The sequence below is a fragment of the Sphingomonas sp. Leaf343 genome, assembly GCF_001423765.1.
Classification (GTDB): Bacteria; Pseudomonadota; Alphaproteobacteria; order Sphingomonadales; family Sphingomonadaceae; genus Sphingomonas.
On the sequence record NZ_LMPG01000016.1, the window covers coordinates 1 to 223,825 of the forward strand.

Here is a 223,825-nt window from a genome sequence, read left to right on the forward strand (position 1 = left end):
CCCGCCGATGCTGCCAGGCGGGTTGTGCAACACCGCCCCGAGGGGCACCATACTAACCCCGGACTCCAGTTATGACTGGTAGAGCTTTGGGGAACACGTCACCGCTCTGGCGATGCTCGGCAAACATCTGTTCGACGAGGTTCAGGTCAGCACGCGGTGGAGACGAAGCTATAAGGCTCGCCCGCAGGACTATTTGTCTGATTTCCGTGAGCGTTGATGATGGCCGAGCACGAAATCATTGTCGTTAGCCGGGATGTCGGTGGCGGGTGGACGGTGCGGGAGAGTAGCGGCGTGTTGCTCGGGCGCTTCATATCCGGTGCCGCAGCCAATCGCTTTGCCTTCGACGAGCAACACAGCCGGCTCGACAGCTCCGTCGCCCTATCAGACGGCGTTCTGACCCTGCGGATAAGCGGCCATCCTCAAAGCCCGACACGCCTCTGGCGGAGAGCGGTTCGCGTAAGACTGACAGCATCCTCTATATCCATGCGACCCCGTTCGCGACGATATGCCTACATGAACAAACGGCCGAAGTTGGGAAGGCCCAAGGAGCCCGCGAGTGTCTGCTTGGGGTCCAAACGCCTGCCAATCGCCAAGCCGAGATTCTCGGTTTAAAGCCAAGCCGCGATTACGGCAGGAAGGGCACCATTGTCATAACCGAGCACTTGGCATCCGACGCTTATGGCCTCCTCATCCTTGCCCCTGAGGTCGCGCTTGGCAGTGGCTGGCTGGGAGGCGACAGGGTCGTCGGTCGGGCAGCCATCCGTGACCTGTTGATCAAAGCCGCTCGTTTCACGAACGATGAACGGCAGAGGCTCACTATCTATTTGCCCAGCAGAGCGATCACGCTCCGGTTGGATGAGATCGAACGATACTTCCGAGCGTAACATCGCTCCGCGGCGGCTCCGAGCACTTGCCGAACGAGAGCAAAGTCCGGCCTAAGCTGAGAAGTTGGAAGCCGACCCCGGATGTCTGGGCCGAGCTCGCCGGCAACCTCAATAGCGAGCTCGACCCATTGTCGGTCATGTGGGGAAATGAATTCCACAAAGCTTGTTGCCATCGGGATCGCGGAAGTAGGCTAGTTCAATGGCCCCCATGGAGGGGCTCATTCGCGGTCCCGGTGGCGCTTCAACGGACGTGCCGCCGTTAGCGATGGCGACGTCGTGGAACTCCTTCACCTGCTCGGGCGAATTGCACGTGAATGCGACGGTGCTGCCGTTTGCCACGGTCGCCGGCTCATCGTTGATGGGCTCGGTGACTATGAAGTTGGTGCCGTTCTCGTTGCGGTAGAACAGGCGGGTATGGCCGCTGCCTGCGATATTGAGCGTGGCCTCGCTCACGCCAAGGACGCTCAGCACTTCGTCGTAGAAGCGCTTGGAGCGCTCGATATCGTTCGAACCTACCATCGTATGAAACAGCATGGTCTCTCTCCTGACAGATGGCTGCCTGGTGCAAGGCGCCTGTAGGTGTCCCATAGCCAAGACAGACGCGCAGTCACGCCTCCTTCGTCATCGACATCGCCGGAGGACGGCAAAGGTATGTGGTCGTGCGGGCGAAGCAATAGCGACCAAGCTTCGGCGTTGGCTGGAGACAAATGACGCATGACGGTGCAGGGCCTCTTGGCGCGGACATCCCGCTTAAAACAGGCACGAAACACCTTTGTGACCGTCAAAAGGGTCATCCCCCATCTGGTCAGGACATTGCACGTCGCCAGCGGCACAAATCAGGCAGTTCGTACATCAGCTTCAGGGCATCAGGCCAGCCGACGTCGGAGAATAAGCCGAGGATCGAGACCAGCTGTGCACGGCGCCCCGGATGATCCGGACGACGACGCTGTTGGCAAGGCTTTCGTGATGATAGCCCTCGCGCGCTGCCGGCCCCGGCAGCACGGCGTGCACGATGTCGAACACGGCCGCAGGGTCCGCCGGGATCAGATATTCGCAGAGCTTGATCAGATGAGGGATCGTCGCCGGATTGCTCGAATAAGCGAGCAGATCGGGAACGCCAGCAATCTGCTACCGTCACGGCGATGAATATCCGTCCATCGCCCGATAATGGACTTATTCAACAGCCTGCAAAGACTGTTGCTCATCCTGCGGCAAGCCGCGCCACTGCCGACCGGAGTTGATCGGCATCGATGCCGCCGCCCGCAAACTGCGCAGCCAGTGTGGCGATGAGCATGTTGTCGTCCACCTCGGCAGGCACCGATCGGCTCACCGGTCGCGCCGGCACATGAGAAACCGTCCATCGTCGGGGCGCAATGCGCCGTTCCTTGCCATCCAGCACGGCGGCGATCTTGGCCGCCACCGCATCGGCAGCCGAGCGCAGCAGATCGTCGATATGGATATACCCCTGCGTCACGCCACGCTTGCCGTGTCCAAGCAAGCCCGCGATCGTCAGCTCGGAATAGCCCAACTCGCCCGCGATACTGGCGAAGGTGTCCCGAAAGACGTGCGGGGTGACGCCCTCGATCTGCGCGGTCTTGCAAAGCCGTTCGACCAGATCGGGCACCTGCTTGTACCATGTCCCCGTCCAGTCCGAGGGGAAGATATAGGGATTGCCCGGCTGCTCGGCCTGCGCCTCGATCAGCTCCATCGCCACCGCGCCGACCACGCGGACCTGCGCGCCACTTTTGGTGTCGGGGAACATCACGCAGTCGGCATCGAAGTCGACCCAGCCACGCTGGAGCGCCTGCGCCTCGTTGCGGCGGAAGCCGGTCAACAGGATCAGCCGTACCGCGGCAAGGCCGACGGGATGCTCACCTTGGTCCGCCGCGGTTCGCATTGCCTTGCCTAATGTGGCCAACTCCGCGACCGACAGCCGGCGGGTCCGCTGGCCGCTTGCCAGCCGACGGACGCCCCGCGCTGGATTGTTGTCGATCTTGCCGAGCCGCAGCGCATGCTCGAACACGGCATGAAGCGTCGAGATGCTCCGCGATCCCGCACCAACGCCGCCGATCGTATCGCGCCCGCGCCCGACCCCGCGTGACCGCGACGACTTCCCCTGCGCGACATCGGCCTGGAAGGCGGCGATGTCGGGCGGCCCCAGCGACTTCACCTTGCGGGTGCCGATCAGCGGCTTGATGTGCCGCTCGATCCGGCTGCGATCCATCCGCAGCGTGGACATCTTGATCGGCAGCCGCCGCCGGCCGAGCAGCCGCCCGCTTTCGGCCTCTTCCAGATACCAGTCGCAGATGTCGGCCACGGTGGGCGCCGCGCGTGCGGCATCGCGCGTCTCGATCGGATCGTTGCCCCTCGCTACGTCACCCAGCCGCTTCTTCGCCTCGATGCGCGCCTGCTCGACCGTCAGCACCCCGCACCGGGCCAGCGTCAGCCGGCGGCTGCGGCCATCCGCATTGCGATACTGGAGGACGAAGGTCTTAAGGCCGGATGGCAGCACCCGCACGCCAAACCCTCGCAACTCCTTGTCCCAGTGCGTTTCCTGTCCGGATGCCAGGATCGGCAATGCGTCGATCCGGGTCTTGGTGAGCTTCGCCATAAGCAACCCTCCCGCGTATTTTGCTGACAATAGCGCGGGAGGTCGAAATTGTAAGCATATTGTCAGCAAGTTCGATCAAAACAGGGCGTATTCGAGAGATTTATGGCGTAGGTACAATTCTCACTAAGTGTTGAATAATAGTGGTTTGGCGTAGGATGGCGTACAACAGCGAACTATATTTCTCAAATTGGTAAGGCTGAGGTCGTGAGTTCAATCCTCACCGGCAGCACCATTTTCCGATGACTTGGCTGGCTTCCGTTCAGAGGGAGGTGCGCCAAGCGTCACGGGGGCATCATCCGGCGACGCTAAGATCTGACGCGCTGCGTCGGCAGCCGACGGCTGAAAACTTCGCACAGACGGGTCGAAACGCCTCCTCAAAGGCGGGCTGAGCAGCGCCGCGTTGCAGAGAACGGCCAACCTGACGTGGCGGAGGCGCGAAGTATGACAGGACTGTGAAGTCGACACGCCGGCCGCCCGTGCTGCGGGCATCGATACCTCGCTCAGCGCCACGCTGCGAGCCAGCCCCGCCTGGGCAATCGAAGTAGCACTGCGCGGCGACCCCGTACGACGCACGTCGCTCACGCGCTTGCCGTTCGTATGGACATCCGGCCGCGACCGGCGGGTACGAGAACGGGTATGTTGAACCAGTCTTCCACCACACGCACTCCGTCTTGCGTCGCAAGCCCGCGGATCAGGTGGCCGCGTGGGATGGGCGAGGTCTTACCCGCCGCCGTATGGATCGGGCGGCTCCTCGCTGGTCGTCGTCGGTCCGGGTCCGGACTCGCGGGCCGACGGTGATCCGCAAATGGATAAGCTGCGGAATGACACTTATCCCGCCAGCCCATCATCGGCATCAATAACTAACCTTTTCAAGATTTAACTCATAAATTCTTGAGGGATTAACCTTGCGTGATTATTGTTCTGGTACGGATTTGAAGTACAAAATCCAAAGGGTTAGAAGAAGCTATTGGAATTACAGGAGAGGGGGTATAGTTATCGCGAACAGGTACCCGCATAACACGCGCCTTGGATCGAGGGCGAGCTGTCGAACGACTGTGGATTGACATGGAGAATGCATGAAAAGGCTGATACTTATCGCGGCGGTATTGCCGGCTATCGCCTTCACGCAGTCCACTCCCGCGCCGCAGCCGGTACAGACGCGGGGCAATCCCATCCTGTCGGATGGTCGTTACTACTCAGCCGATCCGGCGCCCCTGGTCGATGGCGACACGCTTTATGTCTCGGCTGGTCGGGACGAGGCGCCTGCGGACGTCAACGATTTCATCATGAAGGAGTGGCAGCTGCTGGCGACGGCAGATCCCGGAACCGGGCGATGGCGTCATTATCCCGCCGTCATCGTACCGGAACGGGTGTTCGCCTGGGCGGAGCCGGCGCGCGCCTATGCCGGCCAGATGGTCAAGGGGCCGGACGGCCGCTTCTATTTTTACGCGCCGGTGCTGGAACGCGATAGTGCGGCGAAGGATCGCTTCGCCATCGGCGTCGCGGTGGCAAGCGCCCCGACCGGCCCATGGGCCGACGCCCATCCTACCGGCCCGATCATCTCGCAGCAGACGCCCGATACCAACGATCTCCAGAACATCGATCCGACCGTGCTGGTCGACGATGACAAGCGGGTCTTCGTCTATTGGGGTACGTTCGGCCGGATGCGCGGAATGGAACTCGCCGCCGACATGGTGACCCCGAAAAGCGCGCCGCGTCCCATGGTCGGCGTCGACGGCTTCTTCGAGGCGGCGTGGATCATGAAACGCCGGGGCGTCTATTATATGATGTATGCGGCCAACACTGCCGGCCCCGACAGCGCCTGCACGCCGGCGGTTTATCATGCCTGCCAGGCCTATGCGACCGCCACCTCGCCGTTGGGACCGTGGACGTATCGCGGCGTCCTGTTGAAGCCTGTGTCATCGACGACCTCTCATGCCGGTGCGGTCGAATTCAAGGGTCGGTGGTACCTCGTCTATCATACCGCCGACGCAAGGAACGGTGGCCACTTCCGCCGCTCGGTGGCGATCGATCGGCTCGACTGGGACGACAGCGTATCTCCGGCGGCGATGCGCGTCGTGCAGCCCACCCGTGCGCCGCAACCCGCTCCCGCCCCCACGCGCAACCTGGCGCGCCGGGCTACCGCCGCCGCATCGAACGAACCGCTTCCCACGCAATTCTGGATCAAGGCGCTGAACGACGGGATAGTACGCAGTGCGCCGCTGCCGCCGGACGTGTGGAGCACCGCGCTGGACCAGCGACCGGCGGACGCGCCGTGGATCGAATATCGCTGGCCGACGCCCGTGACGATCGACGGCAGCCGCATCCGCTTCTTCGCGGGTACCCTGATGGGAACGCCCGACGGCACCACGGCACCCGTATCGTGGCGGCTCGAATATTGGGACCAGGGTTGGCGGCCCGTCCGCGGCGTGATCGGCGACGTTTCCGTTTCCTCGCCGGTCTCCGAGGTGCGCTTTCCCGCGATCCGCACCCGTTGCCTGCGGGCAGTCTTCACGCCAGACACGGCGGAGGGCAGCAACCACGCCATGGCCGTGAGCGAATGGGAAGTCCTTGCGCCCGCCGCGAAGGTTTCTGCCTCCAGAACGTCGATCGCGCCGGCGTGCGGCGCATGAACGGTTTTCGGGGCGGCGACGTCTGTCGCGTGAAACGAGCGCCACGACGATAGCAAGAACCGCCTGCTCGTTCGCCGAGCGAACGATGCGGCGGCACCCCGCCACGGCGACGTGGTTCACTGCATTCGCATGGGATACTGGATGTCGGACCGCAAATCTCGCTTGCACGTGCCGGATGCCCTACGGCTGAACCGACGCGACCTGATGTCACGCGCCGCCATCGCGACGACGGCGACCGCTCTGGCGGGATGCGGCGGGAGCGATGGCGCCGGCCAGACCGGGACGCCGCCCGACCTGCCTGGCACCATCGACCGGCCCGGTACCATCGCCTTGCCGCCTGCGGAAAGCAGCTTCGTTCTGAAGAGCGAACGCGCCGCGATCACCAGCTTGCGATACCGGCAGGACCGGGTCGATACCGACTATATCAGGGCAGGCACGACGCTTGGTCCGGTATACGCCAGATGGCGGTCCGCCGGTGGGAACTGGGCGTCGCTGGACACGGCGTCGGCGCCGGGAATACAGGACACCCGGTCGATGACCGTCACGGCGAGCGATGGTACCGCGTCGCTGACCTCCTCGTTCGCGATCGACGGCAACGAATTGATCTGGCGGGTGTCGGTGCGCAATCAGGGCAGCGCGACGATAGAGGTGGGCGACCTTCTGTTGCCGATGCCCATGAACACCGATTTCTCCTCCGGAAAACCGGTGACGGCATCGGTGCTGAAGCACAGTTTCGTATCGGGTCACGGTTCGCACGTTTTCTGGATGCGGGCCAACAGCGTCGGTCCGTATCTTCTGTTGCTGCCCGACCAGACGACGCAGTTGCAATATTGGGAGGTGCGCAGCCTTGCGGCTGGTGCGCCGGGGCAATGGTGCGCCTTCATCCACGCCGACGCATCGGAAGCCGAAGCGCGGGCAGGCGGCACCCGGTGGCGCCAGCCCGTCACGTCGCTGACGCTTCGCGGTGGCGAGGAAAAGCAATACTCGCTCCGCTTCCAGTGGGTGGCGGATTACGAACAGGCGCGGGCGGCCATCGCCGACCGCGGGCTGATCGACGTCGATGTCGCGCCGGGCATGACGGTGCCGCGCGACCTGCACGTCGATATCGCGCTTCGGTCCAGCCGGCGCGTGGCGGCGATCGAAGCGGAGTTTCCCTCCACCACGACGATCACGCCGCTGCCCGACAATGCGGGCCGGCAGCTATACCGCGTCCGCTTTACCCGGCTGGGCGAGAACCGGCTGACGCTGGTGCAGGACGGCGATCGCCGCACGCATCTCGAATTCTTTGCGACCGAACCGCTCGAAACGATGATCGCCAAGCGCGCCGCGTTCATCGCCAGACGCCAGCATCGGGATCCCGAGAAATGGTATGATGGCCTGTTCGGCGAATGGAATATGGAGACGGGTACGCTGCTCGGCCCGGACAATTACGATCGGATCACCGGCTGGCGCATCTACGAGGTCACCTGCGACGATCCGGGTTTGAGCAAGCCTGCGTTCCTCGCCATCAAGAACGCCGAGCATCCGGTGCCCGCCGAGGTCGAGGCGCTGGACCGTTATATCGAGCGGTTCGTCTGGGGCGGTCTGCAACGCAAGGACACCGAGGAACACGCCTTCGGCATCTACGGCATCCCCGACTGGAAACAGAATCGCGAGAGCGCGGACGCCGGTCCGAACGGGCGTCTGCATATCTGGCGGCCCTTCGACTATCCCCACATCTTCGCGATGTATCTGTCGATGCATCGCATCGCCCGCGATCATCCTTCCGTGCCGACCTTGCTGGATGCACGTACGTATCTGATGCGCGCCTATGGCACCGCGCTGGGCATGTTCACGATCCCGATGCGGATCAGCGGGTGGTCGGCGTACCACACCGGCTTCTACAACGAATGCGTGTTGCCCGAGCTGATGGTTGCCTTGCGGCAGGCGGGCCTGAATGCAGAGGCCGCTACACTGCAGGGGCATTGGGCGACCAAGATCCAGAACTTCACCCGTTCCGACGCCGACCTGTTCGGCTCGGAATATCCCTTCGATTCGACGGGGTTCGAATCGACGCAGGCGCTGGCGCGGTCGGCGGTGGACGACCCGGCGGCGGCAGGCATATCGCGCGACGCGGCGGTGGCGTTCCGCGACCGGCAGATCGCAGCCAACCTGTTCTGCCGCGGCTGGCTTGAACCAGCCTATTATTATCTCGGCAGCGACTACCGGCAGACCGCGGGCAACGCCTATGTGCTGACCTATATGGCGCAGATGGGTGGCTGGGCGATCCTCGACTATGCCTTGAACGACGCAAGCGACCCGCACCCGTTGCTACGACTGGGCTATGCCTCACAGCTCAGTTCGTGGGCGCTCCTGAACAGCGGCGGGGCGGCGGACGGTCACGGCTACTGGTATCCGGGCGAGGCCAATGACGGCGGTGCCGGTGGCGGTTTCGAGCCGGCACCGCGCGGCAAGACATGGCTCGACCAGCCGCACCACCGCGGATCATGGTATTATTCCTGCGAGATCGACCTCGGCTTCTGCGGGGCGATACGGGCGGCGCGGACGATCGTGGCGGACGACCCCATTTTCGGCCGGGTCTGTTACGGGGGTCGGCTGGGGCCGGATGGACCGGAGATTGCCGTCGAGCCGGCAGACGGCGTCCGCCGCCGCCTGTCGGTCCGGATCGCGGCGGGAAGCTGCGACGTCACTCTCGAAAACGCACGCTTCGCGCAGGGGCAACGCATCCGGATCGCGGCGGACCTGTCCAGCATAGGTTTCGGAGTCGAGCCATACGACAACAGTGTCGATCTTCGCGTTACACTACGCCGCAACGGTGGCGCATGGCGCACAGTACGCGTTCCATCAACCAACGGCCCATCTACCAACGGCCCATCTACCAACGGCCCATCTACCAACGGCGAGCTCACACTTCCCCTGAGCTGAACCAGGCGCGGTTCGGCGTCGATGTCGCTGCCGGCAAACGCCGTGTCGGGAAGAGGCGGCGCATCACGCGCAGGCGGCCGGCCATCTTACCGGGGGTGCGAACCTCCGGCTGGGCCGCGGCGACCTTCTCCGCGACCGGCGGCTCCGGTTTCCCCGACGCCCGGGCGATCCCCGTACCGATGATCTTGTACGGCCGATCGTCGCTCGGCTACAGCGCCGCCAACGATCAGGAGACGGATATGCCCACCCCGGCCCACGACGCGCGCATCATCGTCCGCGACTGCAGCGACCGGCTGGGGGAGGGGCCGACCTGGTCCGCGCGCGAGAATGCGCTGTATTGGGTCGACATCCTCGGCCGGCGGCTGAACCGCCTCGATCTGGCGACCGATGCCGTGACGAGCTGGGACATGCCCGACACGATCGGCTGGGTGGTGGAGCGGGAGGACGCGCCGGGGTTCATCGCCGGGCTGGGCCGCCGCTTCGTGGAACTGACGCTCGACCCGGTCGTGATCCGCACCATCGCCGCGCCCGAAGACGACCGCGACGGCAATCGCTTCAACGATGCCAAGGCGGACTCGCAGGGGCGGATATGGGCCGGATCGATGCCCTTCACCTGCGACCGGCCGAGCGGCAGTTTCTACCGCCTCGATACGAACCGGACGGCGACGCGGGTGGATGACGACTACACGATCGCCAACGGCCCGGCGATCGCCGCCGACGGCTCGTTCCTGCTCCACACCGACACCGCGCTCGGCACCATTTTCCGGTATCCTCTGAACGACGACGGTTCGCTCGGCGCCCGTACGCCGTTCATCGTCTTCGAGGATGATTGGGGCAGCCCCGACGGCATGACCTTCGATGCCGATGGCGGGCTGTGGGTTGGATGCTGGGGCGGGTCGTGCGTCACGCGCTTCACGCCGGGGGGCAAGCGCGACCGCAGCATCGCGTTGCCTGCGTCGCAGATCACCAGTTGCACCTTCGCCGGGCCGGATCTCGACCGGATGTTCGTGACGTCGTCGGGGGACGGTGTCGACGAAAAGGCGGGCGGCGCGCTGTTCGAGATCGATCCGGGAGTTCGCGGACTGCCGACGCTCCGCTACCGGGGCTGATGGATCGCCGCGACGAATGCCCTGGCAGCCGCGCCGACCTTCGTCGCATCGTCGCCCGCCTTGTAGAGCGCCGAACCCAGCCCGAAGCCATTCGCCCCCGCAGCCAGCCACGGCGTCATCGTATCCGGCGCGACGCCGCCGACGACCAGCATCGGCACGTCCTTCGGCAGCACCGCGCGCTGCGCCTTCAGCACGCCGGGACTGGCGGCTTCGGCTGGAAACAGTTTCAGCGCGGTGGCACCGGCGGCGAGCGCGGCGAACCCCTCCGACGGCGTGAAGTAACCGGGCAGCGATGCCATGCCCCTTGTGGCCGTCGCGCGGATCACGTCGGGATTGGTGTTGGGCGAGATGATCATCCGCCCGCCCGCATCCTGTACGCGGCCGACATCCCCAACGGTCAGCACGGTGCCCGCGCCGATCATCGCCCGGTCGCCGTAGCGCTTCGCCAGCGTCGCGATGCTGGTGAACGGATCGGGCGAGTTGAGCGGCACCTCGATCAGCGTGAAGCCTGCTTCGACCAGTACGTCGCCGATCGCCTCGACCTCGTCGGGACGAATGCCGCGCAGGATGGCGATCAGCGGGCAGGCGGCGAAGGCGGGGGCGAAGTCCATCAGATCAGGTCCTGGATGCGGGTGATGCCGGCGACGAACGCGGCGTGGCTGTCGATCAGATGGGCACGGCCGCCGGCGATGTCGATGGCGGTCGCATAGAGGCCGCCCAGCACCGGATCGGCCAGCAAATACACGTCGCGCGGATCGCCCTTCAACCGTGCGTGACAGTCGCCACCTATCAGCAGGCCGCTGACATAGCTCGCGGCATCCTCCTTCGGACGCAGGCTGAGCAGGCCGGCGGCGCGCACGCCGAACAGTGCGGAGGGCAGGTCGCGTGTGGCCGAATCCTCCGCCCCGGCGCGGAAGGCCGCGTCGTCGGCGACGTCCCCCATCGCCATGTCCGCGCCGATCAGGCTGTGCGCCTTCAACAGCGAGAAAAGCTCGCCCGTCATCGCGGTCGTGAAGTCGGCAATCGCACCCGCCGCCATCCACGCCCATTTGCAATGCGTGCCGGGCTGGCAGAGCAACGCGTCGCCGGGCGCCAGGCCGGCGGCGACCGCGCCGAACAGCTGCACCTCTTCGCCGCGCATCACATCGCCGCGTCCCTCGCCGGTGCGGCTGACGCCCGGCACGATGCGGATGCCGTCGCCGGCGGCGACCGTCGCGCCCGCGACCGCGTCCAGCGTGGCCGGGCAGGGCACGTAGCCCGCGTCGATCCAGCCGCGGTTCGACCCGACCATGCCCGCGAGCAGCATCGGCGCGTCGGTGTCGAACCGCGCCCGGATCGCCGCCGCCGCCGCCGGGAAACCGCCGGCGGGCACCGCGAGGATCCCCTCCGCATCGCGCTCGGTCCGCAACACCGCGCCGTGCGCGTCGATCGCATAGGCGCGGCGGTTCGTGGTGCCCCAGTCGACGGCGATGAAGGCGATGTCGGTCATGCGGGTTGCCTCACCAGAAGGTCGCGTAAAGGACGATCAGGATCAGGACGACGCCGATCGCGCCGACGTTGAAGCGCGAACTGGTCGCATAGCGGACCTCGCCCGTGTCGATCGTGTCCGCTTTGCGACGCGTCGGGATGACCAGCGACGCGACCACCGCCAGCGCCAGCGCGGCGAGGAAGACCAGACCCATCCGGTCCATGAACGGCAGTGTCGGCATCGCCACCTTCAGCAGCCACGACAGCACGACCGAAGCGATCGCCGCCGCCAGCGCGCCGGCTTCGTTGGCGCGCTTCCAGAACAGGCCGAGCAGGAAGATGACGGTGATGCCGGGTGTGAAGAATCCGGTGAACTCCTGAATGAACTGGAACGCCTGATCCGATGCACCCAGCAACGGCCGCGCGGTCAGGATCGCGATCAGGATCGCGACGGCGGCGGCGATCCGGCCGACCAGCACCAGCTTGCGGTCGTCGACACCCGAACCATCCTCGGCGGCGCTTCGCCGACCCTTCATCTTGGCCCAGACATCGAGCGTGAAGATCGTCGCGATCGAATTGATCTTGGATGCCGTCGACGCGATGATGGCCGCGATCAGCGCCGCGAAGACGAGGCCGAGCAGGCCGGTGGGCAACAGCCGCATCATCGTCGGATACGCCTCGTCCGGCTTGGCGAGGTTCGGTGCCAGCACCACCGCGGCGATGCCGGGCAGGACGATGATGATCGGCATGATGAGCTTGATGAACGACGCGAAGAGGACGCCCTTCTGCGCCTCGTCCAGCGACTTGGCCGCCAATGCCCGCTGGATGATGTACTGGTTGAACCCCCAGTAGCTCAGGTTCGCGATCCACATGCCGCCGATCAGCACCGACAGGCCCGGCAGATCCATGTAATGCGGATCGCCCTTTTGCAGGATCATGTGGAAATGACCGGGCAGTTCGGTGGTCAGCCGGCTGAAGCCGCCGAGCACGCCCGCATCGCCGCCGATCTCGCCCAGCGTCAGATACGCGATGATGAGGCCGCCGAGCACCAGCAGCGTGACCTGCACGATGTCGGTCAGCGCAACCGCCTTCAGCCCGCCCTTCAGCTGATAGAGCAGCGCGAACGCGCCGAGCGCGACGAGCGCCACGTCCTGATCGACGCCCGCCACCTTGGTTACCGCGATCGAGCCGAGCCAGATGATGCTCGTCAGGTTCACGAACACGTACAGCAACAGCCAGAACACCGCCATCAGCGTGCGGATGTTGGGGCCGTACCGCCGCTCCAGGAACTGCGGCATCGTGTAGATTTCGTTCTTCAGGAAGATCGGCAGGAAGAACTTGCCGACGATCAGCAGCGTCAGCGCCGCCATCCATTCATAGGACGCGATGGCGAGGCCGATCGCATAGCCCGATCCGGACATGCCGACGATCTGTTCGGCCGAGATGTTGGCCGCGATCAGCGATGCGCCGATCGCCCACCAGGGCAGGTTCCTGGACGCAAGAAAGTAATCGGTGGAGTTCTTCGGCCCCGCCCCGGCCTTGTCGCGCGAGACCCACTGCGCCAGCGCGAAGATGCCGATCGCATAAGCGATCACGACGATGATATCGAGCGTCGCCAACTGCATCGCCGCATTCCTCCCCGGCCAGCCGGTTCCCGCCGGTCGCTGAGGTCTTTTTATATGATCGTTCGGACTTGTCGAGGGCCGAAACCTGCGCCATGCTCAGGCAAAAGACGGGAGGGTGACTTGGCCGGCGACATGGTTGGCGGGGAGGGCGGATTGCAGGTGCGGGGGCAGCTCGGCCGCAACCTGACGTTCGGCCTGCTCGAAGTTCTGGGTCGATCCATCGTGGTCGGGGAATATCGCGGCCGGCCCTTCCCGACCGAAGCGGAGCTGGTGAAGCTGCACGGTGTCAGCCGCTCCGTCACGCGGGAGGCGGTGAAGATGCTGGGTGCCAAGGGGCTGCTCGGCGCCCGTCCCAAACAGGGCACCTTCGTCCAGCCGGACGAACAGTGGAACCTGTTCGATACCGACGTGCTGCGCTGGTTGCTGGAACGGAAATCCTCGATCGTGCTGCTGCGCCGCTTCAACGAACTGCGGATCGGCGTCGAACCTCAGGCGGCCGGGCTCGCGGCGCAGCGCGCGACCGCGGACCAGCGTGCGGCGATCGCCGCCGGGCTGGTGCGGATGCACGATGCGGAGATGGGCGACGACGACACGCTGGACGCCGACATCGCCTTCCACGTCGCGATCCTGCGCGCGTCGAACAATCCGTTCTTCGTACAATTTCGCGAAGTCGTCTCGACGGCCTTGCGCACATCGATCCGATTCACCAATCGGATCAGCGGAAGAAGCGCCAGCATCGCGGATCATGCCGCGGTCGCCGACGCGATCCAGGCCGGCGATGCCGCCGCGGCACGCGCCGCGATGGCGAAGCTGATTGACGACGTCCTCCAGCTGATCGAGCGAGACGCCGACCAGCGCGAATGATTGTAACAAGGAACGTGACTTCATGACCATCCGGCTTGGGATCGTCGGCGTCGGCAAGATCGCCCGCGACCAGCATCTGCCCGCCATCGCCGCCAATCCGGCTTTCGATCTGGTCGCCGCCGCCAGCCGGCACGCCAGCATCGACGGAATCGCCAGCTTCGCCACGATCGAGGAGATGCTGGCTGCCGTTCCCGATCTCGATGCGGTGTCGATCTGCACCCCGCCGGGCGGGCGTGGCGACATCGTCCGCGCCGCCATCGCCGCGGGCAAGCACGTGATGATCGAAAAGCCCCCCGGCGCGACGGTGTCCGAAGTCGTCGCGCTGGAGCGGCTGGCGGCGGACGCGGGTGTCACGCTGTTCGCGACGTGGCACTCGCGGGAGGCGGCGGGCGTCGACGAGGCGCGCGACTGGCTGGCCGACAAGCAGGTCACGTCGGTGGCGATCTCCTGGCGCGAGGACATTCGCGTCTGGCATCCCGGACAGGACTGGATCCTGGGACCGGGCGGGTTCGGCGTGTTCGATCCCGGCATCAACGCGCTGTCGATCATCACGAAGATCCTGCCGACCGGACTGTCCGTCGAAGGCGGCGCGCTGCACGTGCCCGACGGTCGCGAATCGCCGATCGCGGCGACCGTGCAGATGCGCTGCGGCAACGGCGCGCCGGGCCGCGTGGACCTCGACTTCCTGCAGACGGGTCCGCAATCCTGGGACATCGTCGTGGAGACGACCGCCGGCACGCTGACGCTGCGCGACGGTGGCAAGACGCTGTCGATCGACGGTGAAGGCGCGGCCGAGGGCGGCGGCATCGACGAGGGCGAATATCCGCGCCTCTATGCCCGCTTCGCCGAACTGGTCCCGACGGGATCGCGCGACGTCGACCTGCGCCCGCTGCAGCTGGTGGCGGACGCCTATCTGGTCGCGCACCGCATAGTGGCCGATCCGTTCGAGTTCTGAAGTATCAGCCGAACCTTCCCTGCAGGGGGAGGTGGCGCGACGCGACGGAGGGGTGACTTGACACCCCTCCGTCAGCGCAAAGGGCCGCCGCCCCCATGCAGGGGACGAGTGCGCCGACAAAACCTGCTCTTTCCCACGTCATTGCGCAGGGTGTCCTAGCCCTGTATGACAGCGGCCGTGTCCTGGAACCCGCCGATGCGCCCCGACCCCTATGATCCCTATGCGTCGAGCGGTTCGCGACCGTGGCGGGACGGCGACGAGCCGCCCGTCTATCCGACCGGCGGCCAGTGGACACCTCCGCCAGAGCCCCCGGAATCGCGGCGCCGCGGCATCCGCTGGCGCAACATCCGGTGGGGGCGCTGGATCGTGCGGGGGCTGGCGGCGGCGCTGGTCCTGCTGGTCGTCGCGATCGCCTGGCTCGCGGTCACCGCCCCGCTGTCGCAATCGCTGAAGCCGCCGACCCCGCCCTCGATCACGCTGACGGCGGAGGACGGAACGCCGATCGCCCGGCGCGGCGCGGTGATCGGTGCGCCGGTCGACGCCGCGAAGCTGCCCGGTCATGTCCGGGAGGCGTTTCTGGCGATCGAGGACCGGCGCTTCTATTCGCACTGGGGCATCGATCCGCGCGGGATCGCCCGGGCCGCCTGGGCGAACGTCGGCTCGGGCGGCGTTCGTCAGGGCGGCAGCACGATCACGCAGCAGCTCGCGAAGAACGCCTTCCTTGATTCCGACCGCACCGCCACGCGCAAGCTGCGCGAGGCGATGATCGCGTTCTGGCTGGAGGCGTGGCTGACCAAGGACGAGATCCTCTCGCGCTATCTGTCGAACGTCTATTTCGGCGACAATGTCTATGGCATCACCGCCGCGTCTAAACACTATTTCGGCCGCACGCCGCAGGCGCTGAACATCGGCCAGGCGGCGATGCTCGCCGGCCTCGTCAAGGCACCCTCGCGACTGGCCCCGACCGTCAATCTGAAGGGCGCCCGCGCCCGTGAGATGGTCGTCGTCGGTGCGATGGAGGATGCCGGTTTCCTGACCCACGCGCAGGCGGAGGCGGTGCAGCCGCAACGCGTGCTGCCGCGTCAGGCGGGCGCGCTGCCCAGCGGCACCTATTTCGCGGACTGGGTCCTGCCGGCCGCGCGCGACAGCGCGGGCGAGGTGCAGTCGGAGACGACCGTCAAGACCACGCTGGACCGCCGGATGCAGCGGATTGCCGAACGCTCGATCCGCTCGGCGGGGTTGCGTCAGGCGCAGGCAGCCTTGGTCGCGATGCACCCGGACGGTCGCGTCGTGGCGCTGGTCGGCGGCCGCGATTACGGGAAAAGCCCCTTCAACCGCGCGACGCAGGCCCGCCGTCAGCCCGGATCGACGTTCAAGCTGTTCGTTTACCTTGCCGCGATCCGCGCCGGCATGACCACGTCGTCGACCGTCGACGACAGCCCGGTCGAGATCGCCGGCTGGAAACCGAAGAACGACGACGGCCGCTATCTGGGCGAGATCAGCCTGGCCCGTGCCTTCGCCCGCTCGTCCAACGTCGCGGCCGCGCGGCTGACGCAGGAAGTCGGCGTCAGGAACGTCATCAAGGCGGCGCGCGATCTCGGCATCTCCACCCCGATCGCGAACGAGGCGACGATCGGGCTCGGCACGTCGGAGGTGTCGCTGCTGGAACTGACCGCCGCCTATGCCGCGATCGCCAACGGCCGCTATCCGGTGTCGCCGCGCGGCGTCGATACGAAGGACGACAAGAACTGGTACGAACAATTGACCGGCGGCACGCGCGAAATTCCGGAGGCGCAGCGCGAACAGATGCTGTCGCTGCTCAATTCTTCGATTCGCGGGACCGGCAGGGAAGCCGTTCTGAGCATCAAGGCATACGGCAAGACCGGTACCTCGCAGGACAGCCGCGACGCGTGGTTCATCGGCTTCGCGGGCGATCTGGTGGTAGGCGTCTGGGTCGGCAACGACGACAATTCGCCCAATCCGGGCCTGCACGGCGGCACGGTGCCCGCGCGCATCTGGCGCAGCTTCATGCAGGACGCCCTCAACATCGCGCCGGTCGTGGTCGAAACGCCGGACGAGGTGACGATCGACGGCAACACGGTCGACGGCGTGGGCGACATGTTCGGCAACGAGATCGGCGACCTCGTTCCGCAGGCGCTCGACCGCGCGACCGAACAGCTCGACCAGATGGGTCTCGAGGTCCGCCGCGCACCCGATGGATCGATCACCGTCGGCCCTCGCGGCCCCCGCCGCGACCGCGAACCACCCGCTCGCGAGGACCGCCGCCCACCGGACGAGGAGGATGGCGGCGAGGATCAGGGCGGCTTCTAGCCTGACGAGAGCAGTTTTAGAAGCTGTCGGGCGGACGGCCGGCCCACCCTTGACGCCCGCCACCCCGCCGGTCCAACCGGCTGGCCATGCGCTTCTTTTCCGACAATGCCGCCCCCGTCCATCCGCGCGTCATGGCCGCGATGGCCGATGTCGACGTGCTCGACACCGCCTATGACGGCGATCGTTGGTCCAGATCGCTCGACGGCCGTCTGTCGGAGCTGTTCGAAACCGAGGCGCGGGCGATCTGGGTGCCGACCGGTACCGCCGCCAATTGCCTCGCGCTGGCGGCGTTCTGCCCGCCTTATGGCGGCGTCATCTGCCACCGCGACGCGCATATCCAGAACGACGAGGGCGGCGCGCCCGAATTCTACACGCACGGCGCGAAGCTGATGCTGGCCGAGGGCGTCGGCGCGAAGCTGACGCCGGCCGACATCGCCGCCGTCGCGGATGCCGTCGCCAACGACGTCCACCGCGTCCAGCCGCATGCGGTATCGATCACCAACGCCACCGAATACGGCCTCGTCTACCGCCCCGACGACGTCGCCGCGATCGGCGACCTGTGCCGCGCGCGCGGCTGGCGCTTCCACATGGACGGCGCGCGGTTCGCCAATGCCGTCGCCAGCGTCGGCTGCTCCCCCGCCGACGTGACGTGGCGCGCGGGCGTGGAGGCGCTGTCGTTCGGATTCGTCAAGAATGGCGCGATGAGCGCGGAGGCGCTGGTGTTCTTCGACCCCGCGCTGCACGACGCGACGTTGCGCCGTCGCAAGCGCGCCGGATTGCTGCTGTCGAAAGGCCGCTACCTCGCCGCGCAGATTCTCGCGATGCTCGACGGCGACCTGTGGCTGGACAATGGCCGCGCCGCCAATGCCGGTGCCGCGCGCCTCGCTGCGGCGGCGGGCGACCGGCTGGTGCACCCGGTCGAGGCGAACGAGCTGTTCCTGCGCGCCACCGCCGACGAAGCGGCCGCTCTCCGCGCCGCCGGGTTCGATTTCTACGACTGGGCACCGGGGGAGGTTCGCCTCGTCACCGCATGGGACACGAACCCGGATCATATCGCCGCCCTCGCCGCCGCGATCGCCGGGTTGTGAGCCTGTCGGGGGAGCGGCCACGTTCGACCAGAGCGAGCGTGCTCGTTCCCTTCGCGATCGTCACGCTGATCTGGGGATCGACGTGGCTCGTCATCCGCGACCAGATCGCCGTCGTCCCGGCAAGCTGGTCGGTCACGTACCGCTTCATCGTCGCCGGGCTGGCGATGGCCGGCTGGGCCGCGCTCCGGCGCGAGAGCTTTCGCATCGGCACGGGCGGGCTCGCCTTCGCCGTGGTGCTGGGCGTTCTCCAGTTCGTGCTGAACTTCAACTTCGTCTACCGGGCGGAGCATTTCATCACGTCCGGGCTGGTCGCGGTCGTGTTCGCGCTGCTGCTGGTGCCCAACGCGCTGCTGTCGCGCGTTTTTCTCGGCCAGCGGATGGGGCGACAGCTCGCGGCGGGCTCCGCCATAGCGATGGCCGGCGTTTCCCTGCTGTTCCTGCACGAGGCGCGCGCCGATCCCAACGGCACGGCGACTACCGTCGCCGGCATCGGCTGGACCTTGTGCGCGATCCTGTCGGCCTCGGCGGCGAACGTGCTGCAGGCGACGCCGACCGCCAGACGCTATCCGATGCTGCCGACGCTGGCGGCGGCGATGCTGATCGGCGCGGGGCTGGACGGCGTCTTCGCGTGGATCACCACGGGCCCGCCGGTATTCGAGGCGCGGCCGGCCTATATCGCCGGCATCCTGTATCTGGGCATCTTCGCGTCGGCGTTGGCGTTTCCGCTCTATTACGGCGTGCTGCGGACGATCGGGCCGGCCAAGGCCGCCTATTCCAGCGTTATCGTCCCGGTCATCGCCATGTTGCTGTCCACCCTCTTCGAGGGTTATCGCTGGTCGCTGCTGGCGGGCGCTGGCGCCGCGCTGGCCGGCGTCGGGCTAGTCATCGCGCTCAGCGCGCGCAGGCCGAACCGGTAATCGGGATAGGCGGGTCGCCAGCCGAGCACCCGCTTCGCCTTCAGGTTCGCCACCCGCCGGTTCTCCGCATGGAAGCCGCGCGCCATCGGCGACAGGCTGTCGACCGGCACGAACGGCGGCGGCGCGATGCCCAGCAGTTCGGCGGCGTACTCGACCACCGCATTCTGCGAGCAGGGCAGGTCGTCCGACAGATTATAGGCCCCCGCCGGCGCGTCGAATGCGGCGATCACGCACGCGACGATGTCATCGACATGCACCCGGCTGAACACGCCGCCCGTGTCGACCCGGTGCGCCGCTCCGTCCCGCACCTTGTCCAGCGGCGAGCGGCCCGGCCCATAGATGCCCGGCAGGCGGAATACGTGCGCGCCCCGCGCCAGCCACGCCGCGTCTGCCGCCGCCCGCGCCTTGCGCCGCCCGCCGCCGGTCGGCGCGCTTTCGTCCACCCATGCGCCGCCGGTGTCGCCGTACACGCCGGTCGAGGACAGATAGCCGACCCATCGCGCCCGGACGTCATACGCCGCCAGCACGGGGTCGTCCTCCCCCTCCGGCGGCACCGATGACAGGACATGCGTCGCCGCCGCCATCTCCGCCGCAACCGCATCCCGGTCGTCGAAGCGCACCGTTTCGCCGCGTCCGTCGCGGGTCGTGCCGACGACGCGCCAGCCGTCGGTCCGCAACCGGGCCGCCAGCGCGCTCGCGACATAGCCCATGCCAAAGACCAGCAGGCGGCTCATTTCGCCGCCATCGGCCCCTTGTAGAGCGTGCCGAAATAATCGCCCTTGTTCCACACCGGCCGCTGCGGCCCGTCGGCGATCTCGCGGGCGATGCGATAGTTGACGTCGACGAAACGCACCCCCTGATCCCACAGGATCGGCTGCGTCAGGTCGTCGCCGGGCTGGTGATAGCGGTGGGCCATGAAGTCGTCGATCGCGGCCTTCCCCGGCCCCTTTGCGCCCGGCCACAGGAACACCGCCGGAATGCCCTGCTGCACGAAGCGGAAATGGTCGGAGCGGACGAAGATGGCCTGTTCCGGCAGGGGATCGGGCGACAGCACCACGCCCGCCGATTCCACCGCGCGGCGCACGATCGGACCAAGCGTCGATCGTTCGGCACCGTACACGACCATATCCTCGAATGTATACAGCAGCATCGGCATGTCGAGGTTCACGTCGGCGACGATGTTCGCCTTCGGCACGGTCGGGTGGTTCGCGAAGTAATCGGAGCCGACCAGCCCCTTCTCTTCCGCCGTTACCGCCATGAACAGGATCGTGCGTCTGGGCGGCGTCCCGCTCGTCTTGAAGCGTTTGGCCTCCTCGATCAGGCTGGCGATCCCGATCGCGTCATCCAGCGCGCCGTTGTAGATCGTGTCCCCCTCGCCGGTCCGGGCCATGCCGATATGGTCGAGGTGCGACGACAGCACGACCACTTCCTTGCCGACCTGCGGATCGCTGCCGGGGATCATGCCGATGACGTTGCTGCTGGTGGCCGGCGTCATCGTCGTCTGGGTTGCGACCGTCAGCGTGCCCGGCGCGCTGGCGGCGCGGAACCTGGGCGTGGATTTCTCGAATTCCGTGGCGATGCGTGCCCAGCCCTTGCCGAACAGCCTGGCCGCGCCTTCCGGGCTCAAGATGGCCAGCAACGGTGTCCCGGCATCGTCGACGAAGCCGCTGCCATCCGGACGAGCCCATGTCATCCGCGCCCGATCATAGCCTTGGGCCATCGTCTTGACCGAGCCGCGGCGTCCGCCACCGATCATGATCGCGCCGACCGCGCCGTGAGCAGCGGCGAATTTCTGTTTGGCGGCGGGCGATCCCAGAAACGCGCGCTCTTCGCCGCCCAGCGATGCCGGTGCGCCCGGCATGAACGCCACTACCTTGCCGCGCACGTCGACACCGCGATAGTCGTTCAGCCCCAGCGTCGGCGCATCCAGCCCATATCCGACGAACACCACCGGCGCCGACACGCTGGTCTCCGCCCTGGCGGGGTTGGCGACCGGGATGTAATCCTCTCCGAACACCAGCGTACGGGGCTGGCCGCCGGCTGGCGTCCATACCGCGCTGCCCTGTCCGGCCGCCTTGTAGCTGACCAGCGGCACCTTCTGCAGGAACCCGCCCTCGTCGCCGCCCGGCTTCAGCCCCGCGGCATAGAATTGCGCGGCCACATATTCCGCGGCGATGTCGTATTCCGCGCTCCCCGCCTCGCGCCCGTGCATCGCGTCGCTCGCCAGGAACATGACGTGCGCCTTCATCGCCGCCTGATCCGCAGGCAGGGGCGCGGTGATCCGGGCGTTGATCTCGGCCGTCGTTGGTGTGGTCTTCGCGGCGGGAGCCGGGGCATCCTGTCCGGTCGCGGTGGCGGAAACGGCCAGCGCGGCCAGCGCGGCGAACGTGCGGTACATCCAGTCGAACCCCTCGAAGATAACATGGAGCGCCTACCACGGCGTCGCCGTCGCGCAAGTCGCTGGCACGCACCGTCGGCGCGACATATACCGGCGTCATGGATATCCAGCACGCCGTCGCGCAACCGCCTTTGGTGATCCGTCGCGAGGATTACCGTCCGCCCCAATGGCTTGTGCCCGACACGCGGCTGGCGTTCGATATCGATCCCGCCGCGACCCGCGTTCATGCGACCTTGTCCGTCTTGCGCAACGGTCGCCATGACGAACCATTGCGCCTCGACGGGGCTGGCCAGACGCCGCTTTTCGTCCGGGTCGACGGGGTCGCGATCGACGACTGGCGGATCGAGGACGAGCAGCTCGTCATTCCGCTCTCCGGCGACGCACACAGCATCGAGACGGAGGTGGAGATCGCCCCCGATCGCAACACGCAGTTGATGGGGCTCTACGCCAGCGGCGGCAACATCTGCACCCAGTGCGAGGCGGAGGGGTTCCGCCGCATCACCTTCTTCCCCGATCGCCCCGACGTCCTCAGCCGCTATTCGGTGCGCCTGACCGCGGACGAGGCGCGCTTCCCCGTCCTGCTCGCGAACGGCGATCCCGTCGCGCAAGGCGATGCGGGCGACGGCCGGCACTGGGCCGAATGGAACGACCCGTTCCCCAAGCCCAGCTACCTGTTCGCGCTCGTCGCCGGCGACCTCCAGGTCCATCGCGGCAGCTTCGTGACGGCATCGGGCCGCACCGTCGAACTCGGCATCTGGGTCCGCGCCGCCGACCTGCCGCGCACCGACCACGCGCTCCACGCGCTGAAACTGTCGATGGCGTGGGACGAGCGGGTCTATGGCCGCGAATACGACCTCGACGTGTTCAACATCGTCGCGGTCGACGATTTCAACTTCGGCGCGATGGAGAACAAGGGGCTGAATATCTTCAACAGCCGCTACATTCTCGCCGATCCTGATACCGCGACCGATTACGATTACGACGGCATCGCCGCCGTCGTCGCGCACGAGTATTTCCACAACTGGTCGGGCAACCGCATCACCTGCCGCGACTGGTTCCAGTTGTCGCTGAAGGAGGGTTTCACCGTCTATCGCGATCAGGGCTTCTCCGCCGATCAGGGGTCGGCCGCGGTGAAGCGGATCGAGGATGTGCGCGGCCTGCGCGCGGCGCAGTTCCCGGAGGATTCGGGGCCGCTCGCGCATTCCGTTCGCCCGGACGAATATCAGGAGATCAGCAACTTCTACACCGCGACCATCTATAACAAGGGTGCTGAGCTGATCCGGATGATGGCGACGATCGTCGGCCCCACCGCCTTCCGCGCCGCCACCGACCTGTATTTCGACCGGTTCGACGGCACCGCGGCGACCTGCGAGGATTTCGTCGCGAGCATGGAGGAGGCGTCGGGCGTCGATCTCTCGCAATTCCGCCTCTGGTACAGCCAGGCCGGCACTCCCCGCGTCTCCGCCAGTCTGGAGCATCAGCCGGGTGGTGGCCGCGCGACGCTGCGTCTCGGCCAGCGGGTGCCGCCGACGCCGGGCCAGCCGGTAAAGCAGCCGATGCTGCTGCCGCTGCAACTGCGCCTGTTCGGGGCCGAGACCGGCCGGCCGCTCACCGACGAGCGCCTCGTCCTGCTCGACAGCGCGGCGGAGACGATCGTGTTCGAGGCGGTGACCGAGCGTCCCGTGCTGTCGATCAACCGCGGCTTCTCCGCGCCCGTCGTGATCGAAAGCGACCGCAGCCCCGCCGACCTCGCCTTCCTGTCGCGCCACGACGACGACCCCTTCGCCCGGTACGAGGCGATGCAGCAGCTAATGCTCGATACGCTCGTCGCCGGTGCCGTCGAGGGGCGCGCGGATCACGAACCCGCGATCGCCGCCGTGGCGGACACGCTCGACAATCCCGACCTCGACCGCGCCTTCGTCGCGGAGGCGGTGCTGCTGCCGTCCGAGGCGTTCGTCGGCGACCAGCTCTCGCGCGTCGACCCCGAAGCGATCTTCCGCGCGCGCGAGGCGCTGCGCCGCGATCTCGGACATCGGCTGGAGGATCGCTGGCGCGCGGCCTATGCGCAGGCGCCGCAGATCCCCTACGTCTATTCCCCCGCGGAGAAAGGCAAGCGCCGGCTGCGCAACGTCGCGCTCGGCTATCTTGCGGCGGCAGGTGTGCCGGATGCGGCGACGCTGGCCTTCCGCCAGTTCGAGGCCGCGGACAATATGACCGATCGTCAGGCGGCCCTGACGACTCTGGTCAGCAGCGACGACGATCTTCGCATCGCCGCGCTCGACATCTTCTACAATCGCTATCGTGACAACCCGCTGGTGCTGGACAAGTGGTTCCAGACACAGGCGCTGTCATCGCGCGACGATGCGGCGGCGACGGTCGCGGCGCTGGCGGAGCATCCCGGCTTCACGCTCGCGAATCCCAACCGCGCCCGTTCGCTCATCGGCGCGTTCGGCGTCAACCAACGCGCCTTCAACCGCCCGGACGGGGCCGGCTACCGCTTCCTGGCCGACCAGCTGATTGCGCTCGACCGATTAAATCCGCAGACCGCCGCAAAGCTGCTTCCCCCGCTTGGCCGCTGGCGCCGCTTCGACGATGATCGCGCCGCCCTGATGCGCGAGCAGCTCCAACGCATCGTCGCGCAGCCGGGGCTGTCGAAGGATTTGTTCGAACAGGCGTCCAAAAGCCTCGAGGGTTGAACGTCTGCCTGTCGAACGCCGCCGCCCCTGCCCCGTCGGAAAGACGCGACGCTGGATGGTGATGGTCAACCCGTAAAGCCCCTGGGCGGCTCGGCGATGATGATTCTGTTGCCATCCCGGTCTGCGATCTCGGCGATCGCGCCGAAGTCGCCGCGGCTGATCTGCCCGAGATCGAGGCCCAGATCTGCGAGCCTGCTCTTTTCTCGCTCGATATCCGGCGTCACCAGGGTGATAATCGACCTGCCGGCTTTCTCGGCATCGACCATGAGCTGGATACCGGCCGTGCCGATGTTCCGCCATTGCGTCAGGACCGGCATGGGGTGGTCGTCCGCGGGGCGGGCCAACAACGCCGTATACCACTCTTCCGCGCCGGCCATATCGGTCACGCTCGCTACCGCATACACGCCCTGAATGTTCATCGCGTCTCACCGATCAGCCTGTGCGCGAAGCTAACCCGAGGTGCGTTCGCCGACAACGCCGATCCACTCCCGCACTCCGCTGGGACTGCGTCAGGAGGGGTGATATCGCGTTGCGGCGCAGATGCCGAGAAGGTGAAACAGACCTCGTGGCCCTGACCTTGAGGCCCTGTCGCTTTCCGGACGGCGCAAAGCCCGAAAAATGGTGCCCAGAAGAGGACTCGAACCTCCACGACCTTGCGATCGCCAGCACCTGAAGCTGGTGCGTCTACCAATTCCGCCATCTGGGCACGGGGTAGGCGGCGGCCTTTAGGGGGGGCGATGGAGCCTTGTCAACAGGCATCCCGAACGGCAAAGGCTTCGCGACGCCAATAGCCGGTCCTCGGGCCGGCAGCAGGGACGGTATGCGGACATGAAGAACAAGCTGGTGACGCTGATCGGAGGCGGTGGATTCGTCGGCCGCTACGCCGCGCAGGCGCTGCTCCGGGCCGGTGCCCGCGTGCGGATCGCCCAGCGCGATCCGCGCCGGGCCTGGTACCTGAAACCGCAGGGCGGCCTCGGGCAGACGCAGTTCGTCGCGGCCGACGTCAACCGCCCTGAGACCGTGCTGCGGGCGGTGCAGGGTGCGGATGCCGTCGTGAACCTCGTCGGCGTGCTGGCGGGCGATTTCGAGCGTGCCCATGTCGATGGCGCTCGGACGATCGCCGATGCCGCCGCCAAGGCGGGTGTGGAGGCGCTGGTCCATGTCTCCGCGATCGGTGCCGATCCGGACTCGGTGTCGCGCTATGGCCGGTCGAAGGGGAATGGCGAAACCGCGGTGCGCGAGGCGTTCGCGAACGCGACGATCCTGCGTCCCTCGATCGTGTTCGGGCGCGAGGACAATTTCGTGAACCGCTTCGCCGGGATGATCGCGGTCGCGCCGATCGTTCCCGTGCTGCGGACCGGTACGAAGTTCCAGCCGGTGTTCGCCGCCGATGTCGGGGAGGCGATCCGCGCCGCGCTGGCGTCACCGGGCGAGTTCGCGGGCCGCACGCTGGAGATCGGCGGGCCGGACGTCATCACGATGGGCGGCCTGATCCGCTGGATCGCCGATGCGATCGGCCGCACGCCGACGATCGTCGAGCTGCCCGACATGGTCGGCGCGGCGATCGCGCGGGCCGGCTTCCTGCCGGGCGCGCCGATCACGTGGGACCAGTGGCTGATGCTGGGGCGCGACAATGTCGTAGGCGGTGAGGACGGGCTAACGGCGCTGGGCATCGATGCCACGCCGATGGCCGCGGTCGCGCCGGAATGGCTGGTCCGGTTCCGCAAGCAGGGCCGCTTCGGACGTCGCATGGAACAGGCGCTTTGAACGACTGGCTGGTCGCGATCATCCTCGGCATCGTCGAGGGGATCACCGAATTCCTGCCGGTGTCCTCGACCGGGCATCTGGTGCTGGCGACGGAACTGCTCGGCTTCGATGCGGCGCGCTGGTCGGTATTCAACATCGCGATCCAGCCGGGTGCGATCCTGGCGATCGTGGTGCTGTACTGGCGGACGTTTCTGGCGGTGTTGCAGGGGCTGTTCCGGCGCGAACCCAACTCGGTCGCGTTCGTCCGCAACCTGCTGATCGCGTTTCTGCCGGCGGCGGTGCTGGGGTTCGCCTTCAACGATCGGATCGAGGCGCTGCTGGAGAATGCGACGGTCATCGCCTGGGCGTTGATCGTCGGCGGCGTCGCGATCCTGATCGTGGAGCGTCTGGCGAAAACCTACAAGACGGGCGGTATCGCGGGCGTCTCATGGTTCGACTCGCTCCGGATCGGCCTCGTCCAGTGCATCGCGATGATCCCGGGCGTCAGCCGGTCAGGCGCGACGATCATGGGCGCGATGACGCTGGGGATCGAGCGGCGCACCGCGGCCGAGTTCAGCTTCTTCCTCGCGCTGCCGACGCTGACCGGTGCGACGGTGTTGCAGATGGTCAAGCATCGCGACGCGATCACGGCGGACAGCCTGCAACTGATCGGCGTCGGGTTCGTGGTGTCCTTCATCGTCGCGCTGGTCGTCGTGAAGGGGTTCATGGCGCTGGTAACCAGACATGGCTTCGCGCCATTCGCCTGGTATCGAATTGTTGCGGGTGGCGTAGCATTGATCGCCCTCAATATCCATTAGGGCCGCTTATAGCCCTAATCCTAGGCAGAAATGTCGATCGGGGGTTCAAAGTAGCCAAGCATCGGGAATATAGGTCAGCGTGGCTGCCTAGTATGACTTGCACGTCTGCGATATGTCCTGTGGTGTCATAATCGAAGGTGCCCCGCATGGCTCAGGAGCAGATGCTGAAGTTCGTCGTTCGCGATCAGGCCTATCCTGACAAGCGAACGGCCGACGAACGCGCACACGACTTTCGCGAGATCGCGAATCGCTATGCCGTGCCGGCCGCCGAGGATCAGGCGAGCCGCTGCTCGCAATGCGGCGTGCCATATTGTTCGGTGCATTGCCCGCTCCACAATCACATACCGGACTGGCTGCGCCTGACCGCCGAAGGTCGCCTGCGCGAGGCGTATGAGCTGTCGAACAGCACCTCCACGATGCCGGAGATCTGCGGCCGGATCTGCCCTCAGGACCGGTTGTGCGAGGGCAATTGCGTCATCGAATTCTCCGGCCACGGCGCGGTGACGATTGGGTCGGTCGAAAAGTTCATCACCGACACCGCCTGGGCGGAGGGTTGGGTGGAGCCGGTGCAGGTCGCGCCCGCTCGCGGCCAGTCGGTCGGTGTGATCGGCGCGGGACCGGCGGGGCTGACGACGGCCGAACTGCTCCGCGCCCGCGGTTACGAGGTCCATGTCTATGATCGCCACGATCGTGCCGGCGGCCTGCTGACCTATGGCATTCCCGGCTTCAAGCTGGAGAAGCCGGTGGTCATGCGCCGGGTGGAGCGACTGGAGCAGGCAGGCATCGTCTTTCATTATGGCTTCGCGGTCGGACAGGATGCGACGCTCGACGATCTGCGCCGCCGCCATGACGCGGTGTTGATCGCGACGGGCGTGTACAAGGCGCGCCAGGTCGAAGTGCCGGGCGCGGAGACGAACGGTGTGGTCGCCGCGCTCGACTATCTGACCGCCTCCAACCGCAAGGGCTTCGGCGATGCGGTGCCCGAGTTCGACGGCGGCGCGCTGGATGCGGCCGGCAAGGACGTGGTCGTGGTCGGCGGCGGCGACACCGCGATGGACTGCGTCCGCACCGCAATCCGCCAGGGGGCGAAGTCGGTGAAGTGCCTGTATCGCCGCGACCGTGCCAACATGCCGGGATCGCAGCGCGAGGTCGCCAACGCGGAGGAGGAGGGCGCGGAGTTCGTCTGGCTCTCCGCCCCGCTCGCGTTCGACGGGGCGGAGAGCGTCGGCACGGTCCGCGCCAGCCGGATGCGTCTCGGCGCGCCCGACGCGAGCGGTCGCCGCGCACCGGAGGTCGATCCGGGCGGAGAGCTGGAACTGCGGGCCGACCTCGTCATCAAGGCGCTCGGTTTCGATGCGGAGGATCTGCCGACTCTGTGGGGTGCGCCCGAACTGGGTGTCAGCCGCTGGGGCACGGTGCTGGCCGACGGCAAGACGCTGATGACCTCTCTGGAGGGCGTGTTCGCCGCCGGCGACATCGTCCGCGGGGCGTCGCTGGTCGTCTGGGCGATCCGCGACGGCCGCGACGTGGCGTCGTCGATGCACAAATGGCTGAAGGCGAAGGCGGCGGCGGAGAAGGTCGCGGCATGAGGCTGAAGCAGAGGGACATCGACGCGATCAAGGCTGCGGCCTGCGCGGCGTTCGGCCCGTCTGCCGTCGTTCGCCTGTTCGGCAGCCGCATTCGCGATGATTTGCGCGGGGGCGATATCGACCTGTTGCTGGAGGTCGACCCGGTCGACGATGGTCGTTCGCGCACCGCGCTTTTCCGTCGCCGGCTGTTCGACCGTATCGACGAGCAGAAGGTCGATGTCGTGCTGATGATGCGCGGCCACACGCCGTCCGCATTCGCGCGGATGGTGTCCGCGGACGCGGTGCCCCTGCCGTGACCGACGTCGCGCCTTTGCTCCGCGGCGGGCTCGAACGGTGCGCCCGGATCGTCGCCGGTTGCGAGGAACTGGTTCCGTTCCTCGCCCCCGTGTTGCCCGTACAGGATGACGATCTCGCGCGCCTGCCCGTGATCGAACGCATCGCGTCCATCGCCCTGCTCAAGCGATACGAGCAGTTACAGGACATGATCGGCCGCCTGTTTCGCACCTATCTCAGTTGGGACGGCGAGGATGTGCGCGACATGTCGCGGCGCGATCAGGCGAACCGGATGGAGCGGTACCACCTGATCGGCGACGCCGACGACTGGATGGACTTTCTCGATCTGCGCAACCGGCTCGTCCACGAATATCCGGTCAACGAAATCGAGCAGGTCGACCGGGTCAACGAATGCTGGGCGGCGATCCCCCGCCTGACCGACATCTACGAGAAGCTGCGCCAGCGGCTGAGCGAACAGGGCTTTCACGCATGACCGACCAGCACGCCTATCTTGCCGAACACGGCATGTACCGCCCCGAGTTCGAGGGCGATGCCTGCGGTGTCGGCCTCGTCGCCGCCACCGACGGACAGCCGTCGCGGCGTGTGGTGCAGTCGGCGATCGACGCTTTGAAGGCGGTCTGGCACCGCGGCGCGGTCGATGCGGACGGCAAGACCGGTGACGGTGCGGGCATCCATCTCGACCTGCCGCATCGCTTCTTCGACGATTGCATCGCGGCGTCGGGGCACAAGGTGATGCCGAACCGGCTCGCGGTCGGCATGGTCTTCCTCCCGCGCACCGATCTGGGCGCGCAGGAGACGTGCCGGACGATCGTCGAAAGCGCGATCATCGAGGCGGGCTACACCATCTATGGCTGGCGTCAGGTGCCCGTCGACGTGTCCGTCATCGGCATGAAGGCACAGGCGACCCGGCCGGAGATCGAGCAGATCATGATCGCCGGGCCGCTGCCGGGCGACATGGACGAGGCGGAGTTCGAGAAGAACCTGTATCTGGTCCGCCGCCGCATCGAGAAGCGGGTGATCGCGGCGCAGATCCAGGGCTTCTACATTTGTTCGCTGTCGGCGCGCTCGATCGTCTACAAGGGGCTGTTCCTCGCCGAGAGCCTGTCGGTCTTCTATCCCGATCTGACCGATCGCCGCTTCGAAAGCCGCGTCGCGATCTTCCACCAGCGCTATTCGACCAACACTTTCCCGCAATGGTGGCTGGCGCAGCCGTTCCGCTGTCTCGCGCACAATGGCGAGGTCAACACGATCCGCGGCAACAAGAACTGGATGCTCAGCCACGAGATCCGGATGGCCTCGATCGCGTTCGGCGACAATTCGGAGGATATCAAGCCGGTGATCCCCGCCGGCGCGTCCGACACCGCGGCGCTGGATGCCGTGTTCGAGGCGATCTGCCGCTCCGGCCGCGACGCCCCGACCGCGAAGCTGATGCTGGTGCCGGAGGCGCTGGACGAGCGCGGCGACACGCCGGACAGCCACGCCGCGATGTACCGCTATCTCGCCTCCGTCATGGAGCCGTGGGACGGCCCGGCCGCGCTGGCGATGACCGACGGTCGCTGGGCGGTCGCCGGCATGGACCGCAACGCGCTGCGCCCGCTGCGCTATACGCGCACCTCGGACGGGCTGCTGATCGTCGGATCGGAAAGCGGCATGGTCGTCGTTCCCGAATCGACGATCGTCGCCAAGGGCCGGCTGGGACCTGGGCAGATGATCGCCGTCGATCTTCAGGAAGGGATCGTGCTGGAGGATCGCGCGGTCAAGGACCGGATCGCGGGCGAGCAGGACTATGCCGCGATGACCGGCGAGTTCCTGACGCTGGACGATCTTCCGCCCGCGCCCGGCGACCCCGTCGTCCGCTTCCCGCGCGCCGAGCTGACCCGCCGTCAGGTCGCGGCCGGCCAGACGCTGGAGGATATGGAGCTGATCCTGTCGCCGATGGTGGAGGGCGGCAAGGAAGCGATCGGATCGATGGGCGACGATACGCCGCTCGCCGTCATCAGCGACAAGCCACGCCTCATCAGCCAGTTCTTCCGCCAGAATTTTTCGCAGGTGACGAACCCGCCGATCGACAGTCTGCGCGAGCGGCATGTGATGTCGCTGAAGACGCGGTTCGGCAATCTCGCCAACATCCTCGACGTGCGCGACCAGCGCGAACACGTGCTGGTGCTCGACTCCCCCGTGCTGACCGGCGCGATGTGGGAGCGGTTGAAGACGCATTTCGGCCGTTCGGTGGCGGAAATCGACTGCACGTTCGAGGCGGACGGCGGACCGGAGCGGCTGCGTGCCGCGATCCAGCGCATCCGCAACCAGGCCGAACAGGCGGTGCGGGAGGGCAAGAGCGAACTGTTCCTGACCGACGAGAACGTGTCGGAGGACCGCGTCGCTATCGCCGGCGTGCTGGCTGCCGCCGCCGTCCACACGCATCTCGTCCGCCGTGGCCTGCGCAGCTACGCGTCGATCAACGTCCGCACCGCCGAATGCCTCGACACGCATTATTACGCGGTGCTGATCGGCGTCGGCGCGACGACGGTGAACGCCTATCTGGCGGAGGCGTCGATCGCCGATCGCCATGCGCGTGGCCTGTTTGGCGACCTGACGATCGAGCAATGCCTCGACCGGCATCGTGTCGCCGTCGAGGAGGGATTGCTCAAGATCATCTCCAAGATGGGCATTGCTGTCATCTCGTCCTATCGCGGCGGCTATAATTTCGAGGCGGTCGGGCTCAGCCGCGCGCTGGTGAACGACCTGTTCCCCGGCATGCCCGCGAAGATCTCGGGGGAGGGCTATGCCTCGCTCCACCTCAATGCCAAACTGCGCCACGACACGGCGTTCGACGACGACATCGTCACGCTGCCGATCGGCGGCTTCTATCGCCAGCGCGCGGATGGGGAGACGCACGCCTATTCCGCGCAGCTGATGCACCTGCTCCAGACCGCCGTCGCGACCGACAGCTATTCCAGCTATCTGCAATTCTCGCGCGGTGTCGCCGATCTGCCGCCGGTGTATCTGCGCGACCTGTTGCAGTTCAATTTTCCGTCGGAAGGCGTGCCGATCGACCAGGTCGAGGCGATCACCGAAATCCGCAAGCGCTTCGTGACGCCGGGCATGTCGCTGGGTGCGCTGTCGCCGGAAGCGCACGAGACACTGGCCATCGCGATGAACCGCATCGGTGCGAAGGCGGTGTCGGGCGAGGGGGGCGAGGACGTCGTCCGGTTCAAGCCGTACGCGAACGGCGACAACGCCAATTCGGGCGTCAAGCAGATCGCCAGCGGCCGGTTCGGCGTCACCGCCGAATATCTCGGCGCATGCGAGGAGATCGAGATCAAGGTCGCGCAGGGTGCCAAGCCTGGCGAGGGCGGCCAGCTGCCCGGATTCAAGGTTACCGAATTCATCGCGAAGTTGCGCCACGCGACTCCGGGCGTGACGCTCATCAGCCCGCCGCCGCATCACGACATCTATTCGATCGAGGACCTCGCGCAGCTCATCTACGACTGCAAGCAGATCAACCCGCGCGCCCGGGTCTGTGTGAAGCTGGTGTCGTCTGCCGGGATCGGTACCGTCGCGGCGGGCGTCGCCAAGGCGCATGCCGACGTCATCCTCGTCTCCGGCCATGTCGGCGGCACCGGCGCTTCCCCGCAGACGAGCATCAAATATGCCGGCACGCCGTGGGAAATGGGCCTGTCGGAGGTCAACCAGACGCTGACGCTCAACGGCCTGCGCGGCCGCATCCGCCTGCGTGCCGACGGCGGGCTGAAGACCGGGCGCGACATCGTCATCGCCGCGATCCTCGGTGCGGAGGAGTTCGGCATCGGCACGCTGTCGCTGGTCGCAATGGGCTGCATCATGGTGCGCCAGTGCCATTCGAACACGTGTCCGGTCGGCGTCTGCGTGCAGGACGAGCGGCTGCGCGCCAAGTTCACCGGCACGCCGGAAAAGGTCATCAACCTGATGACCTTTATCGCCGAGGAAGTCCGCGACATCCTCGCCCGGCTCGGCGTCACCTCGCTCGACGAGGTGATCGGCCGCACCGAGTTCCTCCGTCAGGTCAGCCGCGGTGCCGAGCATCTCGACGATCTCGATCTCAACCCGATTCTCGCCAAGGTCGACGCGACCGATGCCGAGCGCCGCTTCTCGCTTTCGACGTTCCGGAACGCGGTACCCGACAGCCTGGATGCGCAGATCATCAAGGACGCGGCGGCGGTGTTCAGCCGCGGCGAGAAGATGCAGCTGACCTATTCGGTGCGCAACACGCATCGCGCGGTCGGCACGCGCCTGTCGAGCGAGATCACGCGCACCTTCGGCATGTCGAAACTGGCGGACGGCCACGTTACTATTCGCCTGCGTGGATCGGCGGGCCAGTCGCTCGGCGCATTCCTGTGCAAAGGCATCACGCTAGAGGTGTTCGGCGACGCCAACGACTATGTCGGCAAGGGGCTGTCGGGCGGCATCATCGTCGTGCGACCGGCGGTATCCTCACCGCTCGCCAGCCAGGACAACACGATCATCGGCAACACCGTGCTGTACGGCGCGACCAGCGGCCGGCTGTTCGCGGCGGGGCAAGCGGGCGAGCGCTTCGCCGTGCGCAACTCCGGCGCGCAGGTCGTGGTCGAGGGCTGCGGCGCGAACGGCTGCGAGTATATGACCGGCGGCATCGCCGTCGTGCTCGGCGCGGTCGGGGCGAACTTCGGAGCCGGCATGACCGGCGGCATGGCCTTCGTCTACGATCCCGACGCGAAGTTCGACCGGCGTGCCAATGGCGAGAGCATCGTCTGGCGCCGGCTGTCGTCGGCGCATTGGGAGGGTGTTCTGCGCGACCTGATCGCTGCGCACGTCGCCGCGACCGACAGCCGCTGGTCGAAGGGCCTGCTGGAGGATTGGGAGCGGGTCGCCGGTGACTTCTGGCAGGTCGTGCCGAAAGAGATGCTTACGCGCCTGTCGCACCCGCTGGACGACATGCTGGAAGCGGTGGCGGCGGAGTAGCTACGCCGCCGCCATGTCGGTCCGCGCGAAGTCGTCGCCCTTGTAGAGCAGGGGGCACCCGGCGACCTTCGCGACCGCATACGCCATGCAGTCGCCATAGTTGAGGCGGGCCGGGTGACGCCCCTTGCCGAAGCGGTCGAACGCCTCGGTCGCGGCGGCGAGGTGGTCGGTGGTGAAGTGGATCACCTGCCAACCGTCGGCCAGCATAGCCATCGCCTTTTCGGCGGTGGTCGGACCGAAACGGCCGGCGAGCACCATTCTTGCTTCCAGCAAGGTTGGAACACCGATGATGATGGAAGGATCGGTCGAGAGGACGTGGTCGAAACGCTCCGCCTCCGGCTCGGCCAACGCGATCGCGATGATGGCCGAGGTATCGACGGCGATCACGCTGGTAGGCCATTCTCGTCATAGCCGATGATCTCGTCCGCGCTCCGGGGGTCGAGGACGGGCGCATCCCGCAACATCGCCTGCACTACGCGGGCACGCTCGGTGAACGACAGCGACGCCATCGCCACCCCCTCCCGCGCCAGTTCGTTGCGCACGGCGACGCCCACGGCATCGGCCTCGCTGATGCCCCGATGCGCGGCGAGCAGGCGGATCATGCGCTCGTGCTCGTCATGTTCGATGATGATGCCCATGCCGTCCGCCTCCCGCGCCGTTCGTCGATTCTACGCGCCTTCAGCCGGTGGAACAATGCCGACCGGGGGCGTAGAGGGGCGGCATGTGGCAACTCTATCAATTTCCCCTCTGTCCCTTCTCGCGCAAGATCCGGCTCCAGCTGGGGGAGAAGGGGGTCGGGTACGAACTCGTCCGCGAATCGCCGTGGGAGCGGCGGGACGAATTCCTCGACATGAACCCGACCGGGCAGACGCCGGTGATGGTCGATGCGCAGCGCGGGATCGTGCTGATGGATTCGATGGCGATCGCCGAATATTTCGAGGAGACGGTCGACAAGTCCGCGACGATCAACGGCACCGCGACCAATCGCGCGGAAATCCGCCGGCTGGTGACGTGGTTCGACACGCATTTCTACCGCGACGTGACCGAACGCCTGCTGCACGAACGCATGGTCAAGCGCATCGCGCAGCGGACCGCGCCCGATGCCAAGGGCCTGCGCGAAGCGATGAAGGCGGCGGTCGGGCATCTCGACTATACCGATTACTTGCTCGATCACCGGCAATGGCTGGGCGGCGCGACGATGAGCCTCGCCGATCTCGCGGCGGCGGCGCAGATCTCGATCGCCGACTATCTGGGCGGCATCGACTGGAAGGGGCATGAGCAGACCGCGCGCTGGTATCGCGGGCTGAAGAGCCGGCCCAGCTTCCGCCCCCTGCTCGCCGAGCGGATGGAGATGGTCGCGCCGCCAGCGCACTATGACAATCTGGATTTCTGATGATCGACTATGACGACTTCCTGAAGGTCGACATCCGCGTCGGCACGATCGTCGCCGCCGAGCCGTTCCCGGAGGCGCGCAAGCCGGCGATCAAGCTGGTGATCGACTTCGGTGCGGAGATCGGGCGCAGGCGATCGTCGGCGCAGATCACCGCGCACTATACGCCAGCGTCGCTGGTCGGACGGCAGGTGGCGGCGGTCGTCAACTTTCCGCCACGCCAGATCGGGCCGATGATGTCGGAAGTGCTGACCCTGGGCTTCCCGGACGAAGCGGGCGAGGTCGTACTGATCGGGCCGGAGCGCGCGGTGCCGAACGGCGGACGCCTGTTCTGACTTTCAATCCTCCCCGGCACGGGGAGGGGGACCGCGAAGCGGTGGAGGGGGAGCCACGGGCGACGTCGCTTGAGGCTGCCCCTCCGTCAGCGCTACGCCCTGCCACCTCCCCTTGCAGGGAGGAATGGAGCGGAAGGTCAGTCCGATGCGGCGTTTCGCGGCGGGGTGGCCGGGCACACGGAAGCTGGCGTGCGAAGATTACGAGACATCTTACCTCATGCCCCGGCTTGCAGGACAGAGGTTCCTTTGCCGCCCCCCGCACCCTATCTGCGGAGGCGATGACCGGAATCACCGCACGCCTCGCCGATGGGGTTCGATCGATCGCCGCCGCCGAGTGGGACGCCTGCGCCGGCAGCGGTAATCCGTTCGTCGGCCATGCCTTTTTGAGCGCGCTGGAGGACTCCGGCAGCGTCGGTGGCCGGTCCGGGTGGCAGCCGATCCCGATCGTCGTCGATGATGCCGACGGTTGCCCCGTTGCCATCGCGCCCGCCTATGCCAAGAGCCACAGCCAGGGCGAATATGTCTTCGATCACGGCTGGGCGGACGCGTGGGAGCGGGCGGGCGGCGCCTATTACCCGAAGCTTCAGGTCGCATCGCCGTTCAGCCCGGTACCCGGTCCCCGCCTGCTGCTGCGCGACGACAGCTACGCGCCTGCATTGATCGGTGGGCTGGAGGCGGTGGTCGACCAGCATGGCCTGTCGTCCGCGCATGCGACCTTCGTGACGGAGGCGCAGGTGCCGCTGTTCGAGGCGGCGGGCTGGCTGATCCGTCAGGGGGTGCAGTTCCACTGGGCGAACGACGGCTATGCGACGTTCGACGACTTCCTCGCGGCGCTGGCGAGCCGCAAGCGCAAGGCGATCCGCAAGGAGCGGGCGGCGGCGGTCGAGGGGCTGACGATCCGGCACCTGAGCGGCGCGGCGATCGAGGCGCATCACTGGGATGCGTTCTGGACCTTCTATCAGGATACCGGCAACCGCAAATGGGGCCGGCCGTACCTGACGCGGTCGTTCTTTCCGCTGTTGGGCGAGACGCTGCGCGATCGGGTGCTGCTGATCCTGGCGGAACGGGACGGGGTGCCGATCGCCGGCGCGCTCAACCTGATCGGCGACGATGCGCTGTACGGCCGCTATTGGGGCGCGTGCGAGGAGGTGCCGTTCCTCCATTTCGAACTTTGCTATTATCAGGCGATCGACGCCGCCATCGCCCGCGGCCTCGCCCGCGTGGAGGCGGGGGCGCAGGGCGAGCACAAGCTGGCGCGCGGATATGTGCCGGTGCCGACCTGGTCGGCGCATTACATTCCCGACCCCAACTTCCGCCGCGCCATCGCCGATTTCCTGGAGCGGGAGCGCGCGGGAGTGGAGGCGGAGGCGGATTATCTGGCGGAACTTGCACCCTTCAAGAAGGGCTGAAGCGGCCGGCGGATCGGCATGTCGGCGGGCAGGGGCGGCTGCGTCCGGTCGTCGATCCGATACAGCGTGTCGTCACCGTCGTGCCAGATCGGGGTGAAGCCCGCGACCAGCGCCGGATCGAATTTCGGCGCGTTGACGATCCAGACATAATCGAACGCATCGCGCGGAATCAGCGGCAGCGACCACGCGATCGGCCGCCACCATTCGCCGCGACAGCGCCGGTCGGTGACGATCTGCGACGGATCGTGCGCGAAGCGGCCGGCGGCGCGGTAGCGCGCGGTCAGCAACTGTGCGCCGGCCATCGACCATTGGTCGTTCATATACGCCATGCGCCGGACCATCGCGATGCCGGGCACATGCTCCAGCCGCGAATAGGCCCAGTCGTCGTAGCAGCGCCGGCCGATCATCGTCACCAGCCGCGCGCGCATCGGTACCCTGTCCAGCGCAGTCAGCGTGCGGTCGAACTGTTCGGCATACTGCCAGTAGCTGATCGTTGTTCCCGCCAGCCGCGCCCCGAAGAACGCCAGCCCGATCGCCGCCAATGTCGTCGCGCCGCGCAGCGACAGGCCCCGCTTCGGTCGCAGCGCGATGACCGCGATGGCGAGCGCGAACGGCGCGAGCCGCATATCGGCATAGGCGGAGCCGAACACGATCCGCGGCAGCGCGACGTACACCGCCAGCAGGAACAGCGCCGACAGCCCCAGATTGCGCGAATATTCGATACGCGCGTCGCGGAAGCCCTTGATGAGGATCGCGAACAGCACGAACGCGGAGGCGATATCCCAGAACTGCCAGCGATCGCGCAGGATCATCAACACCCAGTTGATCTTCGCCTGCCAGTTGAACCAGTCGGCGGTCTGGCCGGTGACATGCTCGCCCGACCGCCACACGATCATCAGCACCATCGGCAGCGCCAGCGGCAGGCAACTGAGCCCGGCGCGCACCCACGCCTCCAGCCAGTGCCCGCCCCCGTCGCGGCCGTCCCGACCGCCCTTGCGCAGGTCGTGCTGGCGGATCATCTCCGCCGAGAAGGCGAGCACGCCTAGCACGCCCCAGCCGAACGTGTGGCACAGCCACAACAGGCATGAGAGCGGCACGAACAGGATCGCGCGGAACCGCAACCGGCCGAGCCGTCCCAGCCGCAGCCACAGGGCGAACAGCACGAACGACAGCGCGATCGACAGCGCGAAGTTCACGAAGCCGAACTGGAAGGGGTAGCTGTAGGCCAGCGGCAGCGCGAACAGCGCGGTCGCGGGGATGCGGCCGTGCACTTCGCGCGCGATCCACAACAGGCCGGCGACGGTCAGCACCGGGATGGCCATGACGATCAGCTTCACCGCCAGCTCCAGCCCGAAGACCGGTGTGAGCGGGATGATGAGCAGGTCGATGCCCAGATTGCCGATCAGCTGCCAGCGGAAGTCGAACCACTGATACAGCCACGGATTGTCATTGATCGCGATCTGGACGCGGTACCGGCCCATATGGCCGAGCAGATCGACCAGCGGCGGGATCTCCGGCCGCAACAACGGGATCGCGGCCGCCAGAGCCGCGACCGCAACGAACCACCGTGTCTGCCACCAGTGCAGCTTGTCCCCCTGCATGGCGCGAGCCTTAGGATGCGCGACGAACGCGCGCAATCGCTTAGCGGCGGAGTGCATGTCCCTTACCCCAAGGGGGAGCAGAGATCAGCCGTCGCGGCGACCCAGCAGGCGCAGGCGCAGCGCGTTCAGTTTGATGAAGCCTGCCGCGTCGCGCTGGTCGTAGGCGCCCTGATCGTCCTCGAACGTCACGACCTTTTCCGAGTACAGCGAGTTGGGCGACTTGCGGCCGGTCACGTAGACGCCGCCCTTGTACAGCTTCAGCCGCACCGTGCCCGACACCTTGATCTGGCTATGGTCGACCGCCGCCTGCAGCATCTCGCGCTCCGGCGAGAACCAGAAGCCGTTGTAGACCAGTTCGGCATAGCGCGGCCCGAGTTCGTCCTTCAGATGCGCGGCCCCGCGGTCCAGCGTCAGCTGCTCGATCGCGCGGTGCGCCTGATGCAGGATCGTGCCGCCCGGCGTCTCGTACATGCCGCGCGACTTCATGCCCACGAAGCGGTTCTCGACCAGATCGAGCCGGCCGATGCCGTGCGTGCGCCCATAATCGTTGAGCTTCGCGAGCAGGGACGCGGGCGACAGCCCCTCGCCGTTGATCGCGACCGGATCGCCGCGTTCGAAATCGATCGTGATCGTCTCCGCCGTATCGGGCGCGTTCTCCGGGCTGACGGTGCGCGAGAAGACATATTCCGGCACCTCGTCCCACGGGTCCTCCAGCACCTTGCCCTCGGACGAGGTGTGCAGCAGGTTCGCGTCGGTCGAGAACGGCGCTTCGCCGCGCTTGTCCTTGCTAACCGGGATCTGGTGCGACTCGGCGAATTCGATCAGGCGCGTACGGCTGGTCAGGTCCCATTCGCGCCACGGCGCGATGACCTTGATGTCGGGCGCGAGCGCGTAATAGCCGAGTTCGAAGCGGACCTGATCGTTGCCCTTGCCGGTCGCGCCGTGGGCCACCGCGTCGGCCCCGACCTGCTTGGCGATCTCGACCTGACGCTTGGCGATCAGCGGCCGGGCGATCGACGTACCGAGCAGGTACAGCCCCTCGTACAGGGCGTTCGCGCGCATCATCGGGAAGACGTAGTCGCGCACGAACTCCTCGCGCAGGTCGTCGATGAAGATATGCTCGGGCTTCACGCCCATCAGTTCCGCCTTGGCACGGGCGGGTTCCAGCTCCTCGCCCTGGCCGAGATCGGCGGTGAAGGTCACGACCTCGCAGCCATATTCCTGCTGAAGCCATTTCAGGATCACGCTGGTGTCGAGTCCGCCCGAATAGGCGAGAACCACCTTGTTGATGCCAGAAGCGGAGCGGGTGCGGCTGTCGGTCATGGCGCGCCCCTATTCGCTGCGCCGGTCGCGTGCAACCGGTGGTTCAGGGGGGCAGTGGTTCAGGGGGTAGCGGTTCATGGGCGGTGCAGCCGCGGAGGGCTATGCGCGCGGCCGACATCAATTTTCGTGGAAGCTCCCGATGCGCCTCGTCCTGCTGCCCCTCATCGCCCTGATCGCGGTCCCCGCCGTCGCGCAGGAGACGCGCGCCACCGCAGCGGCGAAGTTCGACAAGGAGTTCACGGCGTCCGATACCGACCGGGACGGCGTGCTGACCCGCGACGAGGTGCAGGCGCGGATCGCGAAGATGGCGGTCGGCAAGCGGCAACTCGACGCGACCCACGCCAAGCGCGTGACCGACCTGTGGTTCGACAACGCCGATGCGAACAAGAACGGCAAGGTCACCAAGGCCGAGGCGCAGGCGCTGCTGGCGAAGACCTTCGCCAAATACGACGCGAACGGCGACGGGCAGGTCGGCACCGACGAACGCGCCGCCGCGGTGGCCGGGATGAAGAAGGGGCGGTAATCCGCCCGATGACTTCCTCCCCGCAAGGGGAGGGAGTTTAACCGCGAAACCCCGCCTCCGCCTCGCCGATATAATCGCGCGTCAGCGGTACGGTGAGGCGGCTCTTCGACAGCTGCACCTGATAATTGCACATGCCGCCGGTGCGGAAGGCCGCCGCCGCGCCCGCGAGATAGAAGGTCCACATCCGGTAGAAGCGCTCGTCGTACAGCGCGACGATCTGGTCCTTCGCCGCCACCGTACGGTCGTACCAGTGGTCGATCGTCAGCGCATAATGGACACGCAGCACCTCGATATCGGTCGGGAACAGCTTGGTGCCCTCATACCCGCGCACGATCTCCGACAGCGCCGGGTTGTACCCGCCTGGAAAGATGTACTTGGTCGTGAAGGTGTCGGTGACGCCGGGCACGCCCATCCGCCCGATCGTGTGCAGCAGCATGACGCCGTCATCGGCCAGCAGGTCGCGGCACTTGCGGAAGAACGCCTTGTAATGCGGCGGGCCGACATGTTCGAACATGCCGACCGACACGATCCGGTCGAATTGGCCGGTGACCGCGCGGTAATCGATCAGCTCGAACTTCACCTTGTCCGCCACACCCGCGGCCTCGGCGCGAGCGCGCGCGACCTTCAGCTGTTCCTCCGACAGGGTGACGCCCAGCACCTCCGCGCCGGTCTTCGCGTGCAGGTACAGCGCCATCCCGCCCCAGCCGCAGCCGATGTCGAGCACCCGCATCCCCGGTTTCAACAGCAATTTGGCGGCGATATGCGCCTTCTTGTCCGCCTGCGCTTGCTCCAGCGTACTGTCGGGATTGGTGAAGTAGGCGCAGCTATACTGGCGGTCGGCGTCGAGGAAGAGGTCGTAGAGCCGGTCCGACAGGTCGTAATGATGTGCGACGTTGCGCTTCGACCGGCGCGCCATGTTCACGCGATCCAGCCGATGGATCATCTCGCCCGCCAGCCTGAGCGGCAGCGACGGCTTCAGCGCACCGCCCCGCTCCCACGGGGTATTGCCCTTCAGCAGGTTGACGAGGTCGCGGATGTCGCCCTGATCGATTACCAGCGTGCCGGCCATGAACGCCTCCGCCGCGCCGAGCGCGGGGTGGCGGACGATGCGACCGGGCGTGGCGCGATCGGTGAAACGGATCGCGACGTCGCGGAAGGCGGGATCGGCGGCGCCCAGTTCGGCGACCTTGCCGTCGGCATGGGTGATACGGAGGCGGCCACGCTTCACGAGGCGGCCGAGGAAACGATCGATCAGAGGCATCGCGGCGCTTTTACTTCGCTAGATGCCTGCATACCAATCATAGTCTACATTGTCCTCCCAATAGCCGCCTTGCCCCTTGCCTATCCCGTTCAGGCTGGCGACCGCGCTCACCTGCATCAGGTATTTGGCGTGTTTATAGCCGAGTTGCCGTTCCACGCGCAGGCGGAGCGGCGCGCCGTTCATCACCGGCAGGAACCGGTCGTTCAACGCCCAGGCGAGGATCGTCTGCGGGTGGAAGGCGTCGACCAGATCGATCGACTCGTAATAGGGTTCGCCCCCGTACAGGTCGGCGCAGGTGAACACGATGTAGCGCGCCGCGTCGCGGAGACCCGCGGCACGCAGCACGGTGCCGAGCTGCGGCCCCTGCCACTTGGCGATGGCACTCCACCCCTCGACACAGTCGTGGCGCGTGATCTGCGCGCGCTGCGGCATCGCGCCAAGGTCGGACAGCGACAGCGACAGCGGCCGCGTCACCAGCCCACCGACCTGCAAGCGCCAGTCGGCGAATCGGCCCGCCTGCAACGCGCGATACGCATCGGTGCCGGGATCGCGCGTGCCGTTGGGCCGGAAGAAGGGCGACCGCTGCGCCGCCGTGAATTCGGGCGCGAGTGCGTTCCGGTCCATCAGCGCGCGATGCAGGCCGCGCTGCATATCCTCGCCCGCGAACAGGATCTTGCGTGCCGCGGGAATCTGCACGACCCGATCGCAGCCGGACAGGATCAGGCCGGCCCCGCCCGCGAGGCCGCCCGTCAGGAGTTTCCGCCGCGCGATCATTCCGGCACCTTCCACTTGCCCGTCACCATAGACCGGACTTCGTTGATCGGGCCCGCGAGGATCACCAGCACCAGATGCACGACCGCGAACAGCGCGATCAGCGTCATCGCGATGAAATGCAGCGAGCGCGCCGACTGTCGCCCGCCGAACAGGTCCAGCACCCACGGCCACGCGGCGTCCATGCCCGGCGACAGCGCGATCCCGGTCAGGATGACGAGCGGCAGGGCGATGAAGATGACGCCGATATAGGACAGCTTCTGGAACACGTTATACTCGCGCGGTCGCTCCGGATCGTGAAAGCGGAAGGCGAGGTGCGCCTTGACGTCGGCCCAGATATGTCCCCGGTTCAGGTCGCGCCGCGTCAGTTTCAGGTCGCGCTGGAAATGCCGGGTGAGCAGGCTGGCGATCATATACGCCAGCAGCCCGAACCCCAGCACCAGCGCGAAGAACAGGTGCCACCGCCGCGATATGGCGAGGTTGTAGCTCGCCGGGATCGTGATCCACGCCGGAAAGCGGGGCAACTGCGCCCATGCCGCATCGAAATTCGCGCCGTATCGCCCCCAGTAGAGCCGCGGATGCGCGTTGGAGATGCCGAGGCCGGAACCGATCAGGATGAAGATCGCGACCGCATTCACCCAGTGCCAGATCCGCGTCGCGATGCCGTGGCGGCGGATCACGGTGCCGGGCGGGGCAACCTTTGGCGGGGCGGCTTCATGCTGATCGTCTGGACCCATGTCGCGCTTGATAGCATTCAGAAGCTCATGACCGAATGGCATTTCTACGAACCCGCGAACGGCCACCGCCTGCCGCACGACCCCCTCAACGCGATCGTCGCGCCGCGGCCGATCGGCTGGATCAGCACGCTGTCCAGCGAGGGCGTCCGCAATCTTGCGCCGTACAGCTTCTTCAACGTGCTGAACTACAAACCACCGCTGATCGGCTTTTCATCGATGGGGTGGAAGGATTCGGTCGCGAATGCGGAGGCGACGGGCGAGTTCGTCTGGAACCTCGCGACGCGGCCGCTGGCGGAGGCGATGAACGCCACGTCGGCGGCGATCGAGGGCGACGAGTTCGCCGCCGCCGGGATCGAGGCCGCGCCCTGCCGCATCGTCGCCCCGCCCCGCGTCGCGGCCAGCCCGGTCGCGTTCGAATGCGTGGTGACCCAGATCGTCCGCCTCGAAACGCGCAACGGCCGCTCGCTCGACCAGTGGCTGGTGATCGGCGAGGCGGTCGGCATCCACATCGACACCTCGCTGCTCGACGACGGCGTCTACCAGACCGCCCGCGCCCGCCCGATCAGCCGGGGCGGCGGCCCGGAAGATTATTTCGAGACGACGCCGGCCACGCTGTTCCGGATACGACGGCCGGGGTGAACCGGCCGTCGTATTCCAGTTCGTCAGGCGTAGCGGACCGTCGTCCGCACCGCCGTGCGACGGCGCATCGCTCCGCCGACCAGCCCGATACCTGCGATCATCAGCGCCCAGCTTGCGGGTTCCGGCACCGCGCCGGCCGCGGTCGTCGCGGTGATCGCCGTATCCGCCACATCCTCGAAACCGATGCTGTTGAGGACGTTGTCCGTGGTGTACGCGAAGCCGTAGAACGTACCGCTTCCCGTCACCGCCCGCAGACCGATGAAGTTACCGCCATTGCTGAAGCGAATGACCGTCGGACCGGCGAACGCGCCGTAATTCATCCCCGGCCCGAACGTCACCGGACCACCACGGCCATCGGTGAAGTTCGTCGTCGGCTCACCGAAGATAGTATTGACCTCGCCGCCGTTCGCCGTGCTGATGGTGATCGGTCCGGCGAACAACTGGCCGTTGAATCCGAAGGTGAAGCGGCTGCCCTGCGTGGTGAAGGTGTACGGTGATGCCGACAGATCCGCGCCGATGCTGGTGATGACCGGCGCTGCCGAGGCCGGAACCGTAAAGCCGAGCATCGAGGCGGCGGCGAGAAGTACTGCGTGCGACGTGATACGCATGGTCGAAATGTCCCCTAAGACGGGTCAGGCGCCATTCGCGCAGGACCTCAAAGGGGTTAACGCCAGATTAACCAACGAGTTTTATCGACGCCGGCAGGAATTTCGGCACCGACGTCCCGAAATGGGACCGCCGCCATAGGGCTGGTGTCGAAGCGTTCTCTAATAACAGACTGCCGCCCCACCCTTGGGTCCCGCCGATTTCGCGCACAGCAGGATCGGTTTCGTCTCGATCAGCTTCAGCGACCGGACCATCTTTTCGGTCGAGGTCTTGTACTTGACGAAATGGGGCGCCCTCAGATGCGCCTCATACGCGGCGCGGCTCGCATAGACCTCCAGCAGGCGGACATGCGTCGGCTCATCCGCGAGCGTAACGGAGTGCAGCATCAGCACGCCCGGCTCCAGCCGCACCGACGCCTCCTGCTCCTCCGCGAGGATCGCCTTGTATGCGTCGATCTGCGCCGGATCGATCTCCAGCTCGGCGATCCGCACCATTGGCGTGCTCTCCGCCGGGACCAGAGCGACGGCGGTCATCGCCAGGATCATGCTCAACATCGCGTCACCTCGAAATCGGTAACGGGCTCACCAGTAAGCCCGCCAGAAGAACACCGCCGTCGTCGCCGCGGTGACGAGGATTGTCCACCACCGCACGACTCCGTCCGGCAGACGCTTGCCGAGATGCGCGCCCAGCCAGCCGCCTGCCAGCCCGCCCGCGATCATCGGCCCGCACGCATCCCATCGCACCAGCCCTGTCGCCATGAACACCAGGGCGGCGGCAAAGTTCGCCGTCGTCAGCATCAGCGTGCGCGGTGCGAACATCGTTCGCGGCGTCTCGCCCGCCAGCAAGCCATAGGTCGCGGTCGTCATGATCCCGACGCCGCCCCCGAAATAGCCGCCATAGGTGCCGAGCAGCGCCTGCGCGACGAACAGCGTCGTGCGCCCGATCGTCACGCGCCGCCGCAACCACTCCGACAGGCGCGCGCCGAACGCGATCGCCAGGAATGCGATCAGCAGCAGCCACGGCACGATCACGTCGAACGCGGCGGCGGGCGTCGCCACCAGCAGCGCGCTGCCCGTCAGCCCGGTGGCGAAGGTGATGCCCGCCAGCATCCGCACCGACACGCCGCCGACCGGCCGCAATTCGTCGCGGAACGTCCATGCGCTCGCCGCCGCACCCGGCATCAGCGCCAGATTAGACGTGGCGTTGGCGATGTTGGCGGGCGTGCCCATGGCCAGCAGCGCCGGCATCGTCGCGAAGGTGCCACCCCCCGCCAGCGCGTTCATCGCCCCGCCGACCACGCCCGCCCCGGCGGCGAGCGCGATCGTCGTGACGTCAAGCAAGCGCGGCGGCTTCGATCGTCTCGTCCGCAGCCGCCTCTGCCGCTTCGCGGTCCAGCTGCGCGCGACTCTTCTTCTCGGCGGCGGTCTTCAACTGGCCGCAGGCGGCGTCGATGTCGCGCCCGCGCGGCGTGCGGACGGGGGCGGAGATGCCGCCGCCGAACACGATGTCGGAAAACGCACGGATGCGCTCCGGCGTGGAGCATTCATATTCCGCGCCCGGCCACGGGTTGAACGGGATCAGGTTCACCTTCGCCGGCAGGTCGTAATGGCGCAGCAGCCGGACCAGCTCGCGCGCATCCGCGTCGCTGTCGTTCTTGCCCTTCAGCATGACGTATTCGAACGTGATGCGGCGCGCATTGTTGGCGCCGGGATAATCGGAGCAGGCCTGAAGCAATTGTTCGATGCCGTATTTGCGGTTGAGCGGCACGATCTCGTCGCGCACGTCCTTCGTCACCGCGTGCAGCGACACCGCGAGGTTGACGCCGATCTCCTCGCCGGCCCGCGCCATCATCGGCACCACGCCCGACGTCGACAGCGTGATCCGCCGCTTCGACAGCGCCAGCCCGTCGCCGTCCATCACCAGCTTCAGCGCGTCGCGGACATTGTCGAAATTGTACAGCGGCTCGCCCATGCCCATCATGACGATATTGGTCAGCATCCGCCCCTCCGGCTGCGACGGCCACTCGCCCAGCGAATCGCGCGCCAGCATCACCTGACCGACGATCTCGCCCGCGGTCAGGTTGCGCACCAGCCGCATCGTGCCGGTGTGGCAGAAGGTGCAGTTGAGGGTGCAGCCGACCTGACTCGACACGCACAAGGTTCCGCGATCGGCATCGGGGATGAACACCATCTCGTAATCCTGCGCGTCCGGCGACCGCAGCAGCCATTTGCGCGTGCCGTCGGTCGACACCTGCGCCTCGACCACCTCCGGCCGGCCGACGACGAAGCGTTCGGTCAACCACGGATGCTGCGCCTTGGCGATGTCCGTCATCTGCGCGAACTCGGTCGCGCCGCGATTGTACAGCCAGTGCCAGATCTGCTTCGCGCGCAGCTTCGCCTGACGCGCGTCCATGCCGGCGGTGGCCAGCGTCTCGCGCAACTGGTCCTTGGACAGGCCGATCAGGTCGACACGCCCGTCGGGTCGCGGCGCCAGATTACGCGGAACGGGCACGGGATCGATATGCCCGGGAATGGGCATGGGGGGCGACGAAGCTGTCAGCATCGGCCGCGCCTAGCAGAAAATCGGGCCGATCGCCACTGTGGTGCATCATTGTCTGCAAATCTGCAACCGTTCGCCCTCAGCCTGTCGAGGGGCAACCCTCCCCAACCCGAGCTCTGGGGGCGAGCGGGGCTTCGACACGCTCGGCCCGAACCGTCGTGGATGGGGCGGGTCGGACGGGGGCGTTTACGGCGAAGCCGCGCTACCCCGCGCAGGCCAGCACGGCGGCGTCGATCGCGGTCGCCGCGCCGCTCAGCGCGTAGCTGTCGGCGAACGGACGGCCGCTCGCGCCGACCGCCTCCACGCTCATGCTGCGGCCCGACCGCAGCGCCGCGACGATCGCACGGTCGCTGGCGGCGTCGGCGGCCCAGGCATCGACCGCGTTGCCGACGAGTTCGAACCGGCGCTCGCCGATGGTCAGCGTCACCGGTGCGGCGCGGCTGCGTTCGCGGCTCAACCGGACATGGAGCGACGCGCGCAGCCGCTTGGCGGGCCAGTTGCCGACGCTGGCGAACGGTCGCCAGCGTGCCGCTCCACCCGCGACGACCGGCTGCGCGATGGCGTAGCAGCGGTCCGGATCGCGGAATGCCGCCCAGCCCTTGTACACACCGATCGTCTCGCGCGCCGCCGCTGGCCCGGCCGCCAGCAGCAACAGCAGTGCCAGCGCCTTCATGCCGGCGCCCGCCCGGAGCCGTGATGGATCACCGTCTCGCGTCCACCCTCGATCATCACCACCGATCCCTGCGGCAGTCCCGCCGCGATCGGTGCGCCCAGTTCCGGATCGTTCGGCAGCCCCGTCATGACGCCGCGCATCACCCGGCTGGAGATACCGTGCATCACGACCAGCCGGTCGCCGGGCGCATCGCTGTCGGACAGCCAGCCGCCGACCCGCGCCGCGATCATCGGATAGGTTTCCCCGTCCGGCGCGGCGACCAGCGCCCCGTCCGCGCGGACGATCGATCCGCCATGCTCCGCGGCGACATCGGCATAGCTGCGCCCGCCCCACGAACCGGTGCCGATCTCCACCAGCCGCGCGTCCGTCCGCACCGCGTGCCAGTCCAGCCCCAGATGTTCCGCGACGATCGCCAGCGTCTGGAGCGCACGATCGGTCGGCGACGCCCAGAGCTCCAGCCGTGGCGATACGCCCAGTTCCACCCGCAGCGCCGCCCCGATCGTATCCGCCTGCGCAAAACCGGCGCGGGTCAGCGGCGTGTGCGGCGCGTCGCCCTGCAACCGCGCGGCGGCGTTGAACACGGTCTCGCCATGGCGCGCGATGAAGTCCCGACCCTGCCGCATGCGCTCGCTTTCCGGCGGCGATGCGCGCAATGCAACGGCTTTCGGCGGTGGCGCGCTGTCCTACAGCCGGACGGATGCGGTATGACGGGCGGATGCGCCGTGCCGTCGCCCCCCTCCTGTCCCTGCGCTGGCCCCCGTGATGCCGCCGCCGATGTGGCGAATGGTCCCGGCTGCGCGCGATATCCCGTGACCTTCGGGACCTTTCGCGCGGCGCGCCGCATCGCACCGGTTCTGCCGGTCACCGCACATTAACCGTCACGCGATGACGAGTCCCACCTTGCCCAAGCCGATGTTTCGGCTAGGACTGACCGTCATTTCGGCCGGAATCGGGCCCGGGGGATCATGATGAAGGCGACGATCGAACGCGCGACGCTCCTGAAGGGGCTGAGCCATGTCCAGTCCGTGGTGGAGCGCCGCAACACCATACCCATTCTCTCCAACGTCCTGCTCGAAGCGACGGCGGAGGGCGTGCTGAAGATGATGGCGACCGACCTCGATCTTCAGATCAACGAATCGGTGCAGGCCGCCGTCGACCAGCCGGGCGCGACGACCGTGTCCGCGCACACGCTGTTCGACATCGCCCGCAAGCTGCCGGAAGGTAGCCAGGTGTCGCTGTCCGCGGCCGAGGGGCGGATGACGATCGTCGCCGGTCGCGCGCGCTTCTCGCTCGGCACGCTGCCGCGCGACGACTTCCCGGTGATTGCCGAGGGCGAGCTGCCGACGCAGTTCGAACTGCCGGCCGACACGCTGAAGCAGATCATCGACAAGACCCGCTTCGCGATCTCGACCGAAGAGACGCGCTATTACCTGAACGGCATCTTCCTGCACGTCGCGGGCGGCGACGGGTCGGACCCGGTGCTGAAGGCGGCGGCGACGGACGGCCACCGGCTGGCGCGCGTCACGCTGCCCCGGCCCGAGGGCGCGGAGAACATGCCCGACGTGATCGTGCCGCGCAAATGCGTGGCGGAGCTGCGCAAGCTGCTCGACGAGGTCGACGGTTCGGTCGGCGTGTCGCTGTCCGGCACCAAGATCCGGTTCGACCTCGGCCGCGCGCTGCTGACGTCGAAGCTGATCGACGGCACCTTCCCCGATTATTCGCGCGTCATCCCGACCGGCAACGACAAGATCCTGAAGCTCGATCCGAAGAGCTTCATGCAGGGCGTCGACCGCGTCTCCACGATCGCGACGGAAAAGACCCGCGCGGTGAAGATGGCGCTCGACCGCGACAAGATCACGCTGTCAGTCACCAGCCCCGAAAACGGCACTGCGGCGGAGGAAGTCCCCGGCGACTATATCGCCGCGCCGTTCGAGATCGGCTTCAACAGCCGCTATCTGATGGACATTCTCGGCCAGATCGACGGCGATCTGGTGGAGGTCCACCTCGCCGATGCCGCCGCTCCCACCCTGATCCGCGAGAACGACAAGAGCCCGGCGCTCTACGTGCTGATGCCGATGCGGGTGTGATTGCGATGTTGGACCTCCGCGCATAGATTGCGCGCGGAGGCGACGGATATGGATGCGTACATACTGTCCGATGCGGATCAGCGTTTGGCGGAATTCGTCGATCGCCTGAAGGAAGGCGAAGGCGCGGAGATCGTGCGTGATGGCCGTGTGGTGGCTCGATTGATCGTCGAGACATCGTCGCCTTTCAAGGCAACCCGGCATAAGGCAGCGATGGAGCGCATCCGCGCGGCAACATCGGGGATGGCCGTCGATCCGACCGACAGCGTAGCCGAAATGCGGAAACAGGCCCGCTATTAGTGATCTATTGCGATACTTCGTTGATCGTCTCCGTTCTGACGGAAGAGGCCCCGACGGAACGGATGCGTGAATGGATGGCGAACGTCGATGATCCTCTGGCGATCAGCGACTGGACCTTGACCGAAGTGGCGAGCGCTCTGGCGATGAAGCAACGCCGGGACGTGTTGACAGCCGACGAGCGCAACGTGGTCGAACACGAGTGGTCGGAGATGCAGTCGCAAATCTTCGATCGGGTGCCAATCGAAGCGAAGCATTTCCATCGCGCGGCCAAACTGGTCGACGCCGCGCCCCGTGGATTGCGACCCGGTGACGCTCTGCACCTTGCCGTCGTGCTGGATCGTAACTGCGCCTTCGCGACACTCGACCTCGGTCTGGGCGCGGCAGCCGCCGTCTTCGGCGTCATCGTTCACCCTTGATCGCCCGTCTCACCCTCACCGATTTCCGCAATCACGCCGCGCTGTCGCTGTCGCCCGGTGGCGGGTTCGTGGTGCTGACGGGGGAGAACGGCGCGGGCAAGACCAATGTGCTGGAGGCGGTGTCGCTGCTCGCCCCCGGCCGCGGGCTGCGCCGCGCCAGCCTGTCGGCGATGGCCCGGCAGGAGGGTGCGGGCGGGTTCGGCGTCGCCGCGACGGTGGCGGGCGATGTCGAGGTCGCGACCGGCACGCTCGCCTCCGCGCCCGAGCGCCGCATCGTGCGCGTGCAGGGCGCGACCGCCGCCGCGACCACGCTGCCGGAATGGTTGACGGTGCTGTGGCTCACCCCCGCCACCGACCGGCTGTTCGTGGAGCCGGCGGGGGAGCGCCGCCGTTTCCTAGACCGGCTGACGCTGGCGCTGTCGCCCGGTCACGCCGTCCACGCCACCCGCTACGAAGCGGCGATGCGGGAGCGCAACCGCCTGCTCGCCGACGATCGCCCTGCCGATCCGAGCTGGCTCGACGCGCTGGAGGCGCGGATGGTGGAGCATGGCGCGGCGTTGGACACGGCCCGCGTCGCGACCGTCACGCTGCTGGCCGAGCGGCTGGCGAACGCACCCGCCGGACCGTTCCCGCGCGCCGGGCTGGCGCTGGAGGGGGAGGCGGTGGAGCCGGACGCGTTCCAGCGCGCGCTGGCGCTCGGACGGCGGCGCGATGCGGCGGCGGGGCGGACACTCACCGGACCACACCGCGCGGACCTCGCCGTGACGCATCTCGACAAGGGCCAGGCGGCGGCACTGGCATCGACCGGGGAGCAGAAGGCGCTGCTGCTCGGTATCGTGCTGGCGCATGCCGAACTGGTGGCGGAACGGACCGGACGCGCGCCGGTGCTGCTGCTGGACGAGGTCGCCGCGCATCTCGATCCGGTGCGGCGCGCGGCGCTGTTCGATCGGCTGGCGGGGCGCGGCCAGACATGGATGACGGGTACCGAACCCGGCTTGTTCGACGCGATCGGTGCGGAGGCGACCCGCGTGGCGCTCGGCTGACGCGCAAAAGCCATTTCGCTTTCGTTACACGCCCCGAATCCCTATATGCTCGGCATGGCAACCGACCCCCAGAACGCTCCGAACACCAACGACTATGGCGCCTCCTCGATCAAGGTGCTGAAGGGCCTCGACGCCGTGCGCAAGCGGCCGGGCATGTATATCGGCGACACCGACGACGGGTCGGGCCTGCACCACATGGTCTTCGAGGTCAGCGACAACGCCATCGACGAGGCGCTGGCGGGGCATTGCGACCTTATCGACATCACGCTGAACCCCGACGGATCGGTGTCCGTCACCGACAACGGGCGCGGCATCCCGACCGGCATCCACCCGGAGGAAGGCGTATCCGCGGCCGAGGTCATCATGACCCAGCTCCACGCCGGCGGTAAGTTCGAGAACACGTCGGACGACAATGCGTACAAGGTGTCGGGCGGTCTGCACGGCGTCGGCGTCTCGGTGGTGAACGCGCTGTCCGAGTTCCTCGACCTGACGATCTGGCGTGACGGGGAGGAGCATTACATGCGCTTCGCGTTCGGCGATGCGGTCGCCCCGCTCAAGGTGGTCGGCCCGGCGGAGGGCAAGAAGGGGACGCGCGTCACGTTCCTGCCCAGCCCCGCGACGTTCAAGATCGTCGAGTTCGATTTCGAGAAGCTGGAGCACCGCTATCGCGAGCTGGCATTCCTGAACTCCGGCGTCCGCCTGTTCCTGACCGATGCCCGCCATGACGAGCCCAAGACGGTGGAGCTGTATTACGAAGGCGGCATCGCCGCGTTCGTGAAATGGCTGGACCGCGCCAAGTCGCCGCTGTTCCCGGAGCCGATCGCGATCCACGGCCAGCGGGACGAGGTCGGCATCGATGTCGCGCTGGAGTGGAACGACAGCTATTACGAGAACGTCCTCGCCTTCACCAACAACATTCCACAGCGCGACGGCGGCACCCATCTCGCGGCGTTCCGCGCCGCGCTGACGCGCACGCTCAACACCTATGCCGACAAATCGGGGTTGCTGAAGAAGGAGAAGGTGTCGCTGACCGGCGACGACATGCGCGAGGGGCTGACCGCGATCGTCTCCGTCAAGCTGCCCGATCCCAAATTCTCGTCGCAGACCAAGGACAAGCTGGTGTCGTCCGAGGTCCGCCAGCCGCTCGAATCGCTGATGGCGGACAAGCTGGCCGAATGGCTGGACGAAAATCCGGCGCACGCGCGCAGCATTGTCGGCAAGGTCATCGACGCCGCCGCCGCGCGCGAAGCCGCCAAGCGCGCGCGCGAATTGACCCGCCGCAAGGGCGCGATGGACATCGCCTCGCTGCCCGGCAAGCTGGCCGATTGTCAGGAGCGTGACCCCGCCAAGTCCGAGCTGTTCCTGGTCGAGGGCGATTCCGCCGGCGGCTCCGCGAAGCAGGGCCGCGACCGCCATTTCCAGGCGATCCTGCCGCTCAGGGGCAAGATCCTTAACACCGAACGCGCGCGGTTCGACCGCATGATTTCCTCGAAGGAGATCGGCACGCTGATCCAGGCGATGGGCACCGGCATCGGTCGCGACGAGTTCAACGCCGACAAGCTGCGCTATCACAAGATCGTCATCATGACGGACGCCGACGTCGACGGCGCGCATATCCGCACGCTGCTGCTGACGTTCTTCTATCGCCAGATGCCGGAACTCATCACCCGCGGCCATCTCTTCATCGCCCAGCCGCCGCTCTACAAGGCGACCAAGGGCCGGTCGGAAGTCTATCTGAAGGACGATGCCGCGCTCGACGACTACCTCGTCGATGCGGGCGTGCAGATGATGGTGCTGGAGACGTCGGCGGGCCCGCGCACGGGCGCCGACCTGCGGGACCTGACCGACCACGCGCGCCGGATGCGGACGCTGATGCGCTACGTCCCGCGCCGGTATGACGCAGGCATCATCGAGGTGCTGGCGCTGGCCGGCGCGCTCGACCCGACGCTGTCGCGCGACCAGCGCGCGGCGACGGTGGCGGAGGTGACGCGGCGGCTGGAGTCGGGCGATCTGGGTGAGGCGCGCTGGTCTGCGCGGCTGACCGAAGAGGGGGGCATCCATTTCGAACGGCTGTGGCGCGGCGTGACCGACCACCACATCGTCGAAGCGAGCTTCATCTCTTCGGCGGAGGCGCGCAAGCTGCACACGCTGGCGGCGGAACAGGCCGCGAGCTTTGCACAGCAGGCGAAGTTGTCGCCTCTGCGCGGCGCGGCTGCACCGGTCGTCGAGGACGCGCCGATGACGGACGACGGCGACGAGGATGGCGATGACGGCAGCGAGGGCCAGATCGGCACCGCAGAGACCCAAGTGCCGGCGGGCACGCTGGGCCGTGGCGAGAGCCGGGTCGCGCGACCGTCGCAGTTGCTCGACGCGATCCTGACCGCGGGCCGCAAGGGGCTGGCGATCCAGCGCTACAAGGGGCTGGGCGAGATGAACGCCGAACAGCTGTGGGAGACGACGCTCGACCCGTCGAACCGCACGATGCTGCGCGTGACGAGCGAGGACGTGTCGGCCGCCGACATGATCTTCACGCAGTTGATGGGCGAAGTCGTCGAACCCCGCCGCGAATTCATTCAAGACAATGCGCTGAACGTCGCCAATCTGGACGTCTGAGGGCTCTTTCGCCCTCACCCGTACGAAAGGCTGGGGCGGGGCCTTTGACACGAGCGACGCGGGCGGGGCTCCAGCACCAGTACCGCTTCAGCTACCCGGACTGGCGGCCTACCCCACCGCCGCGGTCAACGTCGCGCGCACGCCCGCATAGCCGGCGTCGTACTCGACCGCCGCCTGCAGGCTCTGCGCCATCGCGCGGATCAGCTTCGTGCCGAGCCCGGTCCCCTTCGGCGCGGCATCGGCCGGCAAGCCGCAGCCATCGTCTTCGACGGCGAGCGTAAACCGGTCCTCGCCGTCGCGGGTCAGCGCGACTCGGACTTCGCCGGCGGTGTCAGGGCCGTACGCATATTTACAGGCGTTCGTGACCAATTCCGTCACGATCACGCCCAGCGATACCGCGCGGTCGGTGGGCAGGCGGATCGGCTCGACCGCGAGGCTCAGCGCGCGGGGGGCGGAGTCGGTCGACCACGTCTCCGCCAGTTCGTCGATCAGCGCGGTCAGGTAATCCTGCATGTCCACGCCCTCGACATCGTTCGAGGTGTAGAGCCGGCGATGCACTTGCCCGATCGCGCGGATGCGGCGCTGTGTGTCCTCCAGCGCGTCGCGCGCACCCGGATCGGTCAGCGCGCCCGCCTGTAGCCCGACCATTGCCGACACGAGTTGCAGTGAGTTGGCGACACGGTGGTTCACCTCCACCAGCAAAGCCTCCAGCCGGGCGTTGCTGGCGCGCAGTTCGTCCTCGGCCGCCTTCTTGCCCCGCTCCAGCCGGTCGCGGGCCAGCACCTGTTCGAACGCGGCCGATAGCAGGTCGAAGAAATCGTCGCCGACCGTCTTCACCACGTAATCGGCCGCACCCGCCTTCAGCGCCGCGACGGCGATGCGGCCCTCTTCCGATCCGGTGACGTAGACGACGGGCGGCGAGCCCGCGATCTTGCGCAGCCGCTCCAGCGTCTCGATGCCGTCCATCCCGGGCATGTAATGGTCGACCGCGATCAGATCGAACTGGCCCTCACCCGCCAGCGCGATACCCACTTCTCCGCCATCGGCGGTCGTCACGTGATAGCCGCGCCGCTCCAGCGCGCGCGTCGCCAGCCGGCGCAATCCGGCATCGTCGTCGATGAACAGGATGCGCGGCGGCGTCACTCGACCTCGGGCACCTGGATCACCGACAGGAACAGGCCGAGCTGGCGGATCGCCTGTGCGAAGCTCTCATAGTTCACCGGCTTGGTGATGTAGACGTTGCAGCCCAGATCGTAGCAGCGCTGGATCTCGACCTTGTCGTCGGTGGTGGTCAGCACGACGACGGGTGCGCGGCGTAGCGGGCTGTCGTCCGCCTTGATGCGGGTCAGGATGTCGGTGCCGCTCATGTCCGGCAGGTTGAGGTCGAGCAGCACGAGCGCGGGGCCGTTCTTCGCCGGGCCATCATCGTCCTCGAACAGGTGGCGCAGTGCCGTGCCGCCATCGGTGAAGTGGCGGATCGGGTTGTTGATCCCGGCGCGGCGGATGTTCTTCTCGATCAGGCGGGCGTGGCCCTCGTCGTCCTCGATCATCACGATACCGACGGGGCGGTGCGGTTGGCCGTGAGCGTTCATGCGGTCTGGTCCTGGGGCAATGTGAGGTGGAACGTCGCGCCCTCGCCAAGCGCCGATTCCACGGAGATGGTGCCACCCATCCGATAGGCGAGCGCGCGGACATGGGCCAGCCCGATCCCTTCGCCCGGCTGGTCCTGCATGCCGGAGCGGCGGAAGAGGTCGAAGATGCGCTGGTGATCCCGCGGATCGATGCCGCGGCCGTTGTCCGCGACAGACATGACGATGCGACCCAGATGCTTGCGGGCGGACAGGGTCACGGTGCCGGGGCGGCCGGGGGAAAGGTATTTGGTCGCGTTCTCGACCAGATTGGACAGGATCTGCTCCACCGCGACCCGGTCGGCGATCATCGTCGGCATCGGCCGCACGACGGTGGCGGTGACGCCGCGATCGTCGATGACGTGGCGGATCGCGCCGATGACGGTATCGCACACCGCCGCGAGATCGAGCGGCTCGGGCGCGAGCGTGCGCCGGCCCTGCCGCGATAATTGCAGGATCGCATTGATGAGCCGGTCCATCTTCGCGGTCGAGGTGCGGATGAAGCCGAGCGCCTCGGGCAGATCCTCGCGCGCCGCCAGCCGCGCCTCCTCGGTCAGGATCTGCGGGGCCTCCGCTTCGGCGCGCGTGACCAGTTCCGCGAGCGGTGCGGCGGCGGATTCCAGCTCGGCGGTGAAGCCCATGACGTTGACCAGCGGCGATCGCAGGTCGTGACTGACGATATAGGCGAAGCGCTGGATCTCCTCGTTCGCCAGCGCGAGGTCGGCGGTGCGTTCGGTGACGCGGTCCTCCAGCGACCCGGCCAGCCGGCGCAGGTCGTCGCGCGACGCGGTCAGCGCGCGCGTGTTGCGGACGACGACGGTGAGCGACAGCGCCGCCACGATCACCAGCAGGACGGAGGCGACGCTGGCCATGATGTAGAACAGCCGCGCCGCATTCGCCTGTTGCTGCGTCCGCAACGCCAGCAGGGCCGCTTCCTCGCCCGCCATCGCCCGCAGGCGATAGCGGATCGCGCGCATCAGCGGCACGCTGGCGTCTCCGGCAAACTCCGCCTGCGCCGGGGCCAATTGACCGTTCCGGACCAGCGCGATCGATTTGGCGCGCAGCAGGGTCAGGCGTTGCAGCAGCGGCGTGATCCGGTCGAGCCTCCCGATCTGTGCGGCATTATCCTCGACCAGCCGCCGGATCGTGCGATAGCGCGCCGGGATCATGCCGCCCGTCGTCCGGTATGCGGTCAGGAATACCGGCTGACCGGTCAGGAGATAGCCCCGCCGGGCGGTCTCCGATTGCTCCAGGTCGACCTGGAGATCGGCGACCGCTTGCCGCACCTGCTGCGTATGGGCGACGCGCTGAGTGTGCTGGCCGGTGCGGACGGTGTTCCAGCCGACCGCGACCGCCGCGGCGATCAGCAGGCCGAAGCCGAGCGCGACGAAGGCGACCAGCGCGCGGCCGAACCGCTCTTCCGATACCGCTACCTTGTCGAAAGCCCCAGCCATCCCGACGCTTTACCGCAGGACGGCGCAAACGCCACCCTTTGGTACGCTACCGTTATGGCGAAGGGCGTTACGACGGAGCAGCGTTACAGCAGCAGGTCTTGCGGCGTCATGCGGCCGATATGGCCGCCGCCGCGTCGGCGCGCCATTTCGGTTTCCGCGGTGAAGCGGATGTCGGGATCGCGATCGGTCAGGAAGCCGATCAGGCTCTCCTCCTCGATTTCACGCCATTCCTTGCCGCGATCGGGGCCGTAACGGACGCGCGGCAGCAGGCCCGGCTCCTTCGACCACTGGATCAACTGCGCGACAGAGGCCTCGTTCAGCTGGTCGCGCAGGTGGTGGGCGGTGACATAGGCGTCGGGGAAGGCGCGGTGCACCGGCAGGCCACGTTCGTGGATCATCCCCTCCGGATTGCGCCAGTAGCGCAGCACCTGATTGGAAAAGCTCGGGCTGTCCGGCCACAGCCTGAGCGCGCATTTCCACGTACAGATCCAGTCGGCGCCGTGGGTCAGCGACGGCGTGCAGAACTGCTCCTCGAAACTGGCGCGATGCGCGGCCAGCGCGACGCGGCGCGGCCACGGATCGAGTACCGGCCGCGCGACGTCATGCCACCAGCGCGCCTCCTCGACATCCTCGTTGCGGATGTGGTGGATCGCCATCGTGATCGGCGGGATCTGGCGGCCGGGATTGACCAGGATGTTGCCACCCTCGCCGTACAACTCCCAGCGCCCGTCGGGACCCTGCGCCACATCCTGCCAGCCGACCTCGCACACCCCGTGGGCGGGCGGGGCGTTGCCGGTGGTTTCGAGATCGATGACGCGGATCAGGGTCGGTTGCGGACGGGAGGCCATGCGCGTCATGTGGGGGCAAGCAGGCCCGAAAGCGAGATGTCGATGCCGTTGTCGCCGAGCGACGCCTCGACCTCGCCGAGCAGCCGCAGCAGGGCGGGGCGGTCCGCTGCTTCCGCGCGCACGGTCAACGCCCCCTGCGTGTTGGACGCGCGCAGCAGCCACCAGCCGGTGTCGCTCGTCACCCGCACGCCGTCGGTCTCGTCCACCGCCACGCCTTGCGCGATCAACCGGTCCCGAACGTCCGCGACGATCGCGACCGTGCGCGTTTCGGCGACGGGGATGCGGAGGTCGGGCGTCCGCTCCACCGCGGGCATCGCATCGACCAGTTCGGTGAGCGAGCGGCCGGACAGATGCACCGCGCGGATCAGCCGTACCGCCGCGTAGAGCGCGTCGTCGAACCCGTAATAATCCTGCGCGAAGAACAGGTGGCCGGACATTTCGCCGGCCAGTGGCGCGCCCGTCTCCAGCATCTTCGACTTCAGCGTCGCATGACCGGTCTTCCACATCAGCGGCGTGCCGCCCAGTTCTGCGATGCGATCGAACAGCGCCTGACCCGATTTCACGTCGGCGACGATCGTCGCGCCGGGCAGTTCGCGCAGCAGCGGTTCGGCGAGGATGCCGAGGATCTGGTCGCCCCAGATCGTCCGCCCGCGCGCATCGACCGCCGCGATCCGGTCGCCGTCGCCGTCGAACGCCAACCCGAAATCGAGACCCTCGCGCGCGACCAGCGCCTTCAGGTCAGCCAGATTGGCCTCGATCGTCGGATCGGGATGGTGGTTCGGAAAATCGCCGTCGATGTCGGTGAACAGCAGGTGATGTTCGCCCGGCAACACGCGGGCCAGCGTCTCGACCGCCGGCCCGGCGGCGCCATTGCCGCAATCCCAGCCGATGCGGTACGCCCCGCCGCCATAGCCCGCCATCAGTCGCCGGACATAGTCGCCGCAAATCTCGACGTCGGTGACGGTGCCGCGCCCCTCCAGCCAGTCGCCGGACGCGGCCAGCCCGGCCAGAGTCTGGATATCCTCGCCGAAGAAAGCGCGGCGCTGGAGAACCATCTTGAAGCCGTTGTCCTGCTTCGGATTATGGCTGCCGGTGACGTGGATGCCGCCATCGACGTCCAGCACCGCCTCCGCATAATAGAGCATCGGCGAGGGGCCGATACCGATCCGCACCACGTCGACGCCGCCGGCGACCAGTCCCACGACCAGAGCCGACTCCAGCATCGGCGAACTCGTCCGCCCGTCGCGGCCCACCGCGATACGCCTGCCGCCCGCACGGCGCAGCACGGTCGCGAAACTTCGCCCGAGCGCTCGCGCGTCCGCTTCGAACAAGGTTTCGCCGACGACGCCGCGCATGTCGTATTCGCGCAGGATCGTGGGATGGAAGCGGTGACTCACCCCTTCAGCAACCGGTCCCGCGCCGCGTTGATGCGCCGCGCCAGTTCCACCGATCCGCCGCGATCGGGATGCACCCCCGACAGCAGCCGACGATGCGCCTCCCGGATCACGTCCGCGCCGTCGCGGGGGCCGACGCCCAGCACCGCGCGCGCCTCCGCCTCGTCGGCGGCCATGCGCCGCTTGCCGCTGGGCTTCAGGTACGTCCAGACCACCCAGATGACGAGGACGGCGATCAGGAATTTCACGCCGCTTCCTCGCCGATGCTCACGCCCGGCAGTTCCGGTTCGACGGGGCCGATCTCGGGCAGTTGCAGCGCCGCCATCATCTCGCGCAGTTCCTGCCGCGCGGCGACATGGGCCAGCCCCATCGCGCCGAATTCGCGGCTGTCGATCATCGTCAGCCCCTGCGGGAACAGCTCGCGATAGATCACGCGCTCACCCAGCCCCGGAATGATGCGGAAGCCGACGCGCTTGGACAGTTGCGCCAGCGCGTCCGACACGCGGCGCATGTTGCGCGCCTCGATATGCTGAAGCCGGTTGCGCAGCACGACCCAGTCGATCGTGGTGCCGTCCGCCCGCGCCCGCTGCTTGCGCGCGTCCCAGATCAGCTCCGAGTAAAAGGAGGGCCGGGTGACGTTGTAGGTATCGGGATCGACCTGCCCGATCAGGTCGAAATCGACGAAGCTGTCGTTCATCGGCGTGACCAAGGTGTTCGACAGCGTCGCGGCAGTGCGTGCGAAATGATCGTCGCGCCCCGGCGTGTCGATGACGAGGAAGTCTGACCCCTCTGCCAGCTGGTGCCAGTTATCCTCGAAGAACGCCTCGCTGGTGCCGTCGTGCGTGGCATGGCGCGGCATGGGCAGCTCCACGCTGCGACGGCGCATCGTCTCGGCGCGGTTGTCGAGATAACGGCCGACGGTACGCTGGCGATGATCGAGGTCGAAGCACGCCACGCGCGCGCCCTTCGCCGCCAGCGCGATCGCGACGTGGACAGCCGTCGTCGACTTCCCCGTGCCGCCCTTTTCGTTGGCGAAGACGATGATATGTGGGCCAGCGGTCAATGCCGGGTTCCCCCCTGTTGCGCGTTGGTGTTGATCGTTGGTCCTCTCCTCCATAGAAGCCCCCGGCCCCCGTTTCGAGAGGAAGTTTCCCGTGCGCACCGTCCGCGACCTGATCGACCTGCGTGCGGTGCTCGGCGAATGGCGGGCGGAGGGCGCGCGGATCGCGCTGGTGCCGACGATGGGCGCGCTCCACGCCGGCCATATGGCGCTGGTCGAGGCGGCGCGGCGGCCCGGCACGAAGGTGGTGGCGTCGATCTTCGTCAACCCGAAGCAGTTCGGCCCGAACGAGGATCTCGGCCGCTATCCCCGGCGCGAGGCGGCGGATACGCGCCTGCTGACGGAGGCGGGATGCGACCTGTTGTGGTTGCCGCCGGTGGAGGTCATGTACCCGGCGGGCTTCGCGACGAATATCAGCGTGGCGGGCGTCAGCGAGCATTTCGACGGTGCGGCGCGTCCCGGTCACTTCGATGGCGTCGCCACGGTGGTGACCAAGCTGTTCAACCAGACCCGCGCCGACGCCGCCTATTTCGGCGAGAAGGATTACCAGCAACTGGCGGTGATCCGTCGCTTCGTCGCCGATCTGGATATCGATATCGACATCGTCGGCGTCCCCACGCAGCGCAACGACGACGGCCTCGCCCTGTCCTCGCGCAACATCTACCTCGACGAGGGGGAGCGCGCGAAGGCGGTCGCGCTGCCGCGGGCGCTGGGCATCGCCGCCCGCGCGATCGGCAAGGGGGATGATCCCGCTGCGGCACTGGCCGATGCGACGGCGACGCTGGAAACGGCAGGCTTCGTGGTGGATTACGTTGCACTGGCGGATGCGGAGACGCTGGCACCCGATCCCGCCGCCGACCGGCCCCGCCGGCTGCTGGCGGCGGCGCGGATGGGACAGACGCGGCTGATCGACAACATCGCGATCGAACCGAATTGACGGTCAAGAATAGCTAACGTGCTGCAAATCGAACGAGGTTAAGCCGTTAACCATTTGAGAAGGCGTTGCCCCCCAAACCACTCTCATCACCTGCAACGGTTTGCAGCGAAGGGGCCAGCAATGGGCAACAGTTTCAAAAGTGCGCAATTCCTGATCGAAAGCCGGATCGCCGATGCCGCCGCCGGCGACGGCGATGCGCTGTACGATCTCGGCATCTGCTACCAGACCGGCACGTCCGGCGTCGCCGTCGACCTGATCGAGGCGCACAAATGGTTCAACCTCGCCGCCGTGTCCGGCTTCTCCGCCGCACAGGACGCGCGGGCCGAAGTGGCCGAGGACATGACGGCGCGGGAGATCGCCACCGCACAGGCGGCGGCGCGGGCGTGGCTGGGCACGACGCGGCGGCTGGCAGCCTGAACCGTCGAATTCCCGCGAAGGCGGGAATGCAGTGGTCGGGCTACCGGCGGCTGTCCAAGTACCCCTTACTCCCGCCTTCGCGGGAGCACGGGCGGCGGGCGACATCGTGCCGGGCTGTGGCGCTTGATAGCGCGAGCGCCCCCATTCTCCTCCCCGGCGAAGGCCGGGGTCCAGTCTGGCCAGCGTTCCCGAGTCTCACACGATCAGCGGCAGATGGACCCCGGCCTTCGCCAAGCGGGTGTAACGCTTCGAGGCCGCCCGGGGTAACCTACTCCGCTGCCGCCTTCTTCTTCGCCGGTGCCTTCTTCGCGGCCGATTTTTTCTCCGCCCCTGCCTTCGCGGCCGGCTTCTTCGCGGGTGCCTTCTTGGCCGCCGCCTTCTTCTTCGGCTTCGGGGCCGCCGCAGCGCGGGCGTCGATCAGCAACGCCGCCTCTTCCAGGGTCAACTGGTCCGGCGTGATCGACTTGGGCAAGGTCGCGTTGGTTTCGCCATCGGTGACGTACGCGCCGTAGCGGCCTTCCATCAGCTTCAGCTCAAGCTCGGTGCGCGGATGTTTGCCGAGTTCCTTCAACGGCGCTCGCGCGGCACCCCGCTGAGGGCGGCCACCACCCGCAGCCGCTTCCGCCAGCTTGACGACGGCGGCGTTCATGCCCGTCTCGAAGACGTCAGCAGTCGATTGCAGGCGCGCGTACTTTCCCGAATGCGCCAGATACGGACCATAGCGGCCGATCGAGGCAGTGATCGGTTCGCCCGACTCGGGATGCGTGCCGACCGTGCGGGGCAGCGACAGCAGCTTCAGCGCCCATTCCAGATCGAGGTCGACGTCCTTGGGGATCGAGGCGCGCTTCGCCTCCTTGCCCTCGCCGAGCTGGATGTACGGACCGAATCGCCCGGACTTGCGCTCCACCGGCAGGCCCGTCTCGGGATCGTTGCCCAGCGTCTCGGGTCCCGAGTCTTCATCCGCCGAGCCGCCTTGTGCGAATCGCCGCGTATATTTGCACTCGGGATAGTTGGAGCAGGCGACGAACGCACCGAATCGACCGCCGCGCAGCGCGAGTCGCCCCGCGCCGCAATTGGGGCACAGCCGCGGATCGCCCCCGTCCGCCTGTTGCGGGAAAAGATACGGCGCCAGAAACTGATCCAGTTCGGCGGTGATCGCCGACGGCTGCTGCTCCATGACCTCGCTGGTGCGCGGCTTGAAGTCGCGCCAGAATGCTTCCAGCACCGCCTGCCACTGGGCACGGCCACCGGACACGTCGTCCAGCTCCTCCTCCAGCTCGGCGGTATAGTCGAAGCCGACATATTTCTCGAAGAACCGCTCCAGGAACGCGGTCACCAGCCGGCCGGATTCCTCCGCGAAGAACCGGTTCTTCTCGATCCGCACATAGGCGCGGTCCTTCAGCGTCTTGATGATCGACGCGTAGGTGGAGGGGCGGCCGATGCCGAGTTCCTCCATGCGCTTGACCAGCGACGCCTCGGAAAAGCGCGGCGGCGGCTGGGTGAAATGCTGCTCCGCGTCGACCGCTTTCTTCGCGGGGGCATCACCGTCCTTCATGCGCGGCAGGCGGCGGGCGTCCTCGTCGGCACTGTCGTCGGTGCCCTCTTCATAGAGCGCGAGATAGCCGGGGAAGAGCACGACCTGACCGGTGGCGCGCAATATGTTGCGGCCGGTGCCGTCCGCCAGTTCGACGGTCGTGCGCTCCATTCGCGCCGACGCCATCTGACTGGCGAGCGCCCGCTTCCAGATCAGGTCGTACAGCCGCGCATGGTCGCCGCCTCCGACCTTGTCCTTGCCGAAATCGGTCGGCCGGATCGCCTCGTGCGCTTCCTGCGCATTCTTGGCCTTGGTCTGGTACTGGCGCGGCTTGTCCGGGACGTAGCTGGCGTCATAGCGGTTCGCGACCGCCAGCCGCGCCGCGGAGATGGCGCTGCCGTCCATCTGCACGCCGTCGGTCCGCATGTACGTGATCGCGCCGTCCTCGTAGAGCCCTTGCGCAATCCGCATCGTGTGGTCGGCGGAAAAGCCCAGCTTGCGCGCGGCTTCCTGTTGCAGCGTCGAGGTGGTGAACGGCGGCGGCGGATTGCGACCCGCCGGCTTCGTCTCGACGGTCTGGACGGAGAAGCGGCCGTCCTCGACTGCGGCCTTCGCCTTCAGCGCATCGCCCTCCGCACCGATCGACAGCCGGTCGAGCTTCTTGCCGTCCCACTGCACCAGACGCGCGGTAAAGGGCGTGCCGTCCTGCTCCATCTGCGCGGTGATCGACCAATATTCCTGCGACTTGAACGCCTCGATCTCGCGATCGCGCTGGACGATCAGGCGCAGCGCCACCGACTGCACGCGCCCCGCCGACTTCGCGCCGGGCAGTTTGCGCCACAACACCGGCGACAGCGTGAACCCGACCAGATAGTCGAGCGCCCGCCGTGCGCGGTACGCATCGATCAGGTCGTTATCCAGTTCGCGCGGCTGGCCCATCGCGGTCGTCACCGCCTGTTTGGTGATCGCGTTGAACGTCACCCGCTGCACGTCCTTGGGCAGCGCCTTGCGGTTTCTCAGCACCTCCTGCACGTGCCAGCTGATCGCCTCTCCCTCGCGATCGGGATCGGTCGCCAGGATCAGGCGGTCCGCGGTTTTCGCCAGATCCGCGATCGCCTTGAGCTGCTTCGCCTTGTCCGCGTAGTTTTCCCACTCCATCGCGAACCCCTCGTCGGGATTCACCGATCCGTCCTTCGGCGGCAGGTCGCGGACATGGCCGTAGGAGGCGAGGACCCGGTAGTCCGAGCCCAGATATTTCTCGATGGTCTTGGCCTTGGCGGGCGATTCGACGATGACAAGCTGCATGGGGGCTCTGTACGATCCTTACGTGTACGCGCGAGGGTGGAGAGCCTCGCCACCCCCGTCAACCTTGCGACCTGCCAACCCCGGGACCTGCCAGACCTTTGCACCTAAAGCGTCAGGCGTGCTCGCGCGACAGTTGCAGATAGCGTGGGCAGAAATCGCCCGCATCCGCCAGCGCGGTCCAGTCGGGTATCTTCACCCACCGCGCCTTCGTCTCGACCAGCCCCTCACGGCGCAGCGCCTGCAGCGTGCGGTTGACGTGGACGCTGGTCAGGCCCAGCGCGTCGGCCATGTCCGTCTGCGTCAGCGGCAAGTAGAACGAGCATGCCCCCGTGCTGATGTCCGCCCCCTGTCGCAGCGCCATTTCGCAGATCAGGTGCGCCAGTCGCGTATAGGCTCCCCGCCGTCCGACATTGGCGATCCACTCCCGGAACACCGACGACCCCGCCAGACTGTCCGTCCAGATCGCATCGGCGACGGCCGGACGCGAGTGCATCAGGTCCAGCATCGCGCGATGCGGCACCAGCGCCACCTCCACCGGCGTCAACGCCTGGACATTGTCGACCGACGGAAACAGCATCGCGTAATGAAGGTCGATCGGCTCCCCCTCCATATGCAGGCCGACGACCTGACGCGTGCCGTCGCCCATCGTCTTGTGCCGCGAAGCCACCCCTTTCAACAGGATGATGCAGTGGCCGGGCAGGTCGCCCTCGCGGATGATGTAGCGACCGGCATCGACCAGCTTCAGCGTGTGCGGCAACGCCAGTACGGCGTCCGCATCCGCCGCATCGATGACGAATCGCCGCTTCAGGGCCCGCACGAAGGGTCCCAGATTGCTGCGTTGCTCGATCATGATCGCTGCTCCTCGTCCGCAGCCCATCGGGAGGGATCGGCTACGGTTGGTAAAGTGCGACTAATTTCGCTTTAAATTCCCTTACATATGATTGTGTTAGTCGATTGGCAAAGGCCTTGTGACATCATTCCGCCTTGTTCGTGCAGGATGATACAGGCGCTACGATGATCCGCTCGATCTTCTACGTCAGTGTCAGTACGCTGGTCTTGCCGGTGGAGGAGTCGCGGGTCCACGACATCGTCGACTGGTCGCGCCGCTGGAACGCTGATGTCGGCGTCACCGGTGCGCTGATGTTCACCGAGAAGCATTTCGCGCAAGTGATCGAGGGGCCCCTGCCGGCCATCGCGGAGTTGATGGGCAAGATCCGCCGCGATCCGCGTCATACCCGGATCGACGTCATCCTCGACCGCAGCATCCGCCACCGCCAGTTCGCCGGCTGGACGATGGCGTACAGCGGCCCGGAGGATTTCATTGAAGCGCAACTCGCACCGCTCGCTCCCGACCGCCCCGCGGCAGACCGCGCCGCCGCCGCGCATGCGCTGATCGCGGTGATGCAGGATCTGTCGGGGCTGGGGACGGTGTAGATTCGCTCATCCCGGCAGGTGTCGCGCCATCCTGATTTCCAGCAGACGGATCAACGCGGGGTCCATGAACGCATAATCGTCCGGAATGTCGAGACAGACGATGCGCTTGCCGCTCAGGGCACGCTGCAATCGCTGGCGCAGTTTGGCGCGGTGCGCCTTTTCCATCACGACGATCGTGTCGGCCCATGCGACCAGTTCGGACGATAGCGGATTTTCCGCATCGTTGTTGGTTCCGGCTGACGACACGTCGATTCCGTCGCGGCCGGCAAAGATCTGCTCGGCGGTGGGACTGCGAAGCCGATTCTGGCTGCACACGAACAGGAACCGTTTCACATCAGACTCACGCGTCCGCCGGCGTGCCGCTCGATGCGGCCGGCGAGTTCCAGTTCCAGCAACACCGTCTGCACCACCGCCGGTGACAGCCCCGCCTGCCGGATCAGTTCGTCGATCGATACCGCGACGGGGCCGAGCAGGTCGGTCACGCGGCGGCGCTCCGCATCGCTCGCATCCTCCGGCGGGGGCGGCACATAGGCGCTGCCGGGAGAGCGGACGGCGCGCGGATCGATCGGGCGCAGCAGTTCCAGCACGTCGGCGGCGCTTTGAACCAGGGTCGCACCTTCGCGGATCAGGCCGTTGCAGCCCTGCGCACGCGGATCGAGCGGGCTGCCGGGCACCGCCATCACCTCGCGCCCCATTTCCGTTGCCAGTCGCGCGGTGATGAGCGAGCCGGATTTCGGCGCAGCCTCGACCACGACGGTGCCCTGGCACAGGCCGGCGATGATGCGGTTGCGGTACGGGAAATGCCGCGCCCGCGGCTCGGTGCCGGGCGGCTGTTCGGCCAGCAGCAGCCCGCGGGTCGCCACCGTCTCCTGCAATTCCGCGTTCTCCGGCGGGAAGACGATGTCGATGCCGCTGGCGATGACGCCGATCGTGCCGCCCGCCGCCAATGCGCCCTGATGCGCCGCGGTGTCGATGCCCCGCGCCAGTCCGGATACTACCGTCGCCCCCTGATCGGCCAGATCATGGCCCAGTATCCGCGCGAACCGGCACGCCACCGCCGATGCGTTGCGCGCGCCGACGATCGCCACGCAGGGCCGCACCGCCAGCGACAGGTCGCCGCGCCAGATCAGGGCAGGGGGCGCATTGTCGATCTCCGCCAGCGGCATCGGATAATCGGCATCGCCGAGAAACAGATAGCGTGCGCCGAGCCGCGCCGTCCGCTCCACTTCCGGTGCGACGTCTGCGGCGGACGGCACGCGCGGGGGCTGACCCCCGCCGCGCCGCGCCAGCATCGGCAGCGCCTCGATCGCCGCCGCCGCCGTGCCATAGCGCGCGATCAACTGGCGATAGCCGATCGGTCCGATCCCGTGCGTGCGGATCAGGCGCAGCCGCGCATGATCCGTATCCGTGAACAGGCTCACTTCGCCCGGCCGATCCTCGGTTCGGTGCCCGCCAGCAGCCGTTCGACATTGTCGCCGTGTTTCCACAGCACCAGCAGCGCCAGCGCGATCAGCAGCAGCACCAGATCGAATCGTCCGAACAGGGCGGCCGCGACCGGTGCGCTGATCGCCGCGCTCATCCCGGCGACCGCGGAAATGCGCAGCGTCGCCAGCAGTCCCAGCCACACCACCGCATACACCAGTCCGATCGGCCAATGCAGCGCCAGCACGATGCCCATCAGCGTCGCGACGCCCTTGCCGCCGCGAAAGCGCAGCCACACCGGATAGCAATGGCCGACGAACGCCGCTGCGCCCGCCAGCAGCCCCTCGCCCGGGAAGATCGCCTCCACGATCAGCACCGCCGCCAGCCCCTTGGCCATGTCGAGCAGCAGGGTCGCCGCCGCCAGCCCCTTGCGGCCGGTTCGCAGCACGTTGGTCGCACCGATATTGCCGGAGCCGATCTGGCGCAGGTCGCCCGCGCCCGCGACACGCGTCAGGATGATCCCGAACGGGATGGAACCCAGCGCATAGCCGAGCAAGAGCGCCAGTGTCGGGGCGATCCAGAGGATTTGGGTCTGCAAGCGTCCCCCTTGATGAAACGGAACATAACGCGTTCACGCACGGTGTCCATTAATCTGGATCAGCCGTGCACCGCCAGCCCCGGGACGCTAAGGGATGGCGATGAGCGATGCCGCCCCGATCCTGTTCTTCGATTCGGGTGTCGGCGGCCTGTCCGTCGTCGCGCCTACGCTGACGCTGCTGCCGAACGCGCCGGTCGTCTACGTCGCCGACTCGGCGGGCTTCCCCTACGGCATCAAGTCGGAGGCGGAGATCGCCGCGCGCGTGCCGGCGCTGCTGGGACGGCTGGTGGAGCGGTACCGGCCCCGACTGGTGGTGATCGCGTGCAACACCGCCTCCACCATTGCGCTGCCGGTGGTCCGCGCGGCGCTTGACCTGCCCGTCGTCGGCACGGTGCCCGCGATCAAGCCCGCCGCCGCGATGAGCAGGACGCGCGTGATCGGCGTGCTGGGCACGGAGGCGACGGTGCGTCAGCCCTATGTCGACGATCTCGCGGCGCGATTCGCGGGCGATTGCGTGGTGCTGCGCCACGGGTCGGCGGCTCTGGTCGAGCTGGCGGAAGGAGCGCTGGCCGGCACCGCTCCGCCCCTCGACACGATCGCCACAGAACTTGACGGGCTGTTCCGTCAACCCGGCGGCGACCGGATCGACGTGATCGTCAACGCCTGCACGCATTTCCCATTGCTGGAGGGCGATATGGTGGCGGTCGTGCCGCCCGGCGTGCGCTTCGTCGATGGCGGTCCCGGTATCGCCCGCCGCATCGCCTTCCTGACCGACGGGCAGGACTGGCCCGCGATGCCGCCGCCCGGCCGACTCGTCTTCACCCGCATCGGCGAGCGGGAGCGCGCGATCGCCGCGACGCTGGCGACACGCGGGCTGCCGATCCTCGAACAGCTCTGACACCACGCATAAACCCGATCAGTGCGTTCGTTCTTCCGCGCTGGAAAAACCTTGCGGAGGGGCGTAGACGACCGGGCCATGACCCCGGCCTCTTTCGCTCCGGCACTCACCTCCGCCCCCGGCAGCCATGGCGCGGAGGCGCGCGTCGATTACGCGCACGTCTTCACGCAGGCGATCGACCGGCTGCATGCCGAGGGGCGGTACCGGGTGTTCATCGACATCCTGCGCAACAAGGGGGCGTTCCCCAACGCGCGCTGCTTCGCCGGCCATAACGGGCCGAAGCCGATCACCGTCTGGTGCTCCAACGACTATCTCGCGATGGGCCAGCACCCCAAGGTGATCGCGGCCATGGAGGAGGCGCTGCACGACGTCGGCGCGGGTTCCGGCGGCACCCGCAACATCGGCGGCAACACCCACTATCATGTCGATCTGGAGGGCGAACTCGCCGACCTGCACGGCAAGGAAGCGGCGTTGCTGTTCACCAGCGGCTATGTCTCGAACGAGGCGACGCTGGCGACACTGGCGAAGATCCTGCCCGGCTGCGTGATCTTTTCCGACGAACTGAACCACGCGTCGATGATCGCGGGCATCCGCAATTCAGGCTGCGAGAAGCGTATCTTCCGCCACAACGATCTCGATCATCTCGAAGAGTTGCTGGCCGCCGAGGACCCGTCGGCGCCCAAGCTGATCGCGTTCGAAAGCGTGTATTCGATGGAGGCGGACATCGCCCCGATCGGCGCGATCTGCGATCTGGCGGACAAGTACAACGCGCTGACATACTGCGACGAGGTCCACGCGGTCGGCATGTACGGTGCGCGCGGCGGCGGCATTTCGGAGCGGGACGACGTCGCCGGGCGGCTGACCATCATCGAGGGGACGCTGGGCAAGGCGTTCGGCGTGATGGGCGGCTACATCGCTGCCAGCCGCACGATCATCGACGTGATTCGCAGCTACGCCCCCGGTTTCATCTTCACCACCAGCCTGTCGCCGGTACTGGTCGCTGGCGTCCTCGCCAGTGTCCGCCACCTCAAGGCTTCGACTGCGGAGCGCGAGGGGCAGCAGGCGGCGGCGACGCTGCTGAAGACGATGATGGCCGATGCCGGCCTGCCGGTGATGCTGGGCGGAACGCACATCGTACCGCTGATGGTCGGCGATCCGATCAAGGCGAAGCGGATCAGCGACATCCTGCTCGCCGAGTACGGCGCGTATGTGCAGCCAATCAACTACCCGACCGTACCGCGCGGCACCGAACGCCTGCGCTTCACCCCCGGCCCGACTCACACCCCCGCGATGATGCAGGAACTGACCGACGCGCTGGTCGAAATCTGGAGCCGGCTGGAGCTGAAGAAGGCGGCCTGAGGTCGGCGCTACCCTTCTGCTCCCCTCAGGAAGGAGAGCGAGAGGCAGCAGCCTCAGCCCCCCTCGAGCGTCCGCGCCCGCCGACGCTGTACCGAACTCCCGATCCCCATCGCCTCGCGGTACTTGGCCACCGTGCGGCGGGCGATGTCGAAGCCCTTGGCGTTGAGCAACTCGACCAGCGTGTCGTCTGACAGGATCTTCGCGCCCTCGTTCGCGATCAGGGCGCGGATCGCGCTCTTCACGGCCTCCGCCGACACCGCATCGCCGCCGTCCGCAGACTGGATCGCGCTGGTGAAGAAGTATTTCAGCTCGAACAGTCCGCGCGCGCAGGACAGGTACTTGTTGCTGGTCACACGGCTGACGGTCGATTCGTGCATCTCGATCGCCTCCGCGACCTTCGCCAGCGTCATCGGCTTCAGATGCGCGACGCCGAGGCGGAAGAACGCCTCCTGCTGCTTCACGATCTCCGTCGCGACCTTGATGATGGTCCGCTGCCGCTGGTCGAGCGCCTTCACCAGCCAGTTGGCGCTGGCGAGCATGTCGCCCAGCCACGCCTTCGACGCCTTGTCCTGCGGCCCGTGCGACAGTTGCGCATGATAGCGGCGGTTGACCAGCACGCGCGGCAGCGTCGCGCTGTTCAGTTCGATCGACCAGCCGGCCGACGTGCGCGTCACGAACAGGTCGGGCACCACCGCCTGGCTCGGCTCGCCACCATAGCGGCACCCCGGCTTCGGGTCGTAGGCGCGAAGTTCGCGGATCATGTCCGCCATGTCCTCGTCGTCGACCCCGCACATCCGCTTCAGCCGGGTCAATTCGCCGCGCGCCAGCAGGTCGAGATTGCCGATCAGCTTCGCCATGCACGGGTCGAACCGGTCGACCTCCTTCGCCTGAAGCGCGAGACATTCGGACAGGTCGCGCGCGCCGACTCCCGTCGGATCGAAGGTCTGGACGATGCCCAGCACCGCCTCCACCCGCGCCTGCGCCACGCCGAGACGGTTGGCGATCTCCAGCGTCGATGCGGTCAGGTACCCCGCCTCGTCGATCTGGTCGATCAGATGCTGCGCGAGGAACAGGTCCGGCCCCGCCACCGCCGGCCCCGCCTGCGAGAGCAGATGATCCGCGAGGCTGAGCGACGTGTCCGCGAACGAATCGAGGTCCGGCCCGTCCTCCGGCATCGCGCCGCGGCTCAGCGCGCCGTCGAAGCCTGCTCCGCCGTCCGAAATGGAATCCTGCTGGTGGCTCTCGGTCGCGTAATCGACGTCGACCGGCGCATCCGCCTGCACCGCGCCGGTGACCATCTCGTCGGCGGCGGCCGGTTCGCGCTCGACCGGTTCGGGGCGGATGACCTCGGTGGTGGTCGCGGCTTCGAGCAGGGGGTTCTTCTCGATCTCCTCCGCAAGGAAGCCTTCGATCTCCAGGTTCGACAGCGCGAGCAGCTTGATCGCCTGCTGCAACTGCGGCGTCATCACCAGCGACTGCGACTGGCGAAGGTCCAGGCGCGGCGCGAGACTCATAATTAGAGCGAAAAGCCTTCGCCGAGGTACAGGCGACGCACGTTCGCGTCCGCGACCAGTTCGGCGGGCGATCCGGTGAACAGCACGCGGCCGTCGTAGATGATGTAGGCGCGATCGACGATGTCGAGCGTCTCGCGGACATTATGATCGGTGATAAGCACGCCGATGCTGCGCCGCTTCAGATCCTTCACCAGATCGCGGATGTCGGCGATCGAGATCGGGTCGATGCCCGCGAACGGCTCGTCGAGCAGCATGATCGACGGTTCCGCCGCCAGCGCGCGTGCGATCTCCGCCCGCCGCCGCTCTCCGCCCGACAGCGCCATCGCGGGCGCCGCGCGCAGCCGCGTCAGGCCGAACTCGTCGAGCAGTCGAGCCAGTTTCGCCTGCCGCGCCGCCGGATCGGGTTCCGACAGTTCCAGCACCGTCAGGATGTTCTTCTCGATCGACAGGCCGCGAAAGATCGACGTCTCCTGAGGGAGATAACCGAGGCCTAGGATCGCACGGCGATACATGGGCAGGCCGGTGATGTCGTCGCCGTCGAGCATGATGCGGCCCGAATCAGGCTTCACCAGCCCCATCACCGAATAGAAGCACGTCGTCTTGCCCGCGCCGTTCGGTCCGAGCAGCCCGACGACCTCGCCCTTCGCGACCGACACCGATACGTCGGTCAGCACCGTGCGCTTGTCGTAGGATTTGGCGATCGACACCACCTGCAGCCCCTCGGACACGGGCGCCTCCACGATCGGCTGCGGTATTTCGGGGGCCAGGGTGGCGACGTCCATCGGCGGGTGCCTCGCAAATCTTCGTTACCGGGCCGTTAACGGATGCCGGCTTGGCAGGGTTCGTGCATGCCCGACGCGGACGCGGACGGGAACCCCCTCCGCGTCCGGCAGGGCATCAATTGCGGTTGGGAACCGAGAATGTCCCCGTCACGCGACCGCCACGCTGCTGCGTCGTGCCGCCACCCGGGGCTCCGCTGCTGCCGCCGACCGACGATCCGTCCACCACCGCGCGTCCGGTATCGAGGTTGATCGTCAGGCGGCCGCCGTTGACCGTGTTGGTCCCCTGCGTCAGCGTGACCGCGCCCAGCATCGTGATGACGCGCCGGTTGAGATCGTAGATCGCGTACTGGCTCTTCGCGGTCTGGTCTGGCCTCCGCACGGTCACGCCGCCCGCCGCGTCGAGGCGCGACACCTGCGGGTTCCCGCCGACGACCTGACCCGTATAGGTGACCGTCACCCGCGCCGCGTTCAGCGTCATCTCGGCCTGCTTCACCGACACGTTGCCGGACAGCACGGCACGATTCGCCTTGTCCTGCAATTCGATATGGTCGGCCCCGACATCGATCGGCGCATCGGTGTTATGCCGCTGCTGTGCGCCCGCCGGGGCAACGGTCAGCGACGACGACAGGATCAGGAGCGGAAGCAGGGCGCGCATCGACGCTATCTCGCCCCTCTCGGCACGATCCGCAAGCGCGCGTTGCCGTCGATCGTGACGGTCCGGTTTTCGAGGTCGGCGCGCATCGTGTCGCCGCGGAAATTCCCCTGCGGCACGGTGCCGCTGACGCCGCCCTGACTCTGCATCTGCCGGCTTTTCAGGTTCAGCGTCGCATCGTGTGTATCGAGCCTGTAACCGCCCGCCGCACGCATCGCGATCGGCCCGTCAAGCTTTACGGTTTCCGTATCCATGTCGTAGCGGCCGGTATTGGCGACGACCTGCGCCGGGCCGTCGGCCAGCTGGATGCCTGCCTTCAACTGGTTGAGGCGCACGACCGGTTCGGCGGAGCTTTTCTGGATCGCGGAGCCTGCGGTGAGCTGGAACGGCTGACCTTTGGTGTCCTGTCCGCTGTACCGCGCCGTCTGGATCTTCAACCGTTCGCGGGCGACCTCCACCTTGTTCTTGTCGAGCACGAACGACACGTCTCCGGTCGCGGTCAGCGGGGCCATCACCAGAAACGCCGCCAGCACGCCGATCGACATCGGCAGCGCGACGCGCGCGATCGCGACCAGCCTGTCGTGGCTGCTGCCCGGCGCGGCCCAGATCTCCCGCGCCGTCCGCTCGCGACGGGCCACTTCAGACATGCGCGAAGATATCCTGCTCCGGCCAGCCCGCCAGATCGAGTTCGGCGCGCATCGGCAGGAAATCGAAACACGCCTGCGCCAGCGTCATCCGCCCCTCGCGCACCAGCCGCTTCTCCAGTTCGGCGCGCAGGCGGTGGAGGTAGCGTACGTCGGACGCGGCATATTCCTTCTGGGCGTCGGACAGCTCCGGACCGCCCCAGTCGGACGATTGCTGCTGCTTCGACAATTCCTGCCCCAGCAACTCGCGCACCAGTTCCTTCAGTCCGTGGCGGTCGGTGTAGGTCCGGATCAGGCGCGACGCGATCTTGGTGTCCCATGCCGGCCCGGCGACGATGCCCAGATAATGGCTGAGCGCGGCGATATCGAACCGCCCGAAATGATAGAGCTTCACCTTGCCCGTATCGGCCAGCAGCGCCTTCAGATGAGGGGCGGCATAATCGCTGGCCGGGCCGAACCGCACCAGATGCTCATCTGGTCCTCCGTCCGACAATTGCACCACGCACAGCCGGTCGCGCGGGGTGATGAGGCCCATCGTCTCGGTATCCACGGCGATGCTGTCGGCATCCGCGAACAGGCCGGCGGGGATGTCTTCTTCGTGGAAATGGACGGTCATGCCGATGCCGTAGCGGCTGGGGAATGAACGCTCAATGGGCCGCGACGTCGGCAAGTGGGCCACAGAACGCAAGTATACGCTTTATCCGGCCCCGGATTTGACGATTTTGTTCGCAGGCGTCGCGCGAATCGGTTATGCCGCGAAGTGGGCGCAATAGGTTTCGCGCTCTAAGGCCCCTCGTTCGTCGTCCGGCGCTCGGGTTCTTGAGGATGCATACGGGCGAACCGGGAAGACGAACAGGGCTTATGGGTTTCGATAAAGGCGGCCGCGGCAATCGCGGCGGGCGTGGACGCGACAAGCGCGACGGTTTTGGTGGCGGCGGCGAAGAATTCGGCGGCGGCAGCAGCTTCGGCGGCGGCGATCGCGGCGGCTTCGGCGGTGGTGGCTTCGGCGGTGGTGGCTTTGGTGGCGGTGGCTTCGGCGGCGGCGATCGTGGCGGCTTCGGCGGTGGCGGGTTCAGCGGCGGCGGTGATCGCAGCGGCTTCGGCGGCGGTGGCGGCGGCGGCGGTTTCCGCGGCGGCGGCGGTGGCGGCTTCGGTGGTGGCGGCGGCGGCGGTGGTGGCCGCGGCATGCCCCCGCAGGTCGTCGGCGAGGGTACCGGCGTGGTCAAGTTCTTCAACGGGCAGAAGGGCTTCGGCTTTGTCGTGCGCGATGACGGCGGCGAGGACGTGTTCGTTCACATCTCCGCCGTGGAGCAGGCCGGCCTGAGTGGTCTGGCAGAGGGTCAGCCGCTCGGCTTCACGCTGGTCGATCGCGGTGGCCGCATCTCGGCGACCGAGCTGAAGATCGAAGGCGAGCCCATGCCCGTCACCGATCGCGCTCCGCCGCGCGAGCCGCGTGAAGGTGGCTTCGGCGACCGTGGCCCGCGTCCGGGTGGCGATCGTGGTGGCTTCGGCGGCGCCGGCGGCGACCGCGGTGGTGCACCGCAGCGCCAACTGACCGGCGAGAAGGCGACTGGCACCGTCAAGTTCTTCAACGCGATGAAGGGCTTCGGCTTCATTCAGCGCGACGACGGACAGCCCGATGCGTTCGTCCACATCTCGGCCGTCGAGCGTGCCGGCATGTCGAGCCTGAACGAGGGCGACCGCCTGCAGTTCGAGATCGAGGTCGATCGTCGCGGCAAGTACGCCGCCGTCAATCTCGCTCAGGGCAGCTGATCGCAATCACCTGATTGCGGCCTATCGGTCTTGACGACACGGCCCGTCCGGCATTCGCCGGGCGGGCCGTTCGTGTTTCCGGGGCGGAGGTGCAGGATTGCAGCGGCTATACGCTGCGTCGGGTATGCACTCGGCGAGCTGCACGGAATATAGCGGTTCCCGACGTCCGCCGTTTATCGTGATCGAAGTCGAGTATCGCCTACCACGAGGCAGCACAACGATGTCGTTCGGCCGTAGCCGGAACAGTCGGCGTGAGGCGAGCGCGTCACGCTTGGGACAGGAGTTCCGCACAGGTTTCTCGCTCCGCCCGGGCGTAGACCTCCGACGAACGACGGTCCGTCATGCCTGGACCAGCCCGGCATGACGAGGAGGCAAGCGGCGTCGGTATATCGAGCGTCATGCGCCCGAATGGCGCGGAACAACCCGCGCTAGGACTGGTTCTTCCGGATCCCCCGGACGCGGTGCCAGACATACAGCGCCACCAGCGCCACCAGCACCAGCCCGATCGCAAGGTCCGCCTGATGGAACGCAGCCTTCAGACGCGGGTCGCTGTTCCACTGGTCGCCCAGCTTCATGCCGATCCACGCGAGGAAGAAGCAAAACGGCCACGATCCGACGAACGTATAGATGTGGAACGGCAGCAGCTTCATGCGCGCCACGCCGGCCGGAAACGCGATGAAGGTGCGGATCACCGGCAACAGCCGCCCGATCAACACCGCGGCCGATCCCCATTTGGCGAAGAAGCGGTCGGCCGCGTCCAGTTCGTCATGCCCGATCAGGATGTACCGGCCCCAGCGTTCCGCCAGCGGCCTGCCACCGCGCTTGCCGACCTCATAGGCGACGATCGATCCGATATTGCACCCGATCGCGCCCGCGGTGGCCGCCCAGAACAGGTCGAACCGGCCGGTCGACACCAGATAGCCTGCAAACGGCATTACGATCTCGGACGGCAGCGGGATACACGCGCTCTCGATCGCCATCAAAGCGGCTATGCCGACATAGCCACCGCTGGAAATCACCCAGATGACGAAAGCGGCCAGCGCGCCCAGAATCTTCTCGAACATGCCCGCCGCGCTAGGATGTCCGCCCCCCGGTGGTCAATCGGAACCGGCCGCTCCGCGCAGGGGTTGAGCGCGGCATGACCAACCTGACGCTCAACGATGGCCGCTCCATGCCGCAACTCGGCATGGGAACCTGGCAAATCCCCGATCCGCAGGCCGCTTTGGTGGTGCGCAAGGGTATCGATCTCGGCTTCCGACTGGTCGACACCGCTGCAATCTACGGCAACGAACGTGGCGTCGGTGACGGGATCAAGGGCGAGACCGGCGAGGACGGCGATGTCTGGATCACCACGAAGCTGTGGAACGACCGCCACGGCGATGCGGCGGCGGCGCTGGACGAGAGCCTGTCGCTGCTGGGTGTCGACGCGGTCGATCTGTACCTGATGCACTGGCCGGTGCCGCGCGAGGATCGTTTCGTCGAGGCATGGCAGGCGATGATCGCCCTGCGCGATGCCGGCAAGGCCCGCTCGATCGGCGTATCCAACTTCCTGCCCGAGCATCTGGAACGGCTGGCGGCGGAGACGGCGGTGGTCCCCGCAGTCAACCAGATCGAGCTTCATCCGCGTTTCCAGCAGCGGGAGGCGTGCGAGTATCACGACGCACATGGCATCGTGACGCAGAGCTGGAGTCCGATCGGTCAGGGCAAGGACCTGCTGTCCGATTCCGCTATCGTGTCGATCGCCGACCGGCACGGACGATCCGCCGCGCAGGTCGTGATCGCGTGGCATCTGGCGAAGGGCTTCTCCGTCATTCCGAAGGCGTCCAGTCCGGAGCATCTGAGCGACAATGTCGCCGCTGCCGATCTGACGCTGGACGAGGACGATATCGCCGCGATCGACGCGATGGATACGGCGGATGGTCGGCTGGGACCGGACCCGCGCGAGATGTGATGCCGGATGATCCGATCGAGCGGGACAGGGGCGGGCCCCGACGGGACGTCTACCCCAACGCCGCCCCCGCCAGCTTCAGATCCTCGACGAAGCGCGCGAACTCCTCCTCGGCCTGCGCTGCGTCTGGCAGGCGCAGCAGATAGCTGGGATGCACGGTGATCCACGCCGCGCCCCCGTCCGGCAGTCGCATCTCCCGCCCCCGTTCCCGACCGATCGTCATCGTCTTGCCGAATAGCGACCGCGCCGCCGTCGCGCCCAGCGCCACCGTCACCTGTGGCTTCACCAGCATCTGTTCCTGTTCGATCCACCAGCGGCACGCGTCGATCTCGCCCGTGCCGGGCTTGGAGTGGATGCGTCGCTTGCCGCGCTGCTCGAACTTGAAGTGTTTGACGGCATTGGTGACGTAGGTGCGGCTGCGGTCGATCCCCGCCGCCGCCAGCGCCCGGTCGAACACCTGTCCCGCCGGTCCGACGAACGGCTTGCCCGCCAGATCCTCCTGATCGCCCGGCTGCTCGCCGACGAACATCAACGCCGCATCGACCGGTCCCTCGCCGAATACCGTCTGCGTCGCCGGCTTGTAGAGCGGACAACGGGTGCAGCCCGCCGCCTCCTCGCGCAACGCCTCCCATGCGGCGATGCTGTTGCCGCCGACATCCTGTCGCGCCGTCTCGATCATCCTTGCCTCCCGCGCCTGCGCGCCCGCGATCAGCTGTGGCACCAGCTGCGTTTCGGGCATGTTCTTCCAGTATTTCCGCGGCATCTCCCGCAGCATCGCGCCGACCTTCACGCGCGCGGGGTTGAAGATGCTGGCGTAATAGGTCTTCCAGACCTCCTCGGTCGGATCGCCCTCCGGCGCGTCCGCCTTGTTCGCGCCGGGTCCCTCCTGCAACGTCTCGCCGTCCCAGTGCAGCGACACCTCGGGCGTCAGGATCGACCAGCGCATGCTGGCGAAGCGATTGACGAAGAACGCCGCGTTGGCGCGGACGATGTGATGATCAGGCTCGAACCACGCGACATAGCGCGACCCCTCCGCATCCTCGACCTCCCGGAAACGCAGGAACGCTCGCATCTTGTGGATATCGCGGCGCACGTCCTTGGCGATCCGATCCAGCCGCCGAACCAGCGGGTCGGCACGGTCCTCGACCAGCTTGGGCTCCTGCCGCAATCGCGCGAGCAGCGTGTAGAGCAGCGCGAACCGCTCCGGCTCGGACGACAGCACGACACTGCGCGCGAGATCGATGAAGGTCCGCGGCACCGAGAAGCCGGTCGATGCCGGCACCGCCCGCGCCTCCGCTTCCCCGGCGAACAGGTCGGTGGCGACGTCGCCGACCTGCCAGACGACATCGTCCGGCGGGACCTCGTCGGCGGCCAGACCCCGCGCCGCATCGCGCCAGCCATCGAAATCGTCCGGCTGATCCAACGTCACCACGCGCATTCGCAGCTCCTTTAAACCCTTGGCAAGCCGCGGCCTTTACGCCGCTCCCGGATGACGCCGCGATCCGTCCGCATCCCATGGCCGATCAACGCGTCGGCGGCGCTGCTGTTGCTTGCCGCCGCTTACGGCGTGTTCTCGACGCCCGCCCTGATCGATCGCTGGGGCGCGTCGGTATGGGGTGTCGTACTGTTCGGTGGCTGGGCGGCGCTGGGCGGCGGCGTGCTGCCCCGCGCAGTCCGGGCGCCGTCGTGGCTCGGCTGGGCGATGTTCGGCGTCGCCGCGATCGGCCTGAGAACAGGCAGCGCCCTGTTGGTCGCGAACCGGACCTCTCCGGGTGATTCCCAAGTCTATATCGATCTGGCCCAGCACCTGCTCGCCGGTCGGGGGCTGACGATCCACGACCGGTGGCTTGATATCGATGTCTGCGCCTTCTATCCGCCGCTCTATCCGCTGGTGCTGGCGGGATGGGGGTGGGTCGCGGGGTTTTCCACGGCGTCGCTGACCGTCCTGTCTACCGCGATCGACCTGCTGGTCGGCGCAACGATCGTACGGCTCGGCGGGCGCATCGCCGATCGGCGCGTCGGGATCGCGGCGGCGGCTCTCTATCTGATCTGGCCGGCAACGCTGTTTTCCGCGCCACTTGCGCAGAAGGAGGGGTTGGGCGTGCTGCTCGCCGTCATGCTCGCGGTGGCGTGGTACGACGCGGGCAAGACCCCGGCGTGGCGGCGCGCGGCGGCGATCGGTATCCCGACCGGGCTGCTCGCGCTGACGCAGCCGGGCTGGGCACCGCTGGCGCTCGCGTTCGGGCTGGCGGCCGGGTTTCGGATCGGCTGGCGGCGGATGCTGACGGTGGGGATTCCGGCCGCTGCTATCGCCGCCGTGACGATGCTGCCGTGGTGGCTCCGCAATGTCGCGCTGTTCGGCGGGTTCGTTCCGCTGACCAGCGTGTCCGGCCTCAGCCTCTGGATCGGCAACAATCCGGCGGCGACAGGGCGCTGGATGCAGTATCCCGCGTCGTTGCGGGGGTTGCCGGAGCTGGAAGTGGGGCACGCCGCCGGAGCGATGGCGCGAGAGTGGATCATGACGCATCCCGCGGATTTCGTCCGACTGACCGCCGCCAAGGCGATCCGTGCTCTCGGTCTCGCGCAAAGCGGCGTGTCGCGCCTCGCCGCGATGCAGCCGCCGATCGCGCCTGTCGCCACTGCCGCGCTGCTGCCGTTCGCGCAGGCGGCGCAGACGACCGCCCTCGCCCTGACGGCGGCGGCGCTCCGGTTCGACCGCCGCGCACCGTCGGCATTTCTGGTCGCCGCGCTGGCGCACATGCTGCTGGTCGACGTCTGGTTCGAATTCGACGAGCGGCACCGCGATGTCGTGACGCCGTTCCTGCTCCTGACGCTTGCCGCCGGTGCCGCCGCGTATCTCAGGCGGCGAACAGTTCCAGCTGCTGCCGCTTCGGCGCGACCAGTGGCCTGATCTCGGCACGATCGGCCAGCACCACCGGCCGCCAGTCCTCCGCGATGATGAACGGCCGCAGCTTGGCGATCGACACCGTCAGCCGCGCGATATCGTCCAGCCGCAACCGTCGCCAGCGACGGCTGGTCAGAATACCGTTCACTGCCTTCACGCCCAGTCCCGGGACGCGCAGCAGCATCTCGCGCGGAGCACGATTGACGTCGACCGGAAACCGGTCGCGGAACTTCAGCGCCCAGGCCAGCTTGGGATCGATGTCGAGCGGCAGCATCCCCGTCGCTGCGTCCGCGGCGGACACCACCTCCGCCGGCGTGAAGTCGTAGAAGCGCATCAGCCAGTCCGACTGGTACAGCCGATGTTCGCGCATCAGGGGCGGGCGTTGCAGCGGCAGGACCGACGACGCATCGGGGATCGGGCTGAACGCCGAATAATAGACGCGGCGCAGTCCGAACCGGTCGTACAGGGTCGACGCCCGCGTCACGATGTCGCCATCGGTCGCCGAATCCGCGCCGACGATCATCTGCGTCGACTGGCCGGCGGGCGCGAAGCGGGGCGCGGACTTGTATTTCTTCCGCGCATCGTCCGAATCGGCGATCGACGCCTTCACGTCACGCATCGCGCTCTCGATCCGCACGCCGTCCTTTTCCGGAGCGAGCCGCTTCAGTCCGCCGACGGTCGGCAATTCGACGTTGATCGACACGCGATCGGCATACAGCCCCGCCTGATGCACCAGTTCGGGGTCGGCATCCGGTATCGTCTTGAGATGGATATAGCCGCGAAAGCCATGATCTTCGCGCAGCGACCGCGCGACCTCGACCATCTGTTCCATCGTATAGTTGGAGGATCGGATGATCCCCGACGACAGGAACAAGCCCTCGATATAATTGCGCCGGTAGAAGGCGAGGGTAAGATTGACGACCTCCTGCGCGGTGAATCGCGCGCGGCGGACGTTCGAACTCTTCCGGTTGATGCAGTAATGACAGTCGAAGATGCAGCTGTTGGTCAACAGGATCTTCAGCAGCGAGATGCAGCGACCGTCCGGCGCATAGGCGTGACAGATGCCATGCCCTTCCGTCGAACCGATCCCCTTGCCGTCGCGGCTGTTCCGTTTCGCCGTTCCGGACGACGCACAGGACGCATCGTACTTCGCGGCATCGGCCAGGATTTCCAGCTTCTGTCGGGTATCGAGCTGCGCCATCGCGTTCGACATACGTTCTCGCAGGGGGGCGTTCAAGCAGTGGCGAGAAGGTAAGCTGGAGGAAGTAACCCAGATTATCGAAGGGGCGGGAATGATCCCGCCCCTCCGACGGGTCAGCGCTTGCCGCGCAGCGTGTTGAGGATCGCCAGACCGACCACGCCGATCAGCGCAGCGGCAGCGTAAGGCCGCTCCTTGGCGAAGCTCTTCGCCTTCTCGACCACCGGGCCGGGATTGGCGATCGCCTCGCGTGCGGCGCCGGCCGCCTGCTTGGCCGTGCCGACGACCTGATCGGCGACACCCTCGCCGCGCAGCGAATCATTGCCTAGCGCGGCGCCCGCGACTTCCTTGACGTTGCCGGTCAGCTTCTGCGTGTCACCTTCGAATGCGGTCGCGTTCATGATCGATCCTTCTGATTGGAAATGCCGGATCGTGAACGGTCGTCGCGCCGGAAAGTGCCGCGGGCGCAACGACTGTTCGCGCGTGGCCGGAACCTACCGTCCGCCCGCGACTTGGATGAAATCGTCGGCAGGGGGATCGGATATGAAAACGAAGCGCGCTGTGCTGGCCGCAGCGATGACGGGCGGGCTCGCGATATCCGGGGAGGCCGGAGCGCAGACCTTCGTCGACGTCTTCGCCGGCCGGTCCTGGCCCGAACGGACGGCGGCGACGCTGACCGCGAACGAGGCGCGCATCAACGGACAGATCGTGCCCGCGGACCTGCGCATCGCAATCGAATCGCTGAAGCCGACCCGCTCCGACATCTACGGCGCACGCGTCGGCCACTGGTTCGGACCGTTCGGCATCGCCCTCGATGCCGCGACGCTCGATCCCGATGTGAAGCGGCAGACCCTCCGCGCCACCGCCAACCTCCGCCTCGACGAGCAATTGTTCGGCGAAGAGGTCGTGATCGACCCCGGCGAGTCGGTGGCGGTCGACATCCCGCGCCTGACCGTGCCGACGACCGCGACGTTCGCGGCGCTGGCGATGGTCCGCGTCCCGGGCGGCGGCGTCGAACCCTATGCGTTTGCCGGGCCGGCCTATCTCGTTACGGATGCCGACATCGGCGGCAATTGGGGCCTGCGCGCGGGCGGGGGCGCGAAGCTGATGCTGACGCGCTGGCTGGGGGTGTTCGCCGAGTATCGCTACACCCGCGTCGCCGCGGATGCGATCGCCGGGCGGATCGGCGGAGAGGTCGCAGGCAATACCGGGACGACCGGCGACATCCGCATCGACCTGAACATCCGCAACCACAGCGCGGTCGGCGGCCTGAGCTTCAACTTCTAGAAGAAAAGGGCAGCTTCCAGAAAAAAGGGCAGCCGCGCGATCGCGACTGCCCCGTAGTTCGGGTGCCGGGCACAGGGGGGAGGCCCGGCCCGATCCCTCTGGCCGCCGATCGTTGCGGTATTATGTCGGTATGTTGCCGCAATGCGGCACGGCCGCCTTATTCAGGCGATATCACCCGGCTGCGACCAGCGTCTCCGCCGCCTGAAGATCGACCGACACGAGCCGACTGACTCCGCGTTCGATCATCGTCACGCCGAACAGCCGGTGCATCCTGCTCATCGTCACGGCGTTGTGCGTGACGATCAGATAGCGGGTCGCCGTTTCCTGCGTCATCCGGTCGAGCAGGTCGCAGAACCGCTCGATATTCGCATCGTCCAGCGGCGCGTCGACCTCGTCCAGCACGCAGATCGGTGCCGGATTGGTCAGGAACAGCGCGAAGATCAGCGCGACCGCCGTCAACGCCTGCTCCCCGCCCGACAACAGGGTCAGCGATTGCAGACGCTTGCCGGGCGGCTGCGCCATGATCTCCAGCCCCGCCTCCAGCGGATCGTCCGAATCGATCATCTCCAGATGCGCGGTGCCCCCGTCGAACAGTGTCGCGAACAGCCGCCGGAAATGCCCGTCCACCGCCTCGAACGCGGCACGCAGCCGCTGGCGGCCTTCGCGGTTCAGCGTCTGGATCGATCCGCGCAAGCCCGTCACCGCCTCGCCCAGTTCCGCACGCTCGGCGGCGATCGTCGCGCCCGACGATTCCAGTTCCGCCAGCTCGCGCCCGGCGACGAGGTTCACCGGCCCGATCCGCTCGCGTTCCGCCGACAATTTCTCGTGCGCGCGCGATTCCTCGCCCGGCGAGCGCACGTCGGCGCCGGCGAAGGTCAGTCGCTCCGGCAGTACGGGCGCGGGACAGCCGAAGCGCTCGCCGGACAGCCGCCCCATCTCGACCCGGCGCAGTTCCTGGTTCTCGACCCGCGCTAGGGCACCGGCGCGTGCTTCCCGCGCCCGACCCAGCGTCTCGACCGCCGCCCGGTGCCGCGCCTCCGCCGCCAGCAGGGTCGCCTCCGCGTGGTGTTCCGCCGCGATCAGTGCGTCGACCGCGACGCGGGCGGCATCATGGTCCGCCGCCATGTCGGCGATCTGCGCCGCCAGCAGGGCGGGACGGGGCGCGAGGGCATCACGTTCCGCAAGGATCGTCGCCTCCCGCACCGCCATCGCCGCGATCCGCTTCGCCGCCTCGCCCGCGCGCGTCCGCCACGATTTCACCTCCGCCTGCGCCGCCGCCCGGCGCTCGCGATCCGCCAGCACCGCCCGGTCGAGCGAAGTTCGCGCAGCCCGCGCTTCGGCGACCGCCAGCCGTCGCTCGCCGGCCTCCCGCGACAGCGCCTCCGCGCGCGCAGCACTCGCCGATCCGTCCGGCAGCGCCGCGACGGCGGCCTCCGCTCGCACGCGATCCGCCTCGGCGGCGTCATGATCGCCCGCCAGCCGCGCCGCCCGCGCGTCGAGATCGGTGCGCTGCCCGGCCAGCCGCTCCACCTGCGCGGCGGCCGAGTCCTCCGCACGCTGCGCATCCCGCGCCTCGTTCTCGACCCGCGCCAGCCGCGCGCGTGCGTCCGCCGCCGCGGCGCGCGCCTCCGCCATCGCCGCATCCACCTGCGCCCGCGCCGCGTCGCTCGTCGCCACCGCCTGCACCGCGGCGGGACGCGCCGCGATCAGCATGTCCAGCCGGGTGAGCCGCTCCAGCCGTTCCGCCGTCGCGCCACCGGCCTGCGCCGCGCGGAACCCGTCCCAGCGGCGCAGCGCCCCCGCCCGCGTCACCAGCCGCTGCCCGGCCGCCAGCGTCTGTCCGTTGTCCGTCTCCACCACGAAGACCTGCGCCAGCCGCCGCGCCAGCGCTTCGGGCGCGACGACATGATCCGCAAGCACCGCCGCATCGGCGATCGGGGCGGGATCGTCGGGCTGCACCGCCGCGCCGGTCCACGCCTCCGGCCCGACCTCCAGATCGTCGCCCAGGGCCGCGGCCAGCGCACGCTCGTATCCCGCGTCCGGCTTGCACCGGTCGACCAGCCGCGCGGCCCCGGCCCGCTTCGTTGCCCGCTCCAGCACCGTCGCTTCGCTGTCGATCGCCGCCAGTTCCGCGCGCGCCGCGGCCCGCGCCGTCTCGGCGGTGTCGCGGTTCGCAAGCGCGGCCCGTTCCGCGATCTCCGCCGCCCCGATCGCATCCCGCGCCGCGTCCGCCTGCGTCAGGGAGCGGGCCCGCCGTGCCGCCGCCGCGGTTCGTTCGGCCTCCAGCGGCCCCGCCGGCGGCAGCGCGCGCAGCGCCGCCGTCACCTCCGCCACCTCGCGCGCGACCCGATCGCGCCGGGCCGCCGCCGCCGCCAGTGCGGCTGTCGCGACGCGCGCCTCCGCCGCCTCGCCCGCCCGCGCAGCCATCGCCTGCGCCAGTGCCACTTCAGCGTCGCGACCCGCGCGCTCCGCCTCCGATAACGCGGCCTCCAGCACCGGCGCCTGCTCTTCCGCCGCGCCGATCGCCGCGTCGAGGCGCCTGCCCTCCGCCGCCAGTACCTCCAGCGCCGCCGTCGCATCGGTCGCCAGCGATCCCTCGCGGGCGCGATCGTCGGCAATGCCTGCCAGCGTCGCGTCGAGCTCCGCCAGCCGACGGCTTGCGTTCGTCGCCTCGGTTCTCAGCGCCCCCAGCGCATGGCCGGCCTCGCTCGCCCGGTCGCGCGCCGTGAGCGCCGCCGCCCGTGCCGTGGAGACGCGGTCGGCCGCGTCGTGCCGGATCGCCGCCACCGTCGCCTCGTCGTTCGCCGCCTCCGTCACCGCCGCCTCGCAGGCCGCGGCCTCCGTCAGCGCCGCATCCGCCGCCTCCTTCGCGTCGCGCCAGCGGGCGTAGATCATCCGCGCTTCCGCCAGACGGATACGGTCGGACAGGTCGCGATACCGCTCGGCCGCGCGCGCCTGCCGCCTGAGCGATGCGACGCGCGCGCCCTGATCGGCCAGTATTTCGTCCAGACGCGCCAGATTGGCCTCCGTCGCGCGCAGCCGCATCTCCGCGTCGCGGCGACGGACGTGCAGCCCGGCGACGCCGGCGGCTTCCTCCAGCATCTGGCGACGGTCGGTGGGCCTGGCGGCGATCACCGCGCCGATGCGGTTCTGGCTGACGAGCGCGGGCGAGTGCGCGCCTGTCGCGGCATCCGCGAACAACAGGCCGATATCCTTCGCGCGCACGTCCCGCCCGTCGATCCGGTAGGCGGAGCCCGCGCCGCGCTCGATCCGGCGGACGACCTCCGTCTCGCTGTCGTCGGCGGTGTCGAGCAGGATCGACACCTCGGCGAAATCGCGGGGCGGGCGCGTCGCGGTGCCGGCGAAGATCACGTCGTCCATGCCCGCGCCGCGCAGCGACTTCGCGCTGCCCTCGCCCATCGCCCAGCGCAGCGCCTCCAGCAGGTTGGATTTGCCGCAGCCGTTCGGCCCGACGACCCCCGTCAGCCCTTCGCGGATGATGAGGTCGGCGGGCTCGACGAAGCTCTTGAAACCGGCCAGCCGTAGCCTCTTGATCCGCATCCGGTGGCCTTTTTCTCCTGAATCCTCCCCGTACCGTGGAGGACTTAGCTTTCTACGCCCCCGCCGCCTTCAAAGCCTTCTCCAGCGACTCCCAGGTAATTCCGTCCACCTTGTTGCCGTTGATGAGCAGGGTCGGCGTGCCAGATACGGTGCCGTCCTGCCCCTTGGTCTGGGTCTGCTTGGTCAGCGCGTCGATCCGGCCCATGTCGGTCAGGCAGGCACGCGCCTTCGCCTCGGGCAGGCCGCGCTGCTTCATGAAGTCGATGATGCCCATCTGCTCCGCGAACAGCAGGATCGCCTGCGCGGGTGGCGCAGCCTGGATCCGCTGCTGCGCGTCGGCAGGCATGCCCTGCCATTTCGCGACGAAGGCGTCCTGATTGGCGTACATCTGCTCCAGCACCGGGAAGAAGGTCGCGGTGTCGCCGCACGCGCCGAGCAGCGCCGGCGGCAGGTCGGCCGCACCGTGGATCAGGAACTCACGAAACTCGAAGCTGACCTTGCCCGACTTGACGTACGTGCCGATCAGCGGCGTGTACGCCTCGTCCGCCAGCCCCTTGCACGCCGGGCACAGCCGCGATCCGTATTCGACCAGCTTGATCGGCGCGTCGGGATTGCCGACGACGACGCCCTCCTCGGTCTTCGCCACCGTCTGCGTCCAGTCGCTGCCGTTCGGCGCGGCCTGTGCGGCGACGGGGGCGGCATTCGTGGAATTGCCGCCGCTACCCTGACCCGAGCAGGCCGCCAGTGCGAGGAGCGGAAGAAGGAACGCGAGCTTCATGGGATACTCCTATTTCGCGCCCCGGGCGCGCAGAACGGGTTCCAGCTTCGCCCAGTCCACATTGGGAACCAGCGTGCCGTCGACATAGAAAGTGGGCGTGCCCTGCACCTCGGCGGGCACCGACGCGTTGAGCTTGGCGACCGAGTCCAGTGCCGCCTGCGTCGCGAAGCAGGCCGCGACCTGCCGCTCGGTCAGCCCGTTCGCCTTGCCGATCGCGGTCAGTCCCGCGCCATCGGCGATGCGCCGGAACGCCGTCGGCTTGTCCAGCTTGTCTAGCGCCTCGCCATTCGCGCGCAGGAACGTCTCGCCGGTGGCCATCCACGTGTCCTGACCCGCGAAGATCGCCGCATGCCGCGCCGGAAAGCCCGCCGGGCCACCGCACCGCGCGATCGTCACCGCCGCCAGATCGAGCGCGTCGCGCACCAGATGCCGGATCGTCAGGCTGGTGGACCCGGACCGGACCATCTGGTTCTTCAGCACCGGCGTCGATTCGGTGGTGAAGTGGCCGCAATGCGGGCAGGTGTAGCTGACATATTCGGTCAGCTTCACACGCGCCGCCGGGTTGCCGATCGTCCACGCGCCGTCCGCGCCTGCAGTGACGTTGGTCGCCCAGTCGCGCGCCGGCACGGCGGCGGCGAGCAATACGAACGGCAGAACGGCGAACCAGCGCATCACGACACCTTGGGCAGGCCGCGGCTGGCAGCGACGCCCGCGGCGAGGGATTCGAGAACGGCGCGCAGTTCGGGATCGGCGATCGCCTTGATCCCCTCGCCCATCTCGACCGGCACCGGCCTCAGCGACGGCGGTGCGGTGCGGCGGGGGGCGGGGGCGATGACCTCGCCCTGCCGGATCTGCACGCGCGCGACGGCGGCGTGGCCGAAGAAGCGGTTCACCCGCTCGATGATCTCCGGCACGACATGCTGCAGCATCACCGCATGTGCGCCTTTCACGGTCAGTGTGAGCGTACCGTCCTGCTTCTTGCCGACCGGAAAGCGGATCGACTCGGGCGCAGAGGCGGAGGCGAGCCGTTCGCCGACGATCTCCGGCCAGCGGCTGACGATCGACGACTGGACGAAGCCGAACTTGCGGAACGCGGCACCGCCGATGTCCGGCAACAGCTCGGACACCGCACGCGACCGGTTCGACCGCACGAGTTCTGGTTTGGGGGCGCGGATGCGCTTGCTCATGTCCGCCGCCATGCCATAGCGATCCGGTGGACGCAAAGCGCAGTTCGATCTCCGAAAACCTTCTGGCGTGGTACGATGTGCACGCCCGCATCCTGCCGTGGCGCGCGCTGCCGGGCGAGGCGCCCGACCCTTACCGCGTCTGGCTTTCGGAGGTGATGCTGCAACAGACGACGGTCGCCGCGGTCCGCCCCCGATTCGCGGCGTGGGTGGCGCGCTGGCCGGACTTCGCCAGCCTCGCGGCGGCCGACGAGGCGGACGTGATGGCGGCGTGGGCCGGCCTTGGCTATTATGCCCGCGCGCGCAATCTGGTGAAGGCGGCGAAGGCCGTCGTCGCGGATCATGGCGGTGCGTTTCCGGGCACGGAGGCACAACTCCGCACGCTGCCCGGCCTCGGCGCGTACACCGCCGCCGCGGTCGCTGCGATCGCGTTCGGGGAGCGGGCGGTGGTGGTCGATGCCAATGTCGAGCGCGTCGTCGCGCGGCTGTTCGCGATCGAGACGCCGCTGCCCGCCGCCCGTCCGGCGATCCGCGCCGCCGCCGACACGATCACGCCCGACGCGCGCGCCGGCGATTTCGCGCAGGCGATGATGGATCTCGGCTCCGGCCTGTGCACCGTGCGCGCGCCGAAATGCCTGCTCTGCCCGCTCCGAGACGATTGCGCCGGCTTCGCGCAAGGGCAGCCGGAGCGCCTGCCGGTGAAAGCCGCCAGACGCGCGCGTCCCCGGAAATACGGCACGATCTTCTGGCTGGAACAGGGGGGCGACATCCGCCTCGTCCGGCGTCCGCCCAAGGGGCTGCTCGGCGGAATGCGCGCGTTGCCGACCGGGCCGTGGTCGACCGAGCGTCCGGCCCTGGCCGACCCGCCGGCGGTCACCGACTGGCGGATACTGCCGGTGACGATTAGCCACGGTTTCACGCACTTCGATCTGGAATTGGCGCTGGCAGTCGGCGTCGGGGAGGCGCAGGAAGACGGCGAGTGGTGGCCGATCGCCGATCTGTCGGCGGCGGGCCTGCCCACCCTGTTCGCCAAGGCCGCGGAGGCGGTCATCGAGTCTACGTCCGCGGAGGCGGTCATCGAATCAAAGGCCGCGGAGGCGGTCATCGGGAGAGAGATATGAAGACCTGGCTGCTGCTGCCGTTGATTGCCTTGTCCGCCCCATCCACCGCGCAGATCGCCGCACCGCAGTCGACGCCCGGTTCGTCGGCGCCTGCGCAACCGGCCGGCCGCACGCTGCTGACCGCGACGCAGGCGCTGTTCGACGGATATATCCGCGACGACAAGATGCCCGGCATCGTCGGTGCGTTCGGGGTCGGCGATCGTCCGCCCGTCTATGTGCAGGCCGGTCGCGTCGCCGACGAACCGACCGCCCATGCCGCCGATCCGCAGGCGCTCTGGCGCATCTATTCCATGACCAAGCCGGTCACCGGCATGGCGGCGATGCTGCTGATCGAGGACGGCAAGCTCAAGCTCGACGATCCCGTCTCGAAGTACATCCCCGCCTTCGCGAAGATGCGCGTCCTGACCAATCCGCAGGCCAGTCTCGACTCGAAGCCCGCGACGACGCCGATGACGATCCGCCATCTGCTGACGCACACCGCCGGCCTCAGCTATTCGATCGTCGCGAAGGGGCCGCTGCTCGCCGAATATGAGCGGCTTGGCCTGTTGCCGCTGGAGGTCAATGCGGCGGCGGAAGAGAAGATGAAGCTGGTCCGTCCGAAATCGCTGGAGGAGTTCGCGAATCGCGTGGCGACGGTGCCGCTGATCGCGGAGCCCGGCACGGTGTGGAGCTATTCGATCGGCCTCGACGTGCTCGGCCGCGTCATCGAGGTCGCCAGCGGGATGCCCTTCGACCGCTTCCTCCAGACGCGCATCTTCGCGCCGCTGAAGATGACGTCGACCGGCTTCTACGCGCCGACCCGCGACCGTGCGCGCCTCGCCACCAACTACACGATCGTCGGGCAGCAGCGCGTGCCGCTCGATCCCGGCGCGACCTCGATCTACCTGTCGCCGCCAAGCTTTCCTTACGGCGGTGCGGGCCTCGTCTCGTCGGCGCAAGACTATGATCGGTTCCTGCACATGATTGCGGCCCGCGGCACGGTCGACGGCGTGCAGGTGATGAAGCCGGAGACGGTGGCGCTCGCCACCTCCAACCTGTTGCCGGCGGGTGTCTTCTTCGAGGGCGATCAGGGTTACGGCGCGGGCGGATCGGTGCGGCTGACCGACAAGCCGGGCGGCTCGTCCAAGGGCACCTATGCCTGGGGCGGTGCGGCGGGCACGCTGGCATGGGTCGATCCGGCCCGCAATTTCCGCGCGACGGTGATGGTCAATTACTTCCCCGGCACCGCCTATCCGCTGGCGGACGATGTCGGGCGCGCGCTGTTGCAGGACATGCAGCGGCTCCACGGCGGCAATCCGCCGCGGTGAGCGATCGGGTGATGACGAAGATGATCGGCTTCACCGGCGGCCCGCTGGATCGGGGCGACGCGCTGCGCCACGATATCGATGCGCTGGCGGCGGCGAAAGCCGATCCGCGGGCGCGGCTGCTGATGCTGGAGGGATATACGCCGGCCTATGACGGCGATCGTCTCGCCTGGACAGCGCTGCCGCCGGACGGTGCGGAACTGGCGCTGCTCGGCCTCGATCGCTACGGCGTCCCGCATTTCGCGACGATCACCGGCGAACGCGCGCAGGGTCGCTCGTTCGACCTGATCGCCACGCTGCACGACCTCGTACCCGGAGAGGCGGCGACCTATGCCGGCGCACGGTCGCTGCTCGACTGGCACGCGCGGCACGGCTTCTGCGCGAATTGCGGATCGCCGACCGCCATTTTCCGCGCCGGCTGGGGCCGCGGCTGCCCGGCTTGCGGAACGGAGCATTTCCCTCGCGTCGACCCCGTCGTCATCATGATCGCGGAGCATGACGACCGCGCCTTGCTGGGGCGCCAGCCGGCGTTTCCACCCGGCCGCTACTCTGCGCTGGCGGGGTTCCTCGAACCCGGCGAATCGATCGAGGAAGCCGTCGCGCGCGAAATCGGCGAGGAAGCGGGCATCGCCGTCACCGACGTGCGGTATGTCGCCAGTCAGCCCTGGCCGTTTCCGTCATCGCTGATGATCGCCTGCACCGCCCGCGCACTGGACGACCGCATCACGCTCGACACCAACGAGCTGGAGGACGCGATCTGGGTGTCGCGAGGCGAGGTCCGTGCGGTCCTCGCCGGGGAGAAGGGGCCGTTTCTTGCACCGCCGGCCTATGCGATCGCCCATACGTTGCTGTCGGCGTGGGCAGAGGCGACACCCGCGGGGTCGTAATTCTACGATTGTTGCAAACGTAGAGGCGTAAACCGTCACTGGGCATGCGGCTCTGAACCGCCATTCGCCCATCACGCCGTGTCGTAGCGACCTTCTTTGCTCTCGATGCTGATCTGCATCTGCTCCAGCAGGGCCAGCGATCGGCGCAGCACCGTCTTCGACTCCTTGTTCTCGCTGGCGCTTTCCTCCTTCACCTCGCTCGCGCTCTCGATCGCCTCGATCGCCTGCGCCTTGGTCAGCGCGCCATTGTCGATCAGGCTGTGGATCAGGCTCTCGATCAACAGCAGCGCCGCCTGACCCTGCGCGTCGGGTCTGGGATTGGCGTCGTGCTGGAAGGAGGAATCTTCGGAGGAGTTCGGGTTCGACATGCTCGTCTCTGGTTCGGACCACATTGATAATGCGGGAAGAACACCGAAGTTGCGTGACCGTCAAGCAAGCCGGCGAGTGGGCCGTCAGCCGCGGGCGCGGGCCTGTCGATAGGTGCCCAGCACGCGCAGCCATTTGCTGTGGAAACCCAGCTCCTCGATCGCGTGATCGAAATTCGCATCGCCCGGCCGCCCGTCGACATCGGCCATGAACTCGGTCGCGGCGAAGCTGCCGCCGCGCTGATAGCTTTCCAGCTTGGTCATGTTGACGCCGTTGGTCGCGAAGCCGCCCATCGCCTTGTACAGCGCGGCGGGCACGTTCTTCACCTCGAAGATCAGCGTCGTCATCCACGGACCCTCGCCGCTCGCCGGCCGCCCGCCCCGTGCCAGCGTCACGAACCGGGTCATATTGTGGTCGGCATCGGCGATGTCGGTCGCCAGCAATCCCAGCCCGTACAGCGCGGCGGCGGCGGGCGGGGCGAGCGCGGCGACCGTAGCATCGCCCAGTTCCGCGACGCGGGCCGCCGCGCCGGCAGTGTCGGGATAGGCGATCGGTTCGATCCGCCGCGCCTTCAGCCAGTGGCGGCACTGGCCCAGCGCCTGCGGATGGCTCATCGCCTGACGAATATCGTCGATCGGCCCCAGCGCCATCAGCGCGTGGCGGATCGGCAGGAAATGCTCGCCGGTGATGACCAGCCCCGATTCGGGCAGCAGGAAGTGCATGTCGGCGACGCGGCCGTGCAGCGAATTCTCGATCGGGATGACGGCGCAGTCGGCGCGTCCCTCCTTCACCGCATCGATCGCATCGGCGAAATCGAAGCAGGGCAGCGGTAGCCCCTCCGGGAACGCCTGCACCGCGGCGACATGGCTGTTGGCACCGGGTGCGCCCTGGAAGGCGACGGCACGTTCGGGTTCGGCGGCGGCGGCGGCGGTCATCGCCGCGACCAGCGCTTCGGCGGGGGCGGCGAAACTCTGCATGGGCGCTGGCGTTAGGCTGGCAGGGGGCTTGCGATCAAGCGCCGCTTGCGGTCCGAGCTAGGCTTTCCTAAGGACGACCCAAATATTCTGGGGCAAAAGATGGACCTGAAGACCAACACGATCGCGGGATGGGCGCTGGGCGCAGGCATCGTCGCGCTCGGCTCGGCGATCGTCGGCAACATGCTGTTCGAGGGGCATCGCCCGGAAAAGATGGGCTACGCGATCGAGGGCGTCGAGGAAGCGGGCGGCGGCGAGGCCGCGGCGGTGCCGATCGCGTCGCTGCTGCCGACCGCCGATGCCGCCAAGGGCGCGGAAGTGTTCAAGAAGTGCGCCGCATGCCACACCATCAACCAGGGCGGCGCGAACGGGGTCGGCCCGAACCTGTACGCCACGATGGGCGAGGCGATCGCGCAGGGTAAGGGCGGCTTCGCCTTCTCCGACGCGCTGAAGTCGGTCGGTGGCAAATGGGATTTCGACAAGATGAACGCGTGGCTGACCAGCCCGCGCAAGTTTGCCAACGGTACCAAGATGACTTTCGCGGGTCTCGGCAACGCGCAGGACCGCGCGAACGTGATCCTGTACCTGAACCAGCAGGGATCGAACCTGCCGCTGCCCGCCGCGCCCGCGGCAGGTGCGGCTGCGCCCGGTGCCGCTCCGGCGGAAGGCGATGTCGCGCCCAAGGGTGAGAATGCCGAGGAAGTCGGCGCGCGCGGCAACACCGCAGACATCGGCAATACCGGCACGCCGGCCAGCGGTGCCCCGTCGATCGATCCGGAAGCGGCTCGCAAGGGCGCACGGACGGAATAACCGGTCGCTCCCGAACATGACGAAGGCGCGCCTACCGGTCGGTGGGCGCGCCTTCGTCATGTTCGGGGTGGCGCTGTTCTAAACGCAGCCAATGGTTTGGTGGACCGTGCTACCGCGAAGAAGGGCCGGGACCGGATCACGTCGAAACGTCGCGTCGGACCAAACCCGGCCTAAGCTTTCGCGGCGTCTTCCTGACGCGCGCGCTCCTCGTAGAAGTTGCGGACCACGTCCCACGCCTCTTCGGCGGTCTCCACATAGGTGAAGATCGACAGGTCGCGCTCCGACACGACGCCTTCCTCGACCAGCGCGTCGAAGTTCACGACCTTCTCCCAGAATGCGCGGCCGACCAGCAGCACAGGGATCGGCGCGATCTTGCCGGTCTGGATCAGCGTCAGCAGCTCGAACAGCTCGTCGAAGGTCCCGAACCCGCCCGGAAATGCCGCCAGCGCGCGGGCATGCAGCAGGAAGTGCATCTTGCGCAGGGCGAAATAGTGGAACTGGAGCGACAGGGCGGGGGTGACATAGGGGTTCGGTGCCTGCTCGTGCGGCAGGACGATATTCAGCCCGACCGACTCGGCGCCGACATCGTGGGCGCCGCGATTGGCGGCTTCCATGATCGACGGTCCGCCACCCGAGCATACGACGAAGTGCCGCCGCCCCGCCTCGTCGCGCGGCAGCCGGCTGGTGATCTGCGCCAACTCGCGCGCCATGTCGTAATAGCGACTCTTGTCGACCAGCCGCTCGGCGATCTTCCGGCTCTTGTCGTCGGTCGCCATGTCCAGCATCGCCTGCGCCTTGGCCGGCTCCGGGATGCGCGCCGATCCGTAGAAGACGAAGGTGGAGGCGATCTTTGCCTCCTCGAACAGCAATTGCGCCTTCAGCAGTTCGAGCTGAAAGCGCACCGGGCGAAGGTCCTCGCGCAACAGGAAGTCCATGTCCTGGAACGCGAGTTTATAGGCGGGGCTCTGCGTCTGCGGCGTGTGGACGACGGCTTCGGCGCTCTCCGCATCCTGCTTGGCACGGGGGAAGACGCGGGACGGTACGCGGGTATCGGTCATCGCCTGCGATTAGCGGCAGAAGCGCGCGCCGTCATCCTCCAGATGCAGATGGTTGGCATGCGCGGCGTTGTAATCGGGGGACAACACCGTGCCGAACCGCCGGCAGGCGGATGCCCGCATCTGGCGCAGATAGTTGCGCGTGACCTCGTCGGCGGAGTTCCAGTCGCGCAGCACGCTGATCCGCCGCCCGTCCTTCAGCACGAAGCTGCCGACATCCACCGCATTGGCGATGGCATGCCCGGATCGCCGGTCGCCGCCACGCGTGGAGCCGACGACGTTGCGGCAGGCATAGGTGCCCATGCCCTCGACGCGCACCAGTTCCGACCCGAGCATCTGGTATGCGCCGGGGGCGACCGCATTCCTGATCCAGCCGGCAAAGGCGCGCGCGGTGCCGCAGCGCATGGCGGTGATCCCGGTCACGGGCACGCCGATGTCGGTCAACTGCACCGCCCCGAACACCCCACATCCCTTGCCGTAATCCTTGTCCGGTAGGACACGGAAATCGACGCCCTCGCGGCGCAGATCGACGAGGCATTGCGCCGTTTCCCGTGTCGAGGGCCGCGACGGTTCGCGTGCCGGCCCCGGCCGTTCCGTCCGCCCGCATGCGGCGACCAGCAGGAGCGGGATGAGAGCGGCGATCCGGAACACGCCACCCGTGTCGCCGTCCCGGCCGCGCTTGTCACCTGCTTTGAGGTCGATGGCGGTTGCGCAGTGGTGCGACGAAGAGGCGTTCGCGCATAAATATGAAACTGCGGAGGCAAGTCGCCTCGCGCCTCCGCGCGATCAATCCTCGGCAATGTGCGCCAGCAGGTCGCCCGGTTGACAGTCCAGCGCCCTGCAGATCGCCTCCAGCGTGGAAAAGCGGATCGCCTTCGCCTTGCCCGTCTTCAGGATCGACAGGTTGGCGAGCGTCAGGTCGACCTTCCCCGCCAGTTCGGTCAGCGACATGCGGCGGTCGAGCAACAGCCGGTCGAGATGGACGACGACCGCCATCAGATCGTTCCCTCGTTTTCCTCGCGCAGCCTTGCCCCTTCGCGGAACACTTCCGCCAGAACCAGCGTCAGCAGCAGCGCGAATACCCCGCCGCCGCCGAGCGGCTCGACCATGCCGAGCGCCGATGCCGGCAGGACGAAAGGTAAAAACATCTGCGCCGCATAGGCGGTCGCGATGATGCCGGCGATGATGTGCAGTCGTCGGACATTGGCAGGCGTGAAGGGATCGCCCGCCATCGTGCTGCGCAGCATGGCGATCAGCGGCAGCAATGCGCCGGCAGCTAGCGCCAGCGCCAGAATCATGACCCCGATCAACGCCGGGGCAGCGCCCGGTTGCCGGAGGTCGATCGCCGCCGAACGGACATGGACGGTTCCGAACAGGCCGGGTGCGACCCGGTCCCCGACCACGATGACGATCGAGGCGATAATGATGACGGCGACAAAACACAGGACCGCTATCAACAGGCTATACAGCAAGCCGCTGAGACAATGGGTGAAACGGGTAGCCATCAATAATCTCCCTCTCTGCGGATAGATTGAATATCGATATAGATATATTGATTGTCAATAAGTCTAATTATTGAAGATCGATATATCTGACGGGGCGTCGTTGGAGATAGCGTTGACACCTCGCCGATCGCCGCTAGGGCCGTCGGCGGGCCACGCCGCCCCAACGCGGCGCGTGCTCTCTGTGAGGAGAGATACATTGACGGATATCGTGACCGCTCCCGACGTTCGGGGTGCGCCGAAGCCCGCTGAAAAGCCGGCTCGCCCTTTCTTCAGCTCCGGCCCTTGCGCCAAGCCTCCGGGTTGGGACGCCGCCAAGCTGGCCACCGCATCGCTGGGCCGTTCGCACCGGTCGAAGATCGGCAAGCAGCGGCTGCAATATTGCATCGACTTGATGCGCGCCGCGCTGAAGCTCCCCGACACCCACCGCATCGGCATCGTCCCCGGTTCCGACACCGGCGCGTTCGAGATGGCGATGTGGACGATGCTGGGCGCGCGCCCGGTCACGACGCTGGCATGGGAGAGCTTCGGTGAGGGCTGGGTGACGGATGCCGTCAAGCAGCTCAGGATCGACCCGACCGTCATCCGCGCCGATTACGGCCAACTGCCAGACCTGACGCAGATCGACTGGTCGACGGACGTGCTGTTCACCTGGAACGGCACCACCAGCGGCGTACGCGTCCCGAATGCGGACTTCATCCCGGACGACCGCGAGGGGCTGAGCTTCGCCGACGCGACGTCGGGCGTATTCGCTTATGACATCGACTGGGCGAAGATCGATGTCGCAACGTTCAGCTGGCAGAAGGTGCTGGGCGGCGAAGGCGCGCACGGCGTCCTGATCCTAGGGCCCCGCGCGGTCGAGCGGCTGGAGAGCTACACCCCCGCCTGGCCGCTGCCCAAGGTTTTCCGCCTCGTGTCGAAGGGCAAGCTGGCCGAGGGCGTGTTCAAGGGCGAGACGATCAACACGCCGTCGATGCTGGCGGTCGAGGACGCGATCTTCGCTCTGGAATGGGCCAAAAATCTGGGCGCGGACGGGCTGATCGCGCGGTCGGACGCGAACGCCGCCGCGCTGGATGCGATCGTCGCCGGGCGCGACTGGCTGGGCCATCTCGCCGCCGATCCGGCCAGCCGATCGAAGACCAGCGTCTGCCTGACCGTCGACGGCGCCGACGAGGCGTTCATCAAGGCGATGGCGTCGCTGCTGGAAAAGGAAGGCGCGGCCTTCGACGTCGCCGGTTACCGTGACGCGCCGCCGGGCCTGCGCATCTGGTGCGGGGCGACCGTCGACACCGCCGACATCGTCGCGCTCGGGCCGTGGCTCGACTGGGCCTACGCGACCGTCAAGGCGGGCTGATCTTCTCACATATCGTTCGTGCCGAGCGCAGTCGACGCACGTTTCCGGACCCACGCCCTTCGACTGCGCTCGGGGCGAACGGAAGGATTTCACATGCCTAAAGTACTTATCAGCGACAAGATGGACCCCAAGGCCGCGCAGATCTTTCGCGAGCGCGGCGTCGAGGTCGACGAGATCACGGGCAAGACGCCCGAAGAACTGATGGCGATCATCGGCGAGTATGACGGGCTTGCCATTCGTTCCTCGACCAAGGTGACGAAGGCGATCCTCGATCATGCAACGAACCTGAAGGTCGTCGGTCGCGCCGGCATCGGTGTCGACAATGTCGATATCCCGGCGGCGTCGGCCAAGGGCGTCGTGGTCATGAACACGCCGTTCGGCAATTCGATCACGACCGCCGAACACGCCATCGCACTGATGTTCGCGCTCGCGCGGCAGTTGCCGGAGGCGGATGCCTCGACGCAGGCCGGCAAGTGGGAGAAGAACCGCTTCATGGGCGTCGAGCTGACGTCGAAGACGCTGGGCCTGATCGGGGCCGGCAACATCGGCTCGATCGTCGCCGACCGTGCGCGTGGCCTGAAGATGAAGGTCGTCGCCTTCGACCCGTTTCTGACGCCGGAGCGCGCGGTGGAGATGGGCGTCGAAAAGGTGACGCTGGACGAGTTGCTGGCGCGCGCCGACTTCATCACGCTGCACACGCCGCTGACCGACAGCACCCGCAACATCCTGTCGGCGGAGGCAATCGCCAAGACCAAAAAGGGCGTGCGGATCATCAACTGCGCGCGCGGCGGACTGGTCGACGAGGTCGCGCTGAAGGCGGCGCTTGATTCGGGGCAGGTCGGCGGCGCGGCGCTCGACGTGTTCGTGGAGGAGCCGGCCAAGGCGTCGCCATTGTTCAACACGCCCAACTTCATCTCGACGCCGCATCTGGGCGCGTCGACCACGGAGGCGCAGGTCAACGTCGCGATTCAGGTCGCCGAGCAGATGGCCGACTTCCTCGTCTCGGGCGGCGTTACCAACGCGCTCAACATGCCGTCGCTGTCCGCGGAGGAAGCGCCCAAGCTGAAGCCGTACATGCAGCTGGCCGAAAAGCTGGGCAGCTTGGTCGGGCAGCTGACCACCGGTGCGATCCCGCGTCTGTCGATCCACAGCGAGGGTGCGGCGGCGGAGCTGAACCAGAAGCCTCTGGTCAGCGCGACGCTGGCGGGGTTCCTGCGGACGCAGACCGATACGGTGAACATGGTCAATGCGCCGCTGCTGGCGCGCGACCGCGGTATCGAGGTGCGCGAGGTCAGGACCGAGCGCGAGGGCGATTACCACACGCTGGTGCGGGTATCGGTGAAGACCGCCGACGGCGAGCGGTCGGTGGCGGGCACGCTGTTCGGCGATCAGGCCCCGCGCCTCGTCGAGCTGTTCGGCATCAAGATCGAGGCCGATCTGGCCGGGCCGATGCTGTACGTCGTCAACGAGGACGCGCCGGGCTTTATCGGGCGGCTCGGCACCGCGCTGGGTGAGGAGGGGGTCAACATCGGCACCTTCCATCTCGGCCGGCGTCAAGCGGGCGGCGAGGCGGTGTTGCTGCTGTCGGTCGACGAGCCGGTGTCGGCGGCGCTGCTCGCGAAGCTGAGGGCGCTGCCGGGCGTAAAGACCGCGATGGGCCTCGCCTTCTGAGCGACTCGCTCCACAACCGCGCGAAGGTCTGGCTGGCGAAGAGCACCGGGCTGGATCACGCGACGCTCCACGTCCATGTCGGCATGCTGATATGGGTCGTGGGCGTCGCGGTTGCGGGCGATGTCGGGGCGGTATGGCCGTTGGTCGTGGCCGTCGCCGCCGAACTGGTGAACGAGGGATTCGACCGGGTGCGGACGGGGTCGTGGCGGCTGCCGGACACGATCGCCGACATCGTCAATTCGGTGCTGTGGCCGGTTATTTTGTTCGGGCTGGCGCGGACCGGAGTCATCTGACGCGACGGGCGCAGCGCGGACGCGGTTAACCGTTTTCGAAGATCGGGCATGTAAAGGCCAGTGCGCGGCGGCGAACCATTTGGCTTTGCCGTGGTTGCCGCCTAGTGATCGCGATTGCAGTCGGTTGCGACGGAGAGTCGTGGCGCGTTCGACTGGCGCAGGGGGAATGCCGGACGTGCTGGTCGTGAACACGGCGATGTTGTTGAGCGCGATGCTGCTCCGGGATGCGCCGGAGACGCTGGTGCCGACGCCGGTGATCGCGACGGAGGTCGTCGTCATCGCGCTGCCGGGCCAGCAGACCACGCCGCAGACGGTGCCGCCCGCGCCGGCCGGCGGTGGGGCGATCCAGCAGCCGGACATCGTCGTGACGGGGCGCGGTGCGTGGGAAGCGCCCGATCCGCTGAGCAAGGTCAACGAACAGGCGTTCAAGGCGACGGAGGCGGTCGACAAGGCGGTCGTCGGGCCGGTCGCCCGTGCCTACAAGCAAAAGGTGCCGAGCCCGATCCGGCGGGGCATCCACAATTTTCTCTACAATCTGCGCGAGCCGGTGGTGTTCGTGAACTTCGTGCTGCAGCACAAGATCGGCAAGGCGCTGGAAACGGTGGGGCGGTTCGCGATCAACTCGACGGTCGGCGTGATCGGCGTGTTCGACATGGCGAAGCGCAAGCCGTTCAAGCTGCCCCGGCGCAGCAACGGTTTCGCCAACACGCTGGGCTTCTACGGTGTGCCGAACGGGCCGTTCATGTTCCTGCCGCTGGTCGGGCCGACGACGGTGCGCGACCTGTTCGGCGGGGCGATCGACCGGATCGTGCTGCCGGTCACGCTCGGGCAGGGCGTCACCGATCCGAAGTTCGCGATCCCGGCTGGCGTGCTCGGTGCGCTGGATCACCGCGCGGAGTTCGACGAGACGCTGGTGCAACTGCACGACAGGGGTGGCGACCCCTACGTCAACAGCCGCGATTTCTATCTCCAGCGGCGGCAGGCGGAGATCGACCGGCTGAAGGGGCGCAGCACGGGCAGCGTGGGCGGGATGACGGAAGCCCCGACCGCACCGATCCGCGTCCGGCCGCGATCGGATGCGGTGGACCCCCCAGCGCCGGTCGAACCGGTGCCGGTTGAGCCGGCCGTTTCACCTCCTGCGGCCGCTCCGGTCGACCCGGGGCTTGTGCCGGTCGATCGCTGAGAGCGCCGGGTGCGACGTTCCCGTTGGCGCTTCCCTCACTTTAGCTTGGCAACGTAACATCCCGCACTACGGTGCGGCGCATGACAGCCCCGCGCCTCCGCTCGCCCGCGATCGTCGCAATCATCGCCCTGTTCGTGAGTGCGGGGGCAGCGAGCGCGCAGGAGGCACCGCGCCGGACCCGTGTCGGGTTGGGGCCGCAACTGGTCCCGAGCTATCCTGGCGCGGATGGCGTCAGCCTGCGCCCGTTCGTCGATGTCGTCAGCGCGCGCGGCGCAGAGTCGTTGCCGTTCGAGGCGCCGGACGAGAGTACCGGCTTTGCGGTGCTGACGCGCGGGCGGTTCGCGATCGGGCCGGCGCTGGGGTTCGAGGGCAGCCGCACCGCACGTGACGTCGGTGTCGCTTTGCCCAGGGTGGGCTTCACCGTCGAGGCGGGCGGCTTCGTGCAATATGCCCTGACGGACCAGATCCGGCTACGCGCCGAAGTGCGTCAGGGGCTCGGCGGTCACAAGGGGCTGATCGCGAATGTCGGCGGGGACTATGTCGCGCGGCACGGCGACGATTGGCTCTTTTCCATTGGCCCGCGTGTGACGTTCGCGGACGGGCGGTACCACGACGCGTTCTTCAGCGTCGCGCCGGCGGTGGCCGCGACGACGGGGCTGCCGGCGTTCGACGCGAAGGGCGGCTTGCAGGCGGCGGGCGTCACCGCCGGGTTCGTCCGGCATCTGGGGGCGCGCTGGGGCGTATCGACCTATGCCAAATACGACCGGCTGGTCGACGATCCGGCGCGATCGCCGATCGTGCGACGGTTCGGTTCGCGCAACCAGATGTCGGGCGGGTTCGCCCTGACCTATACGTTCGGGGGATGATTCGCGGTTCACGGTGAAGTCAGGCGGGCGGGTCCAGAGGCGCCGGCATTCATCGGAGTCCCGCATCATGCGTCATGTCGTCCTTATCGCCGCCGCCGCCGCCGCCGCCGCGGCCGTTCTGCCCCTGTCCGCCGCGTCGGCGGCGATCAGCGTCGGTACCTTCCTGACGCGGGCGGACGCGTTGAAGGCGCAGGGGATCGGCGCGATGCTCTCACCCGAATTCGCCGCGTTGCGTGACGAGGCGAAGGCCGCGACGCGCCAGCTCCGCGCGGAGGACGAGGCGCGCCGGGCGGCGGGCAAGCGGCCGATCGCCTGCGTGCCCGAAGGATCGTCGGTCGGCATCATGAAGATGCTCGACGGCCTGAACGCGCTGTCGCCGGCCGAGAAGAAGCAGCCGTTGAAGGACGGCTATGCGCGGGTGCTGGCGAAGCGGTATCCGTGCGGATGAACTGACGGGAGCGTGAAAAACCAGCCGCTCGGGATCGGCTCGATTCCAGGACATCGTCACCCCGGAACAGGTTCGGGGTGACGGCGGACGGTGTTCGCACGCTTCGATGCGGGAGTGGCGTCGCCTATCGCAGCACCGCTTCCGCATCGGCCAGCTGCACCTCGTGCATCATGTTGAGATAGGCGTCGAAATAGGGTTTGTGCGACGACCCGACGATCGACAGCACGCGTGCGCCGGGATGGGCGGCGAAGGTTGCGCGGATGTTGCCGACCATGCGCAGGTTCCGCACCTCCCACCAGCCGACATACTGGCGACCCCAATTCTGCGGGCTGACGTGGCGGATCGCGCGGCCGAAATCGGCCCTTATCGCCGCTTGCTGCATCTTGGGCGTGTTGAGCGTGCGATAGCTGGCGAGCATGTCCGCGGGGCCGGCATAGGGTTGCGCCTTGCTGGCCTCTACGACCGGATTGGGGGCGGACCAGATGTCCTTGATCGCGGTGCCGAAGGCGGGGTCCTCGCTCTGCACCGCATCGGATGTGTGATCGTCGACGGCGTAGACGCGCTCCAGACCGGCGCGCACGGCGAGGGCTGCACCGAGCTGGTAATTCTCGTTCGGATTCTTCGTCAGGTCGGTCAGCCGCTTGACCAGAGCGTCATCCAGACCATCGGCGGCGCGGCGCTCGTTTTCCGGCAGGCGGAGCCACTGCACCAGCGCGGACGATGGATCGTCGGCGGCGAGGAACAGGCTGGCGAGGCGGCGGCGGGCGGCGGCGGTCGGCTGTGCAGGCCATGTCGCCAGCATCGCCTCGACGAGGCCGGACGCCTCGGGAACGTCGAGGCCGGTGGCCTTCTTCGCCGCATCGGTCGAGCGGCAATACGTATCGGCGACGCCCGGATAGAGCAGCGGATAGCGGCGCAGCAGGTCGCATTGCTGGCCGGACAGCGACTCGATCGTGACGATCGTCGGCCGCCACGCGGCGACCTTGTCGAGGACGGCGGACATCCAGCCGGGCTGGAAGTCGGTCAGGCCCGACAGGTGCATCGTGCCCAGCACCAGGATCTGCGTCTTCGGGCCGGCGACGTCCGGTTTCCACGTCCGGGGATCGAACGCGGGGGTCTGTGCGTCGGCGCTGCCGACGAGCATCGCGGTCAGGGTGATCGCCCCGGCCAGCATGCGGCGTGTCATATCGATCGTCCCCCAAGGGGCCGTTCGCGCGCCCCGGTCGAGACATGCCGTATGCCGGGTCAGCCGACCAGCCCGAGTCCCACCAGCAACGCCGCGAAGGCGATCAGCGCGAGGTTCGCACCGACGAAGAGCAGGATCATCCGGATCGCTGCTCCGAAACGGCTGCAACCGTAAGCGCCGCGCAATTGCTTGTACATGTGGATCGGCACGGCGATGCCGGCCGCCGCCCAAAGCCACGCCGCCAGGATGCCGGCCATCGCCCCGAAGCTGACGATCATGCCGATCAAACTAACGAAACACAGCGAGTAGGTGATGAAGACCGCATGGTCGTACATCGTGAAGCGGCGGCTGAACGGAAAGAGCGACCACATGAACGGCAGCGACAGCGGGATCAGCGCCCACGCGAACTTATAGGCGTTGGATTGCAGCTTGTAGAGGATCAGGTTCGGGTTCTCGATCGCCTTCGACAGCCCCTTGTCGAGCCGCTTCCAGCCGGTGTGAATATCCTCGAACGAGGAACCCCCCTCCCGCCTGATGACCGACAGGGTCGATCCGACCGCCCTTTGATCTTCCTTCAGGCCGGCGATCCGCCTGTCGAGAAACAACGATCGCGCGGGGTCGGTCGCGGTTGTCCGTTGCCGCGTCAGGGCGGCGATCGTCTCGCCCTGTTCGGCGTATTTGCTCTCGAGTCTGGTCTGGAACGCCTTGCCTTCTCCGGTCGCGAACTGGGGCGCCTCCAGATGCGCGCCGATGATGCTGAGGATCGTGAACAGGACGAAGATGATGAACAGGAACAGCGCCAGCGGCGACACGAAGCGCGCCCGTTCGCCGTGCGCGTAGCGGCGGGTGAGTTCGCCCGGCCGGAAGAACAGCATCGGCAGCGTGCGCCAGATCTTGCCCTCGAAATGGAAGACGCCGTGCGCAAGCTCGTGGCCGATCGCGCCGAAGCTGCGATGGACGTGCGACGACTGGCCGCAGGCGTGGCAGAAATCGCCCAGACGTATCGTGCCGCAATTCAGGCAGAGGCCGCCTGCGCCGCCATGACCGCCGTGGTCCGCATGCTCACCGGCATGCGGCTCCACCGCGCGCGCCCACAATGCGCCGGTCGCCACATCCCCCGCGGCTGCTGCCAGGTCCCCCATCATGGGAGCGAGCCTAGCGCGGTGCGTGCGGTGGCGCGAGGGGGTTTGGCATGGTAGCGGAACGATCATGGCCGACATCGATCCCGCCGCCCTGATCGCCGACATGGGCGCCGCTGCACGCGCCGCCGCCGGAGTGTTGGCGCGGTTGCCGAAGGAGGACCGGCGCGCAGGTCTGCGGGCGGCGGCGGCGGCGTTGCGCGATGCCGTGCCGGCGATCCTCGCGGCCAATGCGGAGGACATGGCGCGGGGGATGGCGGCGGGGCTGACCCCGGCGCTGCTCGATCGGTTGCGGCTGGATGAGCAGCGGCTGATCGGCGTGGCCGACAGCGTCGAGGCGGTGGCGGGCCTGCCCGATCCGGTGGGCGAGACGATCGACACGCGCACGCGGCCGAACGGGCTGGTGTTGTCGCGTGTACGGGTGCCGATCGGGGTGATCGGCATCATCTACGAAAGCCGGCCGAACGTGACGGTCGACGCCGCCGCCCTGTGCGTGATGAGCGGCAATGCCGTGATCCTGCGCGGCGGGTCGGAGGCGGTGGCGAGCAACCGCGCGCTGCATGCGGCCTTCGCCGACGGGCTCGCGGCGGCGGGTCTGCCGCGCGACGCGGCGCAGCTGGTGCCGACGACGGACCGGGCGGCGGTGGGCGCGATGCTGACCGCGGCGGGTTGGATCGACCTGATCGTGCCGCGCGGTGGCAAGAGCCTCGTCGCGCGCGTGCAGGCGGAGGCGCGGGTGCCGGTGCTGGCGCATCTCGACGGGATCAACCACGTCTATGTCGACGCCTCCGCCGGGTTCGACACGGCGCGCAGCATCGTGCTGGACGCCAAGATGCGGCGGACGGGGATTTGCGGCGCGATGGAGACGCTGCTGATCGACCAGCGCTGGCCGCATGCCGCGCCGCTGGTCGAGGCACTGGCGGAGCGCGGGTGCGAGGTGCGCGGCGACGCGGCGATCCGGGCGGCGCTGCCGGACGTGGCGGCGGCGAGTGCGGAGGACTGGGATACCGAATATCTCGACGCGATCGCCTCCGTTGCGGTGGTCGACGGTCTGGACGGGGCGCTGGCGCATATCGCCGCGCATGGCTCGCACCATACGGACGCGATCGTGGCGAGCGATGCAGTGGTCGCGGAGCGCTTTCTGGCGGAGGTCGATTCGGCAATCGTGCTGTGGAACGCGTCGACGCAGTTCGCCGATGGCGGCGAGTTCGGGCTGGGCGCGGAAATCGGCATCGCCACCGGGCGGCTGCACGCGCGCGGACCGGTCGCCCTGGAGGGGCTGACGACGTACAAATGGCTGGGGCGCGGCACCGGGCAGGTGCGCGGTTGATGCGGGTCCGGGATCGGCGTAGCTTCGGGTGATGGAGATGACCCGGATCACCGCCGAAGTGCCCGCCGAAACCGCGTCGCTGGTCGAGGAGCTGGCGCGCAGCCGCGGGATCACGGGCGCGGAATTCGTGGCGGATGCGGTGCGGCGTGTCGCGGAACACGAGGCCGAGTTCCGGGCCTTCGTGCAGGAAGGTGTCGACGCGGCCGATCGCGGTGATGTGGTGCCGCATGCGGATGTGATGATCGAACTCGACGAGATGATCGCCAGGCACCGCGCACGATGCGCGTGAACTGGACGACTCCGGCACTCCACGATCTGCGCGAAATCGATACCTGGCTGCTCCGTGAAGCGAGCGGCAATGTCGCCGTCGAGGTCCTGACGACGATCCGGGAACGCGCGAGCGCGTTGGCGAACTTTCCGCAGATAGGGCGGCCGCATGCCGACGGTCATAGGATATTGAAGGTCGGTCATACGCCTTACCTGATCCGCTACCGGCTGGTCCCGGAGGGCGTGGACGTGCTGCGCGTGCATCACGAGCGCCAGAACTGGTCGCAGCCTTCTCGATGATCCCCACCGGCCTGCTCGGCGGATCGTTCAACCCGGCGCACCTGGGGCATCGCGGCATCACGCTGGCGGCGATGGGCGCGCTGGCGCTGGAGGAGGCGTGGTGGCTGGTGTCGCCGGGCAATCCGCTGAAGCCCGCGAAGGGCATGGCACCGCTGGCCGCGCGACTGGCGTCGGCGCGGGCCATGGCGCGGCGGGCGCCGATCCGGGCCACCGCGATCGAGGCGCGGCTCAACACGCGGTATACCGTCGACACGATCCGCAAGCTGCAACGCCGTTATCCGAAACGACAATTCGTGTGGATCATGGGCGCGGACAATCTGGCGCAATTCCACCGCTGGCGCGACTGGCGCGGGATCGCGCGCGCGATCCCGATTGCGGTCGTGGCGCGGCCGGGATATGATGGTCGTGCCCTCGCGGGTCCCGCGATGGCCTGGCTGCGGCGATATCGGCGACCGCGGTCGGCCGCGAACCGATGGACGACGTGGAGTTTGCCGGCCCTCGTGCTGTTGCGCTTCCGCCCCGATCCGACGTCCGCCACCGGCATCCGCGCCGGCGACCCCGACTGGCACCGGCGCTTTTCCTGAGCGCCGCCCGGTCCTCACAGGAGCTCCCTTGGCCACTTCCTCTCCCGTTCCCCGTTCCGCCGATCCCGAAGAGATCGAGGCGCTGCACAAGCTGGTACTGGCCTCGCTCGACGACGATCAGGCCGTCGAGACGGTGTCGATCCCGCTCGCGGGGAAATCGAGCATCGCCGATTACATGGTCATCGCCAGCGGTCGGTCGACCCGGCAGGTGGCATCGATGGCCGCCAAATTGTCCGAGCGGATCAAGGCCGAGACGGGCCGGCTGACCCGGACCGAGGGGCTGCCGACCGCGGACTGGGTGCTGATCGACGCGGGCGACATCATCATCCACCTGTTCCGTCCGGAAGTCCGCTCCTTCTACAATCTGGAGCGGATGTGGTCGTTCGGCGATGCGCCGGACCCCAGCGGCGCGACCCCGAAGACCGATCCCGCCGCGCACTGACGGCCGCCGCGCGTGCTGCTCCACGTGGTCGCGCGCGGCCGGATCGGCCGGTCGCCCGAGGCGGAGCTGGTCGATCGCTATCTGAAGCGGATCGCGTGGCCCACCAAGGTCACGGAGTTGCCCGACACGGGCGGCAAGGAACCGGCGATGCCGCCGCACGCACGACGTGTGCTGCTGGACGAGAAGGGCGAGGTGCTGGGTTCGCTCGCGTTCGCAGAGCGGCTGGGCCGCTGGCGGGACGAAGGGGTGCGGGAAACGCGTTTCCTGCTCGGTGCGGCCGACGGGTTCGGTGATGCCGAGCGCGCGGAGGCGGACATGCTGGTCTCGTTCGGGCGGGCGACCTGGCCGCATCTGCTGGCGCGTGCGATGCTGGCGGAGCAACTGTTTCGCGCGACCAGCATCCTCGCCAACCACCCCTATCACCGCGAAGGCTGATGCGGTCCGCCGTGATCCTGCTGGCGCTGCTGGCCACCGGTGGCGTCGCGGCGGCGGGGCCGAACCTCGCGGATCGCCAGCGCAGCCTGACCGAAGCCAGGCGGGCGGGAGCGGTGGCGCAGGCGCGGGCCGATCGGCTTGCGGCTGCGGCATCGGCCGAGCGCGATGCGGCGGCGAAAGCGGCGGCGGACGAACGGGCGCTGGCGGCGCGCGTCGGCGCGGCGGAGGCGGATCTGGCGACGGCGGGCGCCCGCGCCGCGCTGGTCGACCGGCTGCTGGCGGACCAGCGCGCGCGGCTGGCGACGGCGCAGGCTCCCGTCGCGCGCCTGCTCGCGGCACTCCAGTCGCTGGCGGCGCGACCGGCGATCGTCGCGGTGGCGCAGCCGGGATCCGTCGACGACCTCGTGCATCTGCGTGCTGTATTGGGTGGCGCGCTGCCGGTGATCCGCGCGCGCACCGCAGGCGTGCGGACGGAACTGGAGCGGACGCGGGGCCTGCGCGCCGATGCGGTGCTGGCGGCGCGGGCGATCGGCGATAGCCGGGCGCGGCTGGAGCGCGAGCGTCGCGAACTGGCCGCTCTGGAGGCGTCGCACCGTGGCAGGGCGCTGGCGCTGGGGCGGGGCGCGATCACCGAGTCCGATCGGGCGCTGGCCCTGGGCGAGGAGGCGCGCGACCTGATCGACCGGATGACGGAAGACGGCGAAGGGCAGGCGGTCGTCGCCGGGCTGTCGCGGCTACCCGGCCCGGTGGCGCGGCCGATGGCGGTCGGCGTGCTCGGGCCGCCCGCGCCACGGGGTGTGCTGCGGATGCCGGTCGCGGGGCGGCTGGTCACTGGCTTCGGCGAGATATCGGAGGCAGGCGTACGGTCACGCGGGTTATCGTTCGTGACTGCGCCGGGAGCGACCGTCGTCGCACCGGCAGGCGGGCGGGTGCGCTATGCGCGGCGCTTCGGCGATTACGGGATGATCGTGGTGATCGATCATGGCGATGGGTGGACCAGTCTGTTGAGCGGGCTGTCACGGGTTGGCGTGAAGGCCGGCGCGGAGGTGGCGCAGGGGCAGACGATCGGGCGCGCGGTCGGGGGTGAGCAGCTGCCTTTGACCGTCGAGGTACGGCGGCGCGGGCGGCCGATCGATGCGGCGGCGTTGGCGGGGTAGGCGCCACCTGCCGGCGCTCCCGCGCAGGCGGGAGCCCGGTGTTCTTGAAGCAGGGCTGCTGGGCTACAGGGTCCCCGCCTCCGCAGGAACACGGGGGAGCCTTCGCCTGGGGGGCGAATGGACTCGCAGATCGCCCGAACCCGGTCAGCCCCCGTTCACCGCAACCGCGCTTTGATCGGCTGTCCGTAATCCGCTACACAGGTGGCTTGTCCTGCCGCCAGAGGGTCTTCATGCGCCGTCCGCTTCTGACTGCCACCGCGATCGTCGCTGCGATGTCGGCGATTCCGCTCGCCACCGCGGCGATGGCGGCGGTCGACAGCGATACCTACCGCGAGTTCGACCAGTTCATGGATGTGTTCAACCGCATCAAGTCCGATTACGTCGACAAGGTCGACGACAAGACCCTTATCAAGGGCGCGATCCAGGGGATGCTGACCAGCCTGGACCCGCATTCAAGCTATGTCGATGCGCTCGATTTCCAGAACCTGCGGATCATGACCGAGGGCAATTATGGCGGCCTCGGGCTGACCGTGTCGATGGAAGACGGCGCGGTGAAGGTCGTGGCGCCGCAGGAGGATACGCCGGCGGCGCGCGCGGGCGTGAAGGCCGGCGACTATATCACGCATATCGACGGCAAGCTGATCTATGGCGATACGCTGGACGAGGCGATCGGGCTGATGCGGGGGAAGCCGGGTACGAAGATCGCGCTGACGCTGGTGCGGCCCGGCACGACCAAGCCGATCGACGTGGCGATGATGCGCGAGGTCATCACGCAGAAGCCGGTGAAGTGGGAAGTTCGCGGGCAGGTCGGCTATATCAACATCAACACCTTCTCCGAGGCGACCGGCGCGGACACGCGCGCGGCGATCATGGCGATCGACAAGGCGCTGGGGCATCGGCCGCTGGGCTATGTCGTCGACCTGCGCGATAACGGCGGCGGGCTGCTGACGCAGGCGATCGCGGTCAGCGACGCGTTCCTCGACCACGGCGAGATCGTGTCGCAGCGCGGGCGCGAGAAGTCGGACATCGAGCGGTATTTCGCCAAGCCGGGCGACGACGCGCACGGCCTGCCGGTCGTGGTGCTGACCAACCCCGGCACCGCGTCGGCATCGGAGATCGTCGCGGGCGCGTTGCAGGATCACCACCGCGGGCTGGTGATGGGCGAGCGCAGCTTCGGCAAGGGATCGGTGCAGACCTTGCTGCCGCTGGGGCCGGAGACGGCGCTGCGGCTGACGACGGCGCGCTACTACACGCCGTCGGGCCGGTCGGTGCAGGAGGGCGGGATCGAGCCCGATATCGCCGTGCCGCAGATCAGCGACCCCGATTACAAGTCGCGGCCGGTGTTCCGCGAGGCGGATCTGCGCCGCCACCTCATCAACGAGGTGAAGGCCGACAACAAGGTGCTGGAGGAGGACGCGAAGACCGATCCGCGCTTCGCCGCCACGCCCGAACAGTTGAAGAAGCAGGGGATCGAGGATTTCCAGCTCTATTACGCGCTGAAGACGGTCGCGCGGCTGGGCGGGCCGGCGCAGGTGGCGGCCGCGACCAGGGTCACGGTGAAGACGCCCGCGAAATGATGAGCCGCCTGCGTACCGCCAATCTGGTCGCGCTGCTGCTGCCGCTGGCGCTGCTGGCGGGCGCGTGGGGATCGCAGCTCATCGGCGGGCTGATCCCGTGCGAGATGTGCCACTGGCAGCGATTGCCGCATTATGCCGCCGTGGTGATCGCGGTGCTCGCGCTGATGGTGCGGCGCGGCGGCGGGCGCGCGGCGCTGGTCGCGGTCGCGGCGCTCTGCATCGGCGTGTCGGGCGTGATCGGGGTGATGCATGCCGGCGTCGAATATCACTGGTGGCAGGGCTTCACCGCCTGCACGGCGACGGCGCCGCTGGGCGGTATTTCGGCGGCGGACCGGCTGGATGCGTTGCTGCATGCGCCCATCGTGCGGTGCGATCAGGCACAATGGTCGCTGTTCGGCGTTTCCATGGCAGGCTACAACGCGATCCTGTCACTCGGGGGCGCGACGCTGATCCTGTGGCTGTTGCGGAGGGTGCGATGAGCTGGAAACCCGGTGACCGGCGCGAGCGGAGCGACGCGATGATCCGCGTCGATCAGGCTGGAGAATATGGTGCGACGCGCATCTACGCGGGGCAACTGGCGGTGCTGGGCGACCGGCATCCGGCGGCGCGTGCGATCCACCACATGGCCGCGCAGGAGGAGCGTCACCGTGCATTCTTCGACCGCATGATCGTGGAGCGTGGCGTGCGACCGACATTGCTACAGCCGTTCTGGACGGTGGCGGGCTTCGCGCTGGGCGCGGCGACGGCGGCGATGGGCCCGGATGCGGCGATGGCCTGCACCGCCGCGGTCGAGACCGAGATCGACAAACATTATGCCGAGCAGCTGGAAGAGCTGGGCGATAGCGACCCGGAACTGTCGGCGGCGATCGCCGATTTCCAGGCGGAAGAGGTCGAGCATCGCGAGCATGCTCTGGCGGCGGGGGCGGAGAACACGATCGGCTATCCGATCCTGAGCGGAGCGATCCGGCTGGGATGCCGGCTGGCGATCGCGGCGGCGAAGCGGATCTGACGATGATGTTGGCGGGAGAGTGGCGCGTGAAACGATCGATGCTGGTGCTGGCGATGCTGGCCGCTCCCGTTACGGCCCCTGCGGCGGCGCAACAGGTCATGACGCCCGCACCGGCGACGGCTCCCGCCGCCGATGCCGCGCCGCCGGCCGCGCCTCAACCCGTCGCCGCGCAGCAGGTGAGCGCAAAACCCGCGCTGCCCGGGGCCGCCCGCCCGCGTCAGGGTACGCAGGCGCAGGAGGGTGTCGGCAAAGGCGCGCCGGTCAACGGCGTGCTGCTGATTTACGGCAACGAACGCTGCCCGACCAACAGCGACGGCGACGAGATCGTGGTGTGCGAGCGGCGCTCGGCCGAGGAGCAGTATCGCCTGCCCAAGGAATTGCGCAGCCTTGAGGTGACGCCCGAGAATGCGAGCTGGGCGGCGAATGCCGGTGGCGTGATGGCGACCGGCGCGAGCGGGATCGGGTCCTGCTCCGCTGCGGGCGGTGCGGGTGGCGCCGTCGGCTGCATGGGCCAGCGCGATCAGGCTTTCCGTGCCGCCAAGCGGGCGCGGCAGCGGGACGAGCGGCAGGTTCCCTGACGGCGGTCTGGCGGGGTCTCGCCCGGCTCCGTCCCGGGATCGACGCTCGCGTCGAAGGGTTCGTTGCATCCCCTTTGACCGGGTCGCGCCGCGTCGCTAGCCACGGCAGTGAGAGCTCCGGGGGATGGCAGGGTGGCGACGATCATATCATCGGTAAGGACGCGGTCGCCGATCGCGGTCGATCCGTTCGAGAAGCTGTTGTCGGTCGGCGCGGTCGTGTTGCTGGCCTGCGTCGCCGTCGCGGTGGCGCGCGGGGCGGGAGAGTGGGCGCGGGTGCCGGCGTTGATCTGGTTGCACCTCGTCACGATCGTGGTCGCCCTGACGCTGACGCCGGTGATCCTGCTGCGGCCGCGCGGCGATGCGCGGCATCGCTCGCTCGGCCGGATATGGGCAGGGGCGATGATCGCGACGGCGGCGCTGTCGCTCGGCATCCGGACGAGCGGGCATTTCGGTGTCATCCACCTGCTGTCGCTGTTCACGCTGGTGCAGGTACCGCTGATCTGGTGGTCGGCCAGGCAGCATCAGGTGGTGCGGCATCGCCGCGCGGTGCGGGGCATGGTGACGGGGGCGCTGCTGGTCGCGGGGTTCTTCACCTTTCCGTTCGACCGGCTGCTCGGCCACTGGCTGTTCGCCGGGTGGTAAGATGAAGACGATCCGCATCCTGTTGTTCGCGCTCGTCTGGCTGTCGTGCGCGTGGTTCGGGTCGTGGGAGTTCAACCCGAACAATTCGACGCGGCTGTTCGCGGCGATCAGCATGGTCGAGGATGGCGACGCGACGATCGACGAGTTCCGCGACCTGACGATCGACAAGGCGATTTTCGGCCCGCACGCCTATCTGGACAAGGCGCCGGGCATGACGCTGATGGCGTTGCCGGCGGTGGCGCTGGCCGACGTGGCGACGGGAGAGCGGGCGCGTTCGTACGTGCTGTCGCTGGGGGACCCGTCGCTGGCGCGGTTCCTGCGGTTGAGGCTCAGGCTGGCGACGGCGAGCGGGCCGGCGGTGCTGACGGCGATCGCGGCGGTGCTGCTGTTCGACATGGCGGCGGCGTTGACCGCCGGTTCGGAAGCAGGCGTGGGGGCGGGGCTGTTCGCGGCGCTGACCTATGCTCTCGGGACGCCGATCTGGGGCTGGTCGACGACGATCTTCGGCCATGCCGCAGTGGCGGCGCTGTACGTGATCGCGATCTGGTGCTTCTGGCGGGCGAGCCTGACGCAAGGGCGGTGGCCGGCGTTGATCGGTGGCGCGGCGCTCGGCTGGGCGGTCGTGGTCGAGTATCAGGCGGTTCTGGCGGGAAGTGCCATCGCGATCTGGGCGGTGTGGCGGGTGTGGCCGTCGCCGCGACGCTGGCTGCTGCTGGGGCTGGCCGCCATCGGCGGCGTCGTCGCGCTGCTGCCTTTGCCGCTCTACAACCTGTTCGCGTTCGGGACGGTGTTCAGGGTCGGTTATTCGGGTGTGGTCGGCTTCGACGGGATGCAGCAGGGGCTGTTCGGCCTGACATGGCCGCGGCCGATCCTGTTGTGGGAAATCCTGTTCGGGGAGCGGCGCGGGCTGTTCTGGGTCGCGCCGGTGTTGCTGGTCGCGCCGCTGGGGCTGGCGACGATGGCGGACGAGCGGCGGACGCGCGATATCGCCGCGATGGCGGCGGCAGTCATCCTGATCGTGCTGATGGTCAACGCCGCCTACGTCTATTGGGATGGCGGCAATTCCACCGGACCGCGCCATGCGATGCCCGCGGTCGGTCTGCTCGCGCTGTGTCTCGCGCCGTGGTGGGCGGGGTTGAAGCCGATCGGGCGATGGGCGGCCGGCGGATTGCTGGCGGTGTCGATCGCGTTGAACCTGTGCATCGCCTCGGCGGAGATCGCCGCGCCGCCCGAATTCCGCTTCCCGATCTGGAGCGCGGTGATCGAGTACCGGTTCCTGCGCGGCGACCTCCGGACATGGCCGAGCGAGTGGTTCGGCTGGTCGACCTGGGGAGGGCTATACCTGTACGGCGTCGTCGCAGTGCCGTTGCTGGCCGTGCTGATACTCCGCGCCCGCCGCTATTGCGGATTACCGGGCGCGTAGGGGAAGGTCAGCGCCTTGTACCAGCTCAGGTCGTGCGGCGGCGGCGCGACGCCGGCAGGCAGGGGCAGGCCGCTGACCGACATCCAGTAGGCGAGGCTGGCGTCGCGCCACCACTGCGCCTCGCGCTGCTGCATGGCGAGGAAGGTGGCGGTCTTCTGCCAGCGTTCGGCGTCGACCACGGGTTTCAACGTATCCCATCGGGTGCGCATGCCGGCGACATAGGCGACGCCAGAATCGTAATGCCCGACGAGGTCAGCCCAGAGCGTACGGCCGGACGGCATCCGCCGGTCCCATGCGACGTGGTGGAACCAGAGCAGCTCCCCCGGCGGCGTGGTGGCGGGATCGGCGAGCTTCGCGGCGACGGGCGGGGCATATTGCGCGACGGCGTTGCTGCCGGACTTCGTGCGGTCGAAGCCGATGCCGCGCTGATCGGCCTTGTGATAATAGACCGGGTTCCATTCGGGGCGCTTCAGGTCCGCCACCCACGGTCCCGGCCCATAATGGTGGCCCGTCGCCATGACATGCGCGAGGCCGAGCGCACCGGTGTAATCGACCACCGCTTCGCGCGATCCCATCATCATCGCCACGGCGGGCGCGACGGCGGCGGGTGCGAAGGTCTGCGCCGCCCATTCGCGGGCCACGGTTTCCGCAGGGAGCGACGGGTCCCATGCCATCCGGCCGAACGCGTACCAGTTCGCCTGGTTGAAGGTGGAGCCGGTCCAGTCGCGATCGTCGCCTATATTGGCGACGCCGGCGATCCCGGTCAGCCGATGCCCCTCCAGCGAGCCGTCGACGATCTTCGCCACGGTCGATCCCGGGCCTTTGGCGAAGGTGTCGCTGCCCAGCGTTTCGGCGAAGAGCGGGCCGAGATAGGCGAGATGGGTGGCGAACCCCAGATACTCCTTGGTGATCTGGAACTCCATCATCAGCGAAGTCTTCGGCATCGCGCCGAACAACGGATGGAAGGGTTCGCGCGGCTGGAAGTCGATCGCGCCGTTCTTGACCTGAACGATCACGTTCTTCGCGAAACGGCCGTCGAGCGGCCTGAACTCGGTATAGGCCTGTTTGGCGCGGTCGTCGGGGTCGGTGTCGGCATAGACGAAGGCGCGCCACATCACGATGCCGTCATGCGGCGCGACGGCGGCGGCGAGCATGTTCGCGCCGTCGGCATGCGTCCGGTGGTAGTCGCGCGGCCCCGGTTGACCCTCGCTGTTCGCCTTGACCAGGAAGCCGCCGAAATCGGGGATCGCGCGGTAGATCTCGTCGGCCTTGGCGCGCCACCACGCGGCGACCTGCGGGTCGAGCGGATCGGCGGTCTTCAGCCCGCCCAGTTCGATCGGCGCGGAGAAGCGCGCCGACAGGTAGACGCGGATGCCATAGGGGCGGAAGATGTCGGCCAACGCCGCCGCCTTGGCGATGTAGCGGGGCGACAGGCTTTCTGCCTTCGCGTTCACGTTGTTGAGGACGGTGCCGTTGATCCCGAGCGACGCGTTGGCGCGCGCATAGTCGACGTAGCGCGGGTCCTTATAGTCGGGGAGCGTCCACCAGTCCCACAGCGACCGGCCGGCATAGCCCCGCTCGACCACGCCATCGAGATTGTCCCAGTGGTTCAGCACGCGCAGCTTTACGCGGGGGCTGGAGGCGAGGTCGCCGGTCTGGCCGGTCGCGCGCTGCCGGATCAGCGCGAACGCGCCGTAGAGGATTCCGCGATCGGTGTTGCCGGTGACGAGCGTGACCGGATGGCCATCCATCCGGACGCGGCGGACCAGATAGCCCTCGTCGCCGAGCGTGTTCGTCGGCAGGTCGAGCGACGCGACCCGGGCGGCGGTGGCGAGGACGATGGGGCCCGTGCCGGCCGGCAGCGCGCGGCGCAGTTCGGCGGCGGCGATGCGCAACGTGGGGGTGTCGCCCCGCACCGATACGGCATCCGCGGCGATCGTCGCCTTGGGATAGCGGAGCCACAGGTCGTAGCCGTCCTCGGCCTGCGCAGGCGCGATCCCGGCCAGCGCGAGCCCGGCGATCGACGCGATGCGTATGAGAAGCTTCATCATCCTCGTCCCTTCGCGCGGACGGTGGCATTGACAATTCGGCCCGGCCTCACGCATGGTAACGCTATCACAGCGACGGCATCGGAAGCAATGCCGCGACTGCACTTCGGGAGAGAGCCTGACATGACCCGCCCCGCCGCCAACGCCACCGATTACGGTCGTCGCGACCTGCTCCGCTGGAGCGCGGGGGTTTCCCTCGCGACGCTGATGCCCGCCGCCGTACGCGCCGCCGCCGGATTGGCCGGGCCGCTGTACCGCGATGCGCGCGCGCCGGTCGACCTGCGGGTCCGCGACCTGATCGGGCGGATGACGCTGGAGGAGAAGGTCGCGCAGCTCATCACGCTGTCGACCACCAAGCGCGACGTGATGAACGCCGACCGCGGCTTCGATGCGGCGATGGCGGGCAAGGCGTATCCCGACGGCATCGGCCAGATCGCGCGGCCGTCCGACCGGGGCGGTGCGGCGACCGCGAACAATACGGGCACCGACGTGACCGGGCGGTGGCGCAAGCCCGCGGACACGATCGCGTTCGTCAACGCCGGTCAGGCCTGGGCGCGGACGACGCGGCTGGGCATCCCGATCCTGTTCCACGAGGAATCGCTGCACGGCTATATGGCGCCGGAGGCGACCAGCTTCCCGCAGGCGATCGCGCTGGCGGGCAGTTTCGACCGCGACCTGATGACGCGCGTGCAGGCGGTGATCGGGCGCGAGGTGCGCGCGCACGGCACCGTGCTGGCGCTGTCCCCGGTCGTCGACATCGCGCGCGATCCGCGCTGGGGCCGAATCGAGGAGACGTTCGGCGAGGACCCGTATCTGTGCGGCGAGATGGGCGTCGCGGCGGTGCTGGGATTGCAGGGGCCGGGCAAGACGCTGGCGCCGGACAAGGTCTTCGCGACGCTGAAGCATATGACCGGGCACGGCCAGCCGCTGGCGGGCAACAACGTCGCCCCCGCGCCCTTGGGTGAGCGGGAGCTGCGCGAGAGCTTCTTCCCACCGTTCCGCGCGGTGGTGGAGCGGACGGGGATCGGCGCGGTGATGCCGTCCTATAACGAGATCGACGGTGTGCCGAGCCACGCCAATCACTGGCTGCTGGGCGATGTCCTGCGCGGCGAATGGGGTTTCGACGGTGCGGTGGTCAGCGATTACGCGGCGATCCAGGAACTGGCGACGTTCCACCGCATCGCGCCCGGATTGGCCGGTGCGGCGGCGCTCGCGCTGAAGGCCGGCGTCGATTGCGACCTGCCGGACGGGGTCGCGTATCGCACCTTGGCCGAACAGGTGCGCAGCGGCGCGGTGCCGGTCGCGGCGGTGGATGCGGCGTGCCGGCGGATGTTGACGCTGAAGTTCCGCGCCGGCCTGTTCGAGGCGGAGCCGGTGAATGCGCGGGCTGCGGCAGTGCTGACCGCCAATGCGGAGGCGCGTGCGCTGGCGCTGGAGGCGGCGCGACGGTCGATCGCACTGCTGGTGAACGACGGCGTCCTGCCGCTGACGGCGGGCGCGCACCGGCGGGTGGCGGTGATCGGGCCGAACGCGGCGGTGACGCGGCTGGGCGGCTATTCCTCGATCCCGCGCACGGAGGTGTCGCTGCTGGACGGCGTGCGCGCGCGGCTGAAGGGCAAGGCGGAGATCGTGCATGCGCAGGGCGTCTTCATCACGCAGAGCGAGGACCGGTCCGCCAACGAGGTGCTGCTCGCCGACCCCGCGAAGAACCGCGCGCTGATCGCGGAGGCCGTCGCGGTCGCGAAGACCGCCGACGTGATCCTGCTGGCCATCGGTGACACCGAACAGACCAGCCGCGAAGGCTATGCGAAGAACCATCTCGGCGACCGTACCGGGCTGGACCTGCTCGGCGAGCAGACCGCGCTGTTCGAGGCGATGAAGGCGACCGGCAAGCCCGTCGTCGTCGTCGCGATCAACGGCCGCCCGCCGTCGTGGCCGGCGGTCGTCGCAAGGGCCAATGCGCTGCTGGAATGCTGGTATGTCGGGCAGGAGGGCGGCACCGCGATCGCGGAAGCGCTGTTCGGCGACGTCAATCCGGGCGCGAAGCTGCCGGTCACGGTGGTGCGCGACGTCGGGCAGGTGCCATATTACTACAATCACAAGCCGTCGGCGCGGCGGGGATACCTGTTCGACGACGACGCGCCGCTGTTCCCGTTCGGCTTCGGGCTGAGCTACACCCGGTTCGAGGTCGGTGCGCCGAGGCTGTCCGTGCCGAAGATCGGTGTCGGCGGGACCGTGACGGTCGAGGTCGACGTGGCGAATGTCGGCGAGCGGACGGGCGATGAGGTCGTGCAGGTCTATGTGCGCGATCAGGTGTCGTCGGTGGCGCGGCCGATCAAGGAGATGAAGGGGTTCGAGCGCGTGACTCTGAAACCCGGCGAGCGGCGGACGGTGCGCTTCGTGCTGGGACCGGAGGCGTTCCGGATGTGGAACATCGACCTGCGCGAGGTCGTCGAGCCGGGCCTGTTCGACATCATGGCCGGGCCGAACAGTCGCGACGTGAAGACGGTGACGCTGGAAATCGCCTGACCGGTGTAGTGGTCAGGGTGCGGCGTCGAAACTGGTCTGGCCATTCGCGCATCGATGCTGATACGATGACGTCCTGTTCGGGCCGGAAGGCCGTGAGGATCGCGCCATGACCTGTTCGTCCGTTGCCGATATCGCCGCCCGGTGCGCGCCGTGAGATTGTCGGCGATCAACATGCCGGCCGCTGTCGCCGGTCCCGCTTACGACCGGGATGCGGCGAAGCGCGGCGTCGTGCATCTGGGCATCGGCGCGTTTCATCGCGCGCATCAGGCGGCGGTGTTCGAGGCGGCGCTTGAAGGGGGCGACCTGCGCTGGGGCGTGGTCGGCGTGTCGTTGCGATCGGCGGCGGTGCGCGACCAGTTGGTGCCGCAGGACGGACTCTACACCTTGCTGGTGCGGGACGGCCAGGATGCGCGGGCTCAGGTGATCGGCGCAGTGCTGGACGTGCTGGTCGCGCCGGAGGACCCGGCGGCGGTGGTCCGGGCGATCGGCGCGACGGACACGCATCTCGTGACGCTGACGGTGACGGAAAAGGGCTACAAGCTGGATCGCGCGAGCGGGACGCTCGACGCGGACGACGGCGATGTCGCGCACGATCTGGCGTCGCTGGATGCGCCGCGGACGGTGCCGGGGCTGATCGCGGCCGGCCTGGCGGTGCGACGGGCGGCGGGCCGTGCCGCGATCACGATCCTGTCGTGCGACAACCTGCCGCATAATGGGGCGTTGCTGCGCGCGGGCGTACTGGAAATGGCGCGCGCGCACGACCCGGCGCTGGCCGACTGGATCGACCGGGAGGTCGCGTTCCCGGCGACGATGGTCGACCGGATCGTCCCCGCGACGACTGATGCGGATATCGCCGCGCTGGCCGGGCGGATCGGCGTCGAGGACCGGGCGATGGTGAAGACCGAGCCGTTCCTGCAATGGGTGGTGGAGGACCGTTTCACCGGCCCGCGGCCGGATTTCGCGACGCTGGGCGTGCAACTGACCGACGCGGTGGGGCCATGGGAGGATGCCAAGCTGCGCCTGCTGAATGGCGCCCATTCGGGGATCGCCTATCTCGGCGGGCTGGCGGGCGATGCGTTCGTGCACGAGTTCGTGGCGCGCGATGCCGGGCGGGCGTTCGTGGAGGCGCTGTGGGACGAAGCGGCGGTCACGCTGACGCCGCCAGCCGGACTGGATATCCCGGGCTATCGGCAACAGTTGATGGCGCGCTTCGCCAATTCCTCGCTCCAGCACCGGACGCGCCAGATCGCGATGGACGGATCGCAGAAGCTGCCCCAGCGGCTGATCGCGCCGATCCGGGAACGTCGCGCGCAGGGATTGCCGGTCGATGCGCTGGCGCTGGCGGTGGCGGCGTGGATGCGCTGGCAGGCCGGGGTGACGGATGCCGGCGAACGCTTCGCGGTCGACGATCCCATCGCCGATCGTCTGGCGGGTGCGAACGGGGTCGATGCGCTGCTCGCGGCGATCGGCGCGGACGATCTGGACGAGGATGCGCGCCGAGCGATCGCGGCGCATCTGGACGCGATCGAACGCGACGGCGCGAGGACGGTGTTCGACCGGTTGGCGGCCGGTGCGTACCCGCGGCGGCTTGATAGCATGTCGCCGGAGGAGTAGGATTGCTGATAGCGCTATCAGCGCGGGCGTGCCGACGATGAAGCGGCAGCCGGTCGGAGGAGGGGATCGCATGGCCAGTGTCGTTCCGGTGCATGTCGGGCAGCATGACCGCGCCCACGTTCCGACCCGCGCCGCATCCGCCCCGACCGCTGCTGTGACGCCGGTCCCGCGACGCCCGCGTTTTTGCGGATATCGCATGTTATATTTGCATCATCGCCGTGCTTGCCCGGCTGCGATGATTGCCGTAATTGTCTGACTATATCATTGTCCGCTTTTTCTGAACCGGAGCTCGTTACGATGTCCGATACCACCGCCCCGAAGCTCCGCAGCAGCGCGTGGTTCGATAATCCCGCCAATATCGACATGACCGCGCTGTATCTGGAGCGGTATCTGAACTTCGGCCTGTCGCTGGAGGAATTGCGTTCCGGTCGGCCGATCATCGGCATCGCGCAGTCGGGCAGCGACCTGTCGCCGTGCAACCGCCACCATCTGGTGCTGGCGGAGCGCGTGCGCGAGGGCGTGCGCGAGATGGGCGGCATCGTGCTCGAATTCCCGGTCCATCCGATCCAGGAGACGGGCAAGCGCCCGACCGCCGGGCTCGATCGCAACCTGGCGTATCTGGGTCTGGTCGAGGTGCTGTACGGCTATCCGCTCGACGCGGTCGTGCTGACGATCGGTTGCGACAAGACGACGCCGGCGATGCTGATGGCCGCCGCGACGGTGAACATCCCCGCGATCGCGCTGTCGGTCGGGCCGATGCTCAACGGCTGGCACAAGGGCGAGCGCACCGGATCGGGCACGATCGTGTGGAAGGCGCGCGAGCTGCTGGCGGCGGGCGAGATCGACGATGCGGAGTTCATCCGCCTCGTCGCGTCGTCGGCACCGTCGACGGGCTATTGCAACACGATGGGCACCGCCACGACGATGAATTCGCTGGCCGAGGCGCTCGGTATGTCGCTGCCGGGTTCGGCGGCGATCCCGGCCCCGTATCGCGACCGTCAGGAGGTGGCGTACCACACCGGCCGCCGCATCGTGGAGATGGTGCACGAGGACCTGAAGCCGTCCGACATCCTGACGAAGGAGGCGTTCCACAACGCGATCCGCGTCAACTCCGCGATCGGCGGATCGACCAACGCGCCGATCCACCTGTGCGCGATCGCGCGCCACATCGGCGTCGACCTGCCGATCACCGACTGGCAGGAGCAGGGGCTGGACGTGCCGCTGCTCGTCAACCTGCAACCGGCGGGCGAGTATCTGGGCGAGGATTACTACCGCGCCGGCGGCGTGCCCGCCGTGGTCAACCAGCTGATGGATCAGGGGCTGATCCACGAAGGCGCGATGACCGTCAACGGCAAGACGATGGGCGACAATTGCCGCGGCGTCGCGATCGAGGACGACAAGGTCATCCGCCCGTTCGACCGTCCGCTGAAGGAGGCGGCGGGGTTCGTCGTGCTGTCCGGCAACCTGTTCGACAGCGCGGTGATGAAGACCAGCGTCATCAGCCCGGAATTCCGCGAGCGCTATCTGTCGAAGCCGGGCGATCTCGACGCGTTCGAGGGGCCGGTCGTGGTGTTCGACGGGCCGGAGGATTATCACCATCGCATCGACGATCCCGCGACGGGCATCACCGCGGAAACCCTGCTCATCATGCGCGGTGCCGGCCCGGTCGGCTATCCGGGTGCGGCGGAGGTCGTGAACATGCGGCCGCCCGCGCACCTCATCATGGACGGCGTCCACGCGCTGCCGTGCATCGGCGACGGTCGCCAGTCGGGCACCTCCGGTTCGCCGTCGATCCTGAACGCCAGCCCGGAAGCGGCGGCGGGCGGTGCGCTGGGGCTGCTGCGCACGGGCGACCGGGTGCGGATCGACCTGAAGACGGGCAGCGCCGACGTGCTGCTGTCCGATGCCGAGATCGCCGAGCGTCGTGCCGCGCTGGCGGCCGAGGGCGGGTACAAATATCCGGCGTCGCAGACACCGTGGCAGGAAATCCAGCGCGCGACGGTGGGACAGCTCGGCACCGGCGCGATCCTGGAGGGCGCGGAGGCCTATCAGCGGATCGCGCAGACGATGGGGCTGCCGCGCGATAACCACTGAGGCGTATCGTCGCCACGGTCGGTCGGCCCGTGGCGAGGCCCTCCCCTCCCCCTGGGGGGAAAGGCTTCTCCGCGAGCGGGCTCCTCACCCCCGCATTAACAGCCTCGCGCTACCGATCTCCACGACCGGTATCTCCCACGGATGCGCGGCCATGATCCGCGTCAGCACGGCGTCGACCGCCTCCGCCGGCGCGTCCGCCGCGACATAGGTCGTCAGCACCACCGTCGGTGACAGCGCCACCTGGCCGGCGGTGCCGCTGGTCGGGTTCGCATCGGCGGTCGGGCGAAAGCTTTCCCATCCCGGCGCGATCTCGATCACGTTCCGGTACACGCCGAAATCACCGAATGGGCCGTCCTCGCGCAGGATCGCGAGCATCGCGCCGAGGACCGGATCGTCGTCCATCGCCGCCGCGCCTGCCGACAGCAGCATCGCCAGCGTCGCCGGCTGCACCGGGCAGAAGATGCGGATCGTCGTCACGGCGCGGGAGGCGATGGTCATCGGCGGCATCCTGTGGAAAGTCGGGATCGTACCCGTCGCGGGATCGCCGCGCCATCAGGAGAACCGCCATGCCGAACCTCATCCGCGTCGCGCTGATCGGCTATGGCTATGCCGGCCGGACGTTCCACGCGCCGATGATCGCGGCGACGCCGGGGCTGGAGCTGGTCGTGGTGGCGTCGCGCGATGCGGCGAAGGTGCACGCCGACTGGCCGGGCGTCGGGGTGGATGCCGACCCGATCGCGGTGGCGACGCGGGGCGATGTCGATCTGGTGGTGATCGCGTCCCCGAACGACAGCCACGCGCCGCTGGCGCTGGCGGCGATCGGGGCGGGGCGGCATGTCGTGGTCGACAAGCCCTTCACGCTCGATCTGGCGGAGGCGCGGGCCGTCGTCGCGGCGGCGGAGGCGGCGGACCGGCTGGTGTCGGTCTATCACAACCGGCGCTGGGACAGCGATTTCCTGACGGTGCGGCGGGCGATCGGGGACGGGCTGGCGGGCGAGGTGGCGCATGTCGAATCGCATATCGACCGGTTCCGCCCGGTGGTGCGCGACCGCTGGCGCGAGCGGGACGGACCGGGCGGGGGGCTGTGGTTCGATCTGGGGCCGCATCTGGTCGATCAGGCGCTGTGCCTGTTCGGCATGCCGGACCGGGTGCAGGCCAATCTGGGAACGCTGAGGCAGGGTGCGCAGGTCGACGACTGGGCGCATGTCGTGCTCGACTATCCGGCCAGGCGCGTCGTGCTGCACGCGGGGATGCTGGTGGCGGGCGGCACGCACCGGTTCGTGGTGCATGGCAGCGGCGGGACGCTGGTGAAGCCGTTGATCGACCGGCAGGAGGCGCAACTGCTCGAAGGGATGACGCCGGGTGCGCCGGGATGGGGCGAGGACCCGGACCCGCTGCTGGTCTATGACGGCAGCGGCGGGGTGCCGCTCACGGTGCCGGCGGTGGCGGGCGATCAGCGGCGCTTCTATGCGGGCGTGGTCGCGGCGCTGACGGCCGGCGCGCCGAACCCCGTGCCGCCGGGCGAGGCGCTGGCGGTGATGGCGGTGGTGGAGGCCGCGGCCGAGGCGGCGCGGCGCGGATGTTCGGTCGTGCCGGACCTCGCGGCGGGGTGACTAGGCCGCCGTCACCCGGCCGCTGCGGTCGAGCTTGCCCCAGCCGACGGAGGGGCCACGCATCGCCTGCACGATCGCCTTGCAGACGACATAGTACATGATCTGGCGATAGCCGATGCGCTGCGGGATCAGCAGCCAGAGCAGGCGCCATTTTTCGCGCCGTTCCAGCGCGAACGCGATGAACGCGGCGAGCAGGTCGATCGCGGTGAAGATCAGCCAGTAGCCGAGCATCGTGAACACGTCGGTCTGCGTCTGCGCCCAGCCATGCGCGGCGACGCGGGTCCAGGTGCCGACGACGCTGAGGATCAGCGCGAGGTCGATGATCGGGCTGATCGCGGCCAGCACGACCTGAAACAGGATCGCCTGCGGCAGGCCGACGCGGGCGAGCCCCTTCGGGCGGCCCTCGCGGATCACGCTGCCATGCTTCCACAGGCATTGCAGCGTACCGAACGCCCAGCGGAAGCGTTGCTTGGCGAGGCCGCGGACGGTTTCGGGAGCTTCGGTCCAGGCGACCGCGTACTGATCGTAATGCACGGCCCAGCCGGCGCGCTGGATCGCGATCGTCAGATCCTGATCCTCCGCCAGCGTGTCGGTGGGATAGCCGCCGACCTGCCGCAGGGTCTCGACCCGCCACGCACCGACCGCGCCGGGCACGACCGTCATCGCATCGAGCCGCGCCAGCGCGCGCCGTTCCAGATTCTGCGCGGTGATATATTCCAGTGCCTGCCAGCGGGTGATGAGGTTGACGCGGTTGCCGACCTTGGCGTTGCCGGCGACCGCGCCCAGCGTCGGGTCGACGAACCAGCGGGCGAGGCGGGCGATCGTCGTCTCCTCGAACTGGGTATCCGCGTCGAGCGCGATGACGATGTCGCTCGTCACCTCCATCAGCGCGGTGTTGAGCGCGCGCGCCTTGCCGCCGTTCGCCAGTGTCATCAGGCGGACGCGCGGCTCGTCGGCGAACGCCTCGGCGACGACGGCGCTGGTGCGGTCGCTGGAGCCGTCGTCGATCACGACGATCTTCACCGCCACGTCGCGGCTGTCGAGCACGCGGCGCACCGCGCGCTCGATCACGCGGTCTTCGTTGAAGGCGGGGATCAGCACGGTCACTTCGGTCGCGGCGTCGATCGCCGGGAATATGGTGCGGGATTCGCGACGCGCCTGCACCAGCGCCAGCGCCGACAGCGCGAGCGCGCGCAGGATGCCGAGCGTGATCGCCACGGCGAACAGCCACTTGATCGCCACGGTCATGCCGCCAAGCGCGAGGAACAGGCCGAGATCGGCGCGTGCCGCCCAGCGATCGCCCGACGAGACCGGCGGATTGACCATGTCGCGCGGCAGGTTGGCGAGCTCCGACACCGGCACGAACCGGTATCCCTTGGCGCGCAGCCGGTCGATCAGCACCGGCAGCGCCGCGACGGTCTGGGCGCGGTCGCCACCGGCATCGTGCAGGAGGACGATGTTGCCGCTGCGCTCCGCGTCGCCCGCCTCGACACCGGCGACGGTGCGGTCGACGATCGCCTGCGCGCCGGGGCGCATCCAGTCGTCGGGATCGACGTGCAGGCCGACCGACAGATAGCCGCGCTGCTGCGCCGCATAGGCGGGGCCGATCTCGTCGGCGGTGCTGGGTTCGGCATCCCCGAAATAAGGCGCGCGGAACAGGCGGAGCGAGCGGCCGGTGAACGCCTGGAACAGCCGCTGCGTCGCGTTCAGCTCCAGCATCGTCGCGTCGTCCGACGTGGTCGCCAGATTGGGATGGGTGTAGGTGTGGTTGCCGACCTCATGCCCCTCCGCGATCAGCCGCTGGAGCAGGCCGCGCTGCGTCAGGCCGTTGTCGCCGATGATGAAGAAGGTGGCGGGAACATGCTTCGCCTTCAGCACGTCGAGGATCTGCGGCGTCCATTTCGGGTCCGGCCCGTCATCGAACGTCAGCGCGACGAGCCCGGGGCGATAGCCGGTTCGCTGCACGGTCCAGGGTGAGGGCAGTTGCGTGAAGCGGACGTCGGCGATCTCCCCGCTGGCGTCGACGCTGACCTTGCGGTGGCCGGCGACGGGCGGATCGCCGATGCGCAGGACTTCTCCGGTACCCTCGATATCGACATCGGTGCCGGCGGGGATCTCGTCGATGACGTTGGCGGGCGGCAGCGCGCGGTGATTGCGGCCGAAGAAGCGCCACAGCGACGGGTCCTCGCTGCCCAGCCGCCACAGCGCGAGCGAGCGGATGCCGGCTTTCCGCAGCCAGTCGATCTGGTGATAGGCGGAGGCGGCATCGGCGAGCCACACCTCGTGCCGTTCGCCATCCTCGTCATAGGCGAAGGCGCTGTTGCCGCTCGCCTTGTCGTACCGGGGCACGACGTCGGATTCCTTGGCCGCCAGCCACGCCTCGTCGACGGCCAGCGCGTCGGTGCCGCCCTTGTGCCAGTCATAGGCATAGGAGGCGACGGCGACGACCAGATGGCCGACCGGCACGTCCCGCGCGGCGCGGGCGACGACATTCTCGAACCATTCCTGCGATGCGATCGGGCCGGGGGTGCCGCCGGCATAATGCTCGTCATACGCCATCAGGAACAGCTTGTCGGCGACCTTCGCATAGGCGGCGAGGTCCCAGGCGGGATCGGCGGCGGGCACCGCGATCGACACGACCCAGTTGCGCGGGGCGAAGCGGGCGCGCGCCTCCGTCAGGAAGCGCCGGTAATAGGGGTGGACGGTGTCGGGCAGGCTTTCGAAATCGAAGAATACGCCGTCGGCGTGGGTCTGCATCAGCAGCGCCTCGATCCGGTCGAGCGCCGCCTTGCGCGCGGCGGGATCGCGCATCATCGCCGCCGTGCCCGCGCCGTCCCATTCGCCGTTCAGCGCGTTCTGGACCATCGGCATGATCTTGGGCCGGCGGGCCGCGCCGGCGATGATCGCGCGCCCGCGGGCATCCGGGAACAGCGTCACCCGATGCCGGGGGCCGGTGATCGACAGCCAGCCGGGCACCAGCCAGTCGAGCTGGCTGATGTTGCGCTGGAGCGAGGCGGCGCTGGCATCGTCCCACGGTGCGTGGAAGGCGACCGCCATCGGCGGGCTGACCGCGGGACCGGTGCGGAACAGGCGCTTGCCGGCATGGACGGTATGGCGCAGCGTCTTGCCGCCCTGTGTCACCAGCCGCTCCGCTCCGCTCGGTTTGCGCAACTGCGCGCGCTCTGCATGGAACGGCAAAGCGGATTGCGGCACCACGTCCAGCACCGTCGCGGCGAACGCCGCCACCGCCAGCACCAGCAGCAGCGCGAATGCCAGCGCCGCAACGAGAAAGCGTCGCCGCCGCCGTCCGGTGGCATCGTAGAAGACCGGGTTTTCCGACATGTTCGCTCCCTGATCCCGCGCTATTGCAAGAAAAAGGATACTGCCAAGTTAACTATATTTCATGTCGCCTTCAGCTCCGGTTCCGGCCCCAGGCCCAGCCAGGCGCGCGGCCGGGCCGGCATGACGCGATCGACCAGCAGGACCAGCAGCAGCGATGCGCCGAACAGCGGCAGCAGGACCGCCAGCAGCGCGACGATCGCCGCGAAGCTCCACGCCAGCGCCGGACGGACGACGGCCCTCGGCGCGCCCAGTGATCCCGGCCGGCGGCGACGCCACCACAGCATCACGCTGCTGATCGACAGCAGTATCAGCATGATCGCGGTGACGAGATTGACCAGCAGGTTGACCCACCCGAACGCCTGCCCCTCGTGGATCGCCACGCCCCAGCCGACAAGGCGATCGACCAGCCGCCGCTGCGCGAAATCCTCGCGGGTGAGGACCTTGCCCGATGCGTCGAGCGTCAGGTCGGTGCGGAGCGGGCGGTTCACGGCATTGGACTTCGCCGTCCACGGTTGTCCCGCCCTTACGGGCGGCGCGATCAGGACGGGCGCGGCGAGATCGAGCGGGCGGACCGTGGCGACCAGCCGGTCGAGCGGCGCGATCGACACGGGTGCGCGCCGCGGCATCGTCATGCCGGTCATGCCGGTCATGCCGGTCATGCCGGTCATTCCATCGTGACCGGTGTGGCTCGACGACCAGTCCTGACTGACCGGCTGACCCTCCGCGACGGTGCGCGCCATCTTCAGATACGCGCCCCAGCTCGCCGCCCAGGGCAGGCCCGACACCAGCAGGAACAGTGTCGCGGCCGACACCCAGAAGCCGGTCACGCCGTGCAGGTCGCGCCAGAACCGCCGCCCGCCCGCTCGCAACCGCGGATAGACGACGCCGGCCAGCCCCTGTCCGCGCGGCCACCACAGGAACAGGCCCGATACCAGCATCACGATCGCCCATGATGCGGCGAGTTCGACGATGTACGATCCGACCGGTCCCGCCAGCAATTCGCCGTGCAGCCGCGACAGGATCTTCATCGGCCGGCGATCCTCCCGCCCCACGTTCAGCACGGCCAGCGTCGCCGGGTTCACGTGGACCCGCTGCGTCAGGTCGCCGTCCGTCACGAGGATCTCCACCGCCTGCGTCGGCGTCGCGGGCATTTCGTACTGCGCCAGCGTGCCGCCCGGTACCGCCCGGAGCGCGGCGGCGACTTCCCCAGCCGGGCCGGCGCGCGGCCCGGGCGGCGCGACGGCGGCATAGGGGCGGTCGAGCCACGCCTCGATCTGCGGCTTGAACAGGTACACGCCGCCGGTCAGCGACAGCCACAGCACGAACGGGATGCAGAACAGCCCGGCGTAGAAGTGCCAGCGCCACACGGTCGGATAGCGGGGCCAGGCGCGGCTCACCGGCCGCGCCCTTCGAGGCGGGCGCACGCCGGCGCGGCCGCGGCGATGCGGGAGTTCATTCGGGACATGACGATACCAGCGTTGGCCCGGCGGCGGGGCCGCGGGGCGGGAGAACGGACGGGCTCAGGCGAGCGCCGGCGGTCCCCGGAGCGGCGGGCGCAGATGCCGCCGCTCGCGCATCCGCAGCGGCATGACCCGGCGGATCGCAAGAGCCACGGCGAACGCGATCGCCGCGATCAGCAGGACCGGATCGACCGATGCGACCGCGGGCGTCGACAGGTCGGCGAAGGCGCACGGGCCGTCGGGTTTCGACGGCATCGGCGCGGCGTCCGCGGGGGTGCCGGAATGGTGGTGCATGCCCGCCATCGTCGGCGCGGCGGCTGGCCCGACGACGGTGACGGGCGCATTGCCGTCGCAGATCGCCAGCATGACGCCGTCCTGCGCGACCATCGGCATGTACCCGGCCGGCACCAGCAGCCGCAGCACGAGCGCCATCGCCAGCAGCAGGGCGGCGACGGCGCGACGGTCGCGGATCAGGTGGCGGACCGGAGACACGCCTGCCGTCTAGTATCGGAGCGGCGGGGTGTCATCCTCCACCGCCGTCTCCGTTGATCTGGAGCAGCATGATCGTGCCGCTCCGTCCTTGCTGCGCTTCGACGGATGGATTGTCAGAACCGGAACCGCACGCCCAGCGAGTAGACGCGCTCCAGATAGACGACCTGCCGCGCGAAGGCGTCGCCGTCGCCGCCGAACTCGCGGCTGCGCTTCAGCGGGTTGCCGAGCAGGTTGACGATGTCGAACGCCAGCGTGATGTTCGGGATCGGCGTGACCGTGGTCGAGAAGTCGAGCTGGCCGCGCCCCTTTTCGACGATCGCCCCCGTGCGCGGCGCGCCGTTCGCGTCGAGGTCGAGATTGACGATGCCATATTCGGTCACGAAGTCGGACCGGTAGTTGTACGCCATGCGCGCCGAGAAGAACGGCCGCTCGTACAGCGCGACGAGGTTGCCCGACCATTTCGACACGCCGGTGAAGCGCGGCCGGCGGCCCGCGACGTTGGGCGAACCGGCGAGATCGGTTGCGAGGTCGCCGCTGGAATCGACATAGGTGCCGTTCGCCTGGATGCCGAAACCCTTCGCCCAATCGGGCAGGCCGTCGATGTCGAGGAAGCTGGTGAACTGCACCTCCGCGCCCTGGAACCGGGTGTTGCCGGTGTTTTCCGGCAGGTTCAGCCGCGACGGGCCGTAGCCGATGTCGACACCCTCCCGGTTGATGCGCGAGATGAAGCCGTTGGCGTCGCGGCGAAACACCGCCGCCGTCAGCGAACCGGAGCGCGAGAAATACCATTCCAGGCTGATGTCGTAATTGTCCGACGTCAGCGGGCGCAGATCGGGGTTGCCGCCGCTGATGTTGCGCAGGTTGCTGTTGATGCACTGGGGCAGCGACGGGTTCGCCTGACATTCCGGGGAGATCGTCGGCGGCGGACCGACCGTCAGCGTCGGGTTGAGGTCGAAGAAGTTCGGCCGGGTGCGCGTCTGGTTGTAGTTCAGGCGCAACTGCAGCTCGGGCGTGAACATGATCCGCGCGCTGGCATTGGGCAGATAGTCGGTATAGTCGTTCCGCGCCGTCGTCGGTACGAAGGTCGGCGTGCCCGCACCGGTCGTCTCGTCGCGCACGAAGCCGCTGATCCGCGTCTTCGTCTTCACCGCGCGCAGGCCGACCAGGCCGTCGACCGACATCGTCGCTCCCAGATCGAAGCCGTATTTGAGCTGCGCGTAGGCGGCATACGCCTTTTCGTTGGCGACGAAATTCTCGGTCGGATTGAACGCCGGCAGGCCCTCCGGCGCCTGGAAGAAGGCGCGCAGTTCCGGCAGATTGTCGCGGATGCTGGCCGACGAGATGCCGGCGAAGGTCCGGACGCCGAACGTGTTGTCGAACGTAAAGGCCGGGCGCGTGTTCTGCACGCCCACCGGCAGCGCGGCGATCGGGATGCGCAGGTCGGGGACCAGCACGCCGTTGATCGTGTTGACATAGGGCGCACCACGGTCGCGCGTCGCATCGCGGTCGTTATAGCGCGCGCCGAACTGGATGCGCTTCAGGAAGCCGCTGTCGAATTCGTACTGGACGTCGGCGCGGCTCTGGATGTCCTTGCCGCTGACGACCAGATATTCCTGGAACAGGCCGCGCGCGATGTAATTGGCCGGGTCGGTGACGTCGAAATTCTGGAAGGCGAAGCTGGGGCCGCCGTTCGTGCCCGGCGCGTCGAACACGACGTTGCGGGTCGGCGAGCTGGCCATCGCATAGTCGATGTTGACGAGGTCGAACGTGTATTTGCTGTCCGTATAGGCGATGTCGCCCGAGATCTGGAGGTTGTCGCGCTTCCACACCGCGCCGCCGCCCGCCTGATACGTGTCGGTATGGCCGTTGGCGGAGGTGTAATAGCCGTCGGGCGCGGTCGCGCCGACCACGGTCGCGCTCTGCGCCACGGTCGGCCGACCCTCGCGCGTCGTCAGGTTGTCGAGGCGGAAGTCGGGGCCGCCGAAGATCGGCACGAACATCCACTGGTTGGTGTCCTTGCCGCGATACCCCTGGAACAGGCCGTCGACGTAGATCTCCAGCTCCGGCGTCGGCCGCCACTGGAAGGCGGCGTTGGCGGAGGGGCGGAAACGGTCGCCGTTGCTGGTGAAGCGGCCCTGCGCGTCGGGGAAGCGGATGCCTGGCGTCGCCGCATTGGCGGCGGTCGTGGTGCCGATCACCACCGACTGTTCCCGGGTGGCATCGAGATAGTTCAGCCCGACATAGGAGGCGTTCACCAGCAGGCCCATCTCGCCGATGCCGGTATCCCACCGGTTGCTGACGAGGATGTTGCCGTTCCACGTAGTCCGGCCCGAATGTTCCCAGTTGACGCCGTTGAGCGATCCCGACAGCTCGAACCCGTTGAAGTCGAACGGGCGGCGACCGCGCACGTTGACCTGTCCGCCGATGCCGCCCTCGATCAGGTTGGCGGTGCCGTTCTTGTAGACTTCCAGTGCGGCGACGGTGCCGGCGGGAAAGTCCTGGATGGCGACGAAGCGGCCCTCCGCTGTGAAGATCTCGCGGCCGTTATAGGTGGTGCTGATATCCGGCAGGCCGCGGATCTGGACGCCAGCCGCTTCGCCCGCGCCGCGCGTGACCTGCACGCCCGATATGCGCGCAAGGGCGGCGGAGGCGAAGGTGTCGGGCAGCTTGCCGATATCCTCCGCGACCACCGCATCGACGATACCGTCCGAATTGCGCTTCAGCGCCTGCGCCGATTCGAGACTGCGGCGCAGGCCGGTGACGACGATGTCGTCGCCTTCCTCCGGGGACACCTGCTCGGACGGTTGCGGCGCGGAGGTGTTGGCGCTCTGGTCGGACGGGGTGGTCGGCTTGGGCAGGTCGGCGGCGCTGCTCTGCGCGTTCGCGGGGGACATGCCGGCGATCGCGGCCATCGCCGAAACGCCCAGCCACAACATCGTCTTCGCCTTCATCGCATCATCCCCCGAGAAAACTCCGGCGGCCTTCCGCCTGGAGCGAGTGATGCAATTATATCCCCCGTGTGACCCTGTCGCAATTCATATATGTTGGAAAAATAAGACTTTTCTTGCAATCGATGTAAATTAGCCGATGAAAGTTGCTGTCAGCTTCAGCGCCACGGCCTCCGCGATCTTGATGCCGTCGACCGCGGCGGACAGGATGCCGCCGGCGTACCCCGCACCCTCGCCGGCGGGGTACAGACCGGCCGTATTGACGCTCTGGAAGTCGTCGCCCCGCGTGATGCGGACCGGGGAGGAGGTGCGCGTCTCGACCCCCGTCATCACCGCGTCGGGATGGTCGTAGCCGGGAATCTGCTGCCCGAACGCCACCAGCGCCTCTCGCATCGCGGTGACCGCGAAGTCGGGCAGGCAGTCCGCCAGATCGGTCGGCGTCACGCCGGGCTTGTAGCTGGGGATGACGCTGCCGAGCGCGGTCGACGCGCGACCGGCGACGAAGTCCCCCAGCCGCTGCGCCGGTGCCCTGTAGTCGCCGCCGCCCGCCGCGAAGGCGCGCTCCTCCCAGTGGCGTTGCAGCGCGATGCCGGCCAGCGGATCGCCCGGATAGTCGCGCGCCGGATCGATGCCGACGACGATGCCCGAATTGGCGTTCCGCTCGTTGCGCGAATACTGGCTCATGCCGTTGGTGGCGACGCGGCCGACCTCCGACGTGGCGGCGACGACGGTGCCGCCGGGACACATGCAGAAGCTGTAGACGGTGCGCCCGTTCTTGCAGTGGTGCGACAGGCTGTATGCCGCCGCGCCGAGATCGGGATGGCCCGCGCACGGGCCGAAGCGCGCCTCGTCGATCCAGCTTTGCGGATGTTCGATCCGGACGCCGATCGAGAACGGCTTGGCCTCCAGATGAACGCCGTGGCGGTGGAGCATCGCGAACGTGTCGCGCGCGCTGTGGCCGACCGCGAGGACGACCGGTCCGGCGTCGATATGCTCGCCGGTGTGGAAGGTCAGGCCGGTCAGGCGGCGCGAACCGTCCGCGTCCTCGGCGATGTCGATATCCTCGACGCGGGTGCCGAACCGGTATTCGCCGCCGAGCTTCTCCACCGTCTCGCGCATGCTCTCGACCATCGTGACGAGGCGGAACGTGCCGATATGCGGGTGCGCCTCGGTCAGGATCTCGGGCGGTGCGCCAGCCTTGACGAACTCGGTCAGCACCTTGCGGCCGAGATGGCGCGGGTCCTTGATCTGGCTCCACAATTTGCCGTCGGAAAAGGTGCCCGCGCCGCCCTCTCCGAACTGGACGTTGGATTCGGGGTTCAGCTCGCTGCGCCGCCATAGGCCCCAGGTGTCCTTGGTCCGCTCCCGCACCACCTTGCCGCGGTCGAGGATGATCGGGCGGAATCCCATCTGCGCCAGCAGCAGCCCCGCGAACAGGCCGCACGGCCCCGCGCCGACGACGATCGGACGCGGACCGTTATAGCCGGCCGGAGCCTTCGCGACGAAGCGATAGCCGGTATCGGGCGTCGGGTTGACGTGGCGGTCCCGCTTGAACCGCGCCAGCACCTGCGCCTCGTTCTTCAGCGTCACGTCGATCGAATAGACGAGCTGGATATCCATCTTGTCGCGCGCATCGTTGGCGCGGCGCGCGACCGTGTAGCGGATCAGGTCGCGCGGGGTGATCCGCAGCCGGTTGCGGATCGCGGCGGCCAGTGCCTCCTCCGGATGGTTGAGCGGCAGTTTCAGTTCGGTGATACGCAGCATGGTCGCCGCCTTAGCGCAAAGGAGCCTGCGATTGTCACGGTTGAAGGTGTATTTCGACGGCGGCCTGCGTCCCGAGGGCATGGAGACGGCGGTCGTTATCCGCGGAGAGGCGCATGTCCGCCGGGATCTGGGACCGGGGACGAGCATGGATGCGGAGTGGCTCGCATTGCTGCACGCGGTGGCGCTGACGCGGGCGATCGGCTGGGATGCCGTCGTGCTGATCGGCGACTCCGCGGCGGTGGTGGCGCAGGCGAACGGCGTCGTGCGGGCCCGGGGCGGGGATGCGCGGCATCATGCTGCGTTCGTCGAGGCGACGGCGGGGCAGGGGCCGCGGGTTCGGTACGTGAAACGCGCGCAGAATCTGGCGGGTGGCGCATTGGCGCGGTTGCACGAACGCTAATCCTCCCCTGCAAGGGGAGGTGGCGCGGAGCGGCGGAGGGGTGACGCCATCAGCGTGGACACCCCTCCGTCAGCCCTACGGACTGCCACCTCCCTTTACAGGGGAGGACTTGATCCCGGCCGCCGCCGCGAGGACGGTCTCGCGCCCAGCGCATCGAGCGCGTCGGCATTGTCGCGGCCCCAGGCGTAGAGCATCTCGACCGCCCCCACGAACCGCTGACCGAGCGGCGTGAGCCGGTATTCGACCGCGGGCGGCGTCGTCTCCCCGACATGGCGCGACACCAGACCGCTGCCCTCCATCTCGCGCAGCGACTGGGTCAGCATCTTCTTCGAAATGTCCGGCAGGCTGCGCAGCAACACGCCGCTGCGCGCCGCGCCGGCATGGCGGGCGTGCAGCGTGTGCAGGATCATGCTCGTCCATTTGGTCGCGAACAGCTCCAGCACGCGGCGCGGGGCGCAATCCTCCCGCCATTCGTCGTCCTCGCTGCCGGCCTGCATGTGGTTACCTCCTGGTGCCGTCTAGGAACGCGCGGACGCGCTGCCTAGCTAGGGTTGCAGGAAGCAAGGGACTGGAATGATGGCGAAGACGGCATTGGTGGTTGGCGCGAGCGGGATCGTCGGCAGCGCGACGGCGGCGTTGCTGGTGGAGCAGGGCTGGACCGTGCAGGGTCTGGCGCGGCGGCCGGTCGAGCAGGCGGGCGTGACGCCCGTCGTCGCCGACCTGACCGATGCGGCCGGCTCGGCGGCGGCCTTGGCCGACGTGAAACCCGACGCGGTGTTCATCACGACATGGCTGCGGCAGGACAGCGAGGCGGAGAATATCCGCGTCAATTCGGCGATGGTCCGCAACCTGCTCGACGGGCTGCGACCGGGCGGCGCTCCCCGGCACGTCGCGCTGGTCACCGGCCTGAAGCACTATCTCGGGCCGTTCGAGGCATACGGGAAGGGCACGCTGCCGCAGACGCCGTTCCGCGAGGAGCAGGGGCGGCTCGACATCGAGAACTTCTACTACGCGCAGGAGGACGAGGTGTTCGCCGCCGCCGCGCGCGACGGCTTCGGGTGGAGCGTGCACCGGCCGCATACGGTGATCGGCAAGGCGGTCGGCAACGCCATGAACATGGGCACGACGCTGGCGGTGTATGCGACGCTGTGTCGCGAAACGGGGCGGCCCTTCTATTTTCCCGGATCGGCGGCGCAGTGGAACGGGCTGACCGACATGACCGATGCCGGGCTCCTCGCAGAGCATCTGCTGTGGGCGGCGACGACGCCCGCCGCGCGCGACGAGGCGTTCAACGTCGTCAACGGCGATGTCTTCCGCTGGAGCTGGATGTGGGGCCGGATCGCCGCCGCGTTCGGGATCGAGGCGGCACCGTTCGACGGCACCGTCCGCCCGCTGGAGCAGCAGATGGCGGACGATGCCCCGGTCTGGCGCGAACTCGCGCTGCGTCACGGGCTGGCGGAACCCGATCTCGCCCGGCTGGCGTCGCCGTGGCACACCGACGCCGATCTGGGGCGGCCGATCGAGGTGGTCACGGATATGTCGAAGAGCCGGCGGCTGGGGTTCACCGGCTACCGCGCGACCGACGACGCGTTCCTGACGCTGTTCGATCGCCTGCGCGCGGACCGGCTGATCCCGTGATGACGATTGCAGGCGGAGTCTACATCCGCGCGATCTCGCGCTGCGTCAGGGTGGTGCTGGCCTTGCCGTCCTTCACCGACAGGGTGGCGGAGGGGACGGTCACGTACTTCTCGCCGACGATGACCACGACCGAGCCATCGGGCAACACGCGCTGGATGCGGGCGATCTGACGGCCATCGGTCTGGGTCAGATACTTGCCCGGTCTGGCAAGCTCGGCGGTTTGCGGGGCGGCGGCGAACAGGGCGAGGGCGGCGGCAACGATCATCACGGTGTCCTTTGCGAACGATGGGGAGGGCGTCAGCGCGGCTGTTCGAAGACCAGCAGCGTGGAACTGGCGGTGGCGCAGAGGCGGCCGTCGCCATCGTGCAGCGTCGCCTCTGCAAAGGCGACGCGGCGGCCGACGGACACCACCCGGCCGACCGCGCGAACCTCTCCGCTGCGGTCGCTGAGGCCGCGCAGGTACGAGATCTTCAGCTCCAGCGTGGTGTAGCCCTGTCCCGCCGCGAGCATCGAATGCACCGCGATGCCGCACGCGCTGTCGAGCAGCGTCGCGGCATAGCCGCCATGAACCGACCCGATCGGATTATAGACGCTGCGGCCCGGGGTTCCGGTGAACACCGCATGGCCGCGATCGACCTCGACCAGCGCGAAATCGAGAGTCCGGCCGATCGGGGGCTGACGGCTCGTCGCGATCATCGCCAGCAACTGCCCCAGCCCGTCCGGTCGTTCGGCGTCGGTGTCCGGTGTCATGCGATCGGCTGCCCCTGCAATTGCATGACGACCGTAATATGATGATCGTCATACTACAAGCGGGCAGATGAAGTGCGGCGTTGGGCGGCCTGCGTTCAATAGGGTGGGGGGCGGCGCAACCGTTGGTGGCGCACCGCCTCCGTCCACCACTCCAGATCGTCGGCGAACCGCGGGAACGCGCGCTCCAGTGCCGCGCCGCCCGATCCGGCGGGCGCGCCCTCCGCATCGAAACTTTGGCCGATCCCGCCGACCGCCAGCGTGCTGGAGATTACGACCATCCCCATTTCGGATAGCGTGCCGTGCCACGCCAGTCCCGCGCGCACGCCGGAAAATCGCCCGGCGGAATAGCTGGCGATCGCCGCGGGACGCCAGAACCACTCCTCCAGGAAATGGTCGGTCAGGTTCTTGAGACCCGGCTGCATGCCCCAGTTATATTCGCCGGTGACGAACACGAAGGCGTCGGCCGCGCGGATCTTCGCGGCGAGTTCGGCCAGCTTCGGCGGAGCCTCGCCGTCCGCATATTCCTTGTACATGCGATCGAGGATCGGCAGGTCGATCGCCTTCGCGTCGATCAGTTCGACCGTCGCACCGCGCGCGGTGAAGCGCCGGACCAGATATTCGGCCAGGCGGATGCCCTGCCGATCGGACCGGTAGGAGCCGTAGAATATCAGGATATGGTCGCTCATCGGCGTGTCCTCGACCGGGGCGACGCCGTCGCGACCGGATCAGGACGCGCGGCGGCGGCGTGGTGGTGGCGTCGCTACGGACAGGGTCGGCATGATCGGCTGGTCGGACCGGTCGTACCAGCCCAGCGCGGTCGAGATGGCGGCAGCGGTCTTGCGCAGCGCCTCCAGCGAGGCGTCCAGATCGGCCTGTCCCTCGCGGTGGATCGCCTCCAGATAGGGGACGGTCAGCGCCGCCACCACCTTGCCGTCGAAACCGTAGATCGGGCAACTGACGTCGCACACCGCCGACAGCCGCGCGCTTGCCAGCTTTTCGTAACCGCGATCCCGGATCGTCTCCAGTTCGCCTGCGAGTTCGGCCGGCGCGGACAGTGCGGTCAATAGCGCCGCGCGCTGTTCGGGCGTGGCGAAGGCGAGCAGGACATGGCCCGAGCAACTCGTCAGCAGACCGACCGTCGTTCCCAGCCGCACGGCGAACGCCGTCGGTCCGGGGCTTTCCTGTCGCAGCACGACCACGCCGTGCTGGCCGTTCAGCACGACCAGATGGCACGATTGCTGAACCGTGGAGGCCAGATCGTGCATCAGCGGCGCGGCGACGTGCGTCAACTCGCGCGCCGGGGTGGCGTGATGCGCCACCTCCAGCACCTTGTACGTCACGCGGTAGCGGTCCCCTCCGGGGATTTTCTGCAACCATCCGCGACGGTCGAGCACCACGATGATCCGGAACAATTCGCTGATCGACCGGCCCAGCCGTGCGGCCATCTCGCCGATCGACAGACCGGACGGCTCACGCGCCAGCAGCTCGACGACGTCCAACCCTTTTTCCAGCGCGGGAGCCGAATAGGTGGGCGATTTTCCCTCATTCTCGGACGTTTTCTGGCCTGTCATATGCTATTGCTAACCGTTCGTAACGGCAAAGTCACGACCGCTCTGACCGGTGCAAACAATTGTACCGGCAAGTATTTTGCGACCATGACCAACTTGGCAAGCCGAATAGGGAGCGCTAACCATCAGCGTTGCGGTGCGGGGGTCGTGAAACCGCCGATCGCCGCGATGCCGATGCGCGACCGGCCCGCAATGGCCGGCGCGTCGAACCGCAGCCGCAGGAAGCGCGCGCGCCGCGGCCCGGCGAACGGTATACGCTGGGTCGCGAGGGCGTAGGCGATGTTCGCGAACTCACCCGCTGCGCCCTGCTGCCACGCCTGTCCGTCGGGGCTGGTGTCCACGACATAGCCGCGTGGCGGCACGACGCCCTTGGGCGGCGCGCGCGACGGCGTCAGGCTGAAACCGGCAAGCGACTCCGGGCGGCCCAGATCGATCGTCACGGTCGCGGGGCTTGCGGGCATCGGCGTGTCTGCCAGCCAGAGCGTCGCGGCATCGTCGTCGAGCAGCGCGTCTGCGCCGGGAGACGAGGCGGCGACGATCGACCAGCCCTTTGGCGACAGGATCGTGCGGTCGCCGGATCGCACCGCCGCGACCGGCGCGGGTGCGACCTGCCGGAACAACGCGATCTCGCTGATCGCGGGGCAGGCGGGAGCTTCGAGGATGCGCAACCGGATGCGCCGGGCGGCGATCGGCCGGTCGAGGCGGATGATCCGCTGCGCCGAGATGCAGTCATGCTCGGCCAGCATCCGCCAGCGGCCCTCCGTCCAGGCATCCACCGCGAACCGCGTGACGCGCACCCCGAGCGGCAGGTATTCGCGAATGCGGATCAGGTCGAACGCGCGTCCCGGCGGCAGGTCGAGCGTCAGCGACGGCGTGGTGTCGCCATCCGGGCTCGACCAATAGGTGTCGCGCCGCCCGTCCAGCACCCTGGCGGCGGCGAAGGCTGCCCCGCGCGTCGCGCTGCCCGACGCGACCGCGCCGTCCGCCAGGTTGGTCGCCAGCGTCGCGCGCATCGCCGCGCCGAACGACGCCAGCGAGGCGACATCGGGATCGGCGATCCGTCCGCGCCGGTCGGGCGGCAGGTTCAGGTGCATGTTGGTGCCACGCCCCACCGACTCGTCATAATAACGGAGCAGCCGCATCGGGCTCTTCACCTTCGCGTCCTCGTCGGCGTGATAGAACCAGCCGGGCCGGATCGAGGTGTTCGTCTCCGCCGGCCACCACAGCGCACCGCCGCGCACGCCGGCATTGCCCTCCGTCTGGATATAGGAATGGTTCGGCATCGTCGGCCAGCACGGGTCGCCCGCCACCCCGTCCTCGTTCCCGACCCAGCGGATGTCGGAGCCGAGCGGATCGAAGGTGCAGGCCATTGGCTGATGCTGGTGGACGAGCGCGACGATCGACGGCCAGTCGTAATATTTCGGCGCGTCGATCGTCCGCGTCTCGCGCGCGCCGCCATAATAGCCGTCGCCGCCGTTCGCGCCGTCGAACCAGAATTCGAACAGCTCGCCATAGCGGGTGCAGAGCTCGACGATCTGCTTGCGGTAATAGTCGATGTACGCCGGACGGCCATATTCGGGGTGGTTGCGATCCCAAGGCGACAGATACAGCCCGAACATCAGGCCGGCACGGCGCGCGGCGCGCTCCATCTCGCCGACGATATCGCCCTTGCCCTGCTTGTACGGGCTGTTGCGGATGCAATGTTCGGTCAGCATCGTCGGCCACAGGCAAAAGCCGTCGTGATGCTTCGCGGTCAGGATGATGCCGCGCATGTTCGCCGACTTCGCCGCCGCGACGATCTGGTCGGGATCGAAATCGGTCGGGTCGAACAGCGACGGGCTTTCGTCGCCATATCCCCATTCCTTGTCGGTGAAGGTGTTGATCGAGAAATGTACGAAGGCGTATTGCTCGTGCCCGTGCCACGCCCATTGTCGCGGCGATGGCGTCGCGCCCCACGCTGCGGGTGCGCCGTCGGCGGCCAGGGCCGGAGCGGCACTGGCCAGTCCGGACACCAGACCGGATGCCAGCAGGGTACGGCGCGAAAACTCGGTCATGCGGCTACTCCGGTGAGGGTCATTTCGGCAGGTCGAGCGGCGATCCCGTGACGGGTATGGCGATCCAGCGGCCCGCCGCCGCATCCGGCTGGCCGCCGCCGACCCACAGGCGATAGGTGCCGGGCAGCACGCGGCGGGTGCCGTCGCGAAATACATGGCCCATCGATCGCGGATCGATCGTCAGCGTCACCGTCTTCGTCTCGCCGGGTTTCAGCGCGACGCGCGCGAAGGCGGCAAGCTGGCGCTGGAGCGCGGGATCGGTGAAGCCGGCCGGTTCCCCCGACGACGGCGGCACCAGATACGCCTGCACCACCTCGTCGCCCGCGCGCGCACCGGTATTGGCGACGCGGGCCGTGACGGTGATCGGCGTGCCGGTCGCGACGCCCGGCGCGGCGACGGCGTCATAGCCGAACCGCGTGAAGCTGAGCCCGTGGCCGAAGCCCCAGAGCGGCGTGCCGGTGAAGTAGCGATAGGTCCGCTCCTTCATCCCGTAATCGACGAAGGCGGGCAGATCGCTGGTCTTCGCGTACACGGTGACGGGCAGCCGCCCCGACGGATTGCTGACGCCGGTCAGCGTATCGGCAATGGCGGTGCCACCCGCTTCGCCCGGATACCACATCGTCAGGATCGCGTCGGCGGACGCAGGATCGACCGCCACCGCGCTGCCGCTGGCGAGCACGAGAACGATCGGCTTGCCCGTCGCCTTCAGCGCGGCGAGCAGGCGCTGCTGCGCGAACGGCAGCGCGATGTCGGTACGGTCGCCGCCGACGAAGCCGGGCACCTGCACCGGCAGCGCCTCGCCCTCCAGATCGGGCGACAGGCCGGCGAACACGACCGCGACATCGGCGGATGCGGCGGCGGCGACCGCCTGCGCCAGCAACGGCCCTTCGGGGGGGAGCCACATCAGGCGGATGCCCTCGTCGTCGCTGACGTGGTCGAGTTCCAGCCGCAACGGCACGGGCGCGCCGTCGCTGACGTAATCGACCTCGACACGACCCTTCGCGACCTCGCCCGCGGCAAGCTGGCGGTCGCCGATCCACAGCCGCACCGCGTCGTGCGACTTGCAGTATTTCCAGCAGGCGGGGACATCGACGACCAGCTTGTACGGACCCGGTCCCGGCGGCGCGAAACTTGCCGTCCAGCGCGCGTTGAACCGGTCGCCGCGGATCTGCGGCACCGGCGCGGCGCGGTTGATGTCGAGGTCGATGCGCCGCTCCGCACGCGTCGCGACGGTGCGGCCATCGACGCTGTATTCCGCTTTCAGCCCGGTCAGCGCCGTCTCCGGCACCACCACCGGCGCACCGTCCGCGAGGATCGATCCCTGCGCATAGACGACGCTGCCGAAGCGCGCGCGCAGACCCTCCAGCGGCGTGACCGGCACGATCGCGGTGCCGTGGTAATTGCCCTGCAATACGCCGAGATCGTCGGCGTTCGCGCCGATCACCGCCAGCCGCGTCGTCGTCGCCAGCGGCAGCCGGTCGCCATCGTTCCGGAGCAGCACGATCGCCTTGCGCGCCGCCTCCAGCGCCAGCGCGCGGTGGGCCGGCGTGCCGATCTGCGACGGCTTGATCCGCGACCACGGGCTCTTCGCGCCGTATACGATGCCGAGATCGCGCCGCGCCGTCAGCGCACGGGTCAGCGCGGTGTCGAGTTCGGCTTCGGTGATGAGGCCGCGCGCAACCGCGTCGGGCAGCGCGGCATAGGCGTTGCCGCAATTCAGGTCGGTCCCGCCGCGCACCGCCGCCGCCGCCGCCGCCGCGCCGTCCAGCCGGTAGTGATGGAACAGGTGGATGTTCGCCACCGCATCGCAGTCCGAGACGGTAAAGCCCCTGAACCCCCACGCCCCCCGGATGCGATCGTTCATCAACGCGCCGTCCGCGCAGGCGGGCGTGCCGTGGATCGAATTATACGCACACATCAGCGACCGCGCCTTGCCGTCGATCACCGCCATCCGGAACGCCGGCAGGTAGGTCGCTTCCAGATCGCGAGGCGACGGATCGACGTCGAACCCGTCGCGCCCCGCCTCCGGCCCGCTATGCACCGCCAGATGCTTGGGCGTGGCGATCACCTTGGGGTGGAGCGGGTCGGGACCTTGCAGGCCGGTGACGAATGCGACGCCGAGCGTACCCGTCAGATACGGGTCCTCGCCATACGTCTCCTGCCCGCGGCCCCAGCGCGGGTCGCGGAAGATGTTGATGTTGGGCGACCAGATCGTCAGCCCCTCGTAGATGCGGCGCGGTGCCGCCACGGGTTGCGCGTTGAACTTCGCGCGCGCCTCGGTCGCGACGGTGTCGCCGATGCGGCGGACCAGATCGGGGTCCCAGGTCGCCGCCATTCCGATCGCCTGCGGAAATACCGTGGCGTGGCCGTTGCGCGCAAGGCCGTGCAGCCCCTCTCCCCACCAGTCATAGGCGGGCAGGCCGGCCTCCGCGTCGGCGGGGGCGCTGCTTTGCAGCTGCGCGGCCTTTTCGGCGACCGACATCGTCGCGATCGATGCGGCCGCCGGGTCGCTCGAACCCGAGACAGCCTGCGCGAGCAACAGCCAGATCATCGTGCCAGCGTCCTCAATGTCAGGGATTTGGCCAGCGTCGCGGGGGACGCGGCGGATGCCACCGTGACGGTGATGCTCTCCCCCGGCAACAGGTCGAACCCGTCGTCGGACGGTTGCGCCGCGACATCGCCGAAATCGAGCATCACCGCGCGGGCGAGCGCCTTCGCGGTGATCGTCACCTCGCGGTCCTTCCAGCGCGCCGACAGGCCGGGCGCGGGATAGGCCATGTCCTTCGGCGGCGCGCGCTCGACGATCGCCCGGCTGACCGCCTTGTCGCCGACCAGCAACTCCGCGACCGCGTAGCTGGCGTCCGGTGCCGCCGTGCCGAACAGCGCCGCATCGTCCAGCGTCGCCACCAATGTGGCCGCCAGCGGCGCGAGCGTCGCCGCTTCGTCCCGCGTCGACAGCGTCGCCCCTGCCATGTCGCGCACCGTGATGCGCCACCGCGCGGGCGTCGGCGTCGTCAGGTCGGAGATCAGCGACACCCGCGTGACCCGGTTCACATTCTCCGCGACGATCGCCTGCGGTGCGAAGAAGCGGCGCGCGGCGTAGTTGAGCAGCTTCCACCGCCCTGAATAGTCGATGCTGGCCCACGAGATCGCCGGCCAGACATCGTTCAACTGCCAGTAGAGCGACCCCATCGTCACCGGCCGGCAGGCACGGTGGTGCAATGCCGCCAGCTCGATCGCCTGCGCCTGATTGACCTGCGTCAGATACACCATGTCGGCGAAATCCTTCGCCGGCCGCAGTCGCGCGTCGAGATAGAGTTGCAGGCGCGCATTGCCCTCGCCGGCGAGGAATTTCTGATGCGCCTTCATCACCGGGCTTTCGGCGGCCAGCGCGCCCTTCCCCGCGAAGTCGCGGATCGTGGACAGGTCGGGCATCGACTGGAACCCGTATTCCGACATGAAGCGCGGGCAACTATCCAGATAGCGCTCGATCGGCTTCGATCCCGACCACACATCCCAGAAATGCCGGTCGCCCGCCGCATCGGTGTCGGCCGGGCCGTCATAGTCGGTCGATGGCGAGTTCGCCCAATACGGCGTCTGTGGCGCTTTCGCCGTCACCGCCGCGCGCAGCACGCGGTCGAACAGGACGGCCATGTTGGCGCCGATCCGCTCCTGCTCGTCCGGGCCGACGGCTTTCTTGAATGCCTTGCGGTCGCTCCAGTTTTCCCAGCCCGACAGGATCTCGTTGCCGCCCGCCCACAGCACGATCGACGGATGCGAGGACAGGCGCGCGACCTGTTCCTCCGCCTCGATCCGGACGTTCTCGCGATAAGCGGCGTCGGGCGGCGTCACGCTGCCGCCGAACATGAAGTCCTGCCAGATCATCAGGCCCATCGCGTCGGCCATGTCGTAGAAGGCGTCGTCGAGATAATAGCCGCCGCCCCAGATGCGCAGCATGTTCATGTTGGCGTCGCGCGCGCCCTGAAGCAGGGGCCGCATCGACGCGGGCGTGACGCGGGCGGGGAAGCTGTCGAAAGGGATCAGGTTCGCGCCCTTGGCAAAGATGGGCGTGCCGTTGACCCGGAACCCGAACGCGCCGCCGTCGCGGATGATCTCGACCGTGCGCAACCCGATGCGGCGGCTGGCGCTGTCGTCCTGCCCCAGCGCCGCATCGACGCGGTACATCGGCTGCGCGCCGTACCCGACGGGCTGCCACCGCTGCGGATCGGTGACGGTCAGCGGCACGGTGACGACGTTCACGCCGGGCACCAGCGTTACGGTACGCGTCGCGGTGACGGGCGCGCCGGTCGGCCCGGTGACGGTGGCGCGCACTTCGGTCGTGGCTTGCGCGTCGGCGACGATGTCGAACGTCGCGGACAGCCGCGCCTCGGCGTCGTTCAGCGCCTGCTGATCGACGCGGAACGCCTCGATCCGGGCATCGTCCCACGCCTCCAGCCGCACCGGCCGCCACACGCCGATCGCGACGAGCCGCGGGCCCCAGTCCCAGCCGTAATGATATTTCGGTTTGCGGATATAGGGCGAAGTCTGCTTGCCCTTCGGCTCGTCGCCGAACGCGGAATCATATTCACCCGGCAGCGGGTTCTTCTCCGCCAGCACCATCGGCTGAAGCCGCTTGATCGGGGAGGCGACGCGGACCGTGACCTCGTTACGACCAGGTTTCAGCAGCGGCTTGGCGTCGCCGCGCCAGCGCCGGTGCGCGTTGTCGGCGGACAGCAGGGGCTGGCCGTTGACCGACACGGTCGCGAACGTGTCGAGCCCGTCGAACACCAGATCGAGATGGTCGCGCGCCAGCATCGCCGGCGTCACGTCCAGCACCAGCCGGTATTGCCAGTCGGTCAGCCCCGCCCACTGGATCGCGGCCTCGTTCGTACCCTTGAACGGATCGGGCGCGATGCGCGCGGCGATCAGGTCCTGCTGCACGCTGCCGGGCACCGTCGCCTTCAGCCAGCGCGCGGCCTTCGGATGCGCCCTGGCGGCGGTCGCGTCGGCGGGGTCGATCCGTACCTGCCACCCGGCGTCGAGCGGCGTGACGGTCTTCGGTCCGGCCCAGGCGGCGGTCGAGGCCAGCAGCAGCGCGGCAGCGGCGATCATCGGCGCGATCCTCATCGTCCGCCCTCCGTCAACTGCACGCGTTCGACGGTGTAATAGGGGTCGCTCAGGGGAGACGTGAACTGGAAACAGACGTCCCGATCCCCCGCCCGCGGCTTCCCGGCCTGATCGCCCGTCATCTTCGGCAGCGTACCCGTGAAGGTGAAGCGTTGCGGCGCGGTCTTCGGATCGGGAAGCGGGAACGCGCCCGCCGCGGTCGGACGCGCCGTCTTGTCGCCGCCCTTGCGCGCGGCGGCGGCGGCGATGCAGCCGACCTGCACCAGCAATTCGCCGTGATCGGACACGTTGTAATGCTCCGTCAGCATCCGCGCTTCGTGGGCGAGGCCATAATGCCGCGCGAGGCGCACGACATCCACGGTGTAACCGCGCGCCACATCGAGCGGCGCGTCCGGGTAGAGCGTGCACGTGTCGAACAGGTTGATGTTGAACGCCGGCGCGTTGGCGGTCGATTCCGATGTCAGCGGCGGTCGCAGGCCCAGCGACCCCGCCGGGCAGGCGCGCATGTCCGAACTGGACCGCGACAGCAGCGCGGCGCGCGCGGTATCGAAACTGCGCGGGCTCGCCGTCGCCGCGCCCGCGGTGTCGAAGGCGGCGGCGCGAATGACCGTTCCGGGCTTCACCGTCAGCGGTCCGGCATAGGCTTTCGAGCGCGCGGTCGGCACGCTGCCATCCGTCGTGTAGCGGATCGTGCCATAGGGTGCCTGCGTCGTCAGCATCACGGGGACGCTGTTCCTGCGCAGCGCGTCGCCGTGCGTGCCGTCGACCTTCACCTCGACCGCGAAGGCGCTGTCGGCGACCTGCATCCCCGCGCGGCTCCAGCGTTCGCCCTGACGATGGACGCGCGGCAGGAAGGCGGCGAAGTCCTTGTTGCCCCGCTGCGCCCACGTCACCTCCGCGACGGCGCCGGCACGGGGAAAGATGTGGTGCTGCAACTGTTGGGGCGTGACGATATACTCGCTCCACAGATTGCCCTGCGCGCCGAGCACGTGGCGCTCGCGATCGGGCGCGATCCCGGCGGGCATCGGATCGTAGTCATAGACTTTCGACAGCGGCAGCACGTCGAACCGGCCCGGCGGCTCGTCGGCGTGGTCGCTCTGCGTGTAGTTGAGGTACATCGGCGTGCCGGGGGTCATCACGACGTCGTGGCCCATGTTCGCGGCCTCGATCCCGCCCTTCTCGCCCCGCCACGACATGATCGATGCGGACGCGGGCAGGCCGCCCTCCAGGATCTCGTCCCAGCCGATCAGGCGGCGGCCCTTCGATTGCAGATAGGTGCCGAACTGGTCGATCATCCAGCTTTGCAGCGCGTTCTCGTCCTTCAGGCCCAGCGCCCTGATCTGCGCCTGAACCTCCGGGCTGCGTTCCCACTGGTCCTTCACCGCCTCGTCCCCGCCGAGATGGATGTAGGTGCCGGGGAACACGTCCATGACCTCGTCCAGCACCGCCTTCACGAACGCGATGCCTTTGGGGCCGGGATTGAACAGATAGGGCATGATGCCCCAGTTGTTGCTGACCTCGGGCCGGTCGCCGAGCAGGCCAAGCTCGGGATAGGCGGCGACCAGCGCCTGTGCGTGGCCGGGCAGGTCGATCTCCGGCACGATCGTGATGCCGCGGTCGCGGGCATAGACGACCAGCGCCTTCAGCTCCGCCTGCGTATAGAAACCGCCGACCTTCGCGCCGGGATCGCCGCCGGTCGACGGCGGCGTGCGGAAGCCGCCGATCTCGGCGAGCCTGGGGTAACGCTTCACCTCGAACCGCCAGCCCTGATCGTCGGTCAGATGCAGGTGCAGCGTGTTGAGCTTCACCGCCGCCATCTGGTCGACGATCGCCCGCAGGGCGGGCATCGGCAGGAAATGTCGCGCGGGATCGATCATCAGGCCGCGCCAGCCGAACCGCGGCGCATCCGCGATCGCCGTCGCCGCCACCGTCGCGGGCCTGCCGAACGCCGCGTCCGGGCTGACCAGCTGCGCCAGCGTCATCGCCCCGTAGACGAAGCCGCGGTCGGCCGATGCGGCGATGACGATGCTCGTCGGCGTCACCGTCAGGCGGTACGCTTCGTCGCCCTTGATGCCGGCATCGCGGACGAAGCGGATCGGACCGGTGGTGCCGGGCACCAGCGTCAGGCCGCGCACCGTCTTCACATGCTGCGCCAGCAACCGCGCGGCGGTCGTCGCGCCCGCGTCGTCCGCGGCGGCACCGATCCGCGTACCCTCGGCGACGGTGAAGCTGCCCGCACCCGGGGTCATCGCGGCGGGCAGGGGGAGCAGCGACTGTGCTGCGAGGGGCGTGGAGCAGAGAAGGGCTGCGATGGCCGGCGAGAGGCGAAGGGCGATCAAGGCATGCTCCTGAAGGTGACGGACGCGATCCATACCGCGCCATGCGGGCGGTGCCGACCGGACAATAAAAAAACCGCCCGCCGGCGGGAAGCCGGCGGGCGGGAGTCAGGGCGCGTGCCCGAAGGGACGGCACGCGACAGGAAGGCCGGGCGACACGGAGCGATATCATGCAGGGATCGCCCCGTGTCGGTCATCACATCTTGAAGCTGGCGCTCAGCGAGAACACGCGACCGTTCTTGTAGATCGAGGTCGGCGCGCTCTTGGTGCTGCTATACTGGTAATAGGTCTCGTCGAGCAGGTTGGACGCCTGCGCCTGCACCTGGATATTGTCGGTCAGCGCGTAGGAGATCGACGCGTCGAGCTGACGATAGGCGTCGGTATAGTCCTGCGACTGGAGGCGGCCGACGCGGTAGAAATACTTCGACCGGCGATTGTAGCTGACCCGCGCCTGCAGCGGCCCGTTCTCGTAATAGGGCACGATCGTGACGGTGTTGCGCGACAGGAACGGCAGGCCGGTCGCGATCGAGGTTTCCGCATCCGCGAAGGTGTAGTTGGCCTGGATGCCGAAGCCCCATTTCAGCGCGGTATTGCCCGACAGCGAGAAGCCGGTGACCGACGCGTTGGCGATGTTGATCGGCTGCGAGATCGAATAGCTCTGGGTGATGCCGGTGACGAAGTTGGTGAACGTCACGTCGTCGGTCACCGAATTGCCGATATAGTTGGTGATGTCGCGGTAGAAGACCTCACCCGACAGGAAGCTGCCGGGTGCGAAATACCATTCCGCCGACAGCCCGAAATTGTTCGCCGCATAGGGCTTCAGATCCGGATTGCCGCCGCTGCCCGAGCGGGAGGCGTCGTCGAGCGAGATCGAGCCGGCCAGATCGGAATAGCGCGGACGGGCGATGACCTTGGCCGCGGCACCGCGCAGCACGACGCTGTCGCTGACGTCGAAGATCAGGTTGGCGGCGGGCAGGAAGCGATTGTCGCTCTTGGTGATCTGCGTCGGGGCGAACCGCCCGTTGCTCTGGAGGAAGAAGTTCGATTCGTCGCGCGTGTTGACGAACCGGCCGCCGACGTTGCCGCGCAGCTTGCCGGACTGGAAGTTCGCCTGCAGGTAACCGGACGCGATCTTTTCCTTCACCAGCCAGTAGTCGCCCGGCGAGAAGCCACGCTCGACGTTGGTGGTGCCGAACTTGCGGAGCGCGGCGATGATGCCGTCGCGGTCCAGCGTGGCATAGGGCGTGCCGTTCCCGGACGTGCCGAGGCCGTTATACAGGTCGCCGTCGAGGACGTAGAAATCGAGGTCGCCCAGCGTGAAATTCTGGTTGGTGAAGATCGCGTTGCTGAACGTCTTGTTGCTGTTCTCGTGCGCGACGTAGCGGCCGCCGAACAACAGGCTCTTGATCGGCCCGATGTTGACCTCGCGCTTGAAATTGGCCTCCCCGAAGATCTCCTTGTCGAGCGTGAACCCGGACTGGAGCGGGATGCCGCCGATCTGGCGACCGAAGAAATTGCGGCCGCCATTGTCCTCGCGGTCGGACGCGCTCAGGTTCTCGCCGCCGAGCGCGGTGAAGTTGCTCAGCCACTTGGTCGGGTCGCTGGCGGGCGAGTTCCAGTTGACGATCGTGTTGCGGCCGTTGGCACCCGCGGTGAAGCCCTGCTTCGTGCGGAAATCGAGCAGATATTCGGGGTTCTTGCCGCCCGATGCGCGCGTGCCGCCGAAATTGCCGGTGATTTCCCACCGGTCGGGACGCCAGTCGATCAGCATCGCGACGGAGTCGTTCTTGATGCGGGTGCGGCGATAATTGGTGTCGAGCTGACCCGTCGCGCCGTTGGTCCCGTCCGGTATCCCGGTGAAGGTCGCCGACGTCACGATGCCGTTGTCGAAGGTCGCCGCGCTCATCCGCGATCCTTCGAAGCCATAGGTGTACATGGAATTCGACACGTTGTCGTAATTGCCGCGGATGAACAGGCCGGTGGCGACGACCGACAGATTGTCGGTCGGCTTCGCCTGGATCGCACCGCTGAAGCCGATCCGCTCGCGCTCCTGCTTGAAGAACTCGCGTGCCAGGAACGAGGCGTAGCGGGCGCTGCTGAACGCATCGATCGTCGCCTTGGTGGGCAGCGCGCCGTTGATCGTCGGGCCGCTCGCGACGGTGCCGCCGGCGCCGTTATAGACGATGTTGCCGTTGATATCGCGCGGATACGCCTCCAGCAGGGCGGCGCCGGTGCGATACCAGTAGGTCGCGACGCCGGCGCGGCTGAGCTGCTCCTTGTCGTAGTTGACGGCGCCCAGGAAGCCGATCGTCTCGTCCGCATTGTGCCAGCTGTACAGCGCCGAGCCACGGAAGCTGCCGCGCTTGGCGCGGTCGTTATACTCGCCGCCGGCGGTGACGGCGATCGTGTTCGCCTTCAGGTCGAGCGGCTTGCGCGTCACGATGTCGACGGTCGCGCCGATCGCGCCTTCCTGCAGGCGCGCTTCCGGAGTCTTGTAGACGACCGCCTGGCTGATGATCGTCGGCGACAGCAGCGAATAGTTGAAGCTGCGACTCGACCGGTCGGACGGGTTGCCGCCCCAGTCGGCGGAGGCGACCGAGTGACCGTCGATCGTCAGGCGGTTGAGCGCCGGCTCGACGCCCGCGATCGACAGTTGCTCGCCCTCGCCGAACTGGCGGTCGACCGTCACGCCGGGCAGGCGCGCCAGCGAATCGGCGATGTTGCTGTCGGGCAGCTTGCCGACATCCTCCGCGCTGATGACGTCGACGATGGAATCGGCGCGGCGCTTGGTCTCGATCGCATCGGCAAGGCTGCGGCGGTATCCGGTGACGAGGATCTCGTCGTCGGTGCCGACCTGCGCATCGCCGGACGCGCCGTTTTGGCCGGCATCCTGAGCGGCGGCGATGTCGGCGAAGCCGATCACGCCCGACAGCGCGGTGGTGAACAGGATCAGTTGGCGGATGGTCATGCTGCAAGTCCCTTTCGGGATGCGCCCAGCAGCGCAGCCCCCCCGAAATCACCGCGTTGCTGGCGGCGGTCACTGTTCCTGTCCGCTCCGGCGCATCAATCGGCCCGATACGATGTTCGTGACGCATCTTCATAACCAATGTAGACCAGTGACGCTACCAAAAATGACAAATCGATTTCAGATGGGGAATCGTATAATGACTACAGTGGGAAAGCGACACAACCTCTTGATGTGTGGCGGTGTAGGGGCGGCGGCATGACGGGCATCCGATCCCGGAACGGGACACCCGCGACGTTGGAAATCTGCGTCGATTCGCCGGCCGGCATCGCTGCGGCGATCGCGGGCGGCGCGGACCGGATCGAGCTGTGTTCGGCACTCGACGTGGGCGGATTGACGCCCGGCGGCGCGCTGGCGGAGATCGCCGTCGCCCGCGCCGCGGACGCGGGCATCGCCGTGCATGCGATGGTACGGTCCCGCAGCGGCGACTTCGCGTATGACGCCGACGAGATCGATCTGGCGATCCGTGAGGCCATCATGCTGGTCGACCGGGGCGTTCAGGGTCTGGTGTTCGGCGCCGTACGGCACGGCCGGATCGACGAGGATGCGACGGCCCGGTGGGTGAAGGGCGTCCGTACCGGTGTCGACCGTCCCGTCGCTCTGGTCTTTCACCGCGCGATCGATCTGGTCGACGACCCCGTCGGCGCGGTCGATCGCGTCGCCGCGCTGGGGTTCTCCCATATCCTGACATCGGGTGGCGCACCGACCGCTGGACAGGCGCACGACGTGATCGCGGCGATGATCGCTCGCGCGGCGGCCCCTGTAGCGGCGGCCCCTGTAGCGGCGGCCGGTTTAGCGGCGGCCGGTTTAGCGAAGGGGCGCGTGGAGGTGATCGCCGGGTCGGGCGTGCGGCCGGATAACGTCGCCGCGCTGGTGGCGGCAACCGGCGTCGCCGCCGTGCATGCTTCCGCAAGCCGGTCTCTGGCGGAAAGCGACGCCCGCGTGGTCGCGATGGGGTTCGCATCGGCACCGCGGCGGGTCACCGATGCCGACGTGGTGACCCGGTTGAAGATGGCATTAGACAACAAGTCCAATGTAAGACAATAAGACAGGATCATGCCCGTGTCGCGCCGCCGTGCGCACGGAACGGGCGGGCCATGACCGAGGGGGCGGCAGGGCGATGGGTGTTTCGGAGGAGTTCACGGGCAGGATCGGCCGCTTCAGGAGCGGTAACGCCTCGCCCCTGTATCTTCAGCTCCAGCAGCTGATCCGCGAGGCGATCGAGAAGGAATCGATCGCGCGCGGCGATGCGATTCCCGCCGAACGCGATCTCGCACTGGATTACGACGTATCGCGGATCACCGTCCGCAAGGCGATCGCCGGTCTGGTCGAGGAGGGGCTTCTGACGCGCCGCCGGGGTGCGGGCACCTTCGTGGCCGGGCGGGTGGAGAAGAACTTCTCCAAATTGTCGTCGTTCAGCGAGGATATGGTCGCGCGCGGCCGGGTGCCGAGCAGCGCGTGGGTATCGCGCGCGACGGGTACCGTCAGCCCGGAGGAATCGATGGCGCTGGGCCTGTCGCCGAGCGCGCCCGTCCACCGTTTCACGCGTATCCGCTGCGCCGACGAGGTGCCGATGGCGCTGGAATTCTCGACCATCGCGGGCTTCTGTCTGCCCTCGATCGAGGCGGTCGGCGATTCGCTCTACACGGCGCTCGACCAGGCCGGGCACCGTCCCGTGCGTGCGCTGCAACGGTTGCGCGCGGTGCCGTTCGGGTCCGAACATGCGCGGATGCTGGGCGTCGATACGGGGCAGCCCGGCCTGCTGATCGAACGGCGCGGGTTCCTGCGCGACGGTCGCGCGGTCGAATTCACCCGCTCCTATTATCGCGGCGACGCCTACGACTTCGTGGCCGAACTGTCCGACATCTGATCCTGATTTTAAATGAGGCTTTCGTGATAACCGACGCACCCCGATCGCCTGCCGCGACCACGCTGATGCGATCCGAAACGCTGGAAGCGCCGGCGCGCGTGGCGGAGATGATCGCGCGCAACGCCGCCGGCTATGCGGCTTTGGGGGAGCGTCTGCGGCGGGAACCGCCCGACGTCGTCATCACCTGCGCGCGCGGGTCGTCCGATCATGCCGCCACGTTCGGCAAATACCTGATCGAGACGCTGGTCGGCGTGCCCGTCGCGTCCGCCGCGCCGTCGGTCGTGTCGCTCTTCGACGCCAGCGTGACGACGCGGCGCGCGCTCTGCATCGCGATCTCGCAATCCGGCCGCAGCCCGGACCTGCTGGCGACGGTGGCCGCCTATGCCAGCGGCGGCGCGCACGTCGCCGCGTTCGTCAACGACGAGACGTCGCCGCTGGCGGAGGCGGCGGATACGCTGCTGCCGCTCTGGGCCGGGTGGGAGAAATCGGTGGCGGCGACCAAATCCTGCATTGCGGCGATGGCCGGGCTGGCGGGGCTGGTCGCTGCATGGTCGGGCGACGTGCGGCTGAAGGCGGCGCTCGACGCGCTGCCGGACGCGCTGGCGCAGGCGGTGCGTCAGGACTGGAGCGCGGGCGTCGAGCCGCTGGCGGACGTGTCGCAGATGTTCGTGCTGGGGCGTGGCTATGGCTTCGGCATCGCGCAGGAGTGCGCGCTGAAGCTGAAGGAGACGTGCGCGATCCAGGCGGAGCCGTTCAGCGCGGCGGAGGTGCGGCACGGCCCGATGGCGATCGTGCGGGACGGTTTCCCGTTGCTCGCGCTGGCGACGTCGGACGCGGCGGGTGCGGACGTGGTGAAGGCGGCGGGCGAGTTCGAGGCGCGCGGCGCGGCGGTGCTGCTGGCGCGCGCGGGTGGGCCGTCGCTGTTGCCCGCGGCGGTCGCGCATCCCGCGATCGAGCCGATCCTCTTGCTGGCGAGCTTCTATGGTCTGGCGGAGCAACTGGCGCGGCGGCGCGGCCTCGATCCGGATCAGCCGCCCTTCCTGTCGAAGGTGACGCGCACGCTATGACGACGATGCGGTTCGGAAACGGCCATGTCGTGGCCGGCGGCGACATATGGCCCGGGGCGACGATCACGCTGGCGGGCGGGCGGATCGGCCACATCGCCGCGCACGACGGTGCCGGCGACGTCGATCTGGACGGCGGCTGGCTGATGCCCGGCTTCATCGATACGCAGGTCAATGGCGGCGGCGGCGTGTTGTTCAACAACGACATCGGCGTCGATGCCATTGCGGCCATCGCCCGCGCGCATGCGGCGTACGGCACGACGGCGCTGCTGCCGACGCTCATCAGCGAAACGCCCGACCGGATCGACGCCGCGCTGACGGCGACCGATGCCGCCATCGCCGCGGGCGTGCCGGGCGTCGTCGGCGTCCATATCGAGGGGCCGTTCCTGAACGTCGCGCGCAAGGGCATCCACGATCCGGAGCGGTTCCGCCGGCTGGACGCGGAGACGGTCGCTCTGTTGACCCGTCCGCATCGTGGCAGGGTGATGCTCACGATCGCACCCGAACTGACCGATCCGGCCACGATCGCGACGCTGGTCGCGGCGGGCGTGATCGTCAGCGCCGGGCATAGCGAGGCGTCCTATGACGAGGCGAAGGCGGCGTTCGATGCCGGGCTGAGCGGCATCACGCATCTGTTCAACGCGATGCCGCCGATGTTGCAGCGGGAGCCGGGGCTGGTCGGCGCGGCGCTGGACGATGCGCGGCCGTGGTGCGGCCTGATCGTCGACCGCGTCCATGTCGCGCCGTCCGTGCTGCGCGTGGCGATGCGCGCGCGTCCGCACGACCGGATGATGCTGGTGACCGACGCGATGTCGTCGGTGGGCGCGGCCGAGAAGGATTTCGTGTTGCAGGGGCGGCGGATCCGCGTCGCGGACGGCATCTGCAGTTTCGCGGACGGTACGCTGGCCGGGTCGGATCTCGACATGGCGCAGGCGGTGGCGAATGCGGTCGCCGATCTCAACGTGCCGGTCGCGACGGTCGCGGCGATGGCCGCGACGAACCCGGCGACCTTTCTCGGTTTGCAGGGCGAGCGCGGGACGCTGGCCAGAGGGCTGCGCGCCGACTGGGTGCAGCTCGATGCGCGCTTCCGGCCGGTGGCGACGTGGATCGGCGGAAGGCCGGTCGCATGAGCCGCAACGCCGATCTGCTCGTCGCGCCGCTTTCGGGCTGGTTGATGCCGCTGGCGCAGGTGCCCGACCCGGTCTTCGCGGAGGGCATGATGGGCGTCGGCGTGGCGATCGACCCGACCGGCGATACGCTGCACGCGCCGTGCGACGCGACCGTGCTGACCGTCCACGCCGCCGGCCATGCGGTGACGCTGCGCACGCCGGCCGGGGCGGAATTGCTGATCCATCTCGGGATCGACAGCGTGGAGATGGCGGGTGCCGGGTTCGAGCGACTGGTGGAGCCGGGGCAGTCCGTCGGTGCGGGGACGCCGCTGATCCGCTTCGATCTCGACCTGATGGCGCAGCGGGCCAGCGCGCTCGCGACCCCGATCGTCCTGACCTCCACCGAGGGGTTCGTGATCGAGGATGTCGCGGACGGCGGTCTGATTGCGGTCGGCGCGCCCCTGCTGCGGCTGGTGACGATCGCGCCCGATCTCCGCCAGCGCCCGGTCGCGGGCGACGTGGCCACGGCATCGGCCACGGTCATCGTCGCGCTGCCGCACGGCATCCACGCGCGGCCGGCGGCGCGGATCGCGGCGGTCGTGCGCGCGGCGGGGGCCAGCGCCACGCTGACGCGCGACGATCGCTGCGCATCGGCGCTGAGCGTGGTCGGCATGCTCGGGCTCGATGCCGTGCGCGGCACCACGCTGACGATCGAGGCGCAGGGCGGCGATGCGGACGCGGCGGTCGCCTCGGTGATCGCGATCCTGACCGCGCAGGAGGACGCCGACACGCCCGCCCCCGCCGCCCCGCGGCCGGCTGCGCCCGTGCAGGCGGAGATGCCGGCCGGTGCGCTGGTCGGCGTACCGGCGGCTCCGGGACTGGCGATCGGCACCGCGCGATGGCTGCGCCTCGCGGCCCCGGCCGTGCCGCCCGCCGCGGATATCGCGACGGAGCGGGAGCGGCTGGCGACCGGCATCGCCCGGCTGCGCGACACGCTGGCGGCGGTCAGCGGCCACAGCGTGCTGGCGGCGCATCGCGCGATCGTGGACGACCCCGATCTCGGCGACGCACTCCGGGCGGCGGTCGAGACGGGCGAGGGCGCGGCGGCGGCGGCGCTGTCGGTGACGCGGGCGCAGGCGGCGTCGCTCGCCCGGTCCGGCGACTCCCGGATCGCCGAGCGGGGCGACGACCTGATCGATATCGGCCAGCGGCTGGCGCATGCGGTGCTGGGCACCGAGCCGGACGCGATCGTCCTGCCATCGGGCACGATCCTGCTGGCGGAGGACCTGTTGCCGTCGCAATTGACCGCGCTGGATGCGGGTGCGCTGGCCGGGATCGCGGTGGTGCGTGGTGGGCCGACATCGCACGTCGCCATCATGGCGGCGGGGATCGGCGTGCCGATGCTGGTCGCGCTGGGCGATCCCCTGACGACGGTCGCCGACGGCGCGACGCTGATCCTCGACGGCGACGCCGGCATGCTGCTGCCCGATCCGGATGCCGATGCGCTCGAACGCGCCCGCGGCCGGATCGAGGCCGCGCGGCTGGCCGAGGCGGAGGCGTTGGCGGCGGCGGCATCGGGTCGGCCGGCGGCGACGGTGGACGGCGTCGCGGTCGGCGTCCACGTCAATCTCGGCAGCGCGGCGGAAGCCGCTGCGGCGGTGGCGGCGGGGGCGGAAGGGTGCGGCCTGCTGCGGACCGAATTGCTGTTCCTGGAGCGGGCGACCGCGCCGACGCGCGACGAACAGGCGGCGGACTATCGCGCGATCGGCACGGCGCTGGGCAACCGGCCGCTGACGATCCGGCTGCTCGACATCGGCGGCGACAAGCCCGCGCCGTATCTGGCGATCGCCGCGGAGGAGAACCCCGCACTGGGCCTGCGCGGCGTCCGCGTGGTGCTGGCGCGGGAGGATGTGCTGGAGGCGCAGGTCGCGGCGATCCTCGATGCCGCCGACGGCGCACCGTGCCGGATCATGGTGCCGATGATCGCCAGCGTCGCCGAACTGGATGCGGTGCGCGTCGTCGTCGACCGGCTGCGCGGATCGCGGCCGGTGCTGCTGGGCGCGATGATCGAGACGCCCGCGGCGGCGATCGGCGCGGACCTGATCGCGCGGCGCGCGGATTTCCTGTCGATCGGCAGCAACGACCTGACGCAATATACGCTGGCGATGGATCGCGGGAACCCGGCGGTCGCGGCGGGGCTGGACGGGATGCACCCGGCGGTGCTGCGGCTGGTCGCGGCGACCTGCGAAGGCGCGGCACGGCACGGCGTGCCGGTCGGCGTGTGCGGTGGTCTCGCCGCCGATCCCCTGGCGGTGCCGATCCTGATCGGGCTGGGCGTGACGTCGCTGTCGGTGCCCGCCGGGCGCATCGCCGCGACGCGGGCCGGGGTCGCCGCCACGGAAACCGTTTCGGCGCACGTCCACGCGCTTCAGGCGCTGGCGTGCGAATCCGCCGCCGATGTCCGCGCGCTGGCGCGTCGCTTTGCCGGGGAGACGATCGCATGACATCGCCGATGGCCTTTCTCCAGCCGCTCGGCCGCGCGCTGATGCTGCCGATCGCGGTGTTGCCCGTCGCCGGGCTGATGCTGCGGCTGGGGCAGCCCGACCTGCTCGACATCGCGTTCCTGTCGGCGGCGGGCGACGCGATCTTCGCGCATCTCGGCCTGCTGTTCGCGGTCGGCGTCGCCACCGGCTTCGCCCGCGACGGCAACGGCGCGGCGGCGATGGCGGGCATCGTCTGCTACCTCGTGGCGGGCAACGGCGCGCAGGTGTTCCTGACCGTGCCGGCGGCGACGCTGGCGGGCGTGCCGGACACCGCGACCGGCCTGGTGACGAGTGCGTGGAAGGCGGCGGCGATCGACCGGCTGCAGGTGCCGATCGGCATCGTCGCCGGCCTGATCGGCGGCCATTTCTACAACCGGTTCGCGACGTTCAGGCTGCCCGATTATCTCGCCTTCTTCGGCGGGCGGCGGTTCGTGCCGATCGTCGCGGGTCTGGCGGGGCTCGTCATCGCCGGGCTGCTGGGGCTGACCTATCCCGGCGTCAGCGCGGGCGTCGATGCGCTCAGCAACGGCGTGGTCGCGGCGGGCGGCTGGGGGCTGTTCGCGTTCGGGTTGCTCAACCGGCTGCTGCTCGTCACCGGGCTGCATCACATCCTGAACAACGTCGCCTATTTCGTGGTCGGCAGCTACGACGGCAAGACGGGCGACCTGTCGCGCTTCTTCGCGGGCGATCCGACCGCGGGCGGCTTCATGAGCGGGTTCTTCCCCGTCATGATGTTCGGCCTGCCCGCCGCGTGTCTGGCGATGTACCACACCGCGCTGCCGGAGCGGCGCAAGGCGGTCGGCGGGCTGCTCTTCAGCCTCGCGCTGACGTCGTTCCTGACCGGCGTGACCGAGCCGATCGAGTTCAGCTTCATGTTCCTCGCACCGGCGCTCTACGCCGTGCATGCGGTCCTGACCGGCGCGGCGGAGGCGATCATGAACGCGCTGGGCGTGCGGCTCGGCTATGGCTTTTCGGCGGGGCTGTTCGATTACGTCCTGAACTTCGGCAAGGCGACCAAACCGCTGCTGCTGCTGCCGATCGGCGCGGCCTATGCGGCGATCTATTACGGGCTGTTCCGCTGGGCGATCGTGAAGTTCGACCTGCCGACCCCGGGGCGCGAGGCGGAGGAGGCGGCGGTCGCGCAGGCACCCGTGCCGGTGACGGAGCGTGCCGCCGCCTATGTCGCGGCGCTGGGCGGGGCGGCGAACCTGCGCGCGGTCGATGCCTGCACCACGCGCCTGCGGCTGACCGTCGCCGACGCGCAGGCGATCGACGAGCCTGCGCTCAAGCGGCTGGGCGCGCGCGGCGTCCTGCGCCCGTCGCCGACGGCGGTGCAGGTCGTGGTGGGCGGCATCGCCGACGGGCTGGCGATGGACATGCGCGCGGTGCTGGACGCCGGGCCGGCCGTGACGACTCCGGCCGTGACGACCCCGGTCGTGACGACCCCGGCCGTGACGACCCCGGTCGTCGTGGCAACGCCCGCCTGCACCCTGCCCGATGCGGTCGCGGCGGCGATCGGCCACGGCAATGTCGTGGCGGCCAGCCGCCTGCCCGGCCGCCTGCGCATCGTCGTGGTGGCGCGGGAGGCGGTCGACGAGGCGGCGCTGGCGGCGCTCGACGCGCGCGCGGTGGTCTGGCTCCGGCCGGATACGCTCCATGTGTTGATGGCGGACGCGTGACCCGCGTCGTCTCGGTCCTCGATCTGGTCGACGATGCCGCGCTGATCGCCGAATATCGTGCACGACATGCACCGGGGGCGGTGTGGCCCGACATCATCCGGTATCTGACGTCGATCGGCTGCGAGAATCTGGAGCTGTGGCAGGTCGCGGACCGTCTGGTGATGATCTTCGAGGCGGCGGAGGGCTATCCGAGGGCCACCGATCCCGCGCTCGACCCCGTGGTCGCGGCGTGGGAGGCGGAGATGAGCGTCTACCAGCGCGTGATCGATCCCGCCGGTCCCAAGTGGTTGCGGATGGAGCGGATTTTCACATATGACGGCGGCGAAGCGATGCCGGGGCGGGCGAAAGGTTAGCCGGGGTCAGTCCACTGGGGTGTTTACGCGGCACCATCCCCTCAAGCCATCCCCGCCCCTTCAAGCCATCCCCGCCTCTTCAAGCCTTGCGCGCCCCTTCAAGCCTTGCGCGCCCCTTCAAGCCTCGCGTGCGATGCGTTAGCGCGGGGCCGTGCCGACCATCCTGCCCATCCGCGACGCCGCCGACCCGCGCATCGCCGCCTACCGCGACATCCGCGAGCGTGATCTCGTCGGGCGGCAGGGTCTGTTCGTGGCGGAGGGACGGGTGGTGCTGGCGATGCTGGTCGCCGCGACGGGATACCGGGCGGAATCGGTGTTGATCGCGGCGCATCGGCTGGACTCGCTGCGCGGTCTGATCGCGCCGCTCGGCGACGACGTGCCGGTCTACGCGGCGGAGCAGCCGGTGCTGGATCAGATCGCGGGCTTCCCGATGCACCGCGGTATTCTGGCGATCGGGCGGCGCGTCGATCCCCCGTCGCCCGACGCGTTGCTGGCGAGCCTGCCCCGCGACGCCGACGTGCTCGTGCTCGGCGCGATCGCCAATCACGACAATATGGGCGGGCTGTTCCGCAACGCCGCGGCGTTCGGCGTCGGCGCGGTGCTGCTGGATGCCGACTGTTGCGATCCGCTGTATCGCAAGGCGATCCGGGTGTCGGTCGGGGGCGTGCTGACGGTGCCCTATGCGATACTCGACCGGGGCGACGATCCGGTCGAATTGCTGGAGCGGCATGGCTTCGCGCCGCTGGCGCTGACGCCGGCCGGCGCGGTGACGCTGTCCCAGGTCGTGCCCGAACGCCGCAACGCGGTGCTGCTGGGTGCCGAAGGACCCGGACTCGCGGCCGACCTGATCGCACGGGCGCGGGGCGTCAGGATCGACATGGCGGCGGGCTTCGACAGCCTGAACGTCGCGACGACCGGCGGCATCGTGCTGCATCACCTTGCCGCGGGCCGGCACCGGTCTACATCGTCGTCATGATCCAGCGGATGCGGAATTTTCTGCGCGAGGAGGATTGGGCCTTCGCCGCGCACGAGGCGCCGGTGATGCCCGGCTCCCCCGGATCGCCGCATCATCCGCATCCGCGCCGCTTCGCCTATGGATCGATCTCGGTGCTGCTCGGGCTGACGGCGGGGTTCGGCAACGCGCTGATTTCCGCCAATACCTACACTTTGCAGGGCGCGCTGGGCCTCGATCCGGCGCAGATCGCGTGGTTGCCGACGGTCTATGTGATGACCAACGTGTCGATCAACCTCATCATGATAAAGTTCCGGCAGCAGTTCGGCCTGCGCCCGTTCGCGATCATCTTCCTGACGGTCTATGCCGCGCTGACCCTCGCGCATCTGTTCGTCCACGGCTTCGCGTCGGCGATCGCGGTGCGGGCCGCCAGCGGCATGGCCGGCGCGGCGGTGTCGAGCCTCGCGCTCTATTACATGATGCAGGCGTTGCCGGCGAAATGGCGGCTGAAGGCGGTGGTGCTGGGGATCGGCGTGCCGCAATGCGCGACGCCGCTGGCGCGGCTGTTCTCGCCCGACCTGCTGGCGATGTCGCAGTGGAGGACGCTGTATCTGTTCGAGCTGGGACTGGCGCTGCTCAGCCTGGCGGCGGTGGCGTGGCTGCGCCTGCCGCCGACGACGCGGCAAAAGGCGTTCGAGCCGCTCGATTTCCTGACCTTCGTTCTGTTCGCCGGGGCGATGGCGCTGTTCTCGGCGGTGCTCGGACTCGGGCGGATCGTGTGGTGGACGAACGCGCCGTGGATCGGCTGGGCGCTGATCGCGGCGATCCCGATGCTGGCGGCGGCGCTGATGATCGAGCACAACCGCGTCAATCCGCTGCTCAACACGCGCTGGCTGGGCAGCGCCGATATCCTGCGCTTCACGATCGTGACGATCATGGCGCGTATCGTGCTGTCCGAACAGACCTACGCCGCGGTCGGGTTGCTGACCGTTCTGGGCCAGAACAACGACCAGCTCGGCACCTTCTTCCTGATCGTGTTCGCGGCGTCGGTGGTCGGCGTCGTCGCCAGCGCGGCGGTGCTGGACGTCAACCGGCTGGCGCATCCGGTAATGCTGGCGATCGGGCTGGTCGCGGTGGCGGCGTTTTTCGACGCGCAATCGACCAGCCTGACGCGCGGGCCGCAGCTCTACTGGACGCAGGCGCTGATCGCGTTCGCGGCGACGTTCTTTCTCGGGCCGTCGCTGCTGTTCGGGATGACGCGCGCGCTGCAGGCGGGGACGGGACACATCATCAGCTTCATCGCGTTGTTCGGTATCGTCAATTCGATCGGCGGACTGGCGGGAACGGCGCTGCTCGGCAGCTATCAGCAGATACGGGAGAAGGCGAACAGTGCGGCGCTGGTGCAGCAGATGCAGCCCACGGACCCGATCGTGACGCAGCGTATCCAGTCGGGCGGCGCCGCGGTGGGTCGCGTCGTCGGCGATCCCGCGCTGCGATCGGCGGAGGGTGCAGCGATCCTGTCGCAGACGACCACGCGGGAGGCGAACGTGCTGGCCTATAACGACGTATTCCGCCTGATCGGCGTGCTGGCGGCGGCGACGTCCGGCTATCTGGCGTTCCTGCTCGCGCGGCGAAGCTGGCGCGCGCGGCGGGCGGAGAGGCGGGCATGACCGACGTTCGCGACCCCGTACCGCCCGCCGCCGCCGGCCCCGTGACGATCGGTCCCGTGACCGAGGAACGCGCCGCGGAGATCGGCGCGGCCCCGGCGGCCGCCCCGGTCGGATCGGGCTGGAGGCCGCCCGCGAACAGCGGCCGCGTGCTGATCGTGCTGGCGCTGGTCGCGATCGCGGGCGTGCTCGCGGTGCTGGCGGCGTGGCGGCTGCCGCCCTTCACCAGCGACTACGAATCGACCGACAACGCCTATGTCCGCGGGCGCACGACCGTGATCGCGCCGCAGGTGTCGGGCTATGTCACGCGCGTGCTGGCGCGCGATTTCGCCGACGTGAGGCAGGGCGACGCACTGGTCGCGATCGACGACCGCATCTACCGCCAGCGGGTCGAGCAGGCGGAGGCGCAGGTCGCGGCGCAGCAGGCGACGCTGGCCAACGCGCTGCAATCCGAGCGCAGCCGCGCCGCCAGCTTCACCGCGCAGGACGCCGCCGTCGCCAATGCGGAGGCGCAGTTGATGCGCGCGCAGGCGGACATGGCGCGCGTCAACGACCTCGTCACCGACGGCTCGGTCAGCCTGCGGGAGCGCGACCAGACGCTGGCGGCGCTGCGTCAGGCGCAGGCGGGCGTGCGTCAGGCGCGTGCGGCGCGAGAGATCGCGCGACAGGATATCCGCACCGTCGAGGTCGGGCGCGGCGGCCAGCGCGCGGGCGTATCCGGCGCGCAGGCGGCCCGCGAACTGGCCCGGATCGACCTGTCCAACACGATCGTCCGCGCGCCCGAGAGCGGGCGATTGAGCGAGATCGGCGTGCGCGTCGGCCAGTATGTGACGGCGGGCACCCAGTTGATGTTCCTCGTCCCGCCCGAAACCTGGGTGATCGCGAACTTCAAGGAAGCGCAGATCGCGCGGATGGCGGTCGGTCAGCCGGCGTCCTTCACCGTCGACGCGCTCGGCGATGCGCGGCTGACCGGACGTGTCGAGCGCGTGTCGCCCGCCGCCGGATCGGAGTTCGCGGTGCTGAAGGCGGACAACGCGACGGGCAATTTCACCAAGGTGCCGCAACGGATCGCGGTTCGCATCCGCGTCGATCCGGGCCAGCCGCTGGCGCAACGGCTGCGGCCGGGCATGTCGGTGCAGGCGCGGGTCGATACGTCGGGCGGTCCGGCGATCCGATGAAGCGGAACGCGCTGCTGCTCGGGCTGGCGCTGGCCCAGACGCTGGCGGCGTGTGCCGGGCCGCGACCCGCGCCGCCGCAGGGGGCGTCGGTGGTGCCGCCGCCGGCGTGGCGGACCGTGCTGGACGGGCCGGGCGCGCCGATCCGGGCGGACTGGTGGACGGCGTTCGGCGATCCGGTGCTGGTCGATCTCGTCGCACGGGCGCTGGCGGCGAACCCCGATCTGGGCGTGGCGGCGGCGCGGGTCGAGGAGTCGCGCGCGACCGAACGGCTGGCGCGGGCGCAGCGCACGCCGACGCTGAACGCCGGCCTGCCGACGACCGAGGGGCAGACCGTCAGCCCGTTCGGCACGCCGTCGACGGCGTTCGGGGCGCAACCGTCGATCACCGCCAGCTACGACCTCGACCTGTTCGGCCGCCTGCGTCAGGCGAGCGCGGCGGCACGGGCGCAGGCGCTGGCGAGCGAGGGCGCACGCGATACGGTGCGGCTCGCGATCGTCAGCGGCGTGGCGTCGGGATATATCCAGTTGCGCGCGCTCGATCAAAGGCTGGCGGTCGCGCGGGAGACGCTGGCGGCGCGGTCCGAAGCGCTGCGCATCGCCCGGCGCCGTGCGGAGACGGGCTATACGTCCAATCTGGAACTGCGGCAGGCGGAGGGCGAGTACCGCGCGACCGAACAGCTCGTACCACAGGCTCAGTTGCTGGTGGCGCGGCAGGAAAATGCGTTGAGCCTGTTGCTGGGCACATTGCCGGGGCCGATCCCGCGCGGCCTGCCGCTCGACCGGCTGCTCGCGCCGGCGGTGCCGGATGGATTGCCCGCCGACCTGCTGCGCCGCCGCCCCGACCTGTTCCAGGCGGAACAGGCGCTGGTCGCGGCCGACCGCAGCCTCGACAGCGCACGGGCGGCGATGATGCCGAACGTGGCGCTGACCGGCAGCGCCGGCGTCGTGCTGTCGACGGCGCTGGCGAATCCGATCGGGGTGTTCTCGATCGGCGGCAGCATATTGTCGCCGTTGTTCGACGGCGGTCGCCTGCGCGCGCAGGCGGATGCGGCGGCGGCGCGGCGCGATCAGGCGGCATGGAGCTATCAGCGGGCGGCGCTGATCGCGTTCCGGGAGGTGGACGACAGTCTGGCATTGGTGCTGCGGTCCGGTCAGCAGGCGACCGCGCTGTCGGGACAGCGCACGGCGGCGGCGGGGGCGCTCAGGATCGCGTCCAACCGCTACCGGGCGGGATATTCGGCCTATATCGAGCAACTCGACGCGCAACGCGCGCTGCTGACCGCCGAGCTGGCGCTGATCCAGGCGCGCGCGGACCGGCTGGCGGCCTATGTGTCGCTGTACCAGACGTTCGGCGGGGGCTGGACGCGCGAGGATGTCGCGGCCGCGGGGCGGTAGGTCTTCCTCTTCTGCACCATTTTCGGGGCGTGTCGCCTAGGCCGCCGCCGCCCCTGTCCCGCGCAATGCCGGGTGCGGGTTTCGCCAGAGCGCGCTGTCGTGGGCGGCCCGCCACGCGATCAGATCGTCGAGCGGCATCGGCATGCCGATCTCATATCCCTGCAACAGGTCGCAGCCGAGCATCTGGAGCAGGCGCGCCTGCCAGTCGCTCTCCACGCCCTCCACCACGACGCGCATGTCGAGGCTGTGACCGAAATCGATCATCGATCGGATGATCTGGTTGGTCTTGCGGCGGTCGCCCACCGACCGGAGGAACGACTTGTCCAGCTTCAGCCCGTCGAGTTCGAAATGCTGGAGGTAGCTGAGCGAGGAATAGCCGGTGCCGAAATCGTCGAGGAAGACGCGGACGCCCATTTCCCGCAGCCGGTCGATGGAATGGCGCGCGGACTCCAGATTGTCGATCAGCACGCCCTCGGTGATCTCCACCTTGAGCAGTTCGGGGCGAACCCGGGCGGCGAGCAACTGGTCGACGACGCGCGACACGAAATCGGGGTGGCGGAAATAGACGGGCGAGATGTTGACCGCGATCGGCGCATTCTCCAGTCGCGCGGCGGCGGCGAGCGCGGTTTCGATCGTCCAGTCGGTCAGCGCGATGATCTGCCCGCTCGCCTCCGCCGTGGCGATCAGCGCGAACGGGCTGATGTCGCGCAGGGCCGGCGACTGCGACCGCAGCAACGCCTCCGCGCTGCTGAACGCGCCCGAGCGGGCATCGACCAGCGGCTGGTAATGGAGCGAGAACTGGTTCTCGATCATCGCCCGGCCCAGTTCGACGCGTACCGAGCTTTCGCGCATCTCGCGCCGGTCCATGGCATCGTCGAATACGCGGTAGCAGCCTCTGGAGGCGGCCTTGGCGGCGTACATCGCCAGATCGGCGCGGCGCAGCAATTCGGTGCCGTCCAGCCGCGTCGGATCGCCGATCGCCAGGCCGACGGAGGCGCCGACCTCGACCCGGGTGCCGCCGAGATCGAACGGTTCGCCGACGGCGGCGACGATCGATTCCGCGTGCTCCTCCGGCGATACCTCGTGCCGCCACGGCAGCACCGCCGCAAACTCGTCCCCACCCAGTCGCGCCAGCGCGATCGGGTGCCGGATCGTCCGCCGCACGCGCTCCGCGACCTTGCGCAGCAGATCGTCGCCGGCCTTGTGACCCAGCGTGTCGTTGACGTCCTTGAACCGGTCGAGGTCGAAGAACAGCACGACCAGCATGTCGTGATCGAGCAGGCCACGATCCTCCAGCGCATTGTGAAACGCGGTGCGGTTCATCAGCCCGGTCAGGTGGTCGACGTCCAGCAGCACGCGCAGCCTGGCATTGCCCGTGGCCAGCGTGCGGGCGAGCGCGCGGTGCCGCAGCGCTTCGCTGACCAGCGCGCAGAACGCCGCCGTCAGCACGACCGCCGCGCATGTGCCGGCACCGCCCGCGGCCCCCGCACCGATGCCGCCGCCCGCGTCGATACCCGCGCCAATACCACCGGCCGCCAGCGCACCCGTCAACGCCGCCCCCAGCGTCCAGCGCCACGGTGCGGACCGCAGCCGGTCATAGCTTCGGGACAGCCTCACCGCGTGAACCGGTCGCCCGACGATCGGTCGCGGCCCATGGCGGTGAACATCTGGCGCGCCTGCTCGCCCAGCCGGCGTTCGGCCTGCTGCTTCTCCGTCGTGGCGCTGGCGAGCGCGTCGCGCTGGTCGAGGTGGCTCGACATGCGCGCGCGCAGGATCGCGAGGCTGATCGGTTTCAGCATATAGTCGTTGGCCCCTTCGGACATGGCGGTCACGACCGACATCTCCTCGTCCACGGCGGTGCACATGATGACGGGAAGGAGTGTTCTGGGATGGAGTTCGCGGATCGCGCGCAGTGTCTCCAGCCCGGAAAAGCCCGGCATCATCCAGTCGAGCAGGACGATGTCGGGGCGATTGGCGGAGATGATCGACAGCGCGGCGCGACCACCATCGGCGTGCAGCGTCGCATAACCGCTGGCGCGCAGGGCGCGGTCGAGCAGGATGCGGTTATCCTCGACGTCGTCGACGATCAGCACCTGCTTCCGGGCACGGATGGAGGTCGGCAGAGGGGCGGTCATGCGACCAGTTCCTTCAGGGCTTGCGCGATTTCGCGGGGAGTGGACGCGGCTTTGGGGAAGAAGCGGTGGCCGGCGGCGGCAAGGCCGCGATGCTCGTCGAGCGTGATGTCGCAGCCCGATACGACGATCAGCGGGACGTCCCGCAGGGCGTCGTCCCTCGCCAGCCTGTCGATCACTTCGAACCCGTTCATCGCGGGCATCGCCAGATCGAGGACGATCGCGTCCGGACGGATGTCGGCGGCCATCGTCAGCCCCTGAACCCCGTTGATCGCGCGGCGGGTGGAGAATCCGACCTGCGCGACGCAGCGGGTCAGCAGGTCGGCGGCATCGTCGTCGTCGTCGATCACCAGCACCTCGCCCGATGCGCGCAGGCGATACACGTCCAGCACGTCGCGCAACTGCGTCTCCGTCACGGGCTTGCGCAGGTAATCGGTCGCGCCCGAACGAAGACCACGGGCACGGTCGTCGTCGATCGTGACGAGGATCGTGGGAATGTGGCCGATCCGCGGATCGCGGCGCAGTTCCTGCAACACGTCATACCCCGTCCGCCCCGGCAACAGCGCATCGAGCAGGATGAAATCGGGCATGTGCAGTCGTGCCAGATCCAGCGCGGCGTCGGCGCTGTTGGTCGACAGCACGCTGTATCCCATGCGCGACAGCCAGCGCTGCATCAGGTCGATCGCGGCGGGATCGTCGTCCACGACCAGCGCGGTGTGCTCCGCACAGGGCGTCTCCACGAAGCGGCTGTCCTCGGCGACCGCATCCGGCAGGTCGGGCAGATCGCGCCGCATCACCGCGTCACCCATCGGCAGCAGCAGGCGGAAGGTCGAACCCTGGCCGGCGACGCTGTCGACGGTGCAGTCGCCGCCCATGATCCGCGCCAGCCGGCGGACGATCGCGAGCCCCAGCCCGGTGCCGCCGAACTGGCGCGCCGGGCTGCCGTCGAGTTGCTGGAATGCCTCGAACAGGCGGTCGAGATGCTGGGGCGCGATGCCGATCCCGGTGTCGCGCACGGTGAAGCCGATCCACGACTGATGATCGCGCTCGACGGGGGCGACGGTCAGCTCCACCTCGCCGTCGCGGGTGAACTTGAATGCGTTGCTGATCAGGTTGGACAGGCACTGCCGCACCTTGTCGACGTCGCCGATCATGATGCCGACGCCGTCGTCGACGGTCATGCTGAAGCGGTTGCCGTTGGGCGGCGCGTCCGTGCCCGCGGTCGCGACGACGGACGCGACCAGCGCCTTGACGTCGATCACGACGCGGCTGACCGTGGTCCGCCCCGCCTCGATCTTCGACAGGTCGAGGATGTCGTTGATGAGCGCCAGCAGGGTGCGGCCGGCATGCTGGATACGGTCCAGATCGGCCATCGTCGCGGTGCTGCCCGCATCCGCGGCGTCCTCGTGCAGCAGCATCGCATAGCCCAGGATCGCATTCAGCGGCGTGCGCAGCTCGTGGCTCATCGCCGCCAGGAACTGCGATTTGGCGATGTTCTGCTGGTTGGCCTGCTCGCGCGCCTGTTCCAGTTCGCCGATCGTCTCGCGGGCGCGGCGGCCGATCTCGCGGATGCGGCGCTTCAGCAGCTTCGTGTCGGTGGCGATCTGGCTGCGCGACAGCGCCTCGCCGCTCTGCCAGTGAAAGGCGGCGAGGTCCTCCGGCTCCAGCTGGCCGATCAGCAATTCCAGCGGCGTGATCGTCGCGCGGACGATCGCCCGGGCGACGACGCGCGCGGCCACGGCCGCGGCGATCCCGCCGCAGGCCAGCGCGGTCAGCGCCGCCGCCGCCGGCCATAGCCGCGTCGCCGGCTCCGCGATCATGCCGGCGATCGTGCCCGTCAGGACCGCGACCGCGACCGCCGCGAGCAGCGCGATCGTCAGCGGCAGGTGCAACGACCGTCGCGCCGCCTGATAGAGGAGCGGCCGGTGCCCGTCCTCGTCGAAGATCGCGGGCTTCACGCCGCCACTCCGAAGGTCAGCGTCGGCGCGGAAGCGATGCTGTCCCGTACGCGCACGATGGGGATTTCGATCGTGAAGCTGGTGCCGACGCCGCGTTCGGACCGCACGTCGATCGTGCCGCCCATCATCCGGCAGAACCGCCGCGTCAGCGCGAGGCCCAGGCCGGTGCCGCCGAACTTGCTGGCGGTGTCGTTCTCCGCCTGGCTGAAATCCTCGAAGATGCGGCGCAGGCCGTCCGGACTCATGCCGATGCCGTTGTCCGTCACCTCCAGCGTCATCCATTCGCCGCGATCGGTGGTGCGCGACAGGACGGTCATCATGATCGTCCCCTTGGTGGTGAACTTGGCGGCGTTGCTCAGCAGGTTCAGGAGCGACTGGCGAACCTTGAGCGGGTCGAGCTCCATGGTGCCGAGCGGTTGCGGCATGTTGACGACCAGCCGGTTGTCGCGCTTGGCGATCAGCGGCGATGCGGTGGCGGTGACCTCCGCGATCAGCGATGCGACGTCGACCGCCTCCGTCGACAGCTCCAGCCGGTTGGATTCGATCGACGACAGGTCGAGCACGGTATTGACCAGCGCCAGCAGATGCCGGCCGGCGGCGTGGATGCGGTCCAGGTCCTGCATCTTCTGGCCGGCATCGTCGCGATCCTCGAAATTCTCGCGCAGCATCTCCGCATAACCGATGACGGCGTTCAGCGGCGTGCGCAGCTCGTGGCTCATCTTGGCGAGGAAGATCGACTTGCGCTTGCTGGCCAGTTCGGCCGCCTCCATCGCCGCGCGCACCATGGTCAGCTTGCTGCGCTGGTCGATCGTCTCCTGCTCCAGGCTCAGGCTGATGCGCAGCACCGTCTCGTAGAACAGCGACAGGATCGTCATGTACGCCAGCGCCGCGAGGATCGAGAAGGTATTGGCGAGGTGCAGGTCGCGCGCATCGATCAGCGTCGGGAAATGGCCGTAGAACAGGCGCATCACGAAGAACGCCGACAATTGCATCGCGATGCCGGTCAGCACCGGCCGGATCGATTCCGACAGGTAGAAGAACCCCAGCACCATCGCGATCAGGAACCACGGCAGCAGCGGCGAACTGATGCCGCCGAAATAGAAGGAGCCGAACAGCGACAGGCCCACCAGCATCTGCACGCTGGTCATCGCGGGCAGGCGGATGCCGCCGCTCGCCTTCAGCAGCAGCGGAATCGCGAGGAAGCTGGCGACCATCGCCTCCGTCACCCAGAACTGCCAGCTTTCGCCCGCCGTGGTGCGCGCGAGGAAGAAGGTGACGCTGTGCCCCATCAGCGGGCCGGCCAGATGCAGCATGACGAAGGTCCGCGCCATCAGCCGGTCGGAATCGCCCTGCAGCATGGCAGCCGGGATGAACCAGTCAATGGCGCGGTAGAAACGCTTGTGCATCATGCCCCCGGGGTCGGCTCCGCTCCTACTCCGGCACCCCTAATGATTGATGAAGTCAGGACTTAATCGGGTTTTAGGGGTCTCCCGCTAGGACGAGCCGATCGCCCGCGCCTTTTCCGGAGAATGGACCCGCAATGCAGACGATGCTGGCCCCGTCCCGCAGCTTTCCGTCCCCCGATCTTTCGTCGCAGAACGTCTGGTCCCGGTTCCGGGCGTGGTTCTCGCTGGCCGCGCTGCTCGACCATTTCATCCCGGCCGAAATGCAGGTGCACGCGGAATCGCATCGCCGGGCGCGCATGTTCATGCTCAGCCACGTGTTCGGGCCGATCCTGGGCAACACCATCCCGCTCTATCTGGTGGTGACCGGTATCTGCCGCGACTATCGCGCCACCGTCTTCTTCCTGTCGATCCTCGCCTTCTGGATCTATCCGTTCGTGCTACGCGCGACGGGGCGGTACCAGCTGCTGGCGTTCCTGTCCGTCCAGAACCTGATCTTCTGCGCGCTATGGGCCTGTTACGCGTTCGGGGGTGTCAGCTCGCCGTTCCTGCCATGGCTCCTGATCTTTCCGCTGCTGGCGTTCCTGTACCTGCCGCCGGTGGGATGGGTGCGCAACGTGCTGCTGATCCAGATCTTCGGCAACGTCGCCTTCTTTCTGGCGCGCTGTTACGACGGTACGCCGCTGCCGGCCGTAGACCTGTCCGATTTTCAGGTCATCGGCATGATCTCGATGGCCAGCGTCGCGCTCTATTTCGCGATGATGTCGCTCTATTTCGCCAAGATGTTCCATGAGCAGCGCGAATTCACGCGCGAGCTGAACTCGCTCGTCTCCACCTCCGACAATCTCCGCAACCTGACTGCCGCCGCCAATCAGGCGAGCACCGCCAAGGCGGATTTCGTCGCCGGCATGAGCCACGAGCTGCGCACGCCGCTCAACGCGATCATCGGGTACAGCCAGTTGCTGCTGGAGGAGGCGGAGGACGAGGACGACGCGGACACCGTCGCCGATCTGGGCCATGTCCACCGCGCCGGGTCCGACCTGTTGCGCCTGATCGACGATATCCTCGCCTATTCGCGGATCGAGGCGGGCAAGATGCCGGTCAATCCGGCGACGGGTTCGGCGGGCGCGCGCATGTCCGTCTGGCTTCGCGATCTGGGCGACCGGATCGGCGGCTATACCGTGGAGGTGCTGCCCGGCGAGGCGCTGGCGATGGAATGGTCGCTGGACTGGACCGCGACCGGCTCCGCCATCCGCCATCTGGTGACGGGTATCGCCGTGCAGCATGGCACCGGCGCGCTGACGATCGACTGCCGCGCGCTGGCGGAGGGCGGCCTGTCCTTCACCTTCATCGACACGGGGCCGGACGGGCAGGCGCGCGCCGTGCCGATCATCCACGAGATGTTCGAACATGGCGACGATGCGTCACCGACCAAATATGGCGGCACCGGCATAGAAATCGCGCTGGCGTACAAGCTGGCGCAACTGCTGGGCGGCTCGATCGTGACCGTGCATCTGTCCGACGGACGCCCCGCGACGATGCTGTCGCTGCCCGAACTGACCTCCGCCGCGCCCGCCTTGCCCTTCGCGGCCTGACAACCGGAACCGATGCCATGACCAGAATCCTGATCGTCGAGGACAACGAGCTGAACCGCGACATGCTGCAACGCCGGCTGGAGCGGAAGGGCTATGTCGTGACGTGCGCGATCGATGGTCCTCAGGGGATCGCGATGGCGGCCGGGACGCAGCCGGACATCATCCTGATGGACGTCGCACTCGGCGATATGGACGGGTGGGAAGCGACGATGGCGATCCATGCCGATCCGCGCAGCGCCGCGATCCCGGTGATCGCGCTGACCGCGCATGCGCTGGAAAGCGACCGGCTGCGCAGCATCGACGCGGGCTGCGTCGATTTCGAAACCAAGCCGGTGTCGCTGCCCGACCTGATCGCCAAGATCGAGCAGCATGTCGTGCGTCGGGAAGCAGCATAACCGAATACGGACAGTATCTTGCCGTGAACTTAACCGTGTCCGCTCGCTGATGTTTATCGCTTGCGAAACTATGGGGATCGGACCCGACCTGATCCACAAGAGGCAGATTATGACCACCGACACGCCGCAGTTCGGCGCCCTCGCTGGCAGCATGCGCGATTTCCGTTACCTGCCCGGCGCCGACCTGCTGGCCCGCGTCGATGCCTTCTATCAGTGGCAGGAGACGCGCCGCGCGGCGGGCGTCTGGCCGCTGGGCCGGTCGACCGAGCAGGGTGCGTTCAGCCGCTGCACCGCGCGCACCGACGAGGGCGAGCTGTTCGACGGCGTGAACTTCGCCAGCCAGGATTATCTCAGCCTCAATTCGCATGCCGGCGTGCTGGAGACCGCGATCGAGACGATGCGCGCGTTCGGCGTCCACAGCGCCGGCTCGCCCGCTCTGGTCGGCAACACGTCGCTGTCGATCGCGCTGGAAAAGAAGATCGGCGACTTCCTCGGCTATGATCATGTCGCACTGTTCCCGACCGGCTGGGCGGCGGGGTTCGGCGTCATCAAGGGGCTGGTGCGGCCGAACGACCACATCGTCATGGACGCGCTGAGCCACGCCTGTCTTCAGGAAGGCGCGCAGGCGGCGACCCGCAATATCCATCTGTTCCGCCACAATCGGGTCGACGCCGTGCGCGCCAAGCTGGCGAAGATCCGCGCCACGGATACGGAAAACGGCATCCTGCTCGTCACCGAATCGCTGTTCTCGATGGATTCGGACACGCCCGATATCCGCGCGATGCAGGAACTGGCGCACGAATATGGCGCGACGCTGGTCGTCGACGTCGCGCACGATCTGGGCAATCTCGGCCCCACCGGTCGCGGCCTGATCGAGGCGCAGGGCATGCTCGGCAAGGTCGACGTGGTGATGGGCAGCTTTTCGAAGACGTTCGCGTCGAACGGCGGCTTCGTCGCCGCGCGGGGGCGGGGCGTGAAGGAGTATATGCGCTACTACAGCTCGCCCAACACCTTCTCCAACGCGATGTCGCCCGCCAACGCCGCGATCGTCGGCAAGGCGTTCGACATCGTCGCATCGGACGAGGGCGCGGCGTTGCGACGCAAGCTGATGGACAATGTCCTGATGCTGCGCAGCCTGCTCCAGGGTTGCGGGCTGGAAGTCTATGGCGACCCGTCCGCGATCGTCTGCGTCAGGATGGGCAGCGAGGCGCTGGCGCGGCTCGTCAGCCGCCGGCTGCCGTCGCTCGGCATGCTCGCCAATCTGGTCGAGTTCCCGGCGGTGCCCAAGGGGCAGGCGCGGTTCCGGTTGCAGGTGATGGCGCGGCACAGCCAGCACGACATCATCGATGCGGTCCATCGCCTGTCGACGGCGGTCGCCGACGCGACCGACGATATGAACGCGCTGGACACCGGCGCGGCGACGGTCGTGACCCTCGACCGGGATCGTCCCGTCGTCCGCCGCACCGTCGTGGAACCGGACGCGCCACCGGCTCGCACCGCGACCCGCAGTCGCCGGGGCTCACTCGCCGCCTGAAGATTTACGCCGTGTTTACCGCGTGTTGCTAAATGTCGCCCGCGAAAAGGAATCTCCCCGTCATGAAGATGAACATCACGGCCGCGTTGCTGTCGGCCAGCCTGACCGGCGTGATCGCATCGTCGCCCGTCCTCGCGCAGGACGCCGGCGATGCCTATGTCCGCGTCGCCGCCGCGCGCACCAAGCTGGTCGACAAGGGCGACGTGAAGACCGACGGCGTGCTCGATCCCGCCGCCGGCTATTCCACGCGGGAGACATTTCACGGCGTCGTCACGGGCGGTTACTACATCGCCAGTTCGATCGCGGTGGAGGCATCGATCTCGACGCCCGCGACGACCGACAATCTGCCCGCGGGATCGCTGCTGGGCACGCCCAATCTCGGCGACGACGAATTCACGATGGCGACGCTGGGCGTCAGCCTGCACCCGTTCCGTGGCCGGTTCCAGCCCTATGTCGGCGGCGGCGTCATCCGCCACTTCACCACGCAGGAACGGGACGGGCTGGGCGTCGGGCTGAACATCCCCAATGCCTATGGTGCCTATGTCCATGCCGGCGTCGATGTCGCGATGTCGCGGACATGGGGGCTGTTCGCCGATGTGCGAAAGGCGTTCTACCACACCAACGCCACCGGCCTGCTGCCGCTGGATGCGACCTATACCCGGTTCGCGAGCGTCGATGCGAAGGCGGAACTCGATCCGCTGACGATCCAGCTTGGCGTCGTCGCCCGGTTCGGCCGCGGCGGCGCATCGCCGGGCGAGACGCGGATCGATACCGACACGACCAGCTGGACGCTGCGCGGCGGCCTGACCAGCCTGACGCTGGCGGACAAGGTCGCGCTGTCGGTCGGCGGGGCGCCCTATGCCGGCGCCGGCCTGTCGACCTACGAGCATCAGACGCCGACGATCCAGATCGGTCGTTTCCTGACGCCCAATATCGCGGTCAATGCGACGCTGGGCCTGCCGCCGAGCATCGACATCCGCGGGGCGGGCAGCATCGGCGCACTGCCGAAGCTGGGTAAGGTGACGTACGGCCCGACCATGCTGACGGTGCAGTACCACCCGACGCGCAGCGGCCGCATCCGGCCCTATGTCGGGGTCGGTGCCAGCTACATGATCGTGTTCGATACCACCGACGGCGCATTCCAGAACCTGAAGGTCGACAACGATCTGGGCTGGGGGTTCGAGGCGGGCACCGACATCATGGTCAGCCAGAACTGGGGCGTCTTTGCCGACGTGAAGAAGGCGCTGCTGCGGCCCAATGCCTATGGCACCTTCGGGGGCGCGGCGGTGGTCGGCCGCACCCGGCTCGACCCCTGGGCATTCTCGGGCGGCGCGGCCTTTCATTTCTGATGCCGTGACGGGACGGGATGGATGATCGGGGTCGTCGATCCGAACCCGTCCCGTTCCAGGCAGCCGTCCCGTGTCGTATCACGGCGTTGAACGCGCGTCGCGCCACGCCTAGGATCCGGGTTCGGGCGGCGGGAGCGACGGGATGCGGCGATGGGTGATGGGTCTGGCGCTGGCCGGCATCGTGCCACCCGCGGCGGCGCAGCAGGCGAGCCCGACGGTGATGGTCGAGATGACGACCACGGCCGGCCCGATCCGCCTCGAACTCGATCGCGACCATGCGCCGGCGACGACGGCGAACTTCCTGCGCTATGTCGATGGCAAGCGCCTCGACGGCACCAGCTTCTACCGCGCGGCGCATCTGGGGGAGGGGATCGGCCTGCTTCAGGGCGGGATCAGGGACGATCCCAAACGTCGCCTGCCGCCGGTGCGGCACGAGGCGACCGACGCCACCGGGCTGGCGCATGTCGATGGCGCGATCTCGATGGCGCGGGGCCGGCCGGGCAGCGCGACCGGCGACTTCTTCGTGATCCTCGGCACCGTGGCGTATCTGGACGCCGATCCGTCGCGATCCGGTGACAAGGCCGGCTATGCCGTGTTCGGCCGCGTGGTCGGGGGCATGGACGTGGTCCGCCGCATATGGGGTGCGCCGCGCTCGGCGACGGCCGGTCCCGCGGCGACCCGGGGGGAGATGCTCGCCGCGCCGGTGCGGATTCTCAGCGCGCGGCGTCTGCCGTAACGGGTGGCGCGCGGCGCACCGGGGGCATCGCGTTGCAGATGTCCGCGCCGCCCGCGGGCACCACGAAGAACGGCGGCTGACGGTTTTCGCGCGTCTTGATCCATGCGGCGAAGCGGGGATTGTCCGTCGCGCGGTACTGGAAGCGCGGGCGCTCGGCGGCGGGCATCTGGCTCGCCAGCCGGACCGACCTGATCGCCATCGGCGTCTCCGCCGGCGCCTTGTAGAAACCCAGGTCGCCGGTGCCGCGGGGCAGGGCGGACAGCCGCTCGATCCCTTCCACCACGCGACCGACGACGGCGATGTTGCGGTCCAGCGCGCGGGGGCCGTGGCCGATCACGGCGTACAGGTCGCCGCCGCTGCCCGTGCTCGGGGCCAGATCGCGCGCGACGCCGACCATGCCGTAACAATGCGGCAGCCACTGGCTCGCGCCGCTGCCCGCCAGCGGCCAGCCGTCGCGGGTATATCCCGCCCATTCGGCATAGGGATCGCGCCGCGTCAGCTTCGCGACCGGGGCTTCGCCCTGCCACTCATATTCGGCGGGCGGGTTCGCCTCGACATCGGCGGGCAGGGGCTTCTTCTCGGTCACGTCGCCCCATTGCGCGACGTAATTGTCCTGCACCCGGTACACACTGCCGCCCGCGTCCCACCATTTCTTCACGGCCAGCTTCCGGATGTTGGCAACATGCCCCGCCGCCCGCCCAGCCGCCAGCCGGATGACGACCCGGCCGCCGTCGGCCAGCGTCATCACGACCACCTCGTCGTCCGGTATCGCGCGCCAGTCCGCCGGCAGGGCATCGGAGGAAGCGGGAACCGCAGTCTGGAGCAGGGCGAGGAGAAACGACAGCATCGCTACAGCCTGCCCCACCCCGCCCGTGCAAGCAACCGCTTGCACAACCGCCCGACGCACCCTATCGCGGACCCTCCAGGATATGCGGAGCGGTGGCCGAGTGGTCGAAGGCGCTCGCCTGGAAAGTGAGTATACGTCAAAAGCGTATCGAGGGTTCGAATCCCTCCCGCTCCGCCAGCTCGCTACTAAATTTCCCTTTTTTACAGGGATTTAAGTGGCGCGGCTTTGGTGGGCCCCATTGGCGGTCCTACCGTGCTCTGGTGCTTGCTTGTTCCGAGACTGCTCCGAGGCGCGTTCAGCAAAGGGGCGTCGGCGAGTGCGTCATCATCGCAACGTTTCTCTCGGGCTGCTCAATCTAGATCATTGGCCTTCATCACCGCGCTTCGGCTTTCACATTAGCTTCGGATCCAGATTTCGGTAAACCGTTGTGCCGCGGGTTCGGAAAACTAGTGAACCGCCACCCTATATGCCCTTAGGTCTCGGCACAGCACTGCTGTCTCGTCAAACTGGTAAGCCTCGTAGTGCGAATATGCCGCATGGTTTGGAGCATGATTGTCGGAGATCGAGCGCCCGCCGACAGCGGCATAGTTCGTTGACGTTGGTCCACCGCCAGTACGCAAATGAATGCGGAGAGCCGCGCACCCGCATTTCGGACTCCGCCAGCTTGCGCAAGCGTCGACGGCGGCCAGCTTAATCATTTCCTTCTCACGGCAGGTTCGGTCTCGTAAGCGTGTGGTTCTTGGCGCTCGAAGGCTGTGATCCACCGACAATGAAATCTCCCCGCTTTGACATACGGGCCAAGAAGCTCCGTACGATCTTTTCCCCCAGCAACATCGAGGAGGTGTGGAAATCCAAGGTGCGTGTGTCGATGCGCGACCAGTTAATGTCAGACGGCATTGAGAACTTTGACTTTCATATCGCGCGAGGCGTGGAAAGTCGAAAGTTGTCGGAGCTGATTCTGTCAGGAGATTACGTTCCACAAAGGGCTCAGAGAATCCTTGTGGAGAAAAGCAAGGGTTTGTGTCGGCAATTAGTCATACCAAGCGTCAAAGATGCGATAGTTCTTCAGTGCCTGTCTGATGCGCTCTACTTTGAAGTAAAAGGAAAGGCGCCGACGAAGAAAGCCTTCTTTGAACCGAAGGATCACAAATTCTCTATACAGCAAAGTGGATATGGCACCTTCTCGTCTTGGCTTAACTTTCAGCGAGCGCTGTTCGAATTTTCGAAAACACGAAAATTCATTGTAGTAACTGACATTTCAAATTACTACGACAGCATCTCATATGTCCATCTTCGCAATGCCATCTCGTCAATTAGTGGCGTGGACGAATGTGTCATAGATATGTTAATCTACGTTCTTAGCGATCTGCTCTGGCAACCTGATTATACTCCCCGAATAGAAGTCGGCTTGCCGCAGATGAACCTAGATGCGCCACGACTTCTCGCGCACTGCTTTCTTTACGAATTAGACGCCTATCTTGCTAGCGCTATTGGACAGGATTTTGTCCGTTTTATGGACGATATTGACATCGGCGTGGATACAGTCGTTCAGGCCAAACAGGTGTTAAGAGCTGTTGATCTTGTCCTCCAAACAAAGCAGGTTCGCCTGAATAGCGGCAAGACGGCTATCCTCACACAATCAGAGGCAATCACACATTTTCGTGTTCTTGAGAACGCCCGGCTCGACTCAGTTCAGTTAAACGTGGACAATCGACTCAAATCCGGGCTTCCCTTGGATAGACATCGAAAACTCATCACAGCCCGTATCAGTCGGGGGTCGCGAAAGAAGGCTTTCGACACGGGAAGTGGCGAGAAAATACTGAAGCGTTGGCTCGGCCTTGCTGCGAAATCAGGTGCGTGGGTAAAGCCGGAGATCCTAGAGGATATTGTAAGGCGCAGACCAGCCGTTCGGGAAAGTGCTTACTCGTACATTCGATCCAGTCCCCTACGGAGGTCCTATGCTGACGTTTTGGCTCGTGCGAGTACATCGGGGCTTCTTGTAGATGATGCTGCGATGGTCGAGATGGCTAATTTCCTTGTTGAAACCCTAGTCATGACGCGGCACAGCGACGCCGCAATCAAGCAGATAGTGGCAAGCAATGATCCGAGAAATTACTTTGGGCTGTACTCAAAACTATGGTTGTTATCTAAATACGGCGGGACCTCAGACCTTCTGTTCACACTGCAAAGCACTATCAGTCTGTGGTCGCCGCACGAGCGCCTTGGGAGGCTGGCTGCGTCTTTTACACCGCTATTCCGCGGGTCACCCGACGAGATTCCTTTCAAAAATCTCCTTGCGGGTTCCCTAAATCCCGGTGTGCGTGACACGTACAAGTTTCATGTGAAACTATCGCAAGACCCAAAGACATTTGCGCTGATGTTTGACTCTTTGAAGGCGCCAAATCCATCTCGCGGGACGGGTATCACGCATCCCAAGTTTCTTTGCCTGCTGTCGGCTTTGCTGAATACCTCGGCACCGCCAGCTAGAGTTATTGCTCTTAAAAGTAACCATGCAAAGGCCTTTACTGACAGTTACTATAAAGCAATCTCAAAAAGACTCGGCATCTAGATATAGTTTGTGATTCAAACGCGTGCTTTCATGTTCCTCAGTCAATACGAGGTGCAATCACAAATCTTGATATTGAAGCTTGGACTTGCTGCATGGGGTTCAAGAAAGCGTAATAGCATCCGAATATGACCGCGGCGAGGGGGTCCGCATCGTAAGGATTCTATCATTATATTCCACGAACTTGCGTTCTCGACCTCAATCATCTGCCTTCCCGCTGTTCCGCTATTAGCTCTCGCATCATCTCTCGAAGGCGAGCCAGATCAGCCCTGAGCGCCGATCGTCGTCCGCCCTTGTCGGCGTTGCGGCTAGCGTTTGCCTTGCCGTCGGCCGTTTGCGGTCCCGTCGACCGCTCCCAAGGCTTCCAGCGCCGGATCGCCACCGATTGCCGTGCACGCCGCTCTGGGCTCCAGCCATTTGCCATGCTCTAACTCCAATACTTCGTTCGGCGCATCTGCTAGATCTCTCGCAGGCGTGAGGCCATCGCCGTTGTTCACCTGTTGCGGTCCATTGGCGATGTTAGCCTGCCGCGCATATATTACCGGCGGGTTTTTCATCATGGCCAGAGCCTCAAGCGTTGCCCGACATTGCGACTGGGCCTTGAGCGCCAACCGCATATACGTCTCGGCAGCTTGCATATACTCGCCCATATTGGCGCCCGACCGTCGCGCCAGTTCCAAGAACATGGCGTTCAGTGCAGCAGCTTGAGCGGTGAGCATATCCTCTGCGCTCCCTAGCTTGTTGTTTCGGATCGCTGTCGCTCGTTCGTGCAGCGCCTCGTAATATGCCGTGAAATCGATATCGCCCGAGATGTGCTTGCCGAAGGATGACGCCACCACTGCGCTGCCAAACAAAGGATCGAGCGCTATGTCAGCCAGCCGGCGCTCTCTTGAGGCGCTTGGCATCTCCGCTACAGGTGGCGTCGGCTTAGGCTTTGCTCGCGCCATAATCAGTCCCCTAGTTGCCGCGTCAAGTACCTGCCACTCAGCACGGGAGCACAGGACAGCACAGATCTACCTCTCCCCCCCTCATAGGTGTGCGCGCGTTTGACATAGTAGCTAGCACCCGTGCTGAACTGTGCTCCGGTGCTGACTTTGACGTTAGTCATGGCCGAAACTTCCAAGCTCAGACCGTAGTTCGATCCCCCGATGGGCGCGAATGCCGTTGACAGAGCTGGTGCCGAGTCCCCGTTTCGCCATCTTTTTACCAAAGCCGATAGCGTTGCCCGGTGTTTCCCCGTGCTCGTCGGCATACTTCCGCCAATTTGTGTAGAGCTTAGCCGGTAGCTCGAACGCGCCGGATTGAAGAATGCAGCATTCCTCGAGCCATTGTCCCATCAGATCCTCGCCTGCAAAATACTCTGCTGTGGCGGTCTGCACCGTCGCAGGGCGTACCAGTCCACCAGCTTGCCATTCGATGCACCCGGCAATAGCCCAAGCGAGAATGCGACTATGCTCAGCCCTTAGCTTGCTCTCCAATAACAGGTCGGGAGCGGCCGGCCTTACGTTGAATCCCACGATGTTGAAGCGTCGTCGCATGGCGTCATCGGGGTTCGTCAAACGCGGAGCGTGATTTCCTACAATCGTGAGTTTAAATTGTGGTCGGTAAGTGAAATTGTCCTGTCGCATGAACCGTGCTGTGATGGCGTCGCCGCCGGTGATCTGCTTGATCCGAGCCTCAGCCCATGCTCGGCCTTCCTCCGTTTCGCTGGCGGTCACCAGCCGTGCACCCCGTAACATAGCGAGTTCAGTCGAGTGCCGGTCGAACTTGGAAGCGGTGAACGTCTCCATAGCGGCGGTGACGGCATACTCGCCAAGGACTGCGGCAACGGTGTTGAGGAACACGCTCTTGCCCGTGCCAGCCAGCCCATGAAGAAAAATCAGGGCATGCTCGCGCGTGTCGCCGGTCAGGCAATAGCCCATCCACAGACGCAGAAAACGGACTGCTTCGCGGTCACCTGATAGCGCCTCATCCAGGAAGCTCAGCCATCGCGTTGGCTCGCCATGTTCGGGCGTGCAGCCCGCCAGCTTGGTTATGTGATCGCTCGGGCGTGCTTCGAAGAAATTTCCAGACCGTAGGTCCACTGTGCCGCCTGGCGTCCCGAGCAACATGAGGTCAGCATCCCATTGGCCGGCATTGACGGCGTGCCCACGGTCTGCGCGCGCGAACCGCTCGACACCGGCCGCAAAGTTGGCCTTGCCAGCCGCCCCATGCTGACGCGCGATCTCACGAGCATAATTGAACGCGCTATGGCTGTTATTCGAGCGCCACCGTGTGCCGTCCCACTCAAACCAAAGTCCCACATCGTGATCGAACCTCAGCGTGTCGCGGTGAAGCGCCGTGAACGCTAGTGCAATCTCATCCTCAGAGGGTTCGCCGCGCCGCGGTTTTGCCCGGCCAGCGGCAAGCCCGCTAGCGAGCGTTTCCCTAGTTTCTTCTGCGTCTAGGCCGACTTCAGCCGCCGCCGCGGAAAGTGCGCGGCGAGCCTCGCCCGGCTCAGCTCCCTGCTGCCCAAGCCGAAAAGCAGACTTGTTCAACTGGTCGTTCCGCGTTCCGGCCGGGGCGCGGCGCACCTTCGCCGCCTCACTGGCAATCTGAGATGGCATACGAAGCATGCTCGCCAGCCATAAAGGTGGCGGTGCCAGACCGAACGGGCCCGGCGGATTCTCCCACTCATAGGCGCTGCCACTAGGGTGAACGGAGCCAGGACCAACCACATAGCCGCCATCGCCGCGAATATCAGCTCCGGGAAAGATGCCGGCCCGATTGCCTACCTTCCCGCCAGGATGGGCGAAATAGACGTGCCTACCCTTGCCGGTGCGGACCGTGAGCGTGTCAGGCAAGCCGCAAGACTCCGCGTGAGCTATGGCCTCGTCAGTGTCGAGGTCGAGCACCAGCAGGCCGGAAACAGCGCCTGTGGCGATGCCGATGTTGCTCTTTGTGTCGCTCCAGCCCGCCACTGTCTCAAGCGACGGATGTTTCGCCTGGTAATCCTTCCAGCTCGCCAGAGCCGGCCTCTTACCGCGATGCACTACGGGAAACACGGAAAAGCCAAGCACAATGGGCGTGCGCCAAGCGTCCGGAAGCTCCGCCGGGCACCTCATGCGTCAAGCAACTTTATCAGAGAGACGGCGGGGATCACCGTTCGCTTGCCGATCTTGCGCGTCTCCAGTCGACCCTCGGCGATCAGGGCGTATATCTTGGAACGGCCGATGCTGACGGCGGCGGCGGCTTCAGGGATGCTGTAGGCGAGCTTTGATGGTTCAGATGTAATCATTTAAGTCCGTCCTTGTCGTTATGGACGGGCTGAGCTTGTTGGCATGCCGCTTTCTAGTCAGCCATTTTCGGCCGGAAACAGTTGGCAGCTAATTTCTGGCCGCGCGAAGCCGTCGGAGGACATCGTTGACTACCGGCTGGATCGAGGCGCGAGAAGGCTCACGTGCGCCACGCTCTGCCAATCGGCTCAGGACGGCATCTATGATCGTGCCTTGTCCCTCCGTTTCACTGCCGTTCGGAAGCCCTTCTTCATGGATATAGATAGCGAGTTCGGCCGCGAAGGCGGGCCACCAGTTCGCGGCGGGTCTCCCTCGTCCGCTGGGCACCGGCAACGCCCTAGCGGGCGGGTCGCCCGATGCGGCGGCGTGAGTTGCCTGCCCCGTTAGCACGGCGGCCGAAGGTAGGCCGCGAGGGTCAAGCCAGACGTCAAAGGCGCTACCGTCCCGGCACGAATAGTCGCCATCTGTATAGGAGAAGTGAAAGTCGCCGGAGACGCGATCAAAGGAACGCCGCTCTCTTCCCGCATTCGCAAAGTGCGCCCAAAACTCCAGCGGTATGACAGCAGGAAATCCTCTGTGCCGGTGGAAGTCCCAATCTGACACGATTTCGTTAACAGTTACGCTACCGGTATCAAGCGTCGAGTCGATCGAACAATTCGTGGACCATGCCGTCGCATGCCCACTCCGTAGGCGGCTAACGAGCATGTCGATTGCGGCCTGCTTGCACACGTCGAAATTAGCAAAATCGCCCCGCTGATCGTATGCACGCGCTAGGAGGTCGAACACGTCGCTTGCCGGCACAAGGCGGTCGAGAATACCCGTGTCGTCCATCCCGCCTCCCAAACGGCTCCCAGTGTGACTGGGGAAGCACGTGAGATGCGCGCTTGTCGGCTGGCCTGCCTATCCCCGATAGCGAACATAGGCCGGAGGAGATGTATTCGATAGGGTTGAAGCGGCGCCTTGTTCCCGACGCCCAACCGGCTACGCTGTGGCCATGACGATCGAAACGACCCCATGCGCCTGAGCTGGCCTGAAATCCGCGCCAACGCTGCCCGCTTTAGCGAAGAGTGGAAAGGTAAGGGCTATGAGAAAGGCCAGACGCAGAGTTTCTATGACGAGTTCTTTGCCATCTTCGGCGTGCCCCGCAAGCAGGTGGCTGTCTACGAACAGCGAGTGAAGGCGCTCGATACCGCGCGCACTAGCGGCTTCATCGACCTGTTTTGGCCGGGCACGCTGATCGTCGAGCAAAAGAGCTCAGGCCGCGACCTTACCCGCGCCATGGCGCAGGCGCTCGACTATTATGATTGGCTGCCGGAGGTGCAGCGCCCGCGTTACATGATGGTTTGTGACTTCCAGCGTTTTGAGTTGGTGGATTTGGAGAGCCGTCGCGAGTGGAAGTTCCCCCTCGCCGACCTCAAGCGTCACGTCGAAGCGTTCGCCTTCATCGTCGGCGTTCAGCCACGGCTGTTCCGAGAACAGCCGCCAGTTAATCGCCAAGCATCGCAGCTTATGGGGCGACTCCACAATGCGCTGGAAGACGACGGATACGTTGGACATCAATTGGAACGGCTGCTTGTCCGCTTGCTGTTCATCCTTTTCGCCGACAAGACCGGTATCTTCGAGCGGAAGGGAATGTTTCTTGATCTACTAGAGCGCAGAACGCGTCCGGACGGTCGAGACCTTGGTCGTTGGCTAAGCGAGCTATTTCAAGTGCTCGACACGCCGCCAGAAAAGCGCCAGCGGGGCCTTGATATCGATTTGGGCGACTTCCCGTATATAAATGGCGACCTATTCCGCGAGCGCATTGACATGCCCGCGTTCGACAATGCGATGCGCGACATGCTGCTGGAAGCCAGCATGTTTGACTGGGGCGAGGTGTCGCCAGCCATCTTTGGTTCTTTGTTTGAGAGCGTCATTGATAAGGTGGCGCGGCGTAAGCAAGGCGCGCACTATACGCCCGAGCAGGCGATCCTGAAGGTCATAGAGCCCCTGTTTCTAGACGACTTGCGCGTTGAGTTCGCACGCATCAAAGGACGGAAAAGCGGTAGGCGGGATGCGCTGCTCGACTTCCATGAAAAGCTAGCCGGGCTTACGTTCCTAGACCCTGCTTGCGGTGCCGGTAACTTCCTTGTCGTAGCATATCGTGAAATACGAGAACTCGAGCGAGAGGTGTTGAAGGAAACATATGCCCGCGCGTCGGGAGCTGACTTCAAGTTTGATATTGATGTTCGTATTCTTTCCAAACTGAATGTCGATCAATTCTTTGGCATTGAGATCGACGAATTCCCGGCGATGATCGCACAGGTTGCCTTATGGATGACCGATCATATCGCTAACACGCGACTGGCGGAGGATTTTGGTCAGACATACGCGCGTATCCCTCTGGTGACCGCGCCGGGCGTTCGACATGCCGACGCACTTGAGCTGGACTGGAACGCGGTGGTGCCAGCAGGAAAGTGTTCTTTCGTTTTTGGCAATCCGCCATTCGTCGGTGCAAAGCAACAGAGTCTATTGCAAAGGTCGCAGGTACGGAGATTGGCTCAACTTGGTGGCAGCGGCGGTACTTTAGACTACGTCGCTGCATGGTTTCTGAAGGCCTCAATCTACGTGCAAGCGGGACATGCTAGCATCGGTTTCGTGGCGACTAATTCCATCTGCCAAGGAGAGCAGACGGCACAACTGTGGCCGAAATTATTTTCGAACAGGCTAGAGATTATCTTCGCTCATCAAACATTCCGCTGGCCTGGACGTGCCAAGGTTCATTGCGTCATCATTGGATTGACGTCGCGTGGAGCAGAGCGGAATACCAAGCGTCTATTTTCGTATGCCCATGTCGACTCTCCCGCGACCGAGTCATTGGTCACAACCATAAGTCCGTATCTGCTAGGTGTCGCAGATACGTTCCGGCATTTAACTGTAAGGGAAGAAGCTAGACCAATCAACGGCGCGCGTCGTCTCAAAACAGGCGTGCAGATGATTGACGACGGGCACTACACTTTTGAGAATACGGATAAGGTCGCCTTCCTTGCCGATGAGCCTGATGCTGCGGCACTCTTTCGTCGCTATTTGGGCGGAGACGAGTTCATAAACGGTTTCCACCGCTGGATTCTCTACCTTGTTGATGCTTCTCCATCAGACCTGCGACGGTTGCCGTTGGTACGGCAACGTGTTGCTGCTGTACGGAAGTACCGGCTGTCCAGTACGCGGCCTGCCACCGTCCAGATGGCAAATGAACCAACCCGGCTGGGTGTCGACGAACGCCTAGTAACAGACTACTTAGTCATTCCTAATACGAGCTCGGAACGGCGCCATTACATTCCGATTGGATGGATGGGTCCAGATTCTATAGCAAATCAGAAGTTGCGGATACTACCAAGCGCATCAAGATGGGAGTTCGCTATCTTGACTAGTCGTATGCATATGGCATACATGCGCGCTATTACTGGCCGGCTTGAAAGCCGGTATATGTATTCTGTTGGTGTGGTGTACAACACCTTCCCGTGGCCTGATGCTACAGCAACGAAGCGCTCGCGGATCGAGCTCCTAGCCCAAGCTGTGCTCGATGCCCGTACACTGCCAAAGAATGCCACATCTACGCTCGCCGACCTTTACGATCCCGACACGATGCCTGCCGAGCTGCGGCGTGCACATCGCGAGCTAGATGGGGCGGTGGAACGCCTCTACCGCCAAGCGCCCTTCGGCTCCGATCGCGAGCGCGTGGAACATCTGTTCACCCTCTACCAGCGGCTTGTCGATCCGCTCCAGAATGAAGGCATCCGGCAGAACCGCCGCATAGCCCGCCAGAAGCAGGCAAGCGCTGCCAACATCCCCGAAAGCGAGCACAATGGCTGAAGCGTGGGGCATCCACATTCCGGCCGCTGTCGGAAGCGATCCAGTTGAAGGAGGGTTCATCAGCCTTGGTTGGCCAGCGCTGGGGAACATCTTTGCGCTGACTCCGGATCGGCACGTGTTCAAGCGGCTGGTGGCGCAAAGCTATCCTGAAAAGAAGCCCGGGGCCATACCGGTGGACGCCGGAACGCTATTCAAGTTCGCCTTTGAGGTGAAAGCAGACGACCTGATCGTTTACCCCTCCAAGCACGATCGCATGGTGCATATCGGAAGGGCTACAGGGAAGAAGTGGCACGATGGAACAGGCGCCTCTTGGCGCGCCGACTACCCCAATCATCAAGGCGTTGAGTGGCTGGCACACGAACCGCGTGACGCCTTCAGCCAATCAGCGCTCTACGAAATAGGTTCGTTTATCACCCTGTTCCGCATTCGGGAGCATACCGCTGAATTTGCTGCCAAAGCCACGCCCGGTCTCTCATATTCCACGCCAATCGAAACCGCCGAAGCGCCACTATCAGACGACTTGACCGCGCAGCAGGCATCGCAAGTCGCGGAAGAGACAACAGCCGACTTCATCGTGCGGCGCCTACATGGCTCGCTCAGCGGATATGATTTTGAACATTTTACCGCGCACTTGCTGGAGTGCATGGGATATTCGGCACGGGTTTCTGAGAAAAGCGGTGATGGTGGCGTTGATGTAATCGCCCATACCGATCAGCTTGGATTTCAGCCGCCCATCATCAAGGTACAATGCAAGAGGCAGACGGGGCAGGTAGGTGAGCCGGAAGTCAGCCAGTTGCTGGGAACCTTGGGAGAGGGTGAATACGCGCTGTTTGTCACGCTAGGGTCCTACTCGCGACAGGCTAGGATACGGGAACGCAACAATCCTCGCCTACGGCTCCTCGATGGCGAAGATCTGGTCCAGACGATCCTTGTCCATTATGATCGACTAGCGCCGCGCTACCGCGTTATGCTGCCATTGAAACGGATATATGTTCCTGATCCGGTCAGCGGCTAGCATGATCGGTGGCACACGAGCATTAGCAGTTTCCGCAGCTTTATTGTTTCCAACAGCTAGCCAAACCTCGTTGCCCGCATTTTCGCCGCAGTAGCTCGCCCGAGGGTCCATGAGCCCGCGCCGCTTATTGAACAGGTCGCCGCGCCGATAGGCGGCCTCCGCCTTGTTCCCGATCGTAAGCCGGCACATTGAGCTAACCGTCAGACTAGCAGCGCCCCGTCGCATTATTACCCAACTGTATCCAGAGAACTGCGGCGAATATAGCAGGGCTGAAAACCTGCGCGGTATGCCAAATTGATATAACGCGGGTCCTGCGCTGGTCTCAGGAGCTGCTGAAGAAGGCCGGTCTGGTCTCGGGTACGGGTACCTACATTGTGCTTCAAGGTCACCTTACAGCACTCGCAGCATCGCACTTAGCTCTTGAAGCAGGTCGCGACGGTCAAAGATCGATGCCGCTAACATCGCGGCTTGAAGGAGGATATACGTCAGGGTCTGCTGGAGTTCCGCGCTGCCGCGTGATTGAAAGTGCCCTCCCACATGTTTTAGTCGACCATCCTCATGCGAGTTGGGTGAAGTTGACGGTTGCACATGAACATAGCGCTCGCACAGCTGGTCATACGCATGCTGATCCATAGGGATCGCGATCGAACCATTCCTATCGATCACGAGCCGGACCTTCACTGGTGAGAATCTTTTTCTACGTTCAGTGTCAGAGAGGGTGACCCATGTGCGAAATGATGGAGGGTCGAGGCGGAAAAGCGCGAGCAGATTGGTGATTTCGCCCATACCCCTGACCAGTCCGAGGGCCTCGTCATGGAAACCGGTGGCATCGAGCATGATGCTCGCGATCGCTTGATTTACAATCCTTCCGAGCAGGCTTTCCATAACGTGGTTGCCGCCGCGGCATTCACTTTTGCAGGTGGCCAGATCGAACAGAAATTCAATTGCTCGATTGAGAGGCAGATTCTTGCCGATCGCCGCGGGTACTTTGCCCTCGAGGAGACGCTCTTGTGCGAGAACTGCTGCGAAGGACTTGTGCATAAGGTAAGCTCCCGGTGACATTTGCAAGTTTAGCAGCTTTAGTAGCAGAACCGCTTGTTCAGGCGCTGGCCGCCGCCAGCCGAACCACATTGCCAGCATTCTCACCGCAGTAGCTCGCCCAAGCATCCATGAGCCCGCGCCGCTTGTTGAACAGGTCGCCGCGTCGGTATGCGGCTTCGGCCTTGTTCCCGATTGTATGCGCCAGCGCCATTTCGCACACTTCATGCGGGAAGCCGGTTGTCTCGCTTGCCCAATCGCGAAATGCCGACCGGAAGCCGTGTGCGGTCACCGCCAAGCCCATGCGGCGCAAGAGCATCGCCATCGACATGCTCGACAGCGGCTTTCCGCCTTTTGTGCTTTGGAATACCGGATCGCTCGCCTGCGCCTTCTCAGCATTGCGCATGGTGTCCAACACCCGCAGAAGCTCCAAAGCGCGTGCTGCCAGTGGTACGCGATGTTCACGCCCCGCTTTCATCCTCGCCGCTGGCACGGACCACACTGCACCTTCCAGGTCTAATTCGCCCCATGTCGCACCAAGCGCCTCGCCGGAGCGGGCGGCAGTGAGAATAGTAAATTCTAGCGCCCGTGCCGCCGTAGCCTCGCGCCTGCGTAGATCGGCGATAAAGGCTGGCACGTCCGCGTAGGGCAAAGCCGCATGGTGGCCCCGTGATAGCCGCTGCCGCTTCGGCAGGAGCTGATCTAGGTGGCCGCGCCAACGCGCCGGGTTCTCGCCGGTTCGCAGTCCCTTGGCTTTAGCGGCGTCCAATACGTTTTCAATTCGGCCGCGCAGGCGCTCTGCCGTCTCAGGCGTCCGCTGCCAAAGCGGTTGTAGCACCTCGAGAATGTCGCGAGTGCCGATCGTCTCAACCATGCGCGGGCGAATCGGCGCGGCGTACTTGGTCAGCGTCATGGCCCATTGCGCGGCATGCTTGGCGCTGCGCCACGATGGACGCATAGCCTCGACATAGGCGTCGGCAACTTCACCGAACGTTGCCCGCTCCTGCTTCTCCCGCGCGGAACGGGGATCGCCGCCGCTCGCAAGGATCGTTCGCAGCGTGCCAGCTTCCTTCCGGGCGTTCGCCAGCGTCAGGTCACGCCCGCCGCCCAAGCCAAGCTCCGTACGCTTGCCGCCTCGCGTGTACATGAATACCCAACGCCGCCGGCCGGTGGGATCAATGGACAGGTAAAGGCCCCCGCCATCCGAATGCCGCCCCGCTGTCTTAATGGTCGCCGCAGTCCGAGGGTCTAGCTTGTTGAGGGTACGTGTCGCCATGTCCGGTCCTACTTCGGCCCCACTGCCGGTCCCACTTGATATGGCGGATTGGAGCGAACGTCCATACACAACCCCGGACGCGACCGCAGCTTAATCGTCGCATTTCTGCCGTATGACAAAGCGAATATGGACTATTATGGACGTAGGCGGGTGAGGAGTTTGGCGGACTCCCGCTCCGCCACCCAGTCCCTGCTCTGAGCACGACGCGCCGTCATGAGGCCGCAAAGCCCGCAGTTCTGCGGCTTCTACAGACCTGAACCATACTGAAGAGCGCGCTCTCAAACCGCAAACCGGAACCTTCTCCGGCTGATTCTCTGCGCCCTCGGCAGGCAGTACGGTTACCCTGTTTCGCTGCTTTCCCTGCTCAACGCGTATCTCACCTTTTTGCGAACTGCTCCTGCCGCATGGTTTCGCGATAATTGGCCATTCCGTAGCGTCTGAAGCAGCGTTCCCTGTGAGATGGAGCAGGGAAACCAGCGTGTACTTGCAGGGAAAGCAAATCGCAGCATCAGCGAAGATGCTGTGTGCAGTGTACCCAGCTCTGGCAACGAAAGTAAAGTAAACCAAACCTAGTCGCTTCGGTGGAAGTAGATAATTATCGACACAACAACGTTTTGCTGTTGACGCACTGGTCACGCCTAGATAGGTAGATCTCAGAAGACGAGGCCGCAGTCGAAATCGGTTGGTCTTCTGCTTTGTCACAAGACCACCAAATGGAGGTGTGCTTGTGACGAAGACCAGACGACAGAATGCAGGATCGAACCGGGCCACAGCTGTAGGGCAGTGGGACGAGGTGGAACTCGGGGTGTTGCAGTCCGCATTGCGACGCACGCGAACTCATACCCTAAGCAAGCGACGAGCGGTTGAAGCCAGCATCCTTGAGAACGGGATGCTCAATCCGGTCGCGATCAACAGCAGCAACGTCATCGTCGATGGTCATCTTCGCGTGGAGATTGCGCACAAGCTTGGCTTGCGTACCGTGCCCGTCATCCGCATCGCGCATATGAGCGATGCAGAGCTGCGGGCGTACGCCATTGCAGCCAACAAGCTGCCGGCGGTTGCCAATTACGATATCAACGCTCTCCGAATTGAGCTCGATGAGATCCGGGCGGAGATCCCGACGATCAATCTGACGCTGACCGGCTTCACCATCGGCGAAATGGACCGGATTACTGGCAACCACCAGGCCGGCATCTACGATGATTTGGATGAGGACGAGGTACCGCCGGCGCCGGTCGAGGTCAGCGCCCGGCGCGGTGACCTCTACGCTCTTGGCAAGCACCGGCTGATCTGCGGGGACAGCCTCGATCCGATGACGCTGACGACGCTAATGGACGGTGAGCTGGCGACGTGCTGCTTCACTGATCCACCATACAACGTGAAGATCAACGGTCATGTTTCCGGCACCGGCCGCCATGCCGAGTTTGCGATGGCATCAGGCGAGATGACGCGCAGCGACTTCGAGACATTCCTGATCACGGCCTTGGAGAACATCGCAGGCGTGCTGACCAACGGGGCAATCGCCTTCGTGTGTATGGATCATGCGCATATCGGCGAGCTGCTCATGGCGGGGGATGCAGTATTCGACGAGCGCCTGAACATCTGCGTCTGGGACAAGGGCCGCGGCGGCATGGGGTCGCTGTGGCGCAGCCAGCACGAGCTGATTGCAGTCTTCAAGACGGGTGATGGTCCGCACATCAACGCAGTCGAGCTTGGCAGGCATGGTCGCAATCGTACCAACCTCTGGTCCTTTCCGGGCATGACCGGCTTTGGCCGCGGCAAGAAGAAGGCGCTGGAGCTGCACCCTACGGTGAAGCCCGTGGCCCTGGTGGCTGAGGCGCTGCTCGACGTCACTGACCAGGGACAGGTGGTACTCGATCCGTTTGGTGGATCGGGTAGCACGCTGATCGCAGCAGAGCGCATCCAGCGGCGTGCGCGGCTGGTCGAGTTTGACCCTGTGTATGTCGACCGGATCATTGCGCGCTGGGAGAAGCTCACTGGCGGCAAAGCTGAGCTGTTGTCACGCGATGATAGTGCATTGCCAGACCTCCTCGCCGGGGAGGCAGCCTGATGGGACAGTACGACAACCGCCCATATGAGGTCGGCAAGGGCAAGCCGCCCAAAGAGCACCGCTGGCCAAAGGGACAGTCCGGCAATCCGCGTGGACGCAGGCGACAGGATCAGCCTGATGCCTCTCTCTCCGAAATGATGGCGGCCATCCTGGAGGAGCGTGTCGAGGTGACGGTTGCAGGCAGGACGCGCCGGATGACATTGAAGGAAGCCGGACTGCGCCAGCTGGCCAACGATTTTGCTTACGGGCCGACATTGCAACGCCGTAAAACGCTGGAGGCCCTCTTCAGAATAGGCGCTCTGGACGCGGTGGCCGCGCCGCAGGATCATTCGATCCCGGAGGAGCGGATCGAGGCTTTCATACAGCAGCTGGCCGCAGAGGCTCTTAGCGATCAGGAAAGGGAAGAATGGATGCGCGAGAACGGTCTAGCGCGCCCGGTCGACAATCCAGTCAGTTAGGCCTGCGTTGATTGAGAGGTCAGTGACCTGCTCGCCGAGCATCAGCTCCAGCGGTCGTCCGCCTTCGCTTGCTGGTGCGGCAAGCGCTCCCACAGGCGTGTGGCAGATCAGCATGCTGCGTTCACCCGACGCGCGCAGGCTTAGTTTGGCGGCGTAGTCGTTGACTACCTGCTGGGTCGCTGAGGATTTCACCTGGATCGCCATCCGCTCGCCAGTCAGCGGCTGCTGCACGATCATGTCGATGTCCCTCGCCAGGCCACCAAGCTCAGACACGCGGATCCATCCTGATCGCGCCATGGCGAGATCAACGAGCTGTTCGAAGTCCGACCAGGTCAGTCGCCGGATCAGCGCGGTGAGGCTGTGCCGAAGCCTCGCACGGGCGGCGATGACCGCCTGCTGTTCCGCATCCTGTTCTGCGTTGATGTAGCGAAGGCAGAGCTGCTTCTGCTCGGCGGTCAGGCCGCAGATCGTCCGCCGGTAAGCCGACAGGCGGGTGAGCAGCGTGCTCAGCCGATCCATCGTCAGCGGCTCGCCCGCTGCATCGCAGTCGCGCCAGCCACCCCGTGCGGCGCGGTAGCGGGTGCCGTGCCCGGTCCCGTCGCCGCCCAGCCACACAACCTCCGGTTCGGCAAAGGCCCACCACAGCCGGCCGCGGGCAAAGGTGATCCAGAGAGCATTTGGATCACGGTCGTAGAAGGCGCGAGCTTCATTGGTGTAGCCGGTCGCGGTGCCCCTGGCCGGGTTGCTGACGGTGTACCCGGCCATCAATGCCTCCCAGTTGCCTTCGAGCGCCATATCATGCGGGTCGCTCCGCAGACCCCACTCTAGTCGGCCGGCCTCCAGCGAGCTGTTTTCCCAGCGACCGCCGCCACCGAGCTTGATGTACCGGATAGTGGCGGGGGCGATCTGGTTCATGGCGACACGGATTGCTTCCTGGCCGCGGCAAGTCCAGTCGTTTGTGACTCATCGTCCGTAGACCGAAGAACATCGCCGCGGCTCATCGGCAGCGATGGATGCGCGCCTCCGCCTTGGCATGAACCTGCGCCGTTTGCGCAAGGCGAAGGGCATGGGGCAGGAGAAGTTCGCACTCGAGTACGGCTTCGACCGTACCTACGTCAGCGGCATCGAGCGCGGTGTGCGCAACCCTACAGTGACGGTCGTGGAGCGATTGGCTGATGCGCTCGGCGTCACCATCGGGCAGCTGTTCGAGGACGCCGGCGAGAAGCCGGGATGAGCTGGTCGGCTGAAAGCTGCGGCTGGACTTCCAAGGAGACCGCCGGCTTCCTGACCGACATGGAAGGCGATGACCTCATCAACCACTTACTCGCACGCTGCGGCGCGATCATGGAAGATGCGTCGGCAGTCGCTATCCTGTCGCACAACGGGCTGAGCCTCGCGGAGCGCATAGCGGCTGTGCGGAAGGCCGCGGCTGAGGTCACCGCGCTGGTGGTCGCTGCCTCGGTTCTGCTCCCGCCGCGCAGGTGAGCGGCCAACGGGGTTTGCCGTTTCAGGGCTGCCTGAAGCAGGCGCCATCGATGCGGCAGACCACGTGCATTGTCCTTGCCTCGGCGGTGTTCGGACGACACTCGCGACGGGGCCGCCGCGGCACAGGCATGTAGCACCATCGCCATCAGGCAGCGCGCCAGCGAGGGAGCGGACTGCAGACCGGCCTCTCGACCAAAAAGGGTCATCGAGCTGGTCTGCGACTGGCCTACACTCCGATGCTGCCGACCACTTTACCAAGTCGATCAAACTGCTCCGGCAACGCCGCTGCCCCCCCCCCCCCCCCCCCCCCCCCCCCCCCCCCCCCCCCCCCCCCCCTTGCAGCGCTTCCTTCAGCGCCTCCGCGGACGGGTAGATCTCGTGAAAGGTCACCAGCGTCTCTCCATCCTAGTCGGCGAAAGTCACGGTTGTGACCGCGCCCGCCTCATCCTCTTCGTTGGTCCGGGAATCCTCAGCTCGGCTCACGCTAAGAGGGTAAGGAGCGTCTGCGCGTTAAGCGGAAGAGCGATGTTCTGGTGGATAACGGCCTGAACGCTTTTTGAGGCGGCGCTTGCGGTAACCGGCCTTTCATTCATGCGGCCGGGCGGGGGGGGGGGGTAAAGCCTATCGACGGGTGAAAAGCGGCTTGGCCGCTTTGGCACATCGATCGCGGTAAGCTGTCGTTCGTTCAGACCGTGGGGCAGGGCCTGATCGACCAAGTCTTGACTTAGTAAGTAGGCTCGGGTGCCAGCGCCGCGCCCCGCCGTCAAGCCCGTTAGTTCTGGCACGCTCGCTTAGATACCAATGCCCAGAGGAGCTCATCAGCTCGGAGAACTCCCGAGCACGCGGATGCGCCGCAGGTGCTCAACGGCTTGGCGATCAAAGCCGTTCCGCAGATACGTGCGTTCACTGGATACCGTCCCGAAGAACTTCTCGTAGCGGTTGATTGTCTCCTCGCCAGCAAATCCCTTGGTCACAACCGTTATGCGGGGCCGCTCGCCTTCACTAAGCTGGATACGCTTAAGCAGGTGCTTGAACTCGAAGTCTGCTGCGGGGAGCGAGTAGCCGACAAACACCCAGTCAGCGGCCCGCTTGAGTCGCTCCTCCGCCGTGCGCCAGCTCGCAGCGAACATCGGGAAGTCGAGCGCCTTACGGTAGCTAAAGGTCGCAAACCGGGTCCCCAGCGCGTCCGCCTCGCATGATGGACATGTCTGCGCGAGCCTTGCAGGTCCGCTCGTGCGAGAGTCTGCTCCAATGGCCTCCCAGTCGGCCTGCCGGAAGAACGTGCGGGCGACGCGCGAACCCTCGTCGGGGATCAGCCAGTAGATGTTCCGGCACGCATCGCAGTAGAGCCAGTTGACCGAGCCATGTGGCTTGAGGATCTCGACTGTAGCGGCGTTCGGCAACGGTCGTTCGGCGAGCTTACCATCTCGGAACGCCGCGCGCCGCGCACCGCAGCCATAGTCGAAGTTGGTGAGGAGGCGGCGGGAGGCAAGATCGCGCTCGATTACCGTGTCCCAGTTCATCGACAGGACTGAGACGTCATCGAGATTCAATTCAGCAATAACGCTGTCAAGCGCCTCGCGATCCGATCCGCCCGCCCTGACGCCGTCGTTGTAAGCACGGTCTAGCATCCTGATCATGCGGGCGATGATGGCGCGGCGGACAAGACGAAGCCGCGCCGCCGGGTAGGCAGGGCCGAGATGGTGGCCGGAGTTGGCCGCTAGGTCGACCAAGGTAAACAGGTCCTCGAGGTCGGGCCACTGATCCGGTGTGCGGGCCGCGCCCTCCCCGAAGCTCGTGTCGACGAACTGCCTGATGAATCGGACAAGCACGCCGTTGGGCCCGTCCAGCCGCAGCCGTCGGAGGTTGAGCAACTCCTTTGTGAAGTCGCTAACGAGCGGAAGGCCTGCGTTCTTGGAGAAGCCGGCGCCGACGATGAGCACGTTGCTTGGCTGAAATGTCGCGCTCATTGGGAGGGGATCGACTTAGGCCGTCCAGTTGCGCTTTAGCTTACGCTCAGCAGCGAGGCGCATATGCTCCATTTCATCCATGCCAACGCCCGAGATGCGAGAGCCAAGATCCATTGCCCATTGCTGAGCTTTCATCTCCTTCATATCGCCAAGCCACAGCCACCTGCGACCGTCAACGCTACTAAAGATGTAGCGCTCTTGATCCCGAGTAGCGATAACGCCCCGCCGAGCAGCATCGGGATCGAACTGCACCATTACGGTGTCCATCGGTTTTAAGCTAACCCAAGCCTCCTGAACGACACTTCCGCTATCCCTTAGAATAATATTGAAGTGGTCTCCGGAGAGGCTGACCCCCTGCATGGGGAATGGCGTTCTTTTCTTAAGTCGGACGCTGTCACATCTCGGCTGAACACATAACAGGATTTCAGCTGGGCCATGCTTCCCCTCAGCTTGTATCTCCTGCAACAAAGTTCCGAGTGTTAGCAGTGGGCTCCAGTCTTCTGGGATTCTCGTACGCCCTGGTTCACGTTGAAAGGTTGTAAGTCGAGCCAGCCGCTGGACGGCCCGTCGCGCGGCTGGTGAATCGGGGTAAAAGATACGGGAAATTTTGGAGATGGGGACACGACTGCCCTCGGCTACCAGCTGAGATGGATCGCCATGAGCGTGTTGGCGAGGCAAGGATGCCTTGAAGGCGTCTGCCCCACCGCGAACGAAGGTTTGAACATCGGACGGTGTGATCTCTGCCTGTTCCCCCCGGAACTTGTGACCCGATGCTACCTTACTCTGAACCCAAGCCTCGATAACGTCACCACCTAGTTGGCGCTCAGGAACTTCTTCAAGCTCGACAAGGTTTCGGATTTCGGTTACTAACATGTCCAAGGCAAATGCTCGGGAATCGTCCGGATGTGGGATGCCTGCGCGGTGAGCGACAAACGCTCCGTCAAGATCGCCTGTATAAAGAGCAAGAACGTGATGGGCACCCTTCCGGATCGCGGCAACTGCTGAGAGCGAGAAACTAGCCAGAAGACTTTGCGAGAGGCAGGCGAACTCGGAGATGAGGCGATCCGGTAGCGTTTCCTCGTTTACCTCTTCTAAGTCAGCTGCGGCCTGCGTATTTCGCTTATTCAGTACAATAATGCGAGTATCGCTCCCTACGAGCGCGGGCCCGTCCTGAAGAAGCATTCCACTAAGCTCAGAGTGGCCTTCGATCTCGCCGAGCAACTCACCGGCAATCGCCTCGCGTCCAGGTTGAGACGTGTAAACAGCTATGAGCCTCAACCGGCCATTGTCTGCTCTATCACTCTTGAGAAGACGAACTACGATCTCCTTCGCCGATCTGCTACTGCCAGGCTCTAGATACCAATCAACCACCACAATGTCGGCCAGCTTTGCGGCACCTGCCGTTCGATCTACCATCGCCTCGCCAGGCTCTGGCCTATACAATCCGCAGATCATGTCCCTCGCCATGAACGCGTGAGTAAGAACCTTAGCGTTCAAGCTGCCTGTTTGTTGATCGGCGGCATCCTGTTCTACTGTCACGGCCACCGCCGGCTCGCCGGGCCTATCTGGAGCGCCAAGGACACTTCCAGTTGGCGAGTGCAGGACAGGAACTACCGTCGTTATGGTCGGGCCGAAATGAGCCTGATCATCGATGACAATGGCCGTTTGCAGAAAGCGCCGCGCGCTGTCCGCATAGTGAGCCTTCAAGTTGATCATTCCTCGCCTTCCTCATCTTCTGCATCGTCTGAGGAGTCGGCTCGGGGGCCAATCCGAAAAGTAGGATGGGTATCTCTTCCACTTGTTTCGAGGGTCAAATCATAACCCTCCTTATTGAGAGCCTGCCGCGAGATATAAAGCCCCATCCCTCGACCGTTCGGTTTTGTGCTCTCACCAAATTCAAAGATTCGATCAGCTATCCTGAGCTCAATTCCAGGCCCGCCGTTCGTGATAAGGAACGCATCATCTACAGCATCAAGCTCGATCCAGTGCTCCGCTTCCCGATCAAACGCTATCCAGAACAAAGCATTATCTACAACGTTGACAAAAGCGGGCAGAAACGTTGAAATATGCCCCTGAACTCGCATGGCATCAAAACGTTTGGTCCACCTGAGGTCTACTCCATGCCTTCGGAGACGATCCCCAAAAACCTCGTCGAGGTACATCCTGATCTGCTCACCTGTAAGGTCGATGACGTCGCGGTTTAACCTCCGGCTCATAGGCGCAAATAGGCGCAAGTATCCCTCTAAATGCTCGAATCCGCCACTTACGTCGCGAACAAGTTTGGCGAGGTCGGCGTTCGCACGACTCCAAGGTTGTAAACGACCGATCGCGTCATTTATGGAATTAGCCGTACTCTGAAATTCGTGCTGAACGATACCCAGCGCCATTCCAACCTGCGCGAGCTCCGCGTAATCGTCTAATTGAGAGCGATACGCTTCTGATTGTGCTTCCAAAGCGGCGGTAGCGTCGTCCGCGAATTCGTCTCGCGCCACGGCGCCAGCAACGGATTCCAGTTGATCTCGGAGCGCCTCCAAGCGCTCCTTGGTCTCAGTAGCACTTACTTCGATGCGAGTTTCCCAAGCCTGCTGAAGTTCTCGTAAATCGCGCTCATCAATAACTTGCGTATCAGTACGACCGAGGTCAGCGAAGGTAGCAGCGATGTCTTCACCTAGGCGGGTGACGCAGTCCTTGAGCGTGCCATCGACGACGTTTGAAAGCTCCGTCACCTGTTCACCCACCTCACGACGCAGACGGGCGCTCGTTGAGGTCGCGGAACGGCGTCTTGATTCCAAACCAGCTACGATTCTCCTGCGCCGATCTACGGCTACCAAGGAGTCTTGGGCTATGTCGCTTACTGCCGCATCGATTTCCCGCGCCAAGGGCTCGAACACCTCTGTCTCTAGCTTATCGTAGTTGCGAAGATAGGCTGCCCAATCCCGCTGCTGCAGCTTGGTCATGCCAAATCCGCGGGGCCGCAGGATGGTGTAGCTAGAGCGTAGTCGAGCTACACCCTCTCCAGCATCAACCTCGACTTCCAGAAGCTGCTGGGCGGCAAGCTCCATATCGCCAAAAGCCCTGAGTGCTTCGACCCGAGCCAAGAACTCTAATCTAAGCTCTTCCGCTCTTTTTGAAGGCTCTCCGCGCTCAACCGCATCAAAGAATGAGCTTAGATCAGATGAAAGTCTGCGTCGCCGTTCACGAACCTGCTTCTCTCGCTTTTCGAGTGCCTTAGCTTCTCGCGTGAGATCCTTCTTTATAGCGTTGAACTCATCCCCAAAGGTTGACGTCGGCCTGAAGAAGTCAATCGCTAGGCGCTCGAAGAAGTTCTCTAGAATCGCCACAAACTCACGATACGCGCGATTGGCTCTAAATCCCTCACGTCCGGCTTTTTCGACGAGCGAGCTGTTGGTCGCATAGCTTATCTCGATTGCGCCGAATATACGACGATACGAGAAAAACCAATCTTGCGCGCTCTTGGTCCGTCGTCTTTCGATATTCAAAAGTCGAAATCAGAGTTACCGTATGGTAGAATACGTATACCGTCCCGATAAACGTAGAGCCCGCCAATTCGATTTAGCTTTTGACTGATATGGGAATATTCGGCTGGGGGTAGTCTGGACTCGCTCATCCGTCCTTGAAGGTACGCGAATTTGATACGGAACGGCCCACAGTCCGTCGGGCGGCCAGTTGATCCCGGCCAAGCAATCACATGATCGACAGCAGCTCGATTGTATACAGCGACCCATCCTGAGAACTGGCCGAATTCGTCGAATACCCCCTCAATATGATGATCCGCGGCGACAAACTCGGCAGGAGTGAAAAAGGCATTTCCGCCAATTAACTCTCGGGTCCGGCCATCTTCAAGGTGGTCACGAAACTCAGCTTTAATCACCGGGACCGCCCGATCGGGCATCATGGTGTTGCTGAACCCGAGCAGCATCTTCTGCAACGGAGACGCGACATCCTCACTGCCCGCGTCGATATCGTCGGGCAGGATCGCTGCACAGGGGCGAATGTAAAACTGCGTCCCGTAACGATCTTGGCCTAAGTGTGGCTCAGAGAACTGAGGTTGTACAAGGTTCGGGTCGAAACTCATCAATGCCAGATCGCTACGGATCGCATCAGCCTGGTCGACGGGCAGCTTAGCGCCGAGCGCGTCAACGTTGGCGAGCACACGTGCCACTAGATTATCGATTACTTCCTTGTTCGGTAGTCGCCCGTCAGGAAGTTTCACGACCGGGATGTCGATACTGTCCAGATCAATGCCCGGCACCTCAAATAACCGCCAGTTCACTAAGGCAGCTACCAGCGGCTGAAGGCCAGCTGGTCGAATTGCCCGCGTAAGTACCAGAACCTGTGGACCTATTGCTGCGATCGCAAGGCGGCCGATGCCCTTCTCTCCCATGATCGGCCGCGGAGGTTTACTGCTCGGGCCTGTCCAAGACTGAGCACCAGGATCATTGGCTCCAACTTTACTTTCGGTTCCAAGGGTCAACCATCGCGTCTCGAAGTCCTCCAATGTCATGCCGAGGCCATCGTCACGCACCACCAACAGGTGGTCAGCTCTAAAATAATCGACTTCGACGCTATCAGCAAAGGCGTCGTGAGCATTCTTAAACAGCTCATGGATTGCAGTCGGGATCCCAGCGATCTGCTGACGGCCAAGCATGTCGACGGCACGTGCACGAACACGAATCTTTGCCATCAGCTTGGCAAGTCCATGATTTTTTCTAGCGCGGGCAACATGGCTTCCACCATTGTGACAGGAACCGCGTTTCCGATTTGGCGCGCTACTTCTGAGGCGTTGCCATGAAACTTATACTTCTTGGGAAAGGTTTGCAGCAGTGCGGCCTCTCTTAAGCTAATAGCACGATCCTGGTCCGGATGAGCAAACCGTCCGCGGGTAACGTCGGTGCAGCCCGTCGTGAGCGTGGGGGCGACCTGGTCCCAGCACATCCTACCATAAACGTCCGAATAGGATGTAGCACGCCCCTCATGGCAGCGCAGTTGTAGGTGCTTGGGAAGGTCAGCCCGGCTCCCGCCATTATGTGGAATGTGCTCCAGTCGCTGGATGACTATCGCGCGGTGATCGCGAGCAAAATGTAGCGGATCGCGATTGCAACGCTCGCCGGAGGCCAAAGCGGGAAGGTCGGCAATCGCTTCACGCACAGTGCTGCGGGGCGCAGAAAAGTTTGCTTGTTGAAACTCGCTTAGTGCGGCCTTGGTCCGCGCAGCGATCATGACACAACGGATCCGCCTTTGCGGCACCCCTAGGTCCGCGGCATCTATCCGTCGCGGTAATCCGAGTAGATAGTCGTGAGCCTCAAGTCGTGTCCGAAGCTCGGTCAGCAGCTCGTGGCTGCCAGGGCCAGCAAGCCCGGAAACGTTCTCGAAAAGGATTAACGACGGCTTCAACTCGGCAGCAAACTTGACGGCCTCTAGGATCAAGGCTGCTCGCGGGTCGCCTCTGCGCTTCTGGTTTTGACTGCTAAACGGCTGGCAAGGTGCACAGACCACGAGCAGGTCTACCGATTGGATTGATCGCAAGCGGCGGTCTTTAGCGGGATTCAGCAGCTGTATATCTTGCTTAAGGAGGCGCGTTTTCGAATGGTTTAGCTTGTAGGTCCGGCAGGCAATCGGGTCATTATCCACTGCCGCTAGGACACGGAAACCCCTCCGGCGAAGGGCTGCGCTGACGGCGCCCGATCCGCAAAACAGGTCAACGGCTGTACGCTCTCGCCCTTCAGCCACAGTTCCTACCAACGCCCTTGCCCACCCTGCATTCGTCTCCTCGCCCGAACCCTAACGGATCCTCCCGAAATCGCCAGTCCTTGAGCTGCTGCCGGTCCCGTGGACATCAAGTTAGGGTACATGCGCTTGCCGCTCGAAGTCCATGGGGCTGAGATAGCCTAGCGTCGAGTGCCGGCGCGTCGGGTTGTAGAAGCGCTCGATATAATCGAACACGTCGGCCTTCGCGTGATTGCGCGTTCGATACTTCCGGCGGCTATGTCAGAGCAAATCCACCCATTGGTAATTCGGGGATTGTAGGGCCGCTGCATGCCCCGCCCGCGCAAGCCAGCCAGTCCGTTCCGCTACTTCAACTCCTCGCCGGAGGTGATCCGGCTGGTGGTGCTGATGTACGTCCGCTTCCCGCTCAGCCTCAGGAACGTGGAGGACCTGCTGTTCGAGCGCGGGATCGACATCTGCCACGAGACCGTGCGGCTGTGGTGGAACAGGTTCGGGCCGCTGTTCGCAGGCGAGGTACGGCGTAAGAGGGTGAGCCGCATGCATGGCTTTCGCCACTGGCGCTGGCACCTGGACGAGATGTACGTGAAGCTGAACGGCGAGATGGTCTACCTCTGGCGAGCAGTAGATCACGAGGGCGAGGTGCTCGAGAGCTACGTCACTAGGACGCGCGACAAGGCAGCCGCGCTCACCTTCATGAAGAAGGCACTGAAGCGGCACGGCTCACCAGAGGCGATCACCACCGACGGCCTGCGCTCCTACCGTGCTGCCATGAACGAGCTGGGCAACGCCGAAAAGCAGGAGGTTGGCCGCTGGGCTAATAACCGGGTTGAGAACAGCCACCTGCCGTTCCGACGACGAGAGCGGGCGATGCTGCGGTTCAGGCAGATGAAGACGCTGCAGAAGTTCGCTTCCGTGCACGCCAACGTCCACAACCACTTCAGCCTGGAGCGCCATCTCACCGACCGACAGACCTACCGGGAACGACGCTCCGCAGCGCCTGCGGAGTGGCAGATCCTCATCAGCTAGGCGACTATCCTCAAAGCCCCAGATGCAGCCGGTGGAAAGCGGTTCGCGTTAGACCGACAGCACCAAAGCGGGTTACGGACAGGCGCTCCTCGGGCGGGCGCAACAGGTAAAGACATGCGGCGCAGTGTGATGCCGGATCGCTGTCATAACGATCGGGATATTTTGTTCGGTCAAGGTGATGCTTGAACGGACCATTATTGGTCGCGATCAAATCATCGTCGGTGCGGTCCAGCCAGCCTGCCGGATCATGGCGCGCAAGTGCCATGCGCATGATGTCGAGACTTTGATCGAGCACACCGCCTTCGGGCAGCACCAGCACCGGCACCGTCGCCTTGAATGAGGCAGCGAGCAGCTCAGCGGGCTTCACAGAGAGTTTGACCTCGCGGATGATGCAAGCCGTACCGCTCGCCAGCAGGGCGAGCCGCGCGCGGATCGCATAGGGGCAGCGCCGGAACGAGTAGAGCAGGGGAAGGTCGCCCGTCATACCCATTCCGCCATCCGCCGCTCGCGCAGTTCGTCGTGGAAGAAGCCGGCAAACCCGATCACATTGGAATGGCGCACATACTCGGTGCTGCGTGACTCGCGCAGCGTCTCGGGCACCACCAGCACGATCCCGAGCGAGGCCATGTCCTCGATCGCATTGGCGGCGATGGACTCATCGACGGTGGCCAGGAACAGGTCGCCGCCTGTCATCTCGCGCTGGACCTGCTTCCAACGCTCGCGCAGCGTCGTCTTGGCGCTCAGGATAAGGCCGTTGGCGGCACCGGGGACGGGTGTGATAAAGCGCGCGAGCGAGGGCAGGATGAAGTCCGGCCGCTTCTTTGCGTCCATAACCACCTGCTTCTCGAACGGCACGGCGCCGGCGGCGAGCATCGCCTCTATCTGGTGCTCGAACGAATAGCCCGCGCGCGACTTGCGCTGCTGGCTGGCCGACAGCATCAGCCGGTCGACCTCGCCGATGTTGTCGATGAGGCTGCGGATGATGCCGGCGGCGGTGACATACGACGGAATGTCACCAAGGATCGTGCGTACCAGCATGATCGCGCGCTCACGACGCTGGAACTCGCGGAACAGTTCCCACTCGATCGTGCGGCTGATCTCGCGCACCGCGTCACCGGGACGCTCAATGGCCCACGGGTCGAGCGTGGCAAGGCCATGGTCAGCAAGATACTTTTCACGTGCCATGCGGGCGAGCACGGCCGTGGAGGGCAGGACGGCATTGTCATCGGCGAAGGCGGCGATCCCGCCGGCCAGCCACGCCTCGATCGCGCGGCCTGCAAAGTCGAGGATCGCGTCACGCTCGGCCGCGAGCGCTGCTGCAGGCTCGAAGATGCCGGCAACGAAGTCGGCGGGAAGGCTCAGCGTATCGGTGAGCAGCAGCGCGTCGGCCGACGCGGAATCGATCGTCAGGCAGCGATAGACCGGCACCCCGTCGGTGACATGGCGCCCCATGACGAGGAACGAGGCCGGCGACAGCGTGGCGAAGGCCGGCTTCGGGATGCCTGTCATGTGGGTCTCGGCGCCCTTGCTGGTGTAATGCACCAGCCGGGTCTTCTCGCGCACTATATCGACCTGTGGCCATTCAGTGCGGAAGAAGCACTCGCGGATCGCGGCGCCGCCATCGGCCCGCACCTTCCCGGACAGCGGCGGGAAGAACCCGCTCTCGCGCTGCGCCGGCGCAATATAGACCCCGGCTTGATGCTTGTTGGGAAGCTGCGCCCAGTCGCGGTCGTTGTTCGACAGCTTCTTTACCAGCACGAAGCTGGCCGAGCGCAGCAGGTCGACCAGCAGCATCGCGCCACCGTCGTCACCATCGTCAAACATGTCGATCTGCGTGGTCACCGTTCCTCCAGCGTGACATCCAGCCCACGGATATCGATGCGCATGTCCGTGCCGCGGATCCATGTCGCCAGCGTGTCGAGCATGTCGCCATGATTAAGGCGCGTTCGGCCCTTCAGCGCACATTCCCATACGACAGCGACGCGCCAGCCGGCATCGTGCAGCGCAGCCTCTGCGCGCGCATCGACCGCACGGTTGCGCGCGATCTTCGCGCGCCAGAACTCGTCCCGGGTCTTTGGCCATTTGAACAGATGGCAGTCATGGCCATGCCAGAAGCAGCCTTGCGCCTGCACCACGGCGCGCCGGCTTGCAAACACCAGATCGGGCGTGCCCGGCAGACTGCGATCGTGCAGCCGGAAGCGCAGGCCGCGGGCGTGCAGCCCGCGGCGCAGCAGGAGCTCCGGCTTGGTATTAGTGCTGCGGATGCCTGCCATCATCCGGCTGCGCACGTCAGCCGGGAAGACGTCAGCCATTGGCGGCGACAGGCTCCCGGTCGGGGCGCGTGATCGTCACCGGTGCCGCAGAGCGATCCTGCGTGTTGCCGATCGCCGCCTCCAGATGCGGGCGCATCGCATCGGCAAGGAACTCGACCACTGGAGCTACGACCGCGTTGCCGAACTGGCGATAGGCCTGTGTATCCGACACCTCGATCTTCCAGCGCCGGTCGCCGTGATCGAAGCCCATCAGCCGCGCACATTCCAGCGGGGTGAGACGGCGCGGGCGCTTGCCCGGCTGGTCGATCAGGATCTCCGAGCCATCCTTGTGATAACGGGCCGACAGCGTGCGGGTGACGTCGTCGGGGCCGAACAGGCTGTAGCCGAAGCCATTGCCCTTCAGCGCATGCTTGGCCTTGTACCCCTGCAGATACTCCCACAGCCGTTCGGTCAGCGTGTACTTCGGATCGACATCCTCATGCCGCTCGAGGATGCTGCCCAGCTTCGGACCTCCCTGCGGCAGCTGCAGCGCCGCCAGATCGAAGGTGGTTGGCTCGCGGAAGCCCACGATGAAGATGCGCTCGCGACGCTGCGGCACCCAGTGCTCGGAACTGATCACCTGCGCCTGCACGTGATAGCCGAGCTCGTTGCGAAGCACGTTCATAATGGTCGCGAAGGTGCGTCCCTTGTCGTGCCGCTCGAGGTTCTTGACGTTCTCGAGCACGAACGCCGCCGGACGGTGGTGCGCGATTATCTGCGCGGTGTCGAAAAACAGCGTGCCCTGAGTGTCGCACAGAAAGCCGTGCGGGCGCCCCAGCGCATTCTTCTTGGACACGCCCGCGATCGAGAAGGGCTGGCACGGGAAGCCACCCAGCAGCAGGTCGTGCTCCGGGATCAGCGACGGATCGGCGGCATAGTCGTGGATATCGCCGGCCAGCGGATGGTTGTCGCGGAAGTTCAGCGCATACGTCTCCTGTGCATGGCGATCCCACTCCGAGGTGAACACGCAATGCCCGCCGATCCCCTGAAAGCCGATCCGCAAGCCACCGATCCCGGCGAACAGGTCGATGAACCGGAACGACACCGGGCGCGGCGGTGCCGATGCACGTCGCGCGGCGTCCTCCAGTACCCGGATGGCCAGTCGCGAGGGCTTTGCGTCACCTGACAGGTAGCGTTCGATCGTGCGCGGCGTTACCGAGATCAGCGCTGCCGCCTCGGCCCGCGTCAGCCCCGCGCGCGCGATCAGTGCGCCAACCTCGCTGTGTGCCGATCGTAGCCTGCGCATGCCTGTTCCCTGTGTCGATTTACGACACCATGGCGCGAAGGTGCCCAGCTGACAAGTTTGTTCTCACGATGTTCTTTGCTGTGCGGTCGGGAGCGTTCCGCACGGGTCGCGACCTAAGGAGCCGGCGCGGATAGCCGACATCCATCCAGAACGATAAATGAGCATCCGTGCAGGATCGTCGTCGATCCCGGACATTGAATTAATCGCTGGAACGTCGGGGGTGCGGGACATGGACGTTTTTGAAACGCCATTGCTGAAGAAGCTCAGCATGACCGACGCCGATGAGGGGAACTCTCACGTCGCCAGTGTGCTCATCGTGAAGGCGATGCGGCTCTACTCTCGCTTTTGCTGAAGACATGGCCCGGCTGGTGGGGCGCTCCAGCGCCTCCCTGTAGGCTTTTTTCTCGGCCACGCGGCCAAATCACGATATGCCGACCCGGATCGACGCCTCACGACAGGGCGCCATGCGCCACGTCTGAGGCGCCCGGGTGATCTGTCGCACGATTACGAGCTGCTGCCCGAACTCGGAAGCAGGATAAAGCACCGAAAACATGCGACTTTTCTGAAGCTGGTTGGACTGCCGGCTCAACATAATGATAATATTTGCAATATATGATTGCAAAAAATCCTAAACATGGCCATATATGATGCCAATATGGCAAACTCAGAGGAAATTTTGTGACCTCCAAGCGGGAAAAATTTGTGGAGCTTGCGGAGGCTAGAGTCAATCGAGCCATCAAGGATCTCCAACTGATCGGAAACCTGTCGAACCGGTCCGCTTATGAGTTCAGCGAGACCGACATCAAAAAAATGTTCGGAGCGGTCCAGAAAGCGCTCGACACAGCCAAGGGGCGCTTTGCGCGCGACGGCGAGGCCGCCGGCGGCGAATTCCGCCTCTGAGCGGTCAAAACAGGAGACACAGTGTGGCCGGCATCCGATTCCTGACGAACGAGGCGAACAAGGTTGAAGGCTTAGCCTATGCCGGTTTCGAGACCTTCCGTGGTTCGCCCTACACGAGCTGCGCGCGCGAGACCGGACAGAACAGCCGTGATGCTGCGCGTGGATCGAAGCCTGTAAAGGTGAGCTTTGATCTGCTGCATGTGGAGCGAGGCGACATCCCCTTTGCCGCCGAGCTGGAGCATTCAATCCGCTGCTGTCTGGAGGCGCCCCAGAATGAAAAGACGCAGGCACATCTTCAGCGCGCACTGGCTGCGATATCCGAACCGACCGTAAAAGTGCTGCGTGTTGCCGACATCAACACATCCGGGCTGACCGGGCCCGTTGACGACGCCGCATCGGTGTTCACAGCGCTGGTTAAAGGCGACGGGATCACCAACAAGCCGGACGAGACATCGGCGGGCTCATTCGGCATCGGCAAGAATGCCGCGTTCGCCGTCTCGGAGCTTCAGACGGTCATATATTCGACCTGCTATGAGGATGCGGAAAAACACCCGTGCTTCGCGGCGCAGGGTCGTCTTCGATTGATATCCCATACCGACGGCGCGCGTAAATGCTCGGCCGAGGGCTATTGGGGTGACGAGGATTTCCGGGCGATCGAGAATCCGTCCGCTGTCCCGTCCTGGCTTGCTCGCAGCGAGATCGGCACATCGATCCACGCAATCGGGTTTGATGAACGGGATCATTGGGCGTCGCGAATGACGTTGTCCCTCGTCACGAACTTCTTCGCTGCCATCGATCGGGGCCAGATCGAATTCGAGGTCGATGGCAAGCCCATCAACAGCTCGTCACTTGACTCGGTGATGACCGACGAAGCTCTCGGAACGCTGGCCGCCGAGCATGACGAACTTGCCGAATTGGAGCGGGCAAGAAGGCTCCTGCTGTGCATCCGTTCGGAGGCTGCAACGCGCCACACCATTTCGGTCGCCGGCCTAGGCGACTTCGTGCTGCATCTGCTGGTGAGTGAGAACCTGCCGCGCGAGGTGCATGTGCTGCGCAACGGCATCTACATAACCGACAACTTTGCCAAGTTGTCGCAGCCGATGAGGTTGTTTCCTGGCACCCGAGAGTTCACCGCCGTTCTTGAGCCCGCGCCCTCCGCGAGTGGTCGCGCGCCAAGTGCGCTGCTCAAAGAATTGGAGAACCCTGCACATGATGCGTTCGAGCCGGACCGGATCGTCAATTACGACGCGCAGCAGGCTGCCCGGAAGCAGATCAAGAAGCTGATCAGCGAAGTTCGCAGCATCATTCGCATGGTGGCCAAGATCGAGGACGTGGAAAGCAGCAGGCTCGACGAGCTCTCCGAAATGTTCGCCGACACCGGATCGACACGGGATCAGGGTAGGGAGGATGAGGAAAAAGACCCTGACGCGTATATTTACCAGAAGCCCCGCCGCGGCACGCGGCGACAGGCTTCCGGGTCAACCGGCAAGGGCAAGGCAAGGAAGAGTGGCGGCTCCGGCCGCAAACAGACCGGGACACGTACAGGGGAAAGTAAAAAGACCCAGCGCCGGGCCGGCACCACTGGCGCGGTCCCCCTTGATGCCATTCGGTCGGCGCTGAAGAACGGCGATCCGCTCATCCGCTCAATCTGGTTCACGCCAGCGGCCTCGGGCGAGATCGTCCTTGCGGTCGATGCGTCTGGCCTGACTGATGATGTCGGACTCGATCTTGTGGGAGCTTCCGCAGGAACGGTCAGTAAGGGCCGTCTGCGGACCAGTGTTGAGGCGGGGCAGCGCGTCCAGCTTGATGTGACGCTGTCGGAACCCTTTGCCGGGCCGATCGAGCTCAGCGCGGTCCGGTCTGTTGAGACACCTGCCGAGGAGGCAGCCTGACATGAAAATATCGGAGACGACCAGCTATCCCCACCCGGTGCTTGCACCATGGTCGAGCGATGTCGCCGGCTCGACTTTTACTGCAGAGCTCACGCTCAGAGAGGATGGCGCGGCGCAGCAGATCGACATTCACAGCCAAGTCCGGCTCGATCAGCCGGATCTTGTCACCCTGATCGAGAACGGCGATGCGGCCTTTGGCTGCTTCATCACGTGTGTATCAACCGGTTTCCGGCGCATGCAGCGTTTCGGTTATCCGTCTGGTTCACATCAGTTTGCACCGGGCGCTCTCCTTGGGCGGGTACGCCTCAGGCCGATGATATGGGCGGTTCGGCCAATCGAAGGCTGGCTGCCCACTGGCGCACACAGCGAATTTGGCCGCGGGGCCGATATCGAACCGGGCCAGATTCTCGCGCTGGACGACGAACAGCGCGTGGATGTTCTTCGCCCGCCTCTTCCGTCCATAGAATCTATCTTCGAGATTTTTTCATCGACCGAAGTCGCAGACAGTGAATTCGACATCGACATGGCCGGAGACCGGATCAACATTCTGATGAGCGAGCCAACCTATTCACTGGTACAGGGACTTCGTCAGACGACCGAAAGCACGCGTTCGGCTGTCATGAATGCGCTGTTCGTGCCGGTGGTAATGCAAGTCCTCTCGCAGATCGCGACTGGCGACGAACAGTTCAGTTCATGCCGGTGGTTTGAGCCTTTCCGGAAGCGGAGTGAACTCCTTGACGTCGACCTCAAGACGCCATCGCTTCTCACCGACGCACAGCTGTTGCTGGGCAAGCCCTTCAACGGCCTTTCGCGGCTGGTCGACGTAGAGGAGATTGACGATGAGTGAGCCACTCCGGCTTCTCGCCCAACCGGTCGTTGACCAGCTTGCGGGGCAGATTGAAGCCAATATCGACCGTTATCGCACTGGTGGTTTTGCCGACCTTGCGCAGCAGAATGGCTGGGCGATAGAATCCCGTCTTGCCAGCTGGGATCCTGCCATTGTCGGTCAGCTTGACCCGTCCGGCACCCCGGATGCCGAGGTGTGCAATTCTCTGATCATTTGGAAGGGGCTCGCAGGGATGACGCCGGCCCTCGCCAGGGAAGAGAGGCTGTGGGCCCGGCTCTGTCATGTCGAATGTCTGGCGTTTGCGCGCGCCCGCTGGCTCAACGGGTCTGACAAGGACTCGAACCTTGTGCGCATTCACTTCTTCGCGAGCGGTACGACCGGCTGTCGTGACGACAATGCGATCGGGCGGCTGTGGTGGAATGCCCATGTCGCCTCGCTTGCCTGCCCCGACGATGTCGAAGAGGGCCTCCGCCGGCTGCTCAAGCGGGCGAACTATCGCATGCAGATTATCGAACGCGCCAACACCGGTTTCCGCGAGCCGCTGGTCCGCGGAATCGTCCGAATGCTCGCGGCCGAGCCTTGGCTGGATCTCGACGATCAGGCTATTGTTGATTTCATGATCGACGTGAACAAACGCAGCGGCGGTATTGTATTCGAAGCGCTGGATGATGATGCTGTCGACAAGCATCTTGCCCGGTGCTTAGAATTTACAAAGGCGAGAAAGCCGAGACTGCAGAAGGAAGTCGCGTAATCGGCTTTGGACACCGCTGTATTGATGCCGCTAACGGTAAATGGCTGCGATAGGATGCTGTGACCTAGGGTGGTGGGACGATGCTACTGACGAGGGCTCCGTCAAACCAAATGCACCAGCTGGTAACTCGGGCGGGGTAGGGCGGGTTCATGCTCCGCCCGCGCAAGCCAGGCGCAGGCCTCACGAGGTACGTCACTGCTAGGTGCCTGTTTCAGATCGCCCCTCTCTGCTCGTGCTGCGGCGTCTCGCTCGACGAAGTTCGATCGCTGTGTCAGCATCGGATCTCGAGATGGGGAGGCGGGGTTGCACGACATGACCAATGCGCTGGCTGCTGATGCGGCCCGGCATGTAGAGAACCTTGAAGTCATCAGGGATCCGTTGACGCGAGCGGCATACGTCTGGCTTCTGCTCGAAAGCGAACGAGCAGGACTTCGCTCTTCCTGCAACTCGGGGAAGGTTCATGCCGTGAGGCTGCACGATCATGCCGATCGCTACCTGTTCTCCTGGTCTGCCAACATCGGGCATCTCCTGTTCTATTTGCGCCGGCCGGCGCTCGATGATCTGCCCGGACTTGCGGTCTCGGCGAAGGAAACGTTTGCTTCAGCAAGCGACAATCCCTGCGGCGAGATCACCATACGTCTGCACGATGTCCGCGAGGCGGCAGAGCTGGCGGCTTGGCTGTTCACCAAGCTGAGACAGGACTGACGGCGTGGACGTCGTGTTTCACGATGACGACGGGACTGTTCTCGACGCGTCAGGCGAGATCGACTCCACCGGGATCGTGCTCAACAGCCGGGGCGGCGCTCGCGGTGCAGCCAATGCCCGCAACACCGCGTACGCGACGGCGCTCCGGCTGATCCTTGGCCGGCTCGCGCGGGCGGATGTCGAGCTGACAGAAATCTTCGTCGACAGCACGCGGGTCCAGCACCTTCCCATGGACGAGCGGCGCGTGCTCACGGCATCTGAATTGCGAAGAGATCCTGCCGGTGCGTTCTCGCTGCTATCGGGGCGCATGGGGCGGGTCGGATCGCGCCGGGTCGTAGGAGGAGGAAATCGTAACAAGCGGCTACGTTTCGCGGTGTTAGGTCGGGTTGAGCCGCTTCGCATGGCCCGCGTCGTGGGTGCGACCGAGGCGGGCGCAGCACCCGCAGCTGCGCGGCGCCTTTCCGCCGATATTCTTACCAAGGTTGAGGCCGATCACATCTGGCATGCCATTCGTGATCTCACAGCCGGTATGGATCACCCTTTTGGTGAATCCTCGACGTATGACCTGATCACCGATGATGGGGTCAGGTTGCCGCCCAAGGCGGTCTTCGGCCTGGCCGCAACGCGTGCGTTGGGCTTCAAGGTGGAGCCGCATCATTTCTCCGCCGGGTGGGGCCAGCCCTGCTTCCGTATTCTGCTCGCAGCCGGCTACCGGATTGAGGCGAAGCAGGAGGACGGAAACTTCGATCCTGACCCCCGAATCTGGGTGGAGGGAGAAAGGCGGCTCGCCGTACACATGCGGCGGGAGCGCGGACGGGGTCTCGCGCAGGCAAAAAAGGTGGATTACGGGCGACGGCATGGCCGCCTCGTATGTGAGCGCTGCGGCTTCGACCCGGTGACCGTCTATGGTTCGGAGGCTGGCGAGGCCTGCATCGAGGTCCATCACGCCGCCACCGAGGTTCGCTTGATGGCGGACGGGCACGAGACCAGGCTTGAGGACCTCATTTGCCTGTGTGCCAACTGCCACCGATACGTTCATCGCTTGTCTGCATCGTCGGTGGGCTGAGGGCGGAGGGACTGCCGGGAATGGCACCGTCAAACCAAATGCACCGTCTGGTAATCGGGTGGTGGTGGGGTAGAGCGGGCCCTGCCCCGCCCGCGCAAGCCAGCCTCTCCATTCCGCTACTTCAACTCGTCACCGGAGGTGATCCGGCTGGTGGTGCTGATGTACGTGCGCTTCCCGCTGAGCCTGCGGAACGTGGAGGACCTGCTGTTCAAGCGCGGGATCGACATCTGCCACGAGACGGTGCGGCTGTGATGGAACAGGTTTGGCCCGCTGTTCGCAGGCGAGGTGCGCAGGAAGCGGGTAAGTCACATGCGCGGCTTCCGTCACTGGCGTTGGCACCTGGACGAGATGTACGTGAAGCTGAACGGCGAGCTGGTCTACCTGTGGCGCGCTGTCGATCACGAGGGTGAGGTGCTGGAAAGCTACGTCACCCGCACCCGCGACAAGGCGGCGGCGCTTGCCTTCATAAAGAAGGCGCTGAAGGGCACTGTCAAACCAAATGCACGAGCTCGCAGGGGGGTAGGAGCTAAGGGGTTGTTCAACGTTGCGAGCTACTCCGATTGGGCTGTCAGTGCTGCGGATCCTGTGGGCTTAGTTTCGGGAATGCTGCCGTTTGCCTGCCGTGCGGCTGGCAAACGGGGCGGAAACTCACCGTCAAACCAGCAGAGCAGTTGCTTTGACAGAGCCATCATGACCTATTTGCCAGTGCGCCATCATGGGATGGCAAATGGCTGACCACGCTGCTGCGTGCCGCGGGACTTCTTCGACACGCGCTCCGTTTGCGCGACACGGATGAGCATTGCGGGAGACGGCTTCAGACATCCTGCGGGCCGTCATAACGCCAGCTAAGCTCGACGCCGAGGTCCACACCATCGTTGCAGGTTCCGCCGTCGGCGACGATGTCGTTCCTGCGCACCGCGCGTTGCAAGATGCGCAAGGAGAACATGCTCGCTGGCTGCGCGTCCAGGCGGCGGCGCGCTTACGTGCCGCAGAACAGCCAAGGTAGCTGACTGTGCTGCCACCTTCCTGCTAGTTGGCGCCTATGCTGAAAATACGAAATCGGAGGCGAACAGCGAGGATTGAGCAGGCAGTTGCTCAAGTCGCTGACATCCATGCTTCTATTGCCCTGTTAAACGATGAGGATCTCCTGGATCTCGCCGATATCTTTGTGGAAGCTCCACCATCGACGCTGAAGGGCATAGCGGCGGCCGAGATGCGGAAGCGCGATATCAGGTTGTGACAGAGTGGCCCATCGACCGCATGGATGGTCGAACGCCTGTCAGGCCAACATGTGGCAACACCGCCGTTACCTGCTCAGCCCAGAGCGCCGGCACTGCGCCGGTAGCGGTCAGCGCTGCTCCATCCACACCAGCCCTGATGTTGCCGGCAAGGACCGCCTCCACGACCGCGGGTGCCAGAAACGCAAGCCGCAGCACGCGGGTGACATAGCCCGCCTGCACGTTCTCGCGAGCAGCGAGCGTCGTGACGTCAATCTCGCCGGCCTTGAGGATCCCCCACCAGCGGCGTGCCCTGAGGATGAGGCGGACGAGCGAACCGTTGGCGGTGGCGGTCACGCCGCTGCCACTGGCATGCACCAGCCGCATGACACGTCCCGAGCGGGTGAGCCGCACCTCCGAGCGGATGGTGATGGTCTCTGCTGTGGTGCCGGCGGTAAGCTCGAGCGCCGCCGCGATGGCCGCGGTCGAACAGACCAGATCGATGCGCCCATCATGGATCTGCACCGAGGTGACGATGCTGCGAACCGCATCCTTCAGGATAGCCGGCGTACCAGCAGCAATCGCGTCGGCTTTCGCTGCGGCGGCGGCAAAGCTGTCGGGCGTCAGCTCGAGCTGCGCGGCAGCAGCAAGCTCGACCGGGTCGGCAAACAGCTCGGCGATCCGCCGGGTGACGGCCGCCTCCAGCTCCGTGGCCGGAATGCGCAGCCCGATGGCGCTGGAGCCGGTCTGCAGGTCACGACTGACATAGTAGCGGTAGCGTGCCTTCCCCCTGGCGGCATGGGTGGCGACCAGCGGCTGTCCTTGCGCATCCACGACGCGGCCGGCGAGCAGGCTGGCGGCTGCCCGGCCGCCGCGGCGCTGCTCGCCCTGGCGGTTGTCGGTGAGCTTTGCCTGCACCGCGTCCCAGACCTCGCGCGCGACGATCGGCGCATGGAGGCCGGCGTGAACCCGCCCCTGATGGTGGATCTCGCCGACGTATGTCGCACAGCGCAGGATCGAGTAGAGGTTGCCACGCGAGAAGCGGACACCGCCAAACGCCTTGCCACCGAGGGTGGTGCGGACCGGCGCGCGGATGCCGCGCTGCTCCAGCTCCTCTGACAGGCTGCGCACCGAGCCGAGCGCCAGATAGCGCGTGTAGATATGCCGGATGATGGCGGCATGCTCCTCGACGATTCTGAGGGATCGTCCATCAGGCGCGTAGCCAAGCGGCGGCGTACCACCCATCCACATGCCCCGGGCCTTGGAGGCGGCGATCTTGTCGCGGATGCGCTCGGCGGTGACCTCCCGCTCGAACTGGGCAAAGGAGAGCAGCATGACCACCCATCCACATGCCCCGGGCCTTGGAGGCGGCGATCTTGTCGCGGATGCGCTCGGCGGTGACCTCCCGCTCGAACTGGGCAAAGGAGAGCAGCATGTTGAGGGTAAGCCGCCCCATGCTGGTGGTGGTGTTGAACGACTGGGTGACCGAGACAAAGCTGGTGCCGGCGGCATCGAAGGCCTCYACCAGCTTCGAGAAGTCGAGCAGCGAGCGCGTCAGCCGGTCGACCTTGTAGACGACGATGATGTCGATCTCGCCGCCTGCGACATCGGCCAGCAGCCGCTGCAGGGCAGGGCGGGCGAGCGTCCCGCCCGAGATGCCGCCATCGTCATAGCGCTCACCGCTCAGCAGCCAGCCTTCGCTGGCCTGGCTGAGGATGTAGGCGCTGCACGCCTCTCTCTGCGCATCGAGCGAGTTGAAGTCCTGCTCCAGACCCTCCTCGCTCGACTTGCGCGTGTAGATCGCACAGCGGACCGTGGNGACATCGGCCAGCAGCCGCTGCAGGGCAGGGCGGGCGAGCGTCCCGCCCGAGATGCCGCCATCGTCATAGCGCTCACCGCTCAGCAGCCAGCCTTCGCTCGCCTGGCTGAGGATGTAGGCGCTGCACGCCTCTCTCTGCGCATCGAGCGAGTTGAAGTCCTGCTCCAGACCCTCCTCGCTCGACTTGCGCGTGTAGATCGCACAGCGGACCGTGGYCGCGGCTCTGCTCAGGACAGGCTTCATGCCGCAACCTTCTTCTTCAGCCCGAAGAAGGCAGGTCCSGACCAGCGGGTGCCGGTGATCGCGCGGGCGACCTCGCTCAGCGAGCGGTATGGCCGCTCCTCCCAGCGGACGACCTGATCCTCGCCTACCGTCACCACGTGCACGCGGCCCTGCCACTCGCGCACCAGCCGCATGCCGGGGCGGGCAGGGGCGGTCAGCGTCTCGCCGCGGCCAAGCTGGTCGAGCGTGCGCGTGGTCGCCCGCGACAGGCCGCCGAAGCTGCGCGCCTGCAGCTCCCAGGCAAGCGCCAGCCGCAGCAGCTTCGGGCTGATCCGCGGCACCGGACTGCCGGTCAGCGCCGACCACCGGTCGCGCAGGATAGCCGAGGACAGGCCCTCCAGCGCGGCGATCTCCGCCTCGACAGCGCTCATGCTGCGGCCGCCGCAGCGCCGATGCGGTAGCAGGTTGCGCCATCGCGGCTGTACCGCACGANCCCTCCAGCGCGGCGATCTCCGCCTCGACAGCGCTCATGCTGCGGCCGCCGCAGCGCCGATGCGGTAGCAGGTTGCGCCATCGCGGCTGTACCGCACGATGATGTGGCCCCTCTTGCGCAGGCACGTGAGTGCAGCGCGGGTGGTGTGCGGCAGCCAGCCGGTGGCGGTGATCAGCTCCGGCAGCGTTGCGCCCGCAGGCTGCGACAGCAGTGCCACCACCGTGCTGGCTTTGGTGACGCGTGGTGCAGCAACCGCAGGCTCTGGCGAGGGCTGCGGCGCATCGCTTTGCTCACCATCGACAATGCCGATGGCGGCAAGCCCCGAAGCAGTAGCGAAAATGCCGTAGCGGACCTCAGCGTCGGTGCGGTGCACTGCACCCGGCTCTTGGGTCTCGCGCTCTTCCACGTAGCCGGCGCTAACAAGCGCGGCGATGGCCCTGGTGATGCCGCCGCCGCGGCGCAGCGTCTGCGGCAGGGGATACAGGCTGGCGGTGTCGTTCTGCGCGGCGTGGGTCAGCAGGATGGCCTGCGTGTCGCTGAGTTTTGGCATGATGGTGTCCTTCGGCTCGCAGGGGCTCCAGTGCCGCTGCCACCACCTGCAGCCCTGTCGGTCACGCCGATCAGGGCTCTGGCTCATGCGCCCTCGCTGCGCATCCGAGTCGGGCATCCTGTCGCTCTGGTGCCGGCGAAAGTCGAGCGGTTCCCTAGAAGCAGCTTCGTGTCGCCTGCACGCTCGCTATACACCTCGTGATTAATCGATACCTTATACTATCATGTCCATTAGCTTTGACGCTGAACATCAGAGGGGACCTGGCTGGCACCGTGAAGCGTCGTCGCACCTCCGTTGCTTTACCATGTCTCCGCAAGACCACTGCACATGCTATTCCGTCAAAAGGAGGCTCTCTTGTGCGACGCGGTACATCGACCTTGAAGCATTGACGCCATCCCCTTCTTGGATAGCTGTCATAACAGCTGCGTAATATTGGATCGGTGTATGATTCAAATTGAGGCGGATCCTGAGCCGGGCGGCCATAAACAAGGCGGTTTGGACCACCCCGCGAAATTGCATAAACAGCGGATTGTCGGTTGCCTCCAGAACTGCGAAATGGAAGCTCATCGAGGCGTCGAATAGATCATCTTCACCCTCGTGCGCGCGCACAACTCTGTCAAAACTCTCCCGAAGTGCGCCTAACTTTGGCAGGGAGGAGCAGCGAGCGGCCAGTCCAGCAGCCGCGGGTTCAACGACAATGCAGAGTGATGCAAAGTGCCTTAGCGAAGACTTTGAAGGAATCCTTCTACAAAGCCATCGTAGAACATCAGGGTCGAACAAGTGCCACTCTGACTCGGGTTGAACGAAAGTGCCGTGTCGTGGTCGAGCACTCAAAAGCCCCTTCGCCGCCAACATTTTAAATGATTCTCTAACTGCTGTTCTGCTAAACCTCAGTTGTAAAGCTAGTTCATCCTCCGTCGGAAAGGGGGTTGTATCGTAGTGGCCGGTGATTATCATTTCACCGATGCTGTTAACAATAAATTCAGTTATGCTACGACCAGGCGCTGGCATGGATCGCTTGGGTTCATCGGTACCGTGAGCATTTTCCACGTCTTCTGATCTCCCCACACATGCTATATTGCCCGCAGGGGCATCTGCGCCACCATACGAGATGCGAGTTCTTACTGAACAGTGACATTGATAGAACTAGCAACGCAAATATAATGCTATTAGGTGCTTCCAAGCTTGGCTGCTCAAACTCCAGGGTGATAAAGCACGAATAAAAGTTAACGTTAGTCGAGAGGGCTGCACGATCCAGCGTTTGATCACCGGCTACTAAGGCAGCCGAGTGCTGGCCGCGAATGTTCAGCAGGCGCGGCAATCAACTACAGTAGGTGCGCCACGCCAGAGGTAAATCGCGTCGTGAGGAGCTGATTGGTAATCGCGCGCGATTGCCTCTGAGTCGAAGCAAGGTATTGTCTTTGGCCTGCAACGGCAAAGCGCCGCTGGCACCGCCTGCAGCCCTGTCGAGCGTGCCAACCAGGGCCAGGCTCATGCAGCCTCGCCGCGCATGCGAGTTGAGCGTGTTTCAGCGCTGGTACGCGCTGAAGGCGAACGAAGCGGTGGGCATACCGCGCGAACCTCAGCTATGTCGTTAAGCCGCACCGCCACTGCTTAAGGCTTTTTCTCGGGTGTAAGTAGAGGCGGTCTCGCGTCCGGGTCCGGTGCGCCGCCAATTGGCCCTTCTTCGAAGTGTGGAGTCCCCTCGACCGGATGGTCGTCATGTTGCTGAGCTCGCCACACTGCCAGCCGTTTGCGTAAATCTTGCAGTGTCGCCACCTTATCGGGGTCACTCGCGAGATTGTCGGTTTCACCAGGATCGCTCAGGAGATCGTAAAGCTCCTCCTTCGGCCGGTGATAGTAGCGTTTGACGATATCTGCCGCAGACTTATCGCTCGTCGCCGCTTGGCGCCAGGATGGGAAATAGACTCCGGAATCAACGCGATTAACGAACTGATCGATGTGAGTGGTGTAGACGTACTCAGGGTGTAAATTGTTGATGTATTTCCACCTAGCGGTGCGAACGCTGCGCATGGGAAAAACGTTCACACTTCCATCGTTGTTATGCGTGGTGAAGATATCACTCCTTCCCGCAAAACGTGATTGAGGTGCCAAGGCAGCCGCGAAGGAGCGTCCGTCGATTTCAGCAGATGGCTTGCCTCCGGCCACCGCAACAAGCGTTGGCAGGATATCCACCCAACTCACCATGGCTGCTGTTCTCTGTCCCGCTTGCACATGCCCCGCCCACCGAACCACGAGGGGCACTCGCGTACCGGTGTCGTAAAGATTCCACTTGCCGAACGGCCATTGTGCGCCGTGGTCAGACGAGAACAGGACAAACGTGTTCTTGCCCAAGACATCATCGACAGTCCTGACCGTATCGCCGAGTTCCTGATCGAGGCGGGAAACGGCAGCATAGTAGCGCGCTCGAGCATTCCGGGTGATCGTTGTGTCTACGGTTTTTCTTGGGAGCGATAGTGCAGCTGGATCATAGCCCTCAGTAGTTTTCGGCCAGGGCACGTGTGGCCAATTGCTGCCGACAAAGATGGCGAGAGGTCGCTTGTCCTTGCGCGCCTTTAGCCACCGGATTGCCGACGGTACTCCCTCGGGATCGTGGAAGGTGTCGTGCTCGAAATGATCGAAGCCGTACATCCCCGTTTGCTTGTAATGCGACACCTTGCCGAAGGCGACCACTTGATAGCCGAGGTCGTGCAGGTATGAGGGGAGTTTCCGGACGGTCTCGCTTGGCGCCTGCTGGTTCGCCTCCGAGCCATTGCGCGCCGGCATCAGGCCGGTGAGCAGCGCCGCTCGGCTCGGTGCGCAGGCCGGGGATGCCACGAATGCGCGGTCGAACGCCATCCCACTCGACGCGAGCGCCTTCAGGTTGGGCGTGCGTACGTTACGATCGCCCCAGGGCGTCGTGTCCTGATAGCCGAGATCGTCGGCGAGGAAGACCAGAATGTTGGGGCGTACGTTGGGAGCTTGCGGAGGCGGAGCTGCCGGACGAGCGGAGTGTTTGGCTGGAGCGCCCGCCCACGCCGGAGCCCCCGCCAGGGCGGCCAGCGATGTTGCGGCGAGGGCTTTTAGTATCAGTCGTTTAACCATGGTGGACTGCCCTTGTTACTACCTGAACCAGGCGGACGGTTCTGCACGTTGCGCAAAGTTTGGCTGCTAAAATCTCACGCGCGCGCCGATGGTGTAGATCGTCTCGTCTCCGAACAGGTAGGTGTTGATGTAGCCGAGACCACGATAGGTCTTGGTCTGGTTGCGGAGCACGTTGGTGCCGCCGACATCGATCCGCAATGCATTGGTGACATCGTAGCCGACGCTGAAGTCGAGCCGGCCTGCTGGTCTGACATAAGTGAGAAGCGTTGGCAGGAAGACCTCCGATACACGGGCTGGGTCAATAGGGCGGAGCGCCACCGCGCCAGTGTTGTCTTCGGTGTAGTATTTAGAGCGAAAGGTGTAGACCACACGCGCGCTGAGGCCGAACTTGTCGTAGAGACCACCAACGGTATAGTTGTACTTGGACACGCCCTGAAGTGGATTGCCCGCGAGAAGGTCGTTGCCGCCGACCTCCGAGTCGGCGAACGTGAATGCGCCTAAGGCGCCGAAGCCGGAAAGAGCACCAGGCAGGAAGTCAAAGAAGTACTGGGTGCTCGCCTCTACACCCTTGAGCTTGGCCTCGCCGACGTTCCGTGGACGGGAGATGAGGAAGTTGAGGCCATTGATCGACTCCTGCGCCGATGCGGTCACCACGCGATCCTTGATCGTGCGATAGTAGCCCGTGACCGCGATGAAGCCGCTCCTGAAGTAGTACTCGGCGGTCGCATCGATGCTGTCGGATTTCTGTGGGCGAAGCCCGGGATTGCCTGCGGAGCCGCTGTTGATCAGCAGGGGATTGGACACGAACGTGAGCGACTGGGTCGGGTTCAACGACGCGAAGTCCGGCCGTCTGATCGTCTTCGAATAGTTTACGCGGAACTGCACTCCTCCAGGTACCGTCAGGCGAGCGGTCGCGGCGGGAAGCAGATCCGTGTCACTGCGGCTGTCGCTAACAGGCACTAGGCCCTGTCCCGCGACGTTGCGTATGGCGGTGATCGTGCGGTCCGTCTTGATGGCGCGGAGGCCCAAAACCCCATCGATCGCGAGATCGTCGCCGAGCGGGATCTTGTAGTCGGCCTGCACGTAGGCGGCGTACGTCTCCTCCTCGGCATCGAACTGCCGAGTAGGATCAAAGTCCGGGGCACGCTGGGGCAGGCGGAAGAGGGCGCGAAGCTCGTTGCGACCGCGCTCCGAGCGGAGATAGGCGGGACTGATGCCTGCAAAGACGCTACCTCCGTTCAGGCGAGGCGCGCGGCCGATCAGGCTGATCACCTCGGGCGATAGCCCCAGACTGGTGATCAGACGGGCGGTCGGCGTCCCGACGTCGCCGATGCCGAGTACGCTGCTGACGTTGTTATTCTGCTGCACGTCGTCGAAGCTGGCTCGCCGTTCAGCGTAGCGCAGACCGGCACTCAGGTTCTGCAGGAGCCCTCCCACCTCCTGTACGCCGTCCGCCTTGACCTGAAATAACGATCCTTCCGAATAGGTGAAGTTCTGGTTGAAGCCATTCCGCAGATAGAGAGCGCTGCTGAGTGGATATTGGCTGCCCAGGACTGTTTCCTGGCCTCCGTCGACGTCCGTGTTGATAGTCAGCGACGGTATCTTCTGGCCGCCTTCGAGATTGACGTTCTCGATGTAGTTCGTCGAGGACTGGTAGCTCGCGTCGATCGTCGCCTTCGATGCGTCCTTGTCGAAGCGGAGGCCACCTGCGATCAGCTTGTTGCGCTCAGTCTGACGCAACGACGACGAGTTCTGGTTCACAGTGATGTTGGAGAAGGTCACGCTCTTCACGTCACATAGCGTCTGGACCGTGTGGGGCTGTAGCGCCTGGACGGCGCGGAACCCGCCCGGGCTTGCTGGATCGGCGACCTGCGTAGTTACGATCGTGGGATTGGTGCCACCGGCGTTCACTCGCGTCTGGAAGCAGTCGTTGCTCGGGGTGATGCTGGAGATGCTGGTGCCAGGGGTGAACGGCTGGGGATTGAAACCGGTAAAGCCGTTGGTCGTCCGGAAGTACGTGTAAAGACCGTCGACATAGGCCTGCAGCGAGGGTGTCGCCTGCCACTGCAGCGCCGCATTGGCCTGCTTGCGGGTGACGGCACCGATGAACGGCATGTTCTGGATGACCTGTGGGATCAGATACCCCGGAGAATTGAGCGGTCCCGCACCCGAGCTGCGGCGGTCGGTCAAGTTGCTCTGCGACCGGATGTTCGGCGTGTGGGAGTAGGTGAGGTTCAGAAGTGCACCGATCTCGCCGATGCCGGTGTTCACGCTGTTGGCGGCCAGAACGCCGAACTGTCCGCCGCCCTTGCCCAGACGACTGCCATAGTTCTCGCGCACCGAGACGACGAAGGTCGGGCGGCGGAAGCTGAACGGTTTGTTGAGCTTCAGGTCGATAGTGCCCGCGACGGCACCTTCAATCAGGTTGGCGGTCTGGGACTTGTAAACGTCGACGCGCGCGAGCGCCTCCGCCGGTAGGCTGGTCAGCTCAAAGCTGCGGGACGTGGTGGAGAAGATCTCTCGGCCATCAACTGTGCTCAGCACGTCAGTGAGCCCGCGGATGCGGACGCCAGAGAGCTCGTTGTCGCGGTTCACCTCCACCTGGACACCAGGCACACGCTGCAGGGCTGCGGCGGTCGTGGGATCGGGGAGCTTGCCGATGTCCTGCGCCACGATTGAGTCAACGACCTGAACAGCCGCACGCTTGACCTCGGCAGCGCGCTCCAGTGATTGTCGAATACCTGTGACGACGATCTCCTCGGCAGCCGCATCGTCTTCGAGGGGAGCGGTGGCAGCAGGCGTGGTTGCCTGCGGCGGGACTGATTGATCTTCGACGGGTCGTGATGTCTGCTGAAACGCCGCAGGAACGAACGCGCTCGCCGCGCGGATCGTGTACGCGCCTCCAGCACCCCGGTTCACCATNTGATCTTCGACGGGTCGTGATGTCTGCTGAAACGCCGCAGGAACGAACGCGCTCGCCGCGCGGATCGTGTACGCGCCTCCAGCACCCCGGTTCACCATCAGGGGTGCACTGCCGACCAGCCGGTGCAGCGCCTGCTCCACTGTGAAGTCGCCGTTCAGGGCGGGGCTGAAGCGTCCGGCCACCGACCTGCCGTCGAACAAAATCTCCGCACCTGCGACGCGGGCGACGGTGCGCAGCGCTCCGTCGAGCGGTTGCGGGGGCAGCTTGAACCGATGTTGCTGGGCGCTCTGGACCCCGGCGGCGCGAGGTTGCGCACCCGCATGGCTGGATGCGCCCGCTGCGATTGCAATGGCGCTGACCGTTGCCGTCAGCTTTGCGGCGCTCGTGAAGACCCCCAAGATTCCCTCCCCATCATCCCGCACGTTCGGCGGGTTATGATTAAAGACGCACGGCCCAGCGGTTCACACACCACGAAGTCATATAAATCATCCATCCCAGATGATTTTTGTTTTGCCCGGCCCGGCAGGGCGTATCGAAACCGGGTACAGCCGCGCCAGGGCGTCGAGAAAAGCGGCGCTGTTGCCCGCCTTAAAGATGCCGTTGACCTTGATGGCCGCCGTGCGCGCATCGGCGATTGTGATCTCGTCCGCTGAGTAACGGTTCAGCTGCACGACCGCATCGGCCAGCGTCGTATCAGTGAATTCGAGACGGCCGGCTTCCCAGCCCAGCGATCCGGCAGCATCGCTCCGAACGGTGCCTCCCGTCCCGCCTCGCGCAACGAACTGCTGGCAAAAGAGACGGTTCTAA

At 66.6% G+C, this 223,825-nt stretch carries 194 protein-coding genes, 2 tRNA genes and 5 pseudogenes; 96 read left to right on the forward strand and 105 right to left on the reverse strand.

The window, feature by feature from the left end; translation table 11 throughout:
• Window positions 1-1,019: 1,019 nt before the first annotated feature.
• The 3 genes from ASG07_RS15410 to ASG07_RS15415 all read right to left on the reverse strand — a co-directional run bounded on the left by ASG07_RS15410 (window position 1,020) and on the right by ASG07_RS15415 (window position 3,495).
• Window positions 1,020-1,418, reverse strand: a complete 399-nt coding sequence (locus tag ASG07_RS15410; RefSeq protein ID WP_055848917.1) for a VOC family protein — start codon at window positions 1,416-1,418, stop codon at window positions 1,020-1,022.
• 324 nt (window positions 1,419-1,742) lie between these two features.
• Complete coding sequence (locus ASG07_RS17325) at window positions 1,743-1,907, reverse strand: hypothetical protein (protein ID WP_156361904.1); 165 nt, start codon at window positions 1,905-1,907, stop codon at window positions 1,743-1,745.
• Between the two features lie 178 nt (window positions 1,908-2,085).
• The gene (locus ASG07_RS15415; RefSeq protein WP_082474863.1) at window positions 2,086-3,495 is read right to left on the reverse strand and encodes a site-specific integrase; all 1,410 of its coding nucleotides are present in this window, start codon (window positions 3,493-3,495) and stop codon (window positions 2,086-2,088) included.
• A gap of 1,076 nt (window positions 3,496-4,571) precedes the next feature.
• Between ASG07_RS15415 and ASG07_RS15420 the strand changes: the two genes are divergently transcribed.
• The 3 genes from ASG07_RS15420 to ASG07_RS15430 all read left to right on the forward strand — a co-directional run bounded on the left by ASG07_RS15420 (window position 4,572) and on the right by ASG07_RS15430 (window position 10,162).
• Entirely contained in the window at window positions 4,572-6,128 is a 1,557-nt protein-coding gene (locus tag ASG07_RS15420) for a family 43 glycosylhydrolase (protein ID WP_055848920.1), read from the forward strand.
• Window positions 6,129-6,332: 204 nt separating this feature from the next.
• Window positions 6,333-9,053: a DUF5695 domain-containing protein gene (locus ASG07_RS15425; protein WP_156361905.1), complete on the forward strand. Its 2,721-nt coding sequence runs from the start codon at window positions 6,333-6,335 to the stop codon at window positions 9,051-9,053.
• Window positions 9,054-9,148: 95 nt separating this feature from the next.
• Window positions 9,149-10,162 carry an SMP-30/gluconolactonase/LRE family protein gene (locus ASG07_RS15430; RefSeq protein WP_330219025.1) on the forward strand — a complete coding sequence of 338 codons (1,014 nt, stop codon included), beginning with the start codon at window positions 9,149-9,151 and terminating at the stop codon, window positions 10,160-10,162.
• Here ASG07_RS15430 and ASG07_RS15435 read toward each other — a convergent pair.
• Genes ASG07_RS15435 through ASG07_RS15445 form a run of 3 tightly spaced genes read right to left on the reverse strand, consistent with a single transcriptional unit; the run spans window position 10,150 to window position 13,254 of the window.
• On the reverse strand, window positions 10,150-10,773 hold the full coding sequence (locus ASG07_RS15435; RefSeq protein WP_055848925.1) for a 2-dehydro-3-deoxy-6-phosphogalactonate aldolase: 624 nt from the start codon (window positions 10,771-10,773) through the stop codon (window positions 10,150-10,152). The two genes, ASG07_RS15430 and ASG07_RS15435, sit on opposite strands and share 13 nt — an antisense overlap.
• The gene (locus tag ASG07_RS15440; RefSeq protein WP_055848928.1) at window positions 10,773-11,651 is read right to left on the reverse strand and encodes a 2-dehydro-3-deoxygalactonokinase; all 879 of its coding nucleotides are present in this window, start codon (window positions 11,649-11,651) and stop codon (window positions 10,773-10,775) included. Before ASG07_RS15440 ends, ASG07_RS15435 begins: the two co-directional genes overlap by 1 nt.
• A 10-nt stretch (window positions 11,652-11,661) precedes the next feature.
• The gene (locus tag ASG07_RS15445; RefSeq protein WP_055848932.1) at window positions 11,662-13,254 is read right to left on the reverse strand and encodes a sodium:solute symporter family transporter; all 1,593 of its coding nucleotides are present in this window, start codon (window positions 13,252-13,254) and stop codon (window positions 11,662-11,664) included.
• A 132-nt stretch (window positions 13,255-13,386) separates the two neighbouring features.
• Here ASG07_RS15445 and ASG07_RS15450 point away from each other — a divergent pair, with 132 nt between their 5' ends.
• The 5 genes from ASG07_RS15450 (at window position 13,387) to ASG07_RS15470 (ending at window position 19,409) form a co-directional block, all read left to right on the forward strand.
• Window positions 13,387-14,118 (forward strand): FadR/GntR family transcriptional regulator, encoded by a 732-nt coding sequence (locus ASG07_RS15450; RefSeq protein WP_055849453.1) that lies wholly within the window; start codon window positions 13,387-13,389, stop codon window positions 14,116-14,118.
• Window positions 14,119-14,140: 22 nt separating this feature from the next.
• Window positions 14,141-15,073 carry a Gfo/Idh/MocA family protein gene (locus tag ASG07_RS15455; protein ID WP_055848936.1) on the forward strand — a complete coding sequence of 311 codons (933 nt, stop codon included), beginning with the start codon at window positions 14,141-14,143 and terminating at the stop codon, window positions 15,071-15,073.
• 195 nt (window positions 15,074-15,268) lie between these two features.
• Window positions 15,269-17,404 (forward strand): transglycosylase domain-containing protein, encoded by a 2,136-nt coding sequence (locus tag ASG07_RS15460; RefSeq protein ID WP_055849455.1) that lies wholly within the window; start codon window positions 15,269-15,271, stop codon window positions 17,402-17,404.
• An 86-nt stretch (window positions 17,405-17,490) separates the two neighbouring features.
• On the forward strand, window positions 17,491-18,492 hold the full coding sequence (locus ASG07_RS15465) for a threonine aldolase family protein (RefSeq protein WP_055848940.1): 1,002 nt from the start codon (window positions 17,491-17,493) through the stop codon (window positions 18,490-18,492).
• A gap of 38 nt (window positions 18,493-18,530) precedes the next feature.
• Entirely contained in the window at window positions 18,531-19,409 is an 879-nt protein-coding gene (locus ASG07_RS15470; RefSeq protein ID WP_236694741.1) for a DMT family transporter, read from the forward strand.
• Here ASG07_RS15470 and ASG07_RS15475 read toward each other — a convergent pair.
• Window positions 19,319-20,143, reverse strand: coding sequence for an NAD(P)-dependent oxidoreductase (locus tag ASG07_RS15475; RefSeq protein ID WP_055848946.1), 825 nt, complete (start codon window positions 20,141-20,143; stop codon window positions 19,319-19,321). The genes ASG07_RS15470 and ASG07_RS15475 overlap by 91 nt on opposite strands.
• Window positions 20,140-21,807, reverse strand: coding sequence for a M28 family metallopeptidase (locus tag ASG07_RS15480; RefSeq protein ID WP_055848949.1), 1,668 nt, complete (start codon window positions 21,805-21,807; stop codon window positions 20,140-20,142). The genes ASG07_RS15475 and ASG07_RS15480 overlap by 4 nt, the downstream gene beginning before the upstream one ends.
• 98 nt (window positions 21,808-21,905) lie before the next feature.
• Between ASG07_RS15480 and pepN the strand changes: the two genes are divergently transcribed.
• Window positions 21,906-24,503 (forward strand): aminopeptidase N, encoded by a 2,598-nt coding sequence (gene pepN / locus ASG07_RS15485; protein ID WP_055848952.1) that lies wholly within the window; start codon window positions 21,906-21,908, stop codon window positions 24,501-24,503.
• A gap of 65 nt (window positions 24,504-24,568) precedes the next feature.
• Here the strand turns inward: pepN and ASG07_RS15490 are convergent, their stop codons facing one another.
• Together ASG07_RS15490 and ASG07_RS15495 are read right to left on the reverse strand one after the other, a co-directional pair.
• Entirely contained in the window at window positions 24,569-24,922 is a 354-nt protein-coding gene (locus tag ASG07_RS15490; protein WP_055848956.1) for a VOC family protein, read from the reverse strand.
• 200 nt (window positions 24,923-25,122) lie between these two features.
• Window positions 25,123-25,209 (reverse strand) — tRNA-Leu (locus ASG07_RS15495).
• A 122-nt stretch (window positions 25,210-25,331) separates the two neighbouring features.
• Here ASG07_RS15495 and ASG07_RS15500 point away from each other — a divergent pair.
• The 6 genes from ASG07_RS15500 (at window position 25,332) to gltB (ending at window position 33,930) form a co-directional block, all read left to right on the forward strand.
• Window positions 25,332-26,270: a complex I NDUFA9 subunit family protein gene (locus ASG07_RS15500; protein WP_055848959.1), complete on the forward strand. Its 939-nt coding sequence runs from the start codon at window positions 25,332-25,334 to the stop codon at window positions 26,268-26,270.
• Complete coding sequence (locus ASG07_RS15505) at window positions 26,267-27,067, forward strand: undecaprenyl-diphosphate phosphatase (protein WP_055848962.1); 801 nt, start codon at window positions 26,267-26,269, stop codon at window positions 27,065-27,067. Before ASG07_RS15500 ends, ASG07_RS15505 begins: the two co-directional genes overlap by 4 nt.
• Window positions 27,068-27,213: 146 nt before the next feature.
• Window positions 27,214-28,656, forward strand: coding sequence for an NAD(P)-dependent oxidoreductase (locus ASG07_RS15510; RefSeq protein ID WP_055848965.1), 1,443 nt, complete (start codon window positions 27,214-27,216; stop codon window positions 28,654-28,656).
• Window positions 28,653-28,952 carry a nucleotidyltransferase domain-containing protein gene (locus ASG07_RS15515; RefSeq protein ID WP_082474890.1) on the forward strand — a complete coding sequence of 100 codons (300 nt, stop codon included), beginning with the start codon at window positions 28,653-28,655 and terminating at the stop codon, window positions 28,950-28,952. The genes ASG07_RS15510 and ASG07_RS15515 overlap by 4 nt, the downstream gene beginning before the upstream one ends.
• The gene (locus ASG07_RS15520; protein ID WP_055848971.1) at window positions 28,949-29,422 is read left to right on the forward strand and encodes a nucleotidyltransferase substrate binding protein; all 474 of its coding nucleotides are present in this window, start codon (window positions 28,949-28,951) and stop codon (window positions 29,420-29,422) included. Before ASG07_RS15515 ends, ASG07_RS15520 begins: the two co-directional genes overlap by 4 nt.
• Entirely contained in the window at window positions 29,419-33,930 is a 4,512-nt protein-coding gene (gltB, locus tag ASG07_RS15525) for a glutamate synthase large subunit (protein ID WP_055848974.1), read from the forward strand. Before ASG07_RS15520 ends, gltB begins: the two co-directional genes overlap by 4 nt.
• Here the strand turns inward: gltB and ASG07_RS15530 are convergent, their stop codons facing one another.
• Together ASG07_RS15530 and ASG07_RS15535 are read right to left on the reverse strand one after the other, a co-directional pair.
• On the reverse strand, window positions 33,931-34,317 hold the full coding sequence (locus ASG07_RS15530; RefSeq protein WP_055848977.1) for a type II toxin-antitoxin system VapC family toxin: 387 nt from the start codon (window positions 34,315-34,317) through the stop codon (window positions 33,931-33,933).
• The gene (locus ASG07_RS15535) at window positions 34,314-34,568 is read right to left on the reverse strand and encodes a type II toxin-antitoxin system VapB family antitoxin (RefSeq protein ID WP_055848980.1); all 255 of its coding nucleotides are present in this window, start codon (window positions 34,566-34,568) and stop codon (window positions 34,314-34,316) included. The genes ASG07_RS15530 and ASG07_RS15535 overlap by 4 nt, the downstream gene beginning before the upstream one ends.
• A gap of 83 nt (window positions 34,569-34,651) precedes the next feature.
• Between ASG07_RS15535 and ASG07_RS15540 the strand changes: the two genes are divergently transcribed.
• The 3 genes from ASG07_RS15540 to ASG07_RS15550 all read left to right on the forward strand — a co-directional run bounded on the left by ASG07_RS15540 (window position 34,652) and on the right by ASG07_RS15550 (window position 37,064).
• Window positions 34,652-35,323, forward strand: coding sequence for a glutathione S-transferase family protein (locus ASG07_RS15540; protein ID WP_055848984.1), 672 nt, complete (start codon window positions 34,652-34,654; stop codon window positions 35,321-35,323).
• A complete protein-coding gene (locus ASG07_RS15545; protein WP_055848988.1) occupies window positions 35,323-35,655 on the forward strand; it encodes a tRNA-binding protein in 333 nt (110 codons plus the stop codon). The genes ASG07_RS15540 and ASG07_RS15545 overlap by 1 nt, the downstream gene beginning before the upstream one ends.
• 278 nt (window positions 35,656-35,933) lie before the next feature.
• Window positions 35,934-37,064, forward strand: coding sequence for a GNAT family N-acetyltransferase (locus ASG07_RS15550; protein WP_055848991.1), 1,131 nt, complete (start codon window positions 35,934-35,936; stop codon window positions 37,062-37,064).
• Here the strand turns inward: ASG07_RS15550 and ASG07_RS15555 are convergent.
• Entirely contained in the window at window positions 37,028-38,665 is a 1,638-nt protein-coding gene (locus ASG07_RS15555; protein ID WP_055848996.1) for a hypothetical protein, read from the reverse strand. The genes ASG07_RS15550 and ASG07_RS15555 overlap by 37 nt on opposite strands.
• Before the next feature lie 84 nt (window positions 38,666-38,749).
• On the reverse strand, window positions 38,750-39,988 hold the full coding sequence (locus ASG07_RS15560) for an argininosuccinate synthase (RefSeq protein ID WP_055848999.1): 1,239 nt from the start codon (window positions 39,986-39,988) through the stop codon (window positions 38,750-38,752).
• Window positions 39,989-40,127: 139 nt separating this feature from the next.
• On the opposite strand from ASG07_RS15560, the gene ASG07_RS15565 reads away from it, so the two are divergent.
• Window positions 40,128-40,511 carry a hypothetical protein gene (locus tag ASG07_RS15565; protein WP_055849457.1) on the forward strand — a complete coding sequence of 128 codons (384 nt, stop codon included), beginning with the start codon at window positions 40,128-40,130 and terminating at the stop codon, window positions 40,509-40,511.
• Window positions 40,512-40,548: 37 nt separating this feature from the next.
• Here ASG07_RS15565 and ASG07_RS15570 read toward each other — a convergent pair whose 3' ends face one another.
• The 3 genes from ASG07_RS15570 to ASG07_RS15580 are packed head-to-tail and all read right to left on the reverse strand — an operon-like array spanning window position 40,549 to window position 43,280.
• Window positions 40,549-41,772, reverse strand: a complete 1,224-nt coding sequence (locus ASG07_RS15570) for an SAM-dependent methyltransferase (protein ID WP_055849004.1) — start codon at window positions 41,770-41,772, stop codon at window positions 40,549-40,551.
• Window positions 41,773-41,790: 18 nt separating this feature from the next.
• Window positions 41,791-42,546 carry a molybdopterin-dependent oxidoreductase gene (locus tag ASG07_RS15575; protein ID WP_055849007.1) on the reverse strand — a complete coding sequence of 252 codons (756 nt, stop codon included), beginning with the start codon at window positions 42,544-42,546 and terminating at the stop codon, window positions 41,791-41,793.
• Entirely contained in the window at window positions 42,543-43,280 is a 738-nt protein-coding gene (locus tag ASG07_RS15580) for a cytochrome b/b6 domain-containing protein (protein ID WP_055849460.1), read from the reverse strand. The genes ASG07_RS15575 and ASG07_RS15580 overlap by 4 nt, the downstream gene beginning before the upstream one ends.
• 27 nt (window positions 43,281-43,307) lie before the next feature.
• Here ASG07_RS15580 and ASG07_RS15585 point away from each other — a divergent pair, with 27 nt between their 5' ends.
• Window positions 43,308-43,919 (forward strand): flavin reductase family protein, encoded by a 612-nt coding sequence (locus ASG07_RS15585; RefSeq protein WP_055849009.1) that lies wholly within the window; start codon window positions 43,308-43,310, stop codon window positions 43,917-43,919.
• A 23-nt stretch (window positions 43,920-43,942) separates the two neighbouring features.
• On the opposite strand, the gene ASG07_RS15590 is transcribed toward ASG07_RS15585, so the two are convergent.
• From ASG07_RS15590 to ASG07_RS15615, 6 genes are all read right to left on the reverse strand, one after another.
• Complete coding sequence (locus ASG07_RS15590) at window positions 43,943-44,527, reverse strand: PEPxxWA-CTERM sorting domain-containing protein (RefSeq protein ID WP_082474866.1); 585 nt, start codon at window positions 44,525-44,527, stop codon at window positions 43,943-43,945.
• 159 nt (window positions 44,528-44,686) lie between these two features.
• Complete coding sequence (locus ASG07_RS15595; protein WP_082474867.1) at window positions 44,687-45,079, reverse strand: putative quinol monooxygenase; 393 nt, start codon at window positions 45,077-45,079, stop codon at window positions 44,687-44,689.
• Between the two features lie 27 nt (window positions 45,080-45,106).
• Window positions 45,107-45,865, reverse strand: a complete 759-nt coding sequence (locus ASG07_RS15600) for a sulfite exporter TauE/SafE family protein (RefSeq protein WP_055849016.1) — start codon at window positions 45,863-45,865, stop codon at window positions 45,107-45,109.
• A complete protein-coding gene (gene rlmN, locus ASG07_RS15605; protein ID WP_236694742.1) occupies window positions 45,858-47,063 on the reverse strand; it encodes a 23S rRNA (adenine(2503)-C(2))-methyltransferase RlmN in 1,206 nt (401 codons plus the stop codon). Before rlmN ends, ASG07_RS15600 begins: the two co-directional genes overlap by 8 nt.
• A gap of 223 nt (window positions 47,064-47,286) precedes the next feature.
• The gene (locus ASG07_RS15610) at window positions 47,287-47,757 is read right to left on the reverse strand and encodes a hypothetical protein (protein WP_055849024.1); all 471 of its coding nucleotides are present in this window, start codon (window positions 47,755-47,757) and stop codon (window positions 47,287-47,289) included.
• Window positions 47,754-48,380 (reverse strand): histidine phosphatase family protein, encoded by a 627-nt coding sequence (locus ASG07_RS15615; RefSeq protein WP_055849027.1) that lies wholly within the window; start codon window positions 48,378-48,380, stop codon window positions 47,754-47,756. Before ASG07_RS15615 ends, ASG07_RS15610 begins: the two co-directional genes overlap by 4 nt.
• 345 nt (window positions 48,381-48,725) lie before the next feature.
• On the opposite strand from ASG07_RS15615, the gene dnaN reads away from it, so the two are divergent.
• Genes dnaN through gyrB form a run of 5 tightly spaced genes read left to right on the forward strand, consistent with a single transcriptional unit; the run spans window position 48,726 to window position 54,213 of the window.
• A complete protein-coding gene (gene dnaN / locus ASG07_RS15620) occupies window positions 48,726-49,844 on the forward strand; it encodes a DNA polymerase III subunit beta (RefSeq protein WP_055849032.1) in 1,119 nt (372 codons plus the stop codon).
• 27 nt (window positions 49,845-49,871) lie between these two features.
• Window positions 49,872-50,141, forward strand: coding sequence for a hypothetical protein (locus ASG07_RS15625; RefSeq protein WP_236694743.1), 270 nt, complete (start codon window positions 49,872-49,874; stop codon window positions 50,139-50,141).
• On the forward strand, window positions 50,141-50,557 hold the full coding sequence (locus ASG07_RS15630) for a type II toxin-antitoxin system VapC family toxin (protein ID WP_055849038.1): 417 nt from the start codon (window positions 50,141-50,143) through the stop codon (window positions 50,555-50,557). Before ASG07_RS15625 ends, ASG07_RS15630 begins: the two co-directional genes overlap by 1 nt.
• On the forward strand, window positions 50,554-51,600 hold the full coding sequence (recF, locus tag ASG07_RS15635) for a DNA replication/repair protein RecF (protein WP_055849041.1): 1,047 nt from the start codon (window positions 50,554-50,556) through the stop codon (window positions 51,598-51,600). The genes ASG07_RS15630 and recF overlap by 4 nt, the downstream gene beginning before the upstream one ends.
• Window positions 51,601-51,645: 45 nt before the next feature.
• On the forward strand, window positions 51,646-54,213 hold the full coding sequence (gyrB, locus tag ASG07_RS15640; RefSeq protein ID WP_443024614.1) for a DNA topoisomerase (ATP-hydrolyzing) subunit B: 2,568 nt from the start codon (window positions 51,646-51,648) through the stop codon (window positions 54,211-54,213).
• 108 nt (window positions 54,214-54,321) lie between these two features.
• Here the strand turns inward: gyrB and ASG07_RS15645 are convergent, their stop codons facing one another.
• From ASG07_RS15645 to ASG07_RS15675, 7 genes are all read right to left on the reverse strand, one after another.
• Entirely contained in the window at window positions 54,322-55,356 is a 1,035-nt protein-coding gene (locus tag ASG07_RS15645; protein ID WP_055849044.1) for a sensor histidine kinase, read from the reverse strand.
• Entirely contained in the window at window positions 55,353-55,805 is a 453-nt protein-coding gene (locus ASG07_RS15650; RefSeq protein WP_055849049.1) for a response regulator, read from the reverse strand. The genes ASG07_RS15645 and ASG07_RS15650 overlap by 4 nt, the downstream gene beginning before the upstream one ends.
• The gene (locus ASG07_RS15655) at window positions 55,802-57,295 is read right to left on the reverse strand and encodes a sensor histidine kinase (protein WP_055849052.1); all 1,494 of its coding nucleotides are present in this window, start codon (window positions 57,293-57,295) and stop codon (window positions 55,802-55,804) included. Before ASG07_RS15655 ends, ASG07_RS15650 begins: the two co-directional genes overlap by 4 nt.
• Window positions 57,296-57,378: 83 nt before the next feature.
• Complete coding sequence (locus tag ASG07_RS15660) at window positions 57,379-58,143, reverse strand: DNA polymerase III subunit epsilon (protein ID WP_055849468.1); 765 nt, start codon at window positions 58,141-58,143, stop codon at window positions 57,379-57,381.
• Between the two features lie 5 nt (window positions 58,144-58,148).
• Window positions 58,149-59,540: a phosphoglucomutase/phosphomannomutase PgmG gene (gene pgmG / locus ASG07_RS15665; RefSeq protein WP_055849055.1), complete on the reverse strand. Its 1,392-nt coding sequence runs from the start codon at window positions 59,538-59,540 to the stop codon at window positions 58,149-58,151.
• The gene (locus ASG07_RS15670; protein ID WP_055849057.1) at window positions 59,537-59,785 is read right to left on the reverse strand and encodes a molecular chaperone DnaJ; all 249 of its coding nucleotides are present in this window, start codon (window positions 59,783-59,785) and stop codon (window positions 59,537-59,539) included. The genes pgmG and ASG07_RS15670 overlap by 4 nt, the downstream gene beginning before the upstream one ends.
• Window positions 59,782-60,600, reverse strand: coding sequence for a division plane positioning ATPase MipZ (locus tag ASG07_RS15675; RefSeq protein ID WP_055849060.1), 819 nt, complete (start codon window positions 60,598-60,600; stop codon window positions 59,782-59,784). Before ASG07_RS15675 ends, ASG07_RS15670 begins: the two co-directional genes overlap by 4 nt.
• Before the next feature lie 91 nt (window positions 60,601-60,691).
• On the opposite strand from ASG07_RS15675, the gene panC reads away from it, so the two are divergent.
• Together panC and ASG07_RS15685 are read left to right on the forward strand one after the other, a co-directional pair.
• A complete protein-coding gene (panC, locus tag ASG07_RS15680) occupies window positions 60,692-61,534 on the forward strand; it encodes a pantoate--beta-alanine ligase (protein WP_055849063.1) in 843 nt (280 codons plus the stop codon).
• A gap of 120 nt (window positions 61,535-61,654) precedes the next feature.
• Window positions 61,655-61,951 (forward strand): SEL1-like repeat protein, encoded by a 297-nt coding sequence (locus ASG07_RS15685; protein ID WP_055849065.1) that lies wholly within the window; start codon window positions 61,655-61,657, stop codon window positions 61,949-61,951.
• 268 nt (window positions 61,952-62,219) lie between these two features.
• Here the strand turns inward: ASG07_RS15685 and topA are convergent, their stop codons facing one another.
• Both topA and ASG07_RS15695 read right to left on the reverse strand, forming a co-directional pair.
• Window positions 62,220-64,790, reverse strand: coding sequence for a type I DNA topoisomerase (gene topA, locus ASG07_RS15690; protein ID WP_055849068.1), 2,571 nt, complete (start codon window positions 64,788-64,790; stop codon window positions 62,220-62,222).
• Window positions 64,791-64,902: 112 nt separating this feature from the next.
• Window positions 64,903-65,640 (reverse strand): Crp/Fnr family transcriptional regulator, encoded by a 738-nt coding sequence (locus ASG07_RS15695; RefSeq protein WP_055849072.1) that lies wholly within the window; start codon window positions 65,638-65,640, stop codon window positions 64,903-64,905.
• A gap of 164 nt (window positions 65,641-65,804) precedes the next feature.
• Here ASG07_RS15695 and ASG07_RS15700 point away from each other — a divergent pair, with 164 nt between their 5' ends.
• Window positions 65,805-66,224: a BLUF domain-containing protein gene (locus ASG07_RS15700; RefSeq protein WP_156361906.1), complete on the forward strand. Its 420-nt coding sequence runs from the start codon at window positions 65,805-65,807 to the stop codon at window positions 66,222-66,224.
• Window positions 66,225-66,230: 6 nt separating this feature from the next.
• On the opposite strand, the gene ASG07_RS15705 is transcribed toward ASG07_RS15700, so the two are convergent.
• Genes ASG07_RS15705 through plsY form a run of 3 tightly spaced genes read right to left on the reverse strand, consistent with a single transcriptional unit; the run spans window position 66,231 to window position 68,244 of the window.
• Window positions 66,231-66,557, reverse strand: coding sequence for a low molecular weight protein tyrosine phosphatase family protein (locus ASG07_RS15705; protein WP_055849079.1), 327 nt, complete (start codon window positions 66,555-66,557; stop codon window positions 66,231-66,233).
• Window positions 66,554-67,645, reverse strand: a complete 1,092-nt coding sequence (dprA, locus tag ASG07_RS15710) for a DNA-processing protein DprA (RefSeq protein WP_236694744.1) — start codon at window positions 67,643-67,645, stop codon at window positions 66,554-66,556. The genes ASG07_RS15705 and dprA overlap by 4 nt, the downstream gene beginning before the upstream one ends.
• Window positions 67,642-68,244: a glycerol-3-phosphate 1-O-acyltransferase PlsY gene (gene plsY / locus ASG07_RS15715; RefSeq protein WP_055849082.1), complete on the reverse strand. Its 603-nt coding sequence runs from the start codon at window positions 68,242-68,244 to the stop codon at window positions 67,642-67,644. Before plsY ends, dprA begins: the two co-directional genes overlap by 4 nt.
• A 100-nt stretch (window positions 68,245-68,344) precedes the next feature.
• On the opposite strand from plsY, the gene murI reads away from it, so the two are divergent.
• Both murI and hemA read left to right on the forward strand, forming a co-directional pair.
• Complete coding sequence (gene murI, locus ASG07_RS15720) at window positions 68,345-69,142, forward strand: glutamate racemase (RefSeq protein WP_055849472.1); 798 nt, start codon at window positions 68,345-68,347, stop codon at window positions 69,140-69,142.
• 78 nt (window positions 69,143-69,220) lie between these two features.
• The gene (gene hemA, locus ASG07_RS15725; RefSeq protein ID WP_082474870.1) at window positions 69,221-70,501 is read left to right on the forward strand and encodes a 5-aminolevulinate synthase; all 1,281 of its coding nucleotides are present in this window, start codon (window positions 69,221-69,223) and stop codon (window positions 70,499-70,501) included.
• 53 nt (window positions 70,502-70,554) lie between these two features.
• Here hemA and rpoN read toward each other — a convergent pair whose 3' ends face one another.
• From rpoN to ASG07_RS15750, 5 genes are all read right to left on the reverse strand, one after another.
• Window positions 70,555-72,015, reverse strand: a complete 1,461-nt coding sequence (gene rpoN, locus ASG07_RS15730; protein ID WP_055849086.1) for an RNA polymerase factor sigma-54 — start codon at window positions 72,013-72,015, stop codon at window positions 70,555-70,557.
• Between the two features lie 2 nt (window positions 72,016-72,017).
• Window positions 72,018-72,797 carry an LPS export ABC transporter ATP-binding protein gene (lptB, locus tag ASG07_RS15735; RefSeq protein ID WP_055849089.1) on the reverse strand — a complete coding sequence of 260 codons (780 nt, stop codon included), beginning with the start codon at window positions 72,795-72,797 and terminating at the stop codon, window positions 72,018-72,020.
• 115 nt (window positions 72,798-72,912) lie between these two features.
• On the reverse strand, window positions 72,913-73,452 hold the full coding sequence (locus ASG07_RS15740) for an LptA/OstA family protein (protein WP_055849092.1): 540 nt from the start codon (window positions 73,450-73,452) through the stop codon (window positions 72,913-72,915).
• 5 nt (window positions 73,453-73,457) lie between these two features.
• A complete protein-coding gene (gene lptC, locus ASG07_RS15745; protein WP_055849095.1) occupies window positions 73,458-74,096 on the reverse strand; it encodes an LPS export ABC transporter periplasmic protein LptC in 639 nt (212 codons plus the stop codon).
• Window positions 74,089-74,709, reverse strand: coding sequence for a ribonuclease D (locus tag ASG07_RS15750; protein WP_055849098.1), 621 nt, complete (start codon window positions 74,707-74,709; stop codon window positions 74,089-74,091). The genes lptC and ASG07_RS15750 overlap by 8 nt, the downstream gene beginning before the upstream one ends.
• A gap of 245 nt (window positions 74,710-74,954) precedes the next feature.
• Here ASG07_RS15750 and ASG07_RS18100 point away from each other — a divergent pair, with 245 nt between their 5' ends.
• Window positions 74,955-75,866 (forward strand): cold-shock protein, encoded by a 912-nt coding sequence (locus ASG07_RS18100; protein WP_055849102.1) that lies wholly within the window; start codon window positions 74,955-74,957, stop codon window positions 75,864-75,866.
• A 428-nt stretch (window positions 75,867-76,294) separates the two neighbouring features.
• Here ASG07_RS18100 and ASG07_RS15760 read toward each other — a convergent pair whose 3' ends face one another.
• Window positions 76,295-76,930, reverse strand: coding sequence for a DedA family protein (locus ASG07_RS15760; protein ID WP_055849105.1), 636 nt, complete (start codon window positions 76,928-76,930; stop codon window positions 76,295-76,297).
• A 74-nt stretch (window positions 76,931-77,004) separates the two neighbouring features.
• Here ASG07_RS15760 and ASG07_RS15765 point away from each other — a divergent pair, with 74 nt between their 5' ends.
• Window positions 77,005-77,817 (forward strand): aldo/keto reductase, encoded by an 813-nt coding sequence (locus ASG07_RS15765; RefSeq protein ID WP_055849108.1) that lies wholly within the window; start codon window positions 77,005-77,007, stop codon window positions 77,815-77,817.
• Window positions 77,818-77,866: 49 nt separating this feature from the next.
• Here ASG07_RS15765 and ASG07_RS15770 read toward each other — a convergent pair whose 3' ends face one another.
• Complete coding sequence (locus ASG07_RS15770; RefSeq protein ID WP_055849112.1) at window positions 77,867-79,252, reverse strand: UdgX family uracil-DNA binding protein; 1,386 nt, start codon at window positions 79,250-79,252, stop codon at window positions 77,867-77,869.
• 51 nt (window positions 79,253-79,303) lie between these two features.
• Between ASG07_RS15770 and ASG07_RS15775 the strand changes: the two genes are divergently transcribed.
• Window positions 79,304-80,725 (forward strand): ArnT family glycosyltransferase, encoded by a 1,422-nt coding sequence (locus ASG07_RS15775; protein ID WP_055849116.1) that lies wholly within the window; start codon window positions 79,304-79,306, stop codon window positions 80,723-80,725.
• Here ASG07_RS15775 and ASG07_RS15780 read toward each other — a convergent pair.
• On the reverse strand, window positions 80,673-81,920 hold the full coding sequence (locus ASG07_RS15780) for a putative DNA modification/repair radical SAM protein (protein ID WP_055849476.1): 1,248 nt from the start codon (window positions 81,918-81,920) through the stop codon (window positions 80,673-80,675). The two genes, ASG07_RS15775 and ASG07_RS15780, sit on opposite strands and share 53 nt — an antisense overlap.
• A 113-nt stretch (window positions 81,921-82,033) precedes the next feature.
• Window positions 82,034-82,318 carry a CsbD family protein gene (locus tag ASG07_RS15785; protein ID WP_055849119.1) on the reverse strand — a complete coding sequence of 95 codons (285 nt, stop codon included), beginning with the start codon at window positions 82,316-82,318 and terminating at the stop codon, window positions 82,034-82,036.
• A 142-nt stretch (window positions 82,319-82,460) separates the two neighbouring features.
• Here ASG07_RS15785 and ASG07_RS15790 point away from each other — a divergent pair, with 142 nt between their 5' ends.
• Entirely contained in the window at window positions 82,461-83,204 is a 744-nt protein-coding gene (locus ASG07_RS15790) for an outer membrane protein (protein ID WP_055849123.1), read from the forward strand.
• Window positions 83,205-83,375: 171 nt separating this feature from the next.
• On the opposite strand, the gene ASG07_RS15795 is transcribed toward ASG07_RS15790, so the two are convergent.
• The 4 genes from ASG07_RS15795 to ASG07_RS15810 are packed head-to-tail and all read right to left on the reverse strand — an operon-like array spanning window position 83,376 to window position 88,730.
• A complete protein-coding gene (locus ASG07_RS15795) occupies window positions 83,376-86,765 on the reverse strand; it encodes a chromosome segregation SMC family protein (RefSeq protein ID WP_055849126.1) in 3,390 nt (1,129 codons plus the stop codon).
• A gap of 52 nt (window positions 86,766-86,817) precedes the next feature.
• Window positions 86,818-87,543, reverse strand: coding sequence for a DsbA family protein (locus ASG07_RS15800; RefSeq protein ID WP_055849129.1), 726 nt, complete (start codon window positions 87,541-87,543; stop codon window positions 86,818-86,820).
• Between the two features lie 9 nt (window positions 87,544-87,552).
• Window positions 87,553-88,215, reverse strand: a complete 663-nt coding sequence (locus ASG07_RS15805) for a thioredoxin domain-containing protein (RefSeq protein ID WP_055849132.1) — start codon at window positions 88,213-88,215, stop codon at window positions 87,553-87,555.
• Window positions 88,215-88,730 (reverse strand): DUF721 domain-containing protein, encoded by a 516-nt coding sequence (locus tag ASG07_RS15810; protein ID WP_236694745.1) that lies wholly within the window; start codon window positions 88,728-88,730, stop codon window positions 88,215-88,217. Before ASG07_RS15810 ends, ASG07_RS15805 begins: the two co-directional genes overlap by 1 nt.
• 26 nt (window positions 88,731-88,756) lie before the next feature.
• Between ASG07_RS15810 and ASG07_RS15815 the strand changes: the two genes are divergently transcribed.
• The 3 genes from ASG07_RS15815 to nudC are packed head-to-tail and all read left to right on the forward strand — an operon-like array spanning window position 88,757 to window position 92,039.
• The gene (locus ASG07_RS15815) at window positions 88,757-89,848 is read left to right on the forward strand and encodes an A/G-specific adenine glycosylase (RefSeq protein WP_055849138.1); all 1,092 of its coding nucleotides are present in this window, start codon (window positions 88,757-88,759) and stop codon (window positions 89,846-89,848) included.
• The gene (locus ASG07_RS15820) at window positions 89,845-91,155 is read left to right on the forward strand and encodes a serine hydrolase domain-containing protein (protein WP_055849141.1); all 1,311 of its coding nucleotides are present in this window, start codon (window positions 89,845-89,847) and stop codon (window positions 91,153-91,155) included. The genes ASG07_RS15815 and ASG07_RS15820 overlap by 4 nt, the downstream gene beginning before the upstream one ends.
• Before the next feature lie 11 nt (window positions 91,156-91,166).
• On the forward strand, window positions 91,167-92,039 hold the full coding sequence (gene nudC, locus ASG07_RS15825) for an NAD(+) diphosphatase (protein ID WP_443024615.1): 873 nt from the start codon (window positions 91,167-91,169) through the stop codon (window positions 92,037-92,039).
• Between the two features lie 71 nt (window positions 92,040-92,110).
• Here nudC and ASG07_RS15830 read toward each other — a convergent pair whose 3' ends face one another.
• Window positions 92,111-92,407, reverse strand: coding sequence for a hypothetical protein (locus ASG07_RS15830; protein ID WP_055849145.1), 297 nt, complete (start codon window positions 92,405-92,407; stop codon window positions 92,111-92,113).
• 84 nt (window positions 92,408-92,491) lie between these two features.
• On the reverse strand, window positions 92,492-93,382 hold the full coding sequence (locus ASG07_RS15835; protein WP_055849148.1) for a prephenate dehydratase: 891 nt from the start codon (window positions 93,380-93,382) through the stop codon (window positions 92,492-92,494).
• A gap of 99 nt (window positions 93,383-93,481) precedes the next feature.
• Here ASG07_RS15835 and ASG07_RS15840 point away from each other — a divergent pair, with 99 nt between their 5' ends.
• Window positions 93,482-94,189, forward strand: a complete 708-nt coding sequence (locus ASG07_RS15840) for a c-type cytochrome (RefSeq protein WP_055849151.1) — start codon at window positions 93,482-93,484, stop codon at window positions 94,187-94,189.
• A 170-nt stretch (window positions 94,190-94,359) separates the two neighbouring features.
• On the opposite strand, the gene ASG07_RS15845 is transcribed toward ASG07_RS15840, so the two are convergent.
• The 4 genes from ASG07_RS15845 to ASG07_RS15860 all read right to left on the reverse strand — a co-directional run bounded on the left by ASG07_RS15845 (window position 94,360) and on the right by ASG07_RS15860 (window position 96,749).
• A complete protein-coding gene (locus ASG07_RS15845) occupies window positions 94,360-95,247 on the reverse strand; it encodes a TIGR00730 family Rossman fold protein (RefSeq protein ID WP_055849154.1) in 888 nt (295 codons plus the stop codon).
• A 9-nt stretch (window positions 95,248-95,256) separates the two neighbouring features.
• Window positions 95,257-95,895: an extensin-like domain-containing protein gene (locus ASG07_RS15850; protein ID WP_055849157.1), complete on the reverse strand. Its 639-nt coding sequence runs from the start codon at window positions 95,893-95,895 to the stop codon at window positions 95,257-95,259.
• Between the two features lie 135 nt (window positions 95,896-96,030).
• Complete coding sequence (locus ASG07_RS15855) at window positions 96,031-96,240, reverse strand: helix-turn-helix domain-containing protein (RefSeq protein ID WP_055849161.1); 210 nt, start codon at window positions 96,238-96,240, stop codon at window positions 96,031-96,033.
• On the reverse strand, window positions 96,240-96,749 hold the full coding sequence (locus tag ASG07_RS15860) for a DUF2975 domain-containing protein (protein ID WP_082474871.1): 510 nt from the start codon (window positions 96,747-96,749) through the stop codon (window positions 96,240-96,242). The genes ASG07_RS15855 and ASG07_RS15860 overlap by 1 nt, the downstream gene beginning before the upstream one ends.
• A gap of 196 nt (window positions 96,750-96,945) precedes the next feature.
• On the opposite strand from ASG07_RS15860, the gene ASG07_RS15865 reads away from it, so the two are divergent.
• The 6 genes from ASG07_RS15865 to ASG07_RS15890 all read left to right on the forward strand — a co-directional run bounded on the left by ASG07_RS15865 (window position 96,946) and on the right by ASG07_RS15890 (window position 102,561).
• Window positions 96,946-98,100, forward strand: a complete 1,155-nt coding sequence (locus ASG07_RS15865) for a phosphoserine transaminase (protein ID WP_055849168.1) — start codon at window positions 96,946-96,948, stop codon at window positions 98,098-98,100.
• Window positions 98,101-98,193: 93 nt separating this feature from the next.
• Window positions 98,194-99,771: a phosphoglycerate dehydrogenase gene (gene serA, locus ASG07_RS15870; RefSeq protein WP_055849171.1), complete on the forward strand. Its 1,578-nt coding sequence runs from the start codon at window positions 98,194-98,196 to the stop codon at window positions 99,769-99,771.
• An 83-nt stretch (window positions 99,772-99,854) separates the two neighbouring features.
• The gene (locus ASG07_RS15875) at window positions 99,855-100,064 is read left to right on the forward strand and encodes a hypothetical protein (protein ID WP_055849174.1); all 210 of its coding nucleotides are present in this window, start codon (window positions 99,855-99,857) and stop codon (window positions 100,062-100,064) included.
• A 139-nt stretch (window positions 100,065-100,203) separates the two neighbouring features.
• Window positions 100,204-101,247 (forward strand): MlaA family lipoprotein, encoded by a 1,044-nt coding sequence (locus tag ASG07_RS15880; RefSeq protein WP_236694746.1) that lies wholly within the window; start codon window positions 100,204-100,206, stop codon window positions 101,245-101,247.
• 80 nt (window positions 101,248-101,327) lie between these two features.
• Window positions 101,328-102,113, forward strand: a complete 786-nt coding sequence (locus ASG07_RS15885; protein ID WP_055849179.1) for a MipA/OmpV family protein — start codon at window positions 101,328-101,330, stop codon at window positions 102,111-102,113.
• 67 nt (window positions 102,114-102,180) lie between these two features.
• Window positions 102,181-102,561 carry a hypothetical protein gene (locus tag ASG07_RS15890; protein ID WP_236694747.1) on the forward strand — a complete coding sequence of 127 codons (381 nt, stop codon included), beginning with the start codon at window positions 102,181-102,183 and terminating at the stop codon, window positions 102,559-102,561.
• Window positions 102,562-102,685: 124 nt separating this feature from the next.
• On the opposite strand, the gene ASG07_RS15895 is transcribed toward ASG07_RS15890, so the two are convergent.
• Entirely contained in the window at window positions 102,686-103,747 is a 1,062-nt protein-coding gene (locus ASG07_RS15895; protein WP_055849182.1) for a DUF5694 domain-containing protein, read from the reverse strand.
• Between the two features lie 59 nt (window positions 103,748-103,806).
• Entirely contained in the window at window positions 103,807-104,892 is a 1,086-nt protein-coding gene (locus ASG07_RS15900; RefSeq protein WP_055849186.1) for a DUF3667 domain-containing protein, read from the reverse strand.
• A gap of 64 nt (window positions 104,893-104,956) precedes the next feature.
• Between ASG07_RS15900 and ASG07_RS15905 the strand changes: the two genes are divergently transcribed.
• The 13 genes from ASG07_RS15905 (at window position 104,957) to ASG07_RS15965 (ending at window position 114,630) form a co-directional block, all read left to right on the forward strand.
• The gene (locus tag ASG07_RS15905) at window positions 104,957-106,216 is read left to right on the forward strand and encodes a glutamate-5-semialdehyde dehydrogenase (protein WP_055849189.1); all 1,260 of its coding nucleotides are present in this window, start codon (window positions 104,957-104,959) and stop codon (window positions 106,214-106,216) included.
• Window positions 106,217-106,253: 37 nt separating this feature from the next.
• A complete protein-coding gene (locus tag ASG07_RS15910; protein ID WP_236694748.1) occupies window positions 106,254-106,505 on the forward strand; it encodes a CopG family ribbon-helix-helix protein in 252 nt (83 codons plus the stop codon).
• On the forward strand, window positions 106,496-106,783 hold the full coding sequence (locus ASG07_RS15915) for a type II toxin-antitoxin system RelE/ParE family toxin (protein WP_055849195.1): 288 nt from the start codon (window positions 106,496-106,498) through the stop codon (window positions 106,781-106,783). The genes ASG07_RS15910 and ASG07_RS15915 overlap by 10 nt, the downstream gene beginning before the upstream one ends.
• Window positions 106,780-107,367, forward strand: coding sequence for a nicotinate-nucleotide adenylyltransferase (locus tag ASG07_RS15920; protein WP_201781051.1), 588 nt, complete (start codon window positions 106,780-106,782; stop codon window positions 107,365-107,367). The genes ASG07_RS15915 and ASG07_RS15920 overlap by 4 nt, the downstream gene beginning before the upstream one ends.
• Before the next feature lie 28 nt (window positions 107,368-107,395).
• The gene (gene rsfS, locus ASG07_RS15925; protein ID WP_055849198.1) at window positions 107,396-107,809 is read left to right on the forward strand and encodes a ribosome silencing factor; all 414 of its coding nucleotides are present in this window, start codon (window positions 107,396-107,398) and stop codon (window positions 107,807-107,809) included.
• A 12-nt stretch (window positions 107,810-107,821) separates the two neighbouring features.
• The gene (locus ASG07_RS15930; protein WP_055849201.1) at window positions 107,822-108,244 is read left to right on the forward strand and encodes a 23S rRNA (pseudouridine(1915)-N(3))-methyltransferase RlmH; all 423 of its coding nucleotides are present in this window, start codon (window positions 107,822-107,824) and stop codon (window positions 108,242-108,244) included.
• Window positions 108,244-109,401 carry a murein hydrolase activator EnvC family protein gene (locus tag ASG07_RS18045; protein WP_201781052.1) on the forward strand — a complete coding sequence of 386 codons (1,158 nt, stop codon included), beginning with the start codon at window positions 108,244-108,246 and terminating at the stop codon, window positions 109,399-109,401. The genes ASG07_RS15930 and ASG07_RS18045 overlap by 1 nt, the downstream gene beginning before the upstream one ends.
• Window positions 109,402-109,631: 230 nt before the next feature.
• Entirely contained in the window at window positions 109,632-110,978 is a 1,347-nt protein-coding gene (locus ASG07_RS15940) for a S41 family peptidase (protein ID WP_055849205.1), read from the forward strand.
• Window positions 110,975-111,457: a disulfide bond formation protein B gene (locus tag ASG07_RS15945; RefSeq protein WP_156361907.1), complete on the forward strand. Its 483-nt coding sequence runs from the start codon at window positions 110,975-110,977 to the stop codon at window positions 111,455-111,457. Before ASG07_RS15940 ends, ASG07_RS15945 begins: the two co-directional genes overlap by 4 nt.
• Window positions 111,454-111,987: a demethoxyubiquinone hydroxylase family protein gene (locus ASG07_RS15950; RefSeq protein ID WP_055849211.1), complete on the forward strand. Its 534-nt coding sequence runs from the start codon at window positions 111,454-111,456 to the stop codon at window positions 111,985-111,987. The genes ASG07_RS15945 and ASG07_RS15950 overlap by 4 nt, the downstream gene beginning before the upstream one ends.
• Entirely contained in the window at window positions 111,951-112,565 is a 615-nt protein-coding gene (locus tag ASG07_RS15955; RefSeq protein WP_168377366.1) for a hypothetical protein, read from the forward strand. The genes ASG07_RS15950 and ASG07_RS15955 overlap by 37 nt, the downstream gene beginning before the upstream one ends.
• A 132-nt stretch (window positions 112,566-112,697) precedes the next feature.
• On the forward strand, window positions 112,698-113,207 hold the full coding sequence (locus ASG07_RS15960) for a DUF2306 domain-containing protein (RefSeq protein WP_055849214.1): 510 nt from the start codon (window positions 112,698-112,700) through the stop codon (window positions 113,205-113,207).
• Between the two features lies 1 nt (window position 113,208).
• Window positions 113,209-114,630 (forward strand): hypothetical protein, encoded by a 1,422-nt coding sequence (locus ASG07_RS15965; RefSeq protein ID WP_055849217.1) that lies wholly within the window; start codon window positions 113,209-113,211, stop codon window positions 114,628-114,630.
• Here the strand turns inward: ASG07_RS15965 and ASG07_RS15970 are convergent.
• The gene (locus ASG07_RS15970; RefSeq protein WP_055849488.1) at window positions 114,606-116,678 is read right to left on the reverse strand and encodes an alpha-glucuronidase family glycosyl hydrolase; all 2,073 of its coding nucleotides are present in this window, start codon (window positions 116,676-116,678) and stop codon (window positions 114,606-114,608) included. The genes ASG07_RS15965 and ASG07_RS15970 overlap by 25 nt on opposite strands.
• A 123-nt stretch (window positions 116,679-116,801) precedes the next feature.
• On the opposite strand from ASG07_RS15970, the gene ASG07_RS15975 reads away from it, so the two are divergent.
• The 3 genes from ASG07_RS15975 (at window position 116,802) to ASG07_RS15985 (ending at window position 122,915) form a co-directional block, all read left to right on the forward strand.
• A complete protein-coding gene (locus ASG07_RS15975; RefSeq protein ID WP_082474872.1) occupies window positions 116,802-119,207 on the forward strand; it encodes a glycoside hydrolase family 3 N-terminal domain-containing protein in 2,406 nt (801 codons plus the stop codon).
• A 171-nt stretch (window positions 119,208-119,378) separates the two neighbouring features.
• Window positions 119,379-120,821: a mannitol dehydrogenase family protein gene (locus ASG07_RS15980; RefSeq protein WP_082474895.1), complete on the forward strand. Its 1,443-nt coding sequence runs from the start codon at window positions 119,379-119,381 to the stop codon at window positions 120,819-120,821.
• Window positions 120,822-121,118: 297 nt separating this feature from the next.
• The gene (locus ASG07_RS15985; RefSeq protein WP_055849220.1) at window positions 121,119-122,915 is read left to right on the forward strand and encodes an IlvD/Edd family dehydratase; all 1,797 of its coding nucleotides are present in this window, start codon (window positions 121,119-121,121) and stop codon (window positions 122,913-122,915) included.
• A gap of 84 nt (window positions 122,916-122,999) precedes the next feature.
• Here ASG07_RS15985 and ASG07_RS15990 read toward each other — a convergent pair whose 3' ends face one another.
• Complete coding sequence (locus ASG07_RS15990; protein ID WP_055849494.1) at window positions 123,000-123,413, reverse strand: hypothetical protein; 414 nt, start codon at window positions 123,411-123,413, stop codon at window positions 123,000-123,002.
• 68 nt (window positions 123,414-123,481) lie between these two features.
• Here ASG07_RS15990 and ASG07_RS15995 point away from each other — a divergent pair, with 68 nt between their 5' ends.
• Window positions 123,482-124,528 (forward strand): oxidoreductase, encoded by a 1,047-nt coding sequence (locus ASG07_RS15995; protein ID WP_055849224.1) that lies wholly within the window; start codon window positions 123,482-123,484, stop codon window positions 124,526-124,528.
• Here the strand turns inward: ASG07_RS15995 and ASG07_RS16000 are convergent, their stop codons facing one another.
• The 5 genes from ASG07_RS16000 to ASG07_RS16020 all read right to left on the reverse strand — a co-directional run bounded on the left by ASG07_RS16000 (window position 124,529) and on the right by ASG07_RS16020 (window position 134,534).
• The gene (locus tag ASG07_RS16000) at window positions 124,529-127,870 is read right to left on the reverse strand and encodes a polysaccharide deacetylase family protein (protein ID WP_055849227.1); all 3,342 of its coding nucleotides are present in this window, start codon (window positions 127,868-127,870) and stop codon (window positions 124,529-124,531) included.
• A gap of 59 nt (window positions 127,871-127,929) precedes the next feature.
• On the reverse strand, window positions 127,930-129,267 hold the full coding sequence (locus tag ASG07_RS16005) for a PepSY-associated TM helix domain-containing protein (protein ID WP_055849230.1): 1,338 nt from the start codon (window positions 129,265-129,267) through the stop codon (window positions 127,930-127,932).
• A 123-nt stretch (window positions 129,268-129,390) separates the two neighbouring features.
• Entirely contained in the window at window positions 129,391-129,822 is a 432-nt protein-coding gene (locus ASG07_RS16010; protein WP_055849234.1) for a hypothetical protein, read from the reverse strand.
• Window positions 129,823-129,935: 113 nt separating this feature from the next.
• Window positions 129,936-132,773: a TonB-dependent receptor gene (locus ASG07_RS16015; protein WP_082474873.1), complete on the reverse strand. Its 2,838-nt coding sequence runs from the start codon at window positions 132,771-132,773 to the stop codon at window positions 129,936-129,938.
• A gap of 129 nt (window positions 132,774-132,902) precedes the next feature.
• On the reverse strand, window positions 132,903-134,534 hold the full coding sequence (locus ASG07_RS16020; RefSeq protein WP_055849237.1) for an NAD(P)/FAD-dependent oxidoreductase: 1,632 nt from the start codon (window positions 134,532-134,534) through the stop codon (window positions 132,903-132,905).
• Between the two features lie 31 nt (window positions 134,535-134,565).
• On the opposite strand from ASG07_RS16020, the gene ASG07_RS16025 reads away from it, so the two are divergent.
• Complete coding sequence (locus tag ASG07_RS16025) at window positions 134,566-134,934, forward strand: reverse transcriptase-like protein (RefSeq protein WP_330219026.1); 369 nt, start codon at window positions 134,566-134,568, stop codon at window positions 134,932-134,934.
• Window positions 134,935-135,029: 95 nt separating this feature from the next.
• On the opposite strand, the gene ASG07_RS16030 is transcribed toward ASG07_RS16025, so the two are convergent.
• A complete protein-coding gene (locus ASG07_RS16030) occupies window positions 135,030-135,431 on the reverse strand; it encodes a winged helix-turn-helix transcriptional regulator (protein ID WP_055849243.1) in 402 nt (133 codons plus the stop codon).
• Window positions 135,432-135,510: 79 nt separating this feature from the next.
• Here ASG07_RS16030 and ASG07_RS16035 point away from each other — a divergent pair, with 79 nt between their 5' ends.
• A complete protein-coding gene (locus tag ASG07_RS16035) occupies window positions 135,511-136,572 on the forward strand; it encodes an SDR family oxidoreductase (protein ID WP_055849499.1) in 1,062 nt (353 codons plus the stop codon).
• 19 nt (window positions 136,573-136,591) lie between these two features.
• Here the strand turns inward: ASG07_RS16035 and ASG07_RS16040 are convergent, their stop codons facing one another.
• The 9 genes from ASG07_RS16040 to ASG07_RS16080 all read right to left on the reverse strand — a co-directional run bounded on the left by ASG07_RS16040 (window position 136,592) and on the right by ASG07_RS16080 (window position 151,375).
• Window positions 136,592-136,837 carry a hypothetical protein gene (locus ASG07_RS16040; protein WP_055849246.1) on the reverse strand — a complete coding sequence of 82 codons (246 nt, stop codon included), beginning with the start codon at window positions 136,835-136,837 and terminating at the stop codon, window positions 136,592-136,594.
• 32 nt (window positions 136,838-136,869) lie between these two features.
• Window positions 136,870-137,322: a PaaI family thioesterase gene (locus ASG07_RS16045; RefSeq protein ID WP_055849249.1), complete on the reverse strand. Its 453-nt coding sequence runs from the start codon at window positions 137,320-137,322 to the stop codon at window positions 136,870-136,872.
• Window positions 137,323-137,417: 95 nt separating this feature from the next.
• Window positions 137,418-138,008, reverse strand: coding sequence for an NADPH-dependent FMN reductase (locus ASG07_RS16050; protein ID WP_055849252.1), 591 nt, complete (start codon window positions 138,006-138,008; stop codon window positions 137,418-137,420).
• A gap of 39 nt (window positions 138,009-138,047) precedes the next feature.
• The gene (locus tag ASG07_RS16055; protein ID WP_055849261.1) at window positions 138,048-138,893 is read right to left on the reverse strand and encodes an IclR family transcriptional regulator; all 846 of its coding nucleotides are present in this window, start codon (window positions 138,891-138,893) and stop codon (window positions 138,048-138,050) included.
• Window positions 138,894-139,015: 122 nt separating this feature from the next.
• A complete protein-coding gene (locus ASG07_RS16060; protein WP_055849265.1) occupies window positions 139,016-140,944 on the reverse strand; it encodes an alpha-L-fucosidase in 1,929 nt (642 codons plus the stop codon).
• 19 nt (window positions 140,945-140,963) lie between these two features.
• Window positions 140,964-143,495 (reverse strand): glycoside hydrolase family 3 C-terminal domain-containing protein, encoded by a 2,532-nt coding sequence (locus ASG07_RS16065; RefSeq protein ID WP_055849269.1) that lies wholly within the window; start codon window positions 143,493-143,495, stop codon window positions 140,964-140,966.
• Window positions 143,492-146,071 carry a beta-mannosidase gene (locus ASG07_RS16070; RefSeq protein ID WP_156361909.1) on the reverse strand — a complete coding sequence of 860 codons (2,580 nt, stop codon included), beginning with the start codon at window positions 146,069-146,071 and terminating at the stop codon, window positions 143,492-143,494. The genes ASG07_RS16065 and ASG07_RS16070 overlap by 4 nt, the downstream gene beginning before the upstream one ends.
• Window positions 146,068-148,410, reverse strand: a complete 2,343-nt coding sequence (locus ASG07_RS16075) for a beta-N-acetylhexosaminidase (protein ID WP_236694750.1) — start codon at window positions 148,408-148,410, stop codon at window positions 146,068-146,070. Before ASG07_RS16075 ends, ASG07_RS16070 begins: the two co-directional genes overlap by 4 nt.
• Window positions 148,411-148,603: 193 nt before the next feature.
• Entirely contained in the window at window positions 148,604-151,375 is a 2,772-nt protein-coding gene (locus tag ASG07_RS16080; protein ID WP_055849275.1) for a TonB-dependent receptor, read from the reverse strand.
• 255 nt (window positions 151,376-151,630) lie between these two features.
• Here ASG07_RS16080 and ASG07_RS16085 point away from each other — a divergent pair, with 255 nt between their 5' ends.
• The 11 genes from ASG07_RS16085 (at window position 151,631) to ASG07_RS16135 (ending at window position 165,241) form a co-directional block, all read left to right on the forward strand.
• Window positions 151,631-152,479 carry a copper homeostasis protein CutC gene (locus ASG07_RS16085; protein ID WP_055849279.1) on the forward strand — a complete coding sequence of 283 codons (849 nt, stop codon included), beginning with the start codon at window positions 151,631-151,633 and terminating at the stop codon, window positions 152,477-152,479.
• A gap of 73 nt (window positions 152,480-152,552) precedes the next feature.
• Window positions 152,553-153,302, forward strand: a complete 750-nt coding sequence (locus ASG07_RS16090) for a GntR family transcriptional regulator (RefSeq protein WP_055849282.1) — start codon at window positions 152,553-152,555, stop codon at window positions 153,300-153,302.
• Between the two features lie 65 nt (window positions 153,303-153,367).
• Entirely contained in the window at window positions 153,368-154,369 is a 1,002-nt protein-coding gene (locus ASG07_RS16095) for an SIS domain-containing protein (protein WP_055849285.1), read from the forward strand.
• On the forward strand, window positions 154,366-155,496 hold the full coding sequence (gene nagA / locus ASG07_RS16100) for an N-acetylglucosamine-6-phosphate deacetylase (protein WP_055849288.1): 1,131 nt from the start codon (window positions 154,366-154,368) through the stop codon (window positions 155,494-155,496). Before ASG07_RS16095 ends, nagA begins: the two co-directional genes overlap by 4 nt.
• Window positions 155,493-157,979, forward strand: coding sequence for a phosphoenolpyruvate--protein phosphotransferase (gene ptsP, locus ASG07_RS16105; protein ID WP_055849291.1), 2,487 nt, complete (start codon window positions 155,493-155,495; stop codon window positions 157,977-157,979). Before nagA ends, ptsP begins: the two co-directional genes overlap by 4 nt.
• Window positions 157,976-159,697: an N-acetylglucosamine-specific PTS transporter subunit IIBC gene (gene nagE, locus ASG07_RS16110; RefSeq protein WP_236694751.1), complete on the forward strand. Its 1,722-nt coding sequence runs from the start codon at window positions 157,976-157,978 to the stop codon at window positions 159,695-159,697. Before ptsP ends, nagE begins: the two co-directional genes overlap by 4 nt.
• The gene (locus ASG07_RS16115) at window positions 159,694-160,050 is read left to right on the forward strand and encodes an L-rhamnose mutarotase (protein WP_055849294.1); all 357 of its coding nucleotides are present in this window, start codon (window positions 159,694-159,696) and stop codon (window positions 160,048-160,050) included. Before nagE ends, ASG07_RS16115 begins: the two co-directional genes overlap by 4 nt.
• A 151-nt stretch (window positions 160,051-160,201) precedes the next feature.
• Complete coding sequence (locus ASG07_RS16120; RefSeq protein ID WP_055849297.1) at window positions 160,202-161,026, forward strand: TrmH family RNA methyltransferase; 825 nt, start codon at window positions 160,202-160,204, stop codon at window positions 161,024-161,026.
• Window positions 161,023-162,672, forward strand: coding sequence for an MFS transporter (locus ASG07_RS16125; RefSeq protein WP_055849300.1), 1,650 nt, complete (start codon window positions 161,023-161,025; stop codon window positions 162,670-162,672). The genes ASG07_RS16120 and ASG07_RS16125 overlap by 4 nt, the downstream gene beginning before the upstream one ends.
• Window positions 162,669-163,847, forward strand: a complete 1,179-nt coding sequence (locus tag ASG07_RS16130; RefSeq protein ID WP_055849304.1) for an HlyD family secretion protein — start codon at window positions 162,669-162,671, stop codon at window positions 163,845-163,847. The genes ASG07_RS16125 and ASG07_RS16130 overlap by 4 nt, the downstream gene beginning before the upstream one ends.
• On the forward strand, window positions 163,844-165,241 hold the full coding sequence (locus ASG07_RS16135) for an efflux transporter outer membrane subunit (RefSeq protein WP_055849307.1): 1,398 nt from the start codon (window positions 163,844-163,846) through the stop codon (window positions 165,239-165,241). Before ASG07_RS16130 ends, ASG07_RS16135 begins: the two co-directional genes overlap by 4 nt.
• Window positions 165,242-165,277: 36 nt before the next feature.
• Here the strand turns inward: ASG07_RS16135 and ASG07_RS16140 are convergent, their stop codons facing one another.
• From ASG07_RS16140 to ASG07_RS16155, 4 genes are read right to left on the reverse strand one after another with little or no spacing between them, the layout of a single operon-like run.
• Complete coding sequence (locus tag ASG07_RS16140) at window positions 165,278-166,858, reverse strand: putative bifunctional diguanylate cyclase/phosphodiesterase (protein WP_055849310.1); 1,581 nt, start codon at window positions 166,856-166,858, stop codon at window positions 165,278-165,280.
• On the reverse strand, window positions 166,855-167,376 hold the full coding sequence (locus ASG07_RS16145) for a response regulator transcription factor (protein WP_082474874.1): 522 nt from the start codon (window positions 167,374-167,376) through the stop codon (window positions 166,855-166,857). Before ASG07_RS16145 ends, ASG07_RS16140 begins: the two co-directional genes overlap by 4 nt.
• A complete protein-coding gene (locus tag ASG07_RS16150; protein ID WP_055849317.1) occupies window positions 167,373-169,331 on the reverse strand; it encodes a response regulator in 1,959 nt (652 codons plus the stop codon). Before ASG07_RS16150 ends, ASG07_RS16145 begins: the two co-directional genes overlap by 4 nt.
• Entirely contained in the window at window positions 169,328-170,740 is a 1,413-nt protein-coding gene (locus tag ASG07_RS16155; RefSeq protein ID WP_082474875.1) for a sensor histidine kinase, read from the reverse strand. The genes ASG07_RS16150 and ASG07_RS16155 overlap by 4 nt, the downstream gene beginning before the upstream one ends.
• 131 nt (window positions 170,741-170,871) lie before the next feature.
• On the opposite strand from ASG07_RS16155, the gene ASG07_RS16160 reads away from it, so the two are divergent.
• The 5 genes from ASG07_RS16160 (at window position 170,872) to ASG07_RS16180 (ending at window position 176,343) form a co-directional block, all read left to right on the forward strand.
• Window positions 170,872-172,329 carry a sensor histidine kinase gene (locus ASG07_RS16160; protein ID WP_055849324.1) on the forward strand — a complete coding sequence of 486 codons (1,458 nt, stop codon included), beginning with the start codon at window positions 170,872-170,874 and terminating at the stop codon, window positions 172,327-172,329.
• Window positions 172,330-172,346: 17 nt separating this feature from the next.
• Entirely contained in the window at window positions 172,347-172,724 is a 378-nt protein-coding gene (locus ASG07_RS16165; protein WP_055849326.1) for a response regulator, read from the forward strand.
• A 109-nt stretch (window positions 172,725-172,833) separates the two neighbouring features.
• Window positions 172,834-174,258 (forward strand): aminotransferase class I/II-fold pyridoxal phosphate-dependent enzyme, encoded by a 1,425-nt coding sequence (locus ASG07_RS16170; RefSeq protein ID WP_201781054.1) that lies wholly within the window; start codon window positions 172,834-172,836, stop codon window positions 174,256-174,258.
• A gap of 62 nt (window positions 174,259-174,320) precedes the next feature.
• A complete protein-coding gene (locus ASG07_RS16175) occupies window positions 174,321-175,607 on the forward strand; it encodes an OmpW/AlkL family protein (RefSeq protein WP_055849329.1) in 1,287 nt (428 codons plus the stop codon).
• 142 nt (window positions 175,608-175,749) lie between these two features.
• On the forward strand, window positions 175,750-176,343 hold the full coding sequence (locus ASG07_RS16180) for a peptidylprolyl isomerase (RefSeq protein WP_055849332.1): 594 nt from the start codon (window positions 175,750-175,752) through the stop codon (window positions 176,341-176,343).
• Here the strand turns inward: ASG07_RS16180 and ASG07_RS16185 are convergent.
• Window positions 176,321-177,190, reverse strand: a complete 870-nt coding sequence (locus tag ASG07_RS16185; RefSeq protein WP_055849336.1) for a peptidylprolyl isomerase — start codon at window positions 177,188-177,190, stop codon at window positions 176,321-176,323. The genes ASG07_RS16180 and ASG07_RS16185 overlap by 23 nt on opposite strands.
• A gap of 86 nt (window positions 177,191-177,276) precedes the next feature.
• On the opposite strand from ASG07_RS16185, the gene ASG07_RS16190 reads away from it, so the two are divergent.
• Both ASG07_RS16190 and ASG07_RS17030 read left to right on the forward strand, forming a co-directional pair.
• A tRNA-Ser gene (locus tag ASG07_RS16190) sits at window positions 177,277-177,367 on the forward strand.
• A 592-nt stretch (window positions 177,368-177,959) separates the two neighbouring features.
• Entirely contained in the window at window positions 177,960-179,759 is a 1,800-nt protein-coding gene (locus tag ASG07_RS17030; protein WP_082474877.1) for an RNA-directed DNA polymerase, read from the forward strand.
• Window positions 179,760-180,064: 305 nt separating this feature from the next.
• Here ASG07_RS17030 and ASG07_RS17330 read toward each other — a convergent pair whose 3' ends face one another.
• The 4 genes from ASG07_RS17330 to ASG07_RS17335 form a co-directional block, all read right to left on the reverse strand.
• Window positions 180,065-180,703: a hypothetical protein gene (locus ASG07_RS17330; protein WP_236694752.1), complete on the reverse strand. Its 639-nt coding sequence runs from the start codon at window positions 180,701-180,703 to the stop codon at window positions 180,065-180,067.
• Window positions 180,704-180,856: 153 nt separating this feature from the next.
• Window positions 180,857-182,860, reverse strand: a complete 2,004-nt coding sequence (locus ASG07_RS16200; RefSeq protein ID WP_055849342.1) for a phage/plasmid primase, P4 family — start codon at window positions 182,858-182,860, stop codon at window positions 180,857-180,859.
• On the reverse strand, window positions 182,857-183,033 hold the full coding sequence (locus ASG07_RS17040; RefSeq protein ID WP_082474879.1) for a helix-turn-helix domain-containing protein: 177 nt from the start codon (window positions 183,031-183,033) through the stop codon (window positions 182,857-182,859). The genes ASG07_RS16200 and ASG07_RS17040 overlap by 4 nt, the downstream gene beginning before the upstream one ends.
• 88 nt (window positions 183,034-183,121) lie before the next feature.
• A complete protein-coding gene (locus tag ASG07_RS17335) occupies window positions 183,122-183,862 on the reverse strand; it encodes a hypothetical protein (protein WP_156361911.1) in 741 nt (246 codons plus the stop codon).
• Between the two features lie 183 nt (window positions 183,863-184,045).
• Here ASG07_RS17335 and ASG07_RS16205 point away from each other — a divergent pair, with 183 nt between their 5' ends.
• Both ASG07_RS16205 and ASG07_RS16210 read left to right on the forward strand, forming a co-directional pair.
• Window positions 184,046-186,883, forward strand: a complete 2,838-nt coding sequence (locus tag ASG07_RS16205) for a DNA methyltransferase (RefSeq protein WP_055849345.1) — start codon at window positions 184,046-184,048, stop codon at window positions 186,881-186,883.
• On the forward strand, window positions 186,876-187,898 hold the full coding sequence (locus tag ASG07_RS16210; RefSeq protein ID WP_055849348.1) for a restriction endonuclease: 1,023 nt from the start codon (window positions 186,876-186,878) through the stop codon (window positions 187,896-187,898). The genes ASG07_RS16205 and ASG07_RS16210 overlap by 8 nt, the downstream gene beginning before the upstream one ends.
• Before the next feature lie 390 nt (window positions 187,899-188,288).
• Here ASG07_RS16210 and ASG07_RS16215 read toward each other — a convergent pair whose 3' ends face one another.
• Both ASG07_RS16215 and ASG07_RS16220 read right to left on the reverse strand, forming a co-directional pair.
• Window positions 188,289-188,939: a hypothetical protein gene (locus tag ASG07_RS16215; RefSeq protein ID WP_156361912.1), complete on the reverse strand. Its 651-nt coding sequence runs from the start codon at window positions 188,937-188,939 to the stop codon at window positions 188,289-188,291.
• Window positions 188,940-188,997: 58 nt separating this feature from the next.
• Window positions 188,998-190,212: a tyrosine-type recombinase/integrase gene (locus ASG07_RS16220; RefSeq protein WP_055849353.1), complete on the reverse strand. Its 1,215-nt coding sequence runs from the start codon at window positions 190,210-190,212 to the stop codon at window positions 188,998-189,000.
• Between the two features lie 727 nt (window positions 190,213-190,939).
• Here ASG07_RS16220 and ASG07_RS16225 point away from each other — a divergent pair.
• Both ASG07_RS16225 and ASG07_RS16230 read left to right on the forward strand, forming a co-directional pair.
• A complete protein-coding gene (locus tag ASG07_RS16225) occupies window positions 190,940-192,283 on the forward strand; it encodes a site-specific DNA-methyltransferase (RefSeq protein WP_168377368.1) in 1,344 nt (447 codons plus the stop codon).
• The gene (locus ASG07_RS16230; protein ID WP_156361913.1) at window positions 192,283-192,741 is read left to right on the forward strand and encodes a DUF5681 domain-containing protein; all 459 of its coding nucleotides are present in this window, start codon (window positions 192,283-192,285) and stop codon (window positions 192,739-192,741) included. The genes ASG07_RS16225 and ASG07_RS16230 overlap by 1 nt, the downstream gene beginning before the upstream one ends.
• Here ASG07_RS16230 and ASG07_RS16235 read toward each other — a convergent pair.
• Window positions 192,709-193,656 (reverse strand): restriction endonuclease, encoded by a 948-nt coding sequence (locus tag ASG07_RS16235; protein WP_055849360.1) that lies wholly within the window; start codon window positions 193,654-193,656, stop codon window positions 192,709-192,711. The genes ASG07_RS16230 and ASG07_RS16235 overlap by 33 nt on opposite strands.
• Window positions 193,657-193,750: 94 nt before the next feature.
• On the opposite strand from ASG07_RS16235, the gene ASG07_RS16240 reads away from it, so the two are divergent.
• A complete protein-coding gene (locus ASG07_RS16240; protein ID WP_055849365.1) occupies window positions 193,751-193,975 on the forward strand; it encodes a helix-turn-helix domain-containing protein in 225 nt (74 codons plus the stop codon).
• Window positions 193,972-194,226 (forward strand): hypothetical protein, encoded by a 255-nt coding sequence (locus tag ASG07_RS16245; RefSeq protein WP_055849369.1) that lies wholly within the window; start codon window positions 193,972-193,974, stop codon window positions 194,224-194,226. The genes ASG07_RS16240 and ASG07_RS16245 overlap by 4 nt, the downstream gene beginning before the upstream one ends.
• 818 nt (window positions 194,227-195,044) lie before the next feature.
• On the opposite strand, the gene ASG07_RS16250 is transcribed toward ASG07_RS16245, so the two are convergent.
• The 6 genes and pseudogenes from ASG07_RS16250 to ASG07_RS16275 form a co-directional block, all read right to left on the reverse strand.
• Window positions 195,045-196,196, reverse strand: coding sequence for a hypothetical protein (locus tag ASG07_RS16250; protein WP_055849372.1), 1,152 nt, complete (start codon window positions 196,194-196,196; stop codon window positions 195,045-195,047).
• Between the two features lie 15 nt (window positions 196,197-196,211).
• Entirely contained in the window at window positions 196,212-197,912 is a 1,701-nt protein-coding gene (locus ASG07_RS17340) for a response regulator receiver domain (RefSeq protein WP_156361914.1), read from the reverse strand.
• Window positions 197,909-199,696 (reverse strand): ATP-binding protein, encoded by a 1,788-nt coding sequence (locus ASG07_RS16260; protein WP_156361915.1) that lies wholly within the window; start codon window positions 199,694-199,696, stop codon window positions 197,909-197,911. Before ASG07_RS16260 ends, ASG07_RS17340 begins: the two co-directional genes overlap by 4 nt.
• A complete protein-coding gene (locus ASG07_RS16265) occupies window positions 199,693-200,901 on the reverse strand; it encodes an ATP-binding protein (RefSeq protein ID WP_082474882.1) in 1,209 nt (402 codons plus the stop codon). The genes ASG07_RS16260 and ASG07_RS16265 overlap by 4 nt, the downstream gene beginning before the upstream one ends.
• Complete coding sequence (locus tag ASG07_RS17050) at window positions 200,901-201,947, reverse strand: DNA cytosine methyltransferase (protein WP_082474883.1); 1,047 nt, start codon at window positions 201,945-201,947, stop codon at window positions 200,901-200,903. The genes ASG07_RS16265 and ASG07_RS17050 overlap by 1 nt, the downstream gene beginning before the upstream one ends.
• A gap of 111 nt (window positions 201,948-202,058) precedes the next feature.
• Window positions 202,059-202,202, reverse strand: a pseudogene (locus ASG07_RS16275) (IS3 family transposase); the annotation flags it as partial.
• Between the two features lie 51 nt (window positions 202,203-202,253).
• On the opposite strand from ASG07_RS16275, the gene ASG07_RS16280 reads away from it, so the two are divergent.
• Window positions 202,254-202,970 carry an IS6 family transposase gene (locus ASG07_RS16280; RefSeq protein WP_055849388.1) on the forward strand — a complete coding sequence of 239 codons (717 nt, stop codon included), beginning with the start codon at window positions 202,254-202,256 and terminating at the stop codon, window positions 202,968-202,970.
• Window positions 202,971-203,043: 73 nt separating this feature from the next.
• On the opposite strand, the pseudogene ASG07_RS16285 reads toward ASG07_RS16280, so the two are convergent.
• The 4 genes and pseudogenes from ASG07_RS16285 to dcm all read right to left on the reverse strand — a co-directional run.
• Window positions 203,044-203,454: pseudogene (locus ASG07_RS16285) on the reverse strand (glutathione S-transferase N-terminal domain-containing protein); the annotation flags it as partial.
• Window positions 203,451-204,812, reverse strand: coding sequence for a type II restriction endonuclease (locus tag ASG07_RS16290; protein ID WP_055849393.1), 1,362 nt, complete (start codon window positions 204,810-204,812; stop codon window positions 203,451-203,453). The pseudogene ASG07_RS16285 and the gene ASG07_RS16290, both read right to left, overlap by 4 nt.
• Window positions 204,809-205,282, reverse strand: coding sequence for a very short patch repair endonuclease (locus tag ASG07_RS16295; protein WP_055849397.1), 474 nt, complete (start codon window positions 205,280-205,282; stop codon window positions 204,809-204,811). Before ASG07_RS16295 ends, ASG07_RS16290 begins: the two co-directional genes overlap by 4 nt.
• On the reverse strand, window positions 205,275-206,528 hold the full coding sequence (gene dcm, locus ASG07_RS16300) for a DNA (cytosine-5-)-methyltransferase (RefSeq protein ID WP_055849403.1): 1,254 nt from the start codon (window positions 206,526-206,528) through the stop codon (window positions 205,275-205,277). The genes ASG07_RS16295 and dcm overlap by 8 nt, the downstream gene beginning before the upstream one ends.
• A gap of 157 nt (window positions 206,529-206,685) precedes the next feature.
• On the opposite strand from dcm, the gene ASG07_RS17345 reads away from it, so the two are divergent.
• The 8 genes and pseudogenes from ASG07_RS17345 (at window position 206,686) to ASG07_RS17945 (ending at window position 213,424) form a co-directional block, all read left to right on the forward strand.
• A complete protein-coding gene (locus ASG07_RS17345; protein ID WP_156361916.1) occupies window positions 206,686-206,880 on the forward strand; it encodes a hypothetical protein in 195 nt (64 codons plus the stop codon).
• A 326-nt stretch (window positions 206,881-207,206) separates the two neighbouring features.
• Window positions 207,207-207,428 carry a hypothetical protein gene (locus ASG07_RS16305; protein WP_055849408.1) on the forward strand — a complete coding sequence of 74 codons (222 nt, stop codon included), beginning with the start codon at window positions 207,207-207,209 and terminating at the stop codon, window positions 207,426-207,428.
• A gap of 23 nt (window positions 207,429-207,451) precedes the next feature.
• Window positions 207,452-209,320, forward strand: coding sequence for a hypothetical protein (locus ASG07_RS16310; RefSeq protein WP_156361917.1), 1,869 nt, complete (start codon window positions 207,452-207,454; stop codon window positions 209,318-209,320).
• 1 nt (window position 209,321) lies between these two features.
• The gene (locus ASG07_RS16315; RefSeq protein ID WP_055849414.1) at window positions 209,322-210,167 is read left to right on the forward strand and encodes a hypothetical protein; all 846 of its coding nucleotides are present in this window, start codon (window positions 209,322-209,324) and stop codon (window positions 210,165-210,167) included.
• A complete protein-coding gene (locus tag ASG07_RS16320) occupies window positions 210,160-210,918 on the forward strand; it encodes a DUF6339 family protein (protein ID WP_055849418.1) in 759 nt (252 codons plus the stop codon). Before ASG07_RS16315 ends, ASG07_RS16320 begins: the two co-directional genes overlap by 8 nt.
• Window positions 210,919-211,221: 303 nt before the next feature.
• On the forward strand, window positions 211,222-211,623 hold the full coding sequence (locus tag ASG07_RS17350; RefSeq protein ID WP_236694753.1) for a hypothetical protein: 402 nt from the start codon (window positions 211,222-211,224) through the stop codon (window positions 211,621-211,623).
• A gap of 4 nt (window positions 211,624-211,627) precedes the next feature.
• The gene (locus ASG07_RS16330; protein ID WP_055849422.1) at window positions 211,628-212,689 is read left to right on the forward strand and encodes an HNH endonuclease; all 1,062 of its coding nucleotides are present in this window, start codon (window positions 211,628-211,630) and stop codon (window positions 212,687-212,689) included.
• 81 nt (window positions 212,690-212,770) lie between these two features.
• Window positions 212,771-213,424, forward strand: a pseudogene (locus ASG07_RS17945) (IS6 family transposase).
• A 79-nt stretch (window positions 213,425-213,503) separates the two neighbouring features.
• Here ASG07_RS17945 and ASG07_RS18050 read toward each other — a convergent pair.
• The 10 genes and pseudogenes from ASG07_RS18050 to ASG07_RS16380 all read right to left on the reverse strand — a co-directional run bounded on the left by ASG07_RS18050 (window position 213,504) and on the right by ASG07_RS16380 (window position 223,689).
• Window positions 213,504-213,635, reverse strand: coding sequence for a hypothetical protein (locus ASG07_RS18050; protein ID WP_269082637.1), 132 nt, complete (start codon window positions 213,633-213,635; stop codon window positions 213,504-213,506).
• A 283-nt stretch (window positions 213,636-213,918) separates the two neighbouring features.
• Window positions 213,919-215,241: a recombinase family protein gene (locus tag ASG07_RS17950; protein WP_168377362.1), complete on the reverse strand. Its 1,323-nt coding sequence runs from the start codon at window positions 215,239-215,241 to the stop codon at window positions 213,919-213,921.
• Window positions 215,242-215,311: 70 nt separating this feature from the next.
• Window positions 215,312-215,707, reverse strand: a pseudogene (locus ASG07_RS17955) (recombinase family protein); the annotation flags it as partial.
• A gap of 18 nt (window positions 215,708-215,725) precedes the next feature.
• Window positions 215,726-215,968: pseudogene (locus ASG07_RS17960) on the reverse strand (recombinase family protein); the annotation flags it as partial.
• Window positions 215,965-216,378 (reverse strand): DUF2924 domain-containing protein, encoded by a 414-nt coding sequence (locus tag ASG07_RS16355; RefSeq protein WP_055849436.1) that lies wholly within the window; start codon window positions 216,376-216,378, stop codon window positions 215,965-215,967. The gene ASG07_RS16355 and the pseudogene ASG07_RS17960, both read right to left, overlap by 4 nt.
• 96 nt (window positions 216,379-216,474) lie before the next feature.
• Window positions 216,475-216,990, reverse strand: a complete 516-nt coding sequence (locus tag ASG07_RS16360) for a DUF3489 domain-containing protein (protein WP_082474900.1) — start codon at window positions 216,988-216,990, stop codon at window positions 216,475-216,477.
• Between the two features lie 330 nt (window positions 216,991-217,320).
• Complete coding sequence (locus ASG07_RS17065; RefSeq protein WP_082474888.1) at window positions 217,321-218,001, reverse strand: FadR/GntR family transcriptional regulator; 681 nt, start codon at window positions 217,999-218,001, stop codon at window positions 217,321-217,323.
• Window positions 218,002-218,604: 603 nt separating this feature from the next.
• A complete protein-coding gene (locus ASG07_RS17070; RefSeq protein ID WP_082474889.1) occupies window positions 218,605-220,095 on the reverse strand; it encodes a sulfatase-like hydrolase/transferase in 1,491 nt (496 codons plus the stop codon).
• Between the two features lie 66 nt (window positions 220,096-220,161).
• On the reverse strand, window positions 220,162-223,017 hold a 2,856-nt coding region (locus tag ASG07_RS16375), incomplete at its 5' end, for a TonB-dependent receptor (protein ID WP_082474901.1).
• 486 nt (window positions 223,018-223,503) lie between these two features.
• Window positions 223,504-223,689, reverse strand: a complete 186-nt coding sequence (locus ASG07_RS16380; RefSeq protein ID WP_055849449.1) for a hypothetical protein — start codon at window positions 223,687-223,689, stop codon at window positions 223,504-223,506.
• Window positions 223,690-223,825: the final 136 nt, after the last annotated feature.

What these genes read in the sequence shown, in the direction of transcription:
- ASG07_RS15410 (WP_055848917.1), bottom strand. Translation starts at nt 1,418, where the DNA reads ATGCTGTTTCATACGATGGTAGGTTCGAACGATATCGAGCGCTCCAAG.
- ASG07_RS15415 (WP_082474863.1), bottom strand. Translation starts at nt 3,495, where the DNA reads ATGGCGAAGCTCACCAAGACCCGGATCGACGCATTGCCGATCCTGGCA.
- ASG07_RS15420 (WP_055848920.1), top strand. Translation starts at nt 4,572, where the DNA reads ATGAAAAGGCTGATACTTATCGCGGCGGTATTGCCGGCTATCGCCTTC.
- ASG07_RS15425 (WP_156361905.1), top strand. Translation starts at nt 6,333, where the DNA reads ATGTCACGCGCCGCCATCGCGACGACGGCGACCGCTCTGGCGGGATGC.
- ASG07_RS15435 (WP_055848925.1), bottom strand. Translation starts at nt 10,773, where the DNA reads ATGGACTTCGCCCCCGCCTTCGCCGCCTGCCCGCTGATCGCCATCCTG.
- ASG07_RS15440 (WP_055848928.1), bottom strand. Translation starts at nt 11,651, where the DNA reads ATGACCGACATCGCCTTCATCGCCGTCGACTGGGGCACCACGAACCGC.
- ASG07_RS15445 (WP_055848932.1), bottom strand. Translation starts at nt 13,254, where the DNA reads ATGCAGTTGGCGACGCTCGATATCATCGTCGTGATCGCTTATGCGATC.
- ASG07_RS15450 (WP_055849453.1), top strand. Translation starts at nt 13,387, where the DNA reads ATGGTTGGCGGGGAGGGCGGATTGCAGGTGCGGGGGCAGCTCGGCCGC.
- ASG07_RS15455 (WP_055848936.1), top strand. Translation starts at nt 14,141, where the DNA reads ATGACCATCCGGCTTGGGATCGTCGGCGTCGGCAAGATCGCCCGCGAC.
- ASG07_RS15460 (WP_055849455.1), top strand. Translation starts at nt 15,269, where the DNA reads ATGCGCCCCGACCCCTATGATCCCTATGCGTCGAGCGGTTCGCGACCG.
- ASG07_RS15465 (WP_055848940.1), top strand. Translation starts at nt 17,491, where the DNA reads ATGCGCTTCTTTTCCGACAATGCCGCCCCCGTCCATCCGCGCGTCATG.
- ASG07_RS15475 (WP_055848946.1), bottom strand. Translation starts at nt 20,143, where the DNA reads ATGAGCCGCCTGCTGGTCTTTGGCATGGGCTATGTCGCGAGCGCGCTG.
- ASG07_RS15480 (WP_055848949.1), bottom strand. Translation starts at nt 21,807, where the DNA reads ATGTACCGCACGTTCGCCGCGCTGGCCGCGCTGGCCGTTTCCGCCACC.
- pepN (WP_055848952.1), top strand. Translation starts at nt 21,906, where the DNA reads ATGGATATCCAGCACGCCGTCGCGCAACCGCCTTTGGTGATCCGTCGC.
- ASG07_RS15490 (WP_055848956.1), bottom strand. Translation starts at nt 24,922, where the DNA reads ATGAACATTCAGGGCGTGTATGCGGTAGCGAGCGTGACCGATATGGCC.
- ASG07_RS15500 (WP_055848959.1), top strand. Translation starts at nt 25,332, where the DNA reads ATGAAGAACAAGCTGGTGACGCTGATCGGAGGCGGTGGATTCGTCGGC.
- ASG07_RS15510 (WP_055848965.1), top strand. Translation starts at nt 27,214, where the DNA reads ATGGCTCAGGAGCAGATGCTGAAGTTCGTCGTTCGCGATCAGGCCTAT.
- ASG07_RS15515 (WP_082474890.1), top strand. Translation starts at nt 28,653, where the DNA reads ATGAGGCTGAAGCAGAGGGACATCGACGCGATCAAGGCTGCGGCCTGC.
- gltB (WP_055848974.1), top strand. Translation starts at nt 29,419, where the DNA reads ATGACCGACCAGCACGCCTATCTTGCCGAACACGGCATGTACCGCCCC.
- ASG07_RS15535 (WP_055848980.1), bottom strand. Translation starts at nt 34,568, where the DNA reads ATGGGCATCATCATCGAACATGACGAGCACGAGCGCATGATCCGCCTG.
- ASG07_RS15540 (WP_055848984.1), top strand. Translation starts at nt 34,652, where the DNA reads ATGTGGCAACTCTATCAATTTCCCCTCTGTCCCTTCTCGCGCAAGATC.
- ASG07_RS15545 (WP_055848988.1), top strand. Translation starts at nt 35,323, where the DNA reads ATGATCGACTATGACGACTTCCTGAAGGTCGACATCCGCGTCGGCACG.
- ASG07_RS15550 (WP_055848991.1), top strand. Translation starts at nt 35,934, where the DNA reads ATGACCGGAATCACCGCACGCCTCGCCGATGGGGTTCGATCGATCGCC.
- ASG07_RS15555 (WP_055848996.1), bottom strand. Translation starts at nt 38,665, where the DNA reads ATGCAGGGGGACAAGCTGCACTGGTGGCAGACACGGTGGTTCGTTGCG.
- ASG07_RS15560 (WP_055848999.1), bottom strand. Translation starts at nt 39,988, where the DNA reads ATGACCGACAGCCGCACCCGCTCCGCTTCTGGCATCAACAAGGTGGTT.
- ASG07_RS15565 (WP_055849457.1), top strand. Translation starts at nt 40,128, where the DNA reads ATGCGCCTCGTCCTGCTGCCCCTCATCGCCCTGATCGCGGTCCCCGCC.
- ASG07_RS15570 (WP_055849004.1), bottom strand. Translation starts at nt 41,772, where the DNA reads ATGCCTCTGATCGATCGTTTCCTCGGCCGCCTCGTGAAGCGTGGCCGC.
- ASG07_RS15575 (WP_055849007.1), bottom strand. Translation starts at nt 42,546, where the DNA reads ATGATCGCGCGGCGGAAACTCCTGACGGGCGGCCTCGCGGGCGGGGCC.
- ASG07_RS15580 (WP_055849460.1), bottom strand. Translation starts at nt 43,280, where the DNA reads ATGGGTCCAGACGATCAGCATGAAGCCGCCCCGCCAAAGGTTGCCCCG.
- ASG07_RS15585 (WP_055849009.1), top strand. Translation starts at nt 43,308, where the DNA reads ATGACCGAATGGCATTTCTACGAACCCGCGAACGGCCACCGCCTGCCG.
- ASG07_RS15590 (WP_082474866.1), bottom strand. Translation starts at nt 44,527, where the DNA reads ATGCGTATCACGTCGCACGCAGTACTTCTCGCCGCCGCCTCGATGCTC.
- ASG07_RS15595 (WP_082474867.1), bottom strand. Translation starts at nt 45,079, where the DNA reads ATGTTGAGCATGATCCTGGCGATGACCGCCGTCGCTCTGGTCCCGGCG.
- rlmN (WP_236694742.1), bottom strand. Translation starts at nt 47,063, where the DNA reads ATGCCCATTCCCGGGCATATCGATCCCGTGCCCGTTCCGCGTAATCTG.
- ASG07_RS15610 (WP_055849024.1), bottom strand. Translation starts at nt 47,757, where the DNA reads ATGAAGGCGCTGGCACTGCTGTTGCTGCTGGCGGCCGGGCCAGCGGCG.
- ASG07_RS15615 (WP_055849027.1), bottom strand. Translation starts at nt 48,380, where the DNA reads ATGCGGCAGGGTCGGGACTTCATCGCGCGCCATGGCGAGACCGTGTTC.
- dnaN (WP_055849032.1), top strand. Translation starts at nt 48,726, where the DNA reads ATGAAGGCGACGATCGAACGCGCGACGCTCCTGAAGGGGCTGAGCCAT.
- gyrB (WP_443024614.1), top strand. Translation starts at nt 51,646, where the DNA reads ATGCTCGGCATGGCAACCGACCCCCAGAACGCTCCGAACACCAACGAC.
- ASG07_RS15650 (WP_055849049.1), bottom strand. Translation starts at nt 55,805, where the DNA reads ATGAACGCTCACGGCCAACCGCACCGCCCCGTCGGTATCGTGATGATC.
- ASG07_RS15655 (WP_055849052.1), bottom strand. Translation starts at nt 57,295, where the DNA reads ATGGCTGGGGCTTTCGACAAGGTAGCGGTATCGGAAGAGCGGTTCGGC.
- ASG07_RS15660 (WP_055849468.1), bottom strand. Translation starts at nt 58,143, where the DNA reads ATGGCCTCCCGTCCGCAACCGACCCTGATCCGCGTCATCGATCTCGAA.
- ASG07_RS15685 (WP_055849065.1), top strand. Translation starts at nt 61,655, where the DNA reads ATGGGCAACAGTTTCAAAAGTGCGCAATTCCTGATCGAAAGCCGGATC.
- topA (WP_055849068.1), bottom strand. Translation starts at nt 64,790, where the DNA reads ATGCAGCTTGTCATCGTCGAATCGCCCGCCAAGGCCAAGACCATCGAG.
- ASG07_RS15695 (WP_055849072.1), bottom strand. Translation starts at nt 65,640, where the DNA reads ATGATCGAGCAACGCAGCAATCTGGGACCCTTCGTGCGGGCCCTGAAG.
- ASG07_RS15700 (WP_156361906.1), top strand. Translation starts at nt 65,805, where the DNA reads ATGATCCGCTCGATCTTCTACGTCAGTGTCAGTACGCTGGTCTTGCCG.
- murI (WP_055849472.1), top strand. Translation starts at nt 68,345, where the DNA reads ATGAGCGATGCCGCCCCGATCCTGTTCTTCGATTCGGGTGTCGGCGGC.
- hemA (WP_082474870.1), top strand. Translation starts at nt 69,221, where the DNA reads ATGACCCCGGCCTCTTTCGCTCCGGCACTCACCTCCGCCCCCGGCAGC.
- rpoN (WP_055849086.1), bottom strand. Translation starts at nt 72,015, where the DNA reads ATGAGTCTCGCGCCGCGCCTGGACCTTCGCCAGTCGCAGTCGCTGGTG.
- lptB (WP_055849089.1), bottom strand. Translation starts at nt 72,797, where the DNA reads ATGGACGTCGCCACCCTGGCCCCCGAAATACCGCAGCCGATCGTGGAG.
- ASG07_RS15740 (WP_055849092.1), bottom strand. Translation starts at nt 73,452, where the DNA reads ATGCGCGCCCTGCTTCCGCTCCTGATCCTGTCGTCGTCGCTGACCGTT.
- lptC (WP_055849095.1), bottom strand. Translation starts at nt 74,096, where the DNA reads ATGTCTGAAGTGGCCCGTCGCGAGCGGACGGCGCGGGAGATCTGGGCC.
- ASG07_RS15750 (WP_055849098.1), bottom strand. Translation starts at nt 74,709, where the DNA reads ATGACCGTCCATTTCCACGAAGAAGACATCCCCGCCGGCCTGTTCGCG.
- ASG07_RS18100 (WP_055849102.1), top strand. Translation starts at nt 74,955, where the DNA reads ATGGGTTTCGATAAAGGCGGCCGCGGCAATCGCGGCGGGCGTGGACGC.
- ASG07_RS15760 (WP_055849105.1), bottom strand. Translation starts at nt 76,930, where the DNA reads ATGTTCGAGAAGATTCTGGGCGCGCTGGCCGCTTTCGTCATCTGGGTG.
- ASG07_RS15765 (WP_055849108.1), top strand. Translation starts at nt 77,005, where the DNA reads ATGACCAACCTGACGCTCAACGATGGCCGCTCCATGCCGCAACTCGGC.
- ASG07_RS15770 (WP_055849112.1), bottom strand. Translation starts at nt 79,252, where the DNA reads ATGCGCGTGGTGACGTTGGATCAGCCGGACGATTTCGATGGCTGGCGC.
- ASG07_RS15775 (WP_055849116.1), top strand. Translation starts at nt 79,304, where the DNA reads ATGACGCCGCGATCCGTCCGCATCCCATGGCCGATCAACGCGTCGGCG.
- ASG07_RS15780 (WP_055849476.1), bottom strand. Translation starts at nt 81,920, where the DNA reads ATGGCGCAGCTCGATACCCGACAGAAGCTGGAAATCCTGGCCGATGCC.
- ASG07_RS15785 (WP_055849119.1), bottom strand. Translation starts at nt 82,318, where the DNA reads ATGAACGCGACCGCATTCGAAGGTGACACGCAGAAGCTGACCGGCAAC.
- ASG07_RS15790 (WP_055849123.1), top strand. Translation starts at nt 82,461, where the DNA reads ATGAAAACGAAGCGCGCTGTGCTGGCCGCAGCGATGACGGGCGGGCTC.
- ASG07_RS15795 (WP_055849126.1), bottom strand. Translation starts at nt 86,765, where the DNA reads ATGCGGATCAAGAGGCTACGGCTGGCCGGTTTCAAGAGCTTCGTCGAG.
- ASG07_RS15800 (WP_055849129.1), bottom strand. Translation starts at nt 87,543, where the DNA reads ATGAAGCTCGCGTTCCTTCTTCCGCTCCTCGCACTGGCGGCCTGCTCG.
- ASG07_RS15805 (WP_055849132.1), bottom strand. Translation starts at nt 88,215, where the DNA reads ATGCGCTGGTTCGCCGTTCTGCCGTTCGTATTGCTCGCCGCCGCCGTG.
- ASG07_RS15810 (WP_236694745.1), bottom strand. Translation starts at nt 88,730, where the DNA reads ATGAGCAAGCGCATCCGCGCCCCCAAACCAGAACTCGTGCGGTCGAAC.
- ASG07_RS15820 (WP_055849141.1), top strand. Translation starts at nt 89,845, where the DNA reads ATGAAGACCTGGCTGCTGCTGCCGTTGATTGCCTTGTCCGCCCCATCC.
- nudC (WP_443024615.1), top strand. Translation starts at nt 91,167, where the DNA reads ATGACGAAGATGATCGGCTTCACCGGCGGCCCGCTGGATCGGGGCGAC.
- ASG07_RS15830 (WP_055849145.1), bottom strand. Translation starts at nt 92,407, where the DNA reads ATGTCGAACCCGAACTCCTCCGAAGATTCCTCCTTCCAGCACGACGCC.
- ASG07_RS15835 (WP_055849148.1), bottom strand. Translation starts at nt 93,382, where the DNA reads ATGCAGAGTTTCGCCGCCCCCGCCGAAGCGCTGGTCGCGGCGATGACC.
- ASG07_RS15840 (WP_055849151.1), top strand. Translation starts at nt 93,482, where the DNA reads ATGGACCTGAAGACCAACACGATCGCGGGATGGGCGCTGGGCGCAGGC.
- ASG07_RS15845 (WP_055849154.1), bottom strand. Translation starts at nt 95,247, where the DNA reads ATGACCGATACCCGCGTACCGTCCCGCGTCTTCCCCCGTGCCAAGCAG.
- ASG07_RS15855 (WP_055849161.1), bottom strand. Translation starts at nt 96,240, where the DNA reads ATGGCGGTCGTCGTCCATCTCGACCGGCTGTTGCTCGACCGCCGCATG.
- ASG07_RS15860 (WP_082474871.1), bottom strand. Translation starts at nt 96,749, where the DNA reads ATGGCTACCCGTTTCACCCATTGTCTCAGCGGCTTGCTGTATAGCCTG.
- serA (WP_055849171.1), top strand. Translation starts at nt 98,194, where the DNA reads ATGCCTAAAGTACTTATCAGCGACAAGATGGACCCCAAGGCCGCGCAG.
- ASG07_RS15875 (WP_055849174.1), top strand. Translation starts at nt 99,855, where the DNA reads ATGCTGATATGGGTCGTGGGCGTCGCGGTTGCGGGCGATGTCGGGGCG.
- ASG07_RS15885 (WP_055849179.1), top strand. Translation starts at nt 101,328, where the DNA reads ATGACAGCCCCGCGCCTCCGCTCGCCCGCGATCGTCGCAATCATCGCC.
- ASG07_RS15890 (WP_236694747.1), top strand. Translation starts at nt 102,181, where the DNA reads ATGCGTCATGTCGTCCTTATCGCCGCCGCCGCCGCCGCCGCCGCGGCC.
- ASG07_RS15895 (WP_055849182.1), bottom strand. Translation starts at nt 103,747, where the DNA reads ATGACACGCCGCATGCTGGCCGGGGCGATCACCCTGACCGCGATGCTC.
- ASG07_RS15900 (WP_055849186.1), bottom strand. Translation starts at nt 104,892, where the DNA reads ATGATGGGGGACCTGGCAGCAGCCGCGGGGGATGTGGCGACCGGCGCA.
- ASG07_RS15905 (WP_055849189.1), top strand. Translation starts at nt 104,957, where the DNA reads ATGGCCGACATCGATCCCGCCGCCCTGATCGCCGACATGGGCGCCGCT.
- ASG07_RS15910 (WP_236694748.1), top strand. Translation starts at nt 106,254, where the DNA reads ATGACCCGGATCACCGCCGAAGTGCCCGCCGAAACCGCGTCGCTGGTC.
- ASG07_RS15915 (WP_055849195.1), top strand. Translation starts at nt 106,496, where the DNA reads ATGCGCGTGAACTGGACGACTCCGGCACTCCACGATCTGCGCGAAATC.
- ASG07_RS15920 (WP_201781051.1), top strand. Translation starts at nt 106,780, where the DNA reads ATGATCCCCACCGGCCTGCTCGGCGGATCGTTCAACCCGGCGCACCTG.
- ASG07_RS18045 (WP_201781052.1), top strand. Translation starts at nt 108,244, where the DNA reads ATGCGGTCCGCCGTGATCCTGCTGGCGCTGCTGGCCACCGGTGGCGTC.
- ASG07_RS15940 (WP_055849205.1), top strand. Translation starts at nt 109,632, where the DNA reads ATGCGCCGTCCGCTTCTGACTGCCACCGCGATCGTCGCTGCGATGTCG.
- ASG07_RS15945 (WP_156361907.1), top strand. Translation starts at nt 110,975, where the DNA reads ATGATGAGCCGCCTGCGTACCGCCAATCTGGTCGCGCTGCTGCTGCCG.
- ASG07_RS15950 (WP_055849211.1), top strand. Translation starts at nt 111,454, where the DNA reads ATGAGCTGGAAACCCGGTGACCGGCGCGAGCGGAGCGACGCGATGATC.
- ASG07_RS15955 (WP_168377366.1), top strand. Translation starts at nt 111,951, where the DNA reads ATGCCGGCTGGCGATCGCGGCGGCGAAGCGGATCTGACGATGATGTTG.
- ASG07_RS15965 (WP_055849217.1), top strand. Translation starts at nt 113,209, where the DNA reads ATGAAGACGATCCGCATCCTGTTGTTCGCGCTCGTCTGGCTGTCGTGC.
- ASG07_RS15970 (WP_055849488.1), bottom strand. Translation starts at nt 116,678, where the DNA reads ATGAAGCTTCTCATACGCATCGCGTCGATCGCCGGGCTCGCGCTGGCC.
- ASG07_RS15975 (WP_082474872.1), top strand. Translation starts at nt 116,802, where the DNA reads ATGACCCGCCCCGCCGCCAACGCCACCGATTACGGTCGTCGCGACCTG.
- ASG07_RS15980 (WP_082474895.1), top strand. Translation starts at nt 119,379, where the DNA reads ATGCCGGCCGCTGTCGCCGGTCCCGCTTACGACCGGGATGCGGCGAAG.
- ASG07_RS15985 (WP_055849220.1), top strand. Translation starts at nt 121,119, where the DNA reads ATGTCCGATACCACCGCCCCGAAGCTCCGCAGCAGCGCGTGGTTCGAT.
- ASG07_RS15990 (WP_055849494.1), bottom strand. Translation starts at nt 123,413, where the DNA reads ATGACCATCGCCTCCCGCGCCGTGACGACGATCCGCATCTTCTGCCCG.
- ASG07_RS15995 (WP_055849224.1), top strand. Translation starts at nt 123,482, where the DNA reads ATGCCGAACCTCATCCGCGTCGCGCTGATCGGCTATGGCTATGCCGGC.
- ASG07_RS16000 (WP_055849227.1), bottom strand. Translation starts at nt 127,870, where the DNA reads ATGTCGGAAAACCCGGTCTTCTACGATGCCACCGGACGGCGGCGGCGA.
- ASG07_RS16015 (WP_082474873.1), bottom strand. Translation starts at nt 132,773, where the DNA reads ATGAAGGCGAAGACGATGTTGTGGCTGGGCGTTTCGGCGATGGCCGCG.
- ASG07_RS16020 (WP_055849237.1), bottom strand. Translation starts at nt 134,534, where the DNA reads ATGCTGCGTATCACCGAACTGAAACTGCCGCTCAACCATCCGGAGGAG.
- ASG07_RS16030 (WP_055849243.1), bottom strand. Translation starts at nt 135,431, where the DNA reads ATGCAGGCCGGCAGCGAGGACGACGAATGGCGGGAGGATTGCGCCCCG.
- ASG07_RS16035 (WP_055849499.1), top strand. Translation starts at nt 135,511, where the DNA reads ATGGCGAAGACGGCATTGGTGGTTGGCGCGAGCGGGATCGTCGGCAGC.
- ASG07_RS16040 (WP_055849246.1), bottom strand. Translation starts at nt 136,837, where the DNA reads ATGATCGTTGCCGCCGCCCTCGCCCTGTTCGCCGCCGCCCCGCAAACC.
- ASG07_RS16045 (WP_055849249.1), bottom strand. Translation starts at nt 137,322, where the DNA reads ATGACACCGGACACCGACGCCGAACGACCGGACGGGCTGGGGCAGTTG.
- ASG07_RS16050 (WP_055849252.1), bottom strand. Translation starts at nt 138,008, where the DNA reads ATGAGCGACCATATCCTGATATTCTACGGCTCCTACCGGTCCGATCGG.
- ASG07_RS16055 (WP_055849261.1), bottom strand. Translation starts at nt 138,893, where the DNA reads ATGACAGGCCAGAAAACGTCCGAGAATGAGGGAAAATCGCCCACCTAT.
- ASG07_RS16060 (WP_055849265.1), bottom strand. Translation starts at nt 140,944, where the DNA reads ATGACCGAGTTTTCGCGCCGTACCCTGCTGGCATCCGGTCTGGTGTCC.
- ASG07_RS16065 (WP_055849269.1), bottom strand. Translation starts at nt 143,495, where the DNA reads ATGATCTGGCTGTTGCTCGCGCAGGCTGTCTCGGGTTCGAGCGACCCG.
- ASG07_RS16070 (WP_156361909.1), bottom strand. Translation starts at nt 146,071, where the DNA reads ATGAGGATCGCGCCGATGATCGCCGCTGCCGCGCTGCTGCTGGCCTCG.
- ASG07_RS16080 (WP_055849275.1), bottom strand. Translation starts at nt 151,375, where the DNA reads ATGACCATCCGCCAACTGATCCTGTTCACCACCGCGCTGTCGGGCGTG.
- ASG07_RS16085 (WP_055849279.1), top strand. Translation starts at nt 151,631, where the DNA reads ATGACGGGCATCCGATCCCGGAACGGGACACCCGCGACGTTGGAAATC.
- ASG07_RS16090 (WP_055849282.1), top strand. Translation starts at nt 152,553, where the DNA reads ATGGGTGTTTCGGAGGAGTTCACGGGCAGGATCGGCCGCTTCAGGAGC.
- ASG07_RS16095 (WP_055849285.1), top strand. Translation starts at nt 153,368, where the DNA reads ATGCGATCCGAAACGCTGGAAGCGCCGGCGCGCGTGGCGGAGATGATC.
- nagA (WP_055849288.1), top strand. Translation starts at nt 154,366, where the DNA reads ATGACGACGATGCGGTTCGGAAACGGCCATGTCGTGGCCGGCGGCGAC.
- ptsP (WP_055849291.1), top strand. Translation starts at nt 155,493, where the DNA reads ATGAGCCGCAACGCCGATCTGCTCGTCGCGCCGCTTTCGGGCTGGTTG.
- nagE (WP_236694751.1), top strand. Translation starts at nt 157,976, where the DNA reads ATGACATCGCCGATGGCCTTTCTCCAGCCGCTCGGCCGCGCGCTGATG.
- ASG07_RS16125 (WP_055849300.1), top strand. Translation starts at nt 161,023, where the DNA reads ATGATCCAGCGGATGCGGAATTTTCTGCGCGAGGAGGATTGGGCCTTC.
- ASG07_RS16130 (WP_055849304.1), top strand. Translation starts at nt 162,669, where the DNA reads ATGACCGACGTTCGCGACCCCGTACCGCCCGCCGCCGCCGGCCCCGTG.
- ASG07_RS16135 (WP_055849307.1), top strand. Translation starts at nt 163,844, where the DNA reads ATGAAGCGGAACGCGCTGCTGCTCGGGCTGGCGCTGGCCCAGACGCTG.
- ASG07_RS16145 (WP_082474874.1), bottom strand. Translation starts at nt 167,376, where the DNA reads ATGACCGCCCCTCTGCCGACCTCCATCCGTGCCCGGAAGCAGGTGCTG.
- ASG07_RS16155 (WP_082474875.1), bottom strand. Translation starts at nt 170,740, where the DNA reads ATGATGCACAAGCGTTTCTACCGCGCCATTGACTGGTTCATCCCGGCT.
- ASG07_RS16160 (WP_055849324.1), top strand. Translation starts at nt 170,872, where the DNA reads ATGCAGACGATGCTGGCCCCGTCCCGCAGCTTTCCGTCCCCCGATCTT.
- ASG07_RS16165 (WP_055849326.1), top strand. Translation starts at nt 172,347, where the DNA reads ATGACCAGAATCCTGATCGTCGAGGACAACGAGCTGAACCGCGACATG.
- ASG07_RS16170 (WP_201781054.1), top strand. Translation starts at nt 172,834, where the DNA reads ATGACCACCGACACGCCGCAGTTCGGCGCCCTCGCTGGCAGCATGCGC.
- ASG07_RS16175 (WP_055849329.1), top strand. Translation starts at nt 174,321, where the DNA reads ATGAAGATGAACATCACGGCCGCGTTGCTGTCGGCCAGCCTGACCGGC.
- ASG07_RS16180 (WP_055849332.1), top strand. Translation starts at nt 175,750, where the DNA reads ATGCGGCGATGGGTGATGGGTCTGGCGCTGGCCGGCATCGTGCCACCC.
- ASG07_RS16185 (WP_055849336.1), bottom strand. Translation starts at nt 177,190, where the DNA reads ATGCTGTCGTTTCTCCTCGCCCTGCTCCAGACTGCGGTTCCCGCTTCC.
- ASG07_RS17030 (WP_082474877.1), top strand. Translation starts at nt 177,960, where the DNA reads ATGAAATCTCCCCGCTTTGACATACGGGCCAAGAAGCTCCGTACGATC.
- ASG07_RS17330 (WP_236694752.1), bottom strand. Translation starts at nt 180,703, where the DNA reads ATGGCGCGAGCAAAGCCTAAGCCGACGCCACCTGTAGCGGAGATGCCA.
- ASG07_RS16200 (WP_055849342.1), bottom strand. Translation starts at nt 182,860, where the DNA reads ATGAGGTGCCCGGCGGAGCTTCCGGACGCTTGGCGCACGCCCATTGTG.
- ASG07_RS17040 (WP_082474879.1), bottom strand. Translation starts at nt 183,033, where the DNA reads ATGATTACATCTGAACCATCAAAGCTCGCCTACAGCATCCCTGAAGCC.
- ASG07_RS17335 (WP_156361911.1), bottom strand. Translation starts at nt 183,862, where the DNA reads ATGGACGACACGGGTATTCTCGACCGCCTTGTGCCGGCAAGCGACGTG.
- ASG07_RS16205 (WP_055849345.1), top strand. Translation starts at nt 184,046, where the DNA reads ATGCGCCTGAGCTGGCCTGAAATCCGCGCCAACGCTGCCCGCTTTAGC.
- ASG07_RS16210 (WP_055849348.1), top strand. Translation starts at nt 186,876, where the DNA reads ATGGCTGAAGCGTGGGGCATCCACATTCCGGCCGCTGTCGGAAGCGAT.
- ASG07_RS16215 (WP_156361912.1), bottom strand. Translation starts at nt 188,939, where the DNA reads ATGCACAAGTCCTTCGCAGCAGTTCTCGCACAAGAGCGTCTCCTCGAG.
- ASG07_RS16220 (WP_055849353.1), bottom strand. Translation starts at nt 190,212, where the DNA reads ATGGCGACACGTACCCTCAACAAGCTAGACCCTCGGACTGCGGCGACC.
- ASG07_RS16230 (WP_156361913.1), top strand. Translation starts at nt 192,283, where the DNA reads ATGGGACAGTACGACAACCGCCCATATGAGGTCGGCAAGGGCAAGCCG.
- ASG07_RS16235 (WP_055849360.1), bottom strand. Translation starts at nt 193,656, where the DNA reads ATGAACCAGATCGCCCCCGCCACTATCCGGTACATCAAGCTCGGTGGC.
- ASG07_RS16240 (WP_055849365.1), top strand. Translation starts at nt 193,751, where the DNA reads ATGGATGCGCGCCTCCGCCTTGGCATGAACCTGCGCCGTTTGCGCAAG.
- ASG07_RS16245 (WP_055849369.1), top strand. Translation starts at nt 193,972, where the DNA reads ATGAGCTGGTCGGCTGAAAGCTGCGGCTGGACTTCCAAGGAGACCGCC.
- ASG07_RS16250 (WP_055849372.1), bottom strand. Translation starts at nt 196,196, where the DNA reads ATGAGCGCGACATTTCAGCCAAGCAACGTGCTCATCGTCGGCGCCGGC.
- ASG07_RS17340 (WP_156361914.1), bottom strand. Translation starts at nt 197,912, where the DNA reads ATGATCAACTTGAAGGCTCACTATGCGGACAGCGCGCGGCGCTTTCTG.
- ASG07_RS16265 (WP_082474882.1), bottom strand. Translation starts at nt 200,901, where the DNA reads ATGGCAAAGATTCGTGTTCGTGCACGTGCCGTCGACATGCTTGGCCGT.
- ASG07_RS16280 (WP_055849388.1), top strand. Translation starts at nt 202,254, where the DNA reads ATGCCCCGCCCGCGCAAGCCAGCCAGTCCGTTCCGCTACTTCAACTCC.
- ASG07_RS16295 (WP_055849397.1), bottom strand. Translation starts at nt 205,282, where the DNA reads ATGGCTGACGTCTTCCCGGCTGACGTGCGCAGCCGGATGATGGCAGGC.
- dcm (WP_055849403.1), bottom strand. Translation starts at nt 206,528, where the DNA reads ATGCGCAGGCTACGATCGGCACACAGCGAGGTTGGCGCACTGATCGCG.
- ASG07_RS17345 (WP_156361916.1), top strand. Translation starts at nt 206,686, where the DNA reads ATGAGCATCCGTGCAGGATCGTCGTCGATCCCGGACATTGAATTAATC.
- ASG07_RS16315 (WP_055849414.1), top strand. Translation starts at nt 209,322, where the DNA reads ATGAAAATATCGGAGACGACCAGCTATCCCCACCCGGTGCTTGCACCA.
- ASG07_RS16320 (WP_055849418.1), top strand. Translation starts at nt 210,160, where the DNA reads ATGAGTGAGCCACTCCGGCTTCTCGCCCAACCGGTCGTTGACCAGCTT.
- ASG07_RS18050 (WP_269082637.1), bottom strand. Translation starts at nt 213,635, where the DNA reads ATGTTCTCCTTGCGCATCTTGCAACGCGCGGTGCGCAGGAACGACATC.
- ASG07_RS17950 (WP_168377362.1), bottom strand. Translation starts at nt 215,241, where the DNA reads ATGCTGCTCTCCTTTGCCCAGTTCGAGCGGGAGGTCACCGCCGAGCGC.
- ASG07_RS16360 (WP_082474900.1), bottom strand. Translation starts at nt 216,990, where the DNA reads ATGCCAAAACTCAGCGACACGCAGGCCATCCTGCTGACCCACGCCGCG.
- ASG07_RS17065 (WP_082474888.1), bottom strand. Translation starts at nt 218,001, where the DNA reads ATGCCAGCGCCTGGTCGTAGCATAACTGAATTTATTGTTAACAGCATC.
- ASG07_RS17070 (WP_082474889.1), bottom strand. Translation starts at nt 220,095, where the DNA reads ATGGTTAAACGACTGATACTAAAAGCCCTCGCCGCAACATCGCTGGCC.